Origin of the sequence: Pseudoalteromonas rubra (assembly GCF_005887115.1) — a bacterium.
GTDB classification, from domain to species: domain Bacteria; phylum Pseudomonadota; class Gammaproteobacteria; order Enterobacterales; family Alteromonadaceae; genus Pseudoalteromonas; species Pseudoalteromonas rubra_F.
The window spans coordinates 57,672-288,357 of record NZ_PNCJ01000014.1 but is presented as its reverse complement, the minus strand read 5'-3'; the positions used below and the strand labels follow the sequence as shown (position 1 = coordinate 288,357).

Annotated in this window: 181 protein-coding genes and 2 tRNA genes (2 of these 183 only partly in view); 91 read left to right on the top strand and 92 right to left on the bottom strand. The window is 49.4% G+C overall.

Features of this window, described 5'->3' with window-relative positions; genetic code table 11:
- The 5 genes from CWB98_RS10630 to CWB98_RS10610 all read left to right on the top strand — a co-directional run.
- Nucleotides 1-889 carry the 3' portion of a hypothetical protein gene (locus tag CWB98_RS10630; protein ID WP_138544849.1) on the top strand. The gene continues 545 nt to the left of window position 1, outside the view, so 889 of the gene's 1,434 nt are visible here — the last part of the coding sequence; the start codon falls outside the window, past its left edge; it ends in the stop codon at nt 887-889.
- 144 nt (nt 890-1,033) lie between these two features.
- The gene (locus CWB98_RS10625; RefSeq protein ID WP_138544848.1) at nt 1,034-1,798 is read left to right on the top strand and encodes a hypothetical protein; all 765 of its coding nucleotides are present in this window, start codon (nt 1,034-1,036) and stop codon (nt 1,796-1,798) included.
- Entirely contained in the window at nt 1,798-2,301 is a 504-nt protein-coding gene (locus tag CWB98_RS10620) for a DUF4402 domain-containing protein (RefSeq protein ID WP_138544847.1), read from the top strand. Before CWB98_RS10625 ends, CWB98_RS10620 begins: the two co-directional genes overlap by 1 nt.
- A gap of 18 nt (nt 2,302-2,319) precedes the next feature.
- Nucleotides 2,320-2,820 (top strand): hypothetical protein, encoded by a 501-nt coding sequence (locus tag CWB98_RS10615; protein ID WP_138544846.1) that lies wholly within the window; start codon nt 2,320-2,322, stop codon nt 2,818-2,820.
- A 45-nt stretch (nt 2,821-2,865) separates the two neighbouring features.
- Nucleotides 2,866-5,349, top strand: coding sequence for a hypothetical protein (locus CWB98_RS10610; RefSeq protein WP_138544845.1), 2,484 nt, complete (start codon nt 2,866-2,868; stop codon nt 5,347-5,349).
- Here CWB98_RS10610 and CWB98_RS10605 read toward each other — a convergent pair.
- Nucleotides 5,346-6,185, bottom strand: coding sequence for an AraC family transcriptional regulator (locus CWB98_RS10605; RefSeq protein WP_138544844.1), 840 nt, complete (start codon nt 6,183-6,185; stop codon nt 5,346-5,348). The two genes, CWB98_RS10610 and CWB98_RS10605, sit on opposite strands and share 4 nt — an antisense overlap.
- Before the next feature lie 96 nt (nt 6,186-6,281).
- Here CWB98_RS10605 and CWB98_RS10600 point away from each other — a divergent pair, with 96 nt between their 5' ends.
- The 5 genes from CWB98_RS10600 (at nt 6,282) to CWB98_RS10580 (ending at nt 11,749) form a co-directional block, all read left to right on the top strand.
- Nucleotides 6,282-7,034, top strand: coding sequence for an HAD-IIB family hydrolase (locus tag CWB98_RS10600; protein WP_138544843.1), 753 nt, complete (start codon nt 6,282-6,284; stop codon nt 7,032-7,034).
- A gap of 2 nt (nt 7,035-7,036) precedes the next feature.
- The gene (locus tag CWB98_RS10595) at nt 7,037-7,522 is read left to right on the top strand and encodes a hypothetical protein (RefSeq protein WP_138544842.1); all 486 of its coding nucleotides are present in this window, start codon (nt 7,037-7,039) and stop codon (nt 7,520-7,522) included.
- A gap of 105 nt (nt 7,523-7,627) precedes the next feature.
- Complete coding sequence (locus CWB98_RS10590; protein ID WP_054015528.1) at nt 7,628-9,220, top strand: ABC-F family ATPase; 1,593 nt, start codon at nt 7,628-7,630, stop codon at nt 9,218-9,220.
- A 258-nt stretch (nt 9,221-9,478) separates the two neighbouring features.
- Nucleotides 9,479-11,131 (top strand): SUMF1/EgtB/PvdO family nonheme iron enzyme, encoded by a 1,653-nt coding sequence (locus tag CWB98_RS10585; RefSeq protein WP_138544841.1) that lies wholly within the window; start codon nt 9,479-9,481, stop codon nt 11,129-11,131.
- A gap of 123 nt (nt 11,132-11,254) precedes the next feature.
- Nucleotides 11,255-11,749: a DUF1579 family protein gene (locus CWB98_RS10580; RefSeq protein WP_171045624.1), complete on the top strand. Its 495-nt coding sequence runs from the start codon at nt 11,255-11,257 to the stop codon at nt 11,747-11,749.
- 99 nt (nt 11,750-11,848) lie between these two features.
- Here CWB98_RS10580 and CWB98_RS10575 read toward each other — a convergent pair whose 3' ends face one another.
- A complete protein-coding gene (locus CWB98_RS10575) occupies nt 11,849-13,387 on the bottom strand; it encodes a hypothetical protein (RefSeq protein ID WP_138544839.1) in 1,539 nt (512 codons plus the stop codon).
- Nucleotides 13,388-13,793: 406 nt separating this feature from the next.
- Here CWB98_RS10575 and CWB98_RS10570 point away from each other — a divergent pair, with 406 nt between their 5' ends.
- Nucleotides 13,794-15,062 carry a sterol desaturase family protein gene (locus CWB98_RS10570; RefSeq protein ID WP_138544838.1) on the top strand — a complete coding sequence of 423 codons (1,269 nt, stop codon included), beginning with the start codon at nt 13,794-13,796 and terminating at the stop codon, nt 15,060-15,062.
- Between the two features lie 44 nt (nt 15,063-15,106).
- Nucleotides 15,107-15,850 (top strand): DUF1295 domain-containing protein, encoded by a 744-nt coding sequence (locus tag CWB98_RS10565; protein WP_138544837.1) that lies wholly within the window; start codon nt 15,107-15,109, stop codon nt 15,848-15,850.
- Between the two features lie 51 nt (nt 15,851-15,901).
- Here the strand turns inward: CWB98_RS10565 and CWB98_RS10560 are convergent, their stop codons facing one another.
- The 7 genes from CWB98_RS10560 to CWB98_RS10530 all read right to left on the bottom strand — a co-directional run bounded on the left by CWB98_RS10560 (nt 15,902) and on the right by CWB98_RS10530 (nt 27,183).
- The gene (locus tag CWB98_RS10560) at nt 15,902-17,737 is read right to left on the bottom strand and encodes a winged helix-turn-helix domain-containing protein (protein ID WP_138544836.1); all 1,836 of its coding nucleotides are present in this window, start codon (nt 17,735-17,737) and stop codon (nt 15,902-15,904) included.
- 62 nt (nt 17,738-17,799) lie between these two features.
- Nucleotides 17,800-18,177: an MmcQ/YjbR family DNA-binding protein gene (locus CWB98_RS10555; RefSeq protein WP_054015535.1), complete on the bottom strand. Its 378-nt coding sequence runs from the start codon at nt 18,175-18,177 to the stop codon at nt 17,800-17,802.
- 64 nt (nt 18,178-18,241) lie between these two features.
- Nucleotides 18,242-18,880, bottom strand: coding sequence for a GNAT family N-acetyltransferase (locus CWB98_RS10550; protein ID WP_249364658.1), 639 nt, complete (start codon nt 18,878-18,880; stop codon nt 18,242-18,244).
- Nucleotides 18,881-18,969: 89 nt separating this feature from the next.
- Entirely contained in the window at nt 18,970-19,425 is a 456-nt protein-coding gene (locus tag CWB98_RS10545; RefSeq protein WP_138544834.1) for a GNAT family N-acetyltransferase, read from the bottom strand.
- Nucleotides 19,426-19,455: 30 nt separating this feature from the next.
- On the bottom strand, nt 19,456-19,932 hold the full coding sequence (locus tag CWB98_RS10540; RefSeq protein ID WP_138544833.1) for a DUF4231 domain-containing protein: 477 nt from the start codon (nt 19,930-19,932) through the stop codon (nt 19,456-19,458).
- Entirely contained in the window at nt 19,922-23,692 is a 3,771-nt protein-coding gene (locus tag CWB98_RS10535) for a COR domain-containing protein (RefSeq protein WP_138544832.1), read from the bottom strand. Before CWB98_RS10535 ends, CWB98_RS10540 begins: the two co-directional genes overlap by 11 nt.
- Nucleotides 23,693-23,883: 191 nt before the next feature.
- Complete coding sequence (locus CWB98_RS10530; protein WP_138544831.1) at nt 23,884-27,183, bottom strand: VPS10 domain-containing protein; 3,300 nt, start codon at nt 27,181-27,183, stop codon at nt 23,884-23,886.
- Between the two features lie 628 nt (nt 27,184-27,811).
- Between CWB98_RS10530 and CWB98_RS10525 the strand changes: the two genes are divergently transcribed.
- The 4 genes from CWB98_RS10525 to CWB98_RS10510 all read left to right on the top strand — a co-directional run bounded on the left by CWB98_RS10525 (nt 27,812) and on the right by CWB98_RS10510 (nt 33,964).
- Nucleotides 27,812-30,136: a TonB-dependent receptor gene (locus CWB98_RS10525; RefSeq protein ID WP_138544830.1), complete on the top strand. Its 2,325-nt coding sequence runs from the start codon at nt 27,812-27,814 to the stop codon at nt 30,134-30,136.
- A gap of 289 nt (nt 30,137-30,425) precedes the next feature.
- Complete coding sequence (locus CWB98_RS10520) at nt 30,426-31,043, top strand: response regulator transcription factor (RefSeq protein WP_138544829.1); 618 nt, start codon at nt 30,426-30,428, stop codon at nt 31,041-31,043.
- Nucleotides 31,044-31,179: 136 nt separating this feature from the next.
- Nucleotides 31,180-33,261: a dockerin type I domain-containing protein gene (locus CWB98_RS10515; protein WP_138544828.1), complete on the top strand. Its 2,082-nt coding sequence runs from the start codon at nt 31,180-31,182 to the stop codon at nt 33,259-33,261.
- A 61-nt stretch (nt 33,262-33,322) separates the two neighbouring features.
- Nucleotides 33,323-33,964 (top strand): cohesin domain-containing protein, encoded by a 642-nt coding sequence (locus tag CWB98_RS10510; protein ID WP_138544827.1) that lies wholly within the window; start codon nt 33,323-33,325, stop codon nt 33,962-33,964.
- A gap of 14 nt (nt 33,965-33,978) precedes the next feature.
- On the opposite strand, the gene CWB98_RS10505 is transcribed toward CWB98_RS10510, so the two are convergent.
- The 3 genes from CWB98_RS10505 to ctlX form a co-directional block, all read right to left on the bottom strand.
- Complete coding sequence (locus tag CWB98_RS10505; protein WP_138544826.1) at nt 33,979-34,230, bottom strand: TIGR03643 family protein; 252 nt, start codon at nt 34,228-34,230, stop codon at nt 33,979-33,981.
- A gap of 564 nt (nt 34,231-34,794) precedes the next feature.
- Nucleotides 34,795-36,255 (bottom strand): alanine/glycine:cation symporter family protein, encoded by a 1,461-nt coding sequence (locus CWB98_RS10500; protein ID WP_249364657.1) that lies wholly within the window; start codon nt 36,253-36,255, stop codon nt 34,795-34,797.
- Between the two features lie 41 nt (nt 36,256-36,296).
- Nucleotides 36,297-37,211: a citrulline utilization hydrolase CtlX gene (gene ctlX / locus CWB98_RS10495; RefSeq protein ID WP_138544825.1), complete on the bottom strand. Its 915-nt coding sequence runs from the start codon at nt 37,209-37,211 to the stop codon at nt 36,297-36,299.
- 250 nt (nt 37,212-37,461) lie between these two features.
- Here ctlX and CWB98_RS10490 point away from each other — a divergent pair, with 250 nt between their 5' ends.
- Both CWB98_RS10490 and CWB98_RS10485 read left to right on the top strand, forming a co-directional pair.
- Nucleotides 37,462-39,153: a molecular chaperone HscC gene (locus CWB98_RS10490; RefSeq protein WP_138544824.1), complete on the top strand. Its 1,692-nt coding sequence runs from the start codon at nt 37,462-37,464 to the stop codon at nt 39,151-39,153.
- Between the two features lie 2 nt (nt 39,154-39,155).
- Nucleotides 39,156-39,920, top strand: a complete 765-nt coding sequence (locus tag CWB98_RS10485) for a J domain-containing protein (RefSeq protein WP_138544823.1) — start codon at nt 39,156-39,158, stop codon at nt 39,918-39,920.
- On the opposite strand, the gene CWB98_RS10480 is transcribed toward CWB98_RS10485, so the two are convergent.
- Nucleotides 39,917-40,873: a bile acid:sodium symporter family protein gene (locus CWB98_RS10480; RefSeq protein WP_138544822.1), complete on the bottom strand. Its 957-nt coding sequence runs from the start codon at nt 40,871-40,873 to the stop codon at nt 39,917-39,919. The two genes, CWB98_RS10485 and CWB98_RS10480, sit on opposite strands and share 4 nt — an antisense overlap.
- Nucleotides 40,874-41,013: 140 nt before the next feature.
- On the opposite strand from CWB98_RS10480, the gene CWB98_RS10475 reads away from it, so the two are divergent.
- The 3 genes from CWB98_RS10475 (at nt 41,014) to CWB98_RS10465 (ending at nt 45,205) form a co-directional block, all read left to right on the top strand.
- A complete protein-coding gene (locus CWB98_RS10475) occupies nt 41,014-41,988 on the top strand; it encodes a winged helix-turn-helix domain-containing protein (protein ID WP_171045623.1) in 975 nt (324 codons plus the stop codon).
- Nucleotides 41,989-42,106: 118 nt separating this feature from the next.
- On the top strand, nt 42,107-42,859 hold the full coding sequence (locus CWB98_RS10470) for a DsbC family protein (RefSeq protein WP_138544820.1): 753 nt from the start codon (nt 42,107-42,109) through the stop codon (nt 42,857-42,859).
- An 84-nt stretch (nt 42,860-42,943) separates the two neighbouring features.
- Entirely contained in the window at nt 42,944-45,205 is a 2,262-nt protein-coding gene (locus tag CWB98_RS10465; RefSeq protein ID WP_138544819.1) for a tetratricopeptide repeat protein, read from the top strand.
- On the opposite strand, the gene CWB98_RS10460 is transcribed toward CWB98_RS10465, so the two are convergent.
- Nucleotides 45,202-45,522 carry an antibiotic biosynthesis monooxygenase family protein gene (locus CWB98_RS10460; protein WP_138544818.1) on the bottom strand — a complete coding sequence of 107 codons (321 nt, stop codon included), beginning with the start codon at nt 45,520-45,522 and terminating at the stop codon, nt 45,202-45,204. The genes CWB98_RS10465 and CWB98_RS10460 overlap by 4 nt on opposite strands.
- Nucleotides 45,519-45,851 carry an NIPSNAP family protein gene (locus tag CWB98_RS10455; RefSeq protein WP_138544817.1) on the bottom strand — a complete coding sequence of 111 codons (333 nt, stop codon included), beginning with the start codon at nt 45,849-45,851 and terminating at the stop codon, nt 45,519-45,521. The genes CWB98_RS10460 and CWB98_RS10455 overlap by 4 nt, the downstream gene beginning before the upstream one ends.
- Before the next feature lie 81 nt (nt 45,852-45,932).
- On the opposite strand from CWB98_RS10455, the gene CWB98_RS10450 reads away from it, so the two are divergent.
- On the top strand, nt 45,933-46,631 hold the full coding sequence (locus CWB98_RS10450; protein ID WP_138544816.1) for an ArsR/SmtB family transcription factor: 699 nt from the start codon (nt 45,933-45,935) through the stop codon (nt 46,629-46,631).
- On the opposite strand, the gene CWB98_RS10445 is transcribed toward CWB98_RS10450, so the two are convergent.
- Together CWB98_RS10445 and CWB98_RS10440 are read right to left on the bottom strand one after the other, a co-directional pair.
- The gene (locus tag CWB98_RS10445; protein WP_046003562.1) at nt 46,609-46,983 is read right to left on the bottom strand and encodes a PH domain-containing protein; all 375 of its coding nucleotides are present in this window, start codon (nt 46,981-46,983) and stop codon (nt 46,609-46,611) included. The two genes, CWB98_RS10450 and CWB98_RS10445, sit on opposite strands and share 23 nt — an antisense overlap.
- 80 nt (nt 46,984-47,063) lie before the next feature.
- Nucleotides 47,064-47,246: an alternative ribosome-rescue factor A gene (locus tag CWB98_RS10440; RefSeq protein WP_046003563.1), complete on the bottom strand. Its 183-nt coding sequence runs from the start codon at nt 47,244-47,246 to the stop codon at nt 47,064-47,066.
- A 197-nt stretch (nt 47,247-47,443) separates the two neighbouring features.
- Here CWB98_RS10440 and CWB98_RS10435 point away from each other — a divergent pair, with 197 nt between their 5' ends.
- From CWB98_RS10435 to CWB98_RS10395, 9 genes are all read left to right on the top strand, one after another.
- On the top strand, nt 47,444-48,418 hold the full coding sequence (locus CWB98_RS10435; RefSeq protein ID WP_138544815.1) for an alpha/beta fold hydrolase: 975 nt from the start codon (nt 47,444-47,446) through the stop codon (nt 48,416-48,418).
- Nucleotides 48,419-48,513: 95 nt separating this feature from the next.
- Nucleotides 48,514-49,551, top strand: coding sequence for an NAD(P)H-dependent flavin oxidoreductase (locus CWB98_RS10430; protein ID WP_138544814.1), 1,038 nt, complete (start codon nt 48,514-48,516; stop codon nt 49,549-49,551).
- Nucleotides 49,552-49,671: 120 nt separating this feature from the next.
- On the top strand, nt 49,672-50,481 hold the full coding sequence (locus CWB98_RS10425) for an ABC transporter permease (protein WP_138544813.1): 810 nt from the start codon (nt 49,672-49,674) through the stop codon (nt 50,479-50,481).
- Nucleotides 50,482-50,773: 292 nt separating this feature from the next.
- Complete coding sequence (locus CWB98_RS10420; RefSeq protein WP_138544812.1) at nt 50,774-51,169, top strand: hypothetical protein; 396 nt, start codon at nt 50,774-50,776, stop codon at nt 51,167-51,169.
- A 147-nt stretch (nt 51,170-51,316) separates the two neighbouring features.
- On the top strand, nt 51,317-51,538 hold the full coding sequence (locus CWB98_RS10415) for a hypothetical protein (RefSeq protein ID WP_138544811.1): 222 nt from the start codon (nt 51,317-51,319) through the stop codon (nt 51,536-51,538).
- A 265-nt stretch (nt 51,539-51,803) separates the two neighbouring features.
- A complete protein-coding gene (locus tag CWB98_RS10410; RefSeq protein WP_138544810.1) occupies nt 51,804-52,253 on the top strand; it encodes a hypothetical protein in 450 nt (149 codons plus the stop codon).
- A 33-nt stretch (nt 52,254-52,286) separates the two neighbouring features.
- Complete coding sequence (locus CWB98_RS10405; RefSeq protein WP_138544809.1) at nt 52,287-52,886, top strand: class I SAM-dependent DNA methyltransferase; 600 nt, start codon at nt 52,287-52,289, stop codon at nt 52,884-52,886.
- A 253-nt stretch (nt 52,887-53,139) separates the two neighbouring features.
- A complete protein-coding gene (locus CWB98_RS10400) occupies nt 53,140-53,781 on the top strand; it encodes a twin-arginine translocation signal domain-containing protein (protein WP_138544808.1) in 642 nt (213 codons plus the stop codon).
- A gap of 390 nt (nt 53,782-54,171) precedes the next feature.
- Nucleotides 54,172-55,980: a cytochrome-c peroxidase gene (locus CWB98_RS10395; RefSeq protein ID WP_138544807.1), complete on the top strand. Its 1,809-nt coding sequence runs from the start codon at nt 54,172-54,174 to the stop codon at nt 55,978-55,980.
- Between the two features lie 69 nt (nt 55,981-56,049).
- On the opposite strand, the gene CWB98_RS10390 is transcribed toward CWB98_RS10395, so the two are convergent.
- Together CWB98_RS10390 and CWB98_RS10385 are read right to left on the bottom strand one after the other, a co-directional pair.
- On the bottom strand, nt 56,050-56,703 hold the full coding sequence (locus CWB98_RS10390) for a hypothetical protein (RefSeq protein ID WP_138544806.1): 654 nt from the start codon (nt 56,701-56,703) through the stop codon (nt 56,050-56,052).
- A 243-nt stretch (nt 56,704-56,946) separates the two neighbouring features.
- Entirely contained in the window at nt 56,947-57,516 is a 570-nt protein-coding gene (locus CWB98_RS10385) for a hypothetical protein (protein ID WP_138544805.1), read from the bottom strand.
- Between the two features lie 264 nt (nt 57,517-57,780).
- Here CWB98_RS10385 and CWB98_RS10380 point away from each other — a divergent pair, with 264 nt between their 5' ends.
- From CWB98_RS10380 to CWB98_RS10355, 6 genes are all read left to right on the top strand, one after another.
- A complete protein-coding gene (locus tag CWB98_RS10380) occupies nt 57,781-58,005 on the top strand; it encodes a helix-turn-helix domain-containing protein (RefSeq protein WP_138544804.1) in 225 nt (74 codons plus the stop codon).
- Nucleotides 58,006-58,171: 166 nt separating this feature from the next.
- Nucleotides 58,172-59,554 (top strand): DEAD/DEAH box helicase, encoded by a 1,383-nt coding sequence (locus CWB98_RS10375; RefSeq protein WP_138544803.1) that lies wholly within the window; start codon nt 58,172-58,174, stop codon nt 59,552-59,554.
- Nucleotides 59,555-59,671: 117 nt separating this feature from the next.
- Nucleotides 59,672-61,063 carry an ATP-dependent RNA helicase DbpA gene (dbpA, locus tag CWB98_RS10370; RefSeq protein WP_138544802.1) on the top strand — a complete coding sequence of 464 codons (1,392 nt, stop codon included), beginning with the start codon at nt 59,672-59,674 and terminating at the stop codon, nt 61,061-61,063.
- Nucleotides 61,064-61,242: 179 nt separating this feature from the next.
- Nucleotides 61,243-61,500, top strand: coding sequence for a type B 50S ribosomal protein L31 (locus CWB98_RS10365; protein WP_010384175.1), 258 nt, complete (start codon nt 61,243-61,245; stop codon nt 61,498-61,500).
- Nucleotides 61,501-61,505: 5 nt separating this feature from the next.
- Nucleotides 61,506-61,643 carry a type B 50S ribosomal protein L36 gene (gene ykgO / locus CWB98_RS10360; RefSeq protein WP_046003577.1) on the top strand — a complete coding sequence of 46 codons (138 nt, stop codon included), beginning with the start codon at nt 61,506-61,508 and terminating at the stop codon, nt 61,641-61,643.
- A 222-nt stretch (nt 61,644-61,865) separates the two neighbouring features.
- Nucleotides 61,866-63,236 carry a hypothetical protein gene (locus tag CWB98_RS10355; protein ID WP_138544801.1) on the top strand — a complete coding sequence of 457 codons (1,371 nt, stop codon included), beginning with the start codon at nt 61,866-61,868 and terminating at the stop codon, nt 63,234-63,236.
- 50 nt (nt 63,237-63,286) lie between these two features.
- Here the strand turns inward: CWB98_RS10355 and CWB98_RS10350 are convergent, their stop codons facing one another.
- Nucleotides 63,287-64,024, bottom strand: coding sequence for a hypothetical protein (locus tag CWB98_RS10350; protein WP_138544800.1), 738 nt, complete (start codon nt 64,022-64,024; stop codon nt 63,287-63,289).
- Between the two features lie 296 nt (nt 64,025-64,320).
- Between CWB98_RS10350 and CWB98_RS10345 the strand changes: the two genes are divergently transcribed.
- On the top strand, nt 64,321-64,722 hold the full coding sequence (locus CWB98_RS10345) for an ExbD/TolR family protein (protein ID WP_138544799.1): 402 nt from the start codon (nt 64,321-64,323) through the stop codon (nt 64,720-64,722).
- Between the two features lie 57 nt (nt 64,723-64,779).
- Here the strand turns inward: CWB98_RS10345 and CWB98_RS10340 are convergent, their stop codons facing one another.
- Both CWB98_RS10340 and CWB98_RS10335 read right to left on the bottom strand, forming a co-directional pair.
- On the bottom strand, nt 64,780-65,400 hold the full coding sequence (locus CWB98_RS10340) for a substrate-binding periplasmic protein (protein WP_432765884.1): 621 nt from the start codon (nt 65,398-65,400) through the stop codon (nt 64,780-64,782).
- A gap of 258 nt (nt 65,401-65,658) precedes the next feature.
- The gene (locus CWB98_RS10335; RefSeq protein WP_138544797.1) at nt 65,659-66,045 is read right to left on the bottom strand and encodes a hypothetical protein; all 387 of its coding nucleotides are present in this window, start codon (nt 66,043-66,045) and stop codon (nt 65,659-65,661) included.
- A 230-nt stretch (nt 66,046-66,275) separates the two neighbouring features.
- Here CWB98_RS10335 and CWB98_RS10330 point away from each other — a divergent pair, with 230 nt between their 5' ends.
- Together CWB98_RS10330 and CWB98_RS10325 are read left to right on the top strand one after the other, a co-directional pair.
- Complete coding sequence (locus tag CWB98_RS10330; RefSeq protein ID WP_138544796.1) at nt 66,276-67,088, top strand: spondin domain-containing protein; 813 nt, start codon at nt 66,276-66,278, stop codon at nt 67,086-67,088.
- Between the two features lie 222 nt (nt 67,089-67,310).
- A complete protein-coding gene (locus CWB98_RS10325; protein WP_138544795.1) occupies nt 67,311-68,525 on the top strand; it encodes a serine hydrolase domain-containing protein in 1,215 nt (404 codons plus the stop codon).
- 55 nt (nt 68,526-68,580) lie between these two features.
- Here CWB98_RS10325 and CWB98_RS10320 read toward each other — a convergent pair whose 3' ends face one another.
- Nucleotides 68,581-69,666 (bottom strand): linear amide C-N hydrolase, encoded by a 1,086-nt coding sequence (locus CWB98_RS10320; protein WP_138544794.1) that lies wholly within the window; start codon nt 69,664-69,666, stop codon nt 68,581-68,583.
- 216 nt (nt 69,667-69,882) lie between these two features.
- Between CWB98_RS10320 and CWB98_RS10315 the strand changes: the two genes are divergently transcribed.
- Entirely contained in the window at nt 69,883-72,363 is a 2,481-nt protein-coding gene (locus CWB98_RS10315) for a family 20 glycosylhydrolase (RefSeq protein ID WP_171045622.1), read from the top strand.
- Between the two features lie 148 nt (nt 72,364-72,511).
- Nucleotides 72,512-72,706: a hypothetical protein gene (locus tag CWB98_RS10310; protein WP_138544792.1), complete on the top strand. Its 195-nt coding sequence runs from the start codon at nt 72,512-72,514 to the stop codon at nt 72,704-72,706.
- A gap of 62 nt (nt 72,707-72,768) precedes the next feature.
- Here the strand turns inward: CWB98_RS10310 and CWB98_RS10305 are convergent, their stop codons facing one another.
- Nucleotides 72,769-73,713 (bottom strand): LysR family transcriptional regulator, encoded by a 945-nt coding sequence (locus CWB98_RS10305; protein ID WP_138544791.1) that lies wholly within the window; start codon nt 73,711-73,713, stop codon nt 72,769-72,771.
- A 107-nt stretch (nt 73,714-73,820) separates the two neighbouring features.
- On the opposite strand from CWB98_RS10305, the gene chrA reads away from it, so the two are divergent.
- The 3 genes from chrA (at nt 73,821) to CWB98_RS10290 (ending at nt 78,806) form a co-directional block, all read left to right on the top strand.
- Nucleotides 73,821-74,969 (top strand): chromate efflux transporter, encoded by a 1,149-nt coding sequence (gene chrA, locus CWB98_RS10300; RefSeq protein WP_138544790.1) that lies wholly within the window; start codon nt 73,821-73,823, stop codon nt 74,967-74,969.
- A gap of 155 nt (nt 74,970-75,124) precedes the next feature.
- Entirely contained in the window at nt 75,125-75,958 is an 834-nt protein-coding gene (locus CWB98_RS10295) for a mechanosensitive ion channel family protein (RefSeq protein ID WP_138544789.1), read from the top strand.
- Nucleotides 75,959-76,085: 127 nt separating this feature from the next.
- Nucleotides 76,086-78,806, top strand: coding sequence for a methyl-accepting chemotaxis protein (locus tag CWB98_RS10290; protein WP_138544788.1), 2,721 nt, complete (start codon nt 76,086-76,088; stop codon nt 78,804-78,806).
- Between the two features lie 192 nt (nt 78,807-78,998).
- Here CWB98_RS10290 and CWB98_RS10285 read toward each other — a convergent pair whose 3' ends face one another.
- Entirely contained in the window at nt 78,999-79,247 is a 249-nt protein-coding gene (locus CWB98_RS10285; RefSeq protein ID WP_138544878.1) for a hypothetical protein, read from the bottom strand.
- A gap of 89 nt (nt 79,248-79,336) precedes the next feature.
- The gene (locus tag CWB98_RS10280; protein ID WP_138544787.1) at nt 79,337-81,205 is read right to left on the bottom strand and encodes a monovalent cation:proton antiporter-2 (CPA2) family protein; all 1,869 of its coding nucleotides are present in this window, start codon (nt 81,203-81,205) and stop codon (nt 79,337-79,339) included.
- A gap of 315 nt (nt 81,206-81,520) precedes the next feature.
- Here CWB98_RS10280 and CWB98_RS10275 point away from each other — a divergent pair, with 315 nt between their 5' ends.
- From CWB98_RS10275 to CWB98_RS10265, 3 genes are all read left to right on the top strand, one after another.
- Nucleotides 81,521-82,045, top strand: a complete 525-nt coding sequence (locus CWB98_RS10275) for a cytochrome b (protein ID WP_138544786.1) — start codon at nt 81,521-81,523, stop codon at nt 82,043-82,045.
- A 161-nt stretch (nt 82,046-82,206) separates the two neighbouring features.
- On the top strand, nt 82,207-83,388 hold the full coding sequence (locus CWB98_RS10270) for an acyltransferase family protein (RefSeq protein WP_138544785.1): 1,182 nt from the start codon (nt 82,207-82,209) through the stop codon (nt 83,386-83,388).
- Between the two features lie 338 nt (nt 83,389-83,726).
- Nucleotides 83,727-84,617, top strand: coding sequence for a DUF2306 domain-containing protein (locus tag CWB98_RS10265; RefSeq protein WP_138544784.1), 891 nt, complete (start codon nt 83,727-83,729; stop codon nt 84,615-84,617).
- 80 nt (nt 84,618-84,697) lie between these two features.
- Here the strand turns inward: CWB98_RS10265 and CWB98_RS10260 are convergent, their stop codons facing one another.
- Complete coding sequence (locus CWB98_RS10260) at nt 84,698-86,773, bottom strand: S9 family peptidase (RefSeq protein ID WP_249364656.1); 2,076 nt, start codon at nt 86,771-86,773, stop codon at nt 84,698-84,700.
- 138 nt (nt 86,774-86,911) lie between these two features.
- Here CWB98_RS10260 and CWB98_RS10255 point away from each other — a divergent pair, with 138 nt between their 5' ends.
- Both CWB98_RS10255 and CWB98_RS10250 read left to right on the top strand, forming a co-directional pair.
- Nucleotides 86,912-87,427: a hypothetical protein gene (locus CWB98_RS10255; protein ID WP_138544783.1), complete on the top strand. Its 516-nt coding sequence runs from the start codon at nt 86,912-86,914 to the stop codon at nt 87,425-87,427.
- A 3-nt stretch (nt 87,428-87,430) separates the two neighbouring features.
- A complete protein-coding gene (locus tag CWB98_RS10250) occupies nt 87,431-87,643 on the top strand; it encodes a helix-turn-helix domain-containing protein (RefSeq protein ID WP_046003591.1) in 213 nt (70 codons plus the stop codon).
- A 120-nt stretch (nt 87,644-87,763) separates the two neighbouring features.
- Here CWB98_RS10250 and CWB98_RS10245 read toward each other — a convergent pair whose 3' ends face one another.
- Nucleotides 87,764-88,558, bottom strand: coding sequence for a putative porin (locus tag CWB98_RS10245; RefSeq protein WP_138544782.1), 795 nt, complete (start codon nt 88,556-88,558; stop codon nt 87,764-87,766).
- A gap of 170 nt (nt 88,559-88,728) precedes the next feature.
- On the opposite strand from CWB98_RS10245, the gene CWB98_RS10240 reads away from it, so the two are divergent.
- From CWB98_RS10240 to CWB98_RS10215, 6 genes are all read left to right on the top strand, one after another.
- Nucleotides 88,729-89,400, top strand: a complete 672-nt coding sequence (locus CWB98_RS10240) for a response regulator (RefSeq protein ID WP_138544781.1) — start codon at nt 88,729-88,731, stop codon at nt 89,398-89,400.
- A complete protein-coding gene (gene creC, locus CWB98_RS10235) occupies nt 89,397-90,845 on the top strand; it encodes a two-component system sensor histidine kinase CreC (RefSeq protein ID WP_212751132.1) in 1,449 nt (482 codons plus the stop codon). The genes CWB98_RS10240 and creC overlap by 4 nt, the downstream gene beginning before the upstream one ends.
- A 77-nt stretch (nt 90,846-90,922) precedes the next feature.
- Nucleotides 90,923-92,251, top strand: a complete 1,329-nt coding sequence (gene creD, locus CWB98_RS10230) for a cell envelope integrity protein CreD (RefSeq protein ID WP_138544779.1) — start codon at nt 90,923-90,925, stop codon at nt 92,249-92,251.
- Nucleotides 92,252-92,512: 261 nt separating this feature from the next.
- Nucleotides 92,513-94,390 carry a hypothetical protein gene (locus CWB98_RS10225; RefSeq protein WP_138544778.1) on the top strand — a complete coding sequence of 626 codons (1,878 nt, stop codon included), beginning with the start codon at nt 92,513-92,515 and terminating at the stop codon, nt 94,388-94,390.
- The gene (locus CWB98_RS10220; protein WP_138544777.1) at nt 94,387-96,087 is read left to right on the top strand and encodes a HEAT repeat domain-containing protein; all 1,701 of its coding nucleotides are present in this window, start codon (nt 94,387-94,389) and stop codon (nt 96,085-96,087) included. Before CWB98_RS10225 ends, CWB98_RS10220 begins: the two co-directional genes overlap by 4 nt.
- Nucleotides 96,088-96,823: 736 nt before the next feature.
- Complete coding sequence (locus CWB98_RS10215; protein ID WP_212751131.1) at nt 96,824-97,213, top strand: winged helix-turn-helix transcriptional regulator; 390 nt, start codon at nt 96,824-96,826, stop codon at nt 97,211-97,213.
- 45 nt (nt 97,214-97,258) lie between these two features.
- Here the strand turns inward: CWB98_RS10215 and CWB98_RS10210 are convergent, their stop codons facing one another.
- Both CWB98_RS10210 and CWB98_RS10205 read right to left on the bottom strand, forming a co-directional pair.
- Entirely contained in the window at nt 97,259-97,972 is a 714-nt protein-coding gene (locus CWB98_RS10210) for a nitrilase-related carbon-nitrogen hydrolase (RefSeq protein ID WP_138544775.1), read from the bottom strand.
- Between the two features lie 13 nt (nt 97,973-97,985).
- On the bottom strand, nt 97,986-98,576 hold the full coding sequence (locus tag CWB98_RS10205) for an alpha-ketoglutarate-dependent dioxygenase AlkB (protein WP_138544774.1): 591 nt from the start codon (nt 98,574-98,576) through the stop codon (nt 97,986-97,988).
- A 151-nt stretch (nt 98,577-98,727) separates the two neighbouring features.
- On the opposite strand from CWB98_RS10205, the gene rluA reads away from it, so the two are divergent.
- Nucleotides 98,728-99,381, top strand: coding sequence for a bifunctional tRNA pseudouridine(32) synthase/23S rRNA pseudouridine(746) synthase RluA (gene rluA / locus CWB98_RS10200; protein WP_171045625.1), 654 nt, complete (start codon nt 98,728-98,730; stop codon nt 99,379-99,381).
- On the opposite strand, the gene CWB98_RS10195 is transcribed toward rluA, so the two are convergent.
- Nucleotides 99,359-100,681, bottom strand: coding sequence for a M20 metallopeptidase family protein (locus tag CWB98_RS10195; protein ID WP_138544773.1), 1,323 nt, complete (start codon nt 100,679-100,681; stop codon nt 99,359-99,361). The two genes, rluA and CWB98_RS10195, sit on opposite strands and share 23 nt — an antisense overlap.
- A 172-nt stretch (nt 100,682-100,853) precedes the next feature.
- Between CWB98_RS10195 and CWB98_RS10190 the strand changes: the two genes are divergently transcribed.
- Entirely contained in the window at nt 100,854-102,056 is a 1,203-nt protein-coding gene (locus tag CWB98_RS10190) for an HD-GYP domain-containing protein (RefSeq protein ID WP_138544772.1), read from the top strand.
- A 31-nt stretch (nt 102,057-102,087) separates the two neighbouring features.
- On the opposite strand, the gene CWB98_RS10185 is transcribed toward CWB98_RS10190, so the two are convergent.
- Nucleotides 102,088-103,185, bottom strand: a complete 1,098-nt coding sequence (locus tag CWB98_RS10185) for a general secretion pathway protein GspB (RefSeq protein WP_138544771.1) — start codon at nt 103,183-103,185, stop codon at nt 102,088-102,090.
- Between the two features lie 9 nt (nt 103,186-103,194).
- Nucleotides 103,195-104,109, bottom strand: coding sequence for an ExeA family protein (locus CWB98_RS10180; protein ID WP_138544770.1), 915 nt, complete (start codon nt 104,107-104,109; stop codon nt 103,195-103,197).
- A 92-nt stretch (nt 104,110-104,201) separates the two neighbouring features.
- Between CWB98_RS10180 and CWB98_RS10175 the strand changes: the two genes are divergently transcribed.
- The 5 genes from CWB98_RS10175 (at nt 104,202) to CWB98_RS10155 (ending at nt 111,313) form a co-directional block, all read left to right on the top strand.
- On the top strand, nt 104,202-105,308 hold the full coding sequence (locus CWB98_RS10175; protein WP_138544769.1) for a tRNA nucleotidyltransferase: 1,107 nt from the start codon (nt 104,202-104,204) through the stop codon (nt 105,306-105,308).
- A gap of 107 nt (nt 105,309-105,415) precedes the next feature.
- Nucleotides 105,416-105,664, top strand: a complete 249-nt coding sequence (locus tag CWB98_RS10170) for a hypothetical protein (RefSeq protein ID WP_138544768.1) — start codon at nt 105,416-105,418, stop codon at nt 105,662-105,664.
- A gap of 382 nt (nt 105,665-106,046) precedes the next feature.
- A complete protein-coding gene (locus CWB98_RS10165; protein WP_138544767.1) occupies nt 106,047-106,895 on the top strand; it encodes an alpha/beta hydrolase in 849 nt (282 codons plus the stop codon).
- On the top strand, nt 106,892-107,779 hold the full coding sequence (locus tag CWB98_RS10160) for a PD40 domain-containing protein (RefSeq protein ID WP_138544766.1): 888 nt from the start codon (nt 106,892-106,894) through the stop codon (nt 107,777-107,779). The genes CWB98_RS10165 and CWB98_RS10160 overlap by 4 nt, the downstream gene beginning before the upstream one ends.
- A gap of 147 nt (nt 107,780-107,926) precedes the next feature.
- Nucleotides 107,927-111,313: a leucine-rich repeat domain-containing protein gene (locus tag CWB98_RS10155; protein WP_138544765.1), complete on the top strand. Its 3,387-nt coding sequence runs from the start codon at nt 107,927-107,929 to the stop codon at nt 111,311-111,313.
- Here the strand turns inward: CWB98_RS10155 and CWB98_RS10150 are convergent.
- The 5 genes from CWB98_RS10150 to CWB98_RS10130 all read right to left on the bottom strand — a co-directional run bounded on the left by CWB98_RS10150 (nt 111,310) and on the right by CWB98_RS10130 (nt 116,444).
- Complete coding sequence (locus CWB98_RS10150; RefSeq protein WP_138544764.1) at nt 111,310-112,242, bottom strand: glycosyltransferase family 2 protein; 933 nt, start codon at nt 112,240-112,242, stop codon at nt 111,310-111,312. The two genes, CWB98_RS10155 and CWB98_RS10150, sit on opposite strands and share 4 nt — an antisense overlap.
- Nucleotides 112,199-113,338, bottom strand: coding sequence for a polysaccharide pyruvyl transferase family protein (locus CWB98_RS10145; RefSeq protein WP_138544763.1), 1,140 nt, complete (start codon nt 113,336-113,338; stop codon nt 112,199-112,201). Before CWB98_RS10145 ends, CWB98_RS10150 begins: the two co-directional genes overlap by 44 nt.
- Nucleotides 113,339-113,583: 245 nt before the next feature.
- Nucleotides 113,584-114,267 carry a sugar transferase gene (locus CWB98_RS10140; RefSeq protein ID WP_138544762.1) on the bottom strand — a complete coding sequence of 228 codons (684 nt, stop codon included), beginning with the start codon at nt 114,265-114,267 and terminating at the stop codon, nt 113,584-113,586.
- Nucleotides 114,268-114,269: 2 nt separating this feature from the next.
- A complete protein-coding gene (locus CWB98_RS10135) occupies nt 114,270-115,529 on the bottom strand; it encodes a WecB/TagA/CpsF family glycosyltransferase (RefSeq protein ID WP_138544761.1) in 1,260 nt (419 codons plus the stop codon).
- Between the two features lie 165 nt (nt 115,530-115,694).
- The gene (locus tag CWB98_RS10130) at nt 115,695-116,444 is read right to left on the bottom strand and encodes a hypothetical protein (RefSeq protein ID WP_138544760.1); all 750 of its coding nucleotides are present in this window, start codon (nt 116,442-116,444) and stop codon (nt 115,695-115,697) included.
- A gap of 281 nt (nt 116,445-116,725) precedes the next feature.
- Between CWB98_RS10130 and CWB98_RS10125 the strand changes: the two genes are divergently transcribed.
- The 8 genes from CWB98_RS10125 to CWB98_RS10090 all read left to right on the top strand — a co-directional run bounded on the left by CWB98_RS10125 (nt 116,726) and on the right by CWB98_RS10090 (nt 127,380).
- A complete protein-coding gene (locus CWB98_RS10125; RefSeq protein ID WP_138544759.1) occupies nt 116,726-118,348 on the top strand; it encodes an LruC domain-containing protein in 1,623 nt (540 codons plus the stop codon).
- A gap of 12 nt (nt 118,349-118,360) precedes the next feature.
- On the top strand, nt 118,361-118,972 hold the full coding sequence (locus tag CWB98_RS10120; protein WP_138544758.1) for a hypothetical protein: 612 nt from the start codon (nt 118,361-118,363) through the stop codon (nt 118,970-118,972).
- A 149-nt stretch (nt 118,973-119,121) separates the two neighbouring features.
- Complete coding sequence (locus tag CWB98_RS10115; RefSeq protein ID WP_138544757.1) at nt 119,122-120,624, top strand: sigma-54-dependent transcriptional regulator; 1,503 nt, start codon at nt 119,122-119,124, stop codon at nt 120,622-120,624.
- Nucleotides 120,625-120,840: 216 nt separating this feature from the next.
- Entirely contained in the window at nt 120,841-122,133 is a 1,293-nt protein-coding gene (locus tag CWB98_RS10110; RefSeq protein WP_138544756.1) for an oligosaccharide flippase family protein, read from the top strand.
- Nucleotides 122,134-122,146: 13 nt separating this feature from the next.
- Nucleotides 122,147-123,169, top strand: a complete 1,023-nt coding sequence (locus CWB98_RS10105) for a glycosyltransferase family 2 protein (RefSeq protein ID WP_138544755.1) — start codon at nt 122,147-122,149, stop codon at nt 123,167-123,169.
- A 258-nt stretch (nt 123,170-123,427) separates the two neighbouring features.
- Nucleotides 123,428-124,696: a polysaccharide biosynthesis/export family protein gene (locus CWB98_RS10100; protein ID WP_138544754.1), complete on the top strand. Its 1,269-nt coding sequence runs from the start codon at nt 123,428-123,430 to the stop codon at nt 124,694-124,696.
- A complete protein-coding gene (locus CWB98_RS10095) occupies nt 124,693-126,084 on the top strand; it encodes a GumC family protein (protein ID WP_138544753.1) in 1,392 nt (463 codons plus the stop codon). The genes CWB98_RS10100 and CWB98_RS10095 overlap by 4 nt, the downstream gene beginning before the upstream one ends.
- Before the next feature lie 12 nt (nt 126,085-126,096).
- On the top strand, nt 126,097-127,380 hold the full coding sequence (locus tag CWB98_RS10090; protein ID WP_138544752.1) for an O-antigen ligase family protein: 1,284 nt from the start codon (nt 126,097-126,099) through the stop codon (nt 127,378-127,380).
- Here the strand turns inward: CWB98_RS10090 and CWB98_RS10085 are convergent.
- Nucleotides 127,314-127,820, bottom strand: coding sequence for an NYN domain-containing protein (locus CWB98_RS10085; protein WP_138544751.1), 507 nt, complete (start codon nt 127,818-127,820; stop codon nt 127,314-127,316). The two genes, CWB98_RS10090 and CWB98_RS10085, sit on opposite strands and share 67 nt — an antisense overlap.
- A 222-nt stretch (nt 127,821-128,042) precedes the next feature.
- Here CWB98_RS10085 and CWB98_RS10080 point away from each other — a divergent pair, with 222 nt between their 5' ends.
- Complete coding sequence (locus CWB98_RS10080; protein ID WP_138544750.1) at nt 128,043-130,691, top strand: purple acid phosphatase family protein; 2,649 nt, start codon at nt 128,043-128,045, stop codon at nt 130,689-130,691.
- Nucleotides 130,692-130,857: 166 nt separating this feature from the next.
- Nucleotides 130,858-132,480: an FAD-binding protein gene (locus CWB98_RS10075; protein WP_138544749.1), complete on the top strand. Its 1,623-nt coding sequence runs from the start codon at nt 130,858-130,860 to the stop codon at nt 132,478-132,480.
- Between the two features lie 44 nt (nt 132,481-132,524).
- Here CWB98_RS10075 and CWB98_RS10070 read toward each other — a convergent pair whose 3' ends face one another.
- A complete protein-coding gene (locus CWB98_RS10070; protein ID WP_432765886.1) occupies nt 132,525-133,766 on the bottom strand; it encodes an amidohydrolase in 1,242 nt (413 codons plus the stop codon).
- A 196-nt stretch (nt 133,767-133,962) separates the two neighbouring features.
- On the opposite strand from CWB98_RS10070, the gene CWB98_RS10065 reads away from it, so the two are divergent.
- The 3 genes from CWB98_RS10065 (at nt 133,963) to CWB98_RS10055 (ending at nt 138,318) form a co-directional block, all read left to right on the top strand.
- Nucleotides 133,963-134,601 carry an ERCC4 domain-containing protein gene (locus tag CWB98_RS10065; protein ID WP_138544747.1) on the top strand — a complete coding sequence of 213 codons (639 nt, stop codon included), beginning with the start codon at nt 133,963-133,965 and terminating at the stop codon, nt 134,599-134,601.
- 86 nt (nt 134,602-134,687) lie between these two features.
- Nucleotides 134,688-135,869 carry an ATP-binding protein gene (locus tag CWB98_RS10060; protein WP_138544746.1) on the top strand — a complete coding sequence of 394 codons (1,182 nt, stop codon included), beginning with the start codon at nt 134,688-134,690 and terminating at the stop codon, nt 135,867-135,869.
- Entirely contained in the window at nt 135,850-138,318 is a 2,469-nt protein-coding gene (locus CWB98_RS10055) for an ATP-binding protein (protein ID WP_138544745.1), read from the top strand. Before CWB98_RS10060 ends, CWB98_RS10055 begins: the two co-directional genes overlap by 20 nt.
- 220 nt (nt 138,319-138,538) lie before the next feature.
- Here the strand turns inward: CWB98_RS10055 and CWB98_RS10050 are convergent, their stop codons facing one another.
- From CWB98_RS10050 to pdhR, 5 genes are all read right to left on the bottom strand, one after another.
- Nucleotides 138,539-139,879, bottom strand: a complete 1,341-nt coding sequence (locus CWB98_RS10050; protein WP_138544744.1) for a serine hydrolase domain-containing protein — start codon at nt 139,877-139,879, stop codon at nt 138,539-138,541.
- 347 nt (nt 139,880-140,226) lie between these two features.
- A complete protein-coding gene (gene lpdA / locus CWB98_RS10045; protein WP_010384093.1) occupies nt 140,227-141,651 on the bottom strand; it encodes a dihydrolipoyl dehydrogenase in 1,425 nt (474 codons plus the stop codon).
- Nucleotides 141,652-141,873: 222 nt separating this feature from the next.
- Nucleotides 141,874-143,760 (bottom strand): pyruvate dehydrogenase complex dihydrolipoyllysine-residue acetyltransferase, encoded by a 1,887-nt coding sequence (gene aceF, locus CWB98_RS10040; RefSeq protein WP_138544743.1) that lies wholly within the window; start codon nt 143,758-143,760, stop codon nt 141,874-141,876.
- An 11-nt stretch (nt 143,761-143,771) separates the two neighbouring features.
- Entirely contained in the window at nt 143,772-146,438 is a 2,667-nt protein-coding gene (aceE, locus tag CWB98_RS10035) for a pyruvate dehydrogenase (acetyl-transferring), homodimeric type (RefSeq protein WP_138544742.1), read from the bottom strand.
- 68 nt (nt 146,439-146,506) lie between these two features.
- Complete coding sequence (gene pdhR, locus CWB98_RS10030; RefSeq protein WP_046003630.1) at nt 146,507-147,256, bottom strand: pyruvate dehydrogenase complex transcriptional repressor PdhR; 750 nt, start codon at nt 147,254-147,256, stop codon at nt 146,507-146,509.
- A gap of 572 nt (nt 147,257-147,828) precedes the next feature.
- Here pdhR and CWB98_RS10025 point away from each other — a divergent pair.
- Complete coding sequence (locus CWB98_RS10025) at nt 147,829-149,478, top strand: alpha/beta fold hydrolase (RefSeq protein WP_138544741.1); 1,650 nt, start codon at nt 147,829-147,831, stop codon at nt 149,476-149,478.
- A gap of 39 nt (nt 149,479-149,517) precedes the next feature.
- Here the strand turns inward: CWB98_RS10025 and CWB98_RS10020 are convergent, their stop codons facing one another.
- The 4 genes from CWB98_RS10020 to CWB98_RS10005 form a co-directional block, all read right to left on the bottom strand.
- Nucleotides 149,518-150,210, bottom strand: coding sequence for a penicillin-insensitive murein endopeptidase (locus CWB98_RS10020; RefSeq protein WP_138544740.1), 693 nt, complete (start codon nt 150,208-150,210; stop codon nt 149,518-149,520).
- 118 nt (nt 150,211-150,328) lie between these two features.
- On the bottom strand, nt 150,329-151,471 hold the full coding sequence (locus CWB98_RS10015; RefSeq protein WP_138544739.1) for a hypothetical protein: 1,143 nt from the start codon (nt 151,469-151,471) through the stop codon (nt 150,329-150,331).
- Nucleotides 151,472-151,636: 165 nt separating this feature from the next.
- Complete coding sequence (locus CWB98_RS10010; protein ID WP_138544738.1) at nt 151,637-152,293, bottom strand: RloB family protein; 657 nt, start codon at nt 152,291-152,293, stop codon at nt 151,637-151,639.
- Nucleotides 152,293-153,612 carry an AAA family ATPase gene (locus CWB98_RS10005; protein WP_249364655.1) on the bottom strand — a complete coding sequence of 440 codons (1,320 nt, stop codon included), beginning with the start codon at nt 153,610-153,612 and terminating at the stop codon, nt 152,293-152,295. Before CWB98_RS10005 ends, CWB98_RS10010 begins: the two co-directional genes overlap by 1 nt.
- Before the next feature lie 255 nt (nt 153,613-153,867).
- Between CWB98_RS10005 and CWB98_RS10000 the strand changes: the two genes are divergently transcribed.
- The 4 genes from CWB98_RS10000 to CWB98_RS09985 all read left to right on the top strand — a co-directional run bounded on the left by CWB98_RS10000 (nt 153,868) and on the right by CWB98_RS09985 (nt 178,028).
- The gene (locus CWB98_RS10000; protein ID WP_138544737.1) at nt 153,868-155,283 is read left to right on the top strand and encodes a PfaD family polyunsaturated fatty acid/polyketide biosynthesis protein; all 1,416 of its coding nucleotides are present in this window, start codon (nt 153,868-153,870) and stop codon (nt 155,281-155,283) included.
- The gene (fabD, locus tag CWB98_RS09995) at nt 155,175-156,356 is read left to right on the top strand and encodes an ACP S-malonyltransferase (protein WP_249364654.1); all 1,182 of its coding nucleotides are present in this window, start codon (nt 155,175-155,177) and stop codon (nt 156,354-156,356) included. The genes CWB98_RS10000 and fabD overlap by 109 nt, the downstream gene beginning before the upstream one ends.
- Nucleotides 156,357-156,422: 66 nt before the next feature.
- Nucleotides 156,423-158,162 (top strand): carbamoyltransferase family protein, encoded by a 1,740-nt coding sequence (locus tag CWB98_RS09990; protein WP_138544736.1) that lies wholly within the window; start codon nt 156,423-156,425, stop codon nt 158,160-158,162.
- 108 nt (nt 158,163-158,270) lie between these two features.
- On the top strand, nt 158,271-178,028 hold the full coding sequence (locus CWB98_RS09985) for a non-ribosomal peptide synthetase (RefSeq protein WP_138544735.1): 19,758 nt from the start codon (nt 158,271-158,273) through the stop codon (nt 178,026-178,028).
- A gap of 50 nt (nt 178,029-178,078) precedes the next feature.
- Here CWB98_RS09985 and serB read toward each other — a convergent pair whose 3' ends face one another.
- A complete protein-coding gene (gene serB, locus CWB98_RS09980) occupies nt 178,079-179,092 on the bottom strand; it encodes a phosphoserine phosphatase SerB (RefSeq protein WP_138544734.1) in 1,014 nt (337 codons plus the stop codon).
- Between the two features lie 121 nt (nt 179,093-179,213).
- Between serB and CWB98_RS09975 the strand changes: the two genes are divergently transcribed.
- Both CWB98_RS09975 and CWB98_RS09970 read left to right on the top strand, forming a co-directional pair.
- Complete coding sequence (locus CWB98_RS09975) at nt 179,214-179,834, top strand: AhpA/YtjB family protein (RefSeq protein ID WP_138544733.1); 621 nt, start codon at nt 179,214-179,216, stop codon at nt 179,832-179,834.
- A gap of 188 nt (nt 179,835-180,022) precedes the next feature.
- Nucleotides 180,023-180,214: a hypothetical protein gene (locus CWB98_RS09970; protein WP_138544732.1), complete on the top strand. Its 192-nt coding sequence runs from the start codon at nt 180,023-180,025 to the stop codon at nt 180,212-180,214.
- Between the two features lie 107 nt (nt 180,215-180,321).
- Here the strand turns inward: CWB98_RS09970 and CWB98_RS09965 are convergent, their stop codons facing one another.
- The 4 genes from CWB98_RS09965 to prfC form a co-directional block, all read right to left on the bottom strand.
- Nucleotides 180,322-181,086, bottom strand: coding sequence for a TatD family hydrolase (locus tag CWB98_RS09965; RefSeq protein WP_138544731.1), 765 nt, complete (start codon nt 181,084-181,086; stop codon nt 180,322-180,324).
- A 10-nt stretch (nt 181,087-181,096) separates the two neighbouring features.
- Nucleotides 181,097-181,735 carry a pyridoxamine 5'-phosphate oxidase gene (pdxH, locus tag CWB98_RS09960; RefSeq protein ID WP_138544730.1) on the bottom strand — a complete coding sequence of 213 codons (639 nt, stop codon included), beginning with the start codon at nt 181,733-181,735 and terminating at the stop codon, nt 181,097-181,099.
- A 95-nt stretch (nt 181,736-181,830) separates the two neighbouring features.
- Nucleotides 181,831-183,573 (bottom strand): arginine--tRNA ligase, encoded by a 1,743-nt coding sequence (gene argS / locus CWB98_RS09955; protein ID WP_138544729.1) that lies wholly within the window; start codon nt 183,571-183,573, stop codon nt 181,831-181,833.
- A 198-nt stretch (nt 183,574-183,771) separates the two neighbouring features.
- On the bottom strand, nt 183,772-185,361 hold the full coding sequence (gene prfC, locus CWB98_RS09950; protein WP_054015950.1) for a peptide chain release factor 3: 1,590 nt from the start codon (nt 185,359-185,361) through the stop codon (nt 183,772-183,774).
- Nucleotides 185,362-185,653: 292 nt separating this feature from the next.
- On the opposite strand from prfC, the gene CWB98_RS09945 reads away from it, so the two are divergent.
- Both CWB98_RS09945 and CWB98_RS09940 read left to right on the top strand, forming a co-directional pair.
- Nucleotides 185,654-186,394: a thioesterase II family protein gene (locus tag CWB98_RS09945; RefSeq protein WP_138544728.1), complete on the top strand. Its 741-nt coding sequence runs from the start codon at nt 185,654-185,656 to the stop codon at nt 186,392-186,394.
- A 66-nt stretch (nt 186,395-186,460) separates the two neighbouring features.
- Nucleotides 186,461-187,420, top strand: a complete 960-nt coding sequence (locus tag CWB98_RS09940; protein ID WP_138544727.1) for a zinc transporter ZntB — start codon at nt 186,461-186,463, stop codon at nt 187,418-187,420.
- 37 nt (nt 187,421-187,457) lie between these two features.
- Here the strand turns inward: CWB98_RS09940 and CWB98_RS09935 are convergent.
- Nucleotides 187,458-187,532, bottom strand: a tRNA-Arg gene (locus CWB98_RS09935).
- Between the two features lie 221 nt (nt 187,533-187,753).
- Here CWB98_RS09935 and CWB98_RS09930 point away from each other — a divergent pair.
- Entirely contained in the window at nt 187,754-187,936 is a 183-nt protein-coding gene (locus CWB98_RS09930; RefSeq protein WP_054015953.1) for a helix-turn-helix domain-containing protein, read from the top strand.
- A 99-nt stretch (nt 187,937-188,035) separates the two neighbouring features.
- Here the strand turns inward: CWB98_RS09930 and CWB98_RS09925 are convergent, their stop codons facing one another.
- From CWB98_RS09925 to trmJ, 16 genes are all read right to left on the bottom strand, one after another.
- The gene (locus tag CWB98_RS09925) at nt 188,036-188,839 is read right to left on the bottom strand and encodes a phosphotransferase (protein WP_171045621.1); all 804 of its coding nucleotides are present in this window, start codon (nt 188,837-188,839) and stop codon (nt 188,036-188,038) included.
- Entirely contained in the window at nt 188,811-189,431 is a 621-nt protein-coding gene (gene pnuC / locus CWB98_RS09920) for a nicotinamide riboside transporter PnuC (RefSeq protein WP_138544873.1), read from the bottom strand. The genes CWB98_RS09925 and pnuC overlap by 29 nt, the downstream gene beginning before the upstream one ends.
- Nucleotides 189,431-189,685, bottom strand: coding sequence for a hypothetical protein (locus tag CWB98_RS09915; RefSeq protein ID WP_138544725.1), 255 nt, complete (start codon nt 189,683-189,685; stop codon nt 189,431-189,433). Before CWB98_RS09915 ends, pnuC begins: the two co-directional genes overlap by 1 nt.
- A 30-nt stretch (nt 189,686-189,715) precedes the next feature.
- Nucleotides 189,716-190,252 carry a nuclear transport factor 2 family protein gene (locus tag CWB98_RS09910; protein WP_249364653.1) on the bottom strand — a complete coding sequence of 179 codons (537 nt, stop codon included), beginning with the start codon at nt 190,250-190,252 and terminating at the stop codon, nt 189,716-189,718.
- A gap of 85 nt (nt 190,253-190,337) precedes the next feature.
- On the bottom strand, nt 190,338-191,714 hold the full coding sequence (locus tag CWB98_RS09905) for a Gfo/Idh/MocA family protein (RefSeq protein WP_138544724.1): 1,377 nt from the start codon (nt 191,712-191,714) through the stop codon (nt 190,338-190,340).
- A 182-nt stretch (nt 191,715-191,896) separates the two neighbouring features.
- Complete coding sequence (locus tag CWB98_RS09900) at nt 191,897-192,970, bottom strand: phosphotransferase enzyme family protein (protein WP_138544871.1); 1,074 nt, start codon at nt 192,968-192,970, stop codon at nt 191,897-191,899.
- Between the two features lie 43 nt (nt 192,971-193,013).
- Nucleotides 193,014-193,898 (bottom strand): NTP transferase domain-containing protein, encoded by an 885-nt coding sequence (locus CWB98_RS09895; RefSeq protein ID WP_138544723.1) that lies wholly within the window; start codon nt 193,896-193,898, stop codon nt 193,014-193,016.
- 239 nt (nt 193,899-194,137) lie between these two features.
- Nucleotides 194,138-195,574: an NAD-dependent succinate-semialdehyde dehydrogenase gene (locus CWB98_RS09890; protein ID WP_138544722.1), complete on the bottom strand. Its 1,437-nt coding sequence runs from the start codon at nt 195,572-195,574 to the stop codon at nt 194,138-194,140.
- 60 nt (nt 195,575-195,634) lie between these two features.
- Entirely contained in the window at nt 195,635-195,973 is a 339-nt protein-coding gene (gene fdx, locus CWB98_RS09885; protein WP_010384025.1) for an ISC system 2Fe-2S type ferredoxin, read from the bottom strand.
- A gap of 1 nt (nt 195,974) precedes the next feature.
- Nucleotides 195,975-197,837, bottom strand: a complete 1,863-nt coding sequence (hscA, locus tag CWB98_RS09880; RefSeq protein ID WP_138544721.1) for a Fe-S protein assembly chaperone HscA — start codon at nt 197,835-197,837, stop codon at nt 195,975-195,977.
- Between the two features lie 60 nt (nt 197,838-197,897).
- Nucleotides 197,898-198,422 (bottom strand): co-chaperone HscB, encoded by a 525-nt coding sequence (gene hscB, locus CWB98_RS09875; protein WP_125720955.1) that lies wholly within the window; start codon nt 198,420-198,422, stop codon nt 197,898-197,900.
- Between the two features lie 63 nt (nt 198,423-198,485).
- A complete protein-coding gene (gene iscA / locus CWB98_RS09870; protein WP_046003656.1) occupies nt 198,486-198,809 on the bottom strand; it encodes an iron-sulfur cluster assembly protein IscA in 324 nt (107 codons plus the stop codon).
- 9 nt (nt 198,810-198,818) lie between these two features.
- Nucleotides 198,819-199,202, bottom strand: coding sequence for a Fe-S cluster assembly scaffold IscU (iscU, locus tag CWB98_RS09865; protein WP_138544720.1), 384 nt, complete (start codon nt 199,200-199,202; stop codon nt 198,819-198,821).
- 53 nt (nt 199,203-199,255) lie between these two features.
- Nucleotides 199,256-200,470: an IscS subfamily cysteine desulfurase gene (locus CWB98_RS09860; RefSeq protein WP_138544719.1), complete on the bottom strand. Its 1,215-nt coding sequence runs from the start codon at nt 200,468-200,470 to the stop codon at nt 199,256-199,258.
- Nucleotides 200,471-200,493: 23 nt separating this feature from the next.
- Nucleotides 200,494-200,985 carry a Fe-S cluster assembly transcriptional regulator IscR gene (gene iscR / locus CWB98_RS09855; protein ID WP_010384014.1) on the bottom strand — a complete coding sequence of 164 codons (492 nt, stop codon included), beginning with the start codon at nt 200,983-200,985 and terminating at the stop codon, nt 200,494-200,496.
- 266 nt (nt 200,986-201,251) lie between these two features.
- Nucleotides 201,252-201,974 carry a tRNA (cytosine(32)/uridine(32)-2'-O)-methyltransferase TrmJ gene (trmJ, locus tag CWB98_RS09850; protein ID WP_138544718.1) on the bottom strand — a complete coding sequence of 241 codons (723 nt, stop codon included), beginning with the start codon at nt 201,972-201,974 and terminating at the stop codon, nt 201,252-201,254.
- A 282-nt stretch (nt 201,975-202,256) separates the two neighbouring features.
- Between trmJ and suhB the strand changes: the two genes are divergently transcribed.
- A complete protein-coding gene (gene suhB, locus CWB98_RS09845; RefSeq protein WP_138544717.1) occupies nt 202,257-203,060 on the top strand; it encodes an inositol-1-monophosphatase in 804 nt (267 codons plus the stop codon).
- 275 nt (nt 203,061-203,335) lie between these two features.
- On the opposite strand, the gene CWB98_RS09840 is transcribed toward suhB, so the two are convergent.
- The 4 genes from CWB98_RS09840 to CWB98_RS09825 all read right to left on the bottom strand — a co-directional run bounded on the left by CWB98_RS09840 (nt 203,336) and on the right by CWB98_RS09825 (nt 206,414).
- On the bottom strand, nt 203,336-204,511 hold the full coding sequence (locus CWB98_RS09840; protein WP_138544716.1) for a mandelate racemase/muconate lactonizing enzyme family protein: 1,176 nt from the start codon (nt 204,509-204,511) through the stop codon (nt 203,336-203,338).
- 8 nt (nt 204,512-204,519) lie between these two features.
- Nucleotides 204,520-205,287: a class II aldolase/adducin family protein gene (locus CWB98_RS09835; RefSeq protein ID WP_046003661.1), complete on the bottom strand. Its 768-nt coding sequence runs from the start codon at nt 205,285-205,287 to the stop codon at nt 204,520-204,522.
- Nucleotides 205,288-205,446: 159 nt separating this feature from the next.
- The gene (locus tag CWB98_RS09830) at nt 205,447-205,770 is read right to left on the bottom strand and encodes a c-type cytochrome (RefSeq protein ID WP_138544715.1); all 324 of its coding nucleotides are present in this window, start codon (nt 205,768-205,770) and stop codon (nt 205,447-205,449) included.
- 101 nt (nt 205,771-205,871) lie between these two features.
- Nucleotides 205,872-206,414, bottom strand: a complete 543-nt coding sequence (locus CWB98_RS09825; protein ID WP_138544714.1) for a DUF2058 domain-containing protein — start codon at nt 206,412-206,414, stop codon at nt 205,872-205,874.
- A gap of 217 nt (nt 206,415-206,631) precedes the next feature.
- Here CWB98_RS09825 and CWB98_RS09820 point away from each other — a divergent pair, with 217 nt between their 5' ends.
- Nucleotides 206,632-207,786 (top strand): MFS transporter, encoded by a 1,155-nt coding sequence (locus CWB98_RS09820; RefSeq protein ID WP_138544713.1) that lies wholly within the window; start codon nt 206,632-206,634, stop codon nt 207,784-207,786.
- 12 nt (nt 207,787-207,798) lie between these two features.
- Here the strand turns inward: CWB98_RS09820 and CWB98_RS09815 are convergent, their stop codons facing one another.
- Both CWB98_RS09815 and CWB98_RS09810 read right to left on the bottom strand, forming a co-directional pair.
- The gene (locus CWB98_RS09815) at nt 207,799-208,308 is read right to left on the bottom strand and encodes a prolyl-tRNA synthetase associated domain-containing protein (RefSeq protein ID WP_138544712.1); all 510 of its coding nucleotides are present in this window, start codon (nt 208,306-208,308) and stop codon (nt 207,799-207,801) included.
- Entirely contained in the window at nt 208,305-208,697 is a 393-nt protein-coding gene (locus CWB98_RS09810) for a hypothetical protein (protein WP_138544711.1), read from the bottom strand. The genes CWB98_RS09815 and CWB98_RS09810 overlap by 4 nt, the downstream gene beginning before the upstream one ends.
- Nucleotides 208,698-208,825: 128 nt before the next feature.
- On the opposite strand from CWB98_RS09810, the gene CWB98_RS09805 reads away from it, so the two are divergent.
- A tRNA-Ala gene (locus tag CWB98_RS09805) sits at nt 208,826-208,901 on the top strand.
- A gap of 312 nt (nt 208,902-209,213) precedes the next feature.
- Here CWB98_RS09805 and CWB98_RS09800 read toward each other — a convergent pair.
- Entirely contained in the window at nt 209,214-210,461 is a 1,248-nt protein-coding gene (locus CWB98_RS09800) for a glutamate-5-semialdehyde dehydrogenase (RefSeq protein WP_138544710.1), read from the bottom strand.
- Nucleotides 210,458-211,549, bottom strand: coding sequence for a glutamate 5-kinase (gene proB, locus CWB98_RS09795; RefSeq protein ID WP_138544709.1), 1,092 nt, complete (start codon nt 211,547-211,549; stop codon nt 210,458-210,460). The genes CWB98_RS09800 and proB overlap by 4 nt, the downstream gene beginning before the upstream one ends.
- A 641-nt stretch (nt 211,550-212,190) precedes the next feature.
- On the opposite strand from proB, the gene CWB98_RS09790 reads away from it, so the two are divergent.
- Nucleotides 212,191-214,047: a cation:proton antiporter gene (locus CWB98_RS09790; protein WP_138544708.1), complete on the top strand. Its 1,857-nt coding sequence runs from the start codon at nt 212,191-212,193 to the stop codon at nt 214,045-214,047.
- 2 nt (nt 214,048-214,049) lie between these two features.
- Here the strand turns inward: CWB98_RS09790 and CWB98_RS09785 are convergent, their stop codons facing one another.
- The 11 genes from CWB98_RS09785 to CWB98_RS09735 all read right to left on the bottom strand — a co-directional run bounded on the left by CWB98_RS09785 (nt 214,050) and on the right by CWB98_RS09735 (nt 226,365).
- The gene (locus CWB98_RS09785; protein ID WP_138544707.1) at nt 214,050-214,682 is read right to left on the bottom strand and encodes a tetratricopeptide repeat protein; all 633 of its coding nucleotides are present in this window, start codon (nt 214,680-214,682) and stop codon (nt 214,050-214,052) included.
- A 124-nt stretch (nt 214,683-214,806) separates the two neighbouring features.
- The gene (locus tag CWB98_RS09780; RefSeq protein ID WP_054015976.1) at nt 214,807-216,123 is read right to left on the bottom strand and encodes an adenylosuccinate synthase; all 1,317 of its coding nucleotides are present in this window, start codon (nt 216,121-216,123) and stop codon (nt 214,807-214,809) included.
- 255 nt (nt 216,124-216,378) lie between these two features.
- Entirely contained in the window at nt 216,379-217,257 is an 879-nt protein-coding gene (hflC, locus tag CWB98_RS09775; RefSeq protein ID WP_138544706.1) for a protease modulator HflC, read from the bottom strand.
- A gap of 5 nt (nt 217,258-217,262) precedes the next feature.
- Nucleotides 217,263-218,426, bottom strand: a complete 1,164-nt coding sequence (gene hflK, locus CWB98_RS09770; protein WP_138544705.1) for an FtsH protease activity modulator HflK — start codon at nt 218,424-218,426, stop codon at nt 217,263-217,265.
- Nucleotides 218,427-218,517: 91 nt separating this feature from the next.
- Nucleotides 218,518-219,807, bottom strand: a complete 1,290-nt coding sequence (gene hflX, locus CWB98_RS09765) for a ribosome rescue GTPase HflX (protein ID WP_138544704.1) — start codon at nt 219,805-219,807, stop codon at nt 218,518-218,520.
- A gap of 31 nt (nt 219,808-219,838) precedes the next feature.
- Nucleotides 219,839-220,102, bottom strand: a complete 264-nt coding sequence (gene hfq, locus CWB98_RS09760) for an RNA chaperone Hfq (protein WP_054015980.1) — start codon at nt 220,100-220,102, stop codon at nt 219,839-219,841.
- Between the two features lie 78 nt (nt 220,103-220,180).
- Nucleotides 220,181-221,098 carry a tRNA (adenosine(37)-N6)-dimethylallyltransferase MiaA gene (gene miaA, locus CWB98_RS09755; RefSeq protein ID WP_138544703.1) on the bottom strand — a complete coding sequence of 306 codons (918 nt, stop codon included), beginning with the start codon at nt 221,096-221,098 and terminating at the stop codon, nt 220,181-220,183.
- A 59-nt stretch (nt 221,099-221,157) separates the two neighbouring features.
- Nucleotides 221,158-223,050: a DNA mismatch repair endonuclease MutL gene (gene mutL, locus CWB98_RS09750; RefSeq protein ID WP_138544702.1), complete on the bottom strand. Its 1,893-nt coding sequence runs from the start codon at nt 223,048-223,050 to the stop codon at nt 221,158-221,160.
- Nucleotides 223,051-223,053: 3 nt separating this feature from the next.
- A complete protein-coding gene (locus CWB98_RS09745; protein WP_138544701.1) occupies nt 223,054-224,400 on the bottom strand; it encodes an N-acetylmuramoyl-L-alanine amidase in 1,347 nt (448 codons plus the stop codon).
- On the bottom strand, nt 224,393-224,869 hold the full coding sequence (tsaE, locus tag CWB98_RS09740) for a tRNA (adenosine(37)-N6)-threonylcarbamoyltransferase complex ATPase subunit type 1 TsaE (RefSeq protein ID WP_046003677.1): 477 nt from the start codon (nt 224,867-224,869) through the stop codon (nt 224,393-224,395). The genes CWB98_RS09745 and tsaE overlap by 8 nt, the downstream gene beginning before the upstream one ends.
- Entirely contained in the window at nt 224,866-226,365 is a 1,500-nt protein-coding gene (locus CWB98_RS09735) for an NAD(P)H-hydrate dehydratase (RefSeq protein WP_138544700.1), read from the bottom strand. Before CWB98_RS09735 ends, tsaE begins: the two co-directional genes overlap by 4 nt.
- 3 nt (nt 226,366-226,368) lie before the next feature.
- On the opposite strand from CWB98_RS09735, the gene queG reads away from it, so the two are divergent.
- Nucleotides 226,369-227,517: a tRNA epoxyqueuosine(34) reductase QueG gene (gene queG / locus CWB98_RS09730; protein WP_138544699.1), complete on the top strand. Its 1,149-nt coding sequence runs from the start codon at nt 226,369-226,371 to the stop codon at nt 227,515-227,517.
- 148 nt (nt 227,518-227,665) lie between these two features.
- Here queG and CWB98_RS09725 read toward each other — a convergent pair whose 3' ends face one another.
- Both CWB98_RS09725 and CWB98_RS09720 read right to left on the bottom strand, forming a co-directional pair.
- Nucleotides 227,666-228,808: a response regulator gene (locus CWB98_RS09725; protein ID WP_138544698.1), complete on the bottom strand. Its 1,143-nt coding sequence runs from the start codon at nt 228,806-228,808 to the stop codon at nt 227,666-227,668.
- Between the two features lie 112 nt (nt 228,809-228,920).
- A protein-coding gene (locus CWB98_RS09720) for a sensor histidine kinase (RefSeq protein ID WP_138544697.1) crosses the window boundary here: on the bottom strand, nt 228,921-230,686 show its 3' portion. It continues 190 nt past the right edge of the window; only the last 1,766 of its 1,956 coding nucleotides appear in the window; the start codon falls outside the window, past its right edge; it ends in the stop codon at nt 228,921-228,923.

The window sequence follows — 230,686 nt, the reverse complement described above, 5'->3', positions numbered from 1 at the left end:
TGAGGCCCTCTCAAGTCTGCCCGATGATATGCTTTACGATACCTTGCAGACATTCGCCAGCCTGGCTGAACAGGGTGACAGCTATCAGGCCCCCACCTCGCCAGTGGGTGTGGATGAAGAAGGGCGAGAGCGTATTTTGATGACATCATCTGACCGGGATAAATACTGGCAGTATGAGCTGGCTCAGCCACCGGAAAATCTGCAATTGTTACACAGCTATACCGACTTACTCATTAGTGGAAAATTTAAAGGAGATGACCTCGCCACCCTAAACACGCATTTGCAGGAAAGCACCTTCTCGCAGAGTCGTGGCATACTGGATATGGCAAACGTTATAAAACCTTTTGAGAAACACAGTATGCTGGCCATGCTGAACGAAGTAGACAAAGAAAGTGAGCACAATGTGTTCGCTTATTTAAGTCAACAAGTTGACCTGTCCGCACACCGCCAATACTACCAGACGGAAAAGAATGATGTGGTTGTACAACAGGACCTGCCCCCCAGCGAATCCGACCGCGGGCGTCTTTACTCCGATATTCTCACCGCATACGACGAATATGGGCTGGGATGGATCAATGATGCACTGGAACATACAGCAGGCACGCCACCACAAATACAACAACAGCTATGGGAGCAATTACTTGATGACGCAGAGCACTTTAACGAGCAGTTCGTGCGTTCCGATGCGCTGGAAAGCTGGACCAGCCTTGCAATTCCCCCCGTGTTACAGGCATTTCATGACAGGCAAATTGACGACATTCGCGATTACAATAGTGAACGTATACTGCCCGATTTCCTTGGAAACCTGACCTTCCTGGGAAGTATGAAGCAAGCCACAGCTCAGCCCAGCTCCAATCAGGTTGACTCTCAAGTAATGCCTGAAAACTAACCTGCGAGCCTGCCGGCAGATAGCGCCGGCTCCCCCACGCTTACTCTTCCCTCACAGTCTAATAGTTGCAGCCAAATCTGATTAGGATATGATACCGGCACTTTATTTGCGCTCATCAAATTAATAACTCAAAGAGCAATTAGAATGAACAAAGCATTTTTTACATTGGTACTGCTGTTTTCGATCCTGACTTCTCAGGCTTGGGCTTCAACCTTTAAACTGGACAGGCATCGGGTAGTGCTTGATCAGGAAACTCGCCGCGGTGAGTTACGCATCTACAATACCTCAGACAGCCTTCAGAGTTACCGGGTCTCACTGATAGATATGGAAATGGACGCAACGGGTTCTCTGAAAATTGCTGAGCAATATCAATTCTCAGCCAAGCCCTATCTGCGTGTAGGTCCAAGAGTTGCCAAAGACATATTACCCAAACAGTTTCAGAAGATCCGCCTGATGAAAAAAGGTAAAATCCCTGACGGTGAGTTTCGTGCCCACCTGATGGTTGAAGCGCTCAGCACCAGTTCATCACAACCACAAAATGGTGCCGTTACAGTACGAGCCAATTACAAAGTGATTATTCCTGTTTTTATCAAGAATACCTCATCCAGTACAGAACTGACTTTCGGTGCCGTGGCCTTCAGTAAAGACGCCAAAAATATGCTCGTCAGTTTGCATAAACAAGGCCCGGGTCATACCAGCGCAAATTTGGTTGTGATGGAAGGCGAAGAGGAGCTTTTTCGTATCAACCAGTTCAGCTTGTATCCTGAGCTAAGTCAGCGTGATATGTCTCTTCCGCTTGAATATCAGTCCCTGATCGACAAAAAACTGACATTACGTCTGGAAGATGTTGAATCTAAAGAACTCCTGAAGGAGCAAACCGTCACTATTTCTGAGCAAATGCTAAAATAATGATAGCCAGTTTGTTGACCAGCTTTGCTCTGTTATCGACGACCGCTCAGGAAGTCGATACTTTGACATACCTGAAACAACAGCAAAAAAATCAAACACTTTCCACCGGGATCAGCATCAATTTATTGACACCTCTAACCTTTCCTCAACTTAAGCAAACCCCTGCAACCTGGGAAGGCGCCACGTGTAAGGCGAATGGGCGAAAAAATAATAAAGCGGTTAAAAAGTCACTCTGCCCGGGTTTAAGAGGCTATAAAGCTGAATTCGAAATCACTGGCCAGCCCAGGAGTTACGTGGACATAGAAGTATATGGAAACGAAACAAAGCAGGGTTTAACCTTTACAGTACAAAACAAATCAGGAGGCTTTAATAAGCGCGTAAGAATAAAAAAATCGGGAGTTGGCACGTTTAGTGCAGGAGGTATTGTAACACTCAGTAACGCCTATGAAACAGGCAGCGGGGAGTACGCTTTCAGCTACACAGTTACTGCGGTATACCAATAATAATTAAGGAAATAAACAATGCTAAAAAAAACCTCCAGCGCAATCGCACTATTAGCTATGAGTTTTGGTTCTGTGGCAGCAACTTATCAGGTTGATGTTAATCTGGTCGTGGAACGTGCACCAATCCAAATCGAGCAAACAACGCCAATGAGTTTCCCGGAGCTACTGGTAAACGAAGCATCTAAAAATGGTGACGGCTGTTATGCGGTAGACACGCCCTTTGCTAATCCTACTGCTTCAGCGTTATGTAACGATCCTAATGTAGGTGGTCAGCAAGGTATCTTCACCGTACGAGGTACCCCTCGTGCAATTGTGAGCTACTCATATTCTGCGCCTGACCAAATTCAGGACGGGCTGAGATTTGCTCTGACACCTTTCTCTTCAGCAGTTCAGCTGAGTGCAGGTGGTGAGGCGTCAGTCTCAATGTCAGCAGTGGTAATGCTTGAAGACAAAGATATTGCCATCAACGCACCTGGTACCAAAACATTTACTTATGATTTTGTTGCGGCTTACCAGTAAGATCCCCATCATTTTCTAAAGGTCCGGCCCAGCCGGGCCTTTTGCATGCAGTATCTTTATCTCTTTTTCTTATTGTGCTTTTCCTCCTTGGTCTACTCTCGGGAAGTAGGCGATGTCGCCGATTTTATCTTTGCTGATTTGTATATTGATAAGCAGCTCTTTCCTGAGGGCACTGAGCTCATTACCCCAGATTACGACCATTACTTTATATCACAGGCCAATCTGAACACCTTGCTGACCAGTGAGTTAACCATCGATTTTTCAAGTAAAAAAGTGTCAGGTCAGTTGTGGGGGGAAACCGTGAACTTCTCCGTCGATGAGGAGAGCATAGTCACTCTGGATGGTGAGCCCCATATCAGGACAGATCAGCTAAGCCAGCTCAACATAGCGTCTACCTTCAATGCCCGAACTCAGGTGCTCATTGTTGACACACAACAACGACACCCTAAGTCCCTGGAAAAAAAGCGCGAAGAGCGCAAACTCATCCTGACGGCCATGAATAAAAAACGTGCCAATCAGGTGGTGTTAAAAGACCAGTACCAGTGGTACACAGCACCCTATGTCGATGTACAGCTGTCTGCTTCACAAAGTAAGCACAATACAAACTCAACCGCCTATGTGACAATAAATCAGGACTTAGCACATCACCAGGCGAACATTGTCCTGACCGAATCTAATCAGGATCAGCTCAACGGCAAATTACTGCTCACACGAGAACTTTCCGATAAGATTGAATACCAGGTTGGTGACTTGCAGGGAATTTCAGGTGTGTTACTTGATAGCAGCGGCGGCGGCCTGGGTATTCAATACGGGACACAGCACAGTGCAGCTGGCAAGCCGCTGATTATTGAAGGTCATGCAGAGCCCGGCAGTGATGTCGAACTATACCGTAACGACGCATTATTTGATTTAGTACGTGTTAATGACAGTGGCCAGTATCGCTTTCGCCCACTGCAGATTTATAACTCAGAGCATAGCTATCATCTAATGATCCAGCATCCCGACGGACGGCGTGAACGTCGAGAGGTCATGACACAAGCTAAGTCAGGTTATAACGCCGGACAGTGGTATCCAACCCTGACCGCCTATACAACAAAGGCCTCTGTGCTGAGAAAAACACGCTTTAATCCCGAAGAGAAGTACATCAACCCGCAGTTTAACTATGTCCTGACCGATCAGGATGAGATCAATTTTGGCAAAGAGTGGCTGCACAACCTGCGACAAAAAAAGTCACTGTATTATCTCGGCTGGGAGCGTATTGGGCAGCCGGGTAAGGCAAAATGGCATGTCAAAGCAGGTAAAGACGAACACTGGTATTATGACTTTAAGTGGCTCAAGCCGCTCAGTGAAGTACACAACGTCAGCCTGTCCGCACAAAAAGGAGTTGGCCTCTTTGGCTCAGAAAAGATCAATACATTAAGCTATGAACTCAATCTCTCCGACTGGCAGGCCAGCTCCTCGTTTGGCCTCAGCCGGATAAACAAAGTACAGTTCAAATCTTTGGATACTTATCTCAGTTATCGTTCAGGGTCCGGGAGCCTCGCAGGCAGCTTCGGCCACATTGAAGGCGGCGACTCCAGAGAACAAAGCTATTCACTGATAGGCAGTTTGAGCGGTAACTGGGGAAGAGCCAGACTCAACTGGAATAAAACCCAGGGGCTGCTTGAGCTGAACACGCTCGCTTTAAGTTATGCCCATCAGTTTGCCGGGTACTATGGTACCTTGCAGCTGAGACGGTCACTGTCTGAGCGCCGTAATGTCTCATCGCTGACCCTGTCAAAAACCTTTGATAGTCTGGCTATCAGCGCCAATGCCGCCTATCACGAAGCCAGTGGCTGGCAATTTGGTCTGTCGTGCTCATTTTCATTCTATGGTCCCAGCCCATTGAACACTATGACCAGCCAGAGTGCCCGAAATAACAGCGCACTGAAAATTCGTGCATTTTATGACAGAAACAGCAACCAACGCTTTGACGCCTCCGAGCCCTATCTGCCTCATGTCACCATTATGCATAATGGCAATGAGGCCGACATACTGGAACAGGGAGATGAAAAAACCTTGTTATATCTGCCAGGCAACCGCCCGGCGACCTTAGAGATAGAACACAACGAAATGGATGCACTTTACCTGCAACCTGAGTTTGGCTTGATTGAAGCCAACCTGCACCCCGGGGCAAATCAGACACTCGACATCCCCTTTCACCTGCAGTTTGAGGCCGAGGGTCTGATCATACTGATGAATAAAAATGGCGAAGAAGCTGATATCAGTGGCCGGATCCCGATTGCACTGACCCGCCTGACAAGTGGCGAAAAAACCGTGCTTTACACAGAGCCAGATGGGTTTTTCTTTTTTGATAAGCTCAAACAAGGGGCGTACCATCTGGAAATCTCTCCAGACTATATCGAGGATAAAGCACTTACCTGCGATCCTTGCCAGTTATCTTTTACATTGAACGAACAGAGTGAGCAACTAGTGGTGCTGGATGACTTGAGGCTTATTCCGAATGACATTGCTGACCCAGTCCACTAGCGCTTTCGCCAACTAAACTGACGGCGATATGCGGTGGGCGTCATGCCCGTCTGAGTTTTAAAAAACTGATTGAAATACGCCGCACTGCTAAACCCACACTGCTGTGCCACCACGCTAATGGGACGACGCTCCGTCGCCAGCAAATGCTGAGCACGTTGACAACGCAGTAATGCACAGTACTGTGAAAACGAATAGCCAAGCTCATTTTGAAACCAGCGCTTTAAGGTGGCGGTGCTGACATTAACATAGCTTGCACATTCAGCCAGGCTTGGTTGCTCATCAACTCGGCTGGCAACAAATGCCTGCACACTGGCCAGACGCTCACTATTACGCGAATAGCCAGATTGGAACCCGATTGCCGGGCTGGCCTGTAGTTCATCCAGGATCTCACACAATAAAGTTATCCTACGCAGCGGACTTGCAGCGTGAAGCGCCAGACAAGATTCACGGACACGCTCTGCAGTCTCTCGATTAAACACCAGGCCACTTTCAATGCCATCCAGCCAGTGCTGCATTGCTGCCAACTCAGGGATCCGGCCACCCAGTAAAGCCTTTGGCCACAACACCACGACTACCAACTCTGCTGTCTCATAGGGTATCTGGCAATCCCAGGTATGAGAGACGCCCGGTGCAATCAGGGCCAGATCTATGTCAGCAAACTCATGGATCGCCTCGCCAATAAATCCACGACCTCGGGCACCCAGTGTCAGGATCAACTCGAAGCAGTCATGCTGATGCCACTCAAACAGGACCCCCTGCTCAGCAATATGTTTCACCCGTACGGACTGATTCAGTGCAAATCGCACCGGGGCAGGTTTACCAGTATTCAATGCCAAATTTAAGCCAATATTTAAATATTTTGAGCCAATAACTTAAATACTAAGTTGTCAGTTTGGCAAAGTAAACACTCGATTTTGTACCCGGAAGTAACTATGAATTTTGTTTTTGATTTGGATGGCACCACCGTATTCCATGCCCAGCGCATGCAAGACGACATTAAACATGCCCTGCTAGCGCTGGAGCGCAGTGGTGGCAACCTGTATTTCGCCACAGCCCGGCCACTCAGAGATACCTTGCCGGTGTTGCCTGAATGCTTCTGGCATCACCCCATCATTGGTTGTAATGGCGCCATGTTCAGTCAGAACAAAGCCGTGATCAAAGCCCATAGCTTCGACCCCGTTCAGGTGCAAACCCTACTCTGTTGGCTGGATAACCACGAGATAGCGTATTTGTTTGACGGTCACTGGCAGTATGCCATCTCCGATAAGCCTCACCATTTTCATCAACATGTGGCCGAACTTGGCATCCCACCGGGCAGCAATCAAACCCTAAGACAAGAGCCCATTGTGAAGTTACTGGTGTTAGAGGATGAACATCATGAGCAGGTCAAGCAAGTTTGTGAGCAGACGCTAAGCAGCTTTGAAATCTATCATCACAACGGCCATCATTGTTTTGATCTGGTGCCCGCACACAGCAACAAGCTCACGGCATTGCTGGAACTTGGCCTGGATATGCAGCAAACCGTGTGTTTTGGTAACGATGTCAACGACATTGCAATGCTGGAAGCTGCCCGGCAAGCTTATGTTGTCGGCGAGCAGATAGCGCCAAATTGTGATTTCATCCGCCTGACAGAGCAAGGTGTGGCTGATACACTGAGCCAGCTGGCAAACGAGCTTAGAGAATAAGAATGAAAAAAGAACCTTATACCTCGCCCATCACGGAATACACTGATGAGGACGATAGGCAACAAGGTTTAGCCAATATACTGGGAATTGGTTTGCTGATGATTATACTGAGCCTGTTTCTGTTGGACCTGCCCGATAAAACATCCTTAAGAGAGGTGTCAGGTCAGTTGGGAGAACCCTATGTGTCCAGTACCGCCTGTGGTAAAGCTAAGTGCTATTTCATCAGGTTAAACACCGGCAGTACCCAAATGGTGTTACACAAAAAAACCAATGCGCCTCTTAAGCCGGGCGACAATGTGCAATTACTGGTCAAGTATCGCGCTGATATTTCGGCATATACCGTGTATGAAGTAAACAGAGGTGGGGTTACACTCAAAAGTTATTCACAGTTTGTTTTGGAAAACAACCTCTGGAGATTATTCCTGTTTATTGCTGGCCTGGGTTTGTGCGCAATCGCGTTTGCACTTCGTAAAAAGCCTGATTACTGACTGCCAGCCTATGTAAAGCCATATCAGGTTATACCGCAATAACCTTCCCCCCCTGCCGCGATTTAATGCTAAAATCGCGGCAATTGAATCTAATGAGCACCCCTTATGCTGTCTTGTAACAACATCACCATGCAGTTTGGCGCCAAGCCACTGTTTGAAAATATCTCGGTTAAATTTGGCGACGGTAATCGCTATGGTCTGATAGGCGCCAATGGCTGTGGTAAATCGACCTTTATGAAGATCCTCAGCAAAGAACTGGAGGCCAGTGCGGGCAACGTTTCTTATGATCCGAATGAACGCATTGCTAAGCTAAATCAGGATCAGTTTGCCTACGAGGAATTCTCGGTGGTCGATACGGTGATCATGGGTCACAAAGAGCTATGGGAAGTGAAACAGGAACGCGATCGCATTTATGCTTTGCCGGAAATGAGTGAAGAAGATGGCATGAAAGTCGCCGACCTCGAAACTCAATTCGCAGAAATGGATGGGTATGCCGCTGAAGCTAAAGCTGGTGAGCTGCTGCTGGGGGTGGGCATTCCAACAGAGCAACACTATGGGCCTATGTCAGAAGTGGCACCAGGCTGGAAACTACGAGTGCTGCTGGCGCAGGTACTGTTCGCCGAACCAGATATCATGCTACTCGACGAACCGACCAACAACCTGGACATCTATACCATCAAGTGGCTTGAAGACGTACTCAATCAGCGTGACTGCACTATGATCATCATCTCGCACGATCGTCACTTTTTGAACTCGGTGTGTACCCACATGGCCGATATCGACTATGGTGAGCTGCGTATTTATCCGGGCAACTATGACGAATACATGCTGGCAGCCACTCAGGCGCGGGAACGTCTGCTTGCTGACAATGCCAAGAAGAAAGCCCAGATCACTGAACTTCAGCAATTTGTTTCGCGCTTCTCAGCGAATGCTTCTAAAGCCAAGCAGGCCACTTCGCGTGCCAAACAGATTGATAAAATTCAGCTGGAAGAAGTTAAAGCTTCAAGCCGTCAAAACCCGTTTATTCGCTTCGAACAATCTAAACAGCTGTTCCGTAATGCGCTGGAGCTGGAAACCCTGTCGCAAGGCTATGAAGACGTGCTGTTCAGTGGCCTCAATGGCCTGGTTGAAGTAGGTGAAAAAGTTGCCATCATTGGTGAAAACGGCGTAGGTAAAACAACCTTGCTTAACACCCTGGCTGGACGTATGGCGCCTAAGTCGGGCGCATTTAAGTGGTCAGAAAATGCCAACATTGGCTACTATGCCCAGGATCACGCGGACGAGTTCGAAAAAGACTTAGATCTGTTTCAATGGATGGAGCAATGGCAACAAGAAGGTGATGACGAACAGGTCGTACGGGGGTTCCTGGGTCGTATGTTGTTCTCACAAAACGACATCAAGAAGTCAGTTAAGGTGATTTCCGGGGGTGAGCAAGGTCGCATGCTGTTTGGTAAGCTGATGATGCACAAGCCTAACATTCTGTTAATGGATGAACCGACCAACCACATGGACATGGAATCCATTGAGTCACTGAACATGGCGCTGGAGCAGTACGAAGGTACCCTGTTCTTCGTATCTCACGACCGTCAATTCGTCTCTTCTTTGGCCACCCGTATCTGGGAAATCAAAGACGGTCAGATCATTGACTTCCAGGGCACTTATGACGAGTACCTGGCAAAACAGGCCGCTGAACAGTAAGCCTGTTTTTCTGGCCGTACCCTGCGGCCAGAATTTCCCCCAAAGTGTTTTATTTTCCTTCCCTGCACTTTCACGGCTATTGAAATTCCGCTGCACTGCAAAAAATTAAATAAACATATATATCAACATGTTAGATAAATTTTTCTATCTAACCCAATCTAAAATATTTCTATTATTCTCACTTTGTAAAAAATCGCTAGGATTTTCCCCTCGCTGGTTAGGCATGGTGAAAGCGTCTTTTTTACAGGAAAAATAATCATGAAAATCACACTCCCCTGTTCAACACTGATATTGCTGACAATCTGTGCACCGACACTAGCCGGTAACTTCTCCCCCATTGAGCCCATTATGGTCACACTTCCGGCAGGCAGTTTTGCAATGGGTAGCCCTGACAATGAAAACAGCCAGCCCGTTCACACGGTCACACTGCCCGAATTCAGTCTGGGCAAATATGAAGTGACGGTCAGAGAGTACCGACGCTTTGTAGAAGCCACTGGTTTCGTAGCGCCCCAGGAATGCTATCACCAGCTTGATAGTTGGTTTATTGGCAACACACCGGGCAGTTGGGATAACAACAGCTTGACAGACAACGACTTCCAGCCCGCTATCTGCGTTAGCTGGGCAGGCGCCAAAGCCTATGTAGACTGGCTGGCAAAAACGACGGGAAAGGCCTATCGACTGCCCAGTGAAGCCGAGTGGGAATATGCTGCACGCGGGGGAGCAACAAGCCGCTTTTACTTCGGCGATGACCCTAAGCACCCTTCTGTGTGCCAGTATGAGAATACAGCAGATCTCAGTGGTGAAAACGAGCTACAACGCACCACCAACAGTACTTATGTGAACTTTGTTGACGGATTTGCCGATTGCGTTGATCACGCGACCTTTGCCAGTGTGGTCGGCATGTACCAGCCCAACCCCTATGGTTTGCACGATATGCTCAGCAATGTCGCTGAATTACTGGGGGATTGCTATCAGGGCAATTATCAGCAAGCCAGCGAAAATGGCCAAGCTTTTCAATCAGGTCAATGCGAACGCCGCTCGGTACGAGGCAGCAGCTGGCACTGGAATATCTGGCCGGTTACCCGTCGTGGAAGTATGCCCGAAGACTTTGCAGGTGCCGCCGAAGGGTTTCGTGTCGCACTGGACGGTCCTGTACCGAAACAAAGCAAAGCCTCCCGTCGATTCCAGCAGCAACTCATCATGGCACAGAAGCAGGAGCAGCAACGCCGGGATCAGCAGTTTGCTTACCCTCAGCCGGTGACTAACTTAACCCTGTCGCAGAACAATGGGTACGCCATATTGAGCTGGGACCGCAGTACGCAAAAGGATATCTCAGGGTATCGAATCTATCGCAATCACAGCGCAGGCTCGATGTTTGAACTGATTGCAGATAATGTCATTGATACTCAGTATACCGATGCCAATGCCTCTCCCAATGTATATGAATATACGGTGGTTGCGGTGCGCCGTAACCTGCAAAGTAATTATAGCAATCTGGTCAAAACCAGTGGTAAAGCGCTGTCGGTGCCAGGTCGAATCGAGGCAGAGTATGCTTACGCCATGACTGGCGCAAATACCGCCCGTACTTCAGACACGGACGGGCGCTTAAATCTGACTGGCGGCGATGGCATTGCTGAGGATGCTCAGCTTGATTACCAGATCAACGTTAGCAAGAGTGGCTACTATCGTCTTAGTTATCGTATCGCAGGGCCCCGCGACGGCAAAGGGTTTACCGTTAAAATCGATGATAAGCCAATCTCTGCGCACACGGTCCGTGGTACAGGCGGATACCATGACTGGCAAACACAACAAGGAGAACGTATTTATCTGGCTGCGGGTCAACATACATTAAAACTCCACTCTCACGACACCAACTGGAAGCTCAACTGGCTAGCACTACATCAGGAATAACGATGAATTTGGGGAAACTCGCTTTCCCCACCTTGCCTAATTCACGTAAAACTGACTATTTTTATTAAGAATTGCGGATTTGACTGTCACTCAGATAGTCCACAATACGGAATGTATCGCCACATGTTGAAAAAGATCCTATGTTCGCTTTTACTCACCTGCTGCGCCGGCTCTGTCCATGCGCGTTCGTTATGTGACAGCCCTCAGTATCATGCCTTTGATTTCTGGGTAGGAGAATGGCGGGTCATGTCCAAGGGGCAATTTGCCGGCAACAGCAAAATCACTAAAATACTTAATGGGTGTGTGATTTTAGAAGAATATCAGGCTGTTTCCGGTTATCAGGGTAAAAGTCTGAATATCTTCGACAAGCAACAACAGCAGTGGCACCAGAGCTGGACTGACAACGCGGGGTTACTGCTGCAGCTCAATGGCAACAGGGACAATAACGGCATGGTATTGCAAGGTCCCGGGCAGGACAGTGAGGGTAAGCCCGTTTTACATCGCATTACCTGGCAACCTAAAAAGAACGACACGGTTCACCAGCACTGGCAGTCTTCCAGTAATAACGGCAAGTCCTGGCAAACCCTGTTTTATGGTATTTACCATAAGATCCAATAAGCGTTATAAACTCTGCTTAACAGCTCATCATAACAATTGTGCTCATTAGCTGCTCTGTACAAAGCGCACCGACAGGTCTGTGCGCTTCGCGTATACCCGTTACTGCACAGGTATCGCAGGCCAGTAACCCAATACAAAGTTGTCCATTTCACCTTTAATACTGACGTTACCATAAGCACGCACTCGTACCAGAATGCGATACAGTGCCTTAGTGGAGTCAACCGGGAGTACATCATGCAGCGCGAAACTGCCAACGCCCACAATGCGCTGTTCACAGTAGCTGTCTTTGCCGCCTCCCAGGTAATAGACATCTGTACAGACTCTGACAGGGGTGTCTTTCTCAGCTTCTTGCAGTTGCACAGCAAGTTGAGTATAAACTTTGTCTGCATAATACTGATTGCCCCAACCGAAGTAATGAGTAAAACCCGCCTGACGCCAGGGACTCAACTCAAAGCCCAGGCTTTGCTCACCGCTGATCACCGGTTGACTCTGATTAACCAGGGTGACGTCTTGTGGTGTGCTGGTTTCAAAGCCGCCCGCGTTGGTTTCGAAGCCAGACGTCGCAATGGTCACCAGGCCATCTGATAAACTGCTCCCAGAATGCAGTGTGAGACTATTTAATAATACCGCTCCATCAGACTCAATACGCAGTTCGGTAGATGTAATATCGGTTGTCAGACCATCCTTTCCTAAATCAACGATAACGGGTACCAAGGCAGTACTATTCGGCGCAATATAATAACTGGGCGCAAACGAAGCGCTGTGATCGCCACCGCGGAACTGCTTTTGATAGCTGGCACTGGCATATAGCTGTGCACTCACTGGCTGGGAGCCTGGGTTAGTAATACTCGCCTGATAAATAACATACTCAGGGTAAGTGTGAGAAAATTCCGGTTCTGGCAACACAAAGCGTGTTTTGTAGCTGCCATTGCTGGATTGAGCCAAACGCAAACTAGCAGTGTTATTCATCTGCTCTAAAGTCGGCGTATTGCTAAAATAGGTAGAGATCTGTTCATCCGTCCAGGTTGAAAACTCTCGCCCTTGTCTGAATAACTCCACTTCTGCATTTTGCTGATGGGTTCCTTCAAACAATTTGAGTTCCAGGTTGTCCAGGTACACAGTGTCACCCGGTGCTGCATAGCTTTCGAGGAACCAGGTAACTTTAAACACAGCCTTCCCTGCTGGCACAGTCATATGACAATCGTGTGAGTAGACGCTGTCTTTGTAGGTCGGGATATCGTCGTTACGTGACACATATGACTGGTAAGTATTGCCATCAGCATATTCAATTTCAAACACACACTGTGCCAGTGCATACGGCGTTTTCTGAGCTTCATCTGTAAATGGCGTACTGAGATCAAAAGACACGCTGAGTGTACTGTTCTGTGAAAAAGTACGCATCAACAGCATCTCTGTACCTACGCGATAATGGCCCTCGCTGGTCATTGCCAGGCTTTGTTGCCCACTGATCGGATTCAACGCTGAGGTTTCAAACTGGCTCAATGTGCCATCGGCTACAAATAGCCCGACATAACCGTTATCAAAGTTCTGACTGACAACTTTTGTAGGTATATCCGCGGCCTGCACAACCATGGCTGATGCCAATAAACTCAGTAACGGTAATATATGCTTCTTCATTGTTTTCATTTCCTTTTTTATATCCCACAGACGCTATCGGCACGGTTAAACAAAGGTTGAGCAAATACTCAATTTTTATTCCCTCGTAGAAATTAAAACAAAAGATTTATTCTAAATCCATTTTTTATTCACATTGCAAAAACACAATGTTAACCAAACGCTCGATTTTAAAATAGGACGGATACAAAGGCTCAACAACAAAACACAGACCACTGTAATGTGGCGTAACACAAAAAACGTGAAATAAAAGATAAATTAATGTTAACATACATATAAATATTTTACCTTCCAGCCACAGCCAGGTGTTTACAACACATCTATTGTGACGAAATAGGTGAGATATGCGCTTACCGGCCTTCGCATGGTAAGCCGTACACGTATTCAGACGACACACTAAGGGATTAACATGGATCTCAACTTTACCGAAGAAGTAATGTATACCCTGCCCTTCTATCTGGGGCCGCTATTTATTCTGGCAACCATCAACTTTTTGCGTAAGCAAAAAAATTACCGCCTTAACGATACACTCACAAATGCCACTATTGCGCTCGGCAATCTGGGTTTATCATTTATTTTTCTGCTCGCTGTCGTAGCACTTTATACCTTGGTTTATAATGAGTATCGCCTGTTTGACTTAGATCAGAGCAATCCCCTGATCTACGTATTGGCATTCTTCGTCTATGACTTCTTATACTACTGGAATCACCGCTTTCACCACATGATAGGGCTGTTTTGGGCCGATCATCTGGTGCATCATACCGCAGAAAACTTCAACTTTGGTGTGTCCATTCGGATCAGCTATTTTACAGAGCTGACTATGTGGATGACCTTTATTCCGATGGCGTTTATGGGGATTTCACTGGAGGTATTCCTGGCAGCCAGCTACACGCAAATCATCTGGGCATTTTGCATTCATACCAAATATCTGAAAAAGACGCCCCGCGCCGATAAAATCTTCAATACGCCTTCGCTGCACCGTGTCCACCATGCCCGCAATCGCGCCTATATAGACAAAAACTATGGCGGTATTCTGATCATCTGGGACCGCTTGTTTGGTACGTACCAACGTGAGCTTGAGGACGATCCTGTGGTATATGGCGTGCGCGAGTCATACCCCAGTTTTAGTCCACTGGTGATCAACTCCTATTATTTAAAAACCATCTGGCAAAAGATCAAATGTTCCAGCTCAGTTTTTGAAGTGCTCTGCTCTATTTTTGCACCACCTGCCTGGTTACCTAAAAAGGCCAATAAAGCCGACTTCTACTCACTCAGCGCCAAAGTACGCTCTAAAGACTTTAAACCCAAAGACCCCTATATTTGCAAACGCACCAAGTGGACAGCATTTGTGCGCTTTAGCAGCATTGTGGTGCTGTTTACCTACCTGATGAGTTACTTTGGAGATCTGCCAACCTTACCTTTGGTAAGTATGTCTCTACTGTTTTTCTGGCTGTGCCATTTCAACGGTCTGGTCTTTGACGGTGCCAAGCTGGGCTTGCATATGGAAGCGGTCACTCAGCTGCTATACGGGTTCATTTTGTATTGGGCTATCGATACTAATCAAGCAGACTGGATAATCCTGAGCACCGCCACGCTGGCACTGATATCTTTGTGTAACTACATGGTCTACCGTACCCGTCCAGTGCAACCTGTTGAACTGACTGCTGAGCCCCAGTAGCAACCAACACCTAATTCTAAGTTAATATGATTGAAGGAAAAAAAATGGAAACAGTAAATCAGACCCCGGACAGTCAAAACGCCGGAGGAGGGGTCAACCGCGAACACGGCCGTACGCTGGCGCAAAGGTGGACTTTTGTCGGTTTGCACTTTGGCCTGGTCCTTTTCTGTGCCTGGCTGGCAATGGCCGATGGCTGGACTCACATTGGTCAACTATTCTCTCAACAGTGGGTATTGGTTGACCAGGACAGAGCCCTGATCATGCTTGGCTGTGTATTCGTCTATTGGATCCGCCATGCCATTACTGTGCTATATCTGTTACAACGCAGAATAGACTGGGGTGAAGCGCTGGGCCTGCTGTGTTTTATGGCCCTGTTTGAAATCGGTCTGTTGCTGGTGGGCGGCGGCGCATTCAGAAGTGAGGTTATCCCGTTCGGTACGCTGGATATCGTTGCGCTGGCTTTACTGGCGGTTGGCTCTTACCTCAATAGTGGCTCAGAGATCCAGAGAAAATGGTGGAAACAGGACCCGGCCAACAAAGGCCAGTGCTACACCGAAGGACTGTTTAAACATTCAATGCACATTAACTACTTTGGTGATGTGGTACTGTTCACGGGCTGGTGCTTGCTGAGCTACAACTACTGGACGCTGCTGCTGCCTTTCTTTATGGCTTATTCTTTCATCAGCTTCCATATCCCGGCACTGGATAGTTACCTCTCCGAGCGATATGGCGAGAAGTTTGACAAGTACGCGGCAAAAACCAAAAAACTGATCCCTTTCGTTTACTAACCCCTTAATCAGTCAGACTCTGCGGTCCCGATAGCCGCTGAGTCTGGCGCGTTATTCAACACCCACTGAGGTCAGATTGAGTGCCAGTAACTGTGCTTCATTCTGAGTTCGCCAATCCGGTGTTGCGTGCTCGCTGATATAGTGCGCATAGAAATCGCTATTTACACCCGATTCTACCGGCATCTGGCACAGCAACAAGGCCACATCGAGACCAATCCGACGATCTCCCGATAACTGCGCCAGCTCAAAGGCACGCAGCGCAAGGGGCAGAAGCTCGGCCTGAGTTTGCGCAGCCGCAGCGTACATCACCGCCAGATAGGCATTTTCTGCATTGTCCTGGCTCACACTGTCAATCAGAGACTTGGCCTCATCATAGCGTGCTTCACTCAGATAATAACGAACTAGCGATTTACGACTGGACTGAGCCACCCAATGGTTCGGCGTTAACGCCGTATATTCCAGCACGCGCCGATAGTGAGGCTCTTTGTCGGCAGGCTTGTCTGCAAAAATGGCATAGTGGAAGGGCACTTTGGCAAAGTGGTAAATCGGCAATGCATAGTGCCGCATTTTATCCTCAGCCTGCCGCAGGTAAAGATATTTATCATTATCCTGCTGGTTTTTACTCGCCATAATCGACAAATAAGTCAGGGCATCCAGCTCTCTGGCAATGTCCTGCGACTGCTGTGCCAGCTGTGCCGAGTGCAGCAAACTGGCTTTGACCTGCTCATAATCCCGTTGCAAATGATGTAACCAGGAACGACTGTGCCAGACATCTGCCTGCGCCCTCAAGTCCTGGCTGGTTGCCAGTGCCTCCAGTGCGGCATCTAACCTCACCAGGCTTAGATCGACCAGGTTTTTACGCGACAGAATTTCGCCCTGATAGGCCAGTGCACGGCCCAGCTGCTGTGAATTGGTTTGCGCTTTAGCCAGTACTGCCAGTTTCTCAGCCATTACCATCGCTTTTTCCAGCTCCCGCACATCGAGATAAGCATTAACCAAGGCGCCCAACAGGATCAGATCTTGTGGAGCAGCTTGATGCGCCTGGGTCAGCATAGCCAGCTTAAGGTCCGGAGAGTGAGGGTTTTGCAGTAAAGACCGGACCACAGGCTGGGCGAGATGATGATACAGCTGCTGCTGCACCGCTTCAGGTGTTTCACCATGTAGCACACCCTGCCATTGCCCTGCCGGGCCTTTTAGCCAAAAAGTTAGATACCAAAGGGCATCGACATAGCGCACACTGGCAGTGAGGATAAACGGATGCTGCGCCGCAACCTCAGGATAAACCAGTTCCTGTGATGTTCTGAAGTGCGCAGCAGAAAGCGTGGAAAGAGCAGTAAAGTCCAGCCGGACTGTATCTCGTAATTGCCACTTTTCAAGCTCGGCGCCTTCAAAAGGCAGGTAAGTCAGCGTAAAGGGCGCTTGCTCTGGCTCGTCGCTCGGGTTGGTAAAAACCACTGCAACCAAGACCAATAAACAGCACAATGATATACCCAGCCACTTGATCCCAGAGCGATGCATCCAAGTAGCTGCTGCAACGGATGTAACGACCGGTTTTCCCTGAACATCACTAAGATCTGATTTTGGGCCTGTTACCGGATCATTTACCGGACGTTGCCATTGGTAACCTCGCTTTGCATAGGTTTTGATAGCATCGTTGCCGAACAAAGCCCTTAAATGGCTGATATTTTGGAATACCGCCTGATCAGAGACCACCTTCCCCTGCCAGACTTCATTCAGAATCTCTTCTTTGCTGAGCACTCGGTGCGTATTTTCCAGCAGCAAAGCCAGCAGTTTTGCTTCATTGTGACGAATTGCCAGCGCTTCACCTGCGCGATGCAAAATCAAATCAGTGCTGTCGAACTCAAAGTCATCAAACTGGTAACGCATAGTGCCATGTAATTGTTATTATCCTATTCACCGACAAGAATAACCCAATTACGTATAAAAAACTAAAGATGCACCATGATGGCCTCGCGCTGCTTTTTGGTCATTTTTTGCACCACCAGCAAGAATGAGTTATCTATCATGCGTTCTATTTCTCCACGGGGCACAGAGCCATCCAGGATCACTGTATTCCACAACCGTTTGTTCATATGGTAACCGGGAATAACCGCATCAAAAATGTCCCGCAAAGCATGCGCCTCATCCGGGTCACACTTCAGATTCAACCACCAGTGACGGACCTCTCCTTCGTTATATTTGCCCGGAGCCAGTGTCGCAAACATCTTGTCTTTCACTTTAAACACATCGACACCGGGCCCAAAAGGCTGTCCAACGGAAGAAAAGGGTTTATTAAGCAGATAAGCATGGGCTTGTGTATGGTCCATATTGATGTTCCTTTGCTGACATTGTCTGAGCACCATACACCTTCATTTAGAGTATGCCAATGACCTAAGCGACTGACTCACACTCGTCATACTTAGCAAAAATATGTTCATAAAAATGCGCCCTGTGTCCCATCAGTAGTGCGGCACGTTTATGGGGAAAGTCAAACTCAAACTGTTTATGATAGCCCAGCCCTGCCATATGCTTCATCAGGCGCACGTTATCAGCTCTGGGTTCAAGCACAATACGCTGGGTCTTGGGCTGGCTTTGATAGATCAGATGGCTGAGGCAGGTCATCCAGCAGCGAAAGTTATCCGGTCCACGGCAGCTTTGCTCCCCCACCAGCAGATGTATCCCCCGATCATAGGGCGCCGCATCATAATAACCTGCCAGCTTGTCTCTGGCTGCCCAGTAAACTTCCAGATAAGCAAAAGGTTGGTCGTCCAGGTAGCCAATCAGGGGTAAAGTATGGGCATCGGCAAGCTTATCACTCAGATACTGCCACTGTTTTTCTTCACTCCAGGCCTGTTGCCAGAAGTGCGCAACCCTGGGGTCATTCATCCAGCGACAAAAACGCGCTAAATCATTGTGCCCAATCAGCTTTAGAGAAAAACGTTTATTAAAATAAGGGTGGTGATATTCACCAAGCAAGGCGCCGCGCTCGCAAGGCTTGTCCTGTACCAGTCCAGAGGACCATAAATTCACGATATGCATAGATAAAAAATGATGACAAATAACAAAAAGACGAAACCTCTGCGAACAAATTTACCCATTAAAGGGTCGGTCGGCCCCTTTTAATTTACTGTCATCGGATTCTTAATAACAAACCCGTTTTCAACATCCGATTTAAATCCAACTTTTTCATATAGCTTGTGAGCACTGGTGCGTGTTGCGCCAGAGAGTAACATCACCTTATAGCAATGCTGCTCCCAGGCAAGCGACAATGCCTGTTCAATTACCTGCTGACTTAAACCACGACGACGAAAACGCTCTGAGGTAATGACATGTTCAATGATCCCAAACGGGCGGCAGCCATTGGTCAGGGTGGGTACTACGCCCAGCTGACAAGTCGACGCAAGCTGCCCATCTACCTCTGCCACCACGATATTGACCGCCGGGCTGCTCAGCAGCTCGCTCCATGCCGATTCAAGTATCAGCTCATTCATTTGCGGATCATGCCCGCGCAGCTCTTTATACAACTGAACTATGCCGGATAAATCCTGTGGTGTCGCCAGTCGGATCTTTGCCATCGCTCTTCCTTTTATCCCTGATTGATATAATTAGCCGGGTTGACCTGTCTCACCATGGGTGGTTTGCCTGGGTTGTACATTGACCCGCCATTCACCATGCTCTTTTGCCAGAATATCCTCAACCCGGGTCACCAGTAAATTGAATTTATCGGCCTCATGATAGGGCGCACAGGCTGTCAGGTACAGAAATCTCTCACGACGCAACATTTCGCAACTGGTGCGATAGTTCAGCCAGTTTTGCTGATACTTTTTCAGGTTAGACAGACCAGCACATACCGCTATCAGCACACCCAAAATACCAATAATCACCTGGCCGGCCACCACACTGCCCCACAACCCGGTGATAAACGGAATAGATACCGCGCTGCACAACTCTACAATCTGGCAGCGATGATAAGCGCGCTGATTATCCATGCTTTTTGTATCATACCAGCTGATCTGATGCTCCAGCCGCTCGCCAATATAAGTACTTTGCTCCATGGTCAGTGCCTGTATGTTATCCTGCATTACGTAACCTCAGATTTAATTTGTCTACTACAAACTGCACCGTTGCATCGGCCTGTAACTCGCTTTCACGCTCAGTAACTCTATCGCTTATCCAGCTCAGAGTATCCGACACACAACTGATAAATGCGTCCATCGTTTTCAGCGCGTCCAGGTCAGCCTTACCTGCATACTGATTACCCACTGCGTCAATGCGCTTGTCGAGTAACTCTCTCTTCTTCAGCCAGTGCGCAACCACATCCAAACGCTCTTCAGGTGTATCGATGCATACATCACCGATGATCACCGGAAACACCTTGTCATTAAACTTATTCTGTTGTCCCTGGCAATGCTCATAAATCAGCTTAAGCTCATTCATACAGTGCGTTGACTCATACAAAGACTTGCGGCTGATCACCAGTAATACGGCATCGGCGCGGCCAATTTCGCGCTCAAATTCGGCTATGCTGTCGCCATATCCTGTGGCTTCTCTGTCGCGGATCACCTCAAGCTCATACTTTGCCAGCTGAGTGTATATCTCATCGCATATTTGCTGATGTGGATCCGGGGCCTTACCCCAGGCATAAGAAAAGTACAGTCCGGTTGATGCCTTGGCCGCCGGGTTAATGCCCGCAAACGGCGCTAGCGGAGCATCTTCGTCTTGAATCTCACGCGCTTCTTCCGTCGGCTCTCCCACCTGCCACTCAACCCGGGCGCTTTGTTCCAGGTGCTGCTCTTTACTGATCGATTTTAGCAAGTGTTTTGCCAGCTCTAGCCCTTGTTTACCGGCAACACGAATATCAATCACCCCGGGCTGGCCATAGTTACTGAAATCATTCCGTTCTTCTTTTTGTTCATCAGTTAATGGCGTGCACTCAAACCACACCCGGGCATTGGCTTTGGCATCGTAATAGCAGCAGCCGTAGCGCCAGTAACAGGCCTGAGGACCCGCCTGCTCCCCAATTTTACTGAGCAAATAACGCATGGTGGCATCGTGTAAAAACGCATACTCCAGGCGAATATGATAGTCGCATTCGCCCTGCTGCCAGATACTGGTAAAATGCCCCTGGCGTTCCGCTTTTTCCGGCAGGGCGTCGGGGGCAATATAGCTGTCATCCGTTAATTGAAAGCATACCCCACACTGCAACATCATCTCCACAAACAAAGCTTTCTCGCTGGCCGTAAACTCTTTCCCCTGCCACAGTAGCGGCTCCAGATCCGCTTTCGCAAAACAGCCACTGGCACCTTTGAGTGCCGGCATCACATGCTCGCGCTCCAGCAGCAGGTAAACACCCTGTAGCGCCCAGGCCTGGTCCAGAATCAGCTGGTCGTCAAAACAGCCTTTACGATAAAACACCCGCCCCGTCTGATGCAGGTACTGCACTAAGGTTTCGGGCGCTGCCACATCATGGCGCGCGCACAGTGTCTGATAGGCGTCGTACGGTAATAATTGCACCTGCAACACAGCAATCTCCTGCTCCACTGCCAGCCAGTTTTTGGGTAGCCAGATATCACCATTGCGTTTAAGCTGTAACTGAATCGCCCGCTCAAAAAAGGGCGTAAATTCATCCAGTCCGCCGGGCACTTTGGCACTGATAGGCACTTCACGTAGCTTGGTAAACGGCACAGGATGAGGCACCGGGGCACGCTGATCCTGCTCTGGATCGTCACACTGGCTCTGGCAGACCATTACCTGGGCTTCCGAGCCCGCCAGCGACTTTAAGTAGGCCAGCCAGTAACTCAGCGGCCGGTTACGGATCTCTATCTGCTCACACGGCACCAGGTCGTTATTTTCTGTTTTCGGATGCCACAGCAGCAAATACAGCGCCCGGCTGTCGATAAACAAACTATGGGTCCCCAGATACACATCCTGACCGCCAAAGTCCCAGCACTGGATCTCTACCCCGTTATAATCAAAGCGGTGTAGCTGGATGCCATGGGTACTCTTCACGCTTTCATCAAATGCCTCGCCCCGCAAACACCGGGCCAGCTGCGTCTTGCCTATCTGGCCATTGCCCAAAATCATCACCTTTAACGCCGTCGGCGTAGCGTGTCCATGGCGCTGGATATCCCAATACCAGTCTTCAATGGCGTCCTGCTTAATCGGGCAGGTCAGTTCAGGAGGGATATGTTCAATTAAGATCTGTCCTTCCATCTCAAGTTTAGGCAACTCGGTTAGCAGATATTCAGCCGTAATCCAATCCAGTTTCGGGATCTGGTGTATCTGCAAAGTAGAATCTGAATATTGCGGCCGACCTATTTCAAGTTTTTCCAGCACACAAGCTTGCATTAAGGGCATATAATCCTGAAGTCCATTACAGTCATTAATATCAAGGGAGTGTAAATTTTTATAGTCACCTATCGCTGCTAAGCTCCTCAGCTTCGAATTCCCGTAGAAACTCAGAATGTTTAATGCCAATTTATCAAATACATATAATTCATCCAGCTCGCTGATAGATAAGCTCTCCTTGCATTGCAACTCTGAGAGCTGCCACATACCGTTTACTTTTGTCCAGGCGCAACCTGAGTGGATAGAAGTCATTTGCGGTAAATTTTTTAACGCGATTATCTCACCTTCAGATAGTCCGGAGTGGATACTAATTTCTTTCAAATCCGTAAAATAAGCAATGTCTGCATCTTTACAACCTTCCTTTAACAGTCTGAATCCATATCCCTCTAAAGATATTAAGCTGGGTGGAAAACAGACAGGTTTAAAACTTTCCTCAGGGACGAATATCCAAAGATCTAGCGCTTTAAGTTCTGGCAGAACCTTAATAACGTCCATATCATCTAAATACTGCGATGTATTAAGCGAAAGAGATTCAAGCTGGTCTAGCATCAACAAGCTCTTTAAAGAAACAAGATTATCCTCGAAATTCAATCTCAATGACTTAAGCTGCTCGGTCCATTTAAGCCCTGAAATATCACGCAAGTTGATACAATCATCGAGATGCAACTCCTCTAATTGAGGAAGCCCTCGTAAAAAATTTACACTCTCGGCATAAAAGTTACTAATGTAAAGTTTTTTTAAGCAACCAAGTGTAAGCTGCCGGGTGTTAAGATGAACATCATCGTACTCATCCAGCTCTAGCGTCTCCAACTGTTTTATGTTTTCAAGAGCATAGATACTAGAGAGTGAAGCTAGAGATATGCGCAATGTTTTTAATGAAGGCAGAGAAACAATCCAATCTATACTTTGCTGCACGCCACTGACATTTAAATCTAACAAATTAGTTAAACCAGAGAATGGTTCTAGCGAAGAGGTCCCGCTACACCACGAAAGGTCAGCCGATTGCAGGCTGTGTAGTTCGGACATAGACGATATATCCGAAACACTTGTATGAGCTAGATTCACATTTGTCAGGTTTGCTTTACCTTTTAATGCAGCAATATCAGTCAGACGTCTACAATTATAAGCACTTAATACTTCCAGCTGATTTAGCCGCTCCAATCCTTTTAACGACGTTAGCTGGTCACAAAGCTCTATATCTAACCATTTTATTTCAACCAACTGACTGAGCGGCTCTAAAGTTTCAAGCTTATGGCAAAAGCGGAGCTTTAACTCAGTCAAACCGGTTAACGACTCAATACCAGCCAGACTGCGTAACTCCCCGCAATTACTTAAATCCAATGCCGTCAGCTGGGGGGCCAGTGCGGCAATTTCCTCGGGTAAGCGGCGTAGCCGTAAACCACTTAAATCCAGGCTGCTGGCACCGTGTTCGAGCGCCTGTTGAATACGGTGTTGGGCTTCGCGCAAAGCGCCGGGGTGTTGAAACTGGGCCATCCGGGGTAAGTCTCCTGTTGCAGGGGCATGCTAATTCACTGATCTGACAGCCACTTTAACGGTTTTTTAACCAGCCGCCAAGCTTAGCTGCGGCTTTTAACTGTGCACTTTTCACCCCACAGAACGGAGTGAAAAACAAACAAAAAGGGCTCAATGGAGCCCTTTTTCAGTTTACGATTATCAATGGCAGATTAAATCTGCGGCAGTGACTGGCCGGGTACCCAGGGAGCGCCTTTGGCCTGCAATTGTTGCTCAAATGCCGGAATGGTGTCGCTCAGAATGGTCTGCAATTCATTGCGTATTGCTCTGAGCTCTTCTGTTGCCAGGTCTACGCTGGTGCGAATAGCCGGAGTCGGGCCATACGTCGAGAAGCTGGTGCCAATCAGCGCATGGAACAAACGGTCGCCCACGGTGGCCGTGTCATTCGTTGCACCCACCTGGTTTTTCGCCGGATTACCGTTCAGACGGCTATCCAGTGCCAACAGCTGGTTGCGGATGTTTGCAAACTGGCTGTCAAATTCACCCGGTTCAATGGAGGTGCGATCCAGTGACTGCTCCAGCATATCCAGACGCTTCACCGCTTTGCCCAGTGCCTGACCGGTTGCGCTTGCCACACGCTGAACATCTGCCAGCTCTTTCCAGAAGGCCGCTACTTTTTCACCGTCAATTTCCTTCAGCGCGTTACGCTGATTCAGCTGCACCACCTCAAAAGTTTGCGGCGCCTGTAACTGAGTTACCTGACCGTCCACTTCTTTACTCATGCTGACACTGTAAGTACCCGGTGTCACCAGTGGACCCTGAGGGTTCGGCGAGAAGTAATTGCCCTGCACGCCAATGGCCTGATGTGCCGGCCAGCGCAGATCCCAGTTAATGCGGTGCAAGCCTTTGTTAGCCCTGCCCTGCAATTTGCGGATCACATTGCCCTGGGCATCGCGCACAGTAAACCACACAACCGGCTGCTGCTGGCGCTCTTCGGCTTCCAGCGACTGCCAAGATGGAACACCAAATGACTTGTCATCTTCTTTCAGGGCTTTTTCTTTTTCCTGACGCTGCGCCTTCAGGCTCTTAATGTCGTCTTTAAGGTAGTAGGTGAAAGTGGCTCCAAAGTCCGGGTTCGGCGCACGGTACTTATTACCACCCTGAGTGCCCACTTCGCCACCGCCCAGCGGACTGCGCTGGATATACCACAGTGCATCTCGGGTTGGGAATAACAGAGACTCCTGCGCCAGCTTATCTTCCGACAGATTACGCAGTGCCCGGTAGTCATCCAGTACAAAGAAGCCGCGGCCAAAGCTGGCACCCACTAAGTCGTTTTCACGACGCTGAATGGCCAGGTCGCGGAACGAAATGGTCGGTACGTTGCCCGTCAGCTCTACCCAGCGCTTACCGCCATCAATGGTGAAAAACAGGCCAAACTCGGTACCGGCAAACAACAGGTCCGGATCAACGTGATCCTGTACCACTCGCCACACTAAGTGCTTATCAGGCAGATTGCTGGCAATCGACTTCCAGGATTTACCGCGGTTGGTGCTTTTCAGCAAGTAAGGCTTATAGTCGCCAAACTTGTGGTTATCCAGCGCAATATAGACCGTATCCGGGTCGAACAGATCGGCTTTAATGTCGTTGATAAATGCCGTATCTGGCACCTTAGGTAGGCGTTTTACATCCACCTTACGCCAGGATTTGCCGCCATTTTCGGTGATCTGAATATGACCATCATCGGTGCCGGCATACAACAGGCCTTCAACCAATGGCGACTCCGACAAAGAGGTAATGGTGCTGTACTGCGACATCGCAAACATGTCCCAGGCGCCGTCCCAGCCTTGCTTACCGCCCATAATTGGCTGATGAATACGCTCACGATTTTTGGTCAGATCGCCGGAGATTGGTGTCCAGCTGTCGCCGCGGTCTTCAGATTGCCACACCCGGTGTGAGGCAAAATACAAACGCGATGGCTTGTGTGGGCTAACCAGAATAGGGGCATCCCAGTTAAAGCGCTCGGGCTTTTCCCCTTTGCCAGGCTGCGGCTTGATATACACCATCTCACCGGTAGTGCGGTCATAACGGGTCAGGTTACCCTGCTGCCACTGGGCATACACAATATCCGGATTACCCGGCTCGGTTGCAGGCTGGTGACCATCACCAAACAACACCACTTTCCAGTCGGTGTTCAGAATACCGTGGCTGTTGAGTGTACGAGACGGGCCACCCTGCGTATTGTTATCCTGTGTTCCACCGTAAATATTATAAAACGGCTTGTCGTCATCCAGTGCCAGTTTGTAGTACTGAGTCACAGGCAGGTTTTCGTGGTAACGCCAGTGGATGCCGCTGTCAAAGCTTTCATATAAACCACCATCTGACCCCACCATCATGTAGTTTTTGTCACCTGCGATAAACTCCATTGCATGGTTATCGCCATGTTTGTCTTTTTCTTCCATTCTTTTGAAAGATTGACCACCATCTTTAGACTCGTGTAAACGCACACCAGCAAGATAGATATGGTCGAAGTAATGGGGGCTGGCGTAGAGCTCCTGATAGTAGTGCGGTCCGGTACCACCCGCTACCGCATCGGCACCTTTAACCCAGGATGCACCACGATCAGCAGAGCGATACACCGCGCCTGTACGGCGATCTAATTCAATGGCGGCATACACCACATCCGGGTTGATTGGTGAAACTTCCAGGCCAATCTTGCCCATTTCTCCCGGAGGTAAACCTTGCGATAGCTTTTGCCAGGTTTTACCACCGTCGGTTGATTTATGCAGGCCAGAACCCGGGCCACCGCCATAATACGCAGCCACAGTGCGGTGGCGCTGCCAGGTGGCGGCATACAGTACATTCGGATCGCGCGGGTCAATTGCGACATCGGTTACACCGGTCCAGTCATTGTCACCCAACACTTTGTCCCAGGTTTTACCGCCATCGGTGGTTTTATACAAACCGCGCTGACCCCCTTTGCTCCATAGCGGCCCCTGAGCGGCTACCCAGACGATATTTGAATCCGTTGGATGCACGATAATTTCTGAAATATGGCCTGAGTTTTTCAGGCCCATATTGGTCCAGCTTGCACCGCCGTCATGACTCACATAGATGCCGTCACCAAAGCTGACATGGCGACCACCAACGTTCTCTCCCGTGCCAACCCAAACGGTATTGCTGTTATTTGGATCCAGCACCACGGCACCAATCGAATAGACCGGCTGGTCATCAAAAACTGGCTGCCAGGTCACACCGGCATTATTGGTTTTCCATACCCCGCCGGAGCCCACACCCACATACCAGACACTGGTATCTTTGGGGTCGATGGCAATATCCGCAATACGACCCGACATAAAGCCCGGCCCGATATTTCTCAGTTCCAGCCCCTTGAAGGTGGCAGCTGATAACACCCCTTCATCACTTTTGGCGGCCAGGCCAGGCAGACTGCACAGTGTCGTAGCTGCGCCCAGCAAGGCAATGCGCATCGCGCGGCCAAGTTTTAGTTGTTGCATACATTTTCCCTATTATTATTGTGTCGATCACCCAAAGCGTTACAATGTAACACTTTAAAAAACTTATTAACCGTATGTTACTTAAAGAGACAGTGCAATAAGTGTGCGTTGGCGCTCAAATAAAATGCGACAAAAAGCCGGGTCATGTGAGCACCGCGCCGAAAAAACACAATAAATAACACTTAGAGCCATGATTTATTTAAAAAATTCTATTCCCGAGCAGCTATTATTCTGAAATTGCTCGCAGCCCTGTTCAGAGTTTTTTCTCTACACACAACAACCCCTTCTGGACATTTCACTATTGAGTATTGCAATTTTCATGCATGACTGTTAATTGACGCCTGTAACTACAGTGCCGATAAAAGCATCATCAAATAGATGGCAGACACCCACACTTCATCACCGGGCTATCCAAACCAGAAATTCTAATCAGACATTTACACCGGGACTGCATTTGTACTGCAGCGAATTGAGTGCTAATTGACTGGCGCACTGTGAGATAAAAAAGAGATTATTTAGGCACGCAATCACAAATGATAGTGGATATCATTTGTGTTTTTAGAATAATCACGTATTATTCCCGGAAAAATTTATTTAACTCTCTCTAAACTCTCTGGAAGCTTAACGTATGAAATTGAATATTCTGGCTAAATCTGTTGGTTTAGCACTTGTTTCTGTCGCTACTGCATCAACCGCTATTGCAGATGAAGCAAAAGAACTGGATGTAATTGTTGTACAAGGTCAAAAGATAGACCGGACTTTGCAAGACACACCAAGCAGTGTTGCAGTCGTTACCAGTAAGGACATGGAGCAAAACAACCTACAGAATATCAATGATGCCTTCTCAATGATGCCAAACGTATCTGGCGACTTTAACGACGGCTTCAGAATACGTGGCGTTGACTCGTTCTCAGTATCAGGCGGCGGTAATAGCTTCTTAACCAGTATGTACCTCGATGGCGCACCGCTGCCATTTCGTATGGTTAAAAGTGGCGGATTGTCTGTCTGGGATCTGGCACAGGTTGAAGTGTTCCGTGGTCCTCAGTCGACTCTGCAAGGGCGCAACGCGCTGGCGGGTGCCATTATGATCCGCTCGCAAGACCCAACCTATGAGCCATCCGCTAAATTTAAAGCCACCGTTGGCCAACACGGTCAGCAGGAATTTGCGTTCGCCGGTGGTATGGGACTGATAGACGATATGCTGGCATTCAGAGTCAGCTATGAAGACAAAGAAACCGACGGTGACATTGACAACATTACGCGTGGTGATACGTCTAATTTCGAAGAAAGCCAGACTCTGCGCACCAAAGTGCTGTTTGAACCCAACGACGACATCGATGTGCTACTAACTTACACCAACAATGAAAATCGCTTTGGTGTTTTCTGGAGCCTATACGACTTTGGTGAGTCTCCGTTTGACCGTACCGTAGATTTCAACTCCCCAATCTGGGAAGAAACCAAAACCGATATCTATAACCTGGAAGTTACCTGGGATGTGAATGAGACAACGTCATTCCACTCCATTACCACCTACAACGAATCGGACTATGGCTATAACTGGGATGGTGATATGCAACCGACCCAGATTGTCAAAGACAATGCCAATCGCCGTACCGATGAAACCTTTAGCCAGGAACTCAGATTAACCTATGAATCTGACGATATTCAGGCCGCATTTGGCTTGTATACATCACAGGTTGATGTTGACGACCGAGCTGAAGGACAACGTATCCTGACCCTGCAACAAGCGGTGGGTGTATCGGACTTTACAACGGCTGTTACCGGATTACTCATGCAACAAGGGCTTCCTGTCGAAGTTGCAGCGCAAACAGCAGCGATGGCTGCCCCTTTGTATCCTAATATCGACCCTGTTGTCCTTAATATGAACTACGGTTTAGCACAAAAAATTAAGACAGCAGCGGTTTACGGCGATGTTACCTGGTCGGTCACAGATCAAATCGATCTACTGGCTGGCCTGCGATACGACACAGAAGAGCAAACTAATAGCGCCGACAATGCGTACACTATAGATAACCACCTACCAGATCCAACTCAGGTACCAGCGCAACTAAGCCCACTTGTAACTGGCATCAATGCCTATCTGAATGGCTTTGCGGCCTCAGCCTCTGGCGTAGAGCCTGAGTCGAGCGAAGACTTTAGTGCCTGGTTACCCAAACTGGGCGCGACTTATCACTTCAACCAAGATATGTCGACCAGCTTTATTTACCAAAAAGGGTATCGCTCAGGTGGGGTTGGCTTTAACATGGCCCGCTCTCGTATCTTTAGTTACGAGCCGGAGTACACCAACAACTATGAGTTATCGTTCCGCTCGGTATGGCTGGATGGCAAGCTGGTGGTCAATGCCAATGCATTTATGCTGGAATGGAAAGATCAGCAGGTAAAACAGCGCCTTTCTGGTGCACTGTACGACACAGAAACCGTGAACGCTGGTGAATCTGAGGTAAAAGGCTGGGAAGCTGAAGTATTCTATTACCCAAGCAAAAATTGGTCGGTAACCGCAGGGGCTGGTCTGGCAAAAACCAAGTTCACCGAGTTTGGCCCACAGACCGGTCGTCCGTTCGCCGATGCCCCAGACTGGACTGCCAATGTGGCTTCCAACTACACCTTTGACAATGGCCTGTACGTCAATGTTAACGCCAAATACACAGGGTCAAGCTTAGCTTACATGAACCCTAAAGTAGCATTGGAAGCGGATAAGTACGCCCTTAATAATGAGCCGGTGAATGATGATCGCTTAATCGTAAACTCGCAAGTGGGTTATAAGTGGGATAACTACAGCGTACGTCTGGATGTCAGAAACTTATTCGACAAAGATTATATCCGCAGTTACTTCAAAGAAGCCGACAATGAGGGCAAGATGTTTACCAGTTATGGTCAGCAATACATTGGTAAGTCTCGTCAGGTCTCTTTGACTTTTCAGATGGAATTTTAAGCTCTGTTGAGCAAACTTACCCGCGAAATAGCCAAATAGCCGCCGCAAGGCGGCTATTTGTTTTACAACTGATTTCTACCATCAAATTCAAACTGCACCGCTTTACAGTGACAACTTTCCGTCTATTTTATTGTTTTTCCTGGTTTGTTAATAAGTTTACCACTCACAGAAAACTGTCTATAAAAGCAGCTTAACATTAAACCTAATTACCTGCTCAGTACTGATAACGTTTCAAAGTAAGCTAGTAATATGTTGAAATGTAAGAAATTACCCACTTATAAAATCAATAATGAAAATCATCGTTGCGGATGACCACCATATCGTCAGGCAGGGACTGCTTGCACTGATCCAAGCTGCCAGAGTCGGCTCTATCATTGCCGATGTTGATTCCGGTAAACAAGCCTGGCAGCACATTCTCAGGCACGAGCCGGATATCGCCATTCTCGATATTACAATGGGTGAAGTAAGCGGGCTCAACGTGTGTCAGCGCATCAAAGCACGAGGCCTAAAAACCCGGGTGATTTTACTCACCATGCATAGCGACATAAAAGTGATCGACAATGCGCTTGAAGCTGGCGCTCATGGGTATCTACCCAAAAGCGACGCGTTTCACTCGCTGATCAAAGCCATTCATATTGTACATACTGGCGGGCAATATATCAGTGACAGTCATCAATCTGAATTGCAAAGCTATCGTAATAATAAAGCTGATTTTGAGTTAACCATTCGGGAAAAAGAAATTATTCACCATATATCCCTGGGCCAAACCAACAAGGAAATTGGAGAGGCCCTGTTTATCTCCGCCAAAACAGTAGATGCGCACCGTACCCGGGTTATGAAAAAACTGGGATTTAAAAAAACCGCTCAGCTGGTGCGTTTTGCGATTGAGGAGGGGATATCGCTGTAATTTAACAGGCCACGCCATAAGCATTTCAGCCAGTATAGGGTAAATACCCTATTTCTATCTGCAGAGAGTATTTGTAACTTGTATGGGCATTTAATAATGCAAACCTAACAACCTCCTCACATTCAAGGAATAGACAGTGAATATCAAACTTAGAAACCCCTTTACTTCAATAAGCTTCGGCACAACCGCCCCGTCAATTAAAACGCGCTTTATCCGTACAGCACTCTCAGTCACATTATGTAGCTTATCTCTATTTAGCTACGCAGGTACTCCCCATAAATTGGGCGCTGAATTTGAGGTGTATAAAGATGCTGACAAAATTCAACGAACACCTTCGATAGCACGACTAAACAGCGAGAGCTACGTCGTTGTCTGGGAAAGTCTGACAAACGACTACAAGAATGAAGGTATTTTCGCGCAGCTTTATAATTTTTCAGGTGAAGCCATTGGCAGCAAGTTTCGGGTAAATACTCAGACCCAAGAATCGCAAAAGAATCCAACGGTCGCCCTACTCAAAGACGGTAGCTTTATCGTTGTCTGGCAGACTGTCTCAGACAATCCACAATATGGTTCACACTTGTTGGCTCAAAGATTTAATATGGATGGTACACCTATCGGTGGCGAGCTACAGCTCGATCAAAGCCCTGTTCCTTATTACACCCATGTATCTATTGCACCACTAAATAATGGTGGCTTTGTGGTAGGCTGGCACAGTCAAAACAAGTCTTTTGCCAAAATCTATAGAGCAAATGCTTTCGAAATCAATACGATAAACCTGGATGAAGGACTGCAATTCCCAGATATCACAAGCACAGCAGATGGGGGTTTTATTGCGGTGGCACTGTCATCCGGACATATCATTGCACAACGATATGATGCCAATGGATTTCGTAAAGGATCTCAAATCAAGGTCAGTGACGGCGATCCCACAACAAAATTCAACCCCACAATTAGCCGCCTTAGCAGCGGCGAGTTCATTGTCATCTGGGAACATACATACGTGGATGAGAGCAGCGATGATATTTTAGCTCGCCGCTTGGATGCCGATGGCAACCCCAAAGGAGAGACGTTTAAAGTAAACTCACACACAGAAAAGTCACAGTTAGACATCGCAATTGAAGCGCTGGAAAATGGTGGTTACATAATCACTTGGATGGATTATGCTGACGAAACAACGGAGGGTGACGTATACGCTCAGGCTTTTCTCAGCGATGATACACGTAATGGTGATGAGTTTCAGGTCAACCACACAGCAGGCTATTATGCAGCGACCCCCGCAATTCGCCAGATAGGTTCTGATGACTTTCTTATAAGCTGGAGCAACTACAATCTAAATTTCAGGGAGAAAATATATGCTCAACGGTTTCAGCTCGATGCTGAACGCGCTAATACTCTGACACCATTACTACCACAAACACAGGTGCTGGAAGGCGATATTGTCACACTGCCTCTAAAGGTAACTGGTACAGACATTTATGGCCTGGATGCCGTTGTCAGCCTGAGTGACACCACCAAAGCCCGTATTTATGGCGGTGAATATGGTGAGTTTCTGCCTTCTGATGAGCGCCTGTCTGTACCTATGGGCATCAATGACCAACAATGGGATGGTGCGCTTGCACTGATGGTCCCAGCCATTGCCAAAACGGGGGAGGGTGAGTTTGCATCCGTGACCCTAGTTGCAGAACAAGCAGGCACAGTGAGACTCTCACTGCAATCTCAAATCGCCGACCAGCAAGGTGATTACCTGCTGCAAAACAATACCGACTATTCTTTCACTATTGCTGAGTCCGTCACTTTAACGGGTAATATTTCCAGCCTGAGCACCGCTGGCGACTACGCCTTTGTAACGCTTTTAATTAACGGCCAGCCCGTCACTATTAACCCGGATGGCAGCTTCTCTGTTCGCCTTGGCCTGGGTGACGTCACTATGGCGTTAAGTACACCTGGGTATCTAATGGCCGAAAAACAGGTCTATCTGAGAGCGGGTCAGGCTGATATCGACTTTGGTCAGATTAACCTGGTTGGCGGTGACAGCAATGGTGATAACCACATCGACATTGCCGACCTGACCCTATTACTGGGCGCCTATCGCTCAGTAGAAGGTCAACAAAATGGCTACGTGATGGCCGCCGACTTTAACCGCGACGGCGCCATCAACCTGCGAGATTTAACCCTGCTGGGTGCCAACTTTGGTAAACAAGGACCACAAAGCTGGTAACTAATAAATGGGGTTAGGGTTTAACGCTAACTCCTTTATATCAATTTTAAGGAGCAACAGGATGAAATATTTGATGTGTATTGCCACATTACTGGTGAGTCTGAGTACATTTGCAGAACAAGGACGTATTTACCTTAATACCTCTGATCCGCACATTAAAACCGGCAGCGAGTTCTATGTGGATGTGATGGTTGAGGGCCTGCCAGAAGTGTATGGCGTACAGCTAACCCTCAACTACGACGCCAGGTCCATGACCTTGATTGATCAGGACACTAAAGCCAAAGGCGCTCAGCTTGAACAGGGCCACTTTCTCGATGAGGATCACCTGTATACCCTGCGTAACCTGGCAGATTCTCAAAAAGGTCAGATCCAATATATAGTTAGCCAGGTTGCTCCGGCAGCAAGCGCGGTTGGTAGTGGACGCCTCGCCCGACTGTATTTTACTGCACCAGACAACACCACCAACGCCAAGATCTCCATTCAAAGTGCTGAATTTGGCACCCGTAGCGGAGAAAAGTATGTATACGTACCCCAGCCCCCTCTGGCATTGAGTTTCGACACCAGCTATCAGGTACAAGATAAACCAGCCTCAGGCAATCAGATCTGGGCATTTGGTTTAACGGCTGTGGTGCTGTTAATGATATTGAGTGGACTCTTGATACACAGACGACCTGCAGGCTCACACGCTAATCAGCCAGCTTAGAGAAAAGCGGCTGATTAACGATGCTTATACTGTGTCGGGCAATAGCCCCTGGAAACCTCCGCAGGACGTAACTTGCTGTGCTTGGTTGTCCGACCACTCACCCGTTTGCGCCACAATCGAAAACTGGCAGGCTTAAGGTGATGACGCATCAGCTTGATCAACGCAGATTCATTTAGTCCAAATTGCTGCTCTATGGCTTCAAACGGCGTTCTGTCTTCCCACGCCATCTCGATGACTCTTGATTGTTCATCATTCGTTAACTGCATTATGTACTCTCAGGGCTTGTCCAGCTTTATTAGTGAGTGACATTACGAGCCAAAAGGCTCTGTGGTTTAGAACGTTGATGATCTTTTTTATGGGCTGGAGAATTTCGCGGGTTTGCGATAATGAAGTAGCAATTCAGTCCAGTACTGAGAAAAAAGTGAGAATGAAGTAACCATCTCCGGGCTTTGGTGGCCCCCTGGGGTGAGTACAAATCGTATGATTGCTTTCTAGATTTATGCATCATGCACAATGGCAAAGCATAGTATGCTGATTCTCACAGTCAATCTGTAAACATGAACAGCCTACGCCATGGTCATGCCGGCCTGGAGTCGGTTTCTGCTTACAGGCTAATATCACAAATCGCGCTTAGCATGGTTTACGGGCAGCGTCAGTACCAAACACAATGACGGTGAACATGCAAAGTTGTAATCCGAGTGGGCACACTTCCTTGTGAAGGGCTTCCGGCGCGTAACGCGTGTCATCAACATCCATGTCTCGCGTTCGCAAAAAAGAGATACTTAATCTTAGCTACGAGTGGAAACACCTCCTTGTGGAGGGCTTCCGGCTCATCCATCCATGGCTGAGCGTTCAGCAAGCTGCGAAGCTTTGCTTCGGTCTTGCTGAACCCAAACATCCTCGTGTAGGGAGCCTTGGTAGTGGACATTGGTGGGGTCGAAGTGGATTGTCTGGGCTGACTTTTTCTGGGTCTGATAGTCTTTGGTCAGACTCATAATGGTCGGGGTGAGCTGAATGATGGCGTAAATATTCACTAAGGTCATTAACCCCAGTGCCATGTCTGCCAGGCTCCAGACTTGTTGTAAGGTAGCGCTTGCGCCCCACAATACCATAGCCAGGTAAACCGCGGTGTAACCAAGGCGCCCGGCTTTGTTATCCAATTTAAATAGGTGCAGATTGCTCTCTGCATAAGCGTAATTGGCCACCACAGAGGTAAAAGCAAACAAGGTAATTGCGGCCGCTATCAGATACTCGCCCGCTTCTCCAAAGTGCGACTGCATGGCGTTTTGAGTGAGACTGATCCCCGCCATTTCTCCGCTGACAGGTAACCCTGACAATAGCACCACCACAGCAGTACAGCTACATAACACCAGAGTGTCTATAAACACACCGAGCATTTGCACATATCCCTGCGCAACCGGATGGTTGGGCACGGGTGTCGCGCCTGCAGCAGCATGGGGGACACTGCCTGCCCCGGCTTCGTTTGAATACAGCCCTCGCTGAATACCATTTTTAATGGCTGCGCCCAATGCCCCTGCACCGGCTTCGGTCAGGCCAAATGCCGACTGAATAATATCCAGCAACATAGCAGGTACTTGGGTAATATTGATAATTAAGATCACCAGAGCCGTTGCGACAAACGCCAGGCCCATAAATGGCACGATCAGTTCAGCAAACCGAGCGATACTGCGCAAGCCGCCATACACTATCATGCCAGCCAGCGCGGCAATCACCAGGCCTGTAAAAAGCGGATTAATGGCAAAGGTATTATTGAGTGCCTCAGCAATTGTATTAGCCTGCATGGCGCTGAAACTAAAGCCATACCCCAGGAATAAACACAGCGCAAACACCACCGCCAGTTTAGGCTTACCCAAACCAGCACGAATGTAGTACGCAGGACCGCCACGAAACTCACGATGCTCATCCCGGACTTTATACAACTGACCTAAAACACTTTCCGCAAACCCGGTCGCCATGCCAAGCAGCGCAATGACCCACATCCAGAATACCGCACCGCTACCGCCCAAAGATATAGCCATTGCGACGCCGGCGAGATTTCCTGTGCCCACCCGCGCAGATAGACCGGTACACAATGCAGCGAAAGAACTGATCCCAGAACTGTCTCCACTCATGCTACCTTTCATCACGCTGAACATGTGGCCAAAATGGCGAAACTGGACACATTTCAGTCGCCAGGTAAACCACACTCCGGCGATCAGCAGCAGGTAAATAAGTATCTGGCCCTGTCCCCAAAGAAGATTGTTAATCGGGTCTACAATCAATGCCATCATACTCACCTGCCTGTTGTAATTATTGTGGTTGTTCCCGGCGTCTAACGCCGGGATAAGTGCACACCCGCCAGCATACAGCGCACCGACCCGCCCGCGAGTTCTATTGCAGAGACGTTCAGCGGCAATAAGCTGACACATGATTCTAGTACCGCTATTTGTTCTGCCGCCAGTGCATCATAGGCCGTTTGTGACAGCGCCAAAATACGACCCTTGTCTGAGCTAAGTTCCAGGGCGTTGCCACAAAACGCATTGATTTGTGCCTCACTCAACTCTATCAGCTTTTTACCTGCGAGCTGCAATCTTTGTTTAATGTCTGCGCGCCGTTTTGGGTCCACAATCATGTCAAACCCACCCAACGCGTAATCACTGCCAACACACAAAAGGACATTGGTGTGATAGACAGGCACGCCCTGCTCACTGATGGCATCAAATACCATAGGTTCGAAATTAAAGTGACTACAAAAACGCTCAAGCACATGTGAATCCGTGCGTTTAGATCGCGCCGTATAAGCAACACGCTCGATATGGTCAAGCACCATAGCCCCCGTGCCTTCGAGGAACAGATCGTCGTATTCCAGACCAGAATAGTCGATTACATCTTGTACCCGATACTCACGTTTAAGCAGCTCTATAATGTCTGTGCGACGCTCCCTGCGACGATTTTTCGCATACATAGGGTAAATGGCAATTTGTCCTCCTGCATGCGTCGAAAACCAGTTATTAGGAAATACTGAGTCGGGCGTATCCGTGCCCAGATCTTCAAATAAGTGCACCCTTACTCCAGCCTCCTCCAACTGCTCTGCCACACGCGATACTTGTTCATAGGCCTGTTGACTGATGCCGCCGTCAAATTGCTGGTCCTGAGACTGAAAGCTGTTGTCGGCTCGGGTTTCTTCATTGGGCAAAAAATGGTGTGGCCGGATCATCACAACGGCACTGGGCGCTTGTGGAAACATAACTGAGATACCTCTCTTAGCTGAAACTGAAAAAAATTCGTTACCTTTTATGCTGCAAAGCACGCGTACAAGCTCCAAGAACCTGCGTCCTGCACTGACAAGGTGTACAGAATAGACGTACAACTACCTGGAATATTTTTTCATCGATTTACGACTATAAGAAAATAAATGCAAAAACGGTAGCAGTGATTTACTCCCATACCCAAAGTCAATACACTAAGCGCTGATTTTACAAACCCAGGAAGTAGTTATGATCACGGTAGGTATCGACTTAGGCACAACCAATAGTGCAGTCAGTTATTGGGATGGCGAACAAAGTGTGTTAATCCCCAACTCTTTGGGCGATTATTTGACACCTTCAGTAGTTGGTATCGACAATAGCGGTGAGGTGTTGGTTGGCAAAGCAGCAAAAGAACGACTGATCTCACACCCATTGCAAACCACCGCGCTGTTTAAACGCTATATGGGTACGCAGCGTACCGTAACACTGGGCAAGCAGCATTATAGTGCCGCTGAGTTATCATCCCTGGTGCTAAAGTCTCTCAAGGCAGACGCCGAAGCCCAGTTGTCACAACCCGTCACACAAGCCGTGATCAGTGTCCCGGCCTACTTTAACGATTATCAGCGCAAGGCCACCAAACTGGCAGCCGAACTCGCCGGACTGGAAGTGTTACGGTTGATCAATGAACCCACGGCGGCGGCGCTGGCCTATGGCCTGCAATCTGAAGAAGATGACACCCATTACCTGATCCTGGATCTGGGCGGCGGCACCTTTGATGTGACCATTTTGGAATACTTCGACCGGGTGATGGAAGTCAAAGCATCCGCCGGCGACAATCACCTGGGTGGTGAAGACTTTACCGGCTTGCTGATTTCAGACTTTTTGCGCCAGCACCAGCTGGAGCCCCAGCAACTTAACGAACATGAACAGCAAAACCTGACCCGCCTGATTGACGAGTGTAAATGTCGTTTGAGTGGCGAAAAACAATCAAACTTTGACATAGAACTAAGCGGGCAAACCTTCAGTTACGAGCTCACTGAAGAGAAAATGCGCGACATCTGTCAACCGCTGCTAAACCGCTTACTCTCACCCATTGAGCGGGCATTTAATGACGCAGGCCTGAGCCCTTCAGACATAGACCATATTGTGATGGTCGGCGGCGCATCACGTATGAATATCTATAAACAATGCCTTATCAAAGCACTCAAGTGCTTTCCAACCTCCCAGCTTGACCCTGATCTGGTGGTTGCGCTGGGCGCGGGTATCCAGGCAGGCCTGGTGGATAAAAATGACGCCCTGGATGACGTGGTACTGACCGACGTTTCTGCATTCAGCCTGGGCACAGGCACTCACAATGAACACGATAACGATGGCAAGGTCGGTAACTATTTTACCCCTATTATCGAGCGCAATACGGTCTTGCCGAGCAGTAAAGAGCAGATATTTTACCCTGTTCATAAAGACCAGAAGCGCCTGTTGATGACTGTGTATCAAGGTGAGAGCCGCTACGTAAAAAACAATATCAAACTGGGTGAAATTGATGTGCCGTTGCCCAAGTCAGACAACATTGATGACAAAATGATCCGCATGCGTTTTACTTACGATATCAGTGGCCTGCTGGACGTGGACATCATCGTTGAGCGCACACAGCAAACTTTCAGCCAGACCTTTGAGCAATCGTCGTCTACGCTGACAGATAAGGAAAAAAGCCAGCTGAAAGAGAAAATGCAAAAGCTCAAAGTGCACCCAAGAGCGCAGCAACGTAACCGACTGCTGATGGCGAAACTGGAGCGCATCTACGAACAAAGCCGTGCCCAATATCGTGAGCAAATCGCAGAATTAATCACGTATTGGGAAGCCGCTTTAAGCAGCCAGGACAGCCAGCGCATCGATCAGGCATATCAGGAAATTACCCGGTTTTTAGAAGAATTAGGTGAGTAAAAGTGACAGACAATCCCTGGGAAGTACTGGGCATCGACCCCAATGCCGATAAAAAGACCATAAAACGTGCCTATACAAGTAAGCTTAAGTTGTGTAAACCCGATGAAGACCCCGAGGGGTTTCAACAACTGCGCGCAGCCTATGACGCAGCGTTGGCTCATCTGGATGAGCAGCCACAGCAACGCGTAAAACTGGGCTCTACAGATGAGCTGCACAACCAGTCTGACACACAGGCTGAGCCAGAAGCTGCGCATTCAGCCACTTTACCCGAGGCAATCGAGCAGCCCGACTTTTCTGGCCAGGAGCAACACGCAAGCCATGTTGAATCGTTCAAGCCAGCTGACAACAACGAAATGCTGCAGTTTGAAAAAGAACTGGCGGAGTTGCTGGATAACTCCTATCGCCGCAATCAGCGAGGTGCCTGGCAGTTATTGATTGAACATCCTGCCTGCGTGGATGTGCAGAACCGCAGAGCGGCTTCGCATCGGATATTTTACGCCATACTGAACTATCAAAAATCGGAGCGAGCAGAGGTGGTTCCTCTGGATATAGAAGTCCTGGTGTTTTTGAACCTGCACTTTGACTGGGCAGAAGATCAGGCGCTGGAGGAGCAGGTGGGCCATCCCGACTTTTACAACATGACCCACAAAGAGATGCCAGAACCAGAAATTCGCATTGAACCGGTTGGTGACACCAGCAATATTGCGAACTTATTTATCGGCCTGACCATTCTCTGTGCTCTGGGCCTGATCATGATTTCTATCTAAACATCCGGCACTTCATGTGGCTGCTGGGCTGGTAAAGATTTAGCACCACTGCTGCGCTTTCGCCACCAGGCAGCCAGCACCGAACCACTGACATTGTGCCAAATCGAAAACAAAGTCCCGGCCAGCGCGCTGGCCGGGGCAAAAAACTTCATTGCCAGCGCAACCGCCAGACCCGAGTTTTGTAACCCCACTTCCAGTGCTATCGTTCGGCAGCTCTTTTCAGGTAACCCCAGCTGTCTGGCAACCAGATACCCAAGTGACAACCCTGTCGTATTGTGCAGTACCACAGCCAACGCCACAATTGGTCCTATGGTTGGCAAGGTGGCCGCATTTAACGCCACCACAATCGCAATGATCAGCACGATAGCAGCCACGGAAAACAGAGGTAATAAAGGAGTGAATCTTTTCACTACATCGCTGAAAAAATGATTGATCAACACGCCTGCCAGTACCGGGAACAACACAATTTTGAGTAAGTTCAGCATCATTCCGGCCAGCGGAATATCCACCACCTGACCGGCCAGTAACTCAACCAGCAAGGGAGTCAGGATCACGCCAGCCAAGGTACTCATGGCTGTCATGGAAATAGATAAAGCGACATCACCTTTGGCCAGAAAACACATCACATTGCTGGCCGTGCCTCCGGCGACACACCCAACCAGCACCATGCCCAGAGTCAGATCAGCATCAAACTGAAACAACATAGCAATCAACAGGGCCACCACCGGCATCACGCTAAACTGCAATACAAGTCCCGTCAGCACAGCTTTAGGCTGGCTGAGAACATGGTGAAAGTCTCCAGGTGTCAGGGTTAATCCCATGGTCAGCATAATGAACGCCAGCAGAGGAATAATGGCGGCTTTTAAGGAGACAAATGGCGCCGGTGAATAGAACGCACACACACTCAGTGCAATGGCCCATACGGGGAACAGTTGAATGACAAGACGCAGCATAGTAAGCGCTCGGTTTGAAAGCAAAAGTGTCTTTGTTATACCTTATTCGCAAGCGAAAACAAATCCTGCCACTGCACTCGTTTTTTCTCATCTTTATGATAAGGTTAGGCCTATATTGTGGACATTCCCGAAGGACTGACATGGCCGAGTACCGCTTTTTATCATACCGTTTCGACTGCCAGACCCATACGCTTAAGCAAGGAAAACAAACGCTGGAACTGCGCCCGAAAGCCGCCCAGGTATTAGGCTACCTGTTACAACATGCCAATACTCTTGTCACCAAACAGCAGATCATTGAAGCGGTCTGGGGCCATGCCTATGTACAAGACCACCGTTTATTTCAGCTGATCAGCGAGCTCAGAAAGCTAGCACCTGAGCAGGAATTGATCCGCACCTACCCAAACCAGGGTTACTGCTGGCAGGTAAAGACCAAACGAGTGTCGACTCGTCCAATGCGCCAGCTAGCGGCTCTGGCGGCCTCAGTGGTATTGTCTCTGGGTACCGTCAGCACCGCCTATCTAAACAATCAGCATAGTGCAACCACAACACCAACCTTTCTGCCCGCGCTGACGGCCTATCACAAGGCCATCATTGCCTTTGAGCAACAGGACTACGCACACGCACAGCAATGGCTGACTTTCAGTCTTCAGGAAAACCCAGACTCAATTGAAGCTCAGTTACTGATGGCCGAAACCCTGCTGCAACTCAAAGACACTGCACAGGCACAACATTATGCCAACAATGTTGTTAAACATACTCTGGCCAACAGCTATTATTTTTCTCAGGCATCCGACGTGCTGAGCCGCCTATCTGCCAGCCAGGCCCGATTTACTGAAGCACTGGATTTTGCCATTCAGGGACAACAGGCCATAGATGAACAGGCAATTTGCAGTGCCGTGGTCATGCAACAGCGGATCGCTGACTTGATCTTAGCGCAACCGGCACCGCTGCACTCCCCAAAATTACAAAATGCTACAGTACAGCTGGTCACAACGCCAGACACACACTCGCAGCAGGCGACCCTGTGCAAGCAGCTTACCCAGCCGGGACCGACCTCTATGCGGTTATGTCCTGCAAGTCACGACGTTCAGGCCGGCCGAGAACGGCTTGCTTAAATCACTGATTTTATTAGTTTGATAGAATATTTTAGGTAGCTTAAGACGAATTTATAAGCCCTGTGTGCCAGCACACGTTATAACCGGTGTAATCTAATCACAACCGGAAATCATCACTATGAATTTGTCTTGTAAGTTTTCTACTTTACTGCTTGGGACTGCCCTGCTAAGCGCCCCGCCTCTGGCTGCTCAGTCCCAAAGCCCAGTCTCTGCGGCACCAGTGACCCAAATGGAAAAAGCAAAAAGTAAATTGCAGGCGCTGACAGGAACAGATATTGATTTTGACCTGCACCCCTACTCGGACGACTTCTATCGTCTCACCCTGGGCAATGAACACTTGCTGCTGTCAAAAGATGGCAACTACCTGTTCAGTGGTCGTGTCATCGATGTGCGTAACCGGGTGGATCATATTGCCAAAATACAGCAAATCGCCAACCAGCAGAACATAGCTAACATCCCTTATGAGCAACTACTTACTTATCCTGCACCCGATGAAAAGTATAGCATTACCGTTTTTACAGACATCGACTGCCCCTACTGTCGTAAGTTCCATAAAGAGTTGCCTGCATTGAATCAGCTGGGCGTCACCGTCCATTACGTTATGATCCCCAGAGGTCGCGCAGGCAGTCCAGCCTACGAAAAAACCGCAGCAACGCTTTGTGCTAAAAGGCCTAACGAGGCAATGGACGCAGCCATGCGCAGCACGCCAACCCCAACTCAAAACGCAGCGTGTAAACACTCACTGGATACCCAGGTCGCACTGGCCAGGCAATTTGGCTTTCAGTCCACGCCAACCATTTTGCTACCAAATGGGGAAGCGTTACCTGGCTACGTACCGGCCAAAGAGCTCGTCGCCCGACTGGAAAAGTGATAGCTATTGAGAGCTCGGGATAAATCGGGTTAGTATATCAGCATAATTTGCTCGCCCTGTGTGCGTGTTTGCTTTGAGGATGCAATGCTGAATATCTGTCATACCCGCCGCGTATTAGGCTTTTCCCACCCGCTGGCATGGTTTCGAATAGGCACGCTGATGATACTGCTCACAATGCCCGGCGTGCCGGTAGCTTATGCAAACAACAGCACAGCAACCCCACCATCAGAAGCTTTGCAGGCCGCACGCCAGAAATTGGCACATGCACAATCGCTTAACCAGCATGAGGCCATAGAGGCCTATCTCTCATTGCTTGACATGCCCGTGCCCGATACACCTGATATCCACTTTCAGGCCCTTGAATCCTTGTTTTTTTTGTATATACGTCAGGGGGATTATGAGGCGGCTAAAGCTACAGCAAATCAGCTCTCCACTCGCTCAATACAACTTGAAGATGCATACTACCCTGTATTTTCGAAGCTTTTGCTAGGTTACATAGAAGACCAGCAAAACCATTTTCCTCAGGCTGAGCAGCACTACCGAGATGCACTTGAGGATGCTCTGGCTATTGGTCATAACGAGTTAATGGCCAGGTCATATGAGCGAATATCTTCCGTTCTTAGGCGTCAGGATAAATATATCGAGGCACTGCAAATCGCCCAGCGCTCAACCAATGTGTTACGGGATCTCGGTGAAGACTTACTCTACCTTAGTGCATTGCAAAATTTGGGTATTATTCAGGCCATTTTAGGAGATTACACCACCGCGCTAGGGACTTTGACCCAGGTCTTTGAGCTGGCCACTAAACTGGATGATAGAGCGAGTATTGCCGATGCCTTATACGAAACGGGCGAAGTGTATCGGAAAATGGATAACTTCGAGCAAGCCCTGCCGCACTTTCAACAGGCTCATACACTTGATGAACAAGGCGGTAATAAATTACACATTGGCAACAGTGCCATGAAGATAGGCTATATCGAACTGGAACGTCAGGAATATGAGACTGCGCTGCAATATGCGCGCAAAGCTTACGGGCTCTACCTGGAGGTTGACTCAAAAACCGGCCAGGCCAGAGTGCTCAACCTGCAAGGCCTAATTGCACTGAAGCAAAATAACCTCAGTAAAGCACAAACACATTTGGAGCAAGGGTTGGCACTGGCCAGCCAGCACCAGTTTGAGTCAATCGAGGTCCTATTACAGATCAGCACTATCAAGTTGGCGCAGGCACAACAACGCCATGAAGATGCCATCGCACTGAGCGACACTGCGCTGGCTGCCGCCACTTCAATGCAGGACAAAAAGCATAGGCTTGAACTCCATGAGTTGCGCGCAATTTCTTTTGAGGCGCTTGAGTTGCATCAACAGGCTCTGGCTGAAACTCAAGCCTACCACGCGCTAAGCGATACTCTAGGGCAAAACCAGCATAATCTCACCCTGGCAGCCCTGCAAAGCAAAGTTGAGTTTATGCGCAAGCAGCAGGAAATTGAAAGCCTGAACCTGGACAGAGCGCTTCATCAGGCTGAGCTCAGCCAGAGAGAGTGGCAACTGCGCGCGTGGTGGTTGGCGTCAGCTGCCTTGTTTATTCTGATTTCGGCACTTGCCTATCGACAAGTTAAAAAGCGCAAACTGGCGGCGGAGCGGGCAACACTATTACAAGAAGTCGTGGATAAAAAGAATGCAATGCTGGCGGATGTGTCCCATGAGATCCGCACACCACTGACTGCCTTACAGTTACAGGTTGAGGCGTTACAATTCAACATCGCTCAGGACGTGGATGCCTCTTACAACACCATCAATCGTAAGTTGTCGGATATCAACCGTCTTATTTCAGACATTCACCAGCTGGCAATGGCCGACTCACAAAGTTTACACCTGAATCTGGTGCAATGTAACCTGACCGAAGTGATGACACTGTGGGAGCGTGAGTTTGCTCAGTTTACGCACGGTAAAGGCTTTGACTGGGAAGCCCAGATTCAGCTCACTGGTGAGATCACGGTCAGCTGGGATGTCGATCGCATCAAGCAGGTGCTCACGAACTTAATCGCCAACAGTACTTTATACACAGATAAGCCAGGTAAACAACGGCTGACGGTCTGGCAGCAGCAAAAGCACATCCACATTACCCTGGAAGATACCGCACCCGGTGTTGCAGATGAGCACCTGAACGAAATATTCGAACGGCTTTTCAGGGTAGAAAAATCTCGCAGCCGACGTACAGGCGGCTCAGGTTTGGGTCTGGCTATTTGTAAAAGCCTGATTGAAGCGCATCAGGGCACCATTTATGCCCAGCACAGTGAGCTGGGCGGGTTGAAGATGGTGATAAAACTACCTCTGGTGGTAAACTAAGGCGCCTGCTTCCGGTCATGGCTGCCATAATCACGCAGCACCGATGCTACGCGAATGCGATAATGCTCAAAGATGTGCTCCCGTCCCTGTTGCTGGGCTGCTCGGTGTTCTTCCTGTGTTCGCCATTGCTGTACCGCCGCCTCATCCCGCCAGAACGAAAGTGACAGTAACCGGCCGGAGTCGCTCAGGCTTTGATACCTTTCTATGGATATAAATCCGTCTATGTCTTGTAGCCAGGATTTAAGGTCCGCCGCAACATCCAGATAAACCTGCCGCTTGTCTCTGTGCGGGGTCACTTCAAAAATAACGGCTATCACTGTGTATTCACTCCCTGCAAAAACGTTTGGGGAACACAAGATAAAAAGCTGCGCTTTTCCTGCAAAATAAACCGCTCTTTAAGCGCAAAGTTAAAATTATCCCGGCCTTGCTGGTCCGCCTTAAGCCGAACCCGATACGCCTCGTATTCGGCCAGGCTGGCAAAATTGATCAAGCCATAAGCCACAAAATTAGTGCCTTCGTGTGGCAAAAAGTAGCCGATCAGCTCTCCGCCACACCTTGGGATGATCTCTCCCCAGTTTCGGGCATATTGCTCAAACAGCGCCAGTTTGCTCGGGTCTAACTGATATTCGATAAAACAAGTGATCATAGTGCATTGTCTCCGTTAGTGTTTTTAGGCACTATACAGACCACCCAATAGCTATGCTTCGGTCAATATCGAACTATTCCTATGCACGAACCCGACATTACCTTAATTGCCAGCTTAATTGGCGAGCCCGCCAGAGCCCGTATGCTCGTCGCTCTCATGTCGGGTAAAGCCCTGACAGCAACGGAGCTATCATTAGAAGCGGACATAACAGCCCAGACTGCCAGCAGCCATTTGGCGAAATTAGTTGAAGGCTCGTTACTGTCGGTCAGAAAACAAGGCAGGCATAAATACTTCCAGTTGAAGAGTCAAAAAGTTGCAGGGTTAATTGAGCAATTACTGACACTCAGTAGCGAAATAACACTGAAAACACACACAGGACCAGCAGACCCCTATTTAAGACACGCACGCGTTTGTTATGACCATATTGCAGGTGAGCTGGGTATACAGCTATATGACGCGCTGGCTGAAGCTAACTACATCGAAGACAAACAAGCTGAAACCCTGCTGACTCCAAAGGGGATCGCCTTTTTTGAGCAATTAGGTGTCTGCGTTCACACGCTTAAGCAGAAAAAGCGCCCGATCTGTAAATCGTGCCTGGACTGGAGTGAGCGGCGCAACCACCTGGCAGGTAGCCTGGGGCAATGGATTTTAAATGATGCACTTGAGCGGGGGTGGCTGCAAAGAGTACCAGACTCCCGGGCACTTATTCTGGATAAAACCCGCGGTGATCTCTTTGCAAAAACCTATGGTATTGCGTTTACAAGCAATACTGAGAAATGATTTTATACACCTGATTAATATTATCACCCGCTTTAAACTCTTTAGTCAGCGGTTCGGGTTCAGAACCAATCCAAATTTTCAGCTCGGCGTCGAGATCAAAATGACCCGCCGATTCTTTACTGAACTTGGTGATTTTACCGTACGGAATGCTCAGCATCTCGACCTTCGAGCCAGTAACGCCTTGCTTATCTATCAGGATCAGGCGTTTGTTCGTAAACACAAACATATCCCGGATCACTTTATAGGCCTGTGCTACGCTCTCCCCCTCTATCAGGGTATCGTTGAGTAGTTTGTCCAGCTCATCGCTGTCTACTTCGCTGGCATTGCCTAATAACCCACTTAATAGTCCCATCTGGATGCTCCTTTTATTTAATCAGCCACAAGCTTAGTAACATAACAGCTGTTTGTCGAAAACCTTATCTTATTGCTCGCCTAAGCTGCCATAAGGTAAGGCTCTCGGCCCTGGTGTTTGTCCTTACGACGGTAGCTGCCTTTGCCTTTTTTGCTCTTCTCTACTTTGCTTCTAAACAGCGGGCTGGTTACCAATGCTTTTAAAGCGTTGTCTTTAATGTCGCCACGTAAATGTTCGTGGGACTGGCTGCGCTTGCTTGCCATGCTCTTTTGCTCCTGAATTTAGTTTAAATAACCACCAATTGTGGCGCGCTGATTATTGATGTATTCCCCATCGTACGCAAGTCAATTTTTTACTTTTTTAGTAAAAAATTTTTTGTTCATTTCGCCTTCAGCTCAAGATTGTAACTCTCTATGCGCTATACTTTTTTCTTAACCGTAGAGTCGCCCTGTAAAACCCTATGCGCAGCATTAAAACCTCAAATGGCATTACCCTGAGCTATCAGGATTGCGGTAACCGACATGCCCCCGCCATCATTCTGATCATGGGACTGGGCGCACAAATGACGGTGTGGCCTGACGAGCTGTATTTTGGCCTGGTCGACAAAGGGTTTAGAGTCATCCGCTTTGATAACCGGGATACCGGGCTATCGAGTCACCTTGACGAACATGGTACGCCCAACCTGTTCAAAACCTGGTTGCGTCGTAAAGTGCCATTTGGTAAACAGGCCCCCTACTCACTAGAGGATATGGCAGACGATGTACTGGCGCTGATGAAAGCGCTAAAAATTAAAAAAGCCCATCTGGTCGGCGCCTCAATGGGAGGTATGATAGCGCAAATTCTGGCAGCCAAGCAGCGTAAAAAAGTGCTCAGCCTGACCTCAATTATGTCTAACTCAAACAACCAGTTGATCTCAGGGAAAAGCCTGGGGGTTCTGATCAAGCTGGCACGGCTCACTCCCCGAAACAACAGCCCCCAGGCAGCTATTTCGTATAATGTCAGACTCAATCAACTGATTGGTAGTCCGGCCTACCCAAGAGATGAGCAAACCCTCCGTGAGCAGGCCACTATGCATATCAGCCGGGCCCATAACCCGGCAGGCTTTAAACGCCAGCTCGCGGCTATAACGGCAAGTGGCGACCGGCGTCATTTATTAACTCGGATCAAAGCCCCCACCTTAGTGATCCATGGCACTCACGACCCGATTTTTCCGCTTACTGCGGGCCAGAAAACCGCCGCTGAGATCCGCAAGGCACGGCTCAAAGTGGTAGAAGGCCTCGGGCATGACTTTCCGCCCATACTGATGGGTAAAATGGCCAAGTGGATTGCCAAACACGTTAAAAAAGCTGAACTCAAGCGACTGAAAAAGAAGCGAAAGAAAAAGGCGGATACGCAAAAAGAGATACCACTATCCATGCAAGAGAAAACGCCCTAGCCATTAAATATGTACTTTGGCGCAATATTCACTTTTCTTCTGAGCAACTTTATCGGTATGCTTAACAACACATCAGACCAGTTAAAATCATCAACATGAAAACACGTATTACCGACTTACTGGGCATAGAAAAACCCATCGTCTTACCGGGCATGAGCTGGATCTCAGTTCCTGAGCTGGTTGCAGCCGTATCCAATGCCGGCGGCCTGGGGATCTTAGCCACCGGACCATTAACGCAGGAGCAAACCCGCCAGGCCATAGCCAAAATTCGCACCCTCACCGACAAACCCTTTGGCGTTGGGATCACTTTGCTGATGCCCGGTGCGAAAGAAAACGCCAAAGTTGCGCTGGCTGAGCAGGTGCCGGTGATTAACTTTTCGCTGGGTAAAGGCGACTGGATAGTGGAAGGCGTTAAACGTTACGGCGGCAAAACCATCGCCACCGTAGTCACCGAAAAGCATGCGCTGGCCGCGCAAAAAAGTGGGGCGGATGCCCTGCTGGTAACCGGCCATGAAGCCGCCGCACACGGCGGTGAGGTCACATCCCTGTGCTTAGTGCCCAACATTGTTGAGCTGGTCGACATTCCCGTTATCGCGGCAGGTGGATTTTCCGACGGCAAAGGTCTGCTGGCGGCACTGGCACTGGGGGCCGATGCCGTTGCCATGGGCTCTCGTCTGGCAACCAGCACACAAAGTCCGGTCCACCAGAATGTAAAGCAGGCTGTTGTCGATAAAAAAGTCGCCGACACCATTTACTCTAAAAACTTCGATGGTCTTTATGCTCGGGTAATGAAGACTCCGATGGCAGAAAAAGCCACCCGCCGCCCGATGAATCCCATTGTGGCCGTTTTTAAGTCCTTTAAGGCCTCAAAAATGGTCGATATGCCACTGTGGAAATTACTACTGGGCTTACTGGCTCAGTTCGACAAAATCCGTATGCTGACCCTCTTTGGCGCCGCCACCGAAAAACTCGAAGCCGCCACGATCAGGGGCGATCTGGAACAGGGCGTCCAGTTTATTGGCCAGTCACAGGGAATGATCCGAGATATCGAGCCTGTTGAGGTTTTGATCGAACGAATCATGACTGAAGCAAAAACCGAGCATGCCCGGGTAAGCAAGTTACTGGCAGAGTGATTTGCAATAACAGCTTATTTCGCAAGTAAGGTCACCGGGTGATTTTAAATGACTGTCTGTATAATAATTGTGTGTAATAATCGACTGTAATTAAAACACTTATATTAGTCAGACACCCAGATGCAACAGGTAATCGACATCCAGTGGTGGCAGCTAGGCTTATTCAGCCTTATCCTGCTGCTGCCTTTTGCTATCAACGCGCTGTATCAGCTCAATATTGGCAAAGAAGCCGTTATCGGGCTGATCCGCATGGTTGTACAGTTATTGCTGGTCGGCCTGTATCTGGAATATCTGTTTACCCTTAATAATCTCTGGGTGAACCTCGCCTGGTTATTGGTGATGCTACTCATAGGCAGTAGCGCTATTCTCAGTAAAGCCCGCCTGCCCAGGCGTCCGCTCTTTGTGGCCGTGTTTGCCGGGCTGTGTGCCGGCCTCTTACCCCTGTTAAGCTTTGTCACCCTGGTGATTATCCAGCCAACGCCCTATTACCATGCACAGTACCTGATCCCGCTGGCAGGTATGTTGCTGGGCAACAGCCTCAATGCCAACATCGTTTGCCTGCAACACTTTTTCGATGCTTTTAAAACCCGCTGGCCTGAATATGAAGCCGCACTGTCGCTGGGTGCACAGGTGCGCGAGGCCACTTTGCCCTTTGTACAAAATGCGCTGCAAAAAGCACTGGCGCCTATTCTGGCAACCATGGCCACTACCGGCCTGGTATCGCTGCCCGGCATGATGACCGGCCAGATCCTCGGCGGTGCCAGCCCCATGGTCGCCATCAAATATCAGGTGATGATCATGATTGCCGTCTGGGTCATGATGAGTGTGTCTATTACCGTATGCTTATTTATCGCCGTGCGTAGTGTGATTAGCCCGCAGGGCAGACTAAATTCTGAGTGTCTGGAGCAAGGAATCACTGAACATGGCTAAATAGCAAAAGACAAACATACCTGACCTATATTGAAGATAAGGCAAAACTGCTGCGAGCTCTTGTTTTAAGCACTAACTAAAACATGAAAGCAACGATTGGCATGCGGGATCTAATTTGCTTCCTTTACCGATGAGCTTGCTTTGCACAAAGTAAAGCCGCATGAGAAGCCCTATGATTGTTGATAGGTTAAAATTGCATATAGCCTTAAATGGCTGACTTTCAATATAGTCAGACAGTGTACAAACAGATTAATTGTGGTGAGTGTACAACTATAATTTTTAGGAAGGAACGGTGAAAAAACTTATCTTTTTAACAGCTTTATTTATTGGTATATCTTCATCGAATGCGAGTGAAATAAATCCAAAAGACTTGATTGGAATTTGGGGAAACTCAGAAGATGGAGGGAAAACATTTTGGGGATATGATCAGTACTTCGCTGATGGCAGCCTTAAATCTTGGGGGCAAATTCCCGAGACACCAGTAAAGTACAAGCTCGAGGGAACCTATCAAGTAAAACATAAGTTTAAATTTAGTAGCTGTTTAACCATCAGCAAAACATCTCAACCTGAATTTATACCTACTGGTACGCATTGGTGCGATGAAATCATTAAGCTAAATGACAAAGTTTTTACTTTTAAGAGTAGCAATGGAAAAATGACAACTCTATATCGCCAAAACTCAAAATGAGGGCGTTAATTCTGAATTAAAAGACACTCAGCTTGAGGGAGTTGCCCGAAAGTACTTATGTCGATATCACCTGCTTTGGTATAACGCACAATTATTGGAGTGGGTGTTTTATCAATAATATAGGGCTTCAACTGGAAGAGTAATCTGATGAAATTAATACCATTTATTGCAGGCTGTGCGCTTGCTTATATCGGATATGAAAAACTGACTTCAAGGTCACCGGAACAAATAGGCTGGTTATTGGCCGCTGGAGGTGTTGTTTTCATTCTGAGCTCCTTCAGCACATCAAAAGGTAAAACCAGAGTTAGTATAGAGCTGAGTAACGACGATTCTGGCGGCGGTGGAAGCTCTGATGGCGGCGGTGACTGATTAAGCCACCGTGTTCAAGGCGAGTGCCTATCAACACTGCTCAATGATCTTTCCAAAATGACGCCCAGAGGGAAGTTGATGCCAGAACCGGCAGATGGTGCTTAACAAAGTACCATCCCCAATCGCTCTATTTCTTCACACCCTAAAAGACTTACAAGGCTGATACTTCAACATTTAGTTTAGCTTGGTAATCGGACACAGCACTTGATCAAAGGTTCAACCTTGATAAATTGCTCTACTTAGCTTTATACAACAAAGGAATACCGTGGCTTTAGTTAAGTTTTTTAGAAACTTATTACTCTTACTGTTATTGCTTTATATCGCTGTTTTGACGAGCAAGACTGTGCAAATCTTTCTATTACATAAGATGAACTTAATGGGCTCAGGTTGGGGTGATGGTGCTGTACAGATATTTATGGAAAACAAAACAGAATATAAGTCTGTCATACTCGATATGTTGGACAACAATAACATGAGCGCATATGAGATAGATGTTACTTTTGCATTTGCAGAGCTGCTGTTGGATGACGAGGATATTCGGTCAAAGTTAGAGACGATTTCAGAAAGTCACCCCCAAAAACAAGTAAGGTGTTTTTGGCATGATGTTTTAAATGGTCGCTTTGAGCATGCTCCAGTTTTTCCGAATCAGCCCAATAATGGAAAGAATCAATTTGTGGCGTATCGGTTCGTTGATAACGGCACTCGTTGTAAGTAAACCTACAGGTGTTTTAACTTCAGGAAACCAGCCATGAAGCCAAAAGAAATAGGAAAAGCTTACAATCAAATTACCCACCTCTGGGAGCGTGAGGAGTTTGATATGACCAATGGCATTGCACAACACCAGAGGGCGATTCGTTTTGTTAAACATCGCGGCAATGCGCTGGATATTGGTTGCGGTTGCACTGGTCGTTTTATCGAGTTGCTGGTTAATGAAGGCTTTAAGCCAACTGGTTTAGATATTTCAGAAAAGATGCTCGCTCTGGCAAGGCGTAAGCATCCAGATATTTCTTTTGTGCAGGGTGATATTTGCACCTACATGTTGCCAGATAAATATGACTTTATAACAGCATGGGACAGCATCTGGCACATACCTTTATCGGAGCAAAAGCCGGTGCTCGCTAAGATCATCAACAGTCTTAACCCCGGAGGCGTGTTTATATTTTCATTTGGTGGCACAACGCAGGCTGGCTGCCACACTAACAATGCTATGGGGCCAGAGGTTTACTATTCGTCACTTGGTGTAACCGAGTTCTTACAACTATTCATCGACATGGGCTGCATTATCAGACATTTAGAGTTCGACCAGTACCCAGAGGTTCACACTTATCTGGTTGTAGAAAAACCGTGATCGGTACATCAACGCAAGAGCCCAAAAGCATGTGGGGGCACATTTAACCCAGGCTAAGCCCAAACTGTTCCAAAGACGCATTCACTGGTAAAAGCAACGCAAATAGAAAATAAAACCATATATTACAAATTGTTATAGACTTCATTGCACCAAACATAAATCTATTTAAGTAAAAAATAGCTTTTTAATAAGACATCAGAATACACCGCATCCTAAGCTGAGTAGCAGATAACAACGTAAATTCAGGTGTTTTATGTCGCACAACTCCAGACGTCACTTTATTAAAAATCTCGCAGCAGGCACGCTGGCAGGTGCTTTTGCCTCTGCCGCACAGGCTCAAACAATGCTGACTCCCAGAGAAATGGAGGGGCCCTATTACCCCATTATCCCACAAAAAGATCAGGATGCTGATCTGACCCGGGTGGCCGGCAAATCAGGTGTGGCTCAGGGAACGCATATAGAAATAGCCGGGCAAGTATTTGATCACGAGGGACATACCGTTGAAGATGTCACGTTAGACTTGTGGCAGGCGAATGCTTTTGGTAAATATCATCACCCTCACGATACCAGCGAGGCACCTATCGATGAACACTTTCAGGCCTGGGCCATCATACAAAGTGGCAAACAAGGACGGTTTCGTTTCAAAACCGTGTTCCCGGGTGCCTACCCGCTCAATGCCAGTAGTCAACGCACACCACATATTCACCTTAAAGCGTCTAAGCTGGGTTATGACACGCTACTGACTCAACTGTACTTTCCGGATCACCCACTGAATCACAAAGATGGCCTGTTTAAACGAAAAAGTGCACAGGAGCAGGCGCTTATGACGGTCAAACGAACTGAACGTGAAAATCACTACCTGTTCAACTTGGTGATACAAAAGATCCCACTTTAGAGCCTTTAGCCCCCTTTTCAGCTTCATTCTAAATGATGGGCCCACGCTTAAAGTGGGCCTACCCATTTTACTTATACACACCAAGTATAGGAACATGGTAACACGCTGATCTAGAAAAGTTTTCTATCTCAGGGACAGAACATCACCTTTGAATAAATGCTCTAGATACAAGGCGACAAAAAACAGAATAAAGGATGATTAAAAATAGAAAATATACACATTTCTTCCTTATTTCATTCCTACACTAATGTTGGAATCGCAATTTTATATTCCACACAATAATGACCTTCTCGGCGACATGCCGCGGGGACAATACACACTCTCAGTTACGTTACAGACAGCAGTGTGCAAGCGCTACCCAACCACACGCTGTTGTTAAGGATCATACCTATGAAAGCAAGATTATTCGGGCTATGGTTACTGCCTCTGAGCTTATGCTCAGGGATAGTTCAGGCAAATACCGACATGCTCCCCACCCCGCAACAATTCACGGCAAAAGTACACAGCAGCAATCAAGTTGCGCTAAGCTGGCAGGCACCGGAAGATACCAGCAATATCAAAGGCTATCGCATCTATCGGGACGGCAAACGCATTGCCCGAACCACACTCACCTTTTACCAAGATGACAGTGCGATGGCGGGTACTGAATACAGCTATTTTGTGCAAGCTTTTGCCAAAGGCAAAGATAAAAACAAGCTCATCAGTGAGCCGTCGAACATCGAAACGGTGACTACACTGGCAAGTGATAGCAACGATGGCATGCGCAATGGTTCAGTAATAAATATTGGCATTGCGCGTTTAGTCGATTTGTGCGGTACCAACGACCTCAATGCCGTGACGGATGAGCAGCTCGATACCTGCATGGGCAAAGTCATTGAACATTATGAGTTGCAGCAAGGGCTGGAAGATATGCAGGCCTATGTTGCCCGCTATCGTCGACAGGAAGACCCGAAACTGATTGATCTGGGTAAACGACTGTTCTTTAGTAAGGCGCTGAGTCAAGACTATGATACCTCCTGCGCTTCTTGCCACCACCCTGCACAAGGGTGTGGAGGCGATGGCCTGTCTTTATCCATCGGCGTCAATGCTGAGAACCCAGATGTCATCGGACTGGGCCGCACCGACGGCAATACTATCCCTTCTGTTGGACGCAGTTCACCGCAGATCTGTAACACAGCTCTTTGGGTCAACAGTATGTTCTGGGATCAAAGGGTTAAACTGCGTCAGAGCAACCGTGAGAGTGAAGTGGGTCTGGTATCCACGGCCCCGATTATGACCCCTGAAGATGATGTAACCCGACTGATGAACAGCCAGGTTGCCAATACAGATCCCTTGCGCCTGTTAATGGCTCAGGCTCATTTCCCTGTCACCGCAGCCGCTGAAATGGGCGATCCAACCAGCTTTGAATCCCCGCAAGTCTATCGTGAATTTATTGCCAGCCGACTGGCCGATGAATGGAAAAGCCACTTCGCAGCAGCCTACGGCGACGAGCAGATTGACTTCTTGCGTATCGCCAGAGCACTTGCGGCTTACCAGGCCTCATTCTTGTTTATCGACAACCCTTTTTTCAACTACATCGAAGGTGATATGGCTCGCCTCAACAATACAGAAAAACGCGGTGCACTACTGTTTTACACCTCAGCAGGATGTGCTAACTGCCACGATGGCGTGATGTTTACCCCGGAAAAAACCCGCGGCCCGCTTTACCCGCAGATTGGGCCAAACGCCGTCGCCGATGGTAATGCCAAAAACCAGTTCCGCATGCCGAGTCTGCTCAATGTTGGGATCACTGCGCCTTACGGCGATAAGGGGGTTTTTCCTTCACTAGAGCGCGTTATCGAGCACTACAATGACGTAACCGGTTCCCTGGAAAGCTTTTATCACAATGTTGAAACATGCCAGCTGCCACAATTTCAGCATCTGACAACAGAGCAGTGCCGCCAGGTTGTTGGTGGAGGCGAAGCGTTTGTTCTGGCACTTAACGCCGAGAACAGAGCAAATTCAGACAGAGGCGATGATGCCATCATCAAACACTTCACCAGTGATGAAATACATTACCTGGCCACCTTCTTGCGCTCACTCACCGACCCCAATGCGGTGGCTGGCAGCAACGCGATAGATGTGCTCATCCCGCCCCGAGATGGCGGACCTGATGGCCACCAATTTGATGCCATAGACAAAAACGGCAATCCGCTTTAACTCGACCCAACCAAAAAGGGCTGCCTGTGCAGCCCTTTTTATTCACACTTTTTCTCAATCCGATAGCGCCTACATATAACTCTCAGCATCATAAAAAAGCTGTTTCAGTGTGCCGCAGTTAATAAACTTATAGGCCAATTCACCTTCGCTGGGTACCCGTTTAGAAGCCCGAAATTTTTGCAGGCAGGCCCCTGTTAAGTCGACAAAAATCAGATGGTTAAAACTGGGTCTTTGCTGTATTTTGTGAACGTAAATACGTTCCGTTTTGTTGATTTCAATCATGTCATACTCATGCCACTGAGACGCAGGCTCCAGCTTGCTGAGCTTTCGGGCAAAAAGTTTATCACTGAGCACCAACTGTCTTTGTGGATATACCAGCCTGCCACCACGCGCATAATGTCCTTCATAAACATCTGCGGTGATCATAACTTCTTCTCCCCGTTCCAATCGTTGCAAATTAAACGGCTCCGGTTTAATGGTGATTAGCTTGGCATCACGAACCAGACTCAGAAAAGCCACATCCGGGTTCTCCAGTCGGTATACGACATGGATATCATTGGGTAAGCTGTACGACGGAAAGTTGGTCGCATAAATACGTGAACCTCGGTTCATCAGCGCCATGCCATGCTCCCCTTTGTAAGCTGGGTTTAGCGGCGGGGCTTGTTTTTCATCGGCTGAAGCCTGTGCTGTAAACAGTAAAATAGTGAGCAGAATGACTCTCATTGTTGGTTCCCTCAGAGTGTTTCCACTCAGTATAGCAAGCAATGATAAAGACATCTGGGTACACGTGTGCTCATGCATGAGTCCCTTCAAACTTGCTTTGTTGGTCTCTGGCAGCACAGCCTATCATGACTTTATAGACCAACCGGCCTTGCGGTTACACCTCCCCTTTACTGGCAGACAAAAAAGAAAAAGCCGCCCGGGGTCAACCGGGCGGCAAAACATCAACGTTGCCAAAAATTAAGGTTAAGGCTGAACCGGGATCAGATTGAAGTTTTCAAGTCTGCCGTCCAGGTTTCGGTGCGCTTCAATTTCAGCGAAGAAAGCCTGACCATTGCGTGTCGCTGGCGTAGCCACGGTATAGAATACAAAGTTCAGACCTGCAACAACCTGTTGCTGAGCCGCCAGAATGTCATAGCGTACACCAACCAGTGATTCAATCTGCTCAGCCGCCGCTTTTTCAGCATCGGTGAACTCATCACGCAGTGCGACACCATCAAACGAACCGATAGGTGGCACAAGTACAGGGCGGCTTAATACACGCTCTGCTGTTTCAGTGTACTTGTCATCCAGCGCATGGATCACGATAAGCTCAAGTTTGTTCACTTTTGCCACGTTCGGTGCAACAACCGGCTCAACCAAACAGTAGAACGCATAGTTAATACCATTAACCACCTGAGACTGACCTGCCAGTGGGGTGATTTTTACACCATCGCGCTGATTAATGTGCTCAAACGCATTGATAAAGTCTTTGCTGAAATCTTTCGCCAGTACAACTGAACCATAGGCACCCAGGTTATGAACTGTCTGAGACATAATTGTTTCCTTATTATTTCCAGTAATCCCGCACCATGCGGGGCTTATTCAACTGGCACTCAGTGTAGATGCGAATGACACGCTTGTTAGTATCAGTTTGGTATCAGTTCGGTATCAGTTTCCCTGCCCCCAAAATAAGACATTAGGGTGAAAAAATGCTGACAGTGTGTAGCATAAAGTGGACACTTTAAGTGGCTTTAACAATTTGGCAAAAAGCATTCTGGGCTGCTAGCCTTAGCATCCAAACCAGTCAGGAGCACTTCAATGGACGGTAGAGTCAAACTCAATTGTCGCCGGCTCAAGGAGCTAAGAAAAAGTCTCGGCCTGAGTCAGGAAAAGCTGGCATGCGCATGCCAGGACCAGGCTTTATGTGTGTCGATTGCCACGCTGAAACGCGCCGAATGTGGCAACCGGGTGTACTACCGTACGGCAGGCGATCTGGCACGCTTTTACCAGATACCCGTTGCCGAGCTCTTGACTGAGCAGTAAAGCCCCCTCAATAAAAGAGCGTTACAAAAGCAGACTAGCAGCGTTTCAAACGCCTATAGTCTGGGTGTACCGCACTCATATACGGCACATCAAACTAATGACAAAAATTGCTATGTTGGGGTAAATCTTGTACTCTTCCGGCCCGCATTCTTCAGAGTACACAAACATGAGCTTCAGCAGTCTTGGCTTATCTCCCGAAATTAATCAAGCCGTAGCCGATCAGGGTTACTCAACACCAACCCCGATTCAGGAGCAAGCCATCCCCGCCATCTTACAAGGCCGGGACATTATGGCCGCAGCCCAGACAGGCACAGGCAAAACAGCAGGCTTTACCCTGCCCATGCTGGAGCTGTTGAGCAGCAAACCAAAAGTGAAAGCCAATCAGGTCATAGCCCTGATCCTGACACCGACCCGTGAATTGGCGGATCAGGTATGGCAAAGTGTTGAACTGTACAGTAAACACCTGACTTTATCCTGTCAGGTCGTCTACGGTGGCGTGAAGATCAACCCGCAGATGATGAAGCTACGTAAGGGGGCTGATGTACTGGTAGCGACACCGGGCCGGCTGCTCGACTTATACCAGCAAAATGCGGTGAAGTTCGATCAGTTAGAGATTTTTGTGCTCGACGAAGCAGACAGAATGCTGGATATGGGGTTTATTCACGACATTAAGCGCCTTATTAAACTATTGCCACCAAAGCGTCAGAATTTGCTATTTTCGGCCACTTTTTCTGATGAAATCCGCTCACTCGCCAAGGGGCTTATTCAGGATCCCGTTGAAATTTCTGTGGCACCTGCTAACAGTACCGCCAAAAGCGTCACTCAGTGGGCCTATCCGGTAGATAAAAGCCGTCGTACCGCCTTGTTAAAGCACCTGATAAACACACATAGCTGGCAACAGGTACTGGTCTTTACCCGCACCAAACATGGCGCTAACCGCTTGGTGCGCGACCTAGAAAAGAGCAAGATTAACGCCGCAGCGATTCACGGCAATAAGAGCCAGAGTGCGCGAATGAAGGCACTTGCGGGCTTTAAGAGTGGAGAGTTACGCGTATTAGTCGCCACCGACATTGTGGCACGAGGTCTGGATATTCAGGAATTACCCCACGTCGTCAACTTTGACCTGCCCAATGTGTATGAGGACTACGTACATCGTATCGGTCGTACCGGCCGAGCAGGTGCCACCGGCGAGGCTGTCTCATTTGTCAGTGAAGATGTAGCCAGCGATCTGTTCGGCATTGAGCGCTTGATCCAGCAGTTGATCCCGCGCGTTATAGAGCCTGGATTCGAGCCACAAAACCCGGTGCCTGAGTCAAAACTGGACACTCGTCCAATTAAGCCAAAGAAACCGAAAAAGCCAAAAAAACCCAAAGCAGCTACAGCGGAGCAATCCGCACAGCGCAAATCGCCGGACAAACCCAAAAACGGCCAAAAGCCGCAATCCGGGAATGATAAAACCGGTGCGCCAAAACGCCGCAGAAGACGCCCAGCCAATAGCCAGGGCAAACCAGGCGGTAATACGCCTGCGGCACAGAAAAAGCCAAACTAGAGAGCCTCCCGAAGCGCTCTGAATCTCGACACTCAATGTCACCAGGCAAGCACGGTATTGCGCGCTCTGCCTGCGTGTCATGTTATACTCACCCTTTCAATTAAAAAGAAGCCCGCTATGAGCACCGCTACGCCATTTTCCAGTATCAATTTATCACCTTCTTTGTTAGACAACCTGACGTCGCTTGGCTATCACACCATGACAGAAATTCAGGCTCAGACCTTGCCACAGATCCTGGCAGGCAAAGATGTCATTGGTCAGGGAAAAACCGGCTCCGGTAAAACCGCAGCATTTGCCCTCGGCTTGCTCAGTAACCTGAAAGTTAAACGCTTTAGAGTGCAAGCTCTGGTGGTTTGCCCTACCCGTGAGCTGGCAGATCAGGTTGCCGTAGAGATTAGAAAACTGGCGCGTGCCATTCATAATATTAAAGTACTTACGTTGTGCGGCGGCGCTCCTATGGGTCCACAAATTGGCTCACTGGAGCATGGCGCCCATATCGTGGTTGGAACACCAGGTCGCATTGAGGAACACCTGCGTAAGGGTCGCCTGTCATTGGATGAGGTCAATACCTTTGTCCTGGACGAAGCAGATCGCATGCTGGAAATGGGCTTTGAAGAAGCGCTGGACTGTATCGTGTCGCACTGCCCAACCCAGCGTCAAAACCTGTTGTTCAGTGCCACTTACCCGGCCAAAATTGAGCAGCTGGTGGGCCATATTATGCGCGACCCGGTCAAAGTAGAGGTTATTGCACAGCATGATCACAGCACCATAGAGCAGCACTTCTATGAAGTGGCCGATAATGAAGCGAGGGATGCTGCACTCCATAAACTACTGTGTCAGTTTCAGCCCGAGGCTGCAGTGGTGTTTTGTAATACCAAAGCGCAGTGTCAGGACGTCAGTGATATGTTACAGAGCTATGGCTTTGACAGCGCGGCCCTGCATGGCGATCTGGATCAGAAAGACCGTGATAAAACGCTGGTACGCTTTGCGAATCGCAGTTTAACCATTCTGGTTGCAACCGATGTTGCGGCACGGGGTATCGATGTTGACCACGTCGATATGGTTATCAATTATCATATCGCCCATGACCCCGAAGTACATGTCCACCGTATCGGACGCACCGGCCGGGCGGGCAAAACCGGCGTCGCCTGTTCACTGATGAGCTACAAAGAGTCCCATAAAGTGAATATGCTGGAAGATTACCTCAGCCTGGAGATTGAACCAACTCCAGTGCCTGGCGAGCAGGTGCTTGCAAATCAAGTCAAACGTGCCCCTATGATCACCATACAAATTGATGGCGGCAAAAAAGCCAAGTTACGTCCGGGTGATATTCTGGGTGCACTGACTGCTAACCAGACATTACGTGGCGACCAAATAGGTAAGATCAAGGTCACTGCTATGTCCTCATATGTTGCCGTAGAGCGCAAATACGCCAACCAGGCTGTGAAGGTCATCAGCGACGGAAAAATGAAAGGGCGTAATTTCAGAGCTCGCAAACTTAGCCGTTAACGTCTTGTCCTCACTTACGCATAGCTACTTGAGATGGCATACTCAAATGCCACCTCAAGTAGCCACACCCAAACCAATTCTTCCCCACCCAGAGATACAATTACGAATTATTTGCATTTACTATTTTCATTACAATTTTGTTATGATATAACACACGCACTGAATTATTGGAGAAGAAAATGAAGCCAGATATCCATCCTGATTACCACTTAGTTGCCTTTCACGATACCTCGGTAGACAAGTATTTTATCGTTGGTTCCACGATTAAAACTGATCGCACAGTAGAAGTAGACGGTGTAACTTATCCGTATGTCCCTATTGATGTTTCCAGTGAATCTCACCCTTTCTATACCGGTAAGCAGAAGCTGGTAGCCAGCGATGGCCGAGTGGCACAATTCAATCGCCGCTTTAAGAATCTGGCTGGCAAAAAGGGATAGTCACCATGAAAGTACTCAGTTCATTAAAAAGTGCCAAATCTCGCCCGGGTTGTCAGGTCGTCAAACGCCGCGGTCGCGTGTATGTGATCTGCAAAGATAACCCGCGCTTCAAAGCCGTGCAGGGCAAAAAGAAGAAACGCTAAAATTACCTTAAACAGCCGGTGCACATTACACTGGCTGCTTCCTCCCTCGCTCCTTTAAGCATCTAATCGACCACTTCGGTTCCTGAAGTTACTATTTTTGTCTTAAATCAAACAAGCAAACTCATTATATTGTATTTGAAATAGGGATATGCATAATGCAAAAGGTTCCACTTTTGGAACCGTCGATGAACGACATAACAAACAAAAAGGAAATATTTGATTATGAAATTAATGCAAACATTGAGTGTTTTAGCATGCATGCCTACCCTAGCTCTTGCATCACAATTACCCACAGATGCACTGTATCACCTTAGCACAGGAGCCAAAGTCGCAGCTCAGTCGTCAACCCTAGACATGACACCCAAGACGCACTTATTTAACTCGGTTATACGTGCGGCCCAGGCCGATATATCTGCTGCCAGTACCATCACCCCCATGTGTCAGACTTTGTCACTCAACACCGTTTACCCTTTTGGCGGTATGACGGTAGGACAGAAACCGTGTTTTCACTTTGAAGTCACAGAACCTGGTAAAACGACAGCGTTTTTATTCGGTCAGTCAGTCGACACCAATATTAATCTCAGCATAGTGCGTCACAACCCGGACAATACCTTTACCCTGATGGCCAATTCCGCCAATGCAGCGAATGCCGATGAGTTGGCCGCCGCTCTGACGGAGCCTGGTCATTACTACTGGCTGATGGATGTGATAGCAACGGATAGCTCCGACATCAAGTTTGGCGCCATATCCTCTACTCAGGCTCAGCTTGACGACTTTGAAGCGAATGACTCAATCGCGACAGTCACTATGTTGCCCGACAAACAAAACCGTGTAAAAGGAAACATAGACAACGTATTCGACTACGACTATTTCGCCTTCACCGCCGTGCGGGGCCAGGATCTCATTGTAAAGCTCGAGGACGAAGCGAAAACGGATGAGTTTGTACTGGAAATATACAATGGTGGTAACTGGCAACCCGTCGCCGTAAACAAAGCCGAGACTATTTCTCAGCTGCAGGAAAACCAAAGTGTTGTAGTTCGGGTGAGTGGCAACCCAAATCTACAAAATAACCCGGCCAATCAATATACTCTCGTATTGGGCTCAGTGGTTGCGTCGTTTGCCCATGACTCGGTCAGTGGCGAACATGGGGTAGAGCGGATCCCCTATTCAGCATTTAAAGCCCCCTACCTGACCACTCAGGCATACCGGGATCTGAACTGGACAGTCACGTTGAATGATTCCAAAGGCCATCCCGTCGAAGGCGCTGAAGCCACGTTTAAGCTGATCCGAGATTTTGACTCAATTGATGACGTCAGAAACCCATATGAAGATTTTGTCGTAACATCTGATGCAAATGGTAAAGCATCTGGTGGTGTTAATTTAGGCCGTTGCTTTAGTGATTACACCGTAGAGCACTCGTCATACAGCATGGGCTACAGAAATACCTGGCGCACAGACTTCCTAGTCGGTGCATGGCGGATTGAAATCGATTCTTATGAAGAGAAAGTCATTGGCATCGGCGGTACTCAGCACCCATATGTCTACATTGGTCACTTGTGTGATCAGGATTTAGTATCGAGCACCCGTAATTAATCCAACATTAAAACAGGCCAGTCTGCTGGCCTGTTCCGTATCAAAAGCAGTTAAAGCTGTCTGGCATTGCGCTGCAACTGGCCACCAATACTATCTACGAGTGTAAACTGGTTAAGTCTCGCATCACCCAGTTTAACTTGCGCATCACTCTGGCTACTTTCTTCCATCAGCGCCTTAAAGTCGATAATGTCAGCAAAGTTGCTACGGTTAATGTCGTATTTGGCCCAGTAGTCCCCACTGTCATTGGGGCCTTTAAGCAACTCAATCCCTTCCATCATTGTGTCCAGAAAGGTTTTTGCCAAAGCCACGAGCTCTTCGTTTTCATTCAGCTTCTCTTCGAGCAGTTGCTTTTCACTGTCTGTCAGGCTATCACCGCTGACCACCAGTGCCCCGTCTTCATTGACGGAAAAGCCCCAGTCTTTGTCACTCAGCCCCGGAGATAGTTGCTCAATTTCCTTCGTCACTTTGGCAAACTCAGCACTCATATCTTCTGCAATTTTCGGGATCGAAACGGCAAACAATAGTCCAGTTGCAGCATCCATTCGCTCACTGTATTGCGCTGGTGTTTCTTGGTTTTCCGATGAGGTGATAGCCAGGGGCCGATCATAAACGAGTGCCGGTGATGGCGCTTGTGCGCCGTGATATACATCTTTGGCAAGTGTGTTTTGTGCTGAGTCGGGTGAGCTGGAAACGGGCTGTTTTGCGTCGTTAAGGTTACCTGAAGAGGCCGCTTTACTTTGCAGATCAAGTTGCACTGCAGGCCCACCACTGTGCGTGTTCACTTTCATGCTATTTTCCTTATAGATGTCTTAACTTGTCGCTTAAGCCAAACGCTTAAACTAACAACAATGGCTTACATTATAATCGTAATCGACCCATAGCCGTTAAACTTTAGTACTAAATGACGATATAAATTCAATTGAGTCGATAGTCCCAAAATCGGTGATGTTTAATTGATATATGCGCGTACACAACGTCAAACTCACACTAAAGTAAAAGTTTGTAAACATTAACGGTACATTAAATCGAAACTAACATATAGGGTCTACGCTGAAAAGGAAATAACAAAAAAGGACCTAACATTATGACTAAATCCGCACATCATTCTGGCGCTTCTGACGTAACCGTAGACATGAACCCCATGTTGGATATTGTCTTTATTCTACTGATCTTCTTTATTGTTACCGCAAGTTTTATGCGGGAAACTGCCCTGCCAATCAATCGAACCGATCAGGCCGTAACCTCAATTGTGCCGAGCCTGACACCCGTCTTTACAATTGACGCAACAAACCAGATTTATCTAAACAACAGAAAAATCGATATCGATGCTGTCAGTATCAATATTGCCCGTCTTGGTGCGCAAGGCGAACTCACCAGCATCAGTCTTCGAGCGCACCCGGATAGTCAGCATGCAACGCTGGTCGGTGTGCTAGATGCCATTAAAGCACAAACGTCTGCACCTGTGTCTTTGGGTGACACTCTCTAGTGAGTTAAATTCTAGAGTAAATAGCGCAGCCAGACCCGGGAATATATCGGGTCTGGCTTATTGTTTTGCAACCTGAATATAGTCAAACCATTTTTGCTGTATCCCAGCTAACTTGCCGTTACTGCTGATGGTCGAAAACGCATCACGGTAGCGGGCAACCAGCTTGGGGTCAGAGGCAATGTTGAAGGCAATGCTAAGGTTTGTATTGAGCTCTGTAAGCTCAACAACTTTGGCCAAGGTATTGAAGTCGATACCAGCCTTATTCGCCCGTTGCCAGATGGTTTGCTCGGTCCCGATCACCAGGTCAAGGCGATCTTTTTCCAACATCCGCAGCAGCTGATCTTCATAACTGAGTGGTTTAAGATGAGAAAACTGACGTTTTGCCAGATACTGAGCCACATTAGAGCCTCTCAGAACCGCCACCCGATGATTTTTAAGTAACATCAGCGAGTCCGATTGCGCGGGAAAGCGTCGAGCCAGACCCCATAAATAGATTGGATCCGTTTTGACTTCACCAATCCAGTGAAAATAGGGACGTCTCGCTTCGGTGTGAACTATCGAATAGATAAGTGTATTTTTTGTCGTCACGGCTGTTTGGTAGGCACGCGCCCAGGGCATCACGCTAATATCGGGTATATCACCGGCCTGCTTGCACAGCGCGTGAACCACTTCAGTCATAAACCCACCTAAACTGCCATCTTCATTTTTGATTTGGTAAGGGTATAAATATTCGGTGACAACCTGAACCGTTGCGGCGTTGACTGGTGATAATATGGACAGCCAAATCACTACACACATACATGCAAAAAGTTTCACTCCGCCCCCGGTACCACAGTGACCTTACTGTTAGTCTAGGGGTGATGCCTATAATTGCAAATTTCTCAATAAATATGCTATGCAATGCGAACTGTCCACGCATTTTGACGAAATAGCAAGCTACTTCATTTTTTTCCAGATCTCTCGCTCCACAAACTTGCCGTTTTCATACAGTTCATGGTGCCACAACTCCCCTTCAACCTTATAGGTAAAGGCCATCTTCCTGCCCAGCAGAGAGCTGACATTGCCATACTCATAGGTTTCAATAAACTGGTTATCTTTAAGCACATAGGTGCCCCCACCCGCATATTTAAATTTCCCCTGGCTTTGCGTGATGTAACTATGGTGGGTGGGTGTGATCAGTTTAACTGACGTTAACTCGGGTGCCTTGGCAGAAACGATACCCGATTCCGTTGCATACTGCCCCTCAACAAATTCCCAGCTGCCCAGTAAAGGGTTGGCCAACGCAGTGCCACTCAAAAGTGCCGTTAAAATTAGAGATTTCATATAGGTTCCTTGAAAAACGAAATACCTTAAGAGTGTTACATACTCGTTGTAGAAAAACAGTTGAGGATCTCTCATGTAGGTACAAACTAAAGATACTGAACGCATACACCACTGGCGTCTTTAATAACTTACCGCAAAATAAAAAGTGCATTTATTGTACAAAAGTGAAATGACCTTGCCGGTTGTCGGGTCTTCTTGTCGACATTCTGACTCACTAACACGAGGCTAATATGAACATAGCAAGTATACCTTTTTGCGCACTGGTATTATTTACTCTGAGTGCTTGTGGTGGAGGAAGTGGTGGAGAACCAACCAGCACCAGTAACACTGAAACCAGTGCAACGACCAGCACAAATACACAAAGCAGCACGGATACAAGCTCGAATTCTGGCAACAGCGATAGTACTAACACCAATGCCAATGACGGTGATCAGGCTGCAGAAACCGTGACTTATCAACTCACCTTTACCCGGACCTGGGAAGCCGAGAATTTTCCTACTAACTTCCCGGGAAATTCTCACTTTTCTCCTTTGGTCGGGCTCACCCATAATCAAGATGGGTTTATCTTCAAAGCGGATACCACAGCGTCTGCCGGTATGGTCAGCATGGCTGAAACAGGCTCGAAGTCCTCATTAAAAAGCGAGATAAGTACCATCCAGAACGCAGGTAACTCAAATTACCTCATTGATGAATCTGGTGTCTCAGGCAGTGCCAAAAGCGTCACATTTACCTTTGAAGCCAGTCAGCAATTCCCTCTGTTGAGCGTCGTTTCCATGGTCGCTCCGAGCCCTGACTGGTTTATTGGCCTAGAAAGCTTCCCTTTGTTCACAGACAATCAGTGGGTTGACAGTCAGACCATTCAGCTTAAGGTGTATGATGCAGGCAGCGACAGCGGGCCGCGGTTTAGTTCCGCGAACCAGGCCACCAGCCCCGCGGAGCCGATAATGTTACTTACCAGTGACCCCAGTGACAGCGACTTTGCACAAGGAGTGCACGCCCAGTCAGGTGACTATATAGGTATGATAGAAATAAAACGCCTGTAAATAGGATTACGCTCCACCTTACCCGTCTTGAGTCAGCGTTAGAAGTGCGCTGGCTCAGGATATTCCATACGTCAATAAAAATCACAAATAACCTTTAAATTCATATTATTACATAACATTCTTCGCTTCTTTTAGACTTTCTGCCTGTGTTTCCTTATCGATCAGGACAGCGACCGGTATAGCGGCTGATATAACCGGAATAAAACAACAAGAGGCAAAGCTATGAAATTTCCTTCAATGATGGTTTGTACCGCCTGTCTGATGCTCAGTGGCTGCGGTAGTGATAATAACGTGACTCATTCCTCAAAGCCTAAGTCGGCAGATATGCCCGTCACGCTCAGTGATTCCAGTCAGCCCATTCAGTTTGATATCCATGCCGATTATCAAAGCTTGCTTGATCAAGTCGTTGAGGCAGGATTAACTGGCGTATCGGTTTATATAGATACACCTGGGTGGTCTTCAACTTACACCAGTGGACTGGCCAATAAAGACACCAATGAACCACTCAAACCTGCGCACCTTTTCCGCATTGCCAGTAACACTAAGAGCTTTGTCTCGACGCTGGCACATCTCATGGCCCAGCAAGGCCAGCTCGATCTCGACAGCCCTATCAACACTTACCTGCCCGAAGAGATTAACGCTCGTTTACCAAACACCAGTTCCATCAGGGTCCGTCACTTGCTGCGTCATACCAGTGGGCTAAAGGATTATCTGAGTGTTCCGCAGTTTTGGCATAAAATCAAAGCAGAGCCTAACCATGATTGGCAGGTCACTGAAATGCTGAGCTATATTTATGACGAGCCAGCACAGTTTGAAGTCGATAGTCGTTTCGACTACTCCAACACCAACTACCTGTTGCTGGGGATAATACTGGATGACTTACTGGGCTACGACCTTGCTATTGCGATCCGCCAACAGATCCTGGAGCCACTGGGGATGACCGAAACCTTTTATTATCAGCGGGAAACTTTGGGTGGTGAACTGGTACATGGTTATGAAATGGAAGAGGGCGGGCTCACGAGCTACCGCCACATCAAGCTGGGGTATCGCGCTGCAGATGGAGGAATGGTGAGTACGCCAAGAGATCTTAGCTTATTTTTCCGCGCCTTTGGTAAAACCCAGACTCCATTTAGTGCCGAGATTAAGGCCCAAATGCTCGCTAACCTTAACTCCATGGATGCAACCCGGGAGTACGGCGCCGGGATAGTACGCAAAACAGAAGTGAGCACTTTTGCTTCATTGTCCGGCAAAGTCGCCTATATGCATGGCGGTTACAATAATGGCTATATGTCGAGAAGCTATTACTACCCAAAAGAAGATGTCAGCATCAGCCTATTCTACAACCACGTATTTAACCGCCAAACAGAGCAAGACAAGCACAACATGGTCAACGCGTTTCGTGAAGCACTGCGAGCCAAAGTCTTTAATGAACTCTAAACAGACTCTCAGCCGGTGATCATTCCGGCTGAGCGCTCATACCAAATTAACCAGATTAACAGGTGATCCTGAGGGCAACATCGCTACCCCGTTCAAGGATTAGGTATGGGTCGATAGTTGCTTCCATTAGCGCATTAATTTTGCCGTCATAATTATGATTTTCAATCACCCCGCTACTTAGTACTTTGATCAGATCCAGCTTTTGCACAGGCTCTCTGAAGTCGGCATTTGCCAGGTCAAACCAAATAACATTTAAAGTTCGGGCATTACTAAAATAGTAAGCAAGCTCACTGTGGCTGACATAAGTAGACCAGAGTGTATTAGAAATATTAGGACTATCACTTACAGTAAAATTGTAACCCAGTGGTACAGATGCGTTTGCGGCCACCGTTCTGGCCTGAGCCAGTGCGTCATCAACACTGGTTGGCTCATCCATATGGTTCAGATAAAAGGTCGCGCGTTCAAAGCGATCCGTTGAAAAAGCCCCTCCCGGAATTGTGTGGCTGGGGTTGGTGTTTTCATTAGACCATTGCCAAGTCCAGTAGTCATTGATTTTTAACTGCTTGTCGAAGCTAGGTTCATTGGTCATCACCTGATAGGCTGTATTTTCATAGCAAACGAACACCCCGTCTACCACCTCAATGATGGCTGAATTACCTGTGACATCAGACACAGATAAATGCAACTGAGCAGGTTTACCATCGCTGTTAGGCACCGCAGCTCCCACCAGCAAGATATCCTGCTTGTTGAATGCCTTTACAACATCTTTTACAAAAACAAAGTTATCCAGCACATACTGCACCCAACGCAGCACACTGAGTTGTTTTTTACGCTCACTGACTGAAGCCTGACCATAGCTGGCACCCGAGTCATACAACACGTTCGCAGCTAATCCCATCGAGTTCAGACCATCCGATGCTGCCCAGCCACTGCTATCATCACCGACCATAGCGACTACGCTGCTGTATGCCGAGCACCACTTAAGCGCATCAGCAGTGCTGCCATCCGCTTCAGATAAGCCGGTTTTTCCGAGCCCCTTATCAAAGGCAAAAAAGCTGGTGGGCAGTGGATACATCCAATCCATGTTACGGGCCGTTGCCAGATAGTCGCGCTGGCGGTTATTAAATACTCGAGTACACATCTCACACCTCACTGTGTGCCATGGCTATCTTGTGATAGCAGGCTCTGTTAATCGTCCTGCTGATATTAATAGGGGTTTGCACTGAATAATATTACGCAGGATTACAGCGCAGACAGAGACTTAACCCACCTGATTGAAAATCTCTCATTTGCACTGTTCCTATAAACACGATTTTATAGACCTCTTTTAGCTCGATGTTTCAGGGAAATGATCACTATGATGGCTCAATTCAGAACCTGGCTTTATGGTGTGCTTGTAAGCTTAATGGTGCTCGCTACCTGCCAGGTTAGAGCACACAACCAAATGCCAATCTTGATGCCTGCGCCCACCTCACTTGTGCAGTCAACACAAACACTCAAATTAGATCGGCCATTAGCACTGTCGCTCAATGGTCTGTCAGCTCAGCGCAGTACATTTATACAGGCTTACTATCAAAATCAACTCATTGAGTTTGGTTATCAGGTGTCGCCTGCCACCTCTGAACTCTCGTTACCCATAGTTGTGACTATACAGACACCACAAGGCGCCACTCATCAGCATCCACAACTCGGGCAGAATGAAGACTATCAACTCAGCATCACCCAAACTGGCATAACGATTCGTGCCCCGAGTGATTTTGGCGCATTGCACGCGCTGGCCACTCTCAGCCAGCTACTCTATTTTGCCCGCGACAGCCGCAAACTGGCGCTGTTGCACATAAAAGATAGCCCCCGATTTCCCTGGCGTGGACTGCTGCTCGACAGCGTCCGCCATTTTATTTCCATCCCAGCAATTAAGCGCCAGTTGCGTGGTATGGCCGCAGCCAAGCTCAATGTGTTTCACTGGCACCTGACAGACGATCAGGGCTGGCGTTTCGCCTCCAAAGCGTACCCCAGACTACACCAGCTTGCCTCGGATGGTCAGTATTATACCCGGGCCGAAATCCAGCAGGTTGTTCAATACGCCAGCAACCTTGGGATTCGGGTGGTTCCTGAATTTGACGTGCCCGGGCATGCCTCTGCAATTGCGGTTGCCTATCCCGAGCTGATGACGGCAGTGAAGCCTTACCAGATGGAAGATGGATGGGGCGTGTTTGAGCCATTGCTGGACCCCAGTAAACCCGAGGTCTATACCTTTGTTAACGCCATTGTCGCTGAACTGGCCGAACTTTTTCCTGACCCCTACTTACATATTGGGGGCGATGAAGTAGATCCAAAACATTGGCATAACAGTGAGCGTGTGCAGTCATATATGCATCAGCATAAGCTTAATACGAATGCCGATCTTCAGGCTCATTTTAACCACAAAGTACAGGCCATCTTGCGTAGTCACAACAAAAAAATGATGGGCTGGGACGAGATATTTCACCCTGCGCTGGATAAAGATGTAATGGTTCAATCCTGGCGCGGTAAAGCCAGCCTCAGCCAAATTGCGGCTCAGGGATACCCGGCGTTGTTGTCAGCCGGCTTTTATATCGACCAGCCACAGCCTGCCAGCTACCACTATCGTAATGAACCGTTCGATACCGATCTGCATCAGCCACACCCGGTAAACACTCAGGACGCGATTCAGGCCTGGGACTTTACCATGCCAAGGCTCAAAGGCAGTGCCATCGGGGGCAAACTGGTACTGGTGACACAACAACAATCGGTCCGCCATGCCTACATACAACTTAATGACAGACCGTTTAAGCAAGCCCGGTTAGATAGCCACTTGATACCGCCTAGTGCTGGTCTGTCGCGGCTCAATGCCACTGTTGACAGTTGGATGGGGCCGACCCGTGCCGAACTGACACTTGATGCGAAAACGGGTATTTCAGGGCGGATCCTCATTGGTAACGCAGTCTATCCGGTGACAGGTAAGTTGGCTGCGCATTTTTCTCATGCTGACTTTGTAAATATGCCCTTCCTGAGTGCCATGAACGCAGAGGCGAAAGGCAATATTTTAGGCGGCGAGGCAACGCTGTGGAGTGAGCTGGTGACGGAACAAAACCTCGATATACGCAGCTGGCCGCGCCTGTTTACAATCGCTGAGCGTCTCTGGTCCAAGCGAACAGTGAACCATGAAGCGGCCATGTATCAGCGCCTCCTTGCATTATATACTTTTGCCGATGCCATTGGTTTACACCATGACAAGCAGTTTCGCCAGGGTCTGCAATCGCTGCTCGGCTCGCAGTCCAACGATGCAAACCTGGCATTGCTGGCACGTTTTGCCGAACAGCTGGAGCCCGCCAGTTACTATACCCGCCATCACATAAAATATCAGCAGGGGCTGTATCATCAGAATGCCCCCTTAAATCAGCTGGTGGACTTCCTGCCAGTAGAGAATCAAACCATGCTGATGCTCTATCAAAAACTGGCACAGTTCAGACAAGGCGATAGCAACGCGTTGCAGCACATTACCGCCACGCTTAAAGCCTGGCATACTGATTACCGTTTATTAGCGCCTCTGCTTGCCAAAACCCCGACGTTGCAAGGGCTCCAGACAACTCTGACACAAGCCAGTGCCATCAATGAAATAAGCCTGGCGATTATACGCAGTTGTACAGTCAGGCCATCCGTCTCAACACAGCAAATGCAGCACTTTGCCGAACGCCTGCGGAAGATCCAGAGCAATACAGCAGAGATAGTCGTTGCAGCAGGGTTATTCAGTGAACATTTACTGGAGGCGTGTCGTGCTGATGGAACCTCGTCGGATTCCGTCGCCATGGCTCGTTAACACACCCGGAGTTTAGGTTATTTCTTGATATGACATCGCGCAACGCCATAAAAACGCAATATACATTAAAAGATTGTTTCTTTTTGAGTTTATAGTGTAAATATGATTGTGGTTTTAATGTGCTCTAAATTGTATAAGGAAAAATTTAATGAAAATAAGTTTAGTTAAGAAAAAGTTGAAGTCACTGACGCTGGACAGCACGCACCTCAACAAAGCCGCCACTCGCCAGATTGCAGGAGGTCATTTCTCCATTGTAGATCAGTGCCAGAACACCAGCGGGACGGGTGAATGTGATGATTCCTACACAGAAGATTGCCCTACCAATGAGTGCAACGGCCGTTAGCCGACCAGGCTATGGACTCGCGCCATAGCCACCTTAGTTATTATGTACTAGCCAGAGCCCGCTCACTTTTCTGTATCATCATCCACAGTCGGCTCTGTCAGCGCATTCCCTATTAATCCTCTGAGCCATACACTTTTGTCATCCAGCTGACGTTTCTTCAGCCACAACATAGCAATATCGAAGTCCGGCACTGGCAATGGTGGATCAAAGTACCTCAGGCCTGCATCTTCACATGCCAGTTGCGCCATTTTTAGTGGCACAATGGCAACCAGGCGACGCTGTCTGAGCAAGCGCTGTATCGTCAGGAAATTACGGCTTGCCACGGTTACCCGACGGGTTAATCCCGCTCTGGCCAGCAACTGGTCCACCTGAGTAGTTAAACGCCCATCCGGACTAACCAGGGCATGCTCAGTCTCAGCGAAGGCCGCCAGATCCAAGGGCATTTGCGTTGCAAACTGTGCAGGGTCGACCAGACAGACATGACGCTCTGTGTACAAGATAAGGTTGTCAAAAGAGTCGTCTGGTTCGGTCATGCTGCCAATGACCAGATCCAACTTCTCTTTCTCGGTCAGGGTAATGTAATTGCTGCGATTGACATTGACAAAACTGATCTGCGCTTTAGGCGCTTCTGCACGAATGCGATCGTAAATCACAGGCGCAAAGTTTAGTTCAGCATAATCAGTCAGGCCGATGCGACAAACCCCGTCATACTTTTGCGGCACAAACTGAGCTTTATTGAGCAACGTCTCGGACAGAGTATCCAGCAGTTGCTCCAGAGCAGGGGCGATCTGGTGGGCGTATTCGGTGGGCTCCATGACATGTCCTTTGCGCTCAAACAGCTCGTCATCAAACAAGCGTCTCAGTCTTGCCAGGCTGTGGCTCATTGCCGACTGGCTCACACAATTTTGCTCGGCCGCCTGACTGACACTACGACAACGATATAAATAGGCAAACGCGACCAGTAAATTGAGATCTATCTGGCGCCATGGCACATCATTGAAGCTCATACTCCCAATCCTATATAGCTCATAGTCTAAATCAAAACTATTAATTTGAATCATTCTACGTCATTTTTTACTCTATCGTCAGTCCTGATAACAGAGCACACAGTACTATGTTCGCTATTTTTAAAACCTTCTTTCTACTCGGCTGGATAAGCTTTGGCGGCCCGGCCGCCCACATTGGTTATTTTCGCCAAACCTTTGTGGAGAAACTTAAGTGGCTGGATGATGCCGACTATGCTCAGCTGGTCGCATTGAGTCAGTTCTTACCCGGTCCGGGTTCAAGTCAGGTCGGCTTTGCGCTTGGCTACAAACGCGGTGGGCTGGGAGGCGCCTGTGCGGCATTCGTTGGTTTCACTTTACCTTCGGTCATTATCATGGTGCTCCTTGCCCTGATGGCCAGCCATGTCACTGACACGGATGTGTTTAAAAACCTGGTGCATGGTCTGAAACTGCTTGCTGTTGTGGTCGTTGCCGATGCAGCCTGGGGAATGTATAAAAACTTTTGCAAAAGCACGCTCACAGTCAGCCTGTGTCTGATCACGGCAATAGCCCTGTTACTGCTGCCGGGAATTATGACTCAAATGGGCGTGCTGATCGTGGCGGCTCTAGTTGGTATGCTTTGCCTGAAAGGGACCACCCAAACGACGCACCCCGGTTCACCTTTTAAGGCAAACTGGCTGCCTTTGGCTATATTTGTTGGCTTATTCATAGGCCTGCCTTTTGTTGCCCATCTGACCCCATCTGTTGCCCTGTTTAATGACTTTTATCAGGCTGGCAGCCTGGTGTTTGGGGGCGGTCATGTGGTGCTGCCACTGCTGCAAAATATCCTTGGCGACGGCCTCAGTCAGGATGCGTTTTTAACCGGCTATGCCGCTGCTCAGGCTGTTCCCGGCCCGATGTTCACATTTGCAACTTACCTCGGCTATGCATTAATGCCTGCAAACCCAATCACAGGTGCACTACTGGCAACTTTGGCCGTGTTTCTGCCTGGCTTTTTGTTATTGCTGGGGGTGCTCAAAAACTGGCAATTGCTGTCCTCACGCCCCGCCATTGCAGGCGCATTGAGCGGCGTTAATGCCGCCGTGGTTGGCCTGCTGGTAGCCGCCCTCTATCAGCCGGTCTTTACCAGCGCAGTGCAGTCAGCACAAGACATAGCCCTGGTCCTGGTGGGGTTTTACCTGTTAAAACAACTGAAACTGCACATTGTCTGGCTGGTGATCACTTTTATACTGGCTGGCGTGACGATGGGCTTGGTCTAGCACTGCCCAGTTGGGTGGTGTACATACCACCCAACTACAGAAAATACTCTCATTCTTTGCAATCTAAGCCCATTCAGGTTGAACAATTTCGGGTCAGCAACTAGTTTTTAAGCGCACAAAGGCGATTCATTAAACTCTTATACCGAGGTTGGTCTATGGACAGCTTTCTAGAAAAAATCGATATCAATCAATATTTACCTGTGGCCGTTGACTGGGCGACTAACTTAGTACTGGCATTGTTTATTCTGATCATTGGCATCTGGCTGGCGGGCAAAGCTTATAAAGCCGTGGTGTCCGTTGCGAACCGCTACGATAAGCTGGATGATACTTTATTTAAGTTCTTTGGCAGTGTCGCCAAATACACTGTGCTGGCCTTTGTCGGCATCGCAGTGCTTAACCGTTTTGGCGTGCAAACCGCGTCGATCATTGCATTGCTTGGTGCCGCCGGGCTTGCGGTGGGGCTGGCGCTGCAAGGCACTTTATCCAACCTCGCAGCGGGCGTCATGCTGCTCATTTTCCGCCCCTACAAGGTCAATGACTTTATCGACACCGCAGGCCAGTTTGGCAAAGTGACTGAAATTGATATGTTTACTACGATATTGCAGACCTTTGATAACCAGCAGATAGTGATCCCGAACAGTCATATATGGGGCAGCAAAATTGTTAATCATTCCCATCACAGTATTCGTGGTGTCGATATGCGGTTTGGCATTGCGTATAGTGAGAGTATTGATGATGCCAGAGCCGTGATCCAATCCGTATTAAAGGCCCACCCTCATATTTTATCGGAGCCCGCACCTTTTGTTGAAGTGGAGTCACTCAACAATAGCTCTGTCGACTTTTTGGTCAGGCCATTTTGCCAAGGAGCCCATTACTTTGATGTGCTCTATTCCGTGCCCGAACAGGTGAAAAAAGCGCTCGATGAGGCCAACATCGAGATCCCCTTCCCGCATCGTAAGGTTATTCTGGTCAACGAAAGCGACGCCTGAGACTTATGTGCTGGGGCAGCATACCAAATGCTTGCCCCATACACAGAATATAACCGCCAAACTTTGGTGCCCTGTTATTCCTTGTCTATAGTGTTTATAGATAAATGACAACATACTGGGATGTGATATGGCGCTCTTCGGCTTTGCAAAAACAAAAACTTCGGAACCACAAATCACCTTACCGCAAACATTAGCTTGGCTAAAACTCGACCAGCAGGGCAATATACTCGCGACCAGTCAGGCTTTCAGGGCAATGTTTTCCTTTGCAAACAGCGCGGTCCCCAAAACACTGTCGGCCTTGTGCAATCATCAAAGCGACTATGAAGCGCTTTGTGATGCACTGCGAAGCTCTCAACAACATACGGCCCTGATTTGTAGTATGCATAATGCCGAAGGGTCTCTGTATAACGTCTCAGTGCAATTTTGTTTGGCAGATAACGCACACCCCTTGGCCGTGCTTCAGGATATTACTGCACAGTATCAGCCTTTGATGGACAGCGCATTAACCACTCAGGCGCTGTCAGATGCACAAGCCCAGGCAGAGCTTGACCTGAGGGGCACCATACTCAATGCCAATGAACTTTTTTCAAATCTGGTAAGAACCCCAAAACAGCACCTGATCAGTGAGCATTATCAACAGTTTGTGGTCAACAAGCTGCTTGATGAAACCCACTGGGAAGCACTGTGTTCGGGTGAGTCTGTTGAATGTGACCTTAAATGGCAAGTTGGTGAACAAACATTCACCTGGTTGCATGCCAAGTTGGTTCCCATAATGAACCACCAGCAACGCATATCGAAAGTCCTGTTGTATGCCAGTGATATTTCAAAACAGCGCCAAACCCTGATCAATCTGACCAGTCAGATTGACGGGATCCGCCATGCACAGGCCGTAATTGAGTTTACCCTGGATGGCACCATAGTGACCGCAAACCAAAATTTTCTCGATGTGATGGGCTATCAGCTCACGGAGATCCAGGGGCAACACCACCGCATGTTTGTCACCGCGACAGATGCTGCCAGCGACGAGTATGCAGCCTTTTGGCAGGCGTTGGGACGGGGCGAGCTCCAGTCCGGTGAATTTAAGCGAATCAATAAGCGCGGCGATCCCGTCTGGATCCAGGCACATTATACCCCACTCTATGATGAAAATGGCCGGCTCTGGAAGATTATGAAGTTCGCCTCAGACATCACCGCAGACAAACTCAGGGCGTTTGAAGCCCAGGGCCAGATAGATGCCATAAACCGCTCTCAGGCAGTGATCCAATTCGAGTTAGATGGCACCATTTTAGACGCCAATGACAACTTTCTTGAAGCTATGGGTTACCAAAAAGAGGAGCTCATCGGACAACACCACAGGCTGTTTGTTGAGTCCGGATATGCGCAAAGCGACGAATATCAGCAGTTTTGGGCTGAATTGAGAGCTGGCCGCTTTAACGCAGGTGAGTTTTGTCGATATCGCAAAGGAGGCAAAGAAATCTGGATCAGCGCAACCTATAATCTCATCCGTGATGATGAGGGTAACCCCCTAAAAGTCGTCAAATACGCCATGGATATTACGCGTCAGAAACAGGTAGCGGCAGATCTGGCGGGACAAGTACAGGCTATTCATAAATCTCAGGCGGTGATTGAGTTTGAAATGGACGGCACGATTGTCTGGGCCAATGACCTGTTTTTGGCCACCATGGGGTATGCACTCGACGAGGTGAAAGGCCAGCATCACCGTATGTTTGCCACTGCGGAACAGGCGCAAAGTGACGATTATCAAAGATTCTGGGCGCAGCTCAATCGTGGTGAATTTGACTCAGGACAGTACATGCGAATTGCCAAAGATGGGACTGAGGTATGGATACAGGCAACCTATAACCCCATACTGGACCAGCATGGTCGCCCTGTCAAAGTGGTTAAGTATGCCACGGATATCACGGCACAAAAGCAAGCCGTACAGCATATTAAAGATGCTATTTTTGCGCTTGAGCAAGGCGATTTAACCCACCGTATCACGGCAGAACTGGGAGAGGATTTCTCTGTTCTGACTAAGGCTATGAATGGATTGTTTGATAAACTCAGTGAGCTGGTGCAGACAATTAACAGTGGTGCTGCACAAGTATTTGACATCGCCAGACAAATCGCCAGCAATAATGAAGAGCTCAATAGCCGTGTTGAAAGTCAGGCAGCCAGTCTGGAGGAAACGGCGGCCACTATGGAACAACTTACCGCAACCGTAAAAAACAATGCGATCAGCGCAACCACAGCATCTGAACGGGCAGCGGTTGTACGAGAAAAAGCCGTCAGCGGTAAGCACACCATTGAGGATGCCATCAGCGCAGTCGGCAACATTGAAGACTACAGTCGCAAAATCTCCGATATCGTTGGTGTGATTGATGAAATTGCCTTTCAAACCAACCTGCTGGCACTGAATGCATCCGTTGAAGCTGCCAGAGCGGGTGAGGCAGGCAGAGGGTTTGCCGTCGTGGCCAGTGAAGTGCGCAATCTGGCACAACGCAGTGCCAGCGCAGCCAAAGAGATCAAAACACTGATCAAAAACAGCGTCGACGCTGTGAGCGAAGGCAGTAAACTGGTTTACGATTCTGGCACAACATTCGACGAGTTGACGGCGTCGATAGCACAAGTCAGCGACATGGTCGCCAACATTGACGATGCCAGTAAGGAGCAAGCATCCGGTATCGCCGCAGTGTGTTCAACCATTGCGCAAATGGATGGCATTACCCAGCAAAATGTCTCTTTGGTTGAGACCACCTCTAAGTCGGGCAAAACCATGGAAAACCAGGCGCGGGTACTGACCGATCAGGTCGCATTTTTCCACCTGGATGAAAGCCGCTTATCGTAAGCGGCTGCCCGGCTGGTATTCGCGAATAACACTATATTCAAATTTACCCGTATTAAGCTTTTACAAACAGATACATAAGATGGGGAACACCCCTAATCCACTGGCAACAGCCTCGCCCGGCGCCTATCGTTTATTTAGTCGGTGCTCGATTTAGCTAACTCTTGCAAAAAACCTGCATCTGACCTGCGAATTTTAATGGCTTTTTTTCGGCCCCTGACGTACCAGGTCCTTGCCATTGTCAAACACCTCCTGAGTGACCCAACGGCCGAGGATCAGCTGATGATTATCATCCAACACCGCGACAAATGGCCGGCCATTGCTATTGTTGGTCGCCAGTGCTACACCTGCGGCATTATTGAGGCCCAGGCCGCCACTTTCCACTAACCTTAAAAAGGCTTCCAGTTCATCCAGCGTGCTGATCAGTTCTTTATCGTCAATCATGTTTTCTACCCAGTTGTCGCTAAAAGCGCGTAGCATATCAGCTCTGCCACTGTCTGCGCCAGTATTGGGACTGATGAACCTGCTCAGCACTATTTGTCTGTATGCCCCTGTTCATCGGCGATGTCTGATTGCATGGCTTGTTTAATGGCCTCTTCCGTCTGGATAAAGAGCTTACGATAATCGTGATCGTACTGCTGGCCTTCACTGCCATGTTGCCAGGTATCGTAGAGTTGCTCAGATGCTGCCTTTTCAGTTTGCCAAAATGCCTGTTTTTTCTGCTCGGCAAGCTCAGGCTCAAAACCCAGGCAAGTCAGTGCACTAGCCCCCAAATTTAATGCTGAATGGTAAGTCTCACTGACTATCACATCGGCACCGGCGTGTTTTAATTCGTAGTGATGGCCCCTGTCGAACGCCCTGGCCAGAACGGTTACGCTCGGATGGTTTTGCTTAACGGCATGCACCAGTACCTTGGCACTTTCCCGATCATCAATAGCTACCACCAATAACGCGGCCTGTTCAATACCGGCTGTGTGCAATAGCTCGGGCCGTGTCGCATCTCCAAAGTAGGCTTTAACTTGTATCCGACGCATTGACTCAACCTGATTCACATCGAGATCCATAACCACGGTGTGTACGCCATTGGCGATCAGTAATCGGTTTACAATCTGACCAAATCGACCAATCCCCGCAATAATCACCTGACCCTGCTCCTGGATATCATCATATGCCTGAGGATTAGTGGTCTGCTGATAGCGCGGTAATATGACTTTGTCGTAGAGAATAAACAGCATAGGTGTCAGAAACATAGATAAGGCGACAACGAGCTGTAGCAAGCTCACAGTCGTAGCAGGAATAACATGGTTTTGCAGTGCATAACTCAAAAGTACAAAACCAAACTCGCCAGCCTGAGACAAACTCAGAGCAAATAACCAGCGATCACTGTTGCGAATTTTAAATAACATTGCCAGAGCCCACAGTACACCAGCTTTGACTAACATCACTGTGAGCGTAAGTGTCATGATCAGGATTAGATGCTCGGACAATATGGTAAAGTTAATACCTGCCCCGACAGTAATAAAAAACAGCCCCAGCAGTAAGCCTTTAAAGGGTTCAATATTTGATTCCAGCTCATGACGAAATTCACTGTTAGCCAATACCACACCTGCCAGAAAGGTGCCTAAAGCCGGAGATAACCCCACCAGGCTCATCAAAGCGGCAATGCCAATGACAAGCAACAAGGCAGTTGCCACAAAGATTTCCCGTAACCCTGAGTTAGCAACATAATGAAACAAGGGGCGACTCAGGTAATGCCCTATCACGACAACCCCTGCGATGCTGGCAAAAATCGCACCGGCATAGGCCCAGGTTGGCAATCCAGCCACTAAGCTCAGTGATTCATGGTGCTGCGCCGTGGTTTGCATCGTCTGTGCAGCACTGACCAACTCGGGCAGTGCCAGAACCGGAATAAATGCCAGTATGGGGATCACGGCAATATCTTGCATCAGCAACACTGAAAAGGCATTGTGCCCGCCTTCGGTCTTTGTCAGACCTTTTTCATTAAAGGTTTGCAGTACAATCGCTGTAGAAGACAAAGAGAATACCAAGCCGATTGCCACTGCAACGCTCACGGGCTGCCCCAGTAACCAGGCAATCAGCGCCAAAAGGACTGCGCTGCCGGTGACCTGCAACCCGCCCAGGCCTAATAACCGATGACGCATTTGCCAAAGCATCTGAGGATGCAGCTCCAGTCCGACCAGAAACAACATCATCACCACCCCGAACTCAGCAAAATGCTGAATTGTTATGGTTTCTTCACCCACCATGCCGGATACAGGACCGATAATCACCCCTGCAATGAGATAACCCAGTACCGAGCCCAGCCCCAGTTTTTTTGCCAGCGGCACCATAATGACGGCGGCTGCCAGATAAATGAAAGCCTGGATAAAATAGCCAGTCATGCGAAGCCACCTGCTACTTTGGCTGCAACCTGGCACACAGGTTTATTTGCATCGAGGATAATGCAAGGTGTTGATCCGTTGACACTTAGTACATTATTTTTTTTCATATTCAGACATCTCAATTTCGCGCAGTGACCTTCTAAACTTTAGTACGAAAAGGGCAAGTATGCTGACTCAGGCTGATCTAAGGATGATGTAATGGTTACACAGACACACTGTCCGTTTCGACAGCCAGAGTAACAGGTTCAGTACATCGGAGTGTTAACCGTATTTTAACTCTCTACAGCGTAGTGTGAGTAAAAAAGGACTGCTAAAATGACGTACACAACTTCAACAGATAAGTTTGACCGCACGGCACGTGCGCTTCACTGGATCTCAGCCGCCGTGATCCTATGGGCGATGTTGTCTGGTTTTTACATGGCCTTATTTGAAGTAGACAGCACAACCAAAAGAACACTCAGTACCTTCAATGTCTCTTTGACCTTCGTCTATTTTCCGCTATTCCTCTGGCGTCTGGTACATAGAATTACCTGCACACCACCGACCCAACTCGAACAACTCAGCTTACGCCACGCAAACCTCGCCTGTACAGCGCATAAATTCATTTACTTGCTTACGAGTATTGTAATGTGCTCCGGTGTATTAATGATGCAGCGTTCGTTCTGCGTGTTTGGCCTGTTTACTGTGCCGCCTTTGCTCAGCACCACGAGCCTGCAGGACGTATTTGCCCGCATACACGTGATTAGCAATGTTATGTTGCTGCTTATGGTCACTGTACATATTCTGGCGGTAATAAAGCATCAGCTTGGTGGACGAGCAATATTGCAAAGAATGTTGTGAACGAAACACGAAAGAGCGCTTTTTTAGACGCCGGACACCCGGCTGAATGGTAAAACTTTATCACAGCACTGATGGAATCACACGATTGTTCCTATATAGTTGTTCCCTCAAGACATTTGGTGATAATCTGTGCAGAGTTGCAGTTTTTAAGGATAAACGTTATGCAATCATCTCCTCGTTTTCACTATATAGACAACTTGCGTAGTCTGGCTCTGTTACTGGGTGTCGTGTTTCATGCTGCGCTGGCCTATGGTCCTTACTTTTCAAATATCTGGTTTACCGCCGACCCGACAAATCACGTCGCATTTGACTACTTTGCTATCTGGTCACACTTATTCCGAATGCCGCTATTTTTTGTCATCGCCGGATTTTGTGCGGCCCTGTTAATTAGCAAACGTGGTGGCACTGGCTTTATAACCAACCGTCTAAAACGCGTATTACTGCCATTTGTGGTGTTTTTTCCTCTGACCATGCTGGTACTTTTCCATGCGCTTGGCTGGGGAGCTGAAATCGCTCACGAAAAACCAGCCCTGTTTACGGTTTTTCAGTCTGTGAAAGAGCCGATTATCTCGACCATGCATTTATGGTTTTTGTGGAACCTGACCCAGTTCTGTTTACTCTTTTGGCTGTTGCAAATGCACGCCAGTCTGTATCAGTCGATATTGGCAGTGATTGTACGCCCGGCTTTTCTGCTTGTGGCTTTACCCATTTTGCTTACGGTCGCACTGTATCAGCAGCTGGTGCCGTTTCCGGCACCTGATAAACTCTATCCGGAGCTTTGGTCCTATGGCTTTTATGGTGTTCTATTCCTGGTCGGTGCCGGACTTTACCACCATCATATTCGGGTAGAGCAGTATGCCCATAACTTTATTCCGTTGTTGACAATAGCATGTCTGTCATTGGTGCCTTATTTTTATCTCATGCCACCTTCTCCCTCGTTGGAAGCCATAATTCGCGCGGCCAATACAGGCGTAACAACACCTGAACATATCGATATCTATGTTGTCATCGCTCAGTCAATTGCGATTGTGGCCTGGACTGGCGTGGCCTTTTTGGCAGGCTATAAATGGCTCAACCAATTCAGCCAGCTAAACAAGTATTTGTCGGATGCCTCTTACTGGATCTACCTTATCCATGTACCGGTACTAATGTATATCCAGTTCCCACTGAGTAATACCACTTTGTCGCCCTGGCTTAAAATGCTCGTTGCCGTGTCTGCGACCATGGCCCTCGGTCTGCTAAGCTATCAACTGCTGGTCAGACACACCTTGATAGGTGTCTTGCTCAACGGAAAAAGGGTTAAAACAGCCCGCTCCCAGCAACAAGCTACGCCAGTTTCATAACTATAAGCCCGGTTAACTGACCGCTGGGCGACGTACACTAAGCAATTTATTTAGATGATGTAAAAGCAGGTAGATGAGGTGCTACCTGCTATCAGTAAAAACACGATAGAAAAACACTAATCATTTGATTAGTGTAATTATAATTTTTTATTTTGATACCATTCCCCTTCTTTTAAAGTTGTTTTCTCAACCGGCTTCTCGCCTACTGAGCATCGCTTTAAGCGCCTGCTTTCTTGTACCCTGTCTTATAAATTAGGTTCTAAAAGGCCCATTCGAACGACAGAACATTTCCCTTTCAGCAAACTTGCCAACATATTCACAGCTAAGGGGACGTCAAAATGGACAAAACACTCGAAAATGCTTCTGCGCCAGAAGCGATTAAAAAAACAACCACAATAAAGTCGCGCCAGCCGCTGCCAATAAAGACCCGAGGTAAAGCACTCAGTTACAGTGTCATATTCTGGTTTATATCCGTGCTACTCGGGCAGTGGTTTTTCTTTTACTACATTATCAAGTTTTACGGATTTTCGGTGATCAATAACAATATGGAAATCTGGAATCGTTGGGAGGTGATGGGGGCTACTCCCTATCATGCCGGAGACTTTGCGGGTAACATGGCATTTGCCGCCCACGCAATCGGCGCTGGCATCGTGGCGTTTGGTGGCGTATTTCAACTTCTTCCCAAAATGCGCAGCCGCTTTCCAGCGTTTCATAGAGTCAATGGCTACGTTTATCTGCTCACCGTCATCTTACTGGCACTCTCAGGATATTATCTGGTGTGGTTCAGAGACACCAACCCTATCCAATTAGGCGACATAGGTACCAGCATTAATGGGTCATTGATCCTGGGGTTCGCCTATTTAACGGTACACAGTGCAATAAAAAAAGACATTGAAAGTCACAGAAAGTGGGCTATCTGTTTGTTTCTTGTTTCAAATGCACAATGGTTTCTGAGAGTGGGTGTATTCAGTTACCTGATCACAGGCACCACATTGGGTCTTAACCCCGCATTTGGCGATCCCTTCTTCACACTGTGGACTTTTGGCTGCTTTTTGATCCCACTATTGACGGCACAGCTTTTCTTTTATGCTCAGTCAAGCCGAAACCCGCGGGTAAAACTGGCAGTCAGTATAACCTTATGTGTGCTTACCCTGCTTATGCTAATCGGCATCATGGGCTATACGCCTTTTCTGCTCTCTGTTATGTCTGAAGGCCCCATCTCTATGTAACTCCGGGTACTTGCAAGATCACAAAAAACAGGGCGATTAAATCGCCCTGTTTGATCTTTATTAATGTGACGTAACTGCCACTATAGCTTTGTGGTATCGACACGCAGTGTGTCTAAATGTGCACTAATTGCCGGGTCTACCTTGTTCGAGTTACCGCCACCCAGATGCTTAGCAAAAAACTGCTCCATCGCCACAATCGAGGCCAGTTTGTTATTTTGTTTCAGGAAACCATGTCCTTCGTCTTTAGCGAGAATGTACTCGACGGGATGATTTTTAGCAGCCAGGGCTCTGGCGATATTGTCCGACTCGTTCTGTGTAACACGGGGATCATTTGCACCTTGCACCAGCATCAGAGGCGCTTTGATTTGGTCCACAAAATTAATTGGCGAGCGTGATTCCATATCCGCTCTGTCTTTAGCAACCTCAGGATCTCCTACTGACACATACCAGGTCCCCAGATAAGGACGAAAATGTGCAGGGAAAGATTCCATCAAAGTGATCAAGCTGGACGGGCCAACATACGAAATCACCGCTTTATAGACATCTGGCGTAAACGTCGCACCAGCGAGCGCAGCATATCCGCCATAAGAAGCTCCCATAATGCCAACACGCTGTTTATCAGTAATACCTTGCCCTACCAAGTAGTTTACACCATCGGTCAGGTCCTGTTGCATAGTGCCAGTACCCCAGTTTTTTTCACCCAGCTGAACAAAGCGCTTACCAAACCCGAGAGACCCGCGAAAGTTAGGTTGCAGCACTGCATAACCACGGTTTGCAAAGTAATGAGCTACAGGTACAAAATAATCACTGCTATAGCCCCACTGATCTCTCGCCCATGGGCCGCCATGAGGCAGCACTATGGTTGGCAAGTTTTTTTGAACATGCTTAGGTAACGTTAGATAAGCCTGAATTTCAACTCCGTCAGAGGCAGTATAGGTAATCGACTTTCTGTCCCCCAATAGTTCAGGGTCAAACTCAGGTGCTTCATTGAGCAACCCTGTCAGCGTGTTCTGAGCCGGAGAATAGGCGTATTTCTCATCGGGTTTATCAGCGTAAGACACTGTCAGGATCCACTGTCCCTCTTTATTTACTTGTTCAACCTTGAGTTCTATGTCCTCAGTGAAGTAGCTTTCTATTTGTGCCAATACCTTAGACGCCTTTTCTGTCAGCGTGTAGTTACGTAGTCTCCCTCCATAATATGACGCGATCAAAATCTGTCCCTGCTCATCGAACACTACATGATGCAGATCAGACTCCCCCAGCGGATCAGCGTGTTCAGTCACTATAGACTTGTCAGTCAGATTGACCCGCAGCAGCTCCAGCTTGTCTCGCCCTTCAATACTGGCTGCGATATAAGCCGTATTGGTGTCCTCGTTGAAACTGATGATATCCAGTAATTCACCACTTTCTGTTGTGAGTACAGTCTGCCAGGATTGCCCATCAAACTGATACAAGCTGCGGGAGTTATCATCATTCATCCCTGCGCCAACGACAACCATTCCAGTGCTGCTAAGCTGAGCATCAGACAGGTTGAGAGTATTTACCTGAGTCAGCTCAAGGTGACCCGTATCCATAGCCAGGTGGAAGAAGTCCCTACGTGCCGCATCACGGTGGTTTGCTGCCACGGCCAATATATTAACATCGTGTTTCGACTGCTCCAGCAGCTTGTAATCAACCTTGTCGTTATGCGTTAACCGAGTCATTGCACTGATCGCTGGGTTTTGGTCATTTAGTGCCAGTTTATATAACTGACGGTTTTCGTTGCCCTGGTGATCTTTACTAAAAATGATGTCATTTTCATAAGCTGACCAGATAAAACTGTCAACTGAGTCCGTCAGAGTCGTAACAGCAACAGGCGCTGCGTCAGGCGTATCGGCGGCAACTACAAATAGGTTCTGTGCGCCATTGTGCATCTTTAAAAAAGCAATCCATTTGCCATCGGGAGAAAGAGTAACCGCACTTTTATCGCGGCTGCTAAATAGACTTTCGACATCCACAAAAGCCGGAGCCTGCACAAGTGCGCTTTGCTCGATAGCAGGCTGTATGGCCTGTTGCGCATTATTCTGTGTGCAACCCGACAACATGGCCGTGCCCAATACGGTACTCAATGCAACACTTAGTGTAAGTCTGGTTAATTTGTTTTTATTCTTCATCATGTCACTCCTTTTGCTTGTTAAAAACATCATTACACGATTTTTTATTATTGTAAAACGATAATTAATTTTCTTTTTTCAGAAATTAGTTTCTGTATGGTATGATTCTTATCAAGAACAACATCGAAAGAAGGGATATTTATGGTCAAATCGACAGACAAAATTCAGCGCTGGTGCGGCACCCTCCGTGCCGCTGTGCTAGGTATAAGTGGCATGGTATTTTCATTTCTTGCCTATCAGCTGCTCATCAATGGTCAGGTACGTTATGTCGAAAGCGAATCATTCGACTTACTTTGGCAAAGTGAACAGGCCAGCAACGGCGTATTGTTTGCTCTAAGTGTGCCATTGCTGGCAGGGATGTTGCTGAATATGTACTGGATCATGCGGCTACTAAAACTCTTTAGTGTCGGACACTTCTTTCATAACAGCTGCTACACCTGCTACCTCGGCTTTATCTGGACAAAAATTGCGTTGGTACTCTATTCGTCTGGTCTGACTTTTTCGCTGGATTATTGGTATCACACGCTTTATCACTCAAATCAGGTGGTACTGAAAATCCCGTTTGGTGAGCTTATGACGCTCGGCCTGTTTGCCATGGTGGCTTACCTACTCAAAGCGGCAAAAGAAATAGAAGACGAAAACAAGGAGTTTGTTTAAGTCATGGAAATAGTTGTCAACTTAGATGTGGTGATGGCAATGCGCAAAGTGTCATCAAAGGAGCTGGCTAAGGCCATTGGGATCACCGAAGCGAACCTATCCTTGCTCAAACGCGGAAAGGTTAAAGGAGTGCGCTTCGAAACACTGGCACAGATCTGTCATTATTTAGACTGTCAGCCAGGTGATCTACTGGCTTTTAAACCAGATGGGGAATAACAATCCCAATTTTACTTAATACCTGTTCAATTTGAAGGAGCAAATAGAACTCTTAATTAAGTAAATTGGTATCACCTGGGGTTGCAGATAGCACTGCAACCCCAGCTTCATGAAAAGGAGTTAAAACTGCGCCACAAACTGTAAGTTAGTTTCATCACCGGCATCACGGTCAATATATTCAGCTTTCAGGTAGTAGCTGTCGTTGAGAAAGTACTTGCCTTCCAACGCTAAATCAGAGTCATATGAGCCTACACCCACAGCAATATTGCGGTTAAAGTAGTAATTTACCAGGGCAGTATTGTAGGAGACATCTTTGTCGCCCAAATCGACCTCATGGTGAGATACATCTACGCTGATATAACGCTCTGCATCCAGATGCATAAAGTAGCGGCCAGATACAGTGTAGTTGTCCACTTCATCATCTGTATCGATTGTCACACCCAGATAATCAGTGTCATTGATCTGATGATTATACTCGGCTTTTAGCCAGGTACTATCGGCAATCTGGTCAAATTCATTGCGACGAACACTCAGCTTTAGTTTGTCGTTGTACAGATATCCGATGCCGTAAGTATAATGATCGTCTATTTCATCCAGGTCTGCGACTCGACCTACCACGAATACTTCTTTGCTAAAGTACCCCTCACCAGCAAAAGAAGATTCGTTCCTATACTCATCTTTGTAGTATTTCAGGCTTACATTGCTGTCTGTATCAAGATAGCCAAAGTCATCCCACACACCAGAGCTCTGCTGCGGTGCAAAAAAATAACGACTGCTTAGCAATAGCGCATCGTTGTCATAGGTACGGTCCTGATCGTGAGCCGTTGCACTGTTAAACCATTGCTTGGTCTCAGTTGCGTGAGCAGGTGTGGCAGTCATAACGGCAAGTGCCGCAAGTGTGAGTAGCTTTTTCATAAGACCCCTTATTTCCATATAGCAAAGCGGTATTGCCCACTACTTCGTGAGCGCCGCGCATAGTATAGAGACTTAACTGAACGCGCAATGATTTTTTCAGTGTTTTACCGTTTTTTGCTTTACGGGTAATATGTTAGGCGACTCTTTGCACAAACAGACAACGATAACATATGAGTATAGTGATAATTGAAGACGAACCTGCGATTGCCGATACGCTGGTTCATATTCTGGAAATGGATGGATTTAATGTACATTGGTTTACCACCGCTGGCGACGGACTTGAATACTTACAACAACAATCTGCTGATTTAGTGATACTGGACGTTGGCCTGCCCGATGGCAATGGCTTCGATCTATGCAAGCAGTTACGCCAGTTTTCTACGGTGCCTATTATATTTTTAACCGCACGGGGTGATGAAATCGATCGCGTTGTAGGTCTTGAAATTGGTGCTGACGATTATGTCACTAAACCTTTTAGTCCACGAGAAATGCTCGCGCGGGTGAAACTCAGATTAAGAAAGCCTCAGCATACAGCTACGACTCCAAACGTTCAGTCAATAAAAAGATGGGAGGCAAAAAACTTTGATTATTACTACCAGGGAATGGCGCTTGGTCTGACTGCACTGGAGTTTAAAGTAGTTCATGCCCTGATAACGCATTCACCGAATGTGCTAAGCCGAGCACAGTTATTGGATGCGACTCAAGCCCCGGCTGACTGTGGTTATGAGCGAAATATTGATAGCCACATCAAAGCAATACGAATAAAAATGAAACAATTTGACTGCTCAGAATGGTTAAAAACGAAACGCGGATTTGGTTATTACTTCGAGGATTGCAGGTGAAGTCATTACGCTGGCCGCGGATCCCGCTGGGGCTGAGGTTTTTTATGCTCTATCTGATATTGGTGCTACTAACAACTTATGTAATCAGCAATACCATGCTCAGAGAGATTAAGCCCACCATACGTCAGGCAACCGAAGAAACCCTGGTCGATATGGCTAATTTACTCGCGGTTGTTGTTGCAGAAGATCTGGCTCAGGATAAGGCCAGTAACAGCCGCCTGGTTGAACTGATGAAAGTATATGGACAGCGAAAAGTCGATGCCGCTATTTGGGGGATTGAGAAAACCAATATGTCGCACCGTATTTATCTTACTGATCAGCGCGGTATTGTGGTTGCCGACTCCTGGCAAAAAGACGTCGGCAGTGACTTTTCTCAGTGGAACGACGTGTACCTGACATTGCGCGGTGAGTACGGTGCACGCTCAAGTGCCACTGACCCAAAAGATCCTTTATCAACCGTCATGCATGTCGCCGCACCAGTCATATATCAAGGTAAAGTCATCGGCAGTCTCACCGTTGCCAAAGCAAACCGTTCTGTTCAACCATTTATTGAGCACAGCCAGCAGCGGATCTTAAAATGGCTCGGTTTGCTGAGTTTACTGGCCCTGCTGATAGGTGCCCTGATTGCCTGGCGCGTCAATTCCGCAGTCACAAAGCTGGCTGAATACGCCAGAAAAATGGGCCTGGGTGAACAGGCAGATAAACCTCAATTTCGGATCTTCTACGAATATCGTCAACTGAGTGACGCCTTAGAACAGATGCGAAACCAGCTCGACGGCAAAGTGTATATCGAGCAGTATATAGAAACACTCACCCACGAACTGAAAAGTCCGCTTTCTGGTATCAAAGGCGCCAGTGAACTATTACAGATGCCCCTGAGCGAGGACAAGCGCCAGCAGTTTGCAGGTAATGTAGAGCGAGAAACGCACCGTATGCAGCAACTGATTGATAGATTGCTCGATCTGGCCCGGCTGGAGCAATTACCCGCTCTGAACACTCGACAAACGGTGCCGATTGCGCCCCTGCTCAACAAATGTGAGCAAATACTTACAAATCGACTAATGCAAAAGTCAGCCACCTTCAGCATCTCATGCAGTCAAATAACAAGCGTCAATGGCGATCCATTTCTGCTGCAGCAAGCCTTGCTCAACCTGCTCGAAAACGCACTGGACTTCGTTACACCACAGGGCGAGATCCGCCTGTCCGTCACACACAGCAGCGACACCTGCACATTCCGCATTTATAACACGGGCCCGGCAATTCCGGATTATGCCCTGCCCAGGTTATGTGAACGGTTTTATTCCCTGGCACGCGCGAATGGAACAAAAAGTACCGGGCTGGGCCTCAACTTTGTCGAAAGAGTTGCCAGGCTACATCAGGGGAAGCTGGCTATCGGCAATCATGAGCAGGGAGTCATGGCCACCCTCATCATAAAAACACCATAAGATCCCCACATAAGCGCCATTTAAACACCAATCAGCTCGGTTAGCCTGTCTCTACATCAAGTTTAACCGAGACACTTATGACACAACAAATTACAGAAAAAACCGGGATTAAATTAGCCATCATCGCCGCAATCATCGTATTGCTGATGATCCCCATCGCCATGATCAGCGACCTAATCGACGAGCGATCATCCACTCAGCACAAGGTGCAACAGGAAATAGCCCGCAGCACCAGTGGCGCCCAATCTTTAATAGCACCATTTCTTTACGCCGAATACGAAGTAACCAAGATGATCGACGGCGTGCAAACACCGCAAAAGCATCGCCATGTCATACTTCCTGAACAGTTGACGGTATCGGGCACACTCGACACCTTTGAAAAATACCGCAGCATCTACAAAGCACAGCTATATCGCGCAGACTTGAAGCTGACAGGCCATTTTGATAAGCAACAATTGCATGATTTAACTCAGCTGCCGCTGACCCGCCTGAGCATGGTAATGGGGATCAGTGATATCCGGGGGATTGGCCAAAACACACAGGTCTCAATAAACGGCCAGACACACACACTTATTCCGGGTACCACACTTAACTCAATTGACGAGGGGGTGCATATTCCACTGACTCTGGCAGAACTGGAGCAGACAGCTGTAACATTTGATATCCAACTGCACTTGCAAGGCATGAGCACTTTGGCTGTCGCGCCCTTAGGTGTGCACACTCAGGTTTCGCTCGAAGCCAACTGGCCACACCCCAGTTTTCAGGGGGATTACCTGCCCGTTCGCTCTGATATCAGTGACACTCACTTTAGTGCCAGCTGGGAAACCAGCTACTTTGCGACCAATATGAAAGAGCTTTTCTCACGTTGTCTCTTTGGCAACCAATGTGAAGCATTAGAAGCACGTAATATGGGCGTACGCCTGGTGGACCCGGTCGATCATTACCTTAAGAGTCATCGCGCCACCAACTATGCCCTGCTGGTGATTATTCTGGTGATGTCGAGCTTCTTTTTACTGGAACTGAGCAAATCCAAAGCCATCCACCCGGTACAATATGGCTTTGTCGGCTTATCTTTGGCGGTTTTTTACTTGTTGCTGATTTCTCTGAGCGAACACCTTGGATTTGCCTGGGCCTATACCCTATCCGCACTGGCGGCAATTACATTGCTTGTGAGCTACGTTTGGGGGATCCTGCAAAGTGCACGACTGAGTATCAGCTATTTTGCCGGACTCAGCGTCTTATATTCTATGCTCTACGCTATGCTGAGTGCCGAACACTATGCGTTGCTCATGGGCAGCCTCGTATGCTTTGTAGTACTCGCAGTAGTCATGCTCGCAACCCGGCATGTTAACTGGTACGGTGCCGCTAAGGTGCCTGTCAGACAAAACTCAGAAGCATCAAGTTAATAGCGGACATTGACGCCCAGGCGCCCGAGCGGTTCACGCAGGTGCCTGGGCGTTGACCTGATATCTGAAAGAGCAAACAAGCCCGAGTCGATAATTGAAAATATCAGCACAAATCATTCAATCAGACTGGCTTTCGTACCTCCAAGCGCCCCCGATTAGTACTTCAAGATGACGCATATAGCTTATTCCAATCCAAACTCATTATTCCTCCATATTTTTGCGATATACTAAACACTGGGTAAGAACATACTAGGAAATTCAATGCGCCATTTTACACGTGCCTTTTTAGCCGCTGCGATGCTCACCACATTATCAGGATGTGAGCTTGGCAGTGACGACAAACTGCCAGTCATAGTGCAAATCGAGCCAACCAAGAGCAATATTGCCATTACTAAAGTCTCCACAGGTCCGCTTGAAACGCTGGAACCGAATACAACGGTCACGGTCTTCTACGATGTTGATATCACCGGCTTTAAGGATATTGACGTCGACGTACACTTTTATCTGGTACACGCAGCTGAGCTGGACACCTCTGACGGTGAAGAAGCCGAAATTGAAGAAGTGCACAAAGTTGGCGCATTGGAATTAACGCAGGTCTCACAGGGCAGCCACAACTTCCAAACTGACATTACCATTCCAGACACACTATTGGGTGGTCACTATCATCTGATAGCACAAATAGATCCTCATGATGACCATGTTGAAGATGTCGAAGAAGACAACCACCCATCGGTAGATCATGAACCCTTTGCAGATGGTGACTTCCCGTTTGCCGATGTGCATGTGCGTGTCCTGGAAAGTCACGACTACAAGCTCGTAAGCGCAACATTTGGTCAGGAAGCGCTGATCCTGGATGTGCCCAACACCAATGACGGTACCAGTGAACATCATTCCGATCTGGTCGGCTATCTGACCGCAGACTACGAAGGTGCCAACCTGGGCAATACCGCTATTACTGCAGAAATCCTGGTGAATGGTAATTGGCAAACGACTCATTTCTGGAATGCAGAAACCAAAGCCTACGAGGCACAGATCACTCACAGCTTCACGGCTGGTTTGCATGATGAGCACATAGGCTTTGACATAGCGCTGGATGATGCCCTGCTCACCCAGATTTATCAGGGGTACGACGCAACGCAGGAGCAGTCATTACAGGTGCGTTTCACCTTAACCGATCTGGCCCAGAGTGCTGAAACCATCACAGATAACAACGTGATCGAAACTCAGCTCCCTCTTTATTTCTTTGCCGGCGAAAGCACAGATACTGAACAAAGCCTGGCTAAACGTGATGCCCAGTACTCAGTTGGCCTTGCGAATATCAAATTAGAAAAAGAGTTTGATAAATCTTACGGCGATAAGTCTAAATTCAGCGTCGGCGTGGATTTAAGTGGTCAATTGTTTATTGTACCAACGGGCGATCCTGGCGGACGTATTGCCGGCGAAGGTGTGGTTGAAGCCTACTTCTTTAACGCGCAGAATACCTTGTTCAGTATTTCTTATGACGGCAGTGCCTATATCAGTGGGCAAAACACCGGCTATGCATCGGAAATGATCATCTTTAATAACGTTGCGTTTGAGGATGAGAAGTACACCACGAAATATGAAAAATCCTGGGAGAAATCCTGGGAAGAGGAAAAAGTACTGGCCCAGGCTCGCTTTACCATAGGTCCGGTCCCTATGAGTGTTGAAGCTGGTGTCACTGGCAACCTGGGTTTTGAACTCACAGTGGGTTACAACGCAGAGCTCTATGCAGAAGGCGACCTCTTCCATGTAGACTTTGGTGCATTTGGGCGCGGCGGTGTTAATCTGGGTCTGGTCTCAGCCGGTATTCAAGCTATTTTGACCTTGATTGATAATACCTTTGCAATGGAGTCCAATGCAGGTTTTGCACTGGTGTCTACTGGTAACAATAAACCTCATATCTATTATGCACTTGAACTGAAAAACGATCTGGACGTAATCTCTGGAAAATTTGGCTTGTATGCAGAAACCATTGGGGTCAAGTGGTGTAAGAAATGGGGGATTCCATATCCTTGTGGTAAGAAAACACACCGTTACGACCTGTGGTTGTATCAAACACCCAGCGTGTTTAACAAGTCCTGGACTTTGTACTCCAAAGAGGACGAAATCGAACTATGATCAATCTTTGTCGATTGACACTGCTTGCAGCGCCCTTTGCGGCGCTGACAAGCTTTCAGGTTATGGCTGGCACTCAGTGCCAGCCACAATACACCTTTGATATTAAAACCCAGACTTCCTTCGACTATATAAAGTTACAAAGTGCCCCACAAACGTCTATGGTGCATTTACAGGGGTTGCTCTCCCTGAAGCCTGCAAAAAAAGAACAAGAAAAAAACTGGTGGGCGATTAAAGCAGATCAAGTCACCGCCGCTGTGGGCAAAGAGCGCATGCCATTGCCCAGCTATGAGCATGCCTTTGCGTTTAAAGTGACAGAAAATGGCCTCATCAGTGATTTTTACTTTGCGACCACACTGGATCAACAAACCCAGGACAAGCTAAAAGGGCTGGCTTATTATCTTCAATATCAACACGATATAAGTCAGGTAAGCAAAGAGCCCGACACTCTGGGGCAGTATCAGCCAGCATATCAACATACTGGTAAACAGTTAAAAATGGTCAAACAGCACTACAGCAACTTTGACCGTACTCAGCTTGCCACTTTTAACCGTATTGAGGTGCTCGACTCCGCACACTTCATTACGCCCTCAACTTGCTTTATTGAACACAGAGAAGGCCAGGAAGCCCTGGCTCTGACAGGTACAGACTTGCGCTTTGGTTCACAACAAAGCTATACGCTGACACTCGCGCCTCAGCCATTCAAGAGCAAGTTGTACGAGCTGGACAACGACCTAGCGGCTTGGCAAACAACTGAGGCAGAACTCAGTGATGCTGAGAAAGCACGGCTGGCGGCTGAGCTAAACCAGTTGATTACCACGCAAGATATTACTCAGATAGACGCCCATACCCTGTCTATTCTGCTGCAAAAATACAATGCTGTGATTGGCACCCTGGCGCCGCTCATACTCTCGGGCGAGTTAAATGATAAAGCTCAGATGCGTCTGTTCAATGCACTAGGACAACTCGACTCGGATACCAGCCAGCAATTACTTAGCCAGTTATTACTGGCTGAAAAGCAACCTTTAACTCAGTTTCGTGCGCTGCGCGCGCTGACTCAGGGCAATGCCCCCTTGTCACAGCAGGCTGCGGACATGCTATTGGGAATGCTGACCGATGGCTTTAGTACACTTGACTCAGAAGTCGAATCCAGTTTCTATATGACATTGGGGATCTTGCTCAACAACCGCAGCGGATCTGACACAGCCACACAGTTAAGTCTGGCCATTACTGAACAGATCACGCTGGGTGAAAATGAAGGCAAAACGGCCAGTCTGATCACCGCATTGGGGAACAGTCGCGATCCACAGCATGAAACCCTGATCAATGCCCATTTGTCGGACACCAGTGCCCGTATTGAAAAAGCTTCTATCCGTGCACTGGGTATGATGCAAACTGACACGGCCTACCAGCATCTGGAACAACACTTCTTTAAATCGCCAGAGCGTAATAAAAAAGCCCTGCTCAGTGCATTAGGGCATTATCAGATGAGTGCCAGAACCAGTGATACCGTGCTGAATATGGCGGTCAATGATCAGGACGATGCGATTCGACTGGCTGCGATTAACGCCTTAGCCACCCAGCAGCAAAAGGACGGGATTAAGCCAATACTGCGCCAGGCATTGCAAAGTGAAACCTCCCGGCGAAACTTTAAGGCCATCATAAAACTGCTACACAGTAAGGACGAAAAGGCGCAATAGCGCCTTTTCTTCTTTTTGGAAGACGGTGTCTTCTGGATAAACCAGTTAATACCAATTTCACTTAATACCTGTTCTATTTGAAGGAGCAAATATGACGCTAACGGCGTTAAAAATTTCTCATTTAGAACAACTAAATAGCAAAATTTTTGCCTCGCCTACATGGATGTAGGTGCCTCAGCGATAGCAGGACGCGAGAGCGGTGTTATCGACCCTATTTTCTCGCCTCAAAATAGAACACTTAATTAAGCAAATTGGTATTACGACTTTTTGTGCTCCACAGAGTAAAGTTCGCAAACCGGATCTGTCGAACCACTCCACTGCTTATTATCATGGCCACCTAAAATCACCGGTGTACCGGAATGGTACGCCGTAAGCAACATGCTATAAATAGATTCACACCCAACGCTGTCTCTGTTAACAAAATACCCAGACGAGCACTTTGTGCCATTCTTCTTGAGAAAGATGAACACACAGCCTGACGACATTACTCACGCTCTGGCTGAAGCACTACAAAACAAACTCGCAATGCTACCACAAAGTTTTAGACAATTTTTCCCATTACATACAAACAGTCCGCCCGAAAAGAAAACTGCTATGGGTACAGATTTAGGCCTAAGTTTAAGCCTTTAACCCAATTAGTTACTTATGTATACTAAGATCTATAATTGACAGTAACATGGCTCATTTCGACAAAGTAGCCTGTTTAATACTTAACCCAATTTCAGGAATTTGCATTTTGAGCGATACTAACCCGCAGGCCCGCAGGGTCTTTGAACAGAATGAGCGCTGCCCGATCCGGAATGTGGTAGCACAGATAGGTGACAAATGGTCGATTTTAATTCTGTTTGCACTGGTCGATGGCCCAGACCGTTTTAACGCCTTAAAATCGAGGATTCAGGGAATTTCGCAGCGCATGCTGACACAAACATTGCGTGATCTGGAGCGCGATGGCTATGTCAAACGCACTGTCTACCCTCAGGTACCGGTAAAAGTGGAATATGAACTGACAGAACTGGGGCGGGGACTCGCTAAACCCGCCTGGCAGCTGGTGTCCTGGGCCGACGATCACTTTGACGAAATAGCCTCGGCCCGTGCCAGTTATGATGAAGCAAATCAGGCGGAGTGACCAGAACGAGCGCAGTCTGAGTGACGGCACAATCATTAATGAAAGCTAGCCGACAGGTATCTCAATGACCCTTAATTGTTGAGACTCGTCGCCCTGCGCCAGCACAGTGCCTTGTGGGTCTATAATCAGGCTGTTACCAATGAAACGAACGCCCGTATTACAGTCGTGATCCATACCCAGGCGATTAGCGGCTATCACATAGACACCATAGTCTTTGGCCGCTTTTTTGATCACTGCCAGGCTGTCCTCACCACAAAAGTTAGACGGATTAAGAATGATCTGCACGCCCTGCTGTTTAAGTGCTTGCAAACCGTCTTCAAACCAAATGTCGTAACATAACAAGACGCCAATTTTGACCCCCTGAACTTCATACACGCAGAAGTCTTTACCAGGCACAAATCGTAACTGATCCGTTGACGCAAGATGCACTTTGCGGTGAATGCCCAGTAAACCCTCAGGACCTGTCAGCAACGTACTGTTGTAGAGCTGCCCTTCGTAGCACTCAGCGAGTCCCGCAACAATACAGGCTGATTTTTCCTTAGCCAGGGATTGCAGCAATCGTGAAGTTGCGCCCTGATACAAATCTTCTGCCAGATCAAAAACTTGCTGGCGGTCGAAGAATATACTTCCCGTAGTACACAACTCAGGAAGCAACAAGAGATCAAACTCATGAGACATCACCAGCGCATGCTTGATGGCGTCACGGTTTTGCTCAGGCTCAGCAAATGCCACATCGAACTGAAAAAAGCCTACTTTCATCACATCTCCTTACTTATTTAGCCTGATCAAACTGGCGGAACGTCAAATTAAAACGGGGACCTGCCCCTTCTGATGCCCGCGGCACCGCATGCTGATAGCGTGACTGAAAACCCTCGCCCATGACAAACAAAGAGCCATTTTCCAGCTCAACCGAGTGTACCTCCTGATGATCTTGTGTGTTGCGTATCAGAAAGGTACGCTTTGCGCCTATACTCAAAGAGGGAATGACATTAGTAGAGCCAAACGCTGGCAAATCACAGTGAAAATCCATCCACTCTTCACCGTCAGGATAATACAGACATACACACACAGGAAAAACTAACCCGGTTTGTTCTGTCAGGCGCTGATGGATCTGCTCAATTAACGCAAACCAGGGCTGTTGTCTGCCATGGAATAGACCGAACTGGCCCGATTGAGCAAGCTCAGGTTCTAACAGATTAACTTTCCAGGGCCGAATAGCAGCCTTTGAGCCGTCTCCCATGGTTATGGTTTCAGGTTGTGAAAGGTCAAAGTGGTCTGTCAGCCACTGATACAAAGCCAGGCTTTCTTCCTGAGTTAAAAAATCGGGGTCGTAGCTGTATTCGCAGTGTAATGGTAGCTTCATACTTGATTCCTTTACGCGCTTAGGTTTTGCACTTTCTCCTATCTTCTGACGGGTGTCAATAACAGGGCATTACGTGTATTGTGATTGGCCTTTTCGCCAGACGCTAGGTAAAATGTCGGCCTTTGAAGTCGATGCCAGTTGCAGGTTATTTGTGTTAGTCAATTACGCTCCCCCCACCGATCCCTATCTTGATATTCTCTATCAGGACGAACACATGCTGGTGTTAAATAAACCCAGTGGCTTACTGAGCGTACCGGGTAAGGATCCTAAACACTGGGACAGTGTGATCAACCGGGTTAATCTGGTATATCCCAACGCAAAGATAGTTCATCGTCTGGATATGGCGACATCCGGAGTATTATGCCTGGCCATGCATAAAGCAGCACATCGCTTTCTGAGTATCCAATTTCAGGATCGCCTGACAGCCAAACGTTATATCGCACGGGTGCATGGCCTTGTAGAGCAAAAGCAGGGGTCTGTGGACCTGCCGCTGATCTGCGACTGGCCAAACCGCCCGAAGCAAATGGTCTGTCACGAGACAGGTAAACCTTCGCTAACGCATTTTGAAGTGTTATCACACGAATCTATGGCAACCCGCGTCAAGCTTACCCCGATCACCGGACGCTCCCATCAACTGCGAGTGCATATGCTGTCACTCGGCCACCCCATTTTAGGAGATCGCCTCTACTCCCAAGGTGAAGCGCTGGCTGCAGCATCCCGGCTTCAGTTGCACGCAGAAATGCTGCAGATCAGTCACCCTGAGTCAGAAAAAATGATGACCTTTATTGCACCTGTGCCGTTTTAAACAGATCCAGCGCACTGGCGGTCATGGCACGTACACCGGTTTTTATGGTCAGCGGATAGTCCGGTGCAAACTTGCTCGAATGCAACGAAGGTAGCGCTTCACCCGAAAACTGAGCCTGCTGGTACGCCTCAGGCTCAACGCCACCCAACCAGAAAATCGTTGCCGGGATATTTTCCGGGGTGCGACCATATAAGCCAAAGTCTTCACCGGCCATCACAGGCTCAGCCTTGACGACATGTTCGTCACCCAGCTCAGCACGAATGCTTTTTTCAACCCGCGCTGCTAGCTCAGGTGTGTTATAGGTCGAAGGAATACTCTCTTCTTCGTGAACATACACAATCGGGGCGAGTTCAGGCGGCAAGCCCGCACTGTATGCAATCCCCTTGGTCATACGCTCCAGCGCTGCAATTTGCTGCTCTCGAACAGCAGGGTCATATGAACGCAGTGTCAGCTGAAGTTTAACTTCGTTAGAAATGATATTGTGTTTTGAACCACCGTGGATTGAGCCCACCGTGATCACCGAAGGTTTTAACGGCGAAATTTCGCGACTGGTAATAGTTTGCGCCGCAAGTACGATGCGCGATGCCAGTACCACAGGATCAACCGTAGTGTGAGGATATGCACCGTGCCCTCCCTTGCCTCTCACTGTGATGTCAACTGAGTCCACATTCGCCAATGCATAGCCCGGCGCAATGGCAACCTGACCTGCCGGTAACGACGCACTGACATGTAACCCAAGGACATGATCGGGCTTAGCAAAGCGGCTAAATAAGCCTTCTTTAAGCATGGCTTTCGCTCCAGCCCCGACTTCTTCTGCGGGTTGAGCGACCATCATCAGGGTGCCCTGCCACTGATCGCGGTTATTCGCCAGCTGCTGAGCGGTGCCAATAAAGCTGGTCATATGAATATCATGGCCACACCCATGCATGACACCGACTTCGTTGTTGTTGGCATCTTTAACCCGCACCTTTGACGCATACGCTTTTCCGGTCTGCTCGATAATAGGTAAACCATCGGTATCGGCGCGGATCATCACTGTTGGCCCCTCTCCGTTGCGCAGTAACCCAACTACGCCATGCCCGCCAACCCGCTCGGTCACGTCAAATCCAAGTTGCTGAAGTTCATCCGCCAGTCGCTTTGCGGTCTGCTCCTCTTGGTAGGAAAGTTCAGGGTTCTGATGCAAATGCAAATAGAGCGCCTCTAGCTTTGGCAAAGCGCGGGATACTTGGGTATCCAGTTCGTAGGCCAGCGTGCAATGACTCGCCAGCGCCAGTGATAGTGCAGATAGTAGTGTTTTCATCGTTGTTATTCTTACCGTTTTTTTGGATACTCAGCTTGCGAAGAAATTTTTATAATTGCAACCTCTTTGCGGTATCAGGGCGATGATAAAAGGCGCAGCAGCACCGATTATTCCTTTCTTTCTGCATAACCTTTGCTAAGCTTAAAGTCTGAACAACCATCAAATTGCAGCCGTGAAAACGATTACTATCAATGACTTAAAACCTGGTATGTTTGTGGTCAGTGTCACCCGACAGGCAGGACACGTACGCGTAAAAAGTCAGGGCTGGGTGCGCACCACAGGCGCCATCGGCTCTTTACAAAAAGCGGGCGTACTCGAAGTAGAAATCGATCCGGACAAAACACTGCAAGCCAAAACCAAAGTTCAGTCTGAACCACAAAATGAAACACATCAGGATAATGTCACGGTGCATGACCCTTGGCACAAAAGCACCAGTGTTGAGGCCGAGCTGGATCATGCAAGTGCTTTATACGAGGAAGCCAAAGGACTGCAGGAAAAAGCCTTCGCCGATGTCAAAGCCGGTAAAGCCATCGCGGTTGAAGAGTTTAAACAAACGGCTTCGGGGTTTATTGACTCCGTTTTTCGCAATCAGGATGCACTGGCCTGTATTGCCCGGATCCGTGAAAAAGACAGCTATTTACTCGAGCATTCACTGAATGTGTCTATTCTGATGAGCATTTTTGCTAAACACCTTGGCCTCGAACGCGACATCATTGAGCAGCTCGCCACCGGTGCCTTGTTGCATGACATTGGCAAAATCAAGGTGCCAAACGAAATCCTTAATAAACCCGGTAAGCTCACAGATGACGAATACCAGCAAATGATGGCCCATGCCAAATACAGCTATGAGATTGTTGGCGAAAGCGGACTGGGCCAGATTGCCACCGAGATTGCGGGCTTTCACCATGAGCGTCTGGATGGCAGTGGCTACCCCTTTGCTAAACAAGGCGATGACCTGTCTCAGTATGTTCGCATGGCAGCCATCGTTGATGTTTACGATGCCCTGACGGCCGAACGCGTCTATAAGGTTGGACTAACCCCGATCCGCGCCTTTCGTATTTTAAAAGAGGGTACGCCGGGGCATTATGACGCCGACCTGCTGGCCCATTTTATTAACTGCATTGGCGTGTATCCGGTAGGCACTCTGGTGAAACTCAAGAGCGAACGTATTGGCATAGTGGCCTCAAGTAACCCCAATGAGCCACTTAAGCCGGTGGTAAAAGTGTTTTATCACGCCAAAAATATGCTTTATACAGAAGTAAAAGACATAGATCTGGCCGATAAGCGTGTGACCGATGAGCTGGAAGCGGCGATAAAACCGGAAGAGTTCAGTATTGATCTGATCCGCTTTTTCCGCCACACCATGATGCCCTGAATAATAACAATGTGTGTAATTGGTATAGGTACTATTGGTTATCAGGCCAATCCTGCATCGCCTGCAGGGTAAACTCTATCCCATCAAAATCGAACATGGCTTGCTCTGGGGTGATCTCCACCAACTGCAGGGCGCCCATGTTATCGCCCTCATACAATTCACGATTATTCAGTTTAATCCAACGCTTTTGAGCATCGGTGGCGTAAATATGGGCCTGATAACGCAGTCTTGGCAGACTGTTTTGCAGCTGCTCTGGCAGTAACTCAACGGGCGTTGCTCTGGCTGACCCTCGGGTACTGGACAAGACTTCAGAGACAATGCGGTCAGATTTAGGCGCAGTTTCTTCCACAGCCTGTTCAAACGCTTTCTTTAATTCATCGGGTACGCCAGCAAGGGCCTCAGCCTCCTGACGCTGTGCTTCCTGTCGGGCTGCGTTGGCACGAGATTGCTCCAGTGGTACACCTAGCACCCGATAGCCGCTTAAATCTTCCAGCGGTTGTTGGTTGAGGTGTCCCTGATTTGTCGCATAAACGGGCTGGTTAGTAGGCCGGTAACCTTGCTGTACTGCGCTATACTGATTGCCGACGGGTTGCTGAATAATCTGACCATTAGCAGAGACAGGCACCAGCTGTTGCGAGTACACAGGTTGCCCCTGAGCATCAAAGCCAACCTGGACTGACATCCACTGATAATGGATCTGGCGCTGCGCGTTTTGCATGACGGGGTTAATCACTGGATTGACACCCTGGTTCATCGGCTGACTCATCACCTGACCAGGCTGGACAACAACCGGATTACCCATAGCAACCTGATTGTGAGGCACGGCCGTTACTGGCGCTGCGGCAGTGGCGGGGCTGTCTTGTTTCTCTGCCTGATTCGCCACTGTAACATTTGCGGTGTCATCATGTTCAGCGGCTGTTTTCGCAACCACTGCGTCGGTCGGCCTCTCCTGAAAGGCTTCACCGACAAAATAGCCAGCGCCCAAAGCACATAAGCTGATCAGCGCGCCACCCAGAGACAGACTTAGACGGCGATAGAAACGGACCTGTTGCTCATGACGTGATTGTTGATAATCCTGCTCAGAGTCGATTTGTTGAGATTGTTTTAATGCATTGATTAGGTACGACATATCACACCACTAAAAAATATATGAAAGACCGATGCCACACATAAACATGGCGGCCACCCAGCCAGAGACCAGTACCGGCATATTCATCCTGTGCTCTTTTGCCTGCGGAACCAAATCCAGTGGCAAAGCTTCTTTGGCTGCCTGAATTGCGACAGCCTTAGTCACCACTTGTTGCTGTGCAGAGTAGGCACCGAGTAAACAGCGGTCGGCCAGCAAGTTAATCAGCCGCGGAATACCAGCCGTCACCTGATGCATATAGGCAATGGCCTGAGGTTCAAACAGGCTGGTCTGGCAACCGGCCTTATTGAGGCGATGCTTCACATAGGCAAAAACCTGAGACTCTGTCAGCGGCAATAAGTGATACCGCGCCGTAATACGCTGTGCTAACTGACGCAACTCATTGCGTTTGAGTAACTGCTGAAGTTCCGGCTGACCCACAAGTACGATTTGCAATAGTTTTTTATGGTCGGTCTCCAGATTAGTAAGTAATCGCAATTGCTCCAGCACGTCAGCAGCAAGGTGCTGCGCCTCATCAATGATCAACATAGTGTGGCCACCCTGCTGATGATTCTCCAGCAAGCGTGCTTTAATGACATCGGTCAGTGACTTAAGCGTCGCATTGTCTGCGTCGTAGTCAATGTTCAGTTCATCACAGATACTTGCAAGCAGTTCCATTTCCGACAACGCCGGGTTGAGGATAAATGCCACCTGCGTAGATTCGGGCAACTGTGCCAGCATGCTGCGGGTCACTGTGGTTTTACCTGTTCCCACCTCTCCGGTCAGCAGCACAAAGCCACCGGCATCGCCCAGGCCATAAGTCAGATGAGCAAGCGCTTCCTTATGGCGTTCGCTTAGGAACAAAAATTCCGGGTTTGGTGCTATCGAAAACGGCTTTTCGGTCAGACCAAAATATCGTAAATACACGGCTCGTCTCTTTCTTGTTAGAATGGGGCCTATAATGGCAAAAAAACGGCACAAGTTAAAACCTTGTTTGCTTTTTCAATACGGAATTTACCATGAAAATTTACCTGGTCGGTGGCGCAGTGCGTGATCAACTCCTGGGACGCCCTGTTCTGGAGCGCGATTATGTGGTGGTAGGTGCCACCCCTGAACAGATGCAATCTCTGGGCTATCAGCAAGTTGGCAAAGACTTTCCGGTCTTTTTACATCCCCAAAGTAAAGATGAACACGCACTGGCACGCACTGAGCGAAAACAGGGCCAGGGCTACACCGGGTTTATCTGTGATTTTGCCCCCAGTATTACGCTAGAAGAAGACCTGATGCGCCGCGACCTCACGGTTAATGCCATTGCCCGGGATCAGGATGGTACTCTCATCGACCCGTACCAGGGACAGCGAGACCTCGAAGCTCGCATCCTACGTCATGTCAGTGACGCCTTTGCTGAAGATCCTCTGCGTGTGCTGCGAGTGGCACGCTTTGCCGCTCGCTATCACCATCTTGGATTTACCATCGCACCAGAAACACAGGCTCTAATGCAACGTATGGTTGATGAGGGTGAACTGGCTACCCTGACCAAAGAGCGAGTCTGGCTGGAGATTGAAAAGTCACTCAAAGATGGTGCCATTGAGGTCTTTTCTGAGGTACTGGCCAGCCTGAATGCACTCCATCTGGTGCTACCCTGGCTGGCTAACTGGACCAAGCAAGACTGCACAGTTTTGCAATCGCGTATTGCTCAGCTGGACAAACAAGACCCTGATTTTATGACGGTCAGCTTTGCACTGTGGCAACAAGAAGCTCAGCTTGAGGGCTATAATCTGGAACAGGACTATAAGATCCCCAAAGCCTATAGCGAAGCACTGCGCGACCTGCAAACCGCACTGCCTTTACTACAGGGTCCCGACTGGCAGCCGGCCACTATCATGCAACTTTTCACGCGACTGGATGCATCGCGACGACCACAACGTCTGACTTTACTGTGCAAAGCCGCCCGCACTTTCAGTAATGAACTTGCTCAGCGCTGCAACATGCTGGCGCAGGCACTTCACCTTGCTGCACAAGTCAAGGCGCAAGATGTCATCGCCAAAGGGGTTAAGGGGCCACAAATCAAAGTCGAAATGGATAAGCTAAAAGAGCAGTCTATCAAAGCCCTGTTTGATTTTTAGCTAAACCATCGAGCTCAATTAAAGTCCTCAGCTTAAGTGTGCAGTTTAAAAGCCAATTTTATCAGGCTAAGGGGTTGTCAACTGCCGCCCGCAAGGGCGGTTTATATTTGAGCAAACGCCATCAACTGAACGGCACTTTTGATGAAAACCTCCGTCACTTTAAACTTAAAGACGCAGAGCCCAGCCTGGCGTTTGAAGTAGATGAAGACAACACGCTGCAGTACATTATTTATGGTGGCAACATCACGGTAGGCAGTGGCTCTCTGGTCGTCGGCTCAGCGAATGAGAAAGTCGTCATTTCTCCTGAAAAAATGACCCTGACCGAGGCAGACATCACTGCGAAAAAGTGTCAGTAAAAAGACACACAGCTGGCACATTTCACTAAGTGCCAGCACCTCCTTTAAGCCAGCGCACTTGCGTCACCAGCCCACAAAAAACGGCACATCGACCAGTCTTTTCCAGGGAAGCAGCTCTCTGACCCACCCAATTTAATGCCACTTTTGTAATCCAACTCCCGTAAATTTGAGCGCGAAACGCTCAATACAGAACATATCTGAGAGTCACCTCCACCTGAATATAAAACCTAACTTACTGATAAGTATGCTTTTAATATTAGGATAAAGAACTCAGCCGAATATCAAGGAAACATCATGTGTTTTTCAGGCTGTTCAATACAGTGTCGTTAGCCGCTGTGACAAACCCGTTCACACTGCGACCTGACATGACAGAGGAACGACGATGACCCATAACATCTTTATTTTAATTTTTATTCTGCTGCTGCCAATGAAGCTACTGGCTGGTAACAAACCTGAGCACTATGAAATACCGCGAACTCAGGTTGTGCCGCTGACGCAAAACGGCACCGAGCGTGAGTATCAACTGGTTATTCAGCTGCCTGAGCACTATTCAGCACAAAAGCAACATCCGGTGCTGTATTACACCGATATGACCTGGCACATTGAAATGATGACCTCTGCGGCCTACTTTCTGATGGAAGAAGCTATTCTGGTGGGGATCTCCTGGCAAACCAATATGCCGGATAACATCAACAAAGAGGTTGGCCCCTTTGCCAGCCGCTTCCGAGATTACTCCTTCGCCCCCTCAACCAAGCCTGAGAATCAGGCAAAATATCAGTTTGGCGGAGCCAATGCCCATATCGATTTTATCCGCAATCAGGTCAAGCCTTATATTGAGCAACACTATCGTGTTAAACCCGGTAACGACAGTTACTTTGGCTACTCCATGGGTGGGTTATTTGGCGCCTATACTTTGCTGACTCAGCCCGATACCTTTGACAACTATCTGCTTGGCAGCCCGTCGGTGTGGCGCCTTCCGCAACTTCTTGAAGCACGCAACCAGGGGGCATCTAAAACAAAAGCCAACGTCTATTTGTCCCACGGCACCCTTGAAGACAAGCTGAGCCCGCATGTCAAAGCACTGTTTAACTTTCTGAAAAAACAAAACAACCCCCAACTGCATGTTGAGCTGGCCGAGATAGAAGGCACCCACCAGAGCGCTGCTCCCCTGACTGGCGTATATGCAATCAAATGGTTATCGGAACGTACAACACAAGGAGACACACTATGAAACCTGTCACCCTGACAACGATCGCATTAAGTACCTTGCTGACCAGCACCTTGGCGCAGGCCAAGGATGAATTCGGCACCCTGACAGGCCCGTTGATGGGCCAAAAACCACCAGGCATGACCGCCGAGCCCTTTGCCCCGGGTATTATTTCCAAAGCAGACTGGGAGCTCGAAGGTGTTTTTGCACCCGGCATGCAGGAGTTTTACTTTACTCTGGACCGGGGAGTCTATGAAGGGCCCAACAAAACCGGTTTTCGCCCGACTGTGATTGGCTTCAGACAACAGAACAACACCTGGGTGAAGTTCACCGAGTTTTTACGCATCGGCGAAGTGAGCTTTTCACCCGATGGTCAGCGCATGCATATGGCCGAAGGCTACCGGGACCGCAAGGGCAACGACTGGACAGAGCGGCAAAGTCTGGGTCCCATGTTTGACCGTGAGGACTTTGGCATTATGCGCTTATCGGCATCTCAAAAAGGCACTTATGTCTTTGACGATTATAAAAACAAGGTAGTACGCATTTCCGAGGTTAAAAATGGCCAGCGACAAACACCACGGGTAATGAGTAAAGTGGTCAACTCCGGGGAAATGACCGCCCACCCCTTTATCGCGCCCGATGAGAGCTACCTTATCTGGGACAGCGAACGCGAAGACGGCTTTGGCGATTCTGATCTTTATATCAGCTTTAAACAACAGGACGGCAGCTGGGGAAAAGCAATCAATATGGGTGAGTCCGTTAACTCAGATAAATGGGATGCCTACGCCACAGTCACCCCCGATGGTAAATACCTGCTATTTAACCGCGGTGTCAGTGACGACAACAAAAATGTTGATATCTACTGGGTCGATGCCAGCATTATAGATACTCTCAGAGCCCGGCAGTAACACAACGAAACTCTGTCCGCAGCTGGCACTGCACAAGGTGTCAGCTGCCGAGTTACCAATATACTTTTCCTTTATCGTTAAGCATTTGCCTCCATCGTTAAAAGCGGGTAAAACTATTCCCCCGTTCAGCACCGGCAAGGAAAAGGTATGTCAGCAGAAGTCCTCAAACGTATTCAACAAGAACAAAAAGCCAAAACCGGGGTGCTAGATCTCTCCAACCTTGAGTATGATAGCCTGCCCGATGAATTGTTTGAGCTGACCTGGTTAAGGGTGTTGTATTTGAGGGCGGATAAGCATTGTCCAATTCCGGATGAACTATTAAGCGCAAAACTGCCCAATATTCCATTGCCGACCCAGCAATTTTTATTTTCTGAAAAGGCGCTAGATGCCGATAAAACGCAGGACTTTAGTGGCTTTACACAACTGGAGTGCCTGATTGCTGACGAAGCTTTTAACAACCCTAAAACATTTAACAGTATCAGCCAGTTAACTGAGCTACATATATTATCGTTATCACCAGCAGACGCTCACGACACCGGGCTACTAGATCTATCACAGCTTACAGAGCTGCAGATATTAAATGCCCGCGGTATTGCTATCACTTCAGAGCAACTCCTGTTGCTACCAAACACGCTGGAGTTCTTAAGGGCACGTAACGCTGAACTCGACGACATTTCTGACATTGCGAAATTAACAAACCTTAAATATTTAGATGTAAGTTTAAATGATATTGCTAATATTGCCCGCCTGTCAGCATTAAGCAGCCTGCAGAGCTTAGCTCTAAGAGATAATGAGCTGAGCGATATTTCTCCTTTAGCTTCTCTGTCAAACTTAATTGAGCTAGACCTCAGTGAAAATGAGATATCCAACTTATCTCCGCTGAGTGAGTTAAAGCAATTGGAGCAGCTCCTGCTTCAACAAATCGAAATCTATGACTTAACCCCTCTGGCGTCATTATCTAATCTGAAAAATCTGGATCTTTGGGGCAACGACATTAGAGATCTGACACCACTCACCTCACTGGTTAAACTTGAAACGTTGGACCTGTCAGAAAACGCCCTGAAAGACATATCTGCGCTTAGCTCTCTGATTAATCTGCGGAGACTAGATCTAAATGGTAATGGAATTGCAGATACCTCTCCACTTTCCGCATTGCAGCGGCTGAACTACTTATCACTGCGCAGGAACAACATTTCTGATATTACACCCCTGTCGAGCTTAACGAATCTGTCGAATCTTAGCCTTAACAGCAACCCTTTTGAAGAAGAACACGGCTTATCATTAGAGCTAGGCGACGACCACCTGCCAGAAATCAAAAACCTGCTATTGCGCCTTAAAGATACCAACAGCGAAATTAAACTGCCCTGTAAAGTCGCCTTTTTAGGCAACCATAGTGCCGGTAAGTCCAGCCTCATCCATTACCTCCAGAAAGGAGCGCTGGACTCAAAAACCCGCTCTACCCATATTCTGGAAGTTGCGCACTATGCACTCCCTGACAAGAACAAGAAGCGGTCAGGCGGGCAAGGAGACCCAGCCCTCCCCGATGCGATTTTTTATGACTTTGGCGGACAGGATTATTACCACGGGGTGTATAGGGTATTTATGCAGCATAAGGCGCTCACCTGTTTATTGTGGAAGGACGAATGTAACCAGACCCGTCAGGCACAAGACAGCCATGGCGAAATGACCCAGCACTTTTCACTGGATTACTGGCTGGCCCAGTGGCAGGGGTTGCGCGAAGCCGAAGAGGCCAAACAAACCCCGCTCTTGTTAATCCAGACGCATGCCGACAGCGATCCCCGGGGCTGCCTCACGCCAGAACAAGCCAAAGTGGCAGATAACCAGTTTTATATCAGTCTGGATAAAACGGGTGATTCCGTCGTGAATAAGGCCGCTTTACACTATCTGCAGGCCAGCCTGAATGAGCTGATTGAAAAACATAAGCGCACCGCACCGGGCGACCCCTGGTATCAGACATTTATCAATTATATTCTTAAGCGTCAGCAACCAGGTACACTCGACACTTATACGCAACTGGGCCATCTGGTAGCGCACTACCAGGCAGGATCAGAAGATGACAAGGCATACCTCAAGACTGAGCTGACACAGTTACACCGCCAGGGCCTGGTGCTTTATTATCCTCAGATCAACGACAACAAGGTCTGGCTCGACCCGCAGGCAGTGATCCGTCATATTCATACGGAGATCCTTAATCTAAGCACCCTCAAAAACAGCGGTGGCCGGGTGGCCAAATCAAAATTTGAGCGGCTGATTAAAAAGCAAAAAATCGATACCGACCTGATTGAACTGCTTAAGCAGGAAAAGGTGATTTTTTATCATGACCACAGCGACGAATGGATCATCCCCAACTACCTGCCGCTGGCCGAGCAGGACCCCAATGGCTACGACCTGCTGACCTTTGGCTATGATCAGACCCTGGCCTTTACCCTGAGGTTTGCCCGCTTTATTCCCATGGGGTTAATCAATCAGTTGATCTGCCACTTTGGTATTTTGCCCGACGCCAAAACCTTCTGGCGCAATCAGCTGTTATTTACACTCGGTGTCAGGCAAGACGAATCAGGCAACAAAGACACCAGTCAGGCCAGCAAAGTGCTGATCAAAGTCAGCTATCACCCAGAGATCCGGGTACGTGTCTATATCAGCGGACCAAAAGCACAACGGCTGCGCCACACGGCCTATTTATATTATGTGATTATGGGCCTGTACCATGATTTTGATATTACCCGGGAAGTCGCGGAATTTGAGGCCGGCTTTGCTTCTTTTTGTGAGGAAAAGCCAAAGCTACAAAATGTGGATCAAATCAAGGCGCGAATGAAGCGCCGTTACTATGAGCAAATCTTTAACCACCCACCCAAAGATTTAAGCATCTCTCTGGATAACACACACTTTGTCAGCGCAGCGAAACTGGCCAACAGCGACACCGGCACCAAAGTTATGGCACAAGGGACCAGTCAATTGCTTGATAGCGCCGACTTTCAGCCTTTTACCCACCATCACCTGCGCCGCCCGCTTAAAGTGTTTATCTCCTATTGTCATGATGATATGGCTTACAAACATACACTGGAAGCCCACCTGACCAATCTGGTACGCGACCACAGTATTGAGATCTGGCAGGATGGTTTGATCAAGCCCGGTGAGCTGTGGGACAGCCAGATCCGCAGCGCCATAGACAAAGCCGACGTGGTGATCCTGCTGGTCAGTCAGGCGTTTATTGCCTCCAGCTATGTGCATACCGTTGAGCTGCCCAAAGTGCTCGACAAGCTCTCCGACAGTCAAACCCGGCTCTACCCTGTGCTACTCAGTGCCTGCGATATTCAGGGCTGGCAGCTGTGGCCACAGGATGTGCAATCTTCGTTGCTGGGTAACCAGGCTGTGAATATGGCAAGCTATCAGTTTTTCCCGCAAGATGATAAGCAGCGCCTGGTCCCCATTAATCAGCTGGCCCATCCCGAGCAGGCCTGGACTGAGCTGACTACGGCGCTGCGAAAGGAAATCAATGCCCAGCGGAATTAGCGAATAACCCCCAAAGACATGCGCGATAGCGCCCCTCTGAGCACGCTTAACATCATATAGGCACTCCAGTGCAGTGGCTTGGCGCGTGCCACCGGATTGGCCAGCAAGCGCAGTGCATGGCCGTATAAACGATGCTTTATATTGCGTTTGGCCAGGTCGCAGATGTGGGTCGCCACATATTTATGCGCCATCGCAGTGTGCGCCACCTCGCCGTTTTTAATGGCGCTCAGCAGGCGCTCGGCAAACGGACACAGCTGGGACGGCGGCGCTTTATCACAGGCACTGCCCGGCGCGCCCAGAAAGTAAAAGCTCTCAATGGCAGGAGAATACGCAATACGCGATTTCAGGGCGGCCTGCACATAAAAACTCTGATCTTCTCCCATCCATTCACCCACCGGGAACCCGCCCAGCTGGTTAAATGCCGTTTTGTCGACCACTAAGCTCGACATAGTAAAAGGTAAGTCGCCGTTCGCCGCTACTTCAAAGTAGTTGTCCATCTCATAGCCCTCTGGAGCCCAGTTGGTGAGTGCGATTTTGGCATCGATATACTCACCATTGTCCAGCACCTTTTGGTAGCGCGAGGCAAACAAACCCGCCTGTGGAAAGGTCTGGATCAATTCCGCCATACGTGCCAAAAAGAAGGGGCTCCAGGTATCATCGGCATCAAGAAATGCCACATACTCATTGCTTGCCGCTTTAACGCCCTTATTGCGTGCAGCAGAAACACCCTGATTGCTCTGACGTACCAGACGCAGATTAGGCAGGCCCAGATCAATCACTTTTTGCGGACTGTCATCAGTAGAGCCATCGTCAACGACTATGATTTCCGCGGCCTGATGGTGTTGTGCATGAACACTTTGCAGCGCCCGGACAATACACTCGCTTTTATTGTACAGTGGAATAACGACTGTGAATTGAATGCTGTTCATAGTTTTCGCTCCAGTTAGAAAGTGACAAAGTGATGGCCTGACCCAGACCCAGAGTGGGTGCATCGAAACCGCGTTCAAGGCCGCGATACATCACCCGGAACAGGGTGTCCGGACTAAATTCGTTGGCGTCAAAGGCATACTGTTCAGGCAAGCCAATCTGTTCACACCACTGCGTGCATTTGGCGTGATATTGCAAACTGATAAAGGGCGTTTGCGTCATATAGGCATAGATTTGTGCATGCAGTCGCATCCCCACCATGACCCTGAACATCGCCATACACTGTAATATACTGGCCGGGTTCGCCACATAGTGGATGCGCTTAACCCGTACATACTCAGGCAGACGAGCCACTATTTTGTCGTGGATTGCTCTGTCACTGCCTTTTGTCTGGTCGTTCAGATCCACCAGATAAATGTCTTCATTGGTAAAGCTCCACACTGTGGTAATAAGGTCAACGGCTTTGGCAATCCGGCGCAGTTCATTGTGCTCGTTGACATTGCCAAACGCATCTATAGATTGCGGGCAAAAGTTAAAAGCAATTCCCTGACGCGCCACCGGGTTCAGTCTTCCTTTCAGGTGATGCAACAAAGAAGGCGCAAGGTCAAAGGTGTGCTTCAGGTTAGCGTGAGGCGCCAGTGACTTAGCAATCTCATAGCTTTGCTTGTCACGCAGGGTGACCAGCCCGCATTCGTTCAAAAACTTCTTACACTGCTGTTCATCATCCAGGGTTTTGAATGACTCAATGCCCACACCCAGCGCCATCGCCTGTTTGCGACCGCTCAGAGCCATCATGTGGCGCTTAAGGGCGATATCGCGGCTGCTGTGCAATACCGAGCCACCACCAAAAATGACGTGGTTTGCACTATAGGCATGACGGTAATGCCACAGCCTCTGGTGACCACGAAACAGCAATGGCTGTTGTCCACTGCACCCCAACTGATTGACCAAAGGGTCGCTGTCAGGTGCGCTGATGGTGAGCTGTTCACTGCCCAGAAAACGCCGGGCGCCCATCGCCGCTGCCAGCATAAGCGCATCGTCACCGCTGTTACGCATGCCATAGTAGCCGACAATATAAGCTTTGTTTTTTGCTGTCATTGTGCTGCCTCGCTAAGTTAAGATACCAAGAGATTGCAGCTCTCATGCCAAAATTCAAACAACTGTTTTTAAAGGGTTTTAATTATTTTTACACGTTTATACAAATGCTAATTTGCAAAAGGCGACGCGTTGTCACACTGCAATTATCAAAATAGAAATGGGCTTTTAGAAAAGAAAAACCACCGACTGAGCGGTGGTTTTATGGGAAGGTACAAATCGGGTTCAAGATAGTGCTCCTGCTGAGTTTAATAAGCGCCTTTGGCGCCAATAACACATGGAATGGTCTTGAGTAAAATGCTCACATCGTTCAGTGCGCTTTGCTCCATAATATATTGCTTGTCCAGCTGAACCTGTTGCGCAAATGTGGTATCCGCACGGCCCGTCACCTGCCACAAGCCAGTCAGACCTTGTTCACTGTTCAGGCGCCCTAATTCATGCTGCTGGTAAGCATGTACCTCTTTTTCCAGCGCCGGACGCGGACCGATTAACAGCATGTCGCCGCGCACCACATTCATCAGCTGGGGTAACTCATCAATTGAGTACTTACGGATAAATGCGCCAATGCGAGTAATGCGAGGGTCATTGCGGTACTTAGCACAGACCCCTTCACGATCGCTTTGAGCCGGATCAGGATTACGGAAACGCGGATCTTCCGGCATATACATAGAGCGAAACTTATACATTGTGAAGCGACGACCCAGCTTGCCTACCCGGACCTGCTTGTACACACAGGGACCCTGACTTTCCAGTTTGATTAACGCTATCAGAACCAACAGGAACGGGCTGAGCAGCAGTAATCCGGTTATCGCGGCCAGGCGTTGTAAGCAGGCCGGTATACCATGGTGACGACCATCCAGTTTAACCTGCGCAGATGCCGACGGAGTTGCTGGAGTGAACTGAGTAGCTGTGGTTTTCTTGATGCTATACATGATTAAAATCCTCGCAAAGCTTGTTGTAAAACGTAAACACGGAATAGAAAAATCGGGTTACCGAGCACATAGCGGTTAAATTTGGCTCTGGGTTCGAGCATCAGGCGCCAGATCCACTCAAGACCCAGCTCTCTCATCCACATTGGCGCACGCGCTATGTTGCCTGAAAAGAAGTCGAATAAGCCGCCCACGGCCAGTGCGCAATTCGCCTGGAGTTTATGCTTGTTGTTATCTATCCAGACTTCTTGACGAGGCGAGCCCAGCGCCACCAGCACTATGTCGGCGCCGCTTTGATTAATGGTGTTGCAGACTTGCTCGTCATCATCGAAATAACCATGATGAACGCCCGCAATGTGCAGTCCGGGATACTGCTGACGCAAGTTTTTGGCCGCCTGCTCGGCAACCCCAGGTTGTGCACCCAGCAGAAATAACGAACGTTTACGGCTAACAGCGGCTTCACATAGCATCGGTAGCATGTCTGTGCCGTTATTGTTGTCGGCCAGACCCATTCCCGCCTGACGCGCCGCGATGCGCATACCCGAGCCATCGATGAAATTACGGTCGCTGGCTTTTAGTGCCTGATAGAGATGAGTATTCGCCGCCGACAAATTAACTGAGTTGACGTTGATGTAATAGGCCGCTCTGCATGCAGGTTTTAACGGTTGCTGCTGCGCACCTTCAACAATCCAGTCGACCGCCGCTTGCATGCGAGTGTTACTAAAGGGAATGCCAAATAGTTCGCTGTGCGCTGGCATAGTTGCAGTCTTGCGATACAAACACAGGCACAGCATCACCTTGATAATCAGGCAGGTATCAGCAAACACACTCTGATCTTTTTGCTGCTGCAGCAATGCTAAAGGCGCTTTGACACTGAGCCCGGTCAAACTATACAGCCACAGGCTGTCGAACAGGCCCGGACTGCTGCACGGAGAATGGAAGCGCCTGATCACAGGAATACTCACACCGTCGCGTACTAACGGATTGCCAACAAAGCGTATCGTGCCACCCAGCACATTGAAAACGACAGCACTGCGCTTAAACAGCCCTGCCTGCCAGCAATATAAACGCACTGGCTGCGCGCTAATGTCAATCCAGGTCAGGCGTTTCAGCGGCGCTTTAAAACACAGTAAAGCCAACACACAATTAACAGAGTACACGGGCAAAAATACAGCAACCAGTATCAGGGCAACACAAACACGCACTGCTTTACGTGCTGTGGCCTCGCCTGGCTCTGGTGATGATGTAGTGAGATTAAATGACATCGCGTCCTCCGGTGTTTATCTGTTCACGACAAGATATAGCGAGGACCATGCCAGATTTTAAAGCATTGATTTTAAATGAATTAGTTGGTTTTTAGTGTGTTTTTAAGAAGCGAAAGTGCGTTGCATTTTGGGAATTTTTTTATTTTGAGAAGCGCCATGCGGCGCTCACAGAGAAGGAAAATACCGCGGATATAGCCGCTGAATTTGTGCAAGAGTAGCAGGAATACGCAGCTGAACCACGCCCAGCTTGCCTGCCTGCTGATCGGGTCGGGACAGACTATAACCCAACAACAGGCGTGAACATTTAAAAATAAGAGTATGGAAACACTTATCCAGCCAGGAGCATTTCAGCGGTCCATAGTTAAAGTGGCGAATGTAGTCTGTCAGCTCTGCGTCATAGGTATTGTTCCAGCGCCGGTCAAGCTCCGCCACTCCCTCACAGTTGTTGGCATAATGGATCACATGGCCATTTTCACCCCAGCCTATCCCTTGCGACTCAGCCACAGGCTGAGTCATGGCCGCAATCAGAGTATCGAGCCACTCAATCGCCTGAGTGCAATTGCACATCAGCATCACCCCGGAATTAAACGCGCCACTATAGCCTCTTGCCAGGTGTAAAAAGGTGTCTTCGTCGTATAACGTCTCTAGTGCCGGGCACGTCGGCTGAATACAGGCGTCAGCATCCACAAACAGAGCCTGTTTATAGCCAGAAAGCAGTGCAGCTTTGAGCAAGAACAATTTGAGCCAGCAGCACTCCGCCCCAAGCCTGTTGAACCAGGGACGCGTAACCACCACATAATCATATCCCATGCGCCTGGCGTAGCGGCGCTGGCTGTTTAGATAACGTCGGTAGCGCCACTGGTATCCATTCAGGGCAACACTAAACACCAAAGTGTGTGATCGATCAGCGCTCATACTCACCTCCTTTATCGTTTTCCCTACTCAAGCAAGTATTACACCGATCGCCAAAAACAGCACATTAAAGCCAATTTTCCCTACTTTCCCGAGTGGTTTTCAAAAACGGATAGCTATTTTTTTGTTTGCAAAGCGCAATGCAGTGCAATTTGCGAAAAACGCGCTTACCGTTCAAACAAAAAACATAAGATACTGATTATATTAGCGTTAATTTTTGGCATGCTTCGTGAAGAGGTCCCTACAGAACAAATCTACCCCCCTTTTCATTTGGAGCGACGATTATGAAGCGATTTAACCTGCTGTACCCATTACTGGCCTCAGGGCTACTCTCTTTCACCGCCGGCGCAGTTCAACAAGTCGATGGTCAGTACGTCTGGCAGTTCCAGTCAGGGCAAACGTGGCCCGGTGGCTACAACCAATCCACGGGCAAACCTGATTCTCTGATTTATACACGCGACCAGTACAGCCCGGAATTTTTCCAGCGTATTCAAAATGCGTTACCAGAGGCCAGAGTAAATGAAGCCTTTATCACAGGTGATGAGGGGTCTACCATTCACCTGAACGAAGACGCCGAAGTATTTGTCACCTTTATCCATGAAGGCGCAGGGTACAAAAACTCTTTTGGCTATTTTACCTTTGATCCGCAAAACCCGCCTCAAACCCCAGAGGAAGTGCAGGAAACCATTGTCTTTCCAAATCTCAGTTATCCGCACCTGACTAACGGGCACCGCGTGAGCATAGGTAACTTTCCGGCAGGCACCAGTATCGGGTTTTTTATCGCCGCGAACGGTTTTTGGTACTACAGCGGCGTAAAACCGTTTAAAACCCCCTACTATTATTCGTTGTCTGACCTCAACCCGGAAAACGACGAAACCTTGCGTCAGCACTGCGTTCTGTTGCTGGATGAAGCGCAGCAGGAAGTGGTAATCGGCTTTGAAGATTTACCACGCACCTGGGGTGATAATGATTTCAACGACGCCGTTTTCAGCGTCAAAAGCTCCCCGGCTACTGCGATTTCGGCCCTTAACCTGACCGTGATGCCAGAACAAAACGACAGCGATGCAGATGGTATTGAAGACGAACAGGATGAATTTCCGAACGACTTTAATCGCGCATACAGCCAGTACTTTCCCAGTGCACAAGGCGTGACAACACTGGCATTTGAGGATAACTGGCCCGCACGTGGCGACCACGATATGAACGATTTAGTCGTTAAACAGCGTATCCGTATGACCTACAATGCCGACAATCAAATTACTGGCTTCATCATTAACGGTTGGATCACCGCGCGCGGTGCAGCGTATCAGAATGGCTTTGGGCTTCGTCTGATGAACAGCGATCCAGCGCTGATAAAGCAGGCCCGGTTAACCATAGACGGCGAGAGCTATGACAAACTTGCTGAAGACGGCCAAAGTAATGCGGTCCTATCGCTGTGGAGTAATGCCCATGTATTCACTAACACAGGTCAGTCTGGTCAGTGCCAGCACTTTAATACCGTCATGACCTGTGACTATTTTGAGCCTGTGCCTTACACCTTCGATGTCAGCTTTGAACAAGGCCTGGATACACTGAGCATGAGTGACTTCGATTTCTTCTTGTACCGAACACAAGACCGTTCTCTGGAAATCCATCTGGCTGATTACCCTCCGACAGACAAGTTTGATACCAGTCGTTTTGGCAATGCGGATGACACATCCAGTACGCAGTCGGGACGTTACTTCAGAACAGCCGAGAACCTGCCATGGGCACTGATGATCAGTAACGACTGGCATTATCCCAGAGAGTATCTCGATGTTATTTGGGCGTATCCCGCTTATGAAACCTGGGTTGAAAGCAGTGGCGAGCAAGCTCAGGACTGGTTTATGACCAACGAACGCACTACCCATACTTTCAGCGCACACTAAGAGGATACGATCATGAATACACTGACTAAACTAGCTACCCTAACGTTTATTTGCTTGACCCTCAGTGCCTGTGGCGGTGGAGGTGGTGAGGGCGGCACATCAAGTTCCGCAGCGCCAAGCAGTAATGCGGCCAGCGAGCCTGCAAGTAACGCGAGCACAACGGTGTCAGCAGATACAAATTCGGAGCAACAACAGGATACAACCGTCACACCAGACGAGTCTGCTGAGCCTGCCCCCAGTTACGAGCCTGACCCTGACTTGCTCGACAGCCAGGCCGAAACCTCCAACGACCTGCACGTGAAAGCAGATTTTAGCTTCAGCACCAGCAAGACAGTCACACTGGATCTGGGCGGACAGGATGTTCTGGGGGCAAGTCTGGCTAATAGAATGGTCAAAGTGTATGCCCTGCACGATGTTGTAGAAAGCTACGAAGACCAGGCTATAGCAGACAAAGCACTGCTGGCGACCACCCGCTTCAACAATGCCGGTCAGATCACCATGACTCTGGACGTTCCGGTTAACTATAAAACTCTGCTGATTAGTGTGGACGGCATGCTGCAAAACAACCACCTGCTCAGTGAACTGAGCATGCAGGCAACCACAGTGGCACATCAATTTAACTGAGCCGGCTAATAGTTCCTCGCAAAACCGTCTGCCACTCACCTCTGGCAGGCGGTTTTATTTATCACCACAAACTCCGCTGTATAAATGCTTCAATTTGTCTAAGACTGTGTAATACTTCTATTAACACGCATTAACTCTGGCAGGATTACATGGAACCGGTTACTAACATTACCTTGCTGTTTGTCGATGACGAACCCCTTATTCTGCGCTCACTCAAGCGCGCGCTCCAAAATGAGCCCTATACCGTATTTATTGCGCAAAGTGGAGAAGAAGGCCTGGCCTTGTTAGAGCAGCACCCCATCGATGTGGTGGTGTCGGATAAAATGATGCCCAATATGTCAGGCATTGAGTTTCTGGCTCAGGTTGCAGAGCGCTTCCCCGATACTATTCGCATGATGCTTACCGCCTTTACTGAAGTGGAAGACCTGATTGACGCCATTAACCAGGGCAAAGTCTGGGGTTACATGCAAAAGCCATTCGACATGAGTAACATCAAGCTGACCCTTGAACAGGCCATTCAGACAAAGATGCTGGTCGCTGAACGTAATATGTTACGTGCCAGCCTGCAACGCTACCGCAGCTCAATTCGCTCGCAGTTTTATCGCTTTGTTGGCGACTCCATTGCCATGCAAATGGTCTATAAAGCCATTGAAAAAGCCGGCCCCAGCCAGGCCAATGTGTTTATCACCGGGCCCAGCGGTACGGGTAAAGAACTGGCCGCCGATGCCATTCACCGTGCCAGCACCCGCAAAGACAAACCTCTGGTGTGTATTAACTGCGCCGCGATTCCCAGCGAACTGATGGAATCTGAGATCTTTGGTCATATCAAAGGCGCCTTTTCGGGTGCCGTTACCAATCGGGATGGAGCAGCGACGCAGGCAGATGGCGGTACCCTGTTTCTGGATGAAATTGGTGAGATGGACATGAATTTGCAGGCCAAGATCCTGCGCTTTGTGCAGTCGGGAACCTTCCAGAAAGTCGGCAGCGGCAAAGAAGAAAAGGTCGATGTCCGGTTTATCTGTGCAACCAACCGCGAACCTCATCAGGCCATTGCAGATCAACGTTTACGTGAAGACTTGTTTTATCGCCTCAATGTCATCGCCATTGATTTACCTGCATTACATGAACGCGATCATGATGCATTACAAATCGCGCAGCACTTCCTGAGTAAGTTCAGCGAACTCGAAAACAAAGTCTTTGTTGGTTTTTCACCTGCCGCTGAGCAGTTGATCTTAAACTACGACTGGCCGGGTAATGTGCGCCAGCTCGAGAACCTGGTTCACAGTTGTGTGGTGATGTCAGACGGGCCACTGATCACCGAAGACACTTTGCAAATGCAGCTTAAACTCAAACCCAGCGATGCCCAGGCCTTGCTTGATGGCCAATTTGGTGGTTCTACGCCGATACAAAGCAGAGCACCGCAGCAATCAGTCAGCATGCAGGAAAACGGCTATGCATCGCCTCAGCAGACAGCCGACATCCCATCTGAAAACCAAATCTGTTCGCTGGCTGAGGTAGAGCGAATTGCCATCGAAAAAGCCATCGCGGCATGCGATGACAATGTGGTGAAAGCAGCCAGTTTACTGGAAGTCAGCCCGTCTACTTTATACCGTAAAATACAGCAGTGGGGAGACAAGAACACAGGCGCCTGATTTTATCGGGCGCTACCAAATACGCAGATTGCAAATTGCAAAAAGCGACGTCGCAAAATGCAATCTGCGTGCATTTATCTTTGCCTGAGCCTCCTCATCACATCAGCTTCGGCTTTATAGCTGCTCGGCTATAAGTGATTTAAAACCCTTTACATTCAACAAATTAAAAACTTCTCACAGATTGATTGTGTGCATCTGAGCGCCTTGGTACGGATTTTGGTTAGTAAAGGTATCCGATATCACGAGAGCGATGCCATGACACACCCAACCAGCACAATGCGGATCCTGCTCAGCAATACCTCATACCTCATAGGTGCAGAGGTGGTTGCCAAAGCGTCGCGGCTGATCAGCATCATGGCGATGGCTGCTTGCCTGTCTGCCACTGAGTATGGCACAGCGATGCTTGCCCTGACGGTGCATGAAGTGTTGAGGCTGTTATTGCGCTCTGGCGCTGGTGCGCAGGTCATCCGCGCCAGCGATGACGAGTTACCCGCATTTCTTAAAAATGGTCGTATACTACAGTGGCTGCTGTGCGGCGCGATATGTGTCGTGCAGGTCCTGGTCGCACTGGCCAGCAGCTGGATGTTTCCAGGTCAGGACATGACTGTGCTGATTGCCCTGATGGCACTGACTTATCTGGTATTCCCGTTAGTCTGTAATCAGGTGTTTCTGATGCAACGCCGAAACCAGATGGGTTTGTTTGGCCTGATCAGCAGCGTGTGTATTATCACCGAAAACCTGGCTCTGGCTGCGGCACTTTACCTCGATGCAGGGCTGCTGGCCGTCGTGATCGGCAAATGGGCATTCACCCTGCTTTGGCTGGGATGCTTTGCCTTTGTCCCTTCATCGTCTATGGCCGGACACTACAGCAAAGCTGTTTTTTCCCGACTGCTGGGTGCATCAACACAGCTTGCAGGCAGCGAAATCTTGCGCTCGCTGCGTGTGAATATGGATATGTTCGTGGCCGCACGCCTGCTGACCCCGGAGCTGTTCGGTCTCTACAGTTTTGCCAAGAGCGTGGGCGTGGGTCTGGCGATATCTGTCGCTCAGGCTTACACCACCGCACTCTACCCATTTGTTTGCAAACTTAAAAACGCAGGCAATTTTGGCCCCAGACACAGCCACCTGCTGCTCGCAATCACTGCGGCTGTGTCTGCAATTTTTATTCTTCAAGCCGTGCTCGTTCCCTGGTACGTGCCGGTGTTATTCAACGAACATTGGCAGGGTAGTTTTACCACCAGTGCGCTGCTTTGCCTGATAGCCACCAGCACAGTATGGACCGACAGCTACGCCGTAATGCAACGTGCCGCAGGCCGGTTTGCCCGAGAGTGCCAGCTGAATGCTTACTGTTTAGTGATTTCACTGGTTGGGCTGTTAATGATACAGCCTGACCAACCCGATTTACTTGCCGCCGTACTGGTCAGCTGCAGCGCCTTGTGGCTGCTCTTTCCCTTGGCAGACTTTGCGCTAAGACGTTGTCACGCTGGCGCAGCAAAATCTTCTTTATGATCCGGAGCCCATTATGACTAACTATGTGATTAACTCGAAACCCGTTGTCAGCATCATTATTCCTATGTACAACGTTGAAAAATATATTGATAAATGCATCTGCTCAGTGCTCAACCAGACCTATCAAAATTTTGAGGTGATCTGTGTTGATGATGGCTGCAGCGATAATACACTGAGCTATCTGAGAGATTATAAAGATCATAGGATCCATATTATTCGCCAGCAAAACCGGGGCCTGTCGGGAGCGCGCAACACCGGGATCCGCAACGCCCGGGGCGTTTATATTGCCTTGCTGGATGCCGATGACTACTGGGCAGTCAATAAACTGGAAAAACACGTCGCGCATTTGAATCGCCATCCCAGTGTTGATGTCAGTTATTGTCCTTCTTTGTTTGTGGATGATGACAATAAGCAACTGGGCATTGGCCAGTTTCCGAAATTAGACAACATTGATGCCAAAACCATTTTTTGTCGCAACCCGGTTGGCAATGGGTCGGCACCGGTGATCCGTGCAGCCACGCTGGAAAAAGTGGCGTTTCACGATGAAACCCGCAGCTGGCGTCAGTATTTCGATGAAAACCTCAGACAATCAGAAGACATAGAGATGTGGCTGCGTCTGGCGCTCTATACCGATGCGACTTTTGCGGGGATCCCAGAGCCGCTGACCTTTTATCGCGTCAATGCCAGTGGTTTGTCGGCGAACCTGCAAAAGCAATATCAGAGTTGGGAAAGTGCCGTCAATAAACACCGTCGCAGCCATGCGCAGTTTTTTAAGCAGTGCGGGTCGCTGGCACGCGCCTATCAGCTCAGATACCTGAGCCGCCGTGCCGTACAATCTCGTAACACCGTAGCCGCACTCAAACTAATTCATAAGGCGCTGTTTACCGACATTCGCATTTTATTGGAAGAACCAGGCCGCACCGCATTGACCTGGTGCTGCGCCCTGACCAGCCTGTTACCAAAATCCTTGTACGATCGTGCTGAGAAGTTGGCAATGCGCACAATAGGACACACCAGTAAACATCCTGCGGGTTAACCCTTCGCTCCCGGGCCTGTGCGCTTATCCGCTGTTATAAACTCAGTGAGAAAACGCACCTCGCATCAATGGCCCTTAAGCCAGCTTTTGCTGGCTTCTTTTCATTTTGAAACTGCTTTGCAAAATAGAAAAAACACCGCTAAAACGTTCACCAAAAACAACTAACAATCTGATTTTTATAACATAATAAAGTTGGCTCAGTTTATGCTCCTATCTCATTAAGACCACCAAGTGAGAGCCACTGCCAAGGAGCCCAATATGAGACAAGCGACTTCAACTACAGCCCTGATAACCCCCATCTCTGCGCTTGTACTGTGTGTGCTTGGCACTGGCTGCACACTCAGCCCAGATTACAACGAGGACGATTTCTATGGCATGCCACATGCCACAGGCACTCAGTTCAACCAGTCACACTCGGTGTTTGCATCACGCCTGAGCTGCACTGACGCTGATGACTTTGCAGCCGCAGCAAACTTTCGGGTTGACCAGCCTATACCGCTTGCTGCCCCCGGCCTGAATCCCAATGATTCAAGCTACCGAGGTGCATTCGGCGCGGCGCCACTGAGCCCGGGCGACCTTATTCAGGTAAAAATGGAATACGGCGAAGGCTTCAACGGCGACTATGTACTGGACAGCTCAGGCGCGCTGACTTTGCCTGTGATTGAGCCCATCTATGCCGCAGGTTTAACCACCAAAGCCTTGGCGCAAAAAGTGGAGCTGGCGCTTATTCGTGCCAAAATCTTCCGCGCTCAGACGCTGGATGTCACCGTCAAGGTCAAAACCTGGGCCGCCATCGAAGTGCCGGTATCCGGAGCGGTATTTTCACCGGGTCGCGTCACCATCAATGCCAAACTACCGGAACAGTTGTTGGATCAGCAGGTCGCAGCCTCTGGCGACCACTCAAAACAGCGCCTGTTATCTGAAGCCATTCGGGCAGCAGCCGGTGTACGTCCCGATGCCAAGCTGGATCAGGTGATTTTAGTTCGTCAGGGTTGGCGTATCGAGGCTGACCTGACCGGCATTATGACCGGCCAGCCGGTCAAAGATCATGTACTCATTGCCGGCGATCAGGTGATTGTGCCCAGTACTGGCTGTTTTCAGCCGAACCTTGTGAAACCGTCGCAGATCACGCCAAAAGGCTTTCGGGTCTTTATGTCTAACCTGATTGATTCTTCGATGAGTAATGCCAATGCCGCCATCGGCCGCTTTTCCAGCAACCTGCCCTACGGCACTCGCTTATTACAGGCTGCGATCTCTGCCAACTGCGTTGGCGGCAAAGAATACACCAATGCACCCCGTCGCGTTGTGCTGGTCAGCAACCATCCTCTGACCGGGAAAACCCAGGTGGTCGAGCGTTCAGTGGAGGAACTGATGCGTAAGTCTTATCGCGACCACATTAACCCTTATGTGATGCCCAACGACGCCATTGCCTGCTATGATTCAGATATCACTAACTTGCGTGATATCGCCCGGACGCTGTTAGATATCGTTTCACCCTACTCACTTTTGAGTAAGGAGGACTCATGAACACGCAACTTCAGGTAACCACGCCGTACTCACGGTTCAGGGCTGCGATTTATCGCACCCTGCATAAGCCTTACCTGGTCACCTGCCTGGTTAGCTATGCCATTATTTTGCTACTGGTATTTGCCTATCTGCAACAACCAGCAAAATACCGCAGCGACTTGGATATGGTGTTACCCGGCACAGGTGCCAACAGCAATGTGTCGCTTGATGAGGTGGGTCAGGTGGTGTCGTCTACCAGCGCCCCGTTCGGTAAAGGCTATAACCCCAGAGTGAACTATAAAGAAATGCTGATGAGCAAAAACCTCATCGAAAATGCAGCCAAATCTATGGGTATGTCAGCAAAAGAATTTGGCCGACCTAAAGTACGCCTGACCGAGCAAACTTCTATTTTGAAAATAGAAATAACCGGTGCCAGCCCACGTATCGCCGAGAAAAAAGCCTGGGCTTTGTATAACGCATTGCAAGACCAGCTTGATCATCTGCGTGCCGATGAAGTTCAACGTCGTGACGCCAGTATCAAGTCTGTGCTAGACCGGTACAGAGAGCGGCTCAACCTGACGCGCAGCAATATTACAGATTTTCAGCAGCGCTCATTACTGATCAGCCGGGACCAGCTTGACCAGCAAATGCGCACCCTGTCCAACCTGAAAGAGCAGGTGGCAATCGTAAAAGCGGAGATTGGCCGTGCGGAGTATTTTGTCGGCCAGCTCAGTGTTGATTTGGGTGTCTCACCTTCTATGGCAGGCCAGGCTTTTGTGCTGCAATCGGATGGTGAATTCAGAGCTTATTTGTCTGAACTGGACAAAAGCGCAGCACAGTTGAGCGAATATCGCTCGCGCTGGGATGATGGTCATCCCATGGTGAAAGCGGAGCTGGCACGCTTTGAGCAATCAAAACTGGCGCTCAGAACCCGCTCAGAAGGCCTGGTCGGGATCAATGCGGCTCATGCATTTCATACCACAGACCTGGCGTCTAACCCCAACCGGGCACAGTTGTTTGCCGATCTGATCAGTGCCTTTGCAGCTAAGAAGGGCTCTGAAGCCAAACTGGTTGAGCTGGAAAACGAAGTGCTGCTGCTCAACGAGAAACTTAAAGTCTACGCCAGAGAAGCCGCTGAGCTGGAACGTCTGGAGCGCGAATTTGATCTGGCCAAAGCCGTCTTCACCTCAGCGGTGGCTCGTCTGGAAGCGGGTAAAGCAGATATCTTTGCGTCTTACCCTGTGATCCAGTTGATGTCGCCACCGTCGCTGCCTGTGAACTCGTTCTCACCGAAAAAGTCCATCGCTGTTGCTGCCGCACTGGCTGCCATGATCTTCTTATCCATGGCCGTGCTGATGATCAATAAGCGTCGGGTGATTATCTCAGCTGTGATGAAGCAGCCAGACTAGCCGGAGACAAGCATGTTATTTACCGCCTATTTACCCTTTAAGGAAAAACGCTTTATCAGCACGGAAGAAAAGCTGGTATGGGCGGGCCTGGTGCTCACCTATCCCGCTTTTATGCTGGGCATGTTGTATGTGTTGGGCTCCATCATAGGCTGGGTTATCTTTATGGTGGTGTTGATGCGCTGCTATCTGGACCTGCATGCCAAACCTCGCCCACTGTCACCGATGATCTGGATGTGGATCATCGCCATGTTACTGATGCTCGTGGCTTTGCTGGTCGCACACAGCGAATGGTCTTTGGGCACCGGGCAAACCATTAAGTCCACCATTGGCTGGATGAAGGGCTGGGCACTGCTGGCTATTTTTCCTGTCATTGCGGCACTTGCAAAGATCCGCAAAGAAGTAGTGATCCGCGGGGTCTGTATTGTCGCCATTCACACCCTGATTTTCTCTTTTATTTCAGTAGCATTTTATGTCGTCAAGTTACCCGGTGATATTTTCCTGTCGCCATTGAAGGTCATCGGCGGACCAGGGGAAAGCTTTTTCATGGTCAGCTTTTACGGCATTAACCCCGAAACAGGTGCCGGGCGTTGGCGCTTCTTTACCCCCTGGGCACCGGCGGCCGGATTTATGGCTTGTATTTATCTGGTGTTTTGTTTGCAGGAAAAAAACGCCCGCATTCGTCGCTGGGCCATCGCTGGGTGCTGGGCCATGCTGATCTTGTCACAATCCCGCGCGGGGATAGCCATCTTCATCATGTTGTTCCCGCTGGTGCTATTCAGCGACAAATTTAAAGAGCCCTGGATGCTCTTACTGATGGGCATTGCAGTCCCCATCATATTGCTACTGGGTGAACCCATCTACAATTCAATCATGGATTCTTACGAGGCCGTGAAACAGCAACGCCCTGGATCCACTCGGGTACGTAAAGCATTGGCAAATATCGCCATTCAGCGCTGGCAGGCTGAAGCGCCCATCTGGGGTCATGGCATTGTCGAACGAGGACCCAAAATGGTGGAGTTTATGCCGATCGGCTCGCACCACAGTTGGTATGGCTTGCTGTTTGTAAAAGGCATGGTTGGCGCTGTAGCACTGGCCATGCCTATGCTGGTGTCGAGCGTCTATTTATTATGGGCGTCGCAGGATTCAAAAACCGCGCAGACTGCGCTGTGTCTGATGGCCGTGCTAGTCTGCTATAGCTTCTTTGAGAATTTGGAAATCCTGTCGTATCTCTACTGGCCTGCCCTGTTGTGGTTTGGTTTTGCATTTAGCAACAAACGCTCATCAATGGCAATGTAACGAGTGGCCGCGCGCTTGAGCGAGTTCGCGGTGAGCTGAGGCACACCGTACACTTCGACCTCGCACTCGTGGCGGCTTTGAATACGCTCGGCCAACAGGTCAAAGTCTCCATCCCCGGTCAGTAATACTACTACATCACAATGTGGGGCACACTCCATGGCATCCAGGGTAATCCCCACGTCCCAGTCGCACTTTGCGGAGCCATCCGCTCTTTGAATATAGGGCTTCTGTTTTACCTCAAACCCGATGGCTCTGAGAATATTCTGAAACTGTTGTTGCTGGGGCGCATTGGGCTCGCTGGAATACGCCAAAGCTCGGTGCAAAGTGCGGTCTTTAAGCACTTCCTGCCAAAAACCATTGTAGTCAAAGCTTCTGCCATAGGCCTGGCGGGTGGTGTAGTAAATATTCTGGACATCAACCAGAATGGCGATTTTTTTCATGGTATTACAGACCATTTAATTTGTTTGTGAAGAAGGCCGCGTACCACACAGAGTGTGAATCAACGCATGAATGCCCTGATGGTAAAAGTGGCTGTCACTATATCACAGAACCCAGACGATGCGGGTCATAAATAAGACCTCAAAAATTCACATTATTTACATTTTTAATACACCAGTTCCCAGGATAATCCCGCGTTTCGTTCTATTACCAAGGAAACTAACATGACGAATAATCTGCGGATACTGTCGCTGAGCCTGTTGCTGGCAATTAGCCAGGCACATGCCCACACCGAAGGGCTGGCGGTCCACCCTTATTTGCAATCTGCCACCCCGACCAGCATCTGGATCAAATGGGAAACCAGCAGTGGTGATGAGTCCATTGTAGAATGGGGCGACACAGCAAAACTTGGCCGGCAAGCCAGTGGCACCAGCGAAACCGGCTATCTGCTGAGCCGCATTCACGAAGTTCAACTCACCAATCTGGCACCAGATACCGTGTATTTCTACCGAGTGAGAACAGGTGATACCTACAGCCATGTTCACAAATTCCGAACACCCCCTTTGGCTTCTGCAGAAAAAAGCAGTCGGATCCTGGCTGTCAGTGATATGCAGCGTGACTCGGGAAACCCGGGTAAATTCAGCGAGATCATTAATCAGGGCGTGTTACCTTATGTGCAACAGGCGCTGGGATTGGAGCTACAAGATGGTCTTAATATGACCTTGATCCCCGGCGATTTGGTCGACAACGGTCAGGATTACAACAGCTGGCGTACCAGCTTCTTTTCACCCATTGCGGCGCTGGCCAGCTCAGTGCCCCTTTACCCTGCCCCGGGTAATCACGAACGCGATACACCGACTTACTTTAAATATTTTCACCTGCCCGAAAACGGCACACCCGGGTATGAAGAACACTGGTGGTATCAGGATCATTCCAATATTCGCGTACTGTCACTCGACACCAACACCAATTACCGGATTGATGAGCAGCTGATCTGGCTGGACAAAGTGCTGGCCGAAACCTGCCTGCGGACACAAACCGACTTTGTCTTCGCCCAGATGCACCACCCGCATAAGTCGGAGATGTGGATAGCCGGAGAAACCGACTACAGCGGTAAGATTGTTGAACGCCTGGAAGCCTTTTCTACCCGCTGTAACAAACCCAGTATTCACTTTTTTGGCCATACCCATGCCTACTCTCGCGGTACCAGCCGGGATCACAATCACACTATGGTGAACGTGGCCTCCGCAGGGGGCAACCTGGATTATTTTGGTGAATTTGCCCAGCGCGACTACACCGAATTCTCGGTCAGCGAAGACGAGTATGGCTTTGTGGTGGTCGATGTTACCGCCGGTGACGACCCGGCCTTCGAACTCAAACGCATTTCAATGGGCGATGAGCAGGTGCCGCTGAACAGCCAAGTCAAGGACACGCTGACTGTAAGATTAAACAACACGGCACCATTTACGCCTGAAATATTAGCCCCCACAGCCAGCATTTCAGCAAGCTGTGCCAATGCGGTCGCCACTTTATTTGCGGATCCAGACAAAGACCGCTTTGGTGCTGCGCACTGGCAACTCAGTAGCCGCTGTGATGACTTTGGTCAGCCACTGGTCGATACCTGGTATCAACACGAAAACATCTGGGATGGGGTCGATACCCGAGCGGGACTGGCACCAAACCGCTTTGCACTCGGCCAGCTGGAACCCGGTGCTCAATATTGTCTGCGAGTGAGAATGCGAGACCGTTCACTGGCCTGGAGTGACTGGTCACAACCACACCCATTCACCACCACAGACAGCTCACATCTGACCGATAACCTGTTGCAAAATCCGGGCGCAGAGCTGGGCACCGACAGCTGGCAAGGTAAAGGACCGCTGGAAAGCTTGACAGATAAAGCCTGTGGCTCGGTGTCACCCTATCAGGGCGAACGCTTCTTTGCCGTCGGGGGCGTGTGTGACAATGAAAGTGACCAGGGTCGGGCATATCAGCGTGTTGATGTCAGCAACTGGGCTGCCAGCATAGACAATGGCACACTCAAAGCCCTGTATGCCGGCTGGCTACGCAGCTGGGGCGGCAGCGATATCCCTGCTTTTACGCTCGAATTTCGTGATGCAAGCCTGACACTACTGAGTAGTACAAGCGAGGTCAAAGGCAGTAGCGCCAGCTGGCAGCAACATCGCCATGAAGCCCAGCTCCCTGCTAACACTCGCTATATCGACTTTGTGCTGACAGGTCAGCGTACCAGTGGCACTGACAACGACAGCTATTTTGATAACCTGGGGCTAAGACTGGCTGAGCAAAGTAGCTGCACAAGGGTGCCAGACAGAGGGCCGACTGGCGTTGCCGATGAGTTTATTACCCAAAAACCAGGCAACTCCGAAAATTTACTGCAAAACTCCGGCGCTGAAGCGGGTATTCAGGGCTGGAGTGGCGCAGGTCCGGTAGAATCGCTGACCAACTATCAATGTGATTCAATCCCCGCAGCAACCGGCCAGCGCTTTTTTGCTGTAGGTGGTGTCTGCAATGGAGAATCAGCTCAGGGACAGATCAGCCAGAAAATCTCGGTGCAACACTATGCCAGTTTAATCGCTGCTGGCCAGGTTAAGGTGATATACGGCGGCAAGCTTCGTAATTACAGTGGTAAAGACACGCCCTCGGTACAGCTGCGTTTTCTTGATAATCGCGGCCAGTTGCTTAATAGCAGTGAAAAACTCAGCACAACGGCTGCACAGTGGACAACCGTATCCGGGCAAGCATTGCTCCTCGAAAACACTGCCTATATCGAGTTTGTCTTGCAAGGGACGCGTAACCAGGGCAGCGACAATGACAGCTACTTTGATGATTTGATATTAAAGGTACTTGTCGACTAAGTCTCCCGCCGCCGAGTCACTTCGGCGGCATCTTGAACTTTTTGCATCATGACACTTTTTTGCTTATTTTTCGCTCATCCTCGGTCCGATATCTGATACATTCAACTTGCGTAAAAGCCAATCAATTTACGCGCCCTCACAGATACAACATAAAAAGGATGTGTTTATGAAACAAGACAAAAACCGCTCTGGCATTAACCGCGACGTTAGCTCCAGACGTCATTTTCTCAAAACCTCTCTGGCAATGGGTGGCGCCCTCGGCGCAGCCCCACTGATGCTCAGTAACCCGGCAGCAGCAAGCTCTCAGTATGGTCAGTACCACAAAGTGTATGCCGACGATGCCAGATATGACTCCATGTTAACCGGTTCCAATCTGAGGTTTCCCAATCAGCCGGGCTATATTGCGGTGTGTAGCTCGGCGCATGAAGTCTACATGGCAGCGCGAGAAGCCGTTGCCAACCACCTCAGGCTCACCGTGCGCTCGGGTGGTCACTGCTATGAAGGCTTTGTAGTGAATGATCAGGGTGTGGTGGTCGATCTGAGCAATATGGATCGCGTCTATCGCAGCGATGACTATTATGTCGTCGAAGCCGGCGCCTCTTTGGGACATACCTATAAAACCCTGTTTAAGGAGTTTGGTGTGATCATACCCGGTGGCTCTTGCTTTGGTGTCGGTGTCGGCGGCCATGTCTGTGGGGGTGGGTTCGGCATTCACTCCCGACAATACGGACTGAGCAGTGACTATCTGGCAGGTGTTGAATTGATATCCTTTGACCAGTGGGGCGGGCAGGCCAACTATCCACGCACCTACTTTAAGGGACAATCTGCACGGGCTGACGAAATTGTCTGGGCACATCAGGGTGGAGGTGGCGGCAACTTTGGAATAGTCACTAAGTATTTCTTTAAAGACTTGCCACCGGTGCCCGCTTACCTGCACTTACAGGAAATTGCTTTGCCCTGGCATTTGTTCGACTATGACCAGTTTGCCGCACTGCTGCGCAACTTTGGTGAGTTCTGGCAAACACACAATGGGCCCGACAGTCGCTTTAATCCGCTGCATGTTTCGATGGCCATACCCAACTCAGTCGGTGGCAGCGGTGAAATCCGGCTATCACTGTATTGTAGTGGTGATCCTGCGCTCATTGACGAGTTTATCGATAGGCTGTTCACCCCAGCGCAACTGCAAGATGCCAAAAAAGGGTTACGCACCACCAACCATATGGGCTTACAGGAACAGGAAAATGCGCCTCAGCGTCCGGTACCGCCTGGTAGCTACTTCAGCATGCCCTGGTGGTACGGGACCCAATATGGGGCGGGTACTCTGGTTGGTGCGCGCGGTAAAAATAAATCGGCTTATATGAAAAAACCTTTCCCTGAGGCCCAGATCCAAACCCTGTGGAACACACTGCGCCATGGTGACTACCTGAGCCCCGGTGGTATGTTGCAGCTGTCATCTTATGGTGGTCAGATCAATGCGCTATCTCAGAAAGAAACCGCCGTATCCCACCGAGACTCGATTATGAAGCTGCAATACCAGACCTACTGGTTTGAAGCCGCGCAGGATCCCTATCATATTGGCTGGATCAACGACTTCTATCACGCAATGTATGGCGATGCGGGTCCGGTACCCGATGAGGTAATGGATGGCTGTTATGTCAACTATGCCGACGTCGATATCCCTGACTGGCAGCATTTGTACTACAAACACAACTACGTCAGATTACAGCAGGTGAAACGTCAGTTGGATCCCCACAACCAGCTCCACCATGCTCAATCGATAGAAGTTTAGCGCATTAACTGTGAGGCCTCTCCATGGCCTCTGCTACCCCGGCGCTATTTAGCTTGCGCCATATAATCCAGCGTAAACTCAGTCAGCGCCCGCGTGCCCAGTTTAAACGAAGACTCATCGGCAATGAAATACGGTGAGTGATTACTGGCAGCGCTTCTGGGATCGGTTCCCTTAGGTGTACCGCCCAAAAATACGAATAACCCGGGCACTTCCATCGCATAGAATGAAAAGTCTTCAGCGCCTGTCACTTTAGGCATTTCAATCATACCCTGAGCACTAAACACTTTTTCAAGCGTGGGTAGCATTTGCTCAGTCAGGGCCGGGTCGTTCACCGTGACCGGATAACCTTCAATGATCTTTACTTCTGCCGTGTTACCGGAGGCCTGAGCGATATGCTCTGCGGTATGGGTCAGCTTTTTAAATATCTGCGCGCGGTTATCCATATCAAAGTTACGTATGGTACCGACCATATTTACCTCTTCGGGAATGATGTTATTGCGCACCCCCCCGGCAATTTTGCCGAACGAAACTATCGCCGGCTCTTTGGTAATATTGATCTGACGACTGACAATGTGGTTTACCCCAGACACTATCTGCGCCGCAGCAGCTATCGGATCTGCGCCAGCCCAGGGTGTAGAACCATGAGTTTGCTCTCCTTTGACACTGATCTCAAAACGGTCGGCACTGGCCATAGTTGGGCCACTGCGATATCCCAGCTGACCCACATTCAGCTTAGAGGTAATATGCAAACCAAACGCCACATCAGGTTGATACTTTTTAAAGATCCCTTCTTTGAGCATCAATTCAGCGCCACCTTCTTCGCCCTCAGGTGCACCTTCTTCAGCAGGCTGGAAAACAAACATCACATTGCCTGCGAGCTCATCACGCATGCCGGCAAGTACCTCGGCCGCGCCCATTAACATGGCCACATGGGTGTCGTGGCCACAGGCATGCATAATGCCCACATCCACACCCCGGTAATTAGTGGTTTTGGTGGATTTAAACGGCAGGTCGTTCTTCTCAGTCACCGGTAGCGCATCCATATCCGCACGTAACATCACAGTCGGCCCAGGCTTGGCGCCTTTGAGCATACCTACTACTCCGGTATACGCTATTCCGGTCTCTACTTCCATGCCCAGCGCTTTAAGGTGTTTAGCCACCTTAGCCGCTGTGCGTACCTCACGATTACCCAGCTCAGGATTTTGGTGAATATCCCGCCGCCATTCAATCACTTTAGGCTCCACCTGCTTAAGCAAACTAGCATGATCCGCCGCCAGAGCGCTCATACTCAAAGCCCCCAGAATCGGCGCCAAACTCAGACTCAGTATAGATTTGTTCATACCCCTTCCTTTTATATTTGTTATTAGTCGCTAAACAAAATAACAGACAAAGTTATTAGAGACAGGGATTTGCGACAGAGCCGGGATGGGTGCGGTGAGCTAAACTGAACAGGCAAGGTAGCCATAGAACAAGGATTGGATAATGAATATAGTAGCTGATGACCGTGAACAAGCGCCTGGAATACTCGAATTACTCTCTACCAGTCAGTCCGTCAACCTGATAAGACAGCGCCTGACTGTGGGTGACTACCTGATCGATGACTGGCTGATTATAGAACGCAAACAAATCAGAGCTCTGCTGATTTCCATCATTGATGGCAGGCTGCTTAGCCAGGCGCAACGGCTCTCTGACTCAGGTTTTCAGCCACTCCTAATCATTGAAGGCAACGCCGCTGATATCCGGAACTGCACTATGGATAGGCGAGCAGTGCTAGGCGCGCTGGCCAGCATAGGACTGATTTATGCCATAACAACACCCAGAACGCACAATCAACAAGAAACGGTAAAGCTTATGCAATATGCTGCGCAGCAGCAGCGCCGTTTAAACTCTGATGTATTGCCGCGCAAGGGTTTTAGGCCAAAAACATATATGAGAAAACAGCTATACCTGCTGCAAGGCCTGCCAAATGTCGGCCCCAAACTGGCCAAAAGATTGCTACACCATTTTGGCTCAATTGAAGCCGTATTTAATGCTACCCAGTCCCAGTTAATGGCTGTTGACGGCATAGGCGCAGATACCGCCAAAGCCATTCGAACTATTTTAACGACACCCTCTCTCTAAGATGACAAAAATTTTATTGCCAAAATTTTTGACAATAAATTTATTGTCACTAAACTTTGACTATAAGAATTTTGTCAGGAGGCATTATGGCAGGTCAGGTGGTTCGGGGTAATAAATATTTCCCCAGAGAAAAAGATCAAAATAAGCTGTTGCGGCGGCTCAGAGACGGAAGCCACTTGCTGGTCCTTGCCCCGCGGCGTGTCGGTAAAACGTCTATGCTGTTTTACCTGCAAGACAACCCACCAGATGGCTATGTGTTTCTCTATAATATCGTGCAATCCTGTGCAACCGAGCACGAATACTACAAACAGATCATAGACAACCTGTTCCGCTCCGAGTTTACCGACCAACTGAGTAGCCTTTTTAAATGGGGCAAAGATCAAATTGACAAGTTTCGCAGCAGCATTACCGGCGTATCAGTCGGCGCCACGGGTATCGAGTTTGATCATCAGGACCGTCAGCTCACTCACCGAGATCTCAGCGCCGCCCTCAGTGCACTGACACTGGACAAAAAACTGGTGCTTATCATTGACGAGTTCCCGGATGTTGTTGAGAAAATCTATAACCAGCAAGATCACAAAAGCGCGGAGTCATTTTTATCTGGTTGTCGTGAGTTGTGGTCAGAGCAAAGGCTAAACCAACATGTGCAGTTTGTGCTGACAGGCTCAATTGGGCTGGACACGCTGGTGAGCAAAATGGCACTGTCAGATCTCATCAATGTGCTCATCCCGGTGTCTATTGCGCCACTAAGCCAGGCTCAGGGCCGCGAGTTTATCAACACGCTCAACCATCGTGAACTGGAGCCCATCCAGATTGATGCCACAGCGCAGGATTATCTGCTCGACAAGGTTGGCTGGCTGATGCCCTATTACATCGAGATCCTGTGGATGCAGCTGGTTGATGTGTATTTTGATGAAGGACTGGACTCTGTCAGCCCGGCAAATATTGACGCCGCTTACAACAAGCTGTTTTCGATACAGTATCAATCTCACTTTAATCACTGGGCAGAACGACTAAACCGTTTTGCGGACAGCGAAAAAACACTGGCAAGTGACGTATTAACAGCGATGTGTGAGCATGTACAGCTGCCGGGATCCCACTTGTTTAACCTCTCGCAGGAAAGCCAGTATCAGCAAACCAATTGCCAATACGTGATCGACTGTCTGATCCACGATGGTTATATTTTTATCAATCAGGCGCAGTGTTATCAGTTCACCTCGCCCATGCTCAAAGAATGGTGGGGGCGCTATGCAACTCGACGACTATAAAGAAGGCGTAAAGCTATACAACGCACAAAATGCATCAGACCAGTTCATAAAAACGCACTTTGTGATCCGCCTGAAAGAATACAAAAAAATCTGGCGTGCCATTGCCAGCACCAACAAAGAGGTGCCCGAACAAAATTACCTGATCCAGGGCGTGCGCGGCGCCGGTAAAACCACCTTGCTGCGACGCCTTGCCATAGAGCTTGCACAAAGTGACGAGCTGAACACCTGGCTGCTGCCTGTCACCTTTAAAGAAGAAGAATACGGGATCAGCTCTTTGTTTACGCTCTGGGAGCGCGTCGCTGAAGAGCTGGAAGAGCATTATCACGACCAGTTTGCCGGGCTGCTGGATGGGCTGGATGCCATTGCTGGTCAGGATCCAGACCCTAAAGCCGCAATTCAGTTGCTGAGTGACCGGCTCAAAAAGCAAGACAAACGGGTTGTGTTATTCATTGATAACCTGGTGGAACTATTCGAAAACTTTAATCGCAAAGAAACAGAGATACTCAGGGAAGTGCTCACCACCAATCCTTACTTCAGGCTGATAGGTGGCTCGGCGGTCAGCCTGGAAGCTTTTTACGATCACCAGGCCCCGTTTTACCAGTTCTTTGAAGTGATCAATTTAGCCGGATTAGACAAGCCAGATACCGAGGCGCTGTTGCGGGCACTGGCCAGTCACAGTGGTGAACGTGAAGAACAAAGGTTGCTGGCTATCCTTGAGCAAGAGCCGCAGCGTATTGAATCTATCCGGCGCTTAACGGGCGGTATTCCGCGCACACTGGTTATTTTGTTTAATATTCTGATGGAAGGCGCCAACGGCAAGACCTATGCACTGCTGGAAGAAACCATAGACCGCACCACGCCGCTGTATAAACACCGTATGGACGACCTAGCACCACAGCAAAAGCCCATAGTCAACGCCATCGCACTGCACTGGGATGCCATCTCAGCCAAGGAGATAGCCGAAAAAACCCGCCTGCCCAGCAAAAATATCTCGGCCCAGCTCAGCCAGCTGGAGAAAAACTGGGTCATTGAAAAAATCAAAACCGATAGCAAGAACAACCTGTATCGCATTAAGGAGCGCTTTTTTAATATCTGGTATCTGATGCGCTATGGCAGACGCCGTGACAAAAACCGGGTCCTTTGGCTGACGCGTTTTATGGAAGTCTGGTGCGTTGGCGACGAGCTAAAACACCGCAGCCAGTCTTTTCTTGCGCAACTTACAGGCCAGTGCCATCCCCAAGCCACACTGACCTTTGCCAATGCATTGTTGTGCAGTGACCAGCTTGAGCACACAGACAAACAGCAAATTCTTGAGCAAACTCAGCAGTATCTGAGCGGTGCGGGCCATGCCGCGCTGAGTAAAGAACTGATTGATATCACAGATGTGCAAGGTGATAAAAACAAACAGATCCTGATTGAGTGGCTGCAAAGTGACGAACCGGCAGATATGACTGAGGCTGTTAAAAAGGCTGTTAGTGCACTTTCTATAGAGGAGGTTGCTCTGATTGCCATGGCAGAGGATAAAGCTGAAGAAGCTAGACCAAACAAGCTACTCACGCTCGCCGAAGCGTTACAAGAAAGAGACAGTGTTAGTGCTCTGATTATAAAAGGTTTTATCTATTTTAGGCTAGGTAAGAATACCGATGCCGAGATAGCATTCAAGCAAATAACAGACATCGAACCTGAAAATATCACTGCAGCAATAATATTGACCAGTATCTATAGAAAATCTGCTCAATTGGATAAAGCCATAGCAGCTCTGCAAGCCGCGCAATCTGAACTGGAAAGCAGACACACAGGTTACTATCACAGGATCTTGGGTGAAATATACCTGGAAGGAGGGGAATACGACCTTTCAGAACAACACTTCTTATCCGCACAAGGTGCTGGAGAATCTGTACTGGATATGTTGGGCTTTCTAAACATATACAAAGTAAACTTCTCACAGGCCATTGATTATTTTAAGCAACACCTGAGCAATAATGAGGATAGTATTGTCTATTCGATGTTAGCACTCTGCTATCACACTCAGTCAGATCCCAAGAACAAACTTACGGCTTTGCAATATGCGAAGCTGGGAGTAAAAAACAGCTCACAGTTAAGGCCTACAGCCATATTAATTCGCACTATGCTTTGGAATGACCTTTTTCAGGACGCTGCCCAAACTATGGACAGTTTACTCAGTCAGTTTGTTGAGTCTGAAAGTTCAGCCGAAAAAACATTCACCGCTCTCTTTATTGCCTTTCTCGCCAAAGGCCAGACGAACCTGGTTGAACGCTGGTTTGAACAATATGAGCTGAAAGAGTATTTTAAACCCATCTACTATGCCCTGATGACCTTAATGCAGGATAAATATCCCAATGAGGTATTAAAAATGGGCGCCGAGCTTAGAGAAACCGTTGATGAAGTGCTCAACGAAATCGAAGATTGGTCGGTGAAATATGCTTAGGTGAAGGCATCAAGATAGTGAATGATTGGGTACCACGCATTTTCTGATCGCTAAACGGCACTTTTCTTTATGGCTATGTGACCCTAGCGGCGCGAAGTCAATTTGACAACCGTCATACCGGCCTTGAGCCGGTATCTACTCACAGACTAAAAAGGGGTCATCTGAGCCTGTATAGTTAAGCACAGCGCTCAAATATGCGTTCTCAATAAGCAGAAACCACTTACAACTTAAACAGCGGCTTGCCCTGACCCCGATACAACCCAACTGGAGTCAGGCTGGTTTTACCTTCAGCCATACTAAGTTGATAGTAATTCTGCGTGCATTCAAAAGAAAAAGCGTTATTGGTTCTGGCGACCAGTTTACGTTTTTCGCCTTTCCCTTTTTGCCCGTACAGAATCCCCTTCTCAAATGTCACTGTCAGCTGCTGACCAGCTGACTGATACTCGCCAACTAAAGTTTTAGCAAAATCGCTCACCTTCACATCTGGTAGTGGCTTTGGCGTAATATTCAGGTGCTGCGCGACCATGTCCAGAAGTGCAGGCCCCGGGTGCAAGGTGTCCTGGTTGCTGAGCGCAATGGCGAACAAGTCTGCCTCGGGAAAATACGCCGACATGGCCAGGAATCCGGGTACACCTCCCTCGTGGAAATAGCTTGTTTGTCCGGCCAGGGGACGAAGATAGAAGCCATAGCCATAAGTGGCTGGGGAGCCATCGTTCAGAATAGCACTGGTCACCATTGCCCGATATGAAGCAGGCTTGACAACTTTTCCAGTTTTCAAGCCATGATGCCAGCGGCTCATATCGGCCAGGGTTGTTTCTATGCCACCGGCAGAATAAATCCAACTGCGATCAACATGAAATGGAGCAACAGGTGCCCTTGTGCTGTCTACTGAGCTATAGCCTTTTACTTCATCGCCGCCCGTACCTTTGGTGAGCACCTGCGAGTGTTTCATGCCCAGTGGCGTAAAGATATGCTGTTGCAGATAAGCTTTGTAGCTTAACCCGGATACCTGCTCGATTATCTTACCGAGCAGCAGATAGCCGGTATTGGAATAGGTATGACCTTCACCCGAATTGTACAATACGGGTGCCTGTACAATCTCTGTCAGGATCTGATCTAAAGTACGATAATGCGCCATTTTGGCGCCTATCTCTGGGCCTTCATTGTAGTTTGGTAATCCTGATGTATGTGACAATACCCGATCGATAGTCAGTTTGGCATAGTCGGGGCTCAGTGACGGGATGTATTTTCCCAGCGGATCCTGTATCGATAGTTTTTTCCTGTCAGCCAATTGCAAAATGGCCGCAGCCGTAAATTGCTTAGTGATGGAGCCAATCTGAAACACCTGCTCAGTATTCAGTGGCAGTTTACTTTCGATATCAGCAAGGCCGTTTGCAGCGCTGTATAACAGCTTACTGCCCTGCTCAATACGCACTGCGATCCCAGGTTGTCCAGCTTGCGTATAACACGCCAAAGTGGCGTCAAAATCACTTTTATCTGCGTGTACATGACAGCTCATTGCCAACCCAAAAATGCCCGCATAATACGGCTTAATTCCCATGACGAAGTCCTTGTTATTGTTATCGGTCCGTTTCACGTTAACATACAGGCCCGGTGCTCACAACGCAGTGTTACTTTAAACCGCGTAACAGGGTGTGGGTGTCTACAGAGCAGTATCTACAGAGCATTAGCGCCCGGCGCGATCTGCTGAGGGTATAAGCAAGAGAGACTTTGTGAGACCTCTAAAGCAAGTACAGTCCCTGCCCGTTCAACAAAAACGACCTCCCGATATGCAAAGTCCAAAGGGATGAAGAACTGTGCCAAAAAACCACCCAATATAGCGAGCAACAGACACAAAAAACCCGGCCTATTTAAGCCGGGTTTTTCAGTTCAATTAAGAAGCGTGAATTACTTCTTCTTGACTGCCTTTTTATTAGGCAGGTCAGTGATTGAACCTTCAAAGATCTCAGCCGCCAGGCCAATTGACTCGTTCAGCGTTGGGTGAGCGTGGATAGTCAGTGCCACGTCTTCTGCGTCTGCACCCATCTCTACTGCCAGGCCGATCTCGCCCAGCATTTCACCGGCGTTGATACCAACCATAGCACCACCGATCACGCGACCAGTCTCTTTGTCGAAGATCATCTTAGTCTGACCTTCAGTACGTGCAGAAGCAATTGCACGACCAGATGCAGCCCACGGGAATACCGCAGTTTCAATGCTCAGACCTTGCTCTTTCGCTTCTTTCTCAGTCACACCAACCCATGCGATTTCTGGATCTGTGTACGCGATTGAAGGAATGCACTTAGGATCGAAGTAGTGTTTCTTACCAGAGATCACTTCAGCAGCAACGTGTGCTTCGTGAACTGCTTTGTGTGCAAGCATAGGCTGACCTACGATGTCACCAATCGCGTAGATGTGGTTTACGTTGGTCTTCATTTGCTTGTCTGTGTTGATGAAGCCACGCTCATCAACCGCAACGCCCGCTTTGTCTGCGTCAAGCAGTTTACCGTTAGGCGTACGACCAACAGCAACCAGTACTTTGTCGTAACGTACCTGGCCTTCTGGTGCTTGCTTGCCTTCGAAAGAAACGTAGATACCGTCTTCTTTCGCTTCAACCGCAACAACCTTAGTAGACAGCATTACGTTGAACTTGTCTTTCACGTACTTCTGGTAAATCTTGATAACGTCTTTGTCAGCCGCAGGAACCAACTGGTCTGCAAATTCAACCACGTCGATTTGTGAGCCCAGTGCACGGTACACAGTACCCATCTCAAGACCGATGATACCACCACCCAGAACAAGTAGTTTTTCTGGTACGTCTTTCAGTTCAAGTGCGCCAGTTGAGTCAATGATACGCTCATCTTGTGGGATGAAAGGCAGGTTTACAGGCTGAGAACCCGCAGCGATGATGGCGTTGTCGAAGTTTACAGTGGTTGTGCCGTCAGCACCTTCAACCGCGATAGAGTTAGAGCCGGTGAATTTACCGTAGCCGCTAACTACTTTCACTTTACGCATTTTCGCCATGCCAGACAGACCGCCTGTCAGCTGACCAATTACAGACTCTTTCCAGCTACGGATTTTGTCCAGGTCGATTTGAGGAGCACCGAAAGTTACACCGTGTGAAGCCATTTCAGCTGCGTCGTCGATTACCTTAGCCACGTGTAAAAGTGCTTTTGAAGGAATACAACCTACGTTCAAGCACACACCACCCAGGGTATCGCGAGATTCGATCAATGTAACTTCTAAACCTAGGTCTGCTGCACGGAATGCTGCAGAGTAACCACCAGGACCACCGCCTAGTACAACAACTTGAGTTTTGATTTCGTTGCTCATGTTATTACCTTAACTATTATTCGAACGGGACTCTACTCGAGTGAGTATCCGCACCCAATTGTGCCTGATCATCGGCAAGCGCTGCCACCAACAACCAGAGAGAGTTTTTTGTTGCGCGAAAGTGTATCATTCGCACCCACAGATGTCCCGCCCAAATATCAGACAGGACAGTAAAAATATGACAAAACCGCACAACCTGGGGTCATGCGGTTTTGCTTTGACTTACATTACCAGCTGACGAATGTCGCTCAGGTAATTGGCCAGGGTCACAGTAAAGCGGGCTGCCAGTGCACCGTCAATAACACGGTGGTCGTATGAACAGCTCAGCGGCACCATCAGGCGCGGCTCAAACTCTTTACCATTCCACTTCGGCTTCATCTCAGATTTAGAGACACCTAAGATAGCCACTTCCGGAGCATTCACGATTGGCGTAAATGCCGTACCGCCGATGCCACCCAGGCTTGAGATAGTGAAACAACCGCCCTGCATATCAGCCGCAGTCAGCTTACCTTCACGGGCTTTCTTAGAGACGTCCATCAGCTCGCGAGACAGCTCGATGATGCCTTTCTTGTTGACATCTTTGAAGACAGGCACAACCAGACCATTAGGCGTATCCACTGCCACACCGATGTTTACATACTTCTTCAGGATCAGGCTTTCACCATCTTCTGACAGCGATGAGTTAAAGGTCGGGAACTCTTCCAGTGCTTTTGCCGCTGCTTTCATCACGAATACCAATGGGGTGATCTTCACGCCCATTTTCTTCTTCTCTGCCAGCACATTCTGCTCTTTACGGAATGCTTCCAGCGTGGTGATGTCGGCTTCGTCAAACTGCGTCACGTGTGGGATCTGAACCCAGTTACGGTGCAGGTTAGCGCCAGAGATCTTTTGGATGCGAGAAAGTTTCTTCTCTTCGACTTCGCCAAACTTGCTGAAGTCGACTTTTGGCCAAGGGATCAGACCCAGCTCACCGCCACCTGTGCTGCCGCCTTTGCTGATCTCGCCAGACTCAACCTTACGAACCAGTTCTTTCACATAGTTCTGCACGTCTTCTTTCAGTACACGGTTCTTACGGCCAGTACCTTTAACGCGTGCCAGGTTAACGCCAAACTCGCGCGCCAGACGACGTACCACAGGCGAGGCATGGGCATAATCATCATTAGCAACAAACTCGTCTTTGGCTGCACTTGGCGCGGGAGCCGCTGCCGGAGCCGTTTTGGCCGCCGGAGCCGGTGCAGCTGCAGGCGCAGCAGGTGCTGCCGGAGCTGGTGCTGTAGCTGCAACAGTTTCAAATACGAAGATCAGTGAGCCCGTTGACACTTTGTCGCCAGCAGCAACTTTGATTTCTTTCACAGTACCGGCAAATGGCGCAGGCACTTCCATTGAGGCCTTGTCGCCTTCAACGGTGATCAAAGACTGTTCTTCTTCAACGCTGTCACCTACTGCCACCATGATTTCAGTGACTTCAACTTCGTCGCCACCGATATCTGGTACTTGTACTTCCTGCAGTGAAGGCGTTGCTTCAACCGGGGCTGCGGCAGGCGCAGTTTCTGCTGCAACCGGTGCTGCTGCACTCGCAGTTTCAAACACAAAAACTAAGCTGCCGGTGGCCACTTTGCCGCCAATCTCAACTTTGATTTCTTTCACTGTACCGGCAAATGGTGCTGGAACTTCCATTGAAGCCTTGTCACCTTCAACCGTGATCAAAGACTGCTCGGCTTCAACGCTATCGCCAACCGCAACCAGAATTTCAGTGACTTCAACTTCGTCACCACCTATGTCTGGTACGTGAACTTCTTTCACTTCAGCAGTTGCCGGGGCTGGCGCCGCAGCAGCCGGAGCTGGGGCAGGTGCTGCCTCAGCAGCAGGCGCATCGCCCGCTGCTTCGAAGACCATGATCAGTGAACCAGTCGACACTTTGTCGCCTTCACTGATCTTGATTTCTTTAACTGTACCCGCTTGCGCAGCAGGCACTTCCATTGACGCTTTGTCGCCTTCAACGGTGATCAGCGACTGCTCTTCTTCTACCGTGTCGCCAACGCTGACCAAAATCTCGGTTACTTCAACCTCATCGGCGCCAATATCTGGTACATGAATTTCGATTGCCATCACTTAGCCTCTTATGCGTAAAGTGGGTTGGTTTTGGTTGTGTCGATATCAAATTTCTTGATAGCGTCTGTTACTACTGATTTTTCAACTTTGCCTTGCTTAACCAGCTCGCTCAGTGCAGCAACCACGACATAGCCTGCATTCACTTCGAAGTGACGACGCAGGTTTTCACGGCTGTCAGAACGGCCGTAACCGTCGGTGCCCAGCACTTTGTAAGAAACGCTTGGCATGAAAGCACGAACCTGATCGGCATAGCTCTTCATGTAGTCAGTGGCCGCAATTGCCGGGGCTTCGCCCAGTACAGTGCTGATGTAAGATACTTTTTGTTCTGCATCCGGGTTCAGCATGTTGAAACGCTCAGCGTCCTGACCGTCACGTGCCAGTTCATTGAATGACGTGACAGAGAATACGTCTGACGCAATACCGTAATCGTCGCTCAAGATCTGCGCTGCTTTACGTACTTCGTTCAGAATAGTACCTGAGCCCATCAGCTGTACCTGAGCCTTGTCGCCAGTGTAGCTTTCCAGCTTGTAGATACCCTTACGGATACCCTCTTCGGCGCCTTCTGGCATAGCAGGCTGATGATAGTTTTCGTTCATCAGCGTCAGGTAGTAGAACACGTTTTCCTGCTCTGGACCGTACATACGACGGATACCGTCTTGCAGAATAACCGCCACTTCAAACGCAAACGTTGGGTCGTAAGAAATACAGTTAGGGATCGTGCCCGCCTGAATGTGCGAGTGACCATCTTCGTGCTGCAGACCTTCACCGTTGAGCGTTGTACGACCTGCTGTTGCACCGAGCAAGAAGCCACGCGCCTGCTGGTCGCCCGCCATCCACGCCATGTCGCCAACACGTTGGAAACCGAACATAGAGTAGTAGATGTAGAACGGGATCATTGGTAGATCATTGGTGCTGTAAGACGTTGCCGCCGCTACCCATGAAGACATTGCACCCAGCTCGTTGATACCTTCTTGCAGTACCTGACCAGACGTGGCTTCTTTGTAGTAAGAAACAATGTCGCGGTCCTGAGGGGTATAATTTTGACCGTGCGGGTTATAAATACCAATCTGACGGAACAGGCCTTCCATACCGAAAGTACGCGCTTCATCGGCAATGATAGGTACGATGTTTTTGCCAACGCCTTTGTCTTTCAACAGGATGTTCAACGCACGAACATACGCCATAGTCGTTGAGATATCACGCTTTTGCTCTTCCAGCAGCGGCTTGAACGCATCCAGCTCTGGCAGCGTCAGCGCTTCTGTGAAGTTAGGCAAACGCTGCGGCGTGTAACCGTGGAGTGCCTTACGACGTGCGTGCAGGTATTCGTACTCTGCAGACCCTTCTTCCAGTGTCAGGTAAGGCAGGTCTTTGATTTGCTCGTCAGATACTAAGTCTTCCAGGCCCAGACGTGAACGCAGGTGCTCAACGTGCGTCATGTCCATTTTCTTCACCTGGTGGGCGATATTTTTACCTTCTGCCGCTTCACCCATGCCGTAACCTTTAACAGTCTTAGCCAGGATCACCGTCGGACGACCTTTAGTCTCTTGTGCCGCTTTAAACGCTGCGAACAGTTTAGATGGCTCATGACCACCACGCTTCAGCGCGAAGATCTCTTCGTCTGTCATGTCCGCAACCAGTGCCGCAGTCTCCGGGTAACGACCGAAGAAATGCTCACGTACGTATGCGCCATCTTTAGCTTTATAAGTCTGGTAGTCACCATCGATGGTTTCGTTCATCAGCTGTAGCAGCTTACCTGTGGTGTCTTTCGCCAGCAGCTTGTCCCAACCTGAACCCCATACGACTTTGATGACATTCCAGCCAGCGCCTTTGAACAGACCTTCCAGTTCCTGAATGATCTTACCGTTACCCATTACCGGGCCATCCAGACGCTGCAGGTTACAGTTGATCAGGTAACACAGGTTATCCAGCTTCTCACGGGCTGCGAAAGAAATCGCACCACGAGATTCTGGCTCATCCATTTCACCGTCGCCCAGGAAGGCGTATACACGCTGCTCGGCGGTGTCTTTCAGACCACGGCCGTCAAGGTATTTCAGGAAACGTGCCTGATAGATAGACGCGATTGGACCCAGACCCATAGAGACAGTTGGGAACTGCCAGAATTCAGGCATCAGTTTAGGGTGCGGGTAAGAAGACAGGCCTTTGCCGTCTACTTCCTGACGGAAGTTGTCTAGCTGCTCCGCAGTCAAACGACCTTCAACGAATGCACGGGCATAGATACCTGGTGAAATGTGGCCCTGATAATAAACCAGGTCGCCGCCGTCTTTTTCATTTGGTGCGCGGAAGAAATGGTTAAAACACATTTCATAAAACGCTGCAGACGACTGGTACGACGCCATATGTCCGCCCAGCTCCAGATCTTTCTTAGAAGCGCGCAGTACGATCATGATCGCATTCCAGCGGATGATAGAGCGAATACGACGCTCCAGATTCACATCCCCCGGATAGGCAGGTTCCTGATCTGCCGGGATAGTGTTGACATAGTTGGTCGTAATACCGGTTGGCATATCAACGCCGTCCAGACGCGCCTGCTCAAGTACCTGCTCAAGCAGGAATTGCGCGCGCTCTACGCCTTCTTCTTTTACAACCGACTCAAGCGCCTGTAACCACTCTTGGGTTTCTAGCGCGTCTACGTCAAATTTATTGACTTCAGACATATGGAGTGTTCCTTATGTTTAAAATACGAATTTATTCTATAGCGTTAGCTTATGGCTCTGTTTGTGTACTACTGTGCTTTGGTGCGACGCAAGCTGCGCTCAATGCGCGACCGCTCCCGCCCGGCTTCCAGCAACGCCTCTTCGATAAAGGCTAAGTGCGCGTTACTGGCCAGTCTTGCCTGCTCAGGCTTACCTTCGATCACGGCGTTTTTTAACACCTCGCGATGATGGGCAAGCTGTGCGCTGGCATCCGGCTTTTGCACTAACACCGTTAAGTTCTGCAATACATTTTGTTCCAGTAAAGACTGCATGCCCCGCATCAGATGCAGCAACACCACATTGTGTGAGGCTTCTGCGACGGTAAAATGGAAGGTATTGATGGCTCTGGCCTTTTGCACCAAATCATCGCCAACGCTGGCGATGTCATCAAAGCTTTGTTCCACTTTATCGAGATCCGTTTGCGTGCCACGCATGGCGGCGTAGTACGCTGCAATGCCCTCAAGGGCATGACGAAACTCCAGCAAATCAAACTGCGACTCGGGGTGTTTACTGATCAACTCGAATAAGGGATCAGTGAGACCCTCTTCAAGCTGATTTTTTACATAGGTACCGCCACCCTGACGTCGGGTAACCAGCCCTTTGGCTTCAAGCTTCTGAATTGCTTCTCGCAGCGATGGCCGCGACACTTCAAACTGCTTGGCCAGTTCACGCTCCGGCGGCAGCTTTTCCCCTGGCATCAACGACCCTTCGAGGATCATATTTTCCAGTTGCTCCAGAATGACATCTGATAATTTCGCTGCTTTTATCTTTAAAGACATTGATTAAACGCCGAGTTTATAGGTGAAACCCCAAGTCAGCTGTTTCAAGCACCAGCGGTATAAACACAGGCAAGATGCTGATCCAGCTCACTCTTTACTTAAACAGATCCGGTAAGGCCAACCCTAAAGGTAAATTGGTCATACCAAATTTGTGCACTACGTTACCAAAATCAAGCGCAACTGTCAAAAATCGGCGCTTTGCGGCTAAAAGTAATACAAAATAAGCCACCACAAAGTGTCTAAACTTTATACAAGTTCAATGATTTAAAAAAGGAAAATAAAATGGTCAGACCAGATGAACATGGAGATGAAAAAGACCCGTCATAATTGTACGCTGACGGGTTGCGCTTTATTGGTTTTGCGGCCTGGCTAACTTAGGCCCACATGTAACCTCACCACACCATGGTGCTGACTACCACTTTCAAAACTCGGCTCGGGATAATAAAGCAAAAAGCGCACTCAGCTGGTTTATCAACTTGAACCTTTTTCAGGTAAAAAGCGATACACAATAAATCGGGAATAAGATAATGTGAATTCTTAACACAAAAAATTAACAACATGCAGGGAACACTATGACAGTATCATTGATTGCTTTTGGTGCGCTAACACTGGCAAGTACCAGTCAGGCCGCCGATCTCTCGGAGTCACACTTTAACCGCTATCTGGATTTTAACTGGGGTGCGTGCCCGCCGCAGTTTCAATCCGCAGATGGCAAAAACACCTGTACGCTGGCCGACGTACCTCTTAACTGGCAGGAGCCAGATGGTAAAAAAATCTCCGTGCTGGTCTCTAAATACCCTGCAAAGTCGGCAAACAGTAAAGGGCAAATTTGGTTGCTGCAGGGCGGACCGGGTGGCTCTGGCAGCTTTTTTGTTCAGCAATTAAATACCACTTTGGCGCCTTTTACCGAGCAATATGATCTATACGTACTGGAACATCGCGGTGTTGGCTGGTCTACTCATCTGGCGTGTGGCAATCCGGTTGACACCGATTACGCTCAGTATGCTCAAACCTGTTTTGATGATCTCCATCAGCAATGGGGTGATGGTCTGTTTGAGTTTAATACCACAGCAGCAGCACGGGATCTGGATTATGTGATCGGCAAAAGTAAGGTGCGAGACTGGCAGCCCAGCTATGTCTATGGCGTTTCTTATGGCACGCTGTGGGCACAAAGGTTCAGTCAGGTTGCCCCAACCGGTGCTCAGGCCATTATCCTTGACTCTGTGCTGCCACCCGCCGAATTTGGTAATGACCTGTGGGATGAGAACTTTAACGCGACACTGGATGATTTGCTCGCCTACTGCCAGCTTGATACAAGCTGTCAGTCACGGTTAAATTTCAGTTCGCTGTCGCAGCTCAGACAGCGCCTTAATGATATTTTTACCGCCCAGCACTGCCCCGGACTGGACTTTGACCGCCGGGCTTTACATATCCTGACATCCCTCGGCTTATCTCGCTCTGTGGAGCAGATATTGTTGCCCGCGCTGCATCGCCTGAACCGGTGTAGCAACGATGACGTCGTGGCCCTGAATAACCTGCATAATTTTGTCTTTAAAGGCCTGGGTAAAAAAGTGCTACCACTTGGGGACAAAGATCCTTTGGGCTTTTCGCAGGTTGTTTCAAAACTTATTACCCACAACGAAATTAATCATGTGCAACGCGATTTGCACACCAAGCTGGCTTATTGTCAGGATGCCATTGCCTGCTACCCTGACTTTATGAGCTATCGTATACACATAGATAAGCAGATCTGGAGCAATCGTTACAGCGACCCTTATATCTATCAGCCAATGCACCATTATATGCCGACGCTGGTACTCAATGGTGACCTGGACCCACAAACACCGCATACCTATATACCGCTGATCCAAAACGCGTTTACTAACATTAATCAGCGTTATGTTGAGCTGCCGCGGATGCATCATGGGGTACTTTTTGTCAGCCAGACCAGGAATGTAAACGCCAGCACCTGTGGTGCGACAATCATGCAAAACTTTATTGAGGATATCTGGAGCCAGCCAGATACCAGCTGTATCGCAGATTTGCAGGGGCTTAACTTTGACGCATCCACCATGGCAAGCCTGGTGCTGTTTGGTACGACCGATGCTTTTGATGGCCAGCCAGCGGTCATGTCAGAGGCCGGTATCATGCAGCTCAAGGCAGCTGATCCCGAAGCATTTGCGCAGGCATCCGCTACCTTTATGCCACTAATCGACTTCTGATAGATTTATTTCACATTTAACACAATGACTGAAACCACGTTACCCTGTTTCAGTCATTGGCTCACAGGGTATGTCAAAATCAACGTGATAATGTTCATCATGACGAACCCAGGACGGCTTTTTAGAAAACTGAATCTGAGTTTTCAGATATTCCCCATACTGCGTGCTGAACAGGTTCGGTTGCAAATTAGGATCGAAAATAACGCGCCAGATATTATGACCGCGACGTATTGCCTGCAGGTGCAGCGCGACAATGTGCGCCGCCATTGCATCATAGTCTATTCGCAAGCCGTCATACTGCTCCTGTTTATCAAATTCGATAAGGTAGCCAAACTTATTGAATGGATGTGTTGGCAAGTGGACCGACTCACCCGCTTTATTGATGACGGGCGTCATAAAATCCACCGATAAACCATTACGATGGGTTCTATGTGGCCTGAACCGTCCGCCTGCGGCAAAACCTGTCTCAGCATACTTGTACACTTTATCTGGGTGCGTTTGTTCAAGCGCCTGATAGGCGGCTGTCACAATTTCATACACCTCTGAATGTACATAGGTACGCCCGGCCAGACGCGCAAGCTGGCTATAACCTTCGAAGTTGTTCCCCGAATGCGGTAGCTCTACCCCATCGCTCAACGCACCTCGTGCCGTTGTACCATAACAGGTGCTGGTTTTAGCGCTCACAAGCACAGGCGCAAGCATAATGAATAGTAATAAATTGCGATATGTCATTGCGGCAAGGTAACCGCACAGAGCTGAATAGTTGCTGACAAAATTTGCGGTGTCTGGCAGCTGTCAGCATGCAATACCTACTCGGCTGGGTGCAATAAGACCCAGCCAGTTTAGGGGGTTAAGGATAAGTTACTGTTAGTGGTGCCAGTTTAAATGCCCCCTGCTTTGCCTCATTCAGGCCAGTCAGTGCGATAAAGCTGGTTTGGGTTTGGCGCTGGTAGTGATCCTCAGCATAGCCAAGTTGCTTTGCCTGCTCAGGGCTGCCAAGCGGGTTATGTTCAAACGCAAAGTTCATCAGCCAGTAAGTTTCATAATCGCGGGCATAGGTATTGCGATTTAGAAATGCCCCATATTGCGAAGGAATATCCCAGGCAATTTTGGTCTGGACCTGTTCTGAGTCCATTGCGCTTTGATAGCTTAAAGTAAAAAACGGTGCCAAAAAGGCTTTGGCATTGCCACGCAGCGCCCCCAGTTCGTAAACCGGGTTATCCCAATTCCAGACGCCAAAATCGGTTGCGGCGACGCTCAGTCCGCCTTGCTCCACATCTTCTTTGAACAGCAAGCGGGAGATATAACCATCCAATACTACCTCACCCTTGATGGGCAAGATCAGGTGTGCAAGCTCACTGTAGCCTGGGTGGCTGTAGTCGCATTTCCCAAACCGTGAGTTGAGACAATACACAATATCATTGTCAGCTGAAACCTGATTGAGATCGCTGGGATGCTGCATTTTCAGAGCATAAGGCAGGCGTGCTGCATTATTATGTTGTAATAAGTTCAACAATGCTGCTCGACTGTAAGACAGCTCAGTTAAAAAGCTCTGCGATTTCCCCTCAATCAGTCGATCGCTATTTACCCAGATATTCAGCGTATTGCTGTCTTGCAAACGAGCCAACGCCTCACGCACGGGCAAATCTGCAGCCCAGGCTTGCCTTTCACTCTGAACCCGCTCGGGGATAAAAATACCACAGTGCAAAGAGTGCTGACCTGAGTAGATATCAAAAAATGCAAACTCCAGCCCACTTGCAGCAAAGCGCGCCCGAAGATGTGGCTCTCCTTGCTTATCTATAATGTCAAAACCGAGAAAACGTAATGAGGAGTCTGGGGCCAATGCAGATTGACTGAGCGAATACTCACTCTGTGCGCTACTGTGTGCGCTCAGTGCTGCGCTACATTCGTTGTCTACCAGGTGAACACTGGCCAGACTTACCTGACTGCATACTACAGCAGCCAAAAACAAAAAACGTGATAAAACTGTCATGATCTAGTCCTTGAAGTGATTAAATGTTTCTCAGCAGCCAAAACGGCTCCTAGTAATGCGGCACTGCGTTACTACCGAGCTGAGATCTAACAGCAAATACCGCAAGCCACACACAACAAATTAACATTTAACCATTGGGTTTAACACTGTTATTTCAGTAAAGATTCAACCTTTAAGATTTATCAAAAATTCCACGAGAAGGTGTACACTTGTAGAAGGGTTATCATTAAAATTCCTTTCACTCTCGGCAAGAGACCTTTTTGCATTGTTGATTGCAAATTGCATATGTGGTTTTATCAGGTGGTAGACACTAATATCTGCTTTCTCGTATTCAGGTATGTACTGCTTTAAAGCCTTAACAGCGTTATCCCCGCAAGACTGTGTTCCCGTACCAACTATACTGGCTGTGCTATAGTCATAATGAAGTAAAAACCAGTATTCAAAACAGGGGACTGATCTTACACAATAGAATTCCCTGATCGACCCAATTTGTTCTACAGTCTTTTCATAGCAAGCATGTGAGTCTTTATCAAAAACACAATAAACTCTATCGTAAGGAATCCCTTTCTCTTTGGCTCGCTTGGCTAAGCATTTTGCATGTTTTAATATACTACTTGGAGAGGAGTTAGAAGAACCATCAACAACTATATTTGCCGAATTAAGCCTATAATCAGCTATTAGTTCTTGAAAATAGTAAGGCTCTGTCTTTTCCCCCTCAGTAACTATTAGTACAGTTTCATAAGCAGATCGCCTCCCTTCTCTCCTAGAGTGTTTTGTTTTAGCAGCTCTTTTTCTTTTTTTGAATAGGTCATCAGAGCCCATCAGAAGCTCCTGATTTTAAATGATTTATTGATGAATGGCAGTGCACCATACTTTCCTGACAAATAACCTAGCTCAATATTTTCGGTACTCTTTCGTGGGGAAAATTCTAAAAGTGAATACAGAGTTGTTGCTAAATTAGATTTTTCAGCAAACCAAATTTGGTCTCGACGAAAAATATCTTGAGACAGAATGGATGTTTCATGTGTTGTAAAAATCAGTTGAGCATTATTTTTATTCAAATTAGGGTTATTGAACAAAGACGCCAAAAATTCAACCATTTTTGGATGGAGGTTTGAGTGCAATTCATCAATAACTAAAACAACCCCTGATTCCAAAGTATCAATCACTGGCCCTACTAATCCAAAAAGCTTCTGTGTGCCGTCAGACTCTTCCGAAATATCAATCGGAATCATATTTCCCTCCGAATCTTTCCTCAAAATATTAACTTCATAGTCAACATGATCTTTAAGCTCTCTTACCAAGTGTGCCTTCACATCATCTGGTAACATTGGTGGCAGATCGTCGGTATCGAAGGGGCGCTCTTCAACTTCAATATCGTCAATAGACATATCTGCAAAGTTTAAAAAAGATAAAACTTGGCTTTTAGTATCTTCAGATGTACAAAGTTTCGCAGAATAGTTGTTGTTGTAGCCAAAAATACCACTCAAGCGTAATTTTTCTCTGAACCAGTGATGAACAGGCTTCAGTTGCTTGTTATTGAGGTGTACACACGTAGAAAGAAACAATGCATTATGCCTAGTTGTAGCTTGATACGTTGCTTTTTGGCCTTGAAAACTCTCGCTAAACTTATAGTAGTACCTATCTGCACTCTCATCATATAACCGCGTGAACCATCTCTGGGGACGTCCTTTTGGATATGCGATAAGCCACTCTTCTTCTACTCTTTTTTTACCAACAACCACTCCAAACTGATATTTGATTCCCTCTTGTACAAAGGTCAATTCAAATTCAGAAGGCATTGATCTTGCGTGTTTGTCATACTTAAAAGAAGCAACTTCAATATCTTCATCATAGCCAGACTCTTTTGCAGATGAAATGACCAGTTCCTTCAGGAATTTAATAGCTTTGATAAGGTTTGACTTACCGGAAGCATTAGCTCCATAAATTACAGAAGAACGCAGTAATTCTAGGTTTAGCCGTTCTACAGAAAAAGAATTTGTCTCCGCTAACTCAGAGCTCGAGCTCTTCGCCATAGAAAATGTCTGGGTCTCTTTAATCGACCTGTAATTCTTCACGGTGAAATCGATTAGCATATTCCAATCACCTAAATAACTCAAAATTGAATACAACTCTAACATAACACCACCACTAAAGTAGGTTTTTAGGCCAGTTTTCGCAAAAAAAGTGCAGATATAAGCTTTTAACCCGATTTAGCACAACCTTACCTAACCTAGTACGCTCTTTTTTAAAGCGGCGAATCAAAGAGCGCTGCACACGCTAGGTAAAATCAGAGCAACGTTATAGCCACTCCTCCAACCTCTCCTCCTTCTCCATTATGTTTTCATAATTATGTATTACGGTTCGGTGTAATTATCATACTCGGGCATTGATTCTTGATTCATACTTTCTCAGGCGGCACCAGCCCAAACCCGTTTCCAGCTATTTCAGCGCAACAGCTGGGCGCCGCATCGTTTCGGCGCGACTATGGCGTTAACTATGCCTATGCCAGCGGCGGCATGTATCGGGGCATTGCCTCGGCAAAGCTGGTTATCGCTATGGCACAGGCTGGCTTGCTGAGCTTTTTTGGCTCAGGCGGCTTGTCTGTCGATGTCGTTGACCAGGCTCTGAGTGAAATACAAAACACGCTCACAGAGAAGCAAAGCTTTGGCCTGAATCTGGTCTGCAATCTGACCCAACCTGAGCAGGAGTTAGCGCTGGTTGAGCTGTGCCTGAAACGCCAGGTGCGTTGCCTTGAGGCGGCGGCTTTTATTCGTATTACTCCGGCGCTGGTACTGTATCGCCTGCATGGCCTGGTGCGAGATGAGCAGGGCCAGGTGGTGTCAACCAACAAGCTGATGGCCAAAGTGTCGCGCCCGGAAGTTGCCAGGGCGTTTTTAAGCCCAGCCCCAGACAATATCGTTGCCCAATTGCTGGCAGATAAGCAAATCACTGTAGAGCAGGCTGAGTTGAGTAAGCAAATTGCCATGTGTGACGACCTGTGTGTGGAGGCCGACTCCGGCGGTCATACCGATCAGGGTATGCCGGCGGTGCTGCTGCCAGTCATGCAACTGTTGCGCGACACCCTCAGTGCTGAGCATGCCTTCAACATTATACCGCGCGTCGGTCTGGCCGGGGGCATTGGCACGCCTGCCTCGGCGGCGGCCGCGTTTATGATGGGCGCAGACTTTATCCTGACCGGTTCAATTAACCAATGCACGGTCGAAGCCGACACCTCAGCAGCAGTGAAAACCCTGTTGCAGGACATTAATGTGCAGGACACCGACTATGCCCCAGCCGGAGACATGTTTGAACTCGGTGCCAAGGTACAGGTACTTAAAAAAGGCGTGTTTTTCCCCGCACGGGCGCAAAAGCTTTACCAGCTTTATCAGCACTATCCGTCACTGGATGCCATCCCCGCAGCGCAGCGTGCGCAACTGGAAGACAAAGTATTTAAAAAGACCTTTGCTGAAATCTGGCAGGAAACCTGTCAGTACTTACATCAGCAAGGACGCAGTGAGGAAGTCATGCGTGCGGAGCAGGACCCTAAGTACAAGATGGCCCGCGTGTTTCGTTGGTACTTTGCTCACTCGATGAAACTGGCATTTGCCGGAGCAACCCAGGAGCGGGTCAATTTTCAGGTCCATACCGGACCGGCGTTGGGGGCGTTTAATCAATGGGTGAAAGGCACGGAGCTTGAGCCGTGGCAACAGCGCCATGTGGCCAGCATTGCTCAGCTGCTGATGACAGAGACCGCCACCGTGCTGACAACCCGAACCCGGCACTGGCTGGCGTCAGCACACGTCGATTAACCACAGGCAAGGCAACAATGAAAAGCTATTTATTTCCCGGACAGGGCGCGCAATACGTTGGCATGGGCAAGGCCTGGTTTGACTTATTTCCCGAGCAAACCCAAACAGCCAGTGACATGCTGGGTTACTGCATTAAAACCTTGTGTCTGGACGACCCACATAACCAGCTGAACCAGACTGAGTACACCCAGCCTGCCCTGTATGTGGTCAGTGCGCTGGCATTTTTGGCACACCAGCAGCGCGACCCGGCGCCTGCGGACTTTATGGCCGGGCACAGCCTGGGAGAATACACCGCGTTGTTTGCCGCCGGTGCGCTGTCTTTTGAAGATGGCCTGCGACTGGTGCAACAGCGTGGCGCCCTGATGAGCCAGGTCCGTGGCGGTGCAATGGCCGCGGTATTGGCGTTAGACGAGGCCGCGATAAGAGCGACTCTGACAGAGCACCAGCTGGATGCGCTGGATATTGCCAATCTGAACAGCCCGCAGCAAAGCGTGATCTCAGGCCTGAGCGACGACATCGGGCGCGCTCAGCATGCTATAGAGCAAACCGGTGGGCGGTTTATCCGACTTAATACCAGCGGTGCATTCCATTCCCGCTATATGGCCGATGTGCAGGCAGACTTTGCACACTGCGTGGCAGAGCTTGAGTTCAAAGCCCCCACAGTCCCCGTGATTGCCAACGTCAGCGCGCTGCCCCACCAGAGCAACACTATCCAGTCACAGCTGGTCGCTCAGTTGACTCACTCAGTACGCTGGACCGAAACGATTACCTACCTGCTGGCGCAGGGTGACATGACATTTGTAGAGCTGGGCCCGAAGAAGGTCCTCACTAAATTAGTGGCGGAGATCAAACAACACGCAGCTGAGTGCGCACAACGAGATTCCCAAGCGCTGGCACAGCAGGTTGAACAGTGGAATCAAACGCATGGCGTCGGCACAACAATCAAAGTCGCCCATATTAGCGAGCCAATGCGCACCCGTACCCCAGCCATGTTGCTGTTTGGCCACCGACCTGCGGTGTATGTGGAAGGCGCGCAGGGCTATATCGCATTGGATGAAGCCACAGCGCTGTAACAGAGAAAGAATATGCCCCGGCCCAGGCCGGACACAGAATAATGACCCAACTTTTGGACTGAAACGATGAAATACTATATTGGCCTTGCCACCTCCTTTCATGATCCTGCCATTGCGATTGTCAATCAGCAGGGTGACGTGATTTTTGCCGAAGACGCCGAGCGTTTTCTGGGCTACAAACGGGGCCTGTACTGCCTGCCGGATAACCCCTATTACATCGAGGAAGTCCTCAAGACCTATTGCAGTGACTGTACTGAACTGGTGATAGCCAAAACTTGGAGTAAAGGCCGCGAGAAAAGCACCAACATACTTGAAAACGTGGTGCTGAGCATTCTCGAAACCTTTTCGTTTAATATCGACGTCAACACCCGCGACATCAAAGACCAGTTCTACTTTGCCAGAGCCTCACAGGCCGCTGCAGGACGCACCCTGTCGCGCTTTTTTGAAGCCTCATGCCGTAACTTTATCGTGGGTAACTACCGTAACAAAAAGCCCACTGAAGTACGCTATTTTGACCACCACCTCACCCATGCCGCCAATGCCTGTTTTAACAGCCCATTCAGCGAAGCCTCCTGTCTGGTGGTAGACGGTATGGGTGAGAAAAGCAGTATCGACTACTTCACCTATAAAGACGGCAAGATCACCGCGGCGCCCATCAAGGTAAAGCGCTCTTTCAAAAGTCTGGGCCTGTTTTACACCATTATCTGTGAGAATCTGGGCTTTGATCCGCTCAAGGGCGAAGAATGGAAAGTCATGGGTCTGGCACCTTATGGTAAAAAAGATCAGAAAATCTACGACCTGCTGCGCGCCTCTTTGCAGGTGAAAAACGGCAACTTCGTGGTGCCGAAAAACCTCAATGCCATTATGAAAGAGATCAAGGCCATGGCGCGTGAGCCGGGCGAGTCCATTGAAGCCTACAAAGATTTTGCCTACACCGGACAACTGGTATTCAGTGAAATTTTTATGGATCTGATCGATGCCATCTACGAGCATGCACCGTCGAAAAACCTCGCGATTTCCGGCGGCTGTGCACTGAATTCTTCCTTTATGGGCACCGCGCTGGCGAAATCCAAATTTGACAACATTTTTGTACCCTCAGCCCCGGCAGATGATGGCAATGCCATTGGTGCCGCCTTGCTGTGCTACCAGCAGGACAACCCAAGCTGGCAGCCTTCTACGCAAATTCAAAGCCCCTATACCGGCTCTGAGGTGAAGCAAAAATCACTGGATAAACTGCACCGCTACAGCCACCTTAAAGCCACCGATTATGGCGAAGACGTGTATAAGAAAACCGCGGAGTTTCTGGCTGAAGGTAAAATCATCGGCTGGGCACAGGGCCGTGCCGAGTTTGGTCCGCGCTCTTTGGGCAACCGCTCAATCCTGGCCAACCCGTGTCTGGTGGACATTAAAGACACAGTGAACGCCCGGGTTAAGTTCCGCGAAGAATTCCGCCCCTTTGCGCCGTCAATTCTGCATGAATATGGCGACGAATACTTTGAGGACTATCAGGAATCTCCTTATATGGAGCGTACTTTGGTGTTTAAAGAAGCGGTGCGCGACAAGGTGCCGGGCGTAGTGCATGTCGACAACACCGGCCGTCTGCAAAGCGTGAAGAAAGAATGGAACGCGCCATACTATAAGCTGATCGACAGCTTCCGTGAAATCACCGGTGTGCCGGTACTGCTGAACACCAGCTTTAACATCATGGGTAAGCCCATTGTCCACTCAGTTGAGGACATGCTGGCGGTGTTTTTGATGTCCGGCATTGATGTGCTGGTGATCAACAACACCATTTACGAGAAGTAACCCTGTGGCAGTCACGCCATAAACGTGGCTGCCCGATTGAGAAAGACCCGCGCGACGCTCAAACAACAGCGTTTGCGCAGCCCGACTAGACGTTTATCGAGACAGATCATGACAAGCAAACACAACCCGCAGACTCCCTCTTTGCCAGACAAGACACCGGATATTGCCATCGTCGGCCTGTCTCTGCGTTTTCCGGGCGCCGATAACAAACATCAGTTCTGGCACAACCTCAGTCATAAAATCAGCAGTATCAGCGAAGTGCCCGGTGAGCGCTGGGACTGGAAAAAATACTACGATCCAAAGCCTGATAAACAGGCGCAAAAGTCCATCAGCAAATGGGGCGGCTTTATTGGTGATATCGCCGGGTTTGATGCCGGCTTTTTTGCCATCTCCCCCAAAGAAGCGCAGAGCATGGATCCCCAGCAGCGCCTGAGTATGGAGCTGGCCTGGGCCTGCTTTGAAGATGCGGGGCTCACGCCATCGCAGTTTAAAAATACCGCCACCGGCGTCTATCTGGGGTGCAGCAATACCGACTATCAGGAATTTTCGACCGGCAATATCGACCCGCACTTTCTGACCGGCATGTCGACCGGGGTGTTTGCTAATCGCATCTCGCACTATTTCAATTTTCAGGGGCCGAGTGAAACCGTCGATACCGCCTGCTCTTCGTCTTTGGTGGCCATTCACAAAGCCATGAATGACTTTCGCTCTGGCGAAATAAGTGCCGCGCTGGTTGGTGGCGTCAACCTGCTGATCACCAAAAACCGCTATGTCAGCTTTAGTAAGCTGGGCGTGCTGTCGCCGCAGGGGCGCTGTAAAACCCTAGATGCCGAAGCCGACGGCTATGTCCGTGGCGAAGGCGTGGGCATGGTGTTGTTGCTACCGATAGAGACCGCCAAAGCGCTGAATGCCACCATCTATGGCATCATCAAAGGTAGCGCTGTGGGGCACTCAGGCAAAACCAATACCCTGACCTCACCGAGCCCGTTTTCACAGTCGCGGGTGATCCAGCAAGCCATCGACCATGCCCAGGTAGGCTCTGATCAGATTGGCTTTGTCGAATTACATGGCACCGGCACCGTGCTGGGCGATCCACTGGAGATCCAGGGCCTGAAACGCGCGTTTCGCGCCAGTAAACAGCAAACGCCCGATGCACCTTGCTATCTCAGTACCGTGAAAACCAATATCGGCCATTTAGAGTCGGCCGCCGGTATTGCCGGGGTGATCAAAACCTTGCTGGCCTTTGAGCACGAGCAGGTGCCGCCGCTGCAAAACTTCGATACACTGAATCCGAAAATCTCTCTGGAGAAATCGCCGTTTAAGTTAGCCACCGAGTGTGTGTCCTGGGCAGGCGAGCAGCGCCTTGCCGGAATATCCTCCTTTGGTTTTGCCGGGGTGAATGCCCATGTGATCTTAGAATCACCACAATACCTCAATCCAGAGCGCTCAGCGTTAGACACCGCCCTGCCGATACTGCTGTCGGCGAGAACCCGGACTGCGCTCACGCAGCGTGCCGAAGACTTGCTTGCCTACCTTGATTCGGATAACTCGATTGAGCTGCAAGATTTAAGTTATACGCTCACGGTGGGCCGGGAGTCGATGAAACACCGGATGGGGTTTGCGGCAGACTCGCTGGCTTTTGTCAAAGCACAACTGAGCCTGTTTGTTACCGGTGAGGCTGGCGACTGGCACTATAGTAAAGTTGCCGCCACTGCAGAGCAGAGCGAAGCCACTCGCGATACACTCGCTGCGCGCATAACCGGCTGGGTACAGGGCGATATCATCGACTGGCAAACCTGCTATGGCAAACTCTGCCCGCAACGTATTAGCTTGCCTGCCTATCCGTTTGAGCATAAACCCTACTGGCTCGACGCGGAAGACGCAGGGCAACTCTCACACCTGCATCCGCTGCTGCATCGCAGTATACCGGCGTTGGGTGAGCTGACCTTTGCCAGTGACTTTACAGGCAATGAGTACTTTTTACGTGACCATCAGGTGCAGGGCCAGGCTATGCTGCCCGGCGTCTGTACGCTTGAAATGGTCCATGGCGCCATGACCTTGTCGGGCCAGCTGGCGGATAACCAGTCGCTGCGCCTGAGTCAGGTGAACTGGCGCAGACCGGTGACCGTCGACGCGCAGAGCGGTCCGGTTTATTTGTCGCTAAAACAAACCGGTGATCGGGTAACATTTGAGTTATACCGTGAAGCACGTAATGCGCGCCAGGTGTATGCCAGCGGTCAGGCCGAGGTCACAGAGCATGGCATCGCAACGCACACCATCGAAGCACTGTCTGACGCCCGCACAGTCGCAGCCTCTGAGTTATATCAGCAATTTAGCGCCGCAGGCGTTGACTATGGCCCGGCTTTTCAGCGCATCACCACATTATCTGTGGCAGACCAACAGGCACAGGGCGAACTCAACCCGGTTATTGCCCCCGACTTTGCTTTTGCCCCCGAGCTACTCGACAGCGCCCTGCATACCCTGCTGGGTTTTGCACAAGATGCCCGCCCGGGGTTGCCCTTTGCACTGGAACAGGCTGAATTACTTACGCCGCTGCCATCGGGTAAAACACTGATAGCCTGTGCAACCCAAACCACCCATGCTGATGCCAGCAGCCAGAAGTTTGATGTCGATATCTGCGATGAACAAGGTGAGGTGTATGTGCGCCTGCGCGGATTTTCGACCCGCTCAATGGCGCGCGATGCCGATGCGACTCAGCTGTTTACGGTACTCCCTGGCTGGCAGCATCTGACAGCACTGCCACCTGCTGAAACGACTCAACACCGCTTTGATTATCAGGGGCCCGCGTCGCTTAAACCAGCCTGGTGTACAGACTCGGCGCAACCTGCTGATCACCTGTTGTGGGTCGCCAAAGACGAGTACGCAGAGCCACTAAAACTGTTTACTCACCTAAAAACCTTACTAGAACAAGGTAAAGGCACAGAGCCGCTGGCCCTCACTTTACTCACCTTCCAGACCCAGCAAGTGCATGACGAAACCGTCAATGCACATGGCGCTGGGCTGATTGGATTGCTGCAAAGCGTGGCTCAGGAATACCCGCGCTGGCACGTCCGCATTGTCGATTTAAGTGCTGAATGCAAAGAAGAGACAAGCCACTGGCAACAGACTACGCGCTTGCCTGCTGGCTTTTATGCGCACCGCGACGACATTTGGCATACCTTCAGCGCCTGCGAGCACACCTACCTGGATTCAGGAGAGTCAGCCTATCGCCAGGATGGCGTCTATCTGGTGCTGGGCGGCGCAGGTGGCCTGGGCCAGGTCTGGAGTGAATGGATGATCCGCCAGCATCAGGCACAAGTTGTCTGGGTTGGCCGCCGTGCGCTGAATGAAGACATTGAGCAGGCCATCGCGCGACTGGGTGAATTGGGCCCTGCACCGCAGTATATTCAGGCCGATGCCTGCGATGAAGCAGCCATGCGTGCCGTGATGGACACCATTAAGCAAGACTATGGGCAGCTCCATGGCGTGGTACATTCTGTGTTGCATCTGGAAGATCAGAGCCTGGCCAACATGGACGACGCCCAGTTCCTGAGAGCTTATCAGGCCAAACAGACCAGTGGCGAAACCTTACTGAGCGTGTGTAAAGGCCTGTCGCTCGACTTCGTCCTGCTGTTCTCTTCAATGCAGTCTTTCTCGCCAGCCCCTGGCCAGAGTAACTATGCTGCGGGCTGTCAGTATCTGGATAGTCTGGCCCGCTCCACCAGGACTGAGCTGCCCATCAAGGTGGTTAACTGGGGTTACTGGGGCGACGTTGGCCGGGTCAGCGACCCGTATTATCAGCGTAAAATGCGCCAGGCCGGGATTGGCTCTGTCGACGCGCGATCAGGCATGGCGGCATTGGCAAAGTTCATGTCTTCATCGCTGACGCAAGTGGGCGTGGTGAAAATGACACCAGAGCGCGCACAGGCGGCGCTGGTACGCAGCAGTTACTCTTCAGAATGTCGCTATAACGCATTCCAGCCTGAACTGGCCGCACCGGCGCTGGCGCTCGGTACTCAATCCGCTGACACCGAGATACTCTATGCGCTGTGTCAGGCGCTCATTAATGCAGGCTGGCAGCATCCGGCTGAGCGCACCAAGGCGCTATCAGCCTTGCCGGCTTACTTCGAATTATGGTGGCAGGAAACCGCACGCTACCTGAGCGAGGCAGGATTACTGCAAGACGACGAGCTTACTCTGCCGGAGCCACCAGCCGAGCAGACTGTGCTGGAACAGGATGACTATGCGCTGCTCAACGCAGCGCTGGCGGCACTGCCCGAGATTTTATCCGGCCAGCGTAAAGCCACTGATGTGCTGTTTCCTGGCGGCTCACTGGCGCTGGTTGAATCGGTATACCGAGATAACCCGGTGGCCATGCACGCCAATCAGGCACTGGTTACTCAGCTTACCCACTACCTGGCAAGTTTAGGTGAGCAGCCCATTAGGATCCTGGAGATTGGCGCAGGCACCGGCGGCACCACGCGCACAGTGCTGCCCGAATTGCGCGATTTTAGCATCACTGAATACGCTTACACCGACTTGTCGCAAGCCTTTTTCAGCCATGCCAAAGCACAGTTTCAATCGGACTATCCTTTTGTGCAGACGGCCTATTTTGACGTCAGCAAGCCACTTGCTGAGCAACATATTGACTTAGCCAGCTATGACGTGGTGATTGCCACCAATGTGTTGCACGCCACTGCAGACATGCTAACCACACTGAACAACGCCAAGGCCTGCCTGAAGCGCGGTGGTCTGTTATTAATCAACGAAGTGACTCAGCCATCGCTGTTTACTCAGCTGACCTTTGGCCTGCTCGAAGGCTGGTGGCTGAGCAAAGACACCACACTGCGCCTGCCAGGCTCGCCTTTATTGTCGCAGCCGCGCTGGCAGCAGTTACTGAGCAGCAATGGCTTCGCGCTGGCAGCCTCTGCCACAGACGCTCAATCGCCGCAGCAAGTGCTGTGCGCGCAAAGCAATGGCCACCTGGTGCAACAACGCGCAAAACCGGCTCAACAAACAACACCAATTTCAGACCACAATACGGCAATGCAACAACCCGAACAGACACAGACCGACTCGCAGCCTGCAACAGACAGCGCAACCCTGAGCGATTTCGTCGCCCAAACCCTCGCTGGGATCGCCAGCCAGGCGCTGAGCATGACGGCGGATGAATTAGACCCGGATGACTCGTTTGCCGATTACGGCGTGGATTCAATCCTGGCCATTCAGATCCTCGATGAGATCAATGCCCACTTCAACCTAAGTCTGCCGCCAACCTTGTTGTTCGATTTTCCGTCCATCGCGACGCTGAGCGCGCACATAGTGGCTGAGCACCGCGATAAGGCAATGGCTCTCATGCACAAAGCGCAGCCTGCGATGGCGACTACACAACAGGCTGCGCCAAAGTCGATTCAACCCGCTACAGATGAAGTAAAACCGGCTCACAAAACCAGTCATAACAACGCAGACAAAATTGCCATCGTGGGCATGAGTGGTCAGTTTGGTGATGCCAGCAATGTGGACGAGTTCTGGGAACTACTGAGCAACAAACGTACCTCGGTGCGTGCGCAGCAACGTTGGGATCTGAACAACTTGTCACCCGAAGCACAAAACTGGTGTCGCTACGCCAGCTTGCTGGATGACATTGCCAGCTTTGACGCGCCGTTTTTCTCCATCACACCACAAGAAGCTGAGGTGATGGATCCGCAGCAGCGACTGTTTTTACAAGAGGCCTACCGGGCGCTGGAAGACGCTAATATGATCACTCAGGCTGCGGGCAGCAATACCGGCGTTTATCTGGGCTGTGCGCAGGGCGACTACGCCTCGCTGGCACCCCAGGATGCCCCCGCGCAATTGTTCTGGGGCAATGCTGGTTCAGTGATCCCGGCACGGGTTTCTTATTATCTGAACCTGAAAGGGCCAGCGCTGGCCATAGACACCGCCTGCTCGTCGTCACTGGTAGCCATGCACAGTGCCTGTCAGGCGCTGAAAAACGGCGAAATAGACGCAGCATTGGCCGGGGGCGTTACCACCTTATGCACGTCACAGTTTTCACAACATGCCGGCAAGGCGGGCATGCTCAGTGCCGACGGCACTTGCTATACTTTTGATGACAGAGCCAATGGCTTTGTGCCAGGAGAAGGTGTCGGTGTGGTGGTATTAAAACGCCTGAGCGATGCCGAGCGTGATGGCGATCATATTCTGGGGGTTATTTTAGCTTCAGCCACCAACCAGGACGGCACCACCAGCGGGATCACGGCGCCCAGCTCAGTTTCTCAGCAGCAGTTACATAGCCGTATATATGAGCAATTTGATATCGCCCCGGACTCTCTTAGCCTGATTGAGGCCCATGGCACAGGGACTAAGCTCGGTGACCCCATTGAATTTCAGGCCCTGACCCGGGCATTTCGTACAGCGACCCAGCGCAGCCAGTTCTGTGCACTGGGCTCGGTCAAAACCAACATCGGCCACTGCCTGACCGCCGCTGGCGTCGCCGGTGTGATCAAAACCGTGCTGGCCATGCAGCACAAAACCATTCCTGCTTCGCTGCATTATCAGCAGGGCAACAGCCATATCGACTGGCAGGATACGCCGTTTTATGTCGCCCAGGATACGCAGCCCTGGACTGTGCCGGATGACCAGCCACGTCGCGCTGGTGTCAGTTCATTTGGTTTCAGTGGCACTAATGCACACCTGATCCTCGAAGAATATCAGCCGACAAAAGCCGCAGCGCAAGCAGGCAGCGCACAGCCGGTGATCATCACACTGTCGGCAAAATCCCCCGAGGTGCTGCGCGACAAAGCCCGCAAACTGGCGAACTGGCTCGCTCAGGCGCAACTGAATGACAGCGCACTGGAAGCGCTGGCGTATACGCTGCAAAGCGCGCGCGAAGCCATGGATTGTCGTATGGCCTTTGTTGCCGACAGCCTGGCCCAGGTGCACACCCAACTGAGTGACTTTGCCAATCAGCAAGCGGGCACCTATAAACAGGGCAACAGTAAACAAGGCAAAGCCATTCTGGCAGCGCTGGACAAAGACGATTTTAACCGCTGGACGCAAGCCGGTGAGCTGAACAAGCTACTCGCTTTATGGGTGGTCGGCGCCGAACTCGACTGGTCTGCATTTTACTCAGCTCAGCCGACCTTACTGCGCCTGCCGACCTATCCGTTTGCCCGCACACCACACTGGCTCAGCGGAGCACCCAAACTCACCCACTTGAACCGGCAACCGGCCCCGACGGCCATCGCAGAAGACTCGCTGTTGCACCTCATCCCGCAGTGGCAAGCGCTGGACGCGACTTCACAGGCAAACTGGTCTGGCAAACGCCAGGTCATTACTCTGGCACCGCACAACAAAATACCAGATGCCATTGTGCTGCAAGATACATCAGGTGACACAGCACAGCGTATTGAGGCGCTGACCATCGCCCTGATTGCACATGTCAAACAGCTTGCCAGCACCACTGAGCCTTTGCTTATCCAGCTGCTCGTGCCAGCGGGTGAACCTCTGCTGATGGCGCTGGCAGGGGTGCTGAAAACCGCCGCACTGGAACACCACTTACTGAGTGTGCAGCTGGTACAGAGCGATACCCCTGCACAATCTGCGGCGCACCTTGTTCGGGCAAGCCAGTATACCCAGCACAAAGTGCTGTGTTTTATTCAGGGTCAGTGCGAGATACAAACGCTGACGCCACAACACAGCGATGTGCCCGCTTTGATGCCGTGGAAAGAAAATGGCCTGTATCTGATCACCGGCGGCCTTGGCCAGCTGGGTCAGTGCTTTGCCAAAGAGATCCTGACTCAAACCCGCCATGCTCAGGTGATTATCACAGGTCGTCGCACCGCGCCTGAATCGCTCGGGATGCTTGGAGATACAAGCCGAATTCACTATTACCAAACCGATATCAGCACTCAAACCCAGTGTGCTGAGCTGCTTAACCGCATTGGTGCGCAGCACGGTGCCCTGACCGGAATTTTGCACAGCGCTGGTGTGATTGACGATCAACTGATTGCAAGCAAAACTCCGCAGGCGGTCCAGCGCGTGCTGGCACCCAAGGTCTCAGGGGTAATGGCGCTGGATGAGGCCAGCAAAGCAGTACCGCTGGATTTCTTTATCTGCTTTTCATCTATCGCCGCGTGCTTAGGTAACCCGGGTCAGGCCGATTATGCCACCGCTAATGCTTTCTTAGATGCCTATATGCTCAAGCGCCAGCAATGGGGTGAGCAAGGTCAGCGCCATGGCCTGAGCCTGTCGGTAAACTGGCCGCTGTGGGCACAAGGCGGCATGCAAATGGACGCTGTTAAGCAAAGTTTGCTGCGCTCGCAGGGCCTTGCTGCTATGCCTGATAACATAGGTTTGAAAGCCTTTTATCAGCTGTTTGCCAAGCCGCATACACAACAGTGCTTTTTATACGGTAACCCGGACAAGCTCACTCGCTGGATAACCCCGCAAGCCAAGGTTGACACCCAGATACCGGCAGCACATAACATGGCTGCGCTGAGTGATAGTGCGTTAATGGACCACCTTAAAGCCGTGGTGGCGCAAGTCAGTAAACTGCCGATGGAAGAACTCGACAACGACCTCGACTTTAGAGACATGGGCTTTGATTCCATTATGCTGATGTCCGTCGTACAGCAGCTTGAGGCCGATCCTCAGCTTGGCCTGGACGCCCTGCCACCAGCATTGTTATTTGAGGTGAAAACCCTCAACCAGTTGCATGCTTACCTTGTTAAACAGCAACCCAATATCGCCACGGTGCAGGTAACACACGCAGAGCCGCTCAGCCAACAAACGCCATTAGGGCAACTGCCGCTGTCAAAAGCCCAGCAGGGTCTGTGGCTGCTGCACAAGCAAAACCCGACGCTGAGCAGCTACAATATCCCGCTGGTATTCGAGCTTGCCAGCCTGGACGTTGCCCGTATGCAACAAGCGCTGGACAGTCTTTGTCAGCGCCACCCGGTGCTGCGCCTGCGTATTCACGAAACGGATGGCCGACCCACGCAACAGATCCATCCTGATGCAATCCGGATTGAGCAAACGTCTCTGGCACCGACCTCTAAGGCAGCCCTGACTGATGCAATACAACAGACCATTGCAGTGCCTTTTGATCTGTCAGGTCCATTGCTACGCGCAAGCGCCTGGCAAGTGGCGTCGGGCGCTCAGTCACGCCATGTGATGGTGATCGTGCTGCACCATCTGATCATCGATGGGGTCTCCGCCACCCAGCTGCTGTCTCAGCTATGGCAGGCCTATCATGAAGGCGCACCAACGGCAGCGCCCGACCAGGGCTTTTTCGACTACCTTAACTGGGAGCAGCAGCTGCTGACCAGCCCAAGTGCAGACACGCTAAAACAATTCTGGCAGCAGTCACTGAATCCTGCGCACACACCACTGACCCTGCCTGGAAAACGCACAACGCAAGTAAGCCCGGACGAGCCAAACAGTGCGCGCGTGACGCTCAACTTGCCAGCCAGCACGCAGCAGCAACTCGAGCAGTTTTTAGCCCGTCACAAGCTTAGCACCTCGGTGTTTTTCTTAACCGTGTTTCAGGCGTTACTGAGCCGTCTCACTGGTCGCAATGAACTGATCCTGGGCACGCCTGTGATGCAACGGCCAAAAGCCAGTATGGCGCAGTCGCTGGGCCTGTTTGTGAATCAATTGCCACTGCCACTGACCCGCAATAACAGCACAAATTTTGTCAGCCAGGCACGGGCGAATCAGACACAGCTGGACGCCGTGATCAGTCACAGCGCCCTGCCCTTGTCTGAGCTACTCAGCGCCGTCAATGCGCCGCGTATACTGGGTGTTCACCCGCTGTTTCAGATAGGCTATGCCTGCCATAACTTTATTCAGGCCGACTGGGTCGAAGACAATCAGGCGCTACTGGGCGCGCTGTGGCAAGAATTCCAGCAAGATGCCGAACTGGACCTGAGCCTGGAGGTCACCCCGCTGGGTGGCAGCTATCAGCTGGCCTTTAAATTTGCGACCAACGCTTATGAACGTCATAGCGTGCAAACCCTGGCAGATAATTATCTGCAACTACTGGAAGATGTGCTGCTTAGCGGTGACTTACCACCCGATGGTCAGTCACAGACACCGAGCGCAAACCCCGCTACTTTGGTTGACAACTTCACCTTACAGGCCGCGCAGCACCCAACCCAGACGGCACTCTCGTTTGCCGGTGCCACGCTGAGTTATCAGGCACTGGAGCAGCAGGCCAACCAGCTGGCCCATACCTTAATTGCCAAAGGCGCGCGGCCCGGCAGCCGGGTTGCTTTGCTGTTGCGCCCGAGTGTGGAAATGATAGTTGCCATGCTGGCGGTGCTGAAAACCGGCAGTGCCTACGTGCCGGTCGACCCCAACTCGCCAGAGGACAGAGCCCGCTTTATTCTGGCCGATGCCGATCCGGCGCTGGTACTGATGAGCGACGAGCTAACACTGCCTGTCACACATAGCCAGGCGTATCGCCTCAGTGACTGCCTAAAAAGCAGCACGATGGCACCCGTTACCGCTCCGGGCATAGCTCTGGCACCGCAAGCGCTGGCCTATATCATTTATACCTCGGGTTCAACGGGTCAGCCCAAAGGCGTGCTGGTTGAGCATAGCAACATTACCGCTTTACTGAACAACACCCAGCCTGGGTTTGGGTTTAATGTCCAGGATACCTGGTGCCTGTTCCACTCGTTTGCGTTTGATTTCTCCGTATGGGAGATCTGGGGCGCGCTGGCCCATGGTGGCAAACTGGTAATCGTAGACGACGCCTGCAAAAAAGACAGTGCTGCGTTCGCACGCTTTATTCACGACAATCAGGTAAGCATTTTAAATCAGACGCCATCGGCGTTTTATCCGCTGATGACGCATTTGCTGGCGCAACCTGCGCTGACACGCTCTCTGCGCACTGTGATCTTTGGTGGTGAAGCGCTGGAGCTGAGTAAACTCACGCCCTGGTTTGAGGCAGCACAGCCGCTACCCAAGCTGGTCAACATGTATGGCATCACAGAAACCACCGTGCATGTCACCGAGATGCTAATCACCCGCGAGCTGGTCGAACAGAACCCGGGCAAGAGCATTATAGGAAAGCCGCTGCCCGGCTATCGCCTGTACTTACTGGATGAACAGCAAAGTCCTGTCGCGGCGGGTCAGCCCGGCGAGTTGTACGTTGGAGGCTGCGGCGTCAGTCGGGGATATCATCAAAGAGCGGTACTGACCGCAGAGCGCTTTATCCCTAATCCGCTTGCCGGACAAAGCGAGGAACGCCTCTATCGTACCGGTGACCTGGCACGCCTTAATGCACAGGGCCAGTATGAATACCTGGGCCGCTGCGACGATCAGGTTCAGATCCGTGGACACCGCATAGAGCTTGGCGAAGTAAAACACGCCCTGCTGAGCAACCCGGCCATTCAGGACGCCTGCGTGCTAGCTGCCAGCAAACGTCATGGTGACGTGCTGGTGGCCTACCTGGTCACCCAGGTGCCGCTATCCGATGAAGCCATTCGTGGCGAGTTGTTAAAGCTTGTGCCCGAGTACATGGTACCAGCGTATTTTGTCTCCGTGCCCGCGCTGCCGCTGACCAACAATGGCAAAGTGGATAAACAGGCGCTGCTCAGCCAGTTGCCGTTTAGCTCACACACCGCGCAGGCCGCCCTCTCAACTTTGGGAGCAAACCTCAGCGCAGCCGTACCAGAGCGAAACCTACAGGCCGAGGTTTCGGCCGTCTGGTGTGATGTGCTGGACGTGAGTCAGGTTGCGCCGGATGCGCCCTTTTTCACGGTTGGGGGCGACTCCCTGCTGGCCAATGTACTGGCCACCAAACTGAGCGCTAAGTTCAATATCGACCTGCCGCTGACGGAGGTGTTTCAGTACAGTACCATTAACGCCCAGTGCGACTATTTATCGACCAAAGTCACCAGCCCGATTGCAGCGCCTGCTCAAGCACCAGAGCCGGTGCCCCCTGCAAAGCCGACAACCGCTGATCAGGCGATTGCCATGATAGGCTTATCCTGTCATTACCCGGACTCTCCCAACGCGCAGACATTCTGGCAAAACCTCATTGAAGGCAACAACCTGGTTCGCCACAGCCAACGCGCCGAGTCAGACCCAGCTATGATCTGGCTTGATACCTGGGTTGAAGGCCAGGATGAATTCGACCCCGGCTTTTTTAATCTCTCGGAAAAACAAGCCCGTACCATGAGCTATGCCCAGCGCCAGCTGTTACTGCATGCCTGGAAAGCGGTGGAAGACGCCGGTTATCGCTGTGACCAAATGCCCAACACCGGCGTGTATATTTCCGCCTCTGGCGGCGACCTGACCGACCTTAACCTGTATGACAAATTCAGCAACGGGGAGTTTGTGCTCAATGCCGAGGACTATGTTGCATCGACGCTGAATCAGCCCGGCACGCTGGCAACCAGTATTTCCTATCATCTGGGTCTGACCGGCCCAAGTCTGTTTGTGCACTCCAATTGCTCTTCATCCCTGAGCGCCCTGGCACTGGCCTGCTCGGCGCTTAAAGCCGGTGACATAGACTATGCCATTGTTGGCGCAGCCTGTTTATTCCCGCAGCGCAGCACAGGATACAAGATAGAAAAAGGCCTCAACTTTGCCCCCGATGCGCGCTGCAAAGTCTTTGATGCCCAAGCCGATGGCATGATAGGCGGCAATGGCGTCTCTGTGGTGGTGCTCAAACGGGCCGATGAGGCAACCCAGGATAGCGATCACATTTACAGCCTGATTAAGGCGGTGAAGGTGAACAACGATGGCAACAACAAGGCCGGTTTCTTTGCCCCGGGCACGGAAGGCCAGATGCAGGTGATCACCCAGGCACTGCAAAGCGCCGACGTTTCACCGGCGAGTATCAGTTATGTCGAAGCCCATGGCACCGGCACCGCGCTGGGCGACCCCATTGAATTTGCGGCACTGCAACAGGTTTATCAGCCGCATAGCGAAGCAAAACAATATTGTGGACTGGGCGCCGTAAAATCGAACCTGGGCCACACAGATACCCTGGCAGGGCTCACCGGACTGGTGAAAACCAGCTTGTCGCTGCACCACAAACTGCTGCCCGGCACCTTGCACTACAATGAGCCGAATCCACATATGGACCTGGCTAACTCGCCGTTCTATATCGTCGACAGCACGCGCTTGTGGGAAACCCCTTTGTTGCCAAGGCGGGCCGCGGTCAGCTCATTTGGCATTGGCGGCACCAATGCCCATGCCATTTTGGAAGAAGCACCGGTTGCACAAACACAGAATACATTGAGCAGCCAGCCTTCCATCGTGGTGCTGTCGGCAGCCACACCAGCAGTGTTGCAACGTCAGGTGAGCGAGCTGCTGAACTGGCTTGAGCGTACCCTGTGCGATGATGCGCTGAGAGTCAGCCTGGCCTACACCCTGCAAACCGGTCGCCAGGTGATGGCACATCGCGCAGGCTTTGTGGTGTCTTCTCTAAACGAGCTTAAAACCCAGTTGACGCATTACCTGGCAAGGAGTGAGCAAGTATCTTTGAACCCAGTTCCCGTTGGTACACCGGCCGGCTGGCTGGCACAGGGCGACTACCAGGCTATTTTGAGCCACTGGCTGGACAGCGGCTTTGAAGACTGGGACTTCCTGTATCAGGGAGAGCAGGTAGGCAAACTGAGCCTGCCCACTTATCCGTTTGATCTGAAGCCGTACACACTTGGCCTGAGTCAGACTCAAACAGAAGAGCTGGTCCCATGCACGCTGAGTGTACCCAAGTGGCGCACCCAGCCTGTGGTGACAAACAGTGAGACAGCTGCGTCCGGCAGTGCAGCGTCACACTGTGTGGTGCTGTGCGACCTGCCGGAGTGTGAAGTCGCCGGTGCCATCACCCAGGTGCTTAGCTCAAGCCACTACGCACCGGAGCAGCAGGTTAGTGACTATGGGATTCAGCTGCTCGACATCATACAGTCGCTCGCTAAAACCAGACAGCCGACTCTATTACAGCTGGTGATAGGCAACACTCAGGCCGAGCCGCTGGCTAACCTCAACAGTTGCCTGCACGGCCTGCTGAAAACCGCCAGCATTGAACACCCAATGCTGCGCACACAGCTGTTGCTGGCAGACCCGACGCTGAGCTCAGATACGCTGCACACTCTGCTCACCGATAACCGCAATGCGCCCGACTCGGTCATTGCTTATCAGGGCACAAGCCGCACAGTACTGGACTATCAACCGGTGAGCGATGTGAACCCGATCAGTGCGTGGCAACCCGATGGCGTGTATCTGATCACCGGCGGGCTCGGGGGCATTGGTCGTCACTTTATTGCCGAACTGGCCGCTTTACCGTTTGCCACTACAGTGGTCGTGACAGGTCGGCGAGCCGCTGATGACGTTCAGGTAGAGACGCAGCTGCGCAACCTTAAACAAGGTCAGGTACAACTGGTTTATAGACAGCTGGACGTGGCTCAAAAGATGAATGCCCTGCTGCTGGTACGGGACGTAGTACGTGAATTTGGCGCGCTCCATGGCGTGATCCACGCCGCCGGCATAGTGCAGGATGCTTTGCTGTGTAACAAAACCCCGACTTCCTTTGCGCAAGTGCTGGCGCCCAAGGTCACGGGCGTGGTGGCGCTGGATGAGGCCACTGCGGATCTGCCGCTGCGCTTCTTCGCCTGTTTTGCCGGGCTCAGTGGCGTACAGGGCGCGGCCTCTCAGGGCGACTATGCCATGGCCAATGCGTTTCTCGACAGCTATATGAATCAGCGTCATGCTCAGGTTATCAACGGTAATCGTCATGGCCTGAGCGCCAGTATTGACTGGCCTTTCTGGCAAGACGGCGGTATGCAGCGCAAAGCCCAGTTTGCCCATACGGATGCGGCCATGCCCACCAACAGTGGCATAGACGCTTTTTACCGGGCACTGCAACAGCCTCAGACGCTGGTGCAATATACCCCGGCCGACACAAACCATGAGCAAGTCAGTGACACCGCCACACCAGCGGCCCAGTTTAGCAGTGAAGCCGCGCTGGACGCTGCTCTGACTGAGCAGCTGAGCACTATGGTGGCGGCTTTACTCGGCGTGCAGCCGGATACACTGGACGGAGATACCGATCTGGGCGAGTTTGGCGCGGATTCCATCGCTTTCATTACCTTTATCAATCAGCTCAACAGCCGCTATCAGCTTGAGCTGTCACCCAGCGTGCTGTTTATGCACTCGACCCTGAACAGCCTCAGAGCCCATATTATCGCCGAGTATGGCGATGTGCTGATCGCCACGACTAGCGAGACGCAGACAAGCTCAACGGACACAGCAGCAGAACAAGCCTCGGTGAATGCCTCAAACGATGAAGCGATCGCCATTGTCGGGATCAGTGCCGCCTTCCCCGAGGCGAGTAACCTGGACGAATTCTGGCATAACCTGAACACAGGCAAAGACTGTGTGACCCGCCACGACTGGCCACAGCCGGCCAATCGCGAGCTCAGCTGGCCCGGCGAAATTAACTGGCTGGGCCGCCTGCGACGCGACACCGAGTTTGACCCTTTATTCTTCAATATTGCCCCGGCAGAGTGTGAGCGCATTCAGTTGCAGGAAAGCCTGCTGATGATGCATGTCTGGCAGTGTATTGAGAATGCCGGATACGACCCAAAATCGCTGGCAGGCACCAGCACCGGGTTATTTATTGGCTGTCAGTCTGGATATCACGAAGGGCTGATCACCTCCCCGGCATTTGCGCCAAACCGCATGAGCTACTTCCTCGACCTGCACGGCCCGAGCGAAGGGGTAGATACCACCTGCTCATCATCGCTGGTTGCTGTACATAAGGCCATGGCATCCATTCGCATGGGTGAATGTGAGCAGGCCATTGTCGGCGGCGTCAATATCATAGACACTCCCACCGCCTCTGTGGCCATGCAGGAGATAGGTGCGCTGTCGCCGGATGGACGATGCAAAACCTTTGCTGCCGATGCCGATGGCATAGTGCGGGGCGAAGGCGTTGGCATGATCATGTTGAAAAAACGCTCGGCAGCCGAGCGCGATCAGGACGCCATTTACGCCACCTTGCTGGGGTCGGCGGTTAACCATGGCGGAAAATCACAGGGCTTTACCGTGCCCAATGCCCGGGCACAAACTCAGCTGCTGGATAAAGCCTGGCGCAGCGCCAACATCAACCCGGCCACACTCAGCTACATCGAGTGTCATGGCACCGGCACCACACTCGGCGATCCGGTTGAGCTGGATGCACTCAAGGCAGCCTTTAATGCGCATCAGTGGCCAGCCCGCTGTGCGCTGGGCTCAGTAAAGAGCAACATAGGTCATACCGAAATTGCCGCCGGTATCGCCGGGCTTATCAAGGTTGTGCTGCAACTTAAGCATCAGACCCTGGTGCCGTCGCTCCATGTGCAGGCACTTAATCCCTATCTGGCGCTCGAGGATACACCGCTCACGGTACAAACCCAGGCGCAGCCATGGGAGCACGGCGATACGCCGCGCAGAGCTGCCGTCAGTGCCTTTGGGATCAGTGGCGTCAATGCCCATGTGGTGCTCGAAGAGTATCAGCCGAACATCACAGCGCCACACACAGCTCAGCCAGACGCCCCGGCGATGGTGGTGCTCTCGGCCACCAGTAAAGCGGCGCTGGGACACAAAGTCACTGAGCTTGCCAACCACATCGCGACTTTACCTGACACGCCTGAGGTACTGACACAGCTGGCCGCGACCTTGGCATTGGGCCGCACCGCACAGGCGTACAGACTCGGCTGGGTGGTGTCCTCATTAAGCGAGCTGCGAACAGTGCTGGGCGGGGCCGTGCCTGATCAGGCTTCCAAGACCAGCAATCACACCAGCGAACAACTGACACCTGAGCAGTTGATATCACTGCACCAGAACCATGAATACGCGGCCATTGTGCGTCTGTGGCAGTCCGGCCAGGTATCAAGCTGGCAACCGCTTTACTCGACTCCTGTGCAAAAGCTGCACCTGCCTGGTACGTCTTTTATCAGCAAAAAAGCGGTTGAGACTGAACAAACAAACCCCTGGCTGCTGCTCGACAACCAATTTCAACCAGCAGCACTCAATCTGCCAGAGGACTGGCAGGCATCACTAAGTACACAGCTGGCACACAGACATATTTTGCTGGTGTCAGCCACCCAGGCCGAGCTTGAAACCCTCAGTAAGCCGCTGCAAGCAAGCGGGTGTAAGGTGACTTCGCTGTGCTTTGAGCAACTGGACAACTCAGCGCTGGATCCTGAAGATCTGCCGGATACCATTTTTGTGCTGGGCTGTGGTTCATTGCTTGAGCCGCAGCAGCAAATAAAACCCCTGTTCGAGCTGATGCAACTCACCGCCCGTCACGACAATCACGCAATGCAGCTGTTTTATGCCACTCAGACAGACGTGCAGACAGAAACCCGGGACGACCTGAGCGCCCTGCTGCGTTGCTACAACCTGCGCAATCCACAACATAGTTGGACTTTACTAGAACAGCTTGATGAGAATGATTGTCTGGGCGAATTATTGCTGCAGGAGTTTGCCAGTACCTTACTGAACGCAACCGAGCATCAGCCAAATCAAGTGCAATACCGCGATGCTGCGCGCTATGCACTGCAACTGACGCAACTGCCGGACGCAAGCGACACGGCTAAGCCTGAGTATGAAATACGTCATGGCGGTACTTACCTAATCGCCGGGGCACTGGGCGAACTGGGCATGGCACTGAGCCAGCGCTTGCTGGAAGACTTTGATGCGACCCTCATCTTACTGGGCAGGCGCGATGAGCAAGCCGTGCAACCACAACTGACCCAGCTCAGAGGAAAAGGCACAGTGCATTACCTGGCATGTGATATTGCCGATGCCAAACGGCTGAAACCACTCAGCGACTTACTGAGCGACAAGTCATTGCAGCTCAACGGCGTGTTTCACCTCGGCACCACCTACACGGAAGAAGAAAACGACTGGGCCGACTTTGCCCGCTCAATGCAGGTCAAAGTACAAGGCACGCAGCAGCTGGACTCCCTGCTCAGCAGCTGTGAGCTGGACTTTTTTGTGCTGTTCTCTTCCATGGCCGTGTTTGGCAGCCTGAATCACCTGTCTTACTCGTACGCCAATGGCTTTCAGAATGCCTTTGCCCGAGCCAGAAACCAGCAAGTAGATAAGCGGCAGCGCCATGGTCAGACCCTGGCAATTAACTGGGGCTACTGGCATTCAGATGACCCGCTGAAAAGTATCGAGAACAGCTTTGCCGAGAAAAAGGGCTATCAGCTGATCCAAATGCACGATGCCTTTGCACAACTGCCCAAGCTGCTCAGCACCAAGCGCAGCACCCTGGCGGCCATTTGCACCACAGAGCCGGAGCGCATCATGCATAACACAATGGCACTATTACAGCGTAAACGCCTCCTACAATCCCGCCTTGAACACGGTTCAGAGGCAGTAACTGAGGCGTCTCAGGATATCGCTGGCACTGTGGTGAGCATTGTTGGCCAGGTGCTGGGAATAACCCCCGATGAGCTGGATCTGAATTGCGATCTGTATGATTACGGCTTTGACTCCATCTCATTGCTGAAAACCTTCCAGCAGCTCAAGGCCCGGCTCAATATTGATATTCAGGCCGATGCCTTTAAGAACATGAATACCATTCAGGCCCTGATCGACGAAATCGACAAAGCCCATGGCCAGGTTCAGCATGAAGACGACGCATCGTTACCCGAGTTTATTGTCGATGCGGGCATTGACTTGCCGGCGCTGCCCGATGAGATAGTGCATGCCTATAAGGGCGACGTCCGTCATGTGCTGCTTACTGGAGCAACGGGCTTTTTAGGCAGTCACCTGCTAGCAGAGCTACTGGCCACCACCAAAGCAAAAATATACTGTCTGGTGCGTGCCAGCTCCGTTGAGCAGGCACGCAGCCGAATTGCCGACAATGCCAAGCAGTATGCGCTGACTCTGGATTTTGATCGTATTGTGCCTGTCCCGGGTGATATGGAGCAATCCCGATTAGGCGTATCCGACGAGCACTGGACACAACTGTGCCGGAACATCCAGCATGTGGTGCATACGGCGTCATATGTGAACCATATCCAGCCCTACTTTGCTTTTAAAAAGTCGGTGGCAGGTACCAATGCCCTGCTAACACTGTGCTGTACGGACACGCTGAAGATGATCCACTTTGTCTCCAGCACCACCGCCAGCACCCAGATAAAGGACTCCCACTTCTCAGTGAACCCGCGTGAGTCCTTTATTCCAACAGACGAAGCGGCCTTGCTGTGCAGCGGGTATGGTCAGTCAAAATGGGTGCAGGAAGAAAACATTCGCCAGGCATCACTCATCGGTGTGCCCTACACGGTTTACCGTTTTTCGGAAATCTCGGGGTCATCTAAAACCGGGATTGGTAACACGGATGATGTCTTCCACCGTATCCTGAAAATGATGCTCAGCATTGAGGTGCGCCCGACTGAGAGCCCCTACATGCTGGATATTATTCCGGTTGACCGCGCGGCTACGTGTATTGTCGCGGGCATGAGTGACCCGCAAAAACGCAACCAGGTCTATCACGTGGCTAACCCAGCGCCACTGAGCATTGCGGCCTTTTATGACTTTGCCGCTGAGCGGGGTTTGAACTTTTCGCAAACAGATAAAGCCGAGTTTATTGGTGCCTGTGAAGCCTACGCGGCTCAGCGTGAAGGCAAAGATAAGGTCATTATGCAGGGCTTATTGTCATCACGCCCTGGCTACGACGAATATCTGTTTGAAGCCTATTTTATGCCGATGGACCCGTATGATAAGGACAACTTTATTGCGCTGACAGAGCGCTATGACATCACGCTAGGCGACTGGGAGCGTTTGTTTGATACTTACTTTACCCAGTGGCTGGAAGACAGACACTATCGGGAGATCTGGCAGGAGAGTTAAGGAGATAACAAAGCGGGCTTTATGCCCGCTTTGCTTTTAGTAACTCACAACTAGACCGGGACACTCAGCAAATAAAGCAGCTGAGTCAACGACCCTTCGGTAATCGCGGCATCGGCCTGCTCGACCACCTTAGGTTTGCCATGCACAGCCACGCCTAAGCCCGCAGCGGCCATCATGATTAAATCATTGGCGCCGTCGCCCATGGCCACGGTTTGTCTGGGCGCAATGCCAAACTGTGTAGTCAGGGATTTAAGGACTTCGGCTTTTTTACTGCCATCAACAACTTCTCCCAGCACTTTACCGGTGAGCTTGTTATCGGCAATTTCCAGTGTATTGGCAAAAACAGCATCCAGCTGCAACGGCGCTTTGAGCGCGTCGGCAAACCAGGTAAAGCCACCGGAGGCAATTGCCAGACGCCAGTGATGGGCCTTCAGTACCGCACACAGCTGGGCAACGCCCTCCATCAACGGCAGGTTATCTTTGAGTTGCTGAATAAGCGGCAGTTCTACCCCGGATAGCTTGGCAACACGCTGATACAGGCTGTCGTTAAACGCCAGCTGCCCGGCCATCGCCTGTGCAGTGACGGCAGCAACCTCATCATAGACGCCGGCCAGTCTGGCAATTTCATCAATGCACTCAATTTTGATTGCCGTGGAGTCCATATCCATCACCAGTAAACCGGGCTTGCGCAAGCTCGGCGGCTGGCTGATGGCGGCGCCTTGCAGGCCACATTGTGCCGCTAATGTGCGAATAGGCGCACGCACATCTCGTGTCGACTCGGTGTATAGAACCAGCCCGGGTGCTATATCAGCTGCGGGTTGATATAGCGCCAATCTGGAGACCTCAATATCCGCACGCTCGCACAAGCCTAAAATTTCCAGGATAGTCTCCTCGCTGAGCTCGCCACCAAAGAAGCACAGGTACTGACCGTCTTCTGACAATGGGCAAGCACCAGGTTTAAGGTGATCTTCGTTTTCAATCTGGTACCAATTTGCTAAGGTAAGAAGCTGCTGAGCAGGCTCAGCGATGGCACGCAACTGGATTGACGCGAGTGACTTTGACATGGATACTCCTGATTGGGGTCATATCCGGTTCTTCTGAACCGATGTATTAGTACTTGTTTGGTAACGGTATGCGCCCTTTGTAACATCTTAATCATGGCATGTCAGCAGGCAAACAAGATCTATGAAAAATACACAAGCCCTTGAATATCTCTCCTCGTCACGCAACCGCCGTTTACTGCGTCTGCTGGTCGCGGCAATGTGCTTTTTAACCGTTACCTGGCTGGCCTTTAATACCAGCTTTCGCTCTCATCAGCTGTTACACACCAATGCTGATCACACAGGTCGTAGCCTGACTAAACAACTGGCGCTGAATGCTGCTTTGCCACTCAGCCGCATGGATACGCCACAGCTCAGGGCTTTGTGTAACCACCTCGCCAGTGACGAATTTGTACTGTCAGTCAGGCTCTACAATCAACAAGGCCAATTTATTATCGGCAACGATGGCCAGGATGCACCACCAGAAATAACCGACTTGCCCCGCCATTTAGCTGGGCTGACTCAGTCTAAGCAGCCGATTGTTGAGCCCATTTATGATACGGAGCAACAGCCCCTAGGTTTTGTCAGCGTCGAGTATTTAACCGAATCCGCCATGGCAGAAAGTCACCGCCATTTCCACGAGCTGGGTCGCGTGGTGCTGCTGATGCTGGCTATTGCCTGTATTTTTACCTGGCAGATTGGCCGAGCCTTAAAGCGCTGGGAAGTGAAACGTCAGATCCGCAATAGCGTTGCTGATGAACAATAGCATTGCCAGTAGCCCTAAAAACCTGCATGGGCTATAAACTATTCAAAAGAAACAAAAAGTTAAAACTATTGACGTCAGGTAGAAATTAAAATAATGTTTTAACTGCAAGTTACCATAATGGGTAATTTGCATACCGCGCTGAGCAATCAATTCAGCGCTGGCGCAATTTCAAGTTTAAGGAAAATAAAATGAAATTACAGATTAAAAAGAAAAATATGAAGACGCTGTCTAATCTGCGTAATTTAGATGCTCAGGCAACGCCAAATGTAGCTGGCGGTCGAATTGAAACTCGCCCTGTTTCTTGCCAATACTGGTGTGGTGATAGACTTACTAACTTTAACTGTAACACTGTTGACGGTATGCACTGTGTAACAGACTAAGGTAACGCATAAAGTATCACAAGAGGGGTGAGCCCCTCTTTGCAACAATCAAACCTACCAAAATTTGTGTAGCTAAATCCCAGTGCTACCATATTTCATTCAGGGCATTATCTGCTTAATATTTCCTGCGACGTCTTGTAAATTACCTCTGCAATGTCTTGAGGGGATTCTTCGCGAATGGCGCACAAATGCTCAAACACCTCCACCAGCCGTTTAGGTGTGTTCGGCTGTCCCTGATAGCCCGCTAGCGGCATAGAAGGCGCATCGGTTTCCAACACGAGTGAGTCTAACGGCACTTGAGCCAGCGTAGTGCGGGTTTTCACCGCCCGCGGATAGCTGATGGTACCCCCCACGCCCAGTTTAAACCCCAGTTTCAGATACGTGTTGGCATCTTGCAGTGAGCCCGAAAAGGCATGAATAACGCCGCCGTTTTGAGGGGGCTGTTGCTTAAAAGCCGCCGCCAGCAGATGATGGCTTTTGCGGTGATGGACAATCAGCGGCAACTTAAGCGCATTGGAAAGTGCAATATGTTCAATAAACAATTGCTGCTGCGCGGGGATATCCTCCACTATGGCATCAATTCCACATTCACCGATGGCCACCAACTCTGAACTATGCCGGTGTGCGAGCTCGGCCAGTTGCGCCATATCACCCGCTTTATGCTGCGCCATAAAATAGGGGTGCAGGCCAAAGGCGATTTTGACGCCTGAATACTGCTGCGCAAAAGCAGGCAAAGTGCGACACTGGGCCAAAGTCACGCCCGGTACCACACAGTGCTCAACACCCAGCGCCTGCGCATCAGCCAGATGCTGTGGCAAACGCTCTCTGAGCTCATCAAAGTCCAAATGACAGTGGGTATCAATAAAGCGCACCGCAATGTCCTTAAGGGTTCAGGCGCTCAACCTGCCACTGCCCGCTTGCATCTTTGCGGTACATAAAACGGTCGTGCAGACGGTGCTCTCCCCCTTGCCAGAACTCAATCTGGTGCGGCTTAACACAGTAACCCCCCCAGAAATCCGGCAGCGGAATATCGCCTTTAGCAAACTTGGCTTTCATGCTGTTAAAGGTTTGCATCAGGGCCTGACGAGAAGACACCGGGCGCGACTGCTGCGATGCCCAAGCGGCCAGCTGACTTTCCTTGGGACGAGACAGAAAGTACTTCGCCACCGCCGAAGTTGGCAGCGGCTCAGCTTCACCATACACAATCACCTGACGCTCCAGATTGTGCCAGGGAAAGTGCAATGAAATTTTGTTATTGCCTTTGAGCTCCTGTGCCTTACGCGACCCGGTATTGGTGAAAAACACAAAACCGTTATTGTCCACCTGCTTAAGTAATACAATGCGCTGCGACGGCTGGCCGTGTTCATCTACCGTGGCCACCACCATGGCAGTCGGATCGCTGAGGTTTGCATCCACCGCCTGCTGCAGCCAGTGCTCAAACTGTACTATGGGGTTGTCATCCAGCTTCTCGCGGGAGAGGCCATCTTTGGTATATTCGCGACGAATATCATCAAGTTTCATGGTGGTCATTCCTTATATAACACAAAAGGCCGCAATATTGCGGCCTTAGTCTAGCATGTAATGGACTGAGTGAGCTGCATGATCTCACCCGAAGCTTACATCTGCTCCATCACCTCGATGCCCAGCAGCTCCAGACCGGTGTATAGTGTTCTGGCAACCAGATTACACAATAACAATCGGCTTTCACGTACTTCAGCAGCCACATCATCTTTGAGGATTGGACAGGCTTCGTAGAAGGTCATGTACAGACTTGCCAGCTCGTACAGATATCCACACAATACGTGCGGTGTCGCTTCGGCGATCATCAGATCAAGCACTTCTTCCAGTTGCAGAAGCTTCAGCGCCAGCGCCTTTTCCTGTGGTTCAACAATGTTGATGCTGCCGCTCAGGGCTGCACTGTCGACGCCTGCTTTACGGAAGATACTGCGCACACGGGTATAAGCATACTGCAAATAAGGGGCCGTGGCGCCTTCAAAGCTCAGCATGGTATCCCAGTTGAAGATGTAATCACTGGTACGGTGCTTCGACAAGTCTGCGTATTTTACCGCACCAATGCCCACTTTACGGGCGATTTCAGCACGGGCTTCTTCGCTTAGCTCAGACGCACGATCGGCCAGTTTCTCGCTGGCACGGCTCACCGCTTCATCAAGTAGCTCTGCCAACTTTACCGTACCGCCGGTACGGGTCTTGAATGGCTTACCATCGCTGCCCATCATAGTGCCGAACGGACAGAACTCGTAGCTGGTTTCATCGCGCAGTAAACCAGCCTTACGTGCAGTTAGTTCAACCTGATTAAAATGCAGGCTCTGACGCGCGTCTACAAAGATCAGGATACGCTCGGCACCCAGCTCATTGGAGCGATAATCACAGGCTGCCAGATCGGTTGTGGCATACAGGAAACCCCCGCCAGATTTTTGCACGATAAACACCGACGGCTCGCCGTCTTTGTTTGCCAGTTCATCCAGGAACACCACCTGTGCGCCCTGATCTTCAACCGCAATGTTTTTCTCTTTTAGCAACTCAATGATCCCGACCAGACGATCGTTGTAGGCACTTTCGGCCATGATGTCGTCGCGAGTCAGCGTCACATTAAGCTTTTTGTACACTTCTTCTGAGTGCTTAACCGAGGTGTCGATAAACAGCTGCCACAGCTTCTGACAGTGCGCATCGCCGCCTTGCAGCTTAACTACGTAATCACGGGCTTTGTCTGAGAAGCCTTCTTCGTCGTCAAAACGCTTCTTGGCATCACGGTAGAAGGTTTCTAAATCGGCCAGGGCCACATTTTCCAGGTCAATGCCTTGTGTCAGCATGTCTTCCAGATGGGCGATCAGCATACCAAACTGAGTACCCCAGTCTCCCACGTGGTTCTGACGTGTGACTTTGTCACCACGGAACTCAAGGGCGCGTACCACCGCATCACCAATAATGGTCGAGCGCAGGTGACCTACGTGCATTTCTTTGGCCAGGTTTGGCGAAGAGAAATCGACGACCACATTTTGTGCCTGAGTGTGCTCTGCCACGCCCAGCTTGGTATCCTGATTAGCCGCTTCCAGGCTTGTAGCCAGGAACTCAGGCTTTAAGTGGATATTGATAAAACCCGGACCGGCAATTTCGGTTTTCGCAGCCAGGTCGCTGACATCCAGGTTATCAATGATCTTTTGTGCCAACTCGCGCGGGTTGGTTTTCAGTGCTTTCGCGGCGCCCATTGCGCCATTAATCTGATAGTCACCAAACTGTGCGCGGGTGCTTTGCGTCACCGCTGGGTTGGTGCCTTCAGGGATCCCTGCCGCGGCCATCGCAGACAGAGCTTTTTCAATTAGAATACTTTTAATGTTCATCGTGTTTCCTTTGGGTCAGTGCCAGCATGTGCACTGAGCAAACCTCATCGGTACCTTAAGGTACCGGAATAAAACGCAGCTAAAGCATTTAAGCGAACAATACGGTCGGACGTACCAGCTTATAGGAAGCCCGTAAGTCAAATCAACCCGAACCGTGACTTTAGGGGCATAACAACGGTGTGCCCCCTATATGTATGTTTAGTGTTCGCGTGTCTGATGGAATTGTACGTCCGGATAACGCTCCATCGACAGGTTCAGATTAACGCGACTTGGCGCAACGTAAGTCAGGTTATCACCACCGTCGAGTGCCAGGTTTTGCTCGCACTTACGGCGGAACTCTGCCAGCTTTTTCTCATCGTCACAATTAACCCAGCGCGCCGTTTGAACGTTGACACTTTCATAAATCGCATCCACGTTGTACTCAGACTTCAGACGTGCCACAACCACATCAAACTGCAGCACACCAACCGCGCCTACGATAAGATCGTTGTTGATCAGCGGGCGGAATACCTGAACCGCACCTTCTTCTGATAACTGTACCAAGCCCTTTAATAGCTGTTTTTGTTTCAACGGATCTTTAAGGCGAATACGACGGAACAGCTCAGGGGCAAAGTTCGGGATACCGCTGAACTTGAGTTTTTCGCCCTGGGTGAAGGTATCACCAATCTGGATAGTGCCATGATTGTGCAGACCAATGATGTCGCCAGCAAAAGCTTCCTGTGCGCGCTCACGATCGCCCGCCATAAAAGTCACGGCATCAGAAATGCTCACCTGCTTGCCAAGGCGTACATGGTTCATTTTCATGCCCTGAGTGTATTTACCCGACACGATACGCATAAAGGCGATACGGTCGCGGTGTTTCGGGTCCATGTTGGCCTGAATTTTAAATACAAAACCGGTGAACTTCTCATCGTCGGCGCTCACTTCACGCTCGTCTGTCTGACGCGGCAGCGGCGACGGTGCCCATTCTGTCAGGCCATCCAGCATATGGTCCACACCAAAGTTACCCAATGCAGTCCCGAAATACACAGGTGTGAGTTCGCCGCTCAGGAATAACTCTTTGTCGAATTCATGAGAGGCCCCCATGACCAGCTCTAACTCTTCACGTAGCTGCTCGGCCAGGCTTTCACCGATGGCGGCATCTAGGTCTGCGTTGTCGAGCCCCTTAATGGTGCGGACGTCCTGAATGGTATGGCCTTGACCGGTTTGGTACAAAATGGTCTCGTCACGATGAATGTGATAAACGCCTTTGAATTCTTTACCACAGCCGATTGGCCAGGTAACCGGTGCACACATAATGTTCAGTTCAGTCTCAACCTCATCCAGCAGCTCCATCGGATCGCGGATATCACGGTCCAGTTTGTTCATGAAGGTCACGATAGGCGTATCACGCAGGCGGGTAACTTCCATCAGCTTACGAGTTCGATCCTCAACACCTTTCGCGGCGTCAATGACCATCAGGCACGAGTCCACAGCGGTCAGAGTACGATAGGTGTCTTCCGAGAAGTCTTCGTGTCCCGGCGTATCCAGCAGGTTTACCAGGCTGTCGTTGTACGGGAACTGCATGACGGATGTCGTCACCGAGATACCCCGTTCTTTTTCCATATCCATCCAGTCTGATTTTGCGTGCTGGTTGGAGCCTCGACCTTTAACCGTACCCGCTTGCTGCAGGGCCTTACCGAACAACAATACTTTTTCTGTGATGGTGGTCTTACCCGCATCCGGGTGCGAGATGATAGCGAAAGTACGTCGCTTATTTATTTCATTGAGGAAAGTCTGATCTGCCATTAGTCAATTCTTTTGGTTATACGCGGATCCATACATGCTGCGCAAAGTGTGCGCACGACACTTTGCAGGGTCATCCGGCGGGTTCATTTTTAATCGTGCACTATTTTCGCCGATCTTGGCACTTTTAACAATCAATGAAGGCAAGTTCAATCAGGATTTCACGCAACACTAGGTCAATTCTGTCCTGTGCATCTGAAAGTCTGCGTATTATGTGAATATTTTTTGAATAAAATGACGCGGCTGAATATCGTCTGGTAGGATAGTTCCCAATTCCAGAAAAAGACATAACGATATGAACAACAAGCTTTTTGTAATACCTAAACCGAATCCCAATGCCAAACTCAGACTCTTCTGTTTTCCCTATGCCGGGGGCTCGCCAGCGATATACATGCCCTGGAGTAATGAACTGCACCCCGATGTAGAGCTGGTATTGCTACAATTCCCCGGCCGCGGCGCTCGTATGGGAGAAGCGGCCCATGTTGACATGCAGCGTAAAGTCGACGAACTACTTGCACATCAGGTGTTTCTGACCGAAAAACCTTATGTTCTGATGGGCCACAGCTTAGGTAGTCGGGTTATTTTTGAAACCACTAAACACCTGGCTAAGCGAAATGCGCCTCTGCCACGTCACCTCATTGCTTCAGGCAGCCGCGCCCCTCATACGTCCTCAGATAAAGAGCGCATCCACAATCTGCCTCACGACGCCTTTGTAGCTGAGTTATATAAGCTCAATGGGACGCCTAAGGAGCTGCTGGAACACAAAGAACTGATGGAATTACTGCTGCCCTTACTCAGAGCCGACTTTCAGATTGCCGAGTGCTATCAGGGCGAAGCAATTGCCCTGCCCTGTCCAATCACCGTATTCCATGGCTACGATGACAGTGATATCAGCTCTGAACAGCTACATGGTTGGCAAGACCTCAGTGACCATACAATTGATATTCACTACTTCCATGGCGATCACTTTTTCATTAATCAGTGTCGTGATGAGGTGATCCGAGCGGTTAATCAGGTGCTCAGTAAAATACTGTAGCTTCGCTTGCCAAAACATCTTTGCTAACCAATGATCAACATACCTGTTTACCTGTAGAGATTGAATATGGAAGGTTTACTTCATGCGCTTAGCCTCAATGGTCAAGGTGGCGCAGTGCCTGTTACTGACCTGGCGCAGGCATTTAAAGACGACCAGCCAATGTGGTTGCATTTCGACTATACCTGTGAGGCGGTACAACACTTTCTCAGCCAGTTAGATTGCTTGCAGGAGTGGGAGTGGCAGGCACTGCTGGCCGAAGAAACCCGCCCTCGCGTGACCCGGGCCAGTCAGGGCTTATTGCTTTTTTTGCGGGGCGTTAATCTAAACCCGAGGCAAAACCCCGAAGACATGGTTTCAGTTCGCTGTTTTGTCAGTAAAAACCTGTTGATCACCTGTCGCAAGCGTGTGCTGATTTCTATTGAAGACTTACGTGATGCTCTGCTCGATGGTGCAGGTGCAAACACTATTAGTGACTTAACCTGTGCTTTGATTGATCGCCTGACACACCGTATGCAAGATACACTGTGGCAGGTCGAAGAGCAGCTGGACGAATTTGAAGAGCAGCTCGATAAAGAAGAGTCTCAGCCTGACTACCATCAAATTACCCTGCTGCGGCGCCAGGTGATTTCGTTAAAGCGCTATATTAAACCTCAGCGCCAGGCAATCTATGACCTGATCGATACCAAAGTTAACTGGCTCAACCTTGAGCAGAGACGGTTATTGGGTGAAGCCAATAATACCCTGAGCCGCTACATTGAAGAACTCGAAGCAAGCATAGAGCGCGCGCAGGTTCTGCAACAAAGCATCGCCAACCAGCTCAATGAACAACTAAACCAGCGCATGTATATCATGTCTGTTGTCGCCGCCTTATTTTTGCCATTAGGCTTTTTAACGGGTTTGTTGGGGGTCAATATTGGTGGCATCCCAGGCACAGAGAACCCCTGGTCATTTACCATTTTTGTGATTTCATTGGTGGTATTGACCATCGCAGTTGCGATACTGTTTAAGCGTAGAAAATGGATTTAGATGCTTGAAATAAGACTGGAAAGTTTGAAATGAAAAATGGCGCTCTCGCTAGGGATCGAACCTAGAACTTGGCCTCCGGAGGGCCACGTGATATCCATTTCACCACGAGAGCAGCATCTTTGTGAGGCCAATAATAATCATATCGAACAGCAAATACCAGTCATTGTTGTCTATATGCTTAATTTATGGTCTAAAACTGGAAAAAAGACTTCACATAGAGCGAAATTCGCGATATTTAACTATGCTTAGAACAATAACAATAATGACGACCTGCTAATACAAGGGAAATTGGTCTTCCTGTATTAGCATGACATCATCTGAGAGGACCGTATTATGACTCCAATGACCACTGAACAAGTTGCTGAATTTCTAGATGTTAAAGTGGAGCGCGTCAGACGACTGGCACGCGAAAACCTTCTGGTTGCCAAACAACAGGACGACCAGGGCGAACCAATTTTTGATAAAGAAGACGTAGAAAAGTATAAAGAACTGGCACAACGCTTGGGAGGTATTTAGCCCCGCGAAAGGCTGACCCATCATTTCTTCCCAATTGCTTCGTTATCAGCCTGTTTTAATGCCCGAATGGTCTCGGGCTGACATGTCTGCGCGAAGCAACTAGGGCCGCCACGCCTTTAGTTGTACCCATAAAGGTTTTATATACCGTTCTAACCCACGCTGCTGATACCAGGCTATGCTAAGTAGCAGATAAACCTGAACATAGCACTTTAACTTATCCTGAGCATAAGCAGGCATAACTGAGTTCGACAATGCATAGTACTGGCTCAACATAGCATGACCTTGGTACACGGTCAGTGAAAATGACGCACACAAAGCCGCCAGATCAAAATACCGATCATTGTACTGCGCGTATTCAAAATCGATAAACACCGGCCCCTGAGCTGTCGCCAATATATTGTCCCTGACCAAATCATTGTGGCAAAAGCAGGTGTCGGCCTCAAACAGATCCAACTGCGAACGCAGTTGTGCAGCATATAAAGGCTGTGTGAGCACTTGGCCCGCCTCTGTCAGGGCGGGACTCAATGCCAGATGTCCAATTTTAGGGAATGAAAACTGATGTAATGTGTGCAGCCTCTTTAATAACTGCTCGCTGAGACCAATCACTTCATCGCTCTGCGTGACAAATTCAAATAAAGCCAGCCGGGTGTGCTCATCGTAGACAACCGGAGATTGCGCCACACCAACCTTTGCCAGCTGCGATTGCGCATCCAATGCCATTGCGGGCAGCGCATTTGAATAGCACTTTAGCAGGAAGCCCTGCTGCCCTAGCTCCAGATAGTAATTCTTATTGCTTAACCCTTTATCGAGTGGTCTCAGAGCTCGAAATGAGGCATCCCCAAAAGCCTGCCTGAGCAACCCTCTTAGTTGGTTATCACAAAGCGGCAAGCGGCTTACCTTCATTGTTTTGATGTACCTCATACCAGCGTACATAGCCCCAACAAACCATCACGGTATAGAAGCCGAACAGCACCAGCGTGGGATAATAGCCTTTGAGATAATACAGATACATAGAAGCGGCATCGATCACCACCCAGTATAACCAGTTCTCCAGTACCTTGCGGGCAACAAGATAAGTTGTAACCACAGCAAAGCAGGTCGTCAGGCTATCCAGATAGGCCAGTTCAGCATGGGTATAATTGTCCATTACATACCCTATCGCCAGTGCCACAACGAAGGTACCCAGAATGATAACTGTATGGCGCAATAAGGACCAGGATACTATGGGCAGTGACTTATCCTGCCGACCACTGCGCCACATCCACCAACCGACCACCGCCATAAACATGTAGTAAAAGTTCAGCAATGATTCCATCAGTAATGCACCATTCCAATACATCACGGTGTAGATAAATGTACTGACAAATGCCGCTGGCCAGCACCAGGAGTTTTCCCGAATTGCCAGTAACAAGTATGCCGCGGATAAAATAACTGCCAGGTACTCCCACATTGACATGGCGGTAAACCCTGCCAGAGTTTCAGTAAGCCACTGCATCATGACTGAGGCGACAGGTCGCCACTGATAAATTTGCAAACAAATACAATTTTACCAAACTGTTCAAATGAGCACTTCATTTGCGCAGATAGCACCGTCATTAGCACATCATAATCACCAAACACTTGGGTAGACATGGTATTTGTCACAACTTTAAGTTCGGGGTGCTGATTCAGCCGCTCTATAAAATCTTTGATAAACGGAATATAGTCGGAATGTAATGGGTATTTGCTGATCTCAACAGAGAGTTGCATAGCAGAGTCCTCGCCAAAGTTATAAAGGAATTAATTGCTTAAATGGTTTAAGTTACTACCGCCGTCTGTTAATGAACGAGGCCGGTAGTTGATCCAATCCTGCTGATAAGTAATCTTATTGTCTGAGTTAAAGTGCAACACGGTTGTGAAACGCCAGGGTCCCATTTCCCGCCCTTCAAACGTAAAGCGAACATAGGTACCACGAATAACGGCACGTCTTTGCTGCTCATTGATGATTACTTCGTCCAGCATAAAGGTTTGTTCGCCATCTAGAATTTGTACATTCCCTGCCGACCAGTTAAAAAACTCTGCCAGCGCCTGCTTATCTTTGACGGCAAAGCCATAGATCATATCTTCAAGCTGCACATCATCGGCATAAAAAGACAAGAAGTGTTCGAAGTCCCGACGCGCCTGATAGGTCGCAATATAGTTATTTATTTGCTGTTGGAACTTACTGTGATGATGTGTTTGTTGGGCACCGTTTGGCGTCATACCACACCCTTCAATCAGCATGGTGCTCAATAAGATCAGACATAAAAAGACATGAATTTTAAATGATCCGCGCAAACCTACCTCCGAGTGTGAATATCTATCAGGTATCAACCCCGAAATGATACCACACCCGAAATGGATGATCTGTGTTAGCTAGCAACTATGCGCCAACAATCCCCAATGGTTTTGCGCTTTCCCACGCTCCGCGGGTAAAGTCCGGAATAGTGACAGACTCGCTGCGATTAGCGACCGATAATGCAGATAAGGGCGAGATCACTGACCAAGCCGCGCCATCATAAACATCCTGATCCAAAGGCTCTCCGTTGCGCAGACAATAAATCATTCGCCAAAACATCAGGAAGTCCATACCACCATGACCGCCATTACGTTCAGCCTCAGCCCCCATTTTCAGCCACAAGGGGTGATCATACTTGGCATACCAGGCACTCATATCCTCATCCCACTCATGAAACGACTTTGTGCCTCCCTGCTCCAGCGCAATACGATTCGGGAATCCGGCAAACACGCCATTGGTACCCTGGATCAGGTTATGTCTGGAGTAAGGACGCGGCGTCGTCGTATCATGCTGGATCATGATAGAACGCCCTTTAACCGTTTTTACCAAAGTAGTATTCATATCCCCGGCCACATATTGCCACTGGTTGCGCTGATGGTCCGGCGCAAACTCACGCGCAGCATAGGCAGCGCGGCCCAGTGCCGGCGAGCTCATAGACGTCAGATAATCAAACCGGTCGCCCCGGTTGATATTCATATACTGAGAAACCGGACCCAGACCATGAGTGGGATAGAGATTACCATTGCGTTTAGTGTGCCACTCAGTGCGCCAGGAGCCGGTTTTATGCTCCAGCTCTTTCATTTGCCAGCGCAGCTCGTGGATATAGGCGGCTTCGCCGTGTAACAGCTCACCAAACAGCCCCTGTCGCACCATATTCAGCACCATCAACTCGTCGCGACCATAGTTGACGTTTTCCATCATCATACAGTTTTTCTGGGTCCGCTCGGCGGTATCAACCAGTTGCCACATTTCTTCAACCGTCAGAGCCAGTGGCACCTCAACAAAGGCATGTTTGCCACTTTCCATGGTATCCACTGCCATGGGGGCATGCCAGCGCCACGGGGTTGAGATGATAACGATGTCAATATCATCCCGGGCAAGCATTTCACGGTACGCAAATTCAGAACCCTGATACAACGCAGGCGCTTTCACCCCGCGCTCAGTGAGATAATTGGCTGAACGCTGTAACACTTCATCATGGGTGTCACACAAGGCAACAATCTCGGCCCCGTCAATGTGACTCATACGTTTAACGTGACCATAGCCCCGCTGACCTACGCCAATAAAACCAACACGAACCACATCCATTTTAGGCGCTATCAGTCCAATGACTGATTTACCCTGGCGCTCTGGCACATGTTGCAATGGATCGGTCTTGCTCTGCGCACACCCGGAGACCACGCCTGCGGCCGCTGCAACCCCGGCAGCTTTAAGAAAATCCCGGCGGTTTAAATTTGTCATTATTATTATCCTCGAAGATACTTCCCCTGCACGCTAACGGATTGCACACAGGGTTGCAAAAGCATTGCGACAAACAGATAACTAATCGGTACAAAGTGATGTTTAAGACGTCCACAAATGCACTCGAGGTATTTCAGACGAAAAAAAAAGCGCCTGACGGCGCTTTCTTATCTTCCAAACACTCAGGCAGCATCAATAATATGGCTCAGCTGAGCCTGCTTCGCGACGATATCCTGATACAAGGCAAACTGGTTTCTCGCACGCTGCAGGTTATGCTCAGAATGTTTAGTGGAGAAATAATTATCTCCATCCAGATAGTCAGTCAGAAAACGTAAACCAATCATAAAAGGCATAACTTTCGCGCCAAGAATGAAGCTGCGTTTTTCGGTGTCAGTCAGGCTTGCTGACAAAGGCCCTTTATAACCTCTCACCAGTGCAGCAAAAATTTCTTCTCGCACCCGAACATTTGCCAGATTAGTTGAATCTTCAGCTTCCGGAGAGCAAAACGTTCTAACCATATCACCGAAATCATAGAGCCAATAACCCGGCATACAGGTGTCGAGATCAATGACGGCTCGTGCTTTGTTTGACTCTGAACAGAACAGCATATTATTGATCTTGGTATCGTTATGACAAGCTCTCAATGGCAATTGCGCTTCTACATCAGCCACCTCTTGTGCGAGTGAAAATTGCGCACGGCAGAACGAGATTTCTTCCTGGCATAAGGCTGCACGCCCCAGCGGATCGCGGCTAAGAATGTCTTCAAACATCTCAATGCGCATTGCCAGATTGTGAAAATCCGGGATCACATGATAGAGCTGAGTCGCATCAAAATCATCTAAGGCAGATGCAAACTGGCCAAATGCACTCGCGGCAACACCGGCTTTCAGCTCACTGTCGACGACATCCTCACTGTAACTACCACCAATAAACTCTAATGCCCGCCAGACTTCGCCCTCAATTTCCACCAGATAGTCACCACTCACTGTCGTTACATGACGAATGATTGCTAAATTATAGCCACCATCTTTGGCTTTATTTTCCAGGTGCTGCTCTATTTTTATCGCATTTTTTACTAATTGCTCGGGCTCTGGAAAAACAACTGTATTGAGTTTTTGCACAACCAAAGCGCGCTGCTTATTTTTTAGCAACATCGTTGTATTTATATGTCCATTGCCGATAGGACGAAGAGAAACAGAGTCTCCATGCAGACCAAATTGCTGCGACAAGACTTCTGCAATTGCGCGATTTTTCATTGTAACCTCATTGCCACTCTCAATACTGTGACAGGTGATAGGCTCATCCGTGACGTAGTTCATATAATAATCCTGAGACTCTCTTTAATTCTTCTTTGTAAGTGATACCAAACCAGCGATCACAGGCGCGGTGCACTCGAACTCGCAGCAGGCCCTGCTGAATACAGCTTTGGATACAGTCAGGCAAATAATACTCGCTTTTGACATCGCTGTCATAATTTTCTAGAAACCGATGAAACTCTACTTCAAGCTGTGATAACAACGTTTGCGTTACACCCCAGCAAGTCATGGAGGCCAACGCATTTCCAGGTAATATAACCCGGCTACCCTCGGGTGAATTACCCGACAAGCCACCATCTATTTGTTGAATATCCAGATATTCAACGACTTCTGCCAAACAGTCTTTCTGAGTTTGGCATATTCCTCGATTTACGCCACCTTGCTGTGACAAAGTTTGTGCTAATGGATAGCCAACAATTGCCATATCACTTTGCTCTGGCTCTGCAAAGTGGCAAACCAGTTGCCTAAAAGCACCCGGGCCGTAATAGTCATCAGCTGTTATCACAATGGCTGCGCCTGGTATATACGGTTTTGCACACAGCAGTGCATGTCCGGTTCCCCAGGGCTTTTGACGCAGCTGTGCCTTAGTGTTAAAGCGTGATGGCACATCCATGATGGCTTGTTCAACCAGCTCAACCTGCAGTTCGTCCGAAAGCCGTGGTAAAATTTGCTTTTCTATCAAGGGCCTAACCAGGTGGTTAATGACCAACACCACGTGACGGACTCCAGCTGCATATGCATCCTGAATGCTCAGCTCCATGATAGTGCAGTTAAAGTCAGGCAGTTGTGCTATTTGCTTGTTCCCACCAAACCGGGTACCCAGACCCGCAGCCAGGATCACCAGGCTCGGTTCCCTCCCAGTGTACATAGTCAATTTCCAGCCAATCAAAATTTAAACGGCTAGTGTACATAGCTTCGACATAAATTAAAAGTCGTTGTAAAAAGCGAGATAACCGTTACACCTTAAATGTAACAAGGGAAGTAGAATATTAAGAAGGTAATAACCTGAATTTATTAAATTTAATTTTTTCCTCATGCGAATAAAGCCACGACTCTACTCGCATTATGAACAATGGAAGCAAAGAAAAGTTCCAGTTTGCGGAACAATTATTCATGAAACTTTTGACACAGGTACTTGGTTTCCTGAAATTCCTGAAGCCCTTCCCTGGCTCCTTCACGCCCCAGGCCAGATTGCTTCATACCACCAAACGGCGCAACCGGGTTCGAAATAGCGCCTTCATTAATACCAATCATGCCATATTCCAGCCCCATAGACACCCGGTGGATCTGGGACACATCCTGAGAATAGAAATAAGCAGCAAGTCCTTCATGGATCCCATTGGCCTGACGTATCACGTCTTGTTCGTCATTAAACGCAATGATGCTGACAACCGGCGCAAAAATCTCCTGGCGATAAATGTCCATCTTTTCGGTCACATCAAGCAAAATGGTCGGCGCCATAAAGTTGCCAACTCCGGCAACTCCCTCATACACCCGCTGAGCCCCTTTGCTAAGCGCATCCTCAATCAACTTCTGCGCTTTGTCTTTGGCTTTGGCGTTGATCAGCGGCCCGATATCTGTAGCCGCCTCTAATCCGTCGCCAACCACCAGTTTGGCAACCGCCTCAATGAGTGCATTGGTGAAGGCCGCCAGGACATCCTGATGGACAAAAATCCGATTAGCGGCCACACAGGTTTGCCCGCCATTTCGAAACTTGGCCACCATCAAGCCAGCCACCGCCTCTTCGACATCCGCACTGGAAAAAACAATGAAGGGGGCATTGCCGCCCAATTCCATTGAGGTCCGTTTTACCGTGTCGGCACTATGTGCCAGCAGTTTTTTACCCACTGATGTGGAGCCGGTGAAAGTCAGCTTACGCACCACCGGGCTTGCCAGTAAGGGGGCTACCAGCGCCTCAGCATCATCCGTTACCAGAACCTGAAAAGCGGCATCTTCAAACCCAGCTTCTAACGCTAATTTGGCCAAAGCAATGGCGCTCAAAGGCGTTTCTTCTGACGGCTTAAGAATAAAGGGGCAACCCGCAGCATAAGCCGGTGCCACTTTGCGCGTGATCATCGCCAGTGGAAAGTTCCAGGGCGTGATCCCCAACACCACACCGACGGGCTGCTTTATCGTTGTCAGCTGGTGCGAGGGACTGTGCGATGGGATCACTTCGCCATAAGCACGCCGTGCCTCCTCGGCAAACCATTGAACAAACCCCGCTGCGTATTTGACTTCAGCCAGCGCTTCACGCAGCGGTTTGCCCTGCTCTTTGGTCATCAACTCTGCCAGTACCGCTTCATTGTCCAGTATGAGCTGATACCAGCGCATCAGCACCTCGGCTCGCTGCTGGGCAGGATGCAGTTTAAGGATATCAAAACATGCCTGCGCTGCGCTGAGCGCCTGTTCTGCCGCCTCGTGATTGGCAATGGAAACCGTCGCGATGGGCACATCGTTGGCCGGGTTATGCACTGTTAATTGCCGCTGTGATTGCCAGGGGCTGCCATTCACCCAGGAGTGGTTTTGTTCGGTGATAAGTGTCATTGCAAACGCTCCTTCCATAACTGAACAGGGCCGCTAAATGCGGCCCTGTAGAGACAAAGATTAATGTTCTTCGTTGACGATATTGAGGTTGTATTTGGGGATTTCCACAACCAGGTCTTCGTCGGCAATCACCGCCTGACAACCCAACCGGGATTCTGCTTCCAGCCCCCAGGCCTTGTCCAGCATGTCATCTTCCAGCTCATCGCTTTCTTCAAGCGAGTCAAACCCTTCACGGATCACCACGTGACAAGTGGTGCAGGCACAGGACTTTTCACAGGCATGGGGAATGCTGATGCCATTTTTCAGCGCCACATCCAGTACAGTTTTGCCTGATTCTGCTTCAATGGCTGCGCCTTCCGGACAAAGTTCTTCATGGGGTAAAAAGATAATCTGTGGCATATTACACCTCGTCTACCGACTGACCTTGCAGTGCGTGTTTAATTGATACATCCATACGGCGTGATGCAAACTCACTGCTTGCCTCATCAACCTGTTCGATTGCCGCTTTGATCGCTTGTGGATCCGTGGCCGTTAGTCGTGCGTTATCAAGTGCGGCCATCGCATCGCGCAATGCCGTCAACTCTTGCTCATTAAGCAGCTCGCTGTCGGTCGCCAATGAGGCCTCCAGGGCTTCCAATACACGCAGCGCTTCAACCTGCTGCTCTTTGAGCATACGTGCCTGCATATCTTCTTTGGCATTACTCATAGAATCTTTGAGCATCTGTGCAACCTGATCGTCGCTCAGACCAAACGACGGCTTAACCTGAATTTCAGCCTGTACTTCAGTGGATTTCTCCATTGCAGACACACTCAGCAAACCGTCCGCGTCCACCTTAAAGGTTACGCGAATATGTGCCGCCCCTGCCGCCATTGGCGGAATGCCTTTAAGGCTAAACTTAGCCAAAGAGCGACAGTCATCAACCAGCTCACGCTCGCCCTGCAACACATGCAGTGACATGGCCGTCTGACCATCTTTAAAGGTGGTGAACTCCTGCGCACGAGCAACCGGAATTGTGGTATTACGTGGGATGATCTTCTCAACCAACCCGCCCATGGTTTCCAGGCCCAAAGACAATGGCAAAACATCCAGCAACAGCATATCTGAGTCCGGCTTGTTGCCGACCAGAATATCTGCCTGAATAGCAGCGCCCAGTGCAACGACCCGATCCGGGTCAATCGACGTCAAAGGGGGCTTAGCAAAGAAGGTTTCGACGGCGCTGCGGATCACAGGCATGCGGGTTGAACCACCCACCATCACCACTTCCAACACTTGTTCTTTTTCAACGCCCGCATCTTTGAGCGCACGGCGGCACGAACGCAGTGTTTTCTTAACCAGTTCCTCTGCCAGCTCAGCAAACTGGGCTTGGGTAATGGTCACGGTGAATTCCTGCTCGCGCACAGGCAACTTCACGTTCACCGTTTCATAGCTGGTCAGCGCTTCTTTACACGCTTTGGCTTTGTTGATGAACAGGCGCAGCTCTTTGGCAGTCAGGTCGGTTAACCCGGTTTGCTGTTTAAAAGTATTCACCAATAGTGCATCAAAGTCGTCACCGCCCAGGCTTGAGTCGCCGCCAGTGGCCAGCACTTCAAATACGCCTTTATTCAGGCGCAGGATAGAAATATCAAAGGTACCACCGCCTAAGTCATACACGGCAATCACGCCTTCCTGACCTGAATCCAGACCATAAGCGACTGCCGCAGCGGTTGGCTCATTCAACAGGCGCAATACTTTAAGACCGGCAATTTCAGCGGCATCTTTAGTGCTCTGACGCTGTGCATCATCAAAATAAGCAGGCACAGTGATCACCGCACCCATTACATCCTCACCCCCAAAACTTTCAACAGCACGCTGATGGAGTGATTTGAGTATTTCAGCCGATGCCTGAACCGGACTGATTGGCCCTGCGCAAGTCTGAACAGCCAGGCTGCCCTGATGCTCAACAAAGGTGTAAGGCAGCTGACCATAGCTGCTGGCAATTTCTTCGGCCGTTTTACCCAAAAAGCGCTTTACTGAGATCAGGGTATTTTCCGGATCCAATGCCGCTTCTTGCTGCGCCAACTTACCAACGCTTACCTGTTCGTCATGATAACGGACCACAGAAGGCAACATCGCCTCGCCATTGATGTCGGTCAGGGTTTTGGTTTCGCCACTTTGGACCGTAGCAACCAACGAATTGGTGGTGCCCAAGTCTATCCCAATGGCCAGTTTATGTTCATGAGGTGCCGCGCTCTGCCCCGGCTCAGCAATTTGCAATAATGCCATAATGCTCTTTCACTTTGGTGAAGCTGGTTGTCGCTGCGCTTTGCAGCCACACCGCATCAATCAGTCGAACAGGCTGTCTTCAATTCGAGACAACTCGTCTTTCAATTTATAAACAAACTTGAGTTTACGAATATGATCCGCCGCGCGATGCAGGTCACTTTCGTCGCTGCTCGCTAAAAGCTCACCCAGGCCGGCGCTATATTGCTGTTCCAGCTGTTTGGCTTGCGCTTCAAATGACTCGATTTCTGCTTCAGGATCGCCACTATGCTGAATGTCTTCCAGCGCTTCACGCAGCTCCATTTGCTGCATTAAAAAGGCCGGATCCTGCAGTGTTTGCTGTTCAGCACGAATATCTACGCCACGCTCGCTCAGCATGTACTCAGCGCGCTTTACCGGGTGCTTAAGCACCGCCAGTGCATCATTGATCTCTGCGGTCTTTTGTACCGCTAACAGTTTTTCGCGCTCGCCAAGGTGGGCAAACTTGTCCGGGTGGACCGCGCGTTGCAGGTCAAGGTAACGCTGATTTAAAACGTTCAGGTCAACCTGATAGCTGACAGGTAAATCGAATAATTCAAAATATCGCATACGCATCCAATACAGCAAAGCCCTACCAAGGCAGGGCTTTAGAATTATTAATCACAAGAGAGATTAAACGGTGAAACTTTCGCCGCAGCCACACTCGTCCTTTTGATTCGGGTTATTAAACTTAAACCCTTCATTCAGACCTTCTTTGGTGTAGTCTAGCTCAGTACCGTCGATATACACTAGGCTCTTGGCATCGACGATGAGTTTGACGCCCTTTTCTTCAAATACCTCATCGCCTTCATCCAGCTCGTCGACAAACTCAAGTACATAGGCAAGACCTGAACAGCCGGTCGTTTTAATGCCGACTCTCAGCCCAATGCCCTTACCGCGGTTGGCCAAAAAAGTCTGTACTCGGCCTGCTGCCGACTCTGTCAGTGTCACTGCCATAGTTATCTCTTACTTCGCCTGTTTACTCTTGTAGTCTGCAATCGCAGCCTGGATCGCGTCTTCTGCCAGAATTGAACAGTGGATTTTCACTGGTGGCAACTCTAGTTCAGCGCTGATGTCGGTATTCTTGATTTCACCCGCTTCGTCAAGCGTCTTACCTTTAACCCATTCGGTGACCAGTGATGATGACGCAATGGCGCTACCACAACCATATGTTTTAAATTTCGCGTCTTCGATGATGCCTTGGTCAGATACTTTGATCTGTAGCTTCATCACGTCGCCACACGCCGGTGCGCCAACCATACCCGTTGCCACATTCGGATCGTTTTTGTCTAATGAACCAACGTTACGTGGGTTTTCCACGTGATCAATTACTTTGTTACTGTACGCCATAATTCTTTCCTCACTACCTGCCTATAGTATTAACTTGCTATACACGGATTTGCTTAATGGTGTGCCCATTCAACTGCATCTAAGTCAACGCCATCTTTGAACATTTCCCAAAGTGGTGACATCTCACGCAAACGACCAATCGAGTCTTTGATGAGCTTAACGGTATAATCGATTTCTTCTTCAGTGGTAAAACGACCGATGCTGAAGCGGATTGAACTGTGTGCCAGTTCATCGTTGCGGCCCAATGCGCGCAGTACATAAGACGGCTCAAGGCTCGCAGAAGTACATGCAGAACCAGATGACACGGCAATGTCTTTAACCGCCATCAACAATGATTCACCTTCAACAAAGTTGAAGCTCAGGTTAACAATACCTGGCACAGACTGGTCGATGGCACCGTTGAAATACACTTCTTCCATATCCATCACGCCGTCCAGCAAACGCTTACGCAAGGTGCTGATGTGGGCATGATCTTTTTCGAAATCTTCTTTGGCTACGCGGAAAGCCGCGCCCATGCCCACGATTTGGTGGGTTGCCAATGTGCCTGAACGCATACCACGTTCATGGCCACCACCGTGCATTTGCGCTTCGAGGCGTGCACGTGGCTTACGACGGACATACAGTGCGCCAATGCCTTTAGGACCGTACACTTTGTGGCCAGAGAAGGACATAAAGTCGACTTTAAGCTGTTGCAGGTCAATCTGTACTTTACCGGCACTTTGCGCGGCATCAACGTGGAACATGATTTTGCGCTCGCGACACATCTCGCCGATGGTCGCGATATCCTGAATCACACCCAGCTCATTGTTAACATGCATGACGCTGATTAGAATAGTGTCTTCGCGGATAGCAGCTTCAAGTTTTTTCAGGTCCAGCAGGCCGTTTTCTTCCACTTCCATATAAGTGACGTCGAAGCCCTGACGCTCTAATTCACGACAGGTATCCAGCACGGCTTTATGCTCGGTCTTAACGGTGATCACGTGCTTGCCTTTCTTCTGATAGAAATTGGCCGCACCTTTAATCGCCAGGTTGTTTGATTCTGTAGCCCCTGAGGTGAAAACAATTTCACGCGGATCGGCATTGATTAAATCAGCGATATCATTACGCGCCTGGTCAATCAGCTCTTCTGCCTGCCACCCGAAACGGTGCGAACGTGAGGCTGGATTACCAAAATTACCATCCATCGTCAGGCACTGCATCATTTCGTTTGCAACACGCTGATCAACCGGAGTGGTCGCTGCATAATCTAAATATATCGGTAATTTCATTTCTTTCTCCGCTAGACGCCAGTTTACAGCTGGCAACTCACTTGAATATTCTCTAATTGCTTCATTGCACTGTTAACCCCATTGTCCTGACGTGTGGCAACAGACTGCACATCAGAATTGGCGACTAACTCGGCGAGGGAAATACTGTTTAAAAACTCTTCTATACGCATACTTAAGTCCGACCACAGTGTGTGTGTCAGACAGCGCATGCCGCTCTGGCAGCCGCCGCCTTCCCCGTGACATCGGGTTGCATCTACGGATTCATCGACCGCAGCGATCACATCACCAACCGAGATAGTATGCGCGTCGCGGCCCAGCAAGTAGCCGCCACCCGGTCCGCGTACAGAGCTGACTAAGCCATGTTTGCGTAAACGGGCAAATAATTGTTCCAGGTATGACAGGGAAATTTCCTGACGTTCGGAAATATCCGCAAGAGGCACGGGCCCAATATTTGCGTGTAATGCGACATCCAGCATCGCTGTCACTGCATATCTGCCTTTTGAAGTCAGTTTCATGCGTGCCCCCAGAAAAGTTATCAAGGCGCAAATTGTAATTACCTGACTAAGATAGTCAAGTATTAACCAACAACGAATCGCCCTGTACATGCGGATAACACGTAGGTAGGTACTTACCTGACGTATTCAATCTGCGCTTATCGTAATACCTGACTAATTTCCTCAGGTATTACGGACATTGTAATTACCTGAGTAATTTAGTCAAGTATTTGCGCAAGAGATTATTGCAGCGCTTTGGCATATCTCATACCAAAACGCTAACTCTTTTATTTTATTGATTTATTTATTGAGCTTAAAATCCCACGCAGGATGTTTAATTCCTGATCTTCCGGGCGCGCGCGGTTAAACAAGCGTTTTAGCTTGGTCATCACCATGCCTGGATGCTGTTTAATGATAAAGCCTGTGTCGTTCAGGGTAGACTCAAGGTGCTCGTAGAACAGCTCCATTTGCTCAGATGTCGGGTACTGAACATCGTCCTGCTCAACAGGTTGCTCCTGACGGTCAAGGTAGGTCATGCGGGTTTCATAAGCCAGTGTCTGCACTGCCATGGCCAGATTCAAAGAGCTATACTCCGGATTAGCCGGGATGCAAACGTGGTAATTGCACAGCTGTAGTTCTTCATTAGTTAAGCCACTGTTTTCGCGACCAAACACCAAAGCAACTGGCGTTTTCTCTGCACCATCAACGAGTTTTTGTGCGCATTCACGCGGACCAACCATAGGCCACGAGAGTGTACGAGAACGCGCACTGGTCCCTATGGTCAGGGCACAGTCTGCAATGGCGTCTTCTAGTTTCTCTACTTGAACCGCATTACCCAGTACATCTGTTGCACCGGCCGCCAATGCGCTGGCATGACTGTCTACCTCACACGCAGGGTCTACCAGATAGAGTTTTGATAACCCCATAGTTTTCATCGCGCGTGCAACTGAGCCGATATTGCCTGAATGGGAGGTATTAACCAATACAATGCGAATGTCTTCTAATGCCATGTCTTATGCCTCAGGAAAAAATAATGGCGGAGTTTAGCACAAACGCGAATTCGCCAGATAGTAAAATCAGGACCAACCGCAAGTCGGTAACAGAAAGGCAGGTAAAGCGTAAAAGCATTCTACAAGAGCGCCTCAACAGAACTGCCCGAATTTGAGTCACTTACTCATATTGATTAAAAAAAGCACATATTTTTTGCTGCTGGGTTATTTACTTTGCAGGAAAAGTCGCTAGAATACGCCGGCTCAAAAATTTTAGTTCTTTTACAATTCAAAGGTAATGCTATGCATCCAATGTTAAACATTGCGGTACGCGCTGCGCGTAACGCGGGTAAGGTGATTCTACGTGCGTGTGAAAACATGTCTCAGGTTGAGACCTCACAAAAAGGCTCGAACGATTTCGTTACAAACGTAGATAAAGAAGCGGAACTGGTTATCCGTGACACAATTTTAAAAGCCTACCCGGAGCATGCAATTGTCGGTGAAGAGCTTGGCCATACTGATGGCAAGCAAGCCGATTACCTTTGGGTTATCGACCCGCTTGATGGCACCACTAACTTCATCAAGGGCATTCCTCACTTTGCTATTTCTATCGCGCTTAAAGTTAAAGGCCGCGTAGAACAAGCCGTTGTATACGATCCAATCCGCGATGAACTCTTTACCGCTTCTCGCGGCCAGGGCGCACAATTGAACAGCAAACGTATTCGCGTTACTAAGAGTAACGAACTGGCGGGCTCTGTATTGGCAACGGGTTTCCCGTTTAAACAAAAGCATCACCTGGACGCTTACACTGAAGCCTTTAAAGCCCTATTTGTCCAGACGACGGATATCCGCCGTGCCGGCTCTGCGGCGCTGGATATGGCTTATGTTGCTGCGGGTCGTATCGATGGATTCTATGAAATTGGTCTTAAGCCGTGGGACACAGCGGCGGGTGAATTGCTTATCAAAGAAGCCGGCGGTATGCTGATGGACTTCGCAGGCGGTGCCAACTACAACAACAGCGGTAACATCGTTTGTGGCGCACCTAAGCTGTGTCAGGCGATTGTAAAAGAAATTCGTCCAGTGCTGACTGAGTCATTGCTTAAGTAAGCCGGATGCAGAATTAAAAAAACCCAAACATCTGTTTGGGTTTTTTTATGTCTGACGCTAAACCAAATACCAATTTCACTTAATACCTGTTCAATTTGACGGAGCAAATATGACGCTAACTGTGTTAAAAATTTTTCATTTAGAGCAACTAAATAGCAAAATTTTTGCCTTGCCTACATGGACGTAGGTACCTAAGCGATAGCAGGACGCGTGAGCGGTGTTATCGAACATATTTTCTCGCCTCAAAATAGAACACTTAATTAAGCAAATTGGTATTACTTGATTTCGACCCGGGCTGAGCGCATCACCACTTCATCATTCAACTCAATGCCAATACCTGGTGCCTCAGAGACCTTGAATACGCCTTTTTCCGGCTGTGGATCCTGAAGGCACAATTCCCGGTTCCACTTTTTAATTGCATAAGTGTGATGCTCGTGGATAAGGAAGTTAGGAATGGCCGTTTCAAGGTGCAAAGAAGCCGCCGTCGCAACCGGACCACCACAAACATGTGCCTGAATGCGGATATCAAAAATATCGGCGTAATCACAGACCTTTTTGGTCTCGGTAAAACCACCACACAGGCCAATATCTGGCTGCAGAACGTCAATACTTTGATCTTCAAAATAAGGACGCACATCCCAGCGATTATACAAGCGCTCACCACCGGCAATCGGCACCGCAGTTTTGTTGGCCACTTTGGCGTGCAAAGAATGGTTAAGATAATTAACCGGCTCTTCGTAATACATACAGTCAAACTCTTCTGCAATTTCAGCAATTTGAATCGCAGAAGTCGCACCTGGCAGGCTGTGACATTCAAAAATAATATCAACTTCATCACCCACCGCTTCACGGATCGCCTGCATACGTGCCCGGTATAATTTCATTTCGGCGCGAGAGATCAGCTTGGTGCGGTCGTAGTAAGTATTACCGTCTTTGTCGTACATGATAGGGTCAACTTTAACCGCGTCATAGCCTTCAGCCAGCGCTTTGTGAGCTGCCTCAGCATATTCGTGTGGCTGCACCAGTGCCTTAAATTCATTGTCCCAGTCAAACTGAAGCTGCGATGCATAGGTACGCAGCTCGTCGTTCACTTTACCACCCAGCAGTTGATACACTGGCAGGTTTAAGGCTTTACCTTTAATGTCCCACAGTGCTGTATCAATGGCGCTCATTGCAGCATACACCACAGGTCCGCCACCTAAGCCCCAGAAACTCTCACGCAGCATGCGGGCCCACAGCATTTCAGTCTGGAACGGATCGTGACCGATTAAAAAGGCTTCCGCCATTTCTTTGATCATGGCAGCAGCTGCACTGTGGCCCAGATCGTAAGCCAGACCGGCTTCGCCGACTCCCGAAATCCCCTCATCGGTATGAATACGAACAAATACCGGGGTCCAGGCTGGTCTGTCCGGACAGTGAATATCAAACACTTCGACGCGATTAACTTTCATTTTGACTCCTATTCGGCAAAGCCAGGATCCAGGCGGTATGCCTTTCTCAACATGGCAGGCCAGGCTAATTGGCCACCGGTGCTACCACTGTGCACCACCTTTGCCTGATTATAAATATTGTCCTGAATGGGCTGCGGCACCTCTTTTGCAGGGCGGCCGGTCGCCTGAATGGCTACCTGGATCTCGCAGGCACGTTGCAGATCATAAAAACGCATAAAGGCATCACCGACTGTGGGTCCAACTGTTAACCCCCCGTGATTTACCAGCAACATATGATTGGTGGTGCCAAGGTCATTTTGCAGGCGGGCTTTTTCTGCTTCGTTCACCGCAAGACCTTCATATTCATGGTAAGACAGTGACGGCAATGAAAACATGCTGTGCTGGCTCAGCGGCAACAGACCACCTTCCAGACTCGCAACGGCAATGGTTTCTTTGGTATGCAGATGGATCACACAATGCGCATCTTCACGTACTTCGTGGATTGCACTGTGGATGGTAAAGCCGGCCGGGTTTATTTCAAAGGGGGTGTCGTCCAGAATATTGCCCTGCAGGTCAACTTTCACCAGGTTAGAAGCGGTGACCTCATCAAAACTCAGTCCAAAGGCATTCACCAGATAATGATCGGTACCAGGCAGGCGTGCAGACATATGTGTATAGATCAGATCGCCCCAGCGAAAATGCTCCACCAAGCGGTAACACGCCGCCAGATCAACACGCAGTCGCCATTCTTGCTCACTGACTTTGTCTTTTACGTTGAGTTTCGGCAATTCAAACATGGCCCTTCCTTTTGTTATAAAGCCCAATATATTTTGGATGTATAGAAGTCTAAAACACTCATCTCCGGGATGCAATAACTCAATCCGGGAGAAAGCAGAATAGTCGATGTGGATCAAAAAACCACCGGCGAGCGGTGGTTTTTTTATTGACTGTCAGTGCTACTGAACTTTTGACAGGTAATCTGCAATGGCTTCCAGCTCTGCGTCAGACACGTTTGCTGTCATCGCTTTCATCGCCGCAGACATGCCATTGCTTCGCGCACCCGATTTAATGTCTTTCATCTGGGCCAACAAGTATTCTTTATTTTGTCCAGCCAATTTAGGATACACAGGCATGATAGGTGCTTTACCTTCTGCACCGTGACATGTCTGACACATTTTTGCGGTGTAAAGTGCTTTACCATCGGCTGCACTCGCAGTACCGGCAGATAGGGCTGCAACGGCCAGGCCGCAGGCTAACGTGAGTTGTTTCATCTTGCTCATATCTTTTCTCTTCTTATATAACGGATCAATTCAAGTGTAGTCTATGCCGCACTGTTATCCATACTCTCGTGACGGTGAGCTTACAGGTACGGCTGCTGTGCCTACCAGATCAGATCATCCGGGACTTCGAAGTCCGCATATGGATCATCTTCGTCTTTATCTTTCTGATCATCTTCAACATGAAAGACAATGTACTTTTCATCAACTTCTGCGATCTTACGTGCAGGCTCGTCCTGTAAGACATAAAACTGACCTTCCAGTACGCATATCGCCAGCTTGCCTTTGGCTAGTGCCTGCTGAGTTTGCGCATTCACATCCAGCTCTTTAATTTTACTTTCATAAGTAAAGTTAAAGGTCACATTGCCACGGATCTCATCCTGATTATGGTGTTCCAGGATTTGTTTCACTCTGGCAACCTGCTCACGCTCTTTGAGCTCAGCCTGCTTCGCCTTGTTTAACTCTTCCGCTTTTTGCTGCTGAGCCTGTTTGGTTTGCTCAATGTGTTTTTGCAGATCACTGACATCGCTGGTCGCGCCTTTTTTCTTCTTTTTCTTTTGCGCTTTGCGCTTTTCGCTCTTCGCTACTTTGGCTTTGTGCTCGGTGGTCAGGCCCGCTTTCAAAAGTTGATCTTGTAGAGATCCCATAATGCCACTCCATAAAACTAGACTGACGCTATTTTAACGCAGTGGACGAATTTGACCACTGCTGGTGAACATTCCGGAAGAAAAATTTTGCACCTCAAAAATCTAGCAGAGTCGGCACTAAAAAATATGATTTAACGCAAGTTTTCTGTGATTTGCTTCGCAATTGTGTGATTCGGCAGGCATAATTTGGACGCGATTTGGTCATTATGGATAGATTATGTCTCTGCCGCACTTGCTGCTGTGCTCTGTTGCCATTTTTTGTGTGTTGTACGCCCCTCAACCCTTGTTGTCTTTGTTTGCAGAGTCTTATCAGGTCGCCCCGGCAAAAGCTGGCATGCTGATGTCTTTGACCATGCTGCCACTGGCTATTGCGCCTATTTGCTACGGATTATTATTTACGAAACGTAACCCTTTGCGGATCATCAAAGCCAGCATGCTGATGCTGGCACTGTGCTGTATCGGTTTCGCATTCTGCGGGGATTTCCAATGGATGATGGCGATACGCTTTGTGCAGGGGTTGTTACTCCCGGCCGCCCTCACCGCCATGACCGGCTATCTGGGCCGAACCTATCAACACAGTCAGCTGAAGCGCTCAATGAGCTGGTACATTGGCAGTACCATTGCCGGTGGCTACCTCGGCCGCACATTAGCAGCCAACTTTGCGGTTTGGTTTGACTGGCAGAGCTTTTACCTGCTCAATGCCATCATCCTGATAATACTGGCTTTGTGGATAAAGCCCCAGCGAGCTCTGGTGGTCAGCAGTCCGGCCAACCACCCTTTGGCCTATCTCAAACCACTCAGGCAGGCTGATTTGTTGGGTCTCTATGGGGCCGTGTTTTGTATGTTTTTTTGCTTTGCGGCGCTACTCAACTATTTGCCCTTTATCCTCAGCAACGACTACAAAATAAGCGATCCTCGTCTGATCGGCTTGGTTTACACAGGGTATCTGATTGGCGCTTGCCTGTCTTTGTCTACGCCATTGCTGAGTAAGCTGCAAGCCAGTATGTGGCAGATCCTCAGTGGCTTATTTGCCGTGTATTGCCTGACCATTGTGGGCATGTTGTGGCATAACTTCTGGCTGTTTCTGGTGCTCTTTACCTTGTTTTGTGCCTGTATGTTTATGATCCATGCCAGTGCCGCCCCCCTTGCTAATCAACTTAGTCGCGCCGAATCCACGGTCACCAATGGCGCCTATGTGTCGTTTTATTACTGCGGCGGTGCGCTGGGCTCCTACCTGCCGGGCCTGATCTATCAGCGCTGGGGACTCCCTTATTTTTTACTGTCTCTACTGATAATGTGTATCGCCGGGTTAGCATTAATATGGCGTAATCATCATGATGCGCGGTCCAATAGTGCCAGCTTTCCTCTATAACCGCTCTGTCGTTCAGGTTTGTCGTTCAGGTAAGAACAGCCACTGCGGATGATGGCCTGTGTGCTGCCAAAATAGCTCAAGATCTGCCAAAGACAATACCCAGGTTTTATCATTTTCGAAAGGATGGCATTGCCATAAAGCAGCCTCTCGTAGATCCTCATCCAGCCACAGCTGGACATGCTGCTGGGGGTCATTGGCTGTCGCAAGTGCAGATACACATCCTGGCTTTATGCCCAGATATTGTTGTAGTCGGCTGTCAGAGGCAAACCCGAGGCGAGACAACCCTTGCTGTTTAGATAATGCCTTCAAATCAAGTTGCTTACTCGCAGTGGTGATCAATAGAATGTGTTGCCGACCGTAATTATCTCGCAAAAACAGGTTTTTCAGACGCGTGCCTTCACGCGCCAGCTCGAGCCGATCAGCATCCTGACAAGTCGCCAATGGAGGATGTTGATATGCCCGATAGGATATGTTTAGTCTGTCCGCTAGTGCAGCCAGCGCATCTACAGTCAATACGCTCACTGACACACCCCACGCAGCTGGACACTCCGATTACGCCAGAACACCCGCTCTATCTTGTAACCAGACTCACAGTAACTGGCATCCTCCAGTGCCTGCCTGAGCCTGGCCACCGCCTCATCTTCGAGTTTAAGTTTGAGCTCCGGGGAGTCTTCTACCCTCTGCTGCTGCGCAAAGCGCTTCAGCTCGCGCCGGGAAACTGGCTTGGTGGTATCCAAATTCACTTGTGGGGTAGCTTTCACCGTGACAACAAAAGCAAATTCATCTTGCCCCTTGGCATTCACGCGTTGATGTAATTGCTGGCTTTCAACTTCCATAATTGGCACTTCAGGCTTACTACTACACGCACTAAGCAGTAGGGCGGCGCCGAACAGTAGACTCACACGTATCATAAATTTCTCTGTGTTTTTTGCCCAGTGTAACAAAGCAAAGCGGCATCTTGGCAAGTTTTTTGAGTCGAAGGCTTGACGCTGGGTAGAAAAATGATTTAAATTCTCACCGTCAAATCGACACCGGAAGTGGGGCTATAGCTCAGCTGGGAGAGCGCCTGCCTTGCACGCAGGAGGTCAGCAGTTCGATCCTGCTTAGCTCCACCACTTTCCGCCTTTCCTTGCTCATCAACCCCAAACTCAAAAACCACACAAACAGGCAGTGCGTTAAGCTATTTTCAGGGCACATCCTTGTACCCAATAATACCAATTTGCTTAATTAAGTGTTCCATTTTGAGGCGAGAAAATATCGTCGATAACACCGCTCACGCGTCCTGCTATCGCTGAGGTACCTACGTCCATGTAGGCAAGGCAAAAATTTTGCTATTTAGTTGTTCTAAATAAGAAATTTTTCACACAGTTAGCGTCATATTTGCTCCTTCAAATTGAACAGGTATTAAGTGAAATTGGTATTAGATACTAATCTCTTATCTGACCTTCACCATTGACCAGATATTTTTCTGTTGTCAGCGATTCCAGTCCCATTGGACCATAGGCATGCAGTTTGGTCGTTGCGATCCCAATCTCTGCGCCTAAACCCAGCTGACCACCATCACTGAAGCGTGATGACGCATTCACCATCACAACCGACGCATCGACGCTACGCTGAAACAGTTCTGCCGTTTGCATATCCTGAGTACAGATCACCTCAGTGTGGTGGCTGCCGAAGCGATCAATATGTGCAACTGCCGCACTGAAATCTGCCACCTGTTTGACTGCAATCTCAAGGCTCAGGTACTCTTCACCAAACTCATCGTCAGCCAGCACTGTGGCGTTGTCAAAGTAACCGGCGCTTGTTTGATCAGCATTGATCTTAACGCCACGCTGCTGCAAGGCTTGTGCGGCTTGTGGTAAGAACTGCCCGGCAATATCCTGATGCACTATCAAACCTTCGAGTGCATTACATACACCGGTGCGCTGAGTTTTACCGTTGAGCAGCAGTTGCAGTGCCTTGTCGAGATCGGCTGCTTTGTCTACATACAGATGACACACCCCTTTAAAGTGCTGGATCACCGGCACGGTACTGTTTTGTGTGACAAACTGGATCAATCCTTCACCACCACGTGGAATGATCAGGTCAATGTAATCTTTTTGCTGCATCAGCTCCATCATCAGGCTGCGATCTGGATCGGGGATCACGCTGATCAGTGCCGTCGGCAGGCTGTGAGTTTCCAGTACGCCGTGCAGTACTTTGGCGATGGCCAGTGAACTTTGCAGAGCCTCTTTGCCACCGCGTAGGATCACGCCATTGCCCGACTTAAAGCACAAAGCGCCGGCGTCCGCCGTGACATTCGGGCGGGCCTCATAAATCATACACACCACCCCCAGAGGAACGCGCATTTTTCTGATCTCAATACCATTGGGTCGGGTGCAGAGCTCCCGAACGGTGCCAACCGGGTCGGGCAATTCGATGATGGTTTCTATACCCTGTGCCATATCTTCTATGCGCTCGGGCGTCAGTGTCAAACGATCAACCATGGCAGCAGGCAGTTGGTTCTCACGCGCAGCTTCAAGGTCTTGTTGGTTGGCATGAATGATTTCATCCATACTGGCTCTGAGCGCGCCCGCCATACCTCGTAAAACCGCATCTTTTTGTGTGGTCGATAACAGTGCCAGGGTTTTTGCCGCCTGCGCAGCATTGTGTGCAATTTCTGTAATTAAACTCATGAATTTCTTTCCTCAAATACTGCAATATCATTTTGTGAGATGACCGGGCCTATGCTGTCCTGAACTTTCTCAGTGACTATATCTTTGTCCTGCTGGGCAATGAAGTTAAGCAAACAGCTGCTGTAATTACTATTTGCCTTGGCCAGCTTCTGACCATCTTCGTTTCTCACCAGCACGGTTTCCCCCGCCGAGAAGTCACCATTGACTGCTACGATGTCATCACAGCTCAGCTCATCAAACTCGTTTGCTTCGACGATCAGCTCCCCCTGCTCCGACGCGGTGTGTGTCATCCAGTGTACGGCTTCCTGCATCGGCGTATCATAAGGCAGGAAGCGTGTACCAGGATTCGCACCATTGAGTAGTTCAGAGAAGGTGTCTTCGTTAAACCCGTTCACGATATAGGTCACAATACCATGGGATGTGGCCTTTTCTGCTGCCTGTAACTTGGTCCTCATACCACCAGTACCTACACTGCTGGTAGGGCCGCCGGTCATGGCATAAATTTCCGGCGTCAGCTCACCCACCGTATCCAGCAACCTGGCATCCGTGTTTTTATTGGGATCTTTGTCATACAGGCCGTTCACATCCGAACAAATGATCAGGCAATCCGCATCAGCCGCCGCTGCCACCATGGCTGAGAGGTTGTCATTGTCACCGACCTTGAGATCGTCTGTCGTCACCGCATCGTTCTCGTTGATAATAGGCAAGATCCCTTGCTCCAGTAAAGTGAACAATGTTTCACGAATACTGTTGTAGCGATCACGGTCACGTAAATCGCCGTGAGTGAGCAATAACTGAGCCGACGGAAAGTCAAAAAATCGCTCCCAGGTCGAGATCATTTCTGTCTGCCCTGCTGCTGCCATGGCTTTTTTCACCGCCACCGAACTCTTGTCTTTGTTTTTGAACAAATGCGATCCGGCTGCCACAGCACCGGACGACACCAGCAGCACCTCTTTGCCTTTGGCGCGACACTGCACAATAAACTGGGCAATGTTAAGCAGGTAACGAGAGCGGCAACCGTCCTGCTCAGGTGCGATTAACGCACTGCCGATTTTGATTACGATGCGTTGAGATGTTTCGATTGACATGTTTTTTCCGTTTTACCTTATATCCTCATGCACGCAGTATTTTGGTTGATACTACAATGCTTCTTTGTCAGCATACGCGACCACATAAAAGATAAGATAACAACGGCTTCGAAATACTCACTCACACGGATACAGCGTACATTTCGAAACGGCAAACAGACAGACCCCTGACGTGCATGCACTGAATGATTCAGTACTAACAAGCAACTGTGGCTGCGAAAACTAAGAAAGATTGATTGTGACCTGAGAGACCAGCTCTTCGGGTCGGACCGTTTTTTGCAGGCTCACCATGGTTTGGTGCGGCAAAAAAGGTCTGATCGCAATGAATAATTGCGCACATGAGTAGATTGATGATGGGCGCAAAGCCCGCTCGAATAAACGCTTTATACCTTAGCGCGGATCTACCTTACATTTCAACCCTGTCACGTGACTTTCATTTATAACCATCATAAATATAATTAATAGTTTCTATTTTTCATGGTATTACGTAGTTGAATTTATCTGGCTTACTATTTTTCTAAACAGTCAGGCATGCTCGGCCCATCACACTTAAAGCAATGTAAACACTTTATTTGTGGTTTGTCTGTGCTATAACCAAGCAAACACTATAATTATATTTACCCCAACTCGCGGGAGCAGCTATGTCAGCTATTTATATTGCCGGGATTGCGTTATTTTCTGTTTTAGCCCAATGGCTTGCCTGGGTATGCCGGGTTCCGGCTATTTTATTTTTACTTCTCACCGGCTTGTTACTGGGTCCAGTCTCCGGACAATTACAACCCGACCAGCTGCTGGGTGATTTACTCTTTCCTGTTGTCTCTCTGTCTGTTGCCATTATTTTATTTGAAGGTGCGCTCACACTGCATTTTCATGAATTAAAAGGCATCGGAAAAGTGGTACGAAACCTGTGCTCAATAGGTATGCTAACGACCTTTGCTATCCTCACCGCCAGTGCTATCTGGCTGCTAGAACTGGACTGGCGGGTGGCCGCAGTACTGGGCGCAGTGCTCGTGGTTACGGGCCCCACGGTAATAGCGCCGATGCTCAACGCAATGCGACCGGAAAAAGACATTGATAGGATCCTTCGCTGGGAAGGTATTGTCATCGACCCCATCGGCGCGCTATTTGCTGTTCTGGTGTTTGAAGCGGTCAACCAGGTGGGAGAAGCTGCCGTGTTCAGCCATACCATGTTGGCGTTGTTTTCAACGCTGGGCGTGGGTACCTCCGTGGGAATTGTTGCAGGCTGGCTGACCACCACCATCATTCGCCGGGAATGGTTACCGTACGAGCTACACAAATTTGGCATTCTTGCGCTGGTGCTGTTCAGCTTTACCCTGGCAAACCACCTGAGCCATGAGTCTGGACTGCTGGCAGTGACCATCTTTGGTATCTGGCTGGCCAATCAGGATGACCTGGAAATCGATTCGGTGCTGGAATTCAAAGAAGACTTGTCGATGATATTGATCTCCAGCTTATTTATTCTTCTGGCTGCTCGATTACAACTAGAAGATTTGATGCTGCTCGACAGTGAGGTGTTCATCTTCCTGGCTATTGTATTGTTTGTCGCTCGCCCTTTGAGTATTGCAGTATCGACATTTGGCAGTGATCTGCCGCTGCGCTCTCGGTTACTGCTAGCCTGGATAGCCCCACGGGGGATTGTTGCCGCAGCAGTTGGCTCCGTATTCGCACTGAGTATGATGCAGTCGGGCTATCCCGATGCAAACAAAATGGTCCCTCTGATCTTCACTGTGATCATCATCACGGTGATACTACAAAGCCTGACGGCTACCCCTTTGGCACGCCTGCTCAAGGTGCGCCAACCAGCACCTAATACCCTGTTGCTGATTGGTGCCAACCATGTGTCCCGGGCAATCGCCAAGGGCTTAAAGGAGCAAAGTGTCGACGTCTACCTTTCTGATCCGGCATGGGAAAACTGTAAAATGGCACGTATGGACGGCCTCCCCTGTTATTATGGTAACCCACAGTCTGAACATGCCGAACGTTACCTGCCGCTCACCAGCCTAAAATCAGTCATGGCACTGTCCCCCAACCGCCATCATAACGCACTCGGTGTACAGTACTTTTCGCATTTACTGGGTGAGCAAAATGTATTTTCCCTCAAGTCCTCCACGAATCATGCCAAAGCAAACAAAGACAGTGCAACCTTCTTGTCCCGACAGTTACTGTTTGGAGATGAAGGTAATTATGCCAAGCTAAGTAGTATGATGGCCAAGGGCGGTAAAGTGAGCGCAACTCGCTTGTCGGAAGAATTTACCTGGGCGCAATATCAGGAAGTGAACAAAGAAGCGATACCGTTATTTATCATAGGAGAAGCAGGCAAAAATGACGACGGCCTGCCAGTACGACCCTTTACAACCGACATGAAAAATGCCCCCGGCAGCGGAGAGCGGGTATTGGCATTACAACCGCCTAAACTGTCGGTCCTGAAAGATCCAGCTCAAAAAGAGGCCCCCATCGGAGAAAAGCTAGGAGATTAATATTACATCGGTAGTCGGGCACGTTTAACCACGCTGTCCGGCATTTTCTGCGCTAGTAGCGCCAGCGCCGTTTCGATGCGCTTATGCAGTTTTTTGTCTGCGACCGCAGCGTGGAACAGCCAGCGATAGGCGTCTTCGTAATCTCTCGGGCTGCCATATCCCTTATTAAACAAATCGACCAGCCGCAGCTGAGCGTTCAAATTTCCCAGCACCGAGGCCTCGCGCAAGTAGGTAATGGCCATCCGCTTGTCCATTTGCACCAGCTTGCCGAGATCATAATAGCGGCCAAGTTGCTCCAGCGCCGGTGCTAAGCCCTGCTCAGCCGCCTTGCGCATATAATACAGGCCAAGCTCAACATTACGGTCAACACAGACCGCGTAGGCCAGCATATCACCATACAGAAACTGATAAGATGGCAGCGCCATTATTTCGGCACGAGCCTCAATATCCTGTACCAATTGGCATTCATCATCTTTAACACGCTTGAGATGAGCATTGCGGCTAATCAGTTCCAGTAACTCAGCTTGGCTGTAAAGAGGCACAGCTTCAATCGTCTCCTCTGAATTAGAGCATGCACTAAAAAGTAAGCAGGTACTTACAATCAAAGTTGGGAATAGGCTTAAATGCTTGTTCATGTTCAATACGTATCTGTGACACACTGAGGTTAAGTATACAATAAATGTGCCACCGCGTCGGTCGGTGTGGCAGACAAACTACAGACATAAAAAAAGCTGCCGAGGCAGCTTTTTTCTTTAAGAATTATTCGCCGAATGGGTTGCGAACAATCATAGTCTCGACGCGGTCCGGACCGGTTGAGATGATGTCGATTGGTACACCAGTCAACTCTTCAAGGCGCTTGATGTAGTTGATGGCCGCTTCAGGTAACGCTTCAACAGTGGTTGCACCAAAAGTGTTTTCAGACCAGCCTGGCATTTCTTCATAAACAGGCGTCACTTTCTCGTAACCTTCCGCTGCCAGTGGCGTCACGTTAGTGACTGTACCATCTTCCAGCTGGTAGCCAGTACAGATCTTGATGGTTTCAAGGCCGTCCAGTACATCCAGCTTAGTCAGGCAGAAACCTGAGATACTGTTGATCTGGATAGCACGACGCATAGCAACTGCGTCAAACCAGCCCGTGCGACGCAGACGACCGGTTGTTGCACCGAACTCGTGACCTTTCTCACCTAAGTGCTTACCAACTGGATCTTGCTTGTCCAGACCGTCATATAGCTCTGTTGGGAATGGACCTGAACCAACACGCGTGGTGTAGGCTTTCACAATACCCAGTACATAATCCAAGTGCAGAGGGCCAAAACCAGCACCCGTTGCTACACCACCTGCAGTGGTGTTCGAAGAGGTAACATATGGGTAAGTACCGTGGTCGATATCAAGCAAAGTACCCTGAGCGCCTTCAAATAAGATGTTATCGCCATTCAGACGCGTTTGATCCAACAGCTCAGTAACGTCAACCACCATAGACTTCAGGATTTGTGCAATTTCCATCGCTTCATCATAGGTCTTCTGGAAATCAACCGGGTCTACTTTGTAGTAATTAACCAGGGTGAAGTTATGGTACTCAAGCACCTCTTTCAGCTTAGCTGCAAACTGCTCTGGGTTGAACAGGTCGCCCACTCGCAGGCCACGACGCGCTACTTTGTCTTCGTAAGCTGGGCCGATACCACGACCGGTTGTACCGATTGCTTTATTACCACGAGCCAGTTCACGTGCCTGGTCCAAAGCAACATGGTAAGGCAGGATCAACGGACATGCTTCACTGATAAGTAAGCGCTCACGAACTGGTACGCCACGCTCTTCCAGCATACGCACTTCTTTCATTAGTGCGTCTGGTGCCAATACCACACCGTTACCGATAATGCATTTTACGTTATCACGTAGAATGCCCGACGGGATCAGGTGCAGAACGGTTTTTTCACCGTTGATCACCAGCGTGTGGCCCGCGTTATGTCCGCCCTGATAGCGAACAACCAAAGAAGCTTTATCTGTCAGCAGGTCTACAACCTTGCCTTTACCTTCGTCACCCCACTGGGTGCCCAATACAACGACGTTTTTACCCATTGCAAAATCACTTAGAAAAAATTAGGCGCAGATTTTATCAGAAAAGCCCGGTCAAAACACCCCATTACGGCTATTTTTTCCGCACTTGCTGGGATCCCAATGAAATTAAGAGGTTTTCTTCAAATATGCATTGCACAAAAGCAGTGGTGATTTCCCCTTAACTGCTGGTGATAAACATGCAGGTACAAAAAACCCCGCGGCTGCAGGGTTTTTACGTTGACCAGGTTGTCTCATCTAGTGAACACGTGCCCTGTCTTAGTCACCTTTTTTGTTCTTCATATAATCGAAGAACTCGCTATCCGGTGATAATACCATCACATCTCCTTTATTGGTGAAGGTATTCTTATATGCTTCCAGTGAACGAACAAAGCCAAAGAATTCAGGATCTTTGTTATAGGCATCGGCATAAATCTTTGCCGCTAGCGCGTCACCCTGACCACGCACAGCACGTGCATTACGCTCCGCGTCCGCCAGCATAACCGTTACCCGACGATCCACTTCAGCACGAATGATCTCTGCTTTTTCCTGACCTTCAGAGCGGTGCTCTTTTGCCACCGCGGTACGTTCAGCACGCATCCGCTGGAAGATAGAGTTACTCACTTCATTTGGCAGGTTGATTTGCTTAACCCGTACGTCCAGTACTTCAATACCCAGCTCCTGAGCACTTTCAGAGGCCTGTACCAGGGCTTCTTCCATCAGTTCACTACGTTCACCCGAAACGATCTCTTTGATAGTACGTGAACCAAAGTTAGTTCTCAGACCATTGTTCACTTTCTGCTTCAGCAGGGTTTCAGCATATTGCTTATCACCTCTGGCACGCAGATAGTACGCGGAGAAATCGTTAACACGCCACTTCACGAATGAATCGACGATCAAGTCTTTTTTCTCGCTGGTTACGAAACGATCTGGTGCGCCATCCAGAGTCTGAATGCGTGCATCAATGCGACGTACCTGACTGAAAAAAGGCACTTTCAGGTGCAGACCAGGTTCATAGACCACGGCATTGTCCTGACTGTCTTTTTGCACTTTACTGAACAGTAAAACAATGGCACGTTGCCCTTCTGTCACAACAAACACCGACGAAAAAGTCAGAAATGCAACAACGAGCAATCCTACGATAGTCATGTTTTTCATGTCAGTTACCTCCCACCATTGTTAAAACGGTCACGCGAAAAACGGTCATCACTGCTGTTTACCGTACTATTACGTGACTGGCCCAGCGACTGACGAAGCTGATTGATGTCGTTTTGGCTCGGCAGAGTCACCTGTGAGCCTGGCTTACCTTGCTGCATAATCTTATCCAGTGGCAGATACATCATGTTATTGCCGCCTTGTACATCAACCAGGACTTTAGAGCTGCTGCCCAGCACTTGTTCCATGGTTTCGATGTACAAACGTTCACGGGTAACCTGCTTGGCAGCTTGGTATTCTGGCAGCAGCTTCTCAAAGCGCTCAACCTCACCCTGCGCTTCCAGTGTGATGCGCTCTCGATATGCTTCCGCTTCTTGCGTCATACGCGTTACCTGACCACGAGCACGCGGCTCAATTTCTCTCGCGTATGCTTCTGCTTCACGAATGAAACGCTCTTCATCCTCTTGTGCTGCGATGGCGTCATCGAATGCATCTTTTACTTCTGCAGGCGGACGTGAATCTTTAAAGTTCACATCGGTGACAATAATACCCAAGTTATATGGCTCGATAATCTTGGTCAGTTCATCCCAGGTACGTTGACGTACCAATTCACGGCCGGTTGTTAGGACCTGGTCCATGCGAGAGTGACCTACAACATAACGCAACGCACTATCAAGCGCTTGCTGTAAGCTGTGATCGGCATCGGTTACGCTGAAGCGATACAAAGTCGGGTCAACCACTCGATACTGTACTTCAAACTCAACACTTACCACGTTTTCGTCTTCAGTCAACATGAAGCCGGATGCCGACAATGAGCGAACCGCTTCAATATCAATGGGGATAACACGTTCAACAAAGGTCATCTTCCAGCGAAGACCCGGTTCGGCGATACGGTTAAATTCACCGAATTGCAGCACGATACCACGTTCGGCTTCTTTTACTGTGTAAATACCGCTCAGTGCCCAGACAACAAAGGCTATCAGCAGCACAAACACCGTACCGGCACCGCCGATACCACCGCCTTTGCCTGGCTTGCCGCCAAACATACCGCCAAACTTGTTGTTAAATTTGCGGAATACCTCGTCTAAGTCAGGTGGCCCCTGATCACGACCGCCGCGGTTTTTCCACGGGTCGTTATCATTGCCATTATTACCCGGTTCGTTCCAGGCCATAGCTATACTCCATTGTTATAAAATGAATTAATCTAAATCTAACAAAAAACACAGAGATCTAATAGAGAAATGCGTGCGATGTAGGGCTTTTTCAATCCCCAACCACAAATTGCTCTATTTCCTGCCCCTGCTCTTTTTTAAGTCTTTCCCAGTCAGCCTGTGGCAATCTGACGTCCAGCAGCCAGTTTCCGGTCTCATCATAAGACTCACCGTTTACTGCATTGAGGTTAAACAAAGCCCCACGTAACTTGCCAAAAGCAGGTGGTACGATGAGCTTATGGGCAAAAATTTTCTTTGCTAATAGCTCCGAAATCGCCTGCTCAAGCAAATCACTGCCTTCACCCGTATGTGCTGATAACCATACACGCACTGGTACGCCTTGATCGTCTCTGTCTATTTTAGGGTTGATCTCCTCAACCAGATCAATTTTGTTGTAAACCAGCAACTGAGGGATCTCATCTGCCTCAATTTCTTTGAGGACCGATTGTACCTCTTCTATGTTCTCTTTTCTTCTCTGATCAGCCACATCTACAACATGAAGCTGTAAATCCGCCTCACGTGTTTCAGTCAGTGTTGCTTTGAACGCAGCCACCAAATCATGAGGTAAATGGCGAATAAAACCAACGGTATCAGCAAAAATGACTGGTCCGACGTCGGCAATTTCAAGCTTACGTAATGTCGGGTCTAAGGTCGCGAACAGCTGATCCGCAGCGTATACATCGGCATGCGTGACATGATTAAACAAGGTTGACTTGCCCGCATTGGTATAGCCGACCAGAGACACCGTGGGGATCTCGTTACGGCTACGCGCCCGGCGCCCCTGCTCACGTACCGTTGCAACTTTCTCCAGTCGCTTACGGATACTTTTGATCCGCTCTCTGAGTAAGCGGCGGTCGGTTTCAAGCTGTGTTTCACCCGGCCCGCGCAAGCCTATCCCGCCTTTTTGTCTTTCAAGGTGGGTCCAGCCACGGATCAGGCGAGTTGAAATATGTCGCAACTGCGCCAGTTCAACCTGCAATTTACCCTCGTGGGTTCGTGCACGCTGAGCAAAAATATCTAAAATTAAGGTCGTTCTATCTAATACCCGGCAACGGCAGACACGCTCTAAGTTGCGCTCTTGAGAGGGACTGAGTTGATGATTAAAGATGATGACATCTGCATTGTGAGTTCTGACAATCTCAGCGATTTCTTCTGCTTTCCCCGTTCCGACAAACAATTTCGGATGAGGCGCCTGACGGCTGCCTTGCACAACCGTCAAACAACTAACACCAGCAGAAGACACTAGCATTTCCAGTTCGCGAAGATCTTCTCGATCTCCTTCATTAGGAAACTCTATATGTACTAAGACTGCCTGTTCGCCGGCTTCATAACGGTCAAACAAGCATTACGCTCCTACTATCGACTAAAAACGATTAAAAGTTACCATCTTCGCCATGTTCTGCACTGTCATTGCCTTGTGTGTTCTGGAAATTTACAGCACGAGCAGGCACCACGGTCGAAATGGCATGTTTGTAAACCATCTGATTTACTGTGTTTTCTAGCAAGATGACGAACTGATCAAAGGACTGGATCTTGCCTTGTAATTTGATACCGTTAACTAAAAAGATGGAAACGGGAATGCGCTCACGACGTAAGACATTCAAAAATGGGTCTTGTAACGATTGGCCTTTTGCCATGTTCTTATCCTTCGTTCTAGGTGTTATTATGTTGAGATAGTTGAAGTAATCTGAATAAAAAAATTTCCCCAACCTCTATTAGCTTAGCGAACTTAATACACGTTGCAAGTTTTCTTGCCCGTCCGTTTCAAGCCAGGTGACATCTGGCCAACTACGTAACCAGGTTAATTGGCGCTTCGCTAACTGCCTGGTTGCTGCAATTCCTTTGAAGAGCATTTCTTCATAATCGCACTCGCCAGCCAAATGCTCCCACATCTGCCGATATCCCACACAACGAATGGAAGGCAAATCCGGATGCAAATCATTTCGCTGATATAAGGCCAAAACTTCGTTTTTAAAGCCCTGATCCAGCATTATTTTAAATCTTTTTTCTATTCTTTCGTGCAGTATCTTACGATCCTTCGGGGCAATTGCAAACTGATGAAACTGATAAGGTAAAGGCGCTTGTTTGGCTTTTTGCAATTCAGTCATGGTTTTGCCCGTTAAACGGTGCACTTCCAGCGCTCTGTTGATACGCTGTGAATCATTCTCGCTGATTTTCGCCGCCGCCTGTGGATCTATTTTCATCAGCTGCGCATGTAAAGCTGGCCAGCCCAGCTCATTTGCTTCTTGCTCAAGCGCCTCTCGTACCTGCGGGCAGGCTTCAGGCAAAGGCGATAAACCTTCAATCAGCCCTTTAAAGTACATCATAGTACCGCCAACCAGCACGGGTACTTTACCCTGATCGTGCAACCGTTCAATACAGGCAATGGCATCACGGCGAAAATCTGCAACAGAGTAACTTTCAGCCGGATCCAACAAGTCAATCAGGTGGTGCGGTGCCATAGCCTGCTCAGCAGCATCAGGTTTGGCGGTACCTATATCCATGCCTTTGTATACCAGTGCAGAATCCACACTGATAATCTCACTCTTTAAATGCTGACAGAGCTCAATAGCCAACGCGGTTTTACCGGCGGCGGTTGGCCCCATCAAGGTAATAACGGGTTTTGCTTGCACACTGTTTCTCTACTGCTGTTGGTGCTGCAACACATCTGGGTTACAGCCAGGACAAGATCTTATGGCTCTTGCTGGGACAAGCTTTTTAGCTTGCTTTGGTCTATTGTAACCGCTTTTGCTTCGATTTGAGCACAGCTTCTGGCATTTTTTAATATTTTTTCAGTGACTGCCACAAAGTGTTGGGAGTCAAAGTAACTTGCCGGCGTTGTCGCTTTCAGCCAGTTTAACCAATCTTCCAACGTCTGTACCTCTGCTGTACAAGCGTCGAGCACACTATCCAGGCACTGAGGTACATCCAGGCTATACAGACTTAAAGGCAACTTTTTCACCATCACGTAGCGTTCGTGTGACTGGATAGCAAATCCCAGTAACGTCAGCCAGGATTCCTGTTGCGTAATACGCGCAATCTCCTGCGTACTCAAATTAACGCGCACAGGCAATAGCAATGCTTTGCCCTGTAAAGTACCGTCTTGTTCAAGCTGTGCCTGCCAGGTTTCTATCAGGCCATCTCGACAATGGCCCAACCTGAGTTCACCAGCCTGAGTGAAGAGGACGGTACCGCTTTTTAGAGGCAAAAACTGGGTGACCACCGCTTCATGATGAACTGTGGCTTCCTCAACTCTGGGTATTACCTTTGATGCCTCTGACGGGGCAAGCATTCCCTGATACAGCTCGTTGACATTAACCTGAGGTGGCTTAGCAGAGACTGAACTGATGCTGTTTTTCGCACCACTTCGGGTGCTTTGGCTTACCCCTTGCGCACCAGATGACGCCCCTCGGGCAGATGGAAAAGCGTTGTCCCGCACTTCGCCATATTCATTTTGTAGTGGCGTTCGATAAGCCTGATGCTGACGCGTCTGCTGTAAGGTCAATTGCTCACCCGCTACAGGCTCGCTATGACTTATGGTGTCAGTAACCGCGCCCGCAGCCACTTGTGTATCCGGTTGGTGCAATGGCAACTCAGGTCGCTCACTGAGTACAACTTGCTTCACAGCCTGAACAATAAAGTCATGGATCAGACGTGCCTGATGAAACCGCACCTCATGCTTGGCAGGATGCACATTCACATCAACCTGAGTTGGGTCGAGTTCCAGATAAATCACAAATCCCGGCGTATCAACGGTCCCGACTGTTTCCTCAAACGCTTGTCGGATAGCATGCAGGATCAATTTATCTCGCATCATCCGACCATTGACATAAGTGTATTGGGTCTGATTGTTGCTTCCTACCGGTAACACCCAGCCATACAATTTCAGGCCATCGTGACCAGATTCCACAAAGCTGGCCTGCTGTGAAAACACTTTACCAGCTACCTGGGCAACCCGTTCCACACTGTATGGGTCTGGCCGGGCACGAAACTGCCTGATCACTTTTTGGTTATGCGTCAGCGTCAGGGCCAGATCAAAGCGACTTAAAGCAATACGCTTAATCAGTTCATCGATATGGCTAAACTCGGTTTTTTCAGTACGTAAGAACTTTCGTCTGGCCGGGGTATTGAAGAATAGATCTTTGACTTCAATGGTGGTCCCATTGGGATGGGCGGTTGGCTGGATCTGCACCGTCATATCACGCCCCTCGGCAAACGCCTGCCAGGCCGTTTCCTGATCGGCAGGCTTAGAGCTCAATGTCAGCCTGGATACAGAACTGATCGAAGCCAGCGCCTCTCCGCGAAAGCCCAGCGACGAAATACATTCCAGGTCGTCCAAAGTTTTAAGCTTGCTGGTTGCATGACGAGACAGCGCCAGCGTCAGCTCATCTTTAACAATACCGGCACCATTGTCCCTTATCCGGATGAGCTTGTGGCCACCACGCTCTATGTCTATCTGTATGCGTGTCGCGCCGGCATCAATACTATTTTCGACCAATTCCTTAACGACAGAAGCCGGGCGTTCAACCACCTCACCCGCAGCTATCTGGTTCGCTAATCTGGCTGGTAAAATTTCTATAGCCACAGACTACGCCTTAGGAATGGTCAGCACCTGACCAATATACAAAGTATTTTTAGTCAGTCGGTTGGCCTTTTTCAATGCAGACACCGTGGTGCCGTAGCGGGCGGCCAGTACACTTAGAGATTCACCCCGCTGTACTTTGTGACGCAGCGGTTTGTTGTTTTTCAGGCTCGCAAACAACGTATTGTCTGGCGGGTTTTGCTGATAATAACGCTTAATTGACTTAAAAATGGCATTCGCCAGGCGCTGCTGGTGATAACTGGTTTTAAGCTGTTTTTCTTCCTGTGGATTGGAGATAAAGCCAGTTTCGACCAAAATAGAGGGGATATCTGGTGATTTTAGCACCCCAAAGTTGGCCGCCTGAGGGCGTTTTTTATGTAGTTTCGTCACTTTTTTCAGCTCAGTTACCACTTCTTCCGCCACCTTAAAGCCAGTTTTCATTGAGTGGTCCATGGACATATCCAGTAATGCCTTGGCCAGATATTTCTCGTTCGCAGTGTCCTTTATCACATCCGCCGCACCGCCCAGCAGCTGAGAGTGCTTTTCCTTATCTTCCAGCCATTTACCGACTTCGGAATTGGCTCGACGTAATGACAAAATCCAAACCGAAGCGCCACGGGGTTCCGGGCGCGAAAAAGCGTCTGCGTGGATAGACACAAAGAAGTCAGCCTGACGCTCTCTGGCTCTCGCGGTACGGGTGTTAAGCTTGATGTAGTAATCACCGGTGCGGGTCAGACGTGCCTGCATGCCAGGCTCTTTATCAATTAAGCGCGCAAGTCGTTTCGCAATAGGCAGTGTGATGTTTTTTTCATAAGTCCCGGAGGGTCCGATTGAACCAGGGTCTTCCCCACCGTGGCCGGCATCAATGGCAATGATAATGTCTCTGTCTTTTACCAGCTCGCGCTTTTTGCTTTGTTTAGATTTACTGGCATAGAGGCTTTTTTGCTGCCCATACAGGTCAACCACCAAACGGTCTTTGTATGGTCCGGTCGGCGCGAGCGCAAAAATAACGGGTTTGGCGGTACGGCTCAGCTCCATGACCACCCGGGTGCTGTTGCGGCTTTTGGCCTGACTGTAACGCAGTTTTTCGACGATTTTATGTTCTTTAGGCAAGCTCGGGAGCTGCTTGAGCTTGCTGGTGTTTTCCAGGTCAATCACCAGCCGCAGCGGGTTTTTCAGCATAAAATAGCTGTATTCGGGTTTTTCTGACAGGTCAAACACCACGCGTGTGCTTTCGGGTGAAGGCCACACACGCACACCATTGATTTTGTTTTTTGCCTGCGCTGCGCTGGCGAGCAATAACGCGCTCAGCGCAAACAGGGTAAAGCTAATTTTTATTATCGCACTACGCATATCGACTTATAGCTTGAGCAAGCTGCCTTCCTCGTTCTGTGTGTGGCCTTAATACGGCGCGGCGCCCTTCGCCATGATAAGCCAGGTCAATGTCCATATCTGCCGTTGGGATCACGCCTGCGCCCTTCTCTGGCCATTCGACAATACAAACAGCATGCGGCGCAAAGTAATCCCGGATCCCCATAAATTCCAGCTCTTCCGGGTCACCCAGGCGATACAAATCAAAATGATAAATACAGACCTCTCCCAACTCATAAGGTTCAACCAAGGTATAGGTTGGGCTTTTAACATTCCCCTGATGACCCAGCCCCTGTACAATACCGCGTGTCAGTGTCGTTTTACCGGCGCCCAAATCACCATGCAAATAAAATACCGCTCCTGAATCAATTAACTTAGCCAGCTGGCTACCCAGGGCAATCGTTGCGGCTTCGTCAGCCAGATCAATTTCTAATGTCGTATCGACACTCATCCGATAATACCTCTAATATGGACAAATAAATCACTTGCCAGCAACCCATGTGCGCCGTCATGTGCCGCTTTTTCGGCCGCAAGACCATGAATATACACCGCTAACATAGCCGCATCAAATTTACTCAAGCCCTGCGCAAGCAAAGCGGCAATTATACCAGATAATACATCGCCCATCCCAGCGCTGGCCATGGCTGCACACCCCGAGCGATTGATATTTAAGCACTGCGCTTGCTGAACCAAAGTACCGGGCCCTTTGAGCACCACACAGGCTTGAAAATACTGTGCCAGCGCATCGCACATTTCGAACCTGGAGCTGCGCTCAGGTAAGGTCGCGATGGCGGCGCTGAGGCGCTTTGCTTCTCCCCAATGTGGGGTCAAAATAGCATTCTGCCACTGCCGGGGTTGTCCTGCCAGTAAATTTAGTCCATCAGCGTCGACCACCACGCTCTTAGTGCACTGGCGCACTGCATCAAACAAAGCACGTGCCCACGGTGACTGACCCAGCCCAGGACCAATCACTATAGTATCGGCTTTTTCCAGCAGCGGTTGCAGCGCATCGGCGTTGGCAACACCGTGTACCATCAGCTCATAGCGCCCCTGCAATACCATAGCCTGATTATCCGGGTGTGTTGCCACACTGACCAGCCCTGCGCCGGCCCGTAAACAGGCTTCAGCAGCCAGCCGTATCGCGCCCGCCATGCCGGGGCCTCCACCGATTAACAGCACATGGCCACAGCGGTTTTTATAGGTGTCAGCTGGGCGCACCGGACGCTTTGCCAGTAAAGCCTCTGCTGAAAAATAGTGACTTGAAGGCGATACCAGTTGTGCAAATTCGCCCCCAACGCCCAGCTCTGCCAGATAGACAGTCCCGCTATGGTGTCTGGCTGAACCGGTGAGCAGGCCTTGCTTGAGCGCAATAAACGTGATGGTCACGTCTGCAACAAAGGCATCCCGGGCAACTTCACTGGTCGAGCCATTCACACCACTGGGAATATCAACCGCAAGCCGATGTGACGCGCACTGAACAAGCTGTCTAAAAACCGCTGCGACATGCTCTGGCAACTGGCCACGGAAGCCGCTGCCAAACACGGCATCCACGATTAAAGCGGGCGCTGACGCCTGCCAGTCAGCACAATGGCGTGACACCTTACCGCCACCGCCCTGATATTGACGATAAGCTGCGCGTGCATCGCCCTGAAGCTGCTCGGGGTCGAACAACGCTAGTACTTCAACCGCAATACCAGCCTGGTGACACAGATGTGCCAGCACGTAGCCATCTCCCCCATTGTTTCCCTTACCAGTGAGGATCAGTACAGGACCGCTCAGTGACAGACTACTGACATACTCAAATAATGCGCCTGCGGCACGTTGCATTAATGCACTTAACGTGGTTCCTGCCAGGCGCGCCGCTTCGCCTTCATTGACTTGTACCGCTTGGGCCGTATAGGCAACTTGTGGTAAATTAGTCAGGTATTTTGCTTGTGATATAGACATGCCGTGACAACCACTACTCATTCTTCTGTTGATATTAACTATACTGAACTTGCGCAAAAAATTAAGCTCTGGGGCAAAGAACTTGGCTTTGCTGAAGTTGGCATCACCGACATAGACCTTAGCGAACACGAAGCGCAATTACAGCGCTGGCTTGATAAGGGCTATCATGGTGAAATGGACTACATGGCTGCCCATGGTATGAAACGTGCCCGCCCAGCTGAACTGGTGCCCGGTACACAAAGGGTGATCTCAGTCAAAATGAACTACCTGCCACCTGATGCCAGTTTCGCCCGTGCGCTTAAAAATAAGCAAACGGCCTATATCAGCCGTTACGCTCTGGGCCGAGACTATCATAAGGTTATCCGTACTCGGTTAAAAAAACTCGGGCAACGCATAGAACAGGAAGTCGGACAGTTTGGCTTTCGCCCGTTCGTTGATTCGGCGCCCGTGCTGGAACGCCAGCTTGCTGAAAAAGCAGGTCTGGGCTGGCGAGGCAAAAACAGCTTACTGATCCACAAGCAAGCCGGTTCCTGGTTTTTTCTGGGTGAGTTGTTTGTTGACCTGCCTTTGCCCACAGATGATCAGCCACAAGAAGAAGGCTGTGGCAAATGTAATGCCTGTCTCACGCTTTGCCCGACAGGTGCAATTGTGGAGCCCTATGTGGTGGATGCCCGCAAGTGTATTTCTTATCTGACCATTGAATTACAAGGCCCGATCCCCGAGCAGTATCGCTCATTGCTGGGCAATCGAGTCTATGGTTGCGACGACTGCCAACTGGTATGCCCATGGAATCGCTATGGCCAGCTCACAGACGAACAAGACTTTCACCCCCGCCAGCAGCTCAAAGATCAGGAGCTGGTTACCCTATTCAACTGGGATGAACCCACGTTTTTGAAAAATACCGAAGGCAGTCCCATTCGCCGTATTGGTCATGAACGCTGGCTACGTAATTTGGCCGTTGGACTGGGTAATGCCAACCCCGACCCCGGCATTATCAAGGCACTCGAGGCACGTCTTGAGTCGGCCTCTGAACTGGTCCGGGAACATATTGTCTGGGCACTGGAACAACAACGCACCAAACGCACCGAGCAACAGCGTAAAAACGCCCGGCTGATCCGGATAATCGAGAAAGGCCTGCCGCGAGATGCTTAATAAGATTATTATATTTCAATAAATTAAATCACTTTAATATCGTTCTACAAACTACACCAATATGGTGAGCAAAATACCCCTCATCCGGGGTCACCTGGACTAGACAGCTAGTGTTGTAACACAGGCACTTAAGAGTTAAGGCTTTTTGTCACTGAGATTGCTTTCCTGTCGAACTGAGCAAGGATAAATCGCTTTCGATTTCAGTGAAGGCTTCCCGCACCTGCATAATGGCTTCCTCGCGCGCGATGGAGCCTTGGATCGCTTCATCAATATGCTGGTATATAAAGACTTCCTGATCTTCATCCAGCCCCATGGTCGGGATCCGTTGCTCGAATACTTCCTGCAGATTTCTAAAAATCGACTCATTCTGGCTACGGTTGTTGTTGAGCAAAGCCAGTAAGCCGGTAAACTTACTGTGGATCATGGTAATGGCTTCATTCAATTCTGCCTGCTGACAGATCAGTTGTTTCCGTGTCAGGATGGCCAACAATTGCTGCTCTGTGACGCTGGCGATAAAGCAGATATGATCTCTGAGCCGACCATGCTTGTCGGCATCTTCCGATGGCATATTCAGAATCAGGACACTAACGAGATTGTAATTCACCAGAATTCGGCTGGTAAATTCATGCAATCGCCCCTTGGAACGTAATATTTCAAACAATTCCAACACAATAGGTGAACACAGCCCTGCGGTTGCGAAATGATGGCGCTGCTCATCTACCCGAAATTCGATATTACAGCTTAATCCTAAGTTATTCAGACACTGGATCAGGGCTTTTGCTAACGTCTGAATGTCATCAATCACACCGATCTGCTCGATATAACTAACGATGAAACCCATTTCACTGCTGGTTGCCATGGCGTTAAATGCCGTGGAGGTCGCATCCTCTACCTGCTGCTCAAGGATATCTCGCTCCAGTAACATTTGTCCCAGATTGAGTAGCTTAGCTTTGAGCTCATTGTGGCCAAAAGGCTTAACTATGTAGTCTTCGGCACCCACCGCATAACCTTCCATACGCTCTTCAACCGAGCCACGCGCCGACACAAACATCACTATGATATCCTGTGTCTGCAAATTAGCCTTTAGCTTTTTACACACCTCATAGCCATTCATTTGCGGCATGCTTACGTCCAGCAAAACAACCTGAGGCGCAAAGTCTTCAATCACGTCCAGACACTGCTGACCACTGGTTACCGTGAGCAGTTCAAAATCAAGGTCTTCAAGTATTTCCTCAATGATTTCGAGGTTGAAAGGTTCATCATCCACCGCCAGGATTCGTTGCAATGCCATAACACAGTTCCTTTTCCGTTGCCAAAGCGTTGTCATCTGCCAGCCAGCTGAAAAGCCACAAAGCCGGCGGAGACACTCATTCTTTAGTTATAGACAGTGATTCCAAATGGCGCTAGTGCTCCAACTGAATTGGCAGTTCAATGTGGATGCAGGCACCTTCATCCGGATTATTCTCGGCATAAATACAGCCTTTGTGTAGCAGGACAAACTCTTTACAGATTGCCAGCCCCAGTCCCGTTCCGCCCGCACCGCTGTTGGTTTTACTGCTCTGTGCGAACTTGTCAAAAATGTGCTCAAGTTCATCCTCCGGGATCCCAACGCCCTTGTCCCGCACCAACAGGTGCACATACCCAGATTTTTGCATGACGGTAACGCTGACCTGACTGTGTTCCGGGCTAAATTTCAGTGCGTTACCCAGTAAGTTTCTCATCACCTGGGTGAGTTGCTCAGCGTCACAAAACAACATAATGGCTTCTTCCTGCACATCCAGCTCAATACGGATATGCCTTGCCATGGCCAGACCAGAGACATCTTCTTTTGCAGTGTGCACCAAGGTCAGCAAATTATGCGAAGCCGGGTTAAAAGGGAAACGCCCAGCATCGAGCTTAGATAAATCGAGTAAGTTGTTCAGTAACAACAGCAAACGCTCACCACTGGTTTCGATCCGAGACAAATATTTTTCCAATTTGCCCACAGGTATCTCATCACAACTTAGTTTATCGAGACCGAAACGGGCAAAGCTCAGAATTGAGTGCATTGGCGTTCTGAGTTCATGTGACATATTCGCCAGAAACTCCGATTTACTGATATTTGCGGCCTCCGCGGCCTCTTTGGCGGCCTGAAGTTGAGCCGTACGCGCCTGAACCTCGACTTCCAGCACTTCCTTAGCTTCTTCCAGTAACTGTTGTTTACGCTTTAGCTGAGCGACGTTCTTAAAAATAGCTGCCAACGCAATTTCGCCGTGATGGTCAATTTCAATAAAAGTCCCCATCAGGGGAATACTGGGTCCTTCTTCCTGTGGCAACACCAGCTCACAGTTAAAATGACGCAAGATACCACCATTGTTGATGGCATCTTTCAGTGCCGCAACCGATGAGGGATCAAACAGGTCAAATATCGAATGTTGCTGCAGCTGATCGCTGGGCAGGCGCAGCAGAGTACTGCAACCATCATTGGCCTCAATGACATAACCTTCCAGATTAAACAGCATAATGGGATCCGGCGTATGCTTATAAATCACCCGCAGTAAGCTATCCCTTTCAATCAGCGCATCGACCGTATCCTGCAAGCGCTCAACCAGTTCCTGGTTATGTCGACGCAGCAACTCGCTCTGCCACAGTTTATGCAGAGATTGCAGCAGCGCCCCTTCATCGATGGGCTTAGTTAGCACATCTTCCACCCCCTGACGGATGGCTTCCATCATATCAACCTGATCTTGTCGCGAAGTCATCAACAAGCAGCGCGTATCACGGTGAACCTGCCGCACTTTCTTAAACACATCCAGCCCACTTCCCTGTTCCAGGTTGAAATCACATATCAACAAATCGACATCATGACTACTTGCCTGTTGCATAGCCTCAGCAATACAGCGTGCTGTGACCACCGTAAGTTGTGCGCCACGTAGACTGGTCGCCAGACGAGCAAGGCGATCCTCTCTGTGATCAACCAATAAAATTTTGGGCAGCTCAAGACGATCATGATCGCCCGTTTCAAGCACTCGTTCCAGCAGGCTAGTGATTTCTTTATTACCAAAAAAAGGGTAAATCACGATGGCATTGCACAGCATCCGGTTTAAGCGACTGAATGCCTCGACATGTTCCGAATTTTCCGGCTTGGGAGCCAACAAAATCAAGCGGTCATGATCTTTTAGCGCAGACA

Excerpts from the sequence above, each read along its gene's own strand:
- CWB98_RS10595 (WP_138544842.1), top strand. The coding sequence starts at position 7,037 with ATGAAAAAAGAACCTTATACCTCGCCCATCACGGAATACACTGATGAG.
- CWB98_RS10020 (WP_138544740.1), bottom strand. The coding sequence starts at position 150,210 with ATGACATATCGCAATTTATTACTATTCATTATGCTTGCGCCTGTGCTT.
- aceF (WP_138544743.1), bottom strand. The coding sequence starts at position 143,760 with ATGGCAATCGAAATTCATGTACCAGATATTGGCGCCGATGAGGTTGAA.
- CWB98_RS10105 (WP_138544755.1), top strand. The coding sequence starts at position 122,147 with ATGACTAACTATGTGATTAACTCGAAACCCGTTGTCAGCATCATTATT.
- CWB98_RS10320 (WP_138544794.1), bottom strand. The coding sequence starts at position 69,666 with ATGTGTACTCGAGTATTTAATAACCGCCAGCGCGACTATCTGGCAACG.
- CWB98_RS10270 (WP_138544785.1), top strand. The coding sequence starts at position 82,207 with ATGCAATCATCTCCTCGTTTTCACTATATAGACAACTTGCGTAGTCTG.
- CWB98_RS10225 (WP_138544778.1), top strand. The coding sequence starts at position 92,513 with ATGCGCCATTTTACACGTGCCTTTTTAGCCGCTGCGATGCTCACCACA.
- CWB98_RS09975 (WP_138544733.1), top strand. The coding sequence starts at position 179,214 with ATGAAAAATACACAAGCCCTTGAATATCTCTCCTCGTCACGCAACCGC.
- CWB98_RS09785 (WP_138544707.1), bottom strand. The coding sequence starts at position 214,682 with ATGAACAAGCATTTAAGCCTATTCCCAACTTTGATTGTAAGTACCTGC.
- CWB98_RS10405 (WP_138544809.1), top strand. The coding sequence starts at position 52,287 with ATGAAGCCAAAAGAAATAGGAAAAGCTTACAATCAAATTACCCACCTC.
- CWB98_RS10435 (WP_138544815.1), top strand. The coding sequence starts at position 47,444 with ATGCGCAGCATTAAAACCTCAAATGGCATTACCCTGAGCTATCAGGAT.
- CWB98_RS10330 (WP_138544796.1), top strand. The coding sequence starts at position 66,276 with ATGAACATAGCAAGTATACCTTTTTGCGCACTGGTATTATTTACTCTG.
- CWB98_RS10305 (WP_138544791.1), bottom strand. The coding sequence starts at position 73,713 with ATGAGCTTCAATGATGTGCCATGGCGCCAGATAGATCTCAATTTACTG.
- iscU (WP_138544720.1), bottom strand. The coding sequence starts at position 199,202 with ATGGCGTACAGTAACAAAGTAATTGATCACGTGGAAAACCCACGTAAC.
- chrA (WP_138544790.1), top strand. The coding sequence starts at position 73,821 with ATGTTCGCTATTTTTAAAACCTTCTTTCTACTCGGCTGGATAAGCTTT.
- CWB98_RS09830 (WP_138544715.1), bottom strand. The coding sequence starts at position 205,770 with ATGAGCAAGATGAAACAACTCACGTTAGCCTGCGGCCTGGCCGTTGCA.
- CWB98_RS10065 (WP_138544747.1), top strand. The coding sequence starts at position 133,963 with ATGAATATAGTAGCTGATGACCGTGAACAAGCGCCTGGAATACTCGAA.
- ctlX (WP_138544825.1), bottom strand. The coding sequence starts at position 37,211 with ATGTTTCCACAAGCGCCCAGTGCCGTTGTGATGATCCGGCCACACCAT.
- CWB98_RS09790 (WP_138544708.1), top strand. The coding sequence starts at position 212,191 with ATGTCAGCTATTTATATTGCCGGGATTGCGTTATTTTCTGTTTTAGCC.
- CWB98_RS10545 (WP_138544834.1), bottom strand. The coding sequence starts at position 19,425 with ATGGCAAAGATCCGACTGGCGACACCACAGGATTTATCCGGCATAGTT.
- CWB98_RS10195 (WP_138544773.1), bottom strand. The coding sequence starts at position 100,681 with ATGAAAACACTACTATCTGCACTATCACTGGCGCTGGCGAGTCATTGC.
- CWB98_RS10025 (WP_138544741.1), top strand. The coding sequence starts at position 147,829 with ATGACAGTATCATTGATTGCTTTTGGTGCGCTAACACTGGCAAGTACC.
- CWB98_RS10325 (WP_138544795.1), top strand. The coding sequence starts at position 67,311 with ATGAAATTTCCTTCAATGATGGTTTGTACCGCCTGTCTGATGCTCAGT.
- CWB98_RS10540 (WP_138544833.1), bottom strand. The coding sequence starts at position 19,932 with ATGCAGGATAACATACAGGCACTGACCATGGAGCAAAGTACTTATATT.
- hfq (WP_054015980.1), bottom strand. The coding sequence starts at position 220,102 with ATGGCAAAAGGCCAATCGTTACAAGACCCATTTTTGAATGTCTTACGT.
- hflK (WP_138544705.1), bottom strand. The coding sequence starts at position 218,426 with ATGGCCTGGAACGAACCGGGTAATAATGGCAATGATAACGACCCGTGG.
- CWB98_RS10480 (WP_138544822.1), bottom strand. The coding sequence starts at position 40,873 with ATGCTGCGTCTTGTCATTCAACTGTTCCCCGTATGGGCCATTGCACTG.
- fdx (WP_010384025.1), bottom strand. The coding sequence starts at position 195,973 with ATGCCACAGATTATCTTTTTACCCCATGAAGAACTTTGTCCGGAAGGC.
- CWB98_RS10490 (WP_138544824.1), top strand. The coding sequence starts at position 37,462 with ATGATCACGGTAGGTATCGACTTAGGCACAACCAATAGTGCAGTCAGT.
- aceE (WP_138544742.1), bottom strand. The coding sequence starts at position 146,438 with ATGTCTGAAGTCAATAAATTTGACGTAGACGCGCTAGAAACCCAAGAG.
- CWB98_RS10535 (WP_138544832.1), bottom strand. The coding sequence starts at position 23,692 with ATGGCCCAGTTTCAACACCCCGGCGCTTTGCGCGAAGCCCAACACCGT.
- CWB98_RS10010 (WP_138544738.1), bottom strand. The coding sequence starts at position 152,293 with ATGGGCTCTGATGACCTATTCAAAAAAAGAAAAAGAGCTGCTAAAACA.
- CWB98_RS10475 (WP_171045623.1), top strand. The coding sequence starts at position 41,014 with ATGGCCGAGTACCGCTTTTTATCATACCGTTTCGACTGCCAGACCCAT.
- CWB98_RS10610 (WP_138544845.1), top strand. The coding sequence starts at position 2,866 with ATGCAGTATCTTTATCTCTTTTTCTTATTGTGCTTTTCCTCCTTGGTC.
- CWB98_RS09810 (WP_138544711.1), bottom strand. The coding sequence starts at position 208,697 with ATGATACGTGTGAGTCTACTGTTCGGCGCCGCCCTACTGCTTAGTGCG.
- CWB98_RS10600 (WP_138544843.1), top strand. The coding sequence starts at position 6,282 with ATGAATTTTGTTTTTGATTTGGATGGCACCACCGTATTCCATGCCCAG.
- CWB98_RS09835 (WP_046003661.1), bottom strand. The coding sequence starts at position 205,287 with ATGTTTGAATTGCCGAAACTCAACGTAAAAGACAAAGTCAGTGAGCAA.
- CWB98_RS09930 (WP_054015953.1), top strand. The coding sequence starts at position 187,754 with ATGACTCCAATGACCACTGAACAAGTTGCTGAATTTCTAGATGTTAAA.
- CWB98_RS10285 (WP_138544878.1), bottom strand. The coding sequence starts at position 79,247 with ATGATTGACGATAAAGAACTGATCAGCACGCTGGATGAACTGGAAGCC.
- CWB98_RS10565 (WP_138544837.1), top strand. The coding sequence starts at position 15,107 with ATGGAAACAGTAAATCAGACCCCGGACAGTCAAAACGCCGGAGGAGGG.
- proB (WP_138544709.1), bottom strand. The coding sequence starts at position 211,549 with ATGTCAATCGAAACATCTCAACGCATCGTAATCAAAATCGGCAGTGCG.
- iscR (WP_010384014.1), bottom strand. The coding sequence starts at position 200,985 with ATGAAACTGACTTCAAAAGGCAGATATGCAGTGACAGCGATGCTGGAT.
- ykgO (WP_046003577.1), top strand. The coding sequence starts at position 61,506 with ATGAAAGTACTCAGTTCATTAAAAAGTGCCAAATCTCGCCCGGGTTGT.
- CWB98_RS09970 (WP_138544732.1), top strand. The coding sequence starts at position 180,023 with ATGAAATTACAGATTAAAAAGAAAAATATGAAGACGCTGTCTAATCTG.
- CWB98_RS09945 (WP_138544728.1), top strand. The coding sequence starts at position 185,654 with ATGAACAACAAGCTTTTTGTAATACCTAAACCGAATCCCAATGCCAAA.
- CWB98_RS10140 (WP_138544762.1), bottom strand. The coding sequence starts at position 114,267 with ATGTATAGCATCAAGAAAACCACAGCTACTCAGTTCACTCCAGCAACT.
- CWB98_RS10280 (WP_138544787.1), bottom strand. The coding sequence starts at position 81,205 with ATGACTGGCTATTTTATCCAGGCTTTCATTTATCTGGCAGCCGCCGTC.
- CWB98_RS10455 (WP_138544817.1), bottom strand. The coding sequence starts at position 45,851 with ATGATCACTTGTTTTATCGAATATCAGTTAGACCCGAGCAAACTGGCG.
- CWB98_RS09905 (WP_138544724.1), bottom strand. The coding sequence starts at position 191,714 with ATGACAAATTTAAACCGCCGGGATTTTCTTAAAGCTGCCGGGGTTGCA.
- CWB98_RS09890 (WP_138544722.1), bottom strand. The coding sequence starts at position 195,574 with ATGACACTTATCACCGAACAAAACCACTCCTGGGTGAATGGCAGCCCC.
- CWB98_RS09990 (WP_138544736.1), top strand. The coding sequence starts at position 156,423 with ATGAAATACTATATTGGCCTTGCCACCTCCTTTCATGATCCTGCCATT.
- CWB98_RS10525 (WP_138544830.1), top strand. The coding sequence starts at position 27,812 with ATGAAATTGAATATTCTGGCTAAATCTGTTGGTTTAGCACTTGTTTCT.
- CWB98_RS10080 (WP_138544750.1), top strand. The coding sequence starts at position 128,043 with ATGACGAATAATCTGCGGATACTGTCGCTGAGCCTGTTGCTGGCAATT.
- CWB98_RS10175 (WP_138544769.1), top strand. The coding sequence starts at position 104,202 with ATGAAAATTTACCTGGTCGGTGGCGCAGTGCGTGATCAACTCCTGGGA.
- CWB98_RS10385 (WP_138544805.1), bottom strand. The coding sequence starts at position 57,516 with ATGTCTCAGACAGTTCATAACCTGGGTGCCTATGGTTCAGTTGTACTG.
- CWB98_RS09745 (WP_138544701.1), bottom strand. The coding sequence starts at position 224,400 with ATGCGTAGTGCGATAATAAAAATTAGCTTTACCCTGTTTGCGCTGAGC.
- suhB (WP_138544717.1), top strand. The coding sequence starts at position 202,257 with ATGCATCCAATGTTAAACATTGCGGTACGCGCTGCGCGTAACGCGGGT.
- argS (WP_138544729.1), bottom strand. The coding sequence starts at position 183,573 with ATGAACATTAAAAGTATTCTAATTGAAAAAGCTCTGTCTGCGATGGCC.
- CWB98_RS10095 (WP_138544753.1), top strand. The coding sequence starts at position 124,693 with ATGAACACGCAACTTCAGGTAACCACGCCGTACTCACGGTTCAGGGCT.
- CWB98_RS10350 (WP_138544800.1), bottom strand. The coding sequence starts at position 64,024 with ATGAAAGTGAACACGCACAGTGGTGGGCCTGCAGTGCAACTTGATCTG.
- CWB98_RS10380 (WP_138544804.1), top strand. The coding sequence starts at position 57,781 with ATGGACGGTAGAGTCAAACTCAATTGTCGCCGGCTCAAGGAGCTAAGA.
- CWB98_RS10390 (WP_138544806.1), bottom strand. The coding sequence starts at position 56,703 with ATGAGAGTCATTCTGCTCACTATTTTACTGTTTACAGCACAGGCTTCA.
- CWB98_RS10100 (WP_138544754.1), top strand. The coding sequence starts at position 123,428 with ATGAGACAAGCGACTTCAACTACAGCCCTGATAACCCCCATCTCTGCG.
- CWB98_RS09780 (WP_054015976.1), bottom strand. The coding sequence starts at position 216,123 with ATGGGTAAAAACGTCGTTGTATTGGGCACCCAGTGGGGTGACGAAGGT.
- CWB98_RS10055 (WP_138544745.1), top strand. The coding sequence starts at position 135,850 with ATGCAACTCGACGACTATAAAGAAGGCGTAAAGCTATACAACGCACAA.
- CWB98_RS10275 (WP_138544786.1), top strand. The coding sequence starts at position 81,521 with ATGACGTACACAACTTCAACAGATAAGTTTGACCGCACGGCACGTGCG.
- pnuC (WP_138544873.1), bottom strand. The coding sequence starts at position 189,431 with ATGCAGTGGCTTACTGAAACTCTGGCAGGGTTTACCGCCATGTCAATG.
- CWB98_RS10365 (WP_010384175.1), top strand. The coding sequence starts at position 61,243 with ATGAAGCCAGATATCCATCCTGATTACCACTTAGTTGCCTTTCACGAT.
- CWB98_RS10290 (WP_138544788.1), top strand. The coding sequence starts at position 76,086 with ATGGCGCTCTTCGGCTTTGCAAAAACAAAAACTTCGGAACCACAAATC.
- CWB98_RS10185 (WP_138544771.1), bottom strand. The coding sequence starts at position 103,185 with ATGTCGTACCTAATCAATGCATTAAAACAATCTCAACAAATCGACTCT.
- CWB98_RS10465 (WP_138544819.1), top strand. The coding sequence starts at position 42,944 with ATGCTGAATATCTGTCATACCCGCCGCGTATTAGGCTTTTCCCACCCG.
- CWB98_RS10145 (WP_138544763.1), bottom strand. The coding sequence starts at position 113,338 with ATGACAGCAAAAAACAAAGCTTATATTGTCGGCTACTATGGCATGCGT.
- CWB98_RS10005 (WP_249364655.1), bottom strand. The coding sequence starts at position 153,612 with ATGTTAGAGTTGTATTCAATTTTGAGTTATTTAGGTGATTGGAATATG.
- pdhR (WP_046003630.1), bottom strand. The coding sequence starts at position 147,256 with ATGTCTTTAAAGATAAAAGCAGCGAAATTATCAGATGTCATTCTGGAG.
- CWB98_RS10590 (WP_054015528.1), top strand. The coding sequence starts at position 7,628 with ATGCTGTCTTGTAACAACATCACCATGCAGTTTGGCGCCAAGCCACTG.
- CWB98_RS10500 (WP_249364657.1), bottom strand. The coding sequence starts at position 36,255 with ATGATGGCATTGATTGTAGACCCGATTAACAATCTTCTTTGGGGACAG.
- CWB98_RS09860 (WP_138544719.1), bottom strand. The coding sequence starts at position 200,470 with ATGAAATTACCGATATATTTAGATTATGCAGCGACCACTCCGGTTGAT.
- dbpA (WP_138544802.1), top strand. The coding sequence starts at position 59,672 with ATGAGCACCGCTACGCCATTTTCCAGTATCAATTTATCACCTTCTTTG.
- creD (WP_138544779.1), top strand. The coding sequence starts at position 90,923 with ATGACACAACAAATTACAGAAAAAACCGGGATTAAATTAGCCATCATC.
- CWB98_RS10520 (WP_138544829.1), top strand. The coding sequence starts at position 30,426 with ATGAAAATCATCGTTGCGGATGACCACCATATCGTCAGGCAGGGACTG.
- CWB98_RS10355 (WP_138544801.1), top strand. The coding sequence starts at position 61,866 with ATGAAATTAATGCAAACATTGAGTGTTTTAGCATGCATGCCTACCCTA.
- lpdA (WP_010384093.1), bottom strand. The coding sequence starts at position 141,651 with ATGAGCAACGAAATCAAAACTCAAGTTGTTGTACTAGGCGGTGGTCCT.
- CWB98_RS10400 (WP_138544808.1), top strand. The coding sequence starts at position 53,140 with ATGTCGCACAACTCCAGACGTCACTTTATTAAAAATCTCGCAGCAGGC.
- CWB98_RS10620 (WP_138544847.1), top strand. The coding sequence starts at position 1,798 with ATGATAGCCAGTTTGTTGACCAGCTTTGCTCTGTTATCGACGACCGCT.
- CWB98_RS10450 (WP_138544816.1), top strand. The coding sequence starts at position 45,933 with ATGCACGAACCCGACATTACCTTAATTGCCAGCTTAATTGGCGAGCCC.
- CWB98_RS10310 (WP_138544792.1), top strand. The coding sequence starts at position 72,512 with ATGAAAATAAGTTTAGTTAAGAAAAAGTTGAAGTCACTGACGCTGGAC.
- CWB98_RS10070 (WP_432765886.1), bottom strand. The coding sequence starts at position 133,766 with ATGAGCGCTCTGGCGGCGGATCATGCTAGTTTGCTTAAGCAGGTGGAG.
- CWB98_RS09915 (WP_138544725.1), bottom strand. The coding sequence starts at position 189,685 with ATGCAACTCTCTGTTGAGATCAGCAAATACCCATTACATTCCGACTAT.
- CWB98_RS10125 (WP_138544759.1), top strand. The coding sequence starts at position 116,726 with ATGAAGCGATTTAACCTGCTGTACCCATTACTGGCCTCAGGGCTACTC.
- CWB98_RS10075 (WP_138544749.1), top strand. The coding sequence starts at position 130,858 with ATGAAACAAGACAAAAACCGCTCTGGCATTAACCGCGACGTTAGCTCC.
- CWB98_RS10220 (WP_138544777.1), top strand. The coding sequence starts at position 94,387 with ATGATCAATCTTTGTCGATTGACACTGCTTGCAGCGCCCTTTGCGGCG.
- CWB98_RS10255 (WP_138544783.1), top strand. The coding sequence starts at position 86,912 with ATGGTCAAATCGACAGACAAAATTCAGCGCTGGTGCGGCACCCTCCGT.
- CWB98_RS10090 (WP_138544752.1), top strand. The coding sequence starts at position 126,097 with ATGTTATTTACCGCCTATTTACCCTTTAAGGAAAAACGCTTTATCAGC.
- CWB98_RS10425 (WP_138544813.1), top strand. The coding sequence starts at position 49,672 with ATGCAACAGGTAATCGACATCCAGTGGTGGCAGCTAGGCTTATTCAGC.
- CWB98_RS10625 (WP_138544848.1), top strand. The coding sequence starts at position 1,034 with ATGAACAAAGCATTTTTTACATTGGTACTGCTGTTTTCGATCCTGACT.
- CWB98_RS10120 (WP_138544758.1), top strand. The coding sequence starts at position 118,361 with ATGAATACACTGACTAAACTAGCTACCCTAACGTTTATTTGCTTGACC.
- CWB98_RS10015 (WP_138544739.1), bottom strand. The coding sequence starts at position 151,471 with ATGACAGTTTTATCACGTTTTTTGTTTTTGGCTGCTGTAGTATGCAGT.
- CWB98_RS10505 (WP_138544826.1), bottom strand. The coding sequence starts at position 34,230 with ATGCAGTTAACGAATGATGAACAATCAAGAGTCATCGAGATGGCGTGG.
- CWB98_RS10050 (WP_138544744.1), bottom strand. The coding sequence starts at position 139,879 with ATGGGAATTAAGCCGTATTATGCGGGCATTTTTGGGTTGGCAATGAGC.
- CWB98_RS10060 (WP_138544746.1), top strand. The coding sequence starts at position 134,688 with ATGGCAGGTCAGGTGGTTCGGGGTAATAAATATTTCCCCAGAGAAAAA.
- prfC (WP_054015950.1), bottom strand. The coding sequence starts at position 185,361 with ATGGCAGATCAGACTTTCCTCAATGAAATAAATAAGCGACGTACTTTC.
- CWB98_RS10580 (WP_171045624.1), top strand. The coding sequence starts at position 11,255 with ATGTTGAAAAAGATCCTATGTTCGCTTTTACTCACCTGCTGCGCCGGC.
- CWB98_RS10375 (WP_138544803.1), top strand. The coding sequence starts at position 58,172 with ATGAGCTTCAGCAGTCTTGGCTTATCTCCCGAAATTAATCAAGCCGTA.
- CWB98_RS10415 (WP_138544811.1), top strand. The coding sequence starts at position 51,317 with ATGAAATTAATACCATTTATTGCAGGCTGTGCGCTTGCTTATATCGGA.
- CWB98_RS09800 (WP_138544710.1), bottom strand. The coding sequence starts at position 210,461 with ATGAGTTTAATTACAGAAATTGCACACAATGCTGCGCAGGCGGCAAAA.
- iscA (WP_046003656.1), bottom strand. The coding sequence starts at position 198,809 with ATGGCAGTGACACTGACAGAGTCGGCAGCAGGCCGAGTACAGACTTTT.
- CWB98_RS09735 (WP_138544700.1), bottom strand. The coding sequence starts at position 226,365 with ATGTCTATATCACAAGCAAAATACCTGACTAATTTACCACAAGTTGCC.
- trmJ (WP_138544718.1), bottom strand. The coding sequence starts at position 201,974 with ATGGCATTAGAAGACATTCGCATTGTATTGGTTAATACCTCCCATTCA.
- CWB98_RS09895 (WP_138544723.1), bottom strand. The coding sequence starts at position 193,898 with ATGTACACTGGGAGGGAACCGAGCCTGGTGATCCTGGCTGCGGGTCTG.
- CWB98_RS10150 (WP_138544764.1), bottom strand. The coding sequence starts at position 112,242 with ATGAACAGCATTCAATTCACAGTCGTTATTCCACTGTACAATAAAAGC.
- CWB98_RS10315 (WP_171045622.1), top strand. The coding sequence starts at position 69,883 with ATGATGGCTCAATTCAGAACCTGGCTTTATGGTGTGCTTGTAAGCTTA.
- CWB98_RS10295 (WP_138544789.1), top strand. The coding sequence starts at position 75,125 with ATGGACAGCTTTCTAGAAAAAATCGATATCAATCAATATTTACCTGTG.
- CWB98_RS10555 (WP_054015535.1), bottom strand. The coding sequence starts at position 18,177 with ATGGACCATACACAAGCCCATGCTTATCTGCTTAATAAACCCTTTTCT.
- CWB98_RS09925 (WP_171045621.1), bottom strand. The coding sequence starts at position 188,839 with ATGAAGGTAAGCCGCTTGCCGCTTTGTGATAACCAACTAAGAGGGTTG.
- CWB98_RS10335 (WP_138544797.1), bottom strand. The coding sequence starts at position 66,045 with ATGAAATCTCTAATTTTAACGGCACTTTTGAGTGGCACTGCGTTGGCC.
- hscB (WP_125720955.1), bottom strand. The coding sequence starts at position 198,422 with ATGCGATATTTTGAATTATTCGATTTACCTGTCAGCTATCAGGTTGAC.
- CWB98_RS10340 (WP_432765884.1), bottom strand. The coding sequence starts at position 65,400 with ATGACTGAAGTGGTTCACGCGCTGTGCAAGCAGGCCGGTGATATACCC.
- CWB98_RS10135 (WP_138544761.1), bottom strand. The coding sequence starts at position 115,529 with ATGTCATTTAATCTCACTACATCATCACCAGAGCCAGGCGAGGCCACA.
- CWB98_RS10265 (WP_138544784.1), top strand. The coding sequence starts at position 83,727 with ATGGACAAAACACTCGAAAATGCTTCTGCGCCAGAAGCGATTAAAAAA.
- CWB98_RS10470 (WP_138544820.1), top strand. The coding sequence starts at position 42,107 with ATGAATTTGTCTTGTAAGTTTTCTACTTTACTGCTTGGGACTGCCCTG.
- pdxH (WP_138544730.1), bottom strand. The coding sequence starts at position 181,735 with ATGAAACTTGATGATATTCGTCGCGAATATACCAAAGATGGCCTCTCC.
- CWB98_RS09820 (WP_138544713.1), top strand. The coding sequence starts at position 206,632 with ATGTCTCTGCCGCACTTGCTGCTGTGCTCTGTTGCCATTTTTTGTGTG.
- CWB98_RS10085 (WP_138544751.1), bottom strand. The coding sequence starts at position 127,820 with ATGAAAAAAATCGCCATTCTGGTTGATGTCCAGAATATTTACTACACC.
- CWB98_RS10115 (WP_138544757.1), top strand. The coding sequence starts at position 119,122 with ATGGAACCGGTTACTAACATTACCTTGCTGTTTGTCGATGACGAACCC.
- CWB98_RS10155 (WP_138544765.1), top strand. The coding sequence starts at position 107,927 with ATGTCAGCAGAAGTCCTCAAACGTATTCAACAAGAACAAAAAGCCAAA.
- CWB98_RS09985 (WP_138544735.1), top strand. The coding sequence starts at position 158,271 with ATGACAAGCAAACACAACCCGCAGACTCCCTCTTTGCCAGACAAGACA.
- CWB98_RS10245 (WP_138544782.1), bottom strand. The coding sequence starts at position 88,558 with ATGAAAAAGCTACTCACACTTGCGGCACTTGCCGTTATGACTGCCACA.
- CWB98_RS09840 (WP_138544716.1), bottom strand. The coding sequence starts at position 204,511 with ATGAAAGTTAATCGCGTCGAAGTGTTTGATATTCACTGTCCGGACAGA.
- CWB98_RS10440 (WP_046003563.1), bottom strand. The coding sequence starts at position 47,246 with ATGGCAAGCAAGCGCAGCCAGTCCCACGAACATTTACGTGGCGACATT.
- CWB98_RS10210 (WP_138544775.1), bottom strand. The coding sequence starts at position 97,972 with ATGAAAGTAGGCTTTTTTCAGTTCGATGTGGCATTTGCTGAGCCTGAG.
- CWB98_RS10615 (WP_138544846.1), top strand. The coding sequence starts at position 2,320 with ATGCTAAAAAAAACCTCCAGCGCAATCGCACTATTAGCTATGAGTTTT.
- CWB98_RS10560 (WP_138544836.1), bottom strand. The coding sequence starts at position 17,737 with ATGCGTTACCAGTTTGATGACTTTGAGTTCGACAGCACTGATTTGATT.
- CWB98_RS10530 (WP_138544831.1), bottom strand. The coding sequence starts at position 27,183 with ATGCAACAACTAAAACTTGGCCGCGCGATGCGCATTGCCTTGCTGGGC.
- CWB98_RS09900 (WP_138544871.1), bottom strand. The coding sequence starts at position 192,970 with ATGAAAAATCGCGCAATTGCAGAAGTCTTGTCGCAGCAATTTGGTCTG.
- CWB98_RS10395 (WP_138544807.1), top strand. The coding sequence starts at position 54,172 with ATGAAAGCAAGATTATTCGGGCTATGGTTACTGCCTCTGAGCTTATGC.
- CWB98_RS10430 (WP_138544814.1), top strand. The coding sequence starts at position 48,514 with ATGAAAACACGTATTACCGACTTACTGGGCATAGAAAAACCCATCGTC.
- tsaE (WP_046003677.1), bottom strand. The coding sequence starts at position 224,869 with ATGAGTGTCGATACGACATTAGAAATTGATCTGGCTGACGAAGCCGCA.
- CWB98_RS10240 (WP_138544781.1), top strand. The coding sequence starts at position 88,729 with ATGAGTATAGTGATAATTGAAGACGAACCTGCGATTGCCGATACGCTG.
- CWB98_RS10510 (WP_138544827.1), top strand. The coding sequence starts at position 33,323 with ATGAAATATTTGATGTGTATTGCCACATTACTGGTGAGTCTGAGTACA.
- CWB98_RS10165 (WP_138544767.1), top strand. The coding sequence starts at position 106,047 with ATGACCCATAACATCTTTATTTTAATTTTTATTCTGCTGCTGCCAATG.
- CWB98_RS09940 (WP_138544727.1), top strand. The coding sequence starts at position 186,461 with ATGGAAGGTTTACTTCATGCGCTTAGCCTCAATGGTCAAGGTGGCGCA.
- CWB98_RS10575 (WP_138544839.1), bottom strand. The coding sequence starts at position 13,387 with ATGAAGAAGCATATATTACCGTTACTGAGTTTATTGGCATCAGCCATG.
- CWB98_RS10205 (WP_138544774.1), bottom strand. The coding sequence starts at position 98,576 with ATGAAGCTACCATTACACTGCGAATACAGCTACGACCCCGATTTTTTA.
- CWB98_RS10445 (WP_046003562.1), bottom strand. The coding sequence starts at position 46,983 with ATGGGACTATTAAGTGGGTTATTAGGCAATGCCAGCGAAGTAGACAGC.
- CWB98_RS10345 (WP_138544799.1), top strand. The coding sequence starts at position 64,321 with ATGACTAAATCCGCACATCATTCTGGCGCTTCTGACGTAACCGTAGAC.
- CWB98_RS10130 (WP_138544760.1), bottom strand. The coding sequence starts at position 116,444 with ATGAGCGCTGATCGATCACACACTTTGGTGTTTAGTGTTGCCCTGAAT.
- hflC (WP_138544706.1), bottom strand. The coding sequence starts at position 217,257 with ATGAAAAACATGACTATCGTAGGATTGCTCGTTGTTGCATTTCTGACT.
- CWB98_RS10260 (WP_249364656.1), bottom strand. The coding sequence starts at position 86,773 with ATGATGAAGAATAAAAACAAATTAACCAGACTTACACTAAGTGTTGCA.
- CWB98_RS10250 (WP_046003591.1), top strand. The coding sequence starts at position 87,431 with ATGGAAATAGTTGTCAACTTAGATGTGGTGATGGCAATGCGCAAAGTG.
- serB (WP_138544734.1), bottom strand. The coding sequence starts at position 179,092 with ATGTCAAAGTCACTCGCGTCAATCCAGTTGCGTGCCATCGCTGAGCCT.
- CWB98_RS10160 (WP_138544766.1), top strand. The coding sequence starts at position 106,892 with ATGAAACCTGTCACCCTGACAACGATCGCATTAAGTACCTTGCTGACC.
- CWB98_RS10585 (WP_138544841.1), top strand. The coding sequence starts at position 9,479 with ATGAAAATCACACTCCCCTGTTCAACACTGATATTGCTGACAATCTGT.
- hscA (WP_138544721.1), bottom strand. The coding sequence starts at position 197,837 with ATGGCATTATTGCAAATTGCTGAGCCGGGGCAGAGCGCGGCACCTCAT.
- CWB98_RS10570 (WP_138544838.1), top strand. The coding sequence starts at position 13,794 with ATGGATCTCAACTTTACCGAAGAAGTAATGTATACCCTGCCCTTCTAT.
- CWB98_RS09825 (WP_138544714.1), bottom strand. The coding sequence starts at position 206,414 with ATGGGATCTCTACAAGATCAACTTTTGAAAGCGGGCCTGACCACCGAG.
- CWB98_RS09725 (WP_138544698.1), bottom strand. The coding sequence starts at position 228,808 with ATGGCATTGCAACGAATCCTGGCGGTGGATGATGAACCTTTCAACCTC.